The organism is Silanimonas sp., assembly GCF_027531545.1.
Lineage (GTDB): Bacteria > Pseudomonadota > Gammaproteobacteria > Xanthomonadales > Xanthomonadaceae > Silanimonas.
In genome coordinates this window covers 454,390-616,130 of sequence record NZ_JAPZSC010000006.1, presented here as the reverse complement: position 1 = coordinate 616,130, position 161,741 = coordinate 454,390, and the positions used below count along the sequence as shown (strand labels likewise).

The 161,741-nt window shown below is 69.5% G+C and carries 149 protein-coding genes and 2 tRNA genes (1 of these 151 running past the window's edge); 103 read left to right on the top strand and 48 right to left on the bottom strand.

What is annotated here, in order from left to right; all coding sequences use genetic code 11:
- The 3 genes from O9280_RS07120 to msrA all read right to left on the bottom strand — a co-directional run.
- Positions 1 to 1,901: GGDEF domain-containing protein (locus tag O9280_RS07120; protein ID WP_298340596.1), on the bottom strand; the 1,901-nt coding region annotated here is incomplete at its 3' end.
- A 53-nt stretch (positions 1,902 to 1,954) separates the two neighbouring features.
- Positions 1,955 to 3,457, bottom strand: a complete 1,503-nt coding sequence (locus tag O9280_RS07115) for an aminotransferase class III-fold pyridoxal phosphate-dependent enzyme (RefSeq protein WP_298340594.1) — start codon at positions 3,455 to 3,457, stop codon at positions 1,955 to 1,957.
- A gap of 124 nt (positions 3,458 to 3,581) precedes the next feature.
- A complete protein-coding gene (msrA, locus tag O9280_RS07110; protein ID WP_298340592.1) occupies positions 3,582 to 5,033 on the bottom strand; it encodes a peptide-methionine (S)-S-oxide reductase MsrA in 1,452 nt (483 codons plus the stop codon).
- A gap of 152 nt (positions 5,034 to 5,185) precedes the next feature.
- Here msrA and O9280_RS07105 point away from each other — a divergent pair, with 152 nt between their 5' ends.
- Genes O9280_RS07105 through O9280_RS07090 form a run of 4 tightly spaced genes read left to right on the top strand, consistent with a single transcriptional unit; the run spans position 5,186 to position 8,665 of the window.
- Positions 5,186 to 6,115: an ABC transporter ATP-binding protein gene (locus O9280_RS07105; protein ID WP_298340590.1), complete on the top strand. Its 930-nt coding sequence runs from the start codon at positions 5,186 to 5,188 to the stop codon at positions 6,113 to 6,115.
- Positions 6,112 to 6,870 (top strand): ABC transporter permease, encoded by a 759-nt coding sequence (locus O9280_RS07100; protein ID WP_298340588.1) that lies wholly within the window; start codon positions 6,112 to 6,114, stop codon positions 6,868 to 6,870. Before O9280_RS07105 ends, O9280_RS07100 begins: the two co-directional genes overlap by 4 nt.
- Before the next feature lie 10 nt (positions 6,871 to 6,880).
- Entirely contained in the window at positions 6,881 to 8,050 is a 1,170-nt protein-coding gene (locus O9280_RS07095; protein ID WP_298340586.1) for a sensor histidine kinase, read from the top strand.
- A gap of 9 nt (positions 8,051 to 8,059) precedes the next feature.
- Positions 8,060 to 8,665 (top strand): response regulator transcription factor, encoded by a 606-nt coding sequence (locus tag O9280_RS07090; RefSeq protein ID WP_298340584.1) that lies wholly within the window; start codon positions 8,060 to 8,062, stop codon positions 8,663 to 8,665.
- Positions 8,666 to 8,692: 27 nt separating this feature from the next.
- Here the strand turns inward: O9280_RS07090 and O9280_RS07085 are convergent, their stop codons facing one another.
- Together O9280_RS07085 and O9280_RS07080 are read right to left on the bottom strand one after the other, a co-directional pair.
- Entirely contained in the window at positions 8,693 to 9,733 is a 1,041-nt protein-coding gene (locus O9280_RS07085) for an ABC transporter ATP-binding protein (protein ID WP_298340582.1), read from the bottom strand.
- Positions 9,733 to 10,311 (bottom strand): Fe-Mn family superoxide dismutase, encoded by a 579-nt coding sequence (locus O9280_RS07080; protein WP_298340579.1) that lies wholly within the window; start codon positions 10,309 to 10,311, stop codon positions 9,733 to 9,735. The genes O9280_RS07085 and O9280_RS07080 overlap by 1 nt, the downstream gene beginning before the upstream one ends.
- Before the next feature lie 120 nt (positions 10,312 to 10,431).
- Here O9280_RS07080 and grxD point away from each other — a divergent pair, with 120 nt between their 5' ends.
- The 4 genes from grxD (at position 10,432) to O9280_RS07060 (ending at position 15,622) form a co-directional block, all read left to right on the top strand.
- Positions 10,432 to 10,752, top strand: a complete 321-nt coding sequence (grxD, locus tag O9280_RS07075) for a Grx4 family monothiol glutaredoxin (RefSeq protein ID WP_297877579.1) — start codon at positions 10,432 to 10,434, stop codon at positions 10,750 to 10,752.
- Positions 10,749 to 11,516: an SDR family NAD(P)-dependent oxidoreductase gene (locus O9280_RS07070; protein ID WP_298340577.1), complete on the top strand. Its 768-nt coding sequence runs from the start codon at positions 10,749 to 10,751 to the stop codon at positions 11,514 to 11,516. The genes grxD and O9280_RS07070 overlap by 4 nt, the downstream gene beginning before the upstream one ends.
- 7 nt (positions 11,517 to 11,523) lie before the next feature.
- On the top strand, positions 11,524 to 12,123 hold the full coding sequence (locus O9280_RS07065; RefSeq protein ID WP_298340575.1) for a YhgN family NAAT transporter: 600 nt from the start codon (positions 11,524 to 11,526) through the stop codon (positions 12,121 to 12,123).
- Between the two features lie 217 nt (positions 12,124 to 12,340).
- Complete coding sequence (locus O9280_RS07060) at positions 12,341 to 15,622, top strand: carboxypeptidase regulatory-like domain-containing protein (protein WP_298340573.1); 3,282 nt, start codon at positions 12,341 to 12,343, stop codon at positions 15,620 to 15,622.
- A gap of 107 nt (positions 15,623 to 15,729) precedes the next feature.
- Here the strand turns inward: O9280_RS07060 and O9280_RS07055 are convergent, their stop codons facing one another.
- On the bottom strand, positions 15,730 to 16,743 hold the full coding sequence (locus tag O9280_RS07055) for an NAD(P)-dependent alcohol dehydrogenase (RefSeq protein WP_298340571.1): 1,014 nt from the start codon (positions 16,741 to 16,743) through the stop codon (positions 15,730 to 15,732).
- A gap of 120 nt (positions 16,744 to 16,863) precedes the next feature.
- Here O9280_RS07055 and queA point away from each other — a divergent pair, with 120 nt between their 5' ends.
- The 6 genes from queA to O9280_RS07025 all read left to right on the top strand — a co-directional run bounded on the left by queA (position 16,864) and on the right by O9280_RS07025 (position 25,712).
- Positions 16,864 to 17,904 carry a tRNA preQ1(34) S-adenosylmethionine ribosyltransferase-isomerase QueA gene (gene queA, locus O9280_RS07050; protein ID WP_298340569.1) on the top strand — a complete coding sequence of 347 codons (1,041 nt, stop codon included), beginning with the start codon at positions 16,864 to 16,866 and terminating at the stop codon, positions 17,902 to 17,904.
- A complete protein-coding gene (gene tgt, locus O9280_RS07045) occupies positions 17,901 to 19,022 on the top strand; it encodes a tRNA guanosine(34) transglycosylase Tgt (RefSeq protein ID WP_298340567.1) in 1,122 nt (373 codons plus the stop codon). The genes queA and tgt overlap by 4 nt, the downstream gene beginning before the upstream one ends.
- A 53-nt stretch (positions 19,023 to 19,075) precedes the next feature.
- A complete protein-coding gene (yajC, locus tag O9280_RS07040; protein WP_298340565.1) occupies positions 19,076 to 19,420 on the top strand; it encodes a preprotein translocase subunit YajC in 345 nt (114 codons plus the stop codon).
- A 66-nt stretch (positions 19,421 to 19,486) separates the two neighbouring features.
- Positions 19,487 to 21,364 (top strand): protein translocase subunit SecD, encoded by a 1,878-nt coding sequence (gene secD / locus O9280_RS07035; protein ID WP_298340563.1) that lies wholly within the window; start codon positions 19,487 to 19,489, stop codon positions 21,362 to 21,364.
- 13 nt (positions 21,365 to 21,377) lie between these two features.
- On the top strand, positions 21,378 to 22,340 hold the full coding sequence (secF, locus tag O9280_RS07030; RefSeq protein WP_298340561.1) for a protein translocase subunit SecF: 963 nt from the start codon (positions 21,378 to 21,380) through the stop codon (positions 22,338 to 22,340).
- 93 nt (positions 22,341 to 22,433) lie between these two features.
- On the top strand, positions 22,434 to 25,712 hold the full coding sequence (locus O9280_RS07025; protein WP_298340558.1) for a ligand-binding sensor domain-containing diguanylate cyclase: 3,279 nt from the start codon (positions 22,434 to 22,436) through the stop codon (positions 25,710 to 25,712).
- Between the two features lie 10 nt (positions 25,713 to 25,722).
- Here the strand turns inward: O9280_RS07025 and O9280_RS07020 are convergent, their stop codons facing one another.
- A complete protein-coding gene (locus O9280_RS07020) occupies positions 25,723 to 26,556 on the bottom strand; it encodes an inositol monophosphatase family protein (protein WP_297867265.1) in 834 nt (277 codons plus the stop codon).
- A 95-nt stretch (positions 26,557 to 26,651) separates the two neighbouring features.
- On the opposite strand from O9280_RS07020, the gene O9280_RS07015 reads away from it, so the two are divergent.
- The 3 genes from O9280_RS07015 (at position 26,652) to O9280_RS07005 (ending at position 30,494) form a co-directional block, all read left to right on the top strand.
- On the top strand, positions 26,652 to 27,410 hold the full coding sequence (locus tag O9280_RS07015; RefSeq protein ID WP_298340556.1) for an RNA methyltransferase: 759 nt from the start codon (positions 26,652 to 26,654) through the stop codon (positions 27,408 to 27,410).
- A 94-nt stretch (positions 27,411 to 27,504) separates the two neighbouring features.
- Entirely contained in the window at positions 27,505 to 28,371 is an 867-nt protein-coding gene (locus O9280_RS07010) for a phosphate/phosphite/phosphonate ABC transporter substrate-binding protein (RefSeq protein ID WP_298340554.1), read from the top strand.
- Positions 28,368 to 30,494 carry an EAL domain-containing protein gene (locus O9280_RS07005; RefSeq protein ID WP_298340551.1) on the top strand — a complete coding sequence of 709 codons (2,127 nt, stop codon included), beginning with the start codon at positions 28,368 to 28,370 and terminating at the stop codon, positions 30,492 to 30,494. The genes O9280_RS07010 and O9280_RS07005 overlap by 4 nt, the downstream gene beginning before the upstream one ends.
- A 37-nt stretch (positions 30,495 to 30,531) precedes the next feature.
- Here O9280_RS07005 and O9280_RS07000 read toward each other — a convergent pair whose 3' ends face one another.
- From O9280_RS07000 to O9280_RS06990, 3 genes are all read right to left on the bottom strand, one after another.
- On the bottom strand, positions 30,532 to 31,149 hold the full coding sequence (locus tag O9280_RS07000) for an exopolysaccharide biosynthesis protein (protein WP_298340549.1): 618 nt from the start codon (positions 31,147 to 31,149) through the stop codon (positions 30,532 to 30,534).
- A 9-nt stretch (positions 31,150 to 31,158) separates the two neighbouring features.
- A complete protein-coding gene (locus tag O9280_RS06995; RefSeq protein ID WP_298340547.1) occupies positions 31,159 to 32,469 on the bottom strand; it encodes a hemolysin family protein in 1,311 nt (436 codons plus the stop codon).
- A 111-nt stretch (positions 32,470 to 32,580) separates the two neighbouring features.
- The gene (locus O9280_RS06990; RefSeq protein WP_298340545.1) at positions 32,581 to 32,988 is read right to left on the bottom strand and encodes a hypothetical protein; all 408 of its coding nucleotides are present in this window, start codon (positions 32,986 to 32,988) and stop codon (positions 32,581 to 32,583) included.
- Positions 32,989 to 33,021: 33 nt separating this feature from the next.
- Here O9280_RS06990 and O9280_RS06985 point away from each other — a divergent pair, with 33 nt between their 5' ends.
- A complete protein-coding gene (locus tag O9280_RS06985) occupies positions 33,022 to 33,381 on the top strand; it encodes an MGMT family protein (protein ID WP_298340543.1) in 360 nt (119 codons plus the stop codon).
- Positions 33,382 to 33,425: 44 nt separating this feature from the next.
- The gene (locus O9280_RS06980) at positions 33,426 to 34,058 is read left to right on the top strand and encodes a rhomboid family intramembrane serine protease (protein WP_298340541.1); all 633 of its coding nucleotides are present in this window, start codon (positions 33,426 to 33,428) and stop codon (positions 34,056 to 34,058) included.
- A 4-nt stretch (positions 34,059 to 34,062) separates the two neighbouring features.
- On the opposite strand, the gene rapA is transcribed toward O9280_RS06980, so the two are convergent.
- A complete protein-coding gene (gene rapA, locus O9280_RS06975; protein WP_298340539.1) occupies positions 34,063 to 36,900 on the bottom strand; it encodes an RNA polymerase-associated protein RapA in 2,838 nt (945 codons plus the stop codon).
- Positions 36,900 to 38,777 carry a M13-type metalloendopeptidase gene (locus O9280_RS06970; protein WP_298340536.1) on the bottom strand — a complete coding sequence of 626 codons (1,878 nt, stop codon included), beginning with the start codon at positions 38,775 to 38,777 and terminating at the stop codon, positions 36,900 to 36,902. The genes rapA and O9280_RS06970 overlap by 1 nt, the downstream gene beginning before the upstream one ends.
- A 120-nt stretch (positions 38,778 to 38,897) precedes the next feature.
- Between O9280_RS06970 and O9280_RS06965 the strand changes: the two genes are divergently transcribed.
- The 5 genes from O9280_RS06965 to O9280_RS06945 all read left to right on the top strand — a co-directional run bounded on the left by O9280_RS06965 (position 38,898) and on the right by O9280_RS06945 (position 45,898).
- On the top strand, positions 38,898 to 39,449 hold the full coding sequence (locus O9280_RS06965) for a GbsR/MarR family transcriptional regulator (RefSeq protein WP_298340534.1): 552 nt from the start codon (positions 38,898 to 38,900) through the stop codon (positions 39,447 to 39,449).
- Positions 39,442 to 40,830, top strand: a complete 1,389-nt coding sequence (locus O9280_RS06960; RefSeq protein WP_298340532.1) for a cytochrome ubiquinol oxidase subunit I — start codon at positions 39,442 to 39,444, stop codon at positions 40,828 to 40,830. Before O9280_RS06965 ends, O9280_RS06960 begins: the two co-directional genes overlap by 8 nt.
- A gap of 1 nt (position 40,831) precedes the next feature.
- Positions 40,832 to 41,893, top strand: a complete 1,062-nt coding sequence (locus O9280_RS06955) for a cytochrome d ubiquinol oxidase subunit II (protein ID WP_298340530.1) — start codon at positions 40,832 to 40,834, stop codon at positions 41,891 to 41,893.
- 62 nt (positions 41,894 to 41,955) lie between these two features.
- The gene (locus tag O9280_RS06950; protein ID WP_298340527.1) at positions 41,956 to 42,525 is read left to right on the top strand and encodes a copper chaperone PCu(A)C; all 570 of its coding nucleotides are present in this window, start codon (positions 41,956 to 41,958) and stop codon (positions 42,523 to 42,525) included.
- Positions 42,526 to 42,673: 148 nt separating this feature from the next.
- A complete protein-coding gene (locus O9280_RS06945) occupies positions 42,674 to 45,898 on the top strand; it encodes a diguanylate cyclase (protein WP_298340525.1) in 3,225 nt (1,074 codons plus the stop codon).
- 94 nt (positions 45,899 to 45,992) lie between these two features.
- Here O9280_RS06945 and O9280_RS06940 read toward each other — a convergent pair whose 3' ends face one another.
- Complete coding sequence (locus O9280_RS06940; RefSeq protein ID WP_298340523.1) at positions 45,993 to 48,092, bottom strand: M13-type metalloendopeptidase; 2,100 nt, start codon at positions 48,090 to 48,092, stop codon at positions 45,993 to 45,995.
- A gap of 185 nt (positions 48,093 to 48,277) precedes the next feature.
- On the opposite strand from O9280_RS06940, the gene O9280_RS06935 reads away from it, so the two are divergent.
- The gene (locus O9280_RS06935) at positions 48,278 to 51,304 is read left to right on the top strand and encodes a TonB-dependent receptor (RefSeq protein WP_298340521.1); all 3,027 of its coding nucleotides are present in this window, start codon (positions 48,278 to 48,280) and stop codon (positions 51,302 to 51,304) included.
- Here O9280_RS06935 and O9280_RS06930 read toward each other — a convergent pair whose 3' ends face one another.
- Positions 51,305 to 52,042, bottom strand: coding sequence for a DUF481 domain-containing protein (locus O9280_RS06930; RefSeq protein ID WP_298340519.1), 738 nt, complete (start codon positions 52,040 to 52,042; stop codon positions 51,305 to 51,307).
- A 363-nt stretch (positions 52,043 to 52,405) separates the two neighbouring features.
- On the opposite strand from O9280_RS06930, the gene serA reads away from it, so the two are divergent.
- Entirely contained in the window at positions 52,406 to 53,983 is a 1,578-nt protein-coding gene (gene serA, locus O9280_RS06925) for a phosphoglycerate dehydrogenase (protein ID WP_298340517.1), read from the top strand.
- Between the two features lie 3 nt (positions 53,984 to 53,986).
- Positions 53,987 to 54,637: a histidine phosphatase family protein gene (locus tag O9280_RS06920; protein ID WP_298340515.1), complete on the top strand. Its 651-nt coding sequence runs from the start codon at positions 53,987 to 53,989 to the stop codon at positions 54,635 to 54,637.
- Position 54,638: 1 nt separating this feature from the next.
- Here O9280_RS06920 and O9280_RS06915 read toward each other — a convergent pair whose 3' ends face one another.
- Together O9280_RS06915 and O9280_RS06910 are read right to left on the bottom strand one after the other, a co-directional pair.
- Complete coding sequence (locus tag O9280_RS06915) at positions 54,639 to 55,244, bottom strand: AAA family ATPase (protein WP_298340513.1); 606 nt, start codon at positions 55,242 to 55,244, stop codon at positions 54,639 to 54,641.
- A gap of 11 nt (positions 55,245 to 55,255) precedes the next feature.
- A complete protein-coding gene (locus O9280_RS06910; RefSeq protein WP_298340511.1) occupies positions 55,256 to 55,603 on the bottom strand; it encodes a hypothetical protein in 348 nt (115 codons plus the stop codon).
- Positions 55,604 to 55,789: 186 nt separating this feature from the next.
- On the opposite strand from O9280_RS06910, the gene O9280_RS06905 reads away from it, so the two are divergent.
- Both O9280_RS06905 and O9280_RS06900 read left to right on the top strand, forming a co-directional pair.
- On the top strand, positions 55,790 to 58,585 hold the full coding sequence (locus tag O9280_RS06905) for a PHB depolymerase family esterase (RefSeq protein ID WP_298340508.1): 2,796 nt from the start codon (positions 55,790 to 55,792) through the stop codon (positions 58,583 to 58,585).
- 149 nt (positions 58,586 to 58,734) lie between these two features.
- Complete coding sequence (locus tag O9280_RS06900; protein WP_298340505.1) at positions 58,735 to 59,724, top strand: Gfo/Idh/MocA family oxidoreductase; 990 nt, start codon at positions 58,735 to 58,737, stop codon at positions 59,722 to 59,724.
- 26 nt (positions 59,725 to 59,750) lie between these two features.
- Here O9280_RS06900 and O9280_RS06895 read toward each other — a convergent pair whose 3' ends face one another.
- Positions 59,751 to 60,611: an aldo/keto reductase gene (locus tag O9280_RS06895; RefSeq protein WP_298340503.1), complete on the bottom strand. Its 861-nt coding sequence runs from the start codon at positions 60,609 to 60,611 to the stop codon at positions 59,751 to 59,753.
- A gap of 64 nt (positions 60,612 to 60,675) precedes the next feature.
- Here O9280_RS06895 and folC point away from each other — a divergent pair, with 64 nt between their 5' ends.
- The 10 genes from folC (at position 60,676) to O9280_RS06845 (ending at position 70,678) form a co-directional block, all read left to right on the top strand.
- Entirely contained in the window at positions 60,676 to 61,926 is a 1,251-nt protein-coding gene (gene folC / locus O9280_RS06890) for a bifunctional tetrahydrofolate synthase/dihydrofolate synthase (RefSeq protein ID WP_298340501.1), read from the top strand.
- Between the two features lie 77 nt (positions 61,927 to 62,003).
- Positions 62,004 to 63,050 (top strand): SPOR domain-containing protein, encoded by a 1,047-nt coding sequence (locus O9280_RS06885; protein ID WP_298340499.1) that lies wholly within the window; start codon positions 62,004 to 62,006, stop codon positions 63,048 to 63,050.
- Positions 63,047 to 63,838: a CvpA family protein gene (locus tag O9280_RS06880; protein WP_298340497.1), complete on the top strand. Its 792-nt coding sequence runs from the start codon at positions 63,047 to 63,049 to the stop codon at positions 63,836 to 63,838. The genes O9280_RS06885 and O9280_RS06880 overlap by 4 nt, the downstream gene beginning before the upstream one ends.
- Positions 63,839 to 65,302, top strand: a complete 1,464-nt coding sequence (purF, locus tag O9280_RS06875; protein ID WP_298340495.1) for an amidophosphoribosyltransferase — start codon at positions 63,839 to 63,841, stop codon at positions 65,300 to 65,302.
- A gap of 42 nt (positions 65,303 to 65,344) precedes the next feature.
- Positions 65,345 to 66,184 carry a ferritin-like domain-containing protein gene (locus tag O9280_RS06870; protein WP_298340493.1) on the top strand — a complete coding sequence of 280 codons (840 nt, stop codon included), beginning with the start codon at positions 65,345 to 65,347 and terminating at the stop codon, positions 66,182 to 66,184.
- A 180-nt stretch (positions 66,185 to 66,364) separates the two neighbouring features.
- Positions 66,365 to 66,739 carry an XVIPCD domain-containing protein gene (locus O9280_RS06865; protein WP_298340492.1) on the top strand — a complete coding sequence of 125 codons (375 nt, stop codon included), beginning with the start codon at positions 66,365 to 66,367 and terminating at the stop codon, positions 66,737 to 66,739.
- Positions 66,740 to 66,839: 100 nt separating this feature from the next.
- Positions 66,840 to 67,892: a sulfate ABC transporter substrate-binding protein gene (locus tag O9280_RS06860; RefSeq protein ID WP_298340489.1), complete on the top strand. Its 1,053-nt coding sequence runs from the start codon at positions 66,840 to 66,842 to the stop codon at positions 67,890 to 67,892.
- A 98-nt stretch (positions 67,893 to 67,990) separates the two neighbouring features.
- Positions 67,991 to 68,785 carry a sulfate ABC transporter permease subunit CysT gene (cysT, locus tag O9280_RS06855; protein WP_298340487.1) on the top strand — a complete coding sequence of 265 codons (795 nt, stop codon included), beginning with the start codon at positions 67,991 to 67,993 and terminating at the stop codon, positions 68,783 to 68,785.
- Complete coding sequence (cysW, locus tag O9280_RS06850) at positions 68,778 to 69,620, top strand: sulfate ABC transporter permease subunit CysW (RefSeq protein ID WP_298340484.1); 843 nt, start codon at positions 68,778 to 68,780, stop codon at positions 69,618 to 69,620. Before cysT ends, cysW begins: the two co-directional genes overlap by 8 nt.
- 11 nt (positions 69,621 to 69,631) lie before the next feature.
- On the top strand, positions 69,632 to 70,678 hold the full coding sequence (locus O9280_RS06845) for a TOBE-like domain-containing protein (RefSeq protein WP_298340482.1): 1,047 nt from the start codon (positions 69,632 to 69,634) through the stop codon (positions 70,676 to 70,678).
- A 28-nt stretch (positions 70,679 to 70,706) separates the two neighbouring features.
- Here the strand turns inward: O9280_RS06845 and O9280_RS06840 are convergent, their stop codons facing one another.
- Together O9280_RS06840 and O9280_RS06835 are read right to left on the bottom strand one after the other, a co-directional pair.
- Complete coding sequence (locus O9280_RS06840; RefSeq protein ID WP_298340481.1) at positions 70,707 to 71,429, bottom strand: UDP-2,3-diacylglucosamine diphosphatase; 723 nt, start codon at positions 71,427 to 71,429, stop codon at positions 70,707 to 70,709.
- Positions 71,426 to 72,064, bottom strand: coding sequence for a peptidylprolyl isomerase (locus O9280_RS06835; RefSeq protein ID WP_298340479.1), 639 nt, complete (start codon positions 72,062 to 72,064; stop codon positions 71,426 to 71,428). The genes O9280_RS06840 and O9280_RS06835 overlap by 4 nt, the downstream gene beginning before the upstream one ends.
- A 122-nt stretch (positions 72,065 to 72,186) precedes the next feature.
- Here O9280_RS06835 and gltX point away from each other — a divergent pair, with 122 nt between their 5' ends.
- The 3 genes from gltX to O9280_RS06820 are packed head-to-tail and all read left to right on the top strand — an operon-like array spanning position 72,187 to position 75,435.
- Positions 72,187 to 73,596, top strand: coding sequence for a glutamate--tRNA ligase (gltX, locus tag O9280_RS06830; RefSeq protein ID WP_298340476.1), 1,410 nt, complete (start codon positions 72,187 to 72,189; stop codon positions 73,594 to 73,596).
- A 28-nt stretch (positions 73,597 to 73,624) separates the two neighbouring features.
- Positions 73,625 to 74,134, top strand: a complete 510-nt coding sequence (locus O9280_RS06825) for a transcriptional repressor (RefSeq protein ID WP_298340474.1) — start codon at positions 73,625 to 73,627, stop codon at positions 74,132 to 74,134.
- A gap of 5 nt (positions 74,135 to 74,139) precedes the next feature.
- Positions 74,140 to 75,435, top strand: a complete 1,296-nt coding sequence (locus tag O9280_RS06820) for a succinylglutamate desuccinylase/aspartoacylase family protein (RefSeq protein WP_298340472.1) — start codon at positions 74,140 to 74,142, stop codon at positions 75,433 to 75,435.
- Positions 75,436 to 75,516: 81 nt separating this feature from the next.
- On the opposite strand, the gene O9280_RS06815 is transcribed toward O9280_RS06820, so the two are convergent.
- Positions 75,517 to 77,577, bottom strand: a complete 2,061-nt coding sequence (locus tag O9280_RS06815; protein ID WP_298340470.1) for a TonB-dependent receptor — start codon at positions 77,575 to 77,577, stop codon at positions 75,517 to 75,519.
- A 92-nt stretch (positions 77,578 to 77,669) separates the two neighbouring features.
- Here O9280_RS06815 and O9280_RS06810 point away from each other — a divergent pair, with 92 nt between their 5' ends.
- The 3 genes from O9280_RS06810 to O9280_RS06800 all read left to right on the top strand — a co-directional run bounded on the left by O9280_RS06810 (position 77,670) and on the right by O9280_RS06800 (position 79,118).
- Positions 77,670 to 78,188: a MerC domain-containing protein gene (locus O9280_RS06810; RefSeq protein WP_298340468.1), complete on the top strand. Its 519-nt coding sequence runs from the start codon at positions 77,670 to 77,672 to the stop codon at positions 78,186 to 78,188.
- Positions 78,181 to 78,363, top strand: coding sequence for a 30S ribosomal protein THX (locus O9280_RS06805; RefSeq protein ID WP_297866804.1), 183 nt, complete (start codon positions 78,181 to 78,183; stop codon positions 78,361 to 78,363). The genes O9280_RS06810 and O9280_RS06805 overlap by 8 nt, the downstream gene beginning before the upstream one ends.
- Positions 78,364 to 78,509: 146 nt before the next feature.
- Positions 78,510 to 79,118: a hypothetical protein gene (locus O9280_RS06800; protein WP_298340466.1), complete on the top strand. Its 609-nt coding sequence runs from the start codon at positions 78,510 to 78,512 to the stop codon at positions 79,116 to 79,118.
- Positions 79,119 to 79,124: 6 nt separating this feature from the next.
- Here the strand turns inward: O9280_RS06800 and hutI are convergent, their stop codons facing one another.
- Positions 79,125 to 80,330: an imidazolonepropionase gene (hutI, locus tag O9280_RS06795; protein ID WP_298340629.1), complete on the bottom strand. Its 1,206-nt coding sequence runs from the start codon at positions 80,328 to 80,330 to the stop codon at positions 79,125 to 79,127.
- A 99-nt stretch (positions 80,331 to 80,429) separates the two neighbouring features.
- Here hutI and O9280_RS06790 point away from each other — a divergent pair, with 99 nt between their 5' ends.
- A complete protein-coding gene (locus O9280_RS06790; protein WP_298340464.1) occupies positions 80,430 to 81,749 on the top strand; it encodes a formimidoylglutamate deiminase in 1,320 nt (439 codons plus the stop codon).
- On the opposite strand, the gene O9280_RS06785 is transcribed toward O9280_RS06790, so the two are convergent.
- The gene (locus O9280_RS06785; protein ID WP_298340462.1) at positions 81,713 to 82,858 is read right to left on the bottom strand and encodes a hypothetical protein; all 1,146 of its coding nucleotides are present in this window, start codon (positions 82,856 to 82,858) and stop codon (positions 81,713 to 81,715) included. The two genes, O9280_RS06790 and O9280_RS06785, sit on opposite strands and share 37 nt — an antisense overlap.
- A gap of 199 nt (positions 82,859 to 83,057) precedes the next feature.
- Between O9280_RS06785 and O9280_RS06780 the strand changes: the two genes are divergently transcribed.
- The 8 genes from O9280_RS06780 to hutU all read left to right on the top strand — a co-directional run bounded on the left by O9280_RS06780 (position 83,058) and on the right by hutU (position 91,836).
- The gene (locus O9280_RS06780; protein ID WP_298340460.1) at positions 83,058 to 84,269 is read left to right on the top strand and encodes a carboxylate-amine ligase; all 1,212 of its coding nucleotides are present in this window, start codon (positions 83,058 to 83,060) and stop codon (positions 84,267 to 84,269) included.
- A gap of 11 nt (positions 84,270 to 84,280) precedes the next feature.
- A complete protein-coding gene (locus tag O9280_RS06775; protein ID WP_298340458.1) occupies positions 84,281 to 87,082 on the top strand; it encodes a monovalent cation/H+ antiporter subunit A in 2,802 nt (933 codons plus the stop codon).
- On the top strand, positions 87,079 to 87,429 hold the full coding sequence (locus O9280_RS06770) for a Na+/H+ antiporter subunit C (protein ID WP_298340456.1): 351 nt from the start codon (positions 87,079 to 87,081) through the stop codon (positions 87,427 to 87,429). The genes O9280_RS06775 and O9280_RS06770 overlap by 4 nt, the downstream gene beginning before the upstream one ends.
- 5 nt (positions 87,430 to 87,434) lie before the next feature.
- Positions 87,435 to 88,976, top strand: a complete 1,542-nt coding sequence (locus O9280_RS06765; RefSeq protein WP_298340454.1) for a monovalent cation/H+ antiporter subunit D — start codon at positions 87,435 to 87,437, stop codon at positions 88,974 to 88,976.
- Positions 88,976 to 89,458 carry a Na+/H+ antiporter subunit E gene (locus tag O9280_RS06760; protein WP_298340453.1) on the top strand — a complete coding sequence of 161 codons (483 nt, stop codon included), beginning with the start codon at positions 88,976 to 88,978 and terminating at the stop codon, positions 89,456 to 89,458. Before O9280_RS06765 ends, O9280_RS06760 begins: the two co-directional genes overlap by 1 nt.
- Positions 89,455 to 89,727, top strand: coding sequence for a K+/H+ antiporter subunit F (locus O9280_RS06755; RefSeq protein WP_298340451.1), 273 nt, complete (start codon positions 89,455 to 89,457; stop codon positions 89,725 to 89,727). Before O9280_RS06760 ends, O9280_RS06755 begins: the two co-directional genes overlap by 4 nt.
- A 5-nt stretch (positions 89,728 to 89,732) precedes the next feature.
- Positions 89,733 to 90,059, top strand: coding sequence for a Na+/H+ antiporter subunit G (locus O9280_RS06750; protein ID WP_298340449.1), 327 nt, complete (start codon positions 89,733 to 89,735; stop codon positions 90,057 to 90,059).
- A 106-nt stretch (positions 90,060 to 90,165) separates the two neighbouring features.
- Positions 90,166 to 91,836 (top strand): urocanate hydratase, encoded by a 1,671-nt coding sequence (gene hutU, locus O9280_RS06745; protein ID WP_298340448.1) that lies wholly within the window; start codon positions 90,166 to 90,168, stop codon positions 91,834 to 91,836.
- Between the two features lie 40 nt (positions 91,837 to 91,876).
- On the opposite strand, the gene O9280_RS06740 is transcribed toward hutU, so the two are convergent.
- From O9280_RS06740 to O9280_RS06720, 5 genes are all read right to left on the bottom strand, one after another.
- Positions 91,877 to 92,422 (bottom strand): response regulator, encoded by a 546-nt coding sequence (locus tag O9280_RS06740; protein ID WP_298340446.1) that lies wholly within the window; start codon positions 92,420 to 92,422, stop codon positions 91,877 to 91,879.
- Between the two features lie 89 nt (positions 92,423 to 92,511).
- Positions 92,512 to 93,168, bottom strand: a complete 657-nt coding sequence (locus O9280_RS06735) for a peroxiredoxin (protein ID WP_298340444.1) — start codon at positions 93,166 to 93,168, stop codon at positions 92,512 to 92,514.
- 71 nt (positions 93,169 to 93,239) lie between these two features.
- A complete protein-coding gene (locus O9280_RS06730; protein WP_298340441.1) occupies positions 93,240 to 94,154 on the bottom strand; it encodes a peptidylprolyl isomerase in 915 nt (304 codons plus the stop codon).
- Positions 94,155 to 94,206: 52 nt separating this feature from the next.
- Complete coding sequence (locus O9280_RS06725) at positions 94,207 to 95,175, bottom strand: serine/threonine protein kinase (RefSeq protein WP_298340439.1); 969 nt, start codon at positions 95,173 to 95,175, stop codon at positions 94,207 to 94,209.
- On the bottom strand, positions 95,172 to 95,777 hold the full coding sequence (locus O9280_RS06720) for a methyltransferase (protein ID WP_298340436.1): 606 nt from the start codon (positions 95,775 to 95,777) through the stop codon (positions 95,172 to 95,174). The genes O9280_RS06725 and O9280_RS06720 overlap by 4 nt, the downstream gene beginning before the upstream one ends.
- 109 nt (positions 95,778 to 95,886) lie before the next feature.
- Between O9280_RS06720 and O9280_RS06715 the strand changes: the two genes are divergently transcribed.
- The gene (locus O9280_RS06715; RefSeq protein WP_297866787.1) at positions 95,887 to 96,252 is read left to right on the top strand and encodes a PadR family transcriptional regulator; all 366 of its coding nucleotides are present in this window, start codon (positions 95,887 to 95,889) and stop codon (positions 96,250 to 96,252) included.
- Positions 96,249 to 97,148, top strand: a complete 900-nt coding sequence (locus tag O9280_RS06710) for a sensor domain-containing protein (protein WP_298340434.1) — start codon at positions 96,249 to 96,251, stop codon at positions 97,146 to 97,148. Before O9280_RS06715 ends, O9280_RS06710 begins: the two co-directional genes overlap by 4 nt.
- A gap of 24 nt (positions 97,149 to 97,172) precedes the next feature.
- Here the strand turns inward: O9280_RS06710 and O9280_RS06705 are convergent, their stop codons facing one another.
- Positions 97,173 to 97,511: an MAPEG family protein gene (locus O9280_RS06705; protein WP_298340627.1), complete on the bottom strand. Its 339-nt coding sequence runs from the start codon at positions 97,509 to 97,511 to the stop codon at positions 97,173 to 97,175.
- A gap of 6 nt (positions 97,512 to 97,517) precedes the next feature.
- Here O9280_RS06705 and O9280_RS06700 point away from each other — a divergent pair, with 6 nt between their 5' ends.
- Entirely contained in the window at positions 97,518 to 98,849 is a 1,332-nt protein-coding gene (locus O9280_RS06700; protein ID WP_298340433.1) for an MFS transporter, read from the top strand.
- A 90-nt stretch (positions 98,850 to 98,939) separates the two neighbouring features.
- A complete protein-coding gene (locus O9280_RS06695) occupies positions 98,940 to 99,173 on the top strand; it encodes a hypothetical protein (RefSeq protein ID WP_298340431.1) in 234 nt (77 codons plus the stop codon).
- Here the strand turns inward: O9280_RS06695 and O9280_RS06690 are convergent.
- Positions 99,163 to 100,995, bottom strand: a complete 1,833-nt coding sequence (locus O9280_RS06690) for an ABC transporter ATP-binding protein/permease (protein WP_298340429.1) — start codon at positions 100,993 to 100,995, stop codon at positions 99,163 to 99,165. The two genes, O9280_RS06695 and O9280_RS06690, sit on opposite strands and share 11 nt — an antisense overlap.
- Before the next feature lie 58 nt (positions 100,996 to 101,053).
- Between O9280_RS06690 and O9280_RS06685 the strand changes: the two genes are divergently transcribed.
- Positions 101,054 to 102,271, top strand: a complete 1,218-nt coding sequence (locus tag O9280_RS06685; protein ID WP_298340426.1) for a multidrug effflux MFS transporter — start codon at positions 101,054 to 101,056, stop codon at positions 102,269 to 102,271.
- 138 nt (positions 102,272 to 102,409) lie between these two features.
- Complete coding sequence (locus O9280_RS06680; protein ID WP_298340424.1) at positions 102,410 to 102,646, top strand: DUF465 domain-containing protein; 237 nt, start codon at positions 102,410 to 102,412, stop codon at positions 102,644 to 102,646.
- 26 nt (positions 102,647 to 102,672) lie between these two features.
- Here the strand turns inward: O9280_RS06680 and O9280_RS06675 are convergent, their stop codons facing one another.
- From O9280_RS06675 to O9280_RS06640, 8 genes are all read right to left on the bottom strand, one after another.
- Positions 102,673 to 103,599 carry a DMT family transporter gene (locus O9280_RS06675; RefSeq protein ID WP_298340422.1) on the bottom strand — a complete coding sequence of 309 codons (927 nt, stop codon included), beginning with the start codon at positions 103,597 to 103,599 and terminating at the stop codon, positions 102,673 to 102,675.
- Positions 103,600 to 103,675: 76 nt separating this feature from the next.
- Positions 103,676 to 104,299, bottom strand: coding sequence for a DUF3011 domain-containing protein (locus O9280_RS06670; RefSeq protein WP_298340421.1), 624 nt, complete (start codon positions 104,297 to 104,299; stop codon positions 103,676 to 103,678).
- Entirely contained in the window at positions 104,296 to 104,685 is a 390-nt protein-coding gene (locus O9280_RS06665) for a hypothetical protein (RefSeq protein WP_298340419.1), read from the bottom strand. The genes O9280_RS06670 and O9280_RS06665 overlap by 4 nt, the downstream gene beginning before the upstream one ends.
- Positions 104,686 to 104,747: 62 nt before the next feature.
- Positions 104,748 to 105,272 carry a hypothetical protein gene (locus tag O9280_RS06660; protein WP_298340417.1) on the bottom strand — a complete coding sequence of 175 codons (525 nt, stop codon included), beginning with the start codon at positions 105,270 to 105,272 and terminating at the stop codon, positions 104,748 to 104,750.
- A gap of 35 nt (positions 105,273 to 105,307) precedes the next feature.
- On the bottom strand, positions 105,308 to 105,565 hold the full coding sequence (gene minE / locus O9280_RS06655; protein ID WP_298340415.1) for a cell division topological specificity factor MinE: 258 nt from the start codon (positions 105,563 to 105,565) through the stop codon (positions 105,308 to 105,310).
- A gap of 1 nt (position 105,566) precedes the next feature.
- Positions 105,567 to 106,376 carry a septum site-determining protein MinD gene (minD, locus tag O9280_RS06650; RefSeq protein WP_298340413.1) on the bottom strand — a complete coding sequence of 270 codons (810 nt, stop codon included), beginning with the start codon at positions 106,374 to 106,376 and terminating at the stop codon, positions 105,567 to 105,569.
- A 27-nt stretch (positions 106,377 to 106,403) separates the two neighbouring features.
- Positions 106,404 to 107,195: a septum site-determining protein MinC gene (gene minC, locus O9280_RS06645; protein ID WP_298340411.1), complete on the bottom strand. Its 792-nt coding sequence runs from the start codon at positions 107,193 to 107,195 to the stop codon at positions 106,404 to 106,406.
- A gap of 3 nt (positions 107,196 to 107,198) precedes the next feature.
- Positions 107,199 to 107,798 (bottom strand): GNAT family N-acetyltransferase, encoded by a 600-nt coding sequence (locus O9280_RS06640; protein WP_298340409.1) that lies wholly within the window; start codon positions 107,796 to 107,798, stop codon positions 107,199 to 107,201.
- Positions 107,799 to 107,925: 127 nt separating this feature from the next.
- On the opposite strand from O9280_RS06640, the gene O9280_RS06635 reads away from it, so the two are divergent.
- The 8 genes from O9280_RS06635 (at position 107,926) to O9280_RS06600 (ending at position 116,193) form a co-directional block, all read left to right on the top strand.
- Positions 107,926 to 109,089 (top strand): sensor histidine kinase, encoded by a 1,164-nt coding sequence (locus tag O9280_RS06635; RefSeq protein WP_298340407.1) that lies wholly within the window; start codon positions 107,926 to 107,928, stop codon positions 109,087 to 109,089.
- Positions 109,086 to 109,727, top strand: a complete 642-nt coding sequence (locus O9280_RS06630) for a response regulator transcription factor (RefSeq protein ID WP_298340406.1) — start codon at positions 109,086 to 109,088, stop codon at positions 109,725 to 109,727. Before O9280_RS06635 ends, O9280_RS06630 begins: the two co-directional genes overlap by 4 nt.
- A gap of 127 nt (positions 109,728 to 109,854) precedes the next feature.
- Positions 109,855 to 110,970, top strand: a complete 1,116-nt coding sequence (locus O9280_RS06625; protein ID WP_298340404.1) for a hypothetical protein — start codon at positions 109,855 to 109,857, stop codon at positions 110,968 to 110,970.
- A 110-nt stretch (positions 110,971 to 111,080) separates the two neighbouring features.
- Positions 111,081 to 112,013 carry an ABC transporter ATP-binding protein gene (locus O9280_RS06620; RefSeq protein WP_298340402.1) on the top strand — a complete coding sequence of 311 codons (933 nt, stop codon included), beginning with the start codon at positions 111,081 to 111,083 and terminating at the stop codon, positions 112,011 to 112,013.
- Positions 112,010 to 112,744, top strand: a complete 735-nt coding sequence (locus tag O9280_RS06615; RefSeq protein WP_298340400.1) for an ABC transporter permease subunit — start codon at positions 112,010 to 112,012, stop codon at positions 112,742 to 112,744. The genes O9280_RS06620 and O9280_RS06615 overlap by 4 nt, the downstream gene beginning before the upstream one ends.
- A gap of 3 nt (positions 112,745 to 112,747) precedes the next feature.
- Complete coding sequence (locus O9280_RS06610; protein WP_298340398.1) at positions 112,748 to 114,592, top strand: Gldg family protein; 1,845 nt, start codon at positions 112,748 to 112,750, stop codon at positions 114,590 to 114,592.
- Positions 114,592 to 115,512, top strand: coding sequence for a hypothetical protein (locus O9280_RS06605; RefSeq protein ID WP_298340396.1), 921 nt, complete (start codon positions 114,592 to 114,594; stop codon positions 115,510 to 115,512). The genes O9280_RS06610 and O9280_RS06605 overlap by 1 nt, the downstream gene beginning before the upstream one ends.
- A 12-nt stretch (positions 115,513 to 115,524) precedes the next feature.
- Entirely contained in the window at positions 115,525 to 116,193 is a 669-nt protein-coding gene (locus O9280_RS06600; protein ID WP_298340394.1) for a DNA-3-methyladenine glycosylase 2 family protein, read from the top strand.
- Here the strand turns inward: O9280_RS06600 and O9280_RS06595 are convergent.
- From O9280_RS06595 to O9280_RS06575, 5 genes are read right to left on the bottom strand one after another with little or no spacing between them, the layout of a single operon-like run.
- On the bottom strand, positions 116,174 to 116,986 hold the full coding sequence (locus tag O9280_RS06595) for a M15 family metallopeptidase (RefSeq protein WP_298340392.1): 813 nt from the start codon (positions 116,984 to 116,986) through the stop codon (positions 116,174 to 116,176). The genes O9280_RS06600 and O9280_RS06595 overlap by 20 nt on opposite strands.
- A 9-nt stretch (positions 116,987 to 116,995) precedes the next feature.
- On the bottom strand, positions 116,996 to 117,181 hold the full coding sequence (locus O9280_RS06590; RefSeq protein WP_298340390.1) for an Arc family DNA-binding protein: 186 nt from the start codon (positions 117,179 to 117,181) through the stop codon (positions 116,996 to 116,998).
- A complete protein-coding gene (locus O9280_RS06585) occupies positions 117,178 to 117,498 on the bottom strand; it encodes a hypothetical protein (RefSeq protein WP_298340388.1) in 321 nt (106 codons plus the stop codon). The genes O9280_RS06590 and O9280_RS06585 overlap by 4 nt, the downstream gene beginning before the upstream one ends.
- 8 nt (positions 117,499 to 117,506) lie before the next feature.
- Positions 117,507 to 118,388, bottom strand: a complete 882-nt coding sequence (locus O9280_RS06580; protein ID WP_298340386.1) for an SPFH domain-containing protein — start codon at positions 118,386 to 118,388, stop codon at positions 117,507 to 117,509.
- A gap of 51 nt (positions 118,389 to 118,439) precedes the next feature.
- Positions 118,440 to 119,357, bottom strand: coding sequence for a hypothetical protein (locus tag O9280_RS06575; protein WP_298340384.1), 918 nt, complete (start codon positions 119,355 to 119,357; stop codon positions 118,440 to 118,442).
- Positions 119,358 to 119,452: 95 nt separating this feature from the next.
- Between O9280_RS06575 and purT the strand changes: the two genes are divergently transcribed.
- Positions 119,453 to 120,661 carry a formate-dependent phosphoribosylglycinamide formyltransferase gene (purT, locus tag O9280_RS06570; protein WP_298340382.1) on the top strand — a complete coding sequence of 403 codons (1,209 nt, stop codon included), beginning with the start codon at positions 119,453 to 119,455 and terminating at the stop codon, positions 120,659 to 120,661.
- A gap of 1 nt (position 120,662) precedes the next feature.
- Here the strand turns inward: purT and O9280_RS06565 are convergent, their stop codons facing one another.
- Genes O9280_RS06565 through O9280_RS06555 form a run of 3 tightly spaced genes read right to left on the bottom strand, consistent with a single transcriptional unit; the run spans position 120,663 to position 123,318 of the window.
- Positions 120,663 to 121,361, bottom strand: a complete 699-nt coding sequence (locus tag O9280_RS06565; protein ID WP_298340380.1) for a hypothetical protein — start codon at positions 121,359 to 121,361, stop codon at positions 120,663 to 120,665.
- Entirely contained in the window at positions 121,358 to 122,602 is a 1,245-nt protein-coding gene (locus O9280_RS06560) for an endonuclease/exonuclease/phosphatase family protein (protein ID WP_298340377.1), read from the bottom strand. Before O9280_RS06560 ends, O9280_RS06565 begins: the two co-directional genes overlap by 4 nt.
- Positions 122,599 to 123,318 (bottom strand): arginyltransferase, encoded by a 720-nt coding sequence (locus O9280_RS06555; RefSeq protein WP_298340375.1) that lies wholly within the window; start codon positions 123,316 to 123,318, stop codon positions 122,599 to 122,601. Before O9280_RS06555 ends, O9280_RS06560 begins: the two co-directional genes overlap by 4 nt.
- 93 nt (positions 123,319 to 123,411) lie before the next feature.
- On the opposite strand from O9280_RS06555, the gene O9280_RS06550 reads away from it, so the two are divergent.
- Together O9280_RS06550 and O9280_RS06545 are read left to right on the top strand one after the other, a co-directional pair.
- The gene (locus O9280_RS06550; protein ID WP_298340373.1) at positions 123,412 to 124,593 is read left to right on the top strand and encodes an NAD-dependent epimerase/dehydratase family protein; all 1,182 of its coding nucleotides are present in this window, start codon (positions 123,412 to 123,414) and stop codon (positions 124,591 to 124,593) included.
- 8 nt (positions 124,594 to 124,601) lie between these two features.
- Positions 124,602 to 125,939 carry a metallophosphoesterase gene (locus O9280_RS06545; protein WP_298340371.1) on the top strand — a complete coding sequence of 446 codons (1,338 nt, stop codon included), beginning with the start codon at positions 124,602 to 124,604 and terminating at the stop codon, positions 125,937 to 125,939.
- Positions 125,940 to 125,952: 13 nt separating this feature from the next.
- Here the strand turns inward: O9280_RS06545 and asd are convergent, their stop codons facing one another.
- Positions 125,953 to 126,795 (bottom strand): archaetidylserine decarboxylase, encoded by an 843-nt coding sequence (asd, locus tag O9280_RS06540; RefSeq protein WP_298340369.1) that lies wholly within the window; start codon positions 126,793 to 126,795, stop codon positions 125,953 to 125,955.
- Complete coding sequence (locus tag O9280_RS06535) at positions 126,792 to 127,463, bottom strand: SCO family protein (protein WP_298340367.1); 672 nt, start codon at positions 127,461 to 127,463, stop codon at positions 126,792 to 126,794. The genes asd and O9280_RS06535 overlap by 4 nt, the downstream gene beginning before the upstream one ends.
- 102 nt (positions 127,464 to 127,565) lie before the next feature.
- Between O9280_RS06535 and prmB the strand changes: the two genes are divergently transcribed.
- The 11 genes from prmB to O9280_RS06480 all read left to right on the top strand — a co-directional run bounded on the left by prmB (position 127,566) and on the right by O9280_RS06480 (position 140,171).
- Positions 127,566 to 128,483 carry a 50S ribosomal protein L3 N(5)-glutamine methyltransferase gene (gene prmB / locus O9280_RS06530; protein ID WP_298340365.1) on the top strand — a complete coding sequence of 306 codons (918 nt, stop codon included), beginning with the start codon at positions 127,566 to 127,568 and terminating at the stop codon, positions 128,481 to 128,483.
- Positions 128,484 to 128,502: 19 nt separating this feature from the next.
- A complete protein-coding gene (gene aroC, locus O9280_RS06525) occupies positions 128,503 to 129,624 on the top strand; it encodes a chorismate synthase (protein ID WP_298340363.1) in 1,122 nt (373 codons plus the stop codon).
- A 138-nt stretch (positions 129,625 to 129,762) separates the two neighbouring features.
- The gene (locus O9280_RS06520; protein ID WP_298340361.1) at positions 129,763 to 130,782 is read left to right on the top strand and encodes an aspartate-semialdehyde dehydrogenase; all 1,020 of its coding nucleotides are present in this window, start codon (positions 129,763 to 129,765) and stop codon (positions 130,780 to 130,782) included.
- Between the two features lie 103 nt (positions 130,783 to 130,885).
- Positions 130,886 to 133,324, top strand: a complete 2,439-nt coding sequence (locus tag O9280_RS06515; RefSeq protein ID WP_298340359.1) for a FimV/HubP family polar landmark protein — start codon at positions 130,886 to 130,888, stop codon at positions 133,322 to 133,324.
- Positions 133,325 to 133,361: 37 nt separating this feature from the next.
- Positions 133,362 to 134,192: a tRNA pseudouridine(38-40) synthase TruA gene (gene truA / locus O9280_RS06510; RefSeq protein WP_298340357.1), complete on the top strand. Its 831-nt coding sequence runs from the start codon at positions 133,362 to 133,364 to the stop codon at positions 134,190 to 134,192.
- 4 nt (positions 134,193 to 134,196) lie between these two features.
- Positions 134,197 to 134,850: a phosphoribosylanthranilate isomerase gene (locus O9280_RS06505; protein ID WP_298340355.1), complete on the top strand. Its 654-nt coding sequence runs from the start codon at positions 134,197 to 134,199 to the stop codon at positions 134,848 to 134,850.
- Complete coding sequence (gene trpB, locus O9280_RS06500; RefSeq protein ID WP_298340353.1) at positions 134,819 to 136,048, top strand: tryptophan synthase subunit beta; 1,230 nt, start codon at positions 134,819 to 134,821, stop codon at positions 136,046 to 136,048. The genes O9280_RS06505 and trpB overlap by 32 nt, the downstream gene beginning before the upstream one ends.
- 5 nt (positions 136,049 to 136,053) lie before the next feature.
- Entirely contained in the window at positions 136,054 to 136,845 is a 792-nt protein-coding gene (gene trpA, locus O9280_RS06495; protein ID WP_298340624.1) for a tryptophan synthase subunit alpha, read from the top strand.
- Between the two features lie 79 nt (positions 136,846 to 136,924).
- Entirely contained in the window at positions 136,925 to 137,797 is an 873-nt protein-coding gene (gene accD / locus O9280_RS06490; RefSeq protein ID WP_298340351.1) for an acetyl-CoA carboxylase, carboxyltransferase subunit beta, read from the top strand.
- Positions 137,797 to 139,152 (top strand): phosphoglucosamine mutase, encoded by a 1,356-nt coding sequence (gene glmM, locus O9280_RS06485; RefSeq protein WP_298340349.1) that lies wholly within the window; start codon positions 137,797 to 137,799, stop codon positions 139,150 to 139,152. The genes accD and glmM overlap by 1 nt, the downstream gene beginning before the upstream one ends.
- Positions 139,153 to 139,223: 71 nt before the next feature.
- Positions 139,224 to 140,171 carry a 2-oxoglutarate and iron-dependent oxygenase domain-containing protein gene (locus tag O9280_RS06480; RefSeq protein ID WP_298340347.1) on the top strand — a complete coding sequence of 316 codons (948 nt, stop codon included), beginning with the start codon at positions 139,224 to 139,226 and terminating at the stop codon, positions 140,169 to 140,171.
- A gap of 65 nt (positions 140,172 to 140,236) precedes the next feature.
- Here O9280_RS06480 and O9280_RS06475 read toward each other — a convergent pair whose 3' ends face one another.
- A complete protein-coding gene (locus O9280_RS06475) occupies positions 140,237 to 141,046 on the bottom strand; it encodes an SDR family oxidoreductase (RefSeq protein ID WP_298340345.1) in 810 nt (269 codons plus the stop codon).
- 73 nt (positions 141,047 to 141,119) lie between these two features.
- On the opposite strand from O9280_RS06475, the gene tpiA reads away from it, so the two are divergent.
- The 21 genes from tpiA to infB form a co-directional block, all read left to right on the top strand.
- A complete protein-coding gene (gene tpiA / locus O9280_RS06470) occupies positions 141,120 to 141,872 on the top strand; it encodes a triose-phosphate isomerase (protein ID WP_298340343.1) in 753 nt (250 codons plus the stop codon).
- An 11-nt stretch (positions 141,873 to 141,883) separates the two neighbouring features.
- Positions 141,884 to 142,354 carry a preprotein translocase subunit SecG gene (gene secG / locus O9280_RS06465; RefSeq protein WP_298340341.1) on the top strand — a complete coding sequence of 157 codons (471 nt, stop codon included), beginning with the start codon at positions 141,884 to 141,886 and terminating at the stop codon, positions 142,352 to 142,354.
- 52 nt (positions 142,355 to 142,406) lie between these two features.
- Positions 142,407 to 142,491 (top strand) — tRNA-Leu (locus tag O9280_RS06460).
- 78 nt (positions 142,492 to 142,569) lie between these two features.
- A complete protein-coding gene (locus tag O9280_RS06455) occupies positions 142,570 to 142,926 on the top strand; it encodes an NADH-quinone oxidoreductase subunit A (protein WP_297866739.1) in 357 nt (118 codons plus the stop codon).
- Complete coding sequence (locus O9280_RS06450) at positions 142,917 to 143,471, top strand: NADH-quinone oxidoreductase subunit B (RefSeq protein WP_298340339.1); 555 nt, start codon at positions 142,917 to 142,919, stop codon at positions 143,469 to 143,471. The genes O9280_RS06455 and O9280_RS06450 overlap by 10 nt, the downstream gene beginning before the upstream one ends.
- Positions 143,472 to 143,512: 41 nt before the next feature.
- Entirely contained in the window at positions 143,513 to 144,238 is a 726-nt protein-coding gene (locus tag O9280_RS06445) for an NADH-quinone oxidoreductase subunit C (protein WP_298340337.1), read from the top strand.
- 3 nt (positions 144,239 to 144,241) lie between these two features.
- Entirely contained in the window at positions 144,242 to 145,498 is a 1,257-nt protein-coding gene (locus tag O9280_RS06440) for an NADH-quinone oxidoreductase subunit D (RefSeq protein WP_298340335.1), read from the top strand.
- Positions 145,495 to 146,022: an NADH-quinone oxidoreductase subunit NuoE gene (gene nuoE / locus O9280_RS06435; protein WP_297875313.1), complete on the top strand. Its 528-nt coding sequence runs from the start codon at positions 145,495 to 145,497 to the stop codon at positions 146,020 to 146,022. The genes O9280_RS06440 and nuoE overlap by 4 nt, the downstream gene beginning before the upstream one ends.
- An 8-nt stretch (positions 146,023 to 146,030) precedes the next feature.
- On the top strand, positions 146,031 to 147,395 hold the full coding sequence (gene nuoF / locus O9280_RS06430) for an NADH-quinone oxidoreductase subunit NuoF (RefSeq protein ID WP_298340333.1): 1,365 nt from the start codon (positions 146,031 to 146,033) through the stop codon (positions 147,393 to 147,395).
- Positions 147,392 to 149,698, top strand: a complete 2,307-nt coding sequence (nuoG, locus tag O9280_RS06425; protein ID WP_298340331.1) for an NADH-quinone oxidoreductase subunit NuoG — start codon at positions 147,392 to 147,394, stop codon at positions 149,696 to 149,698. Before nuoF ends, nuoG begins: the two co-directional genes overlap by 4 nt.
- On the top strand, positions 149,698 to 150,765 hold the full coding sequence (nuoH, locus tag O9280_RS06420) for an NADH-quinone oxidoreductase subunit NuoH (protein ID WP_298340329.1): 1,068 nt from the start codon (positions 149,698 to 149,700) through the stop codon (positions 150,763 to 150,765). The genes nuoG and nuoH overlap by 1 nt, the downstream gene beginning before the upstream one ends.
- Positions 150,766 to 150,786: 21 nt before the next feature.
- Complete coding sequence (gene nuoI / locus O9280_RS06415; RefSeq protein ID WP_298340327.1) at positions 150,787 to 151,275, top strand: NADH-quinone oxidoreductase subunit NuoI; 489 nt, start codon at positions 150,787 to 150,789, stop codon at positions 151,273 to 151,275.
- 9 nt (positions 151,276 to 151,284) lie between these two features.
- Positions 151,285 to 151,938 carry an NADH-quinone oxidoreductase subunit J gene (locus O9280_RS06410; protein ID WP_298340326.1) on the top strand — a complete coding sequence of 218 codons (654 nt, stop codon included), beginning with the start codon at positions 151,285 to 151,287 and terminating at the stop codon, positions 151,936 to 151,938.
- The gene (gene nuoK, locus O9280_RS06405; protein ID WP_297866729.1) at positions 151,935 to 152,240 is read left to right on the top strand and encodes an NADH-quinone oxidoreductase subunit NuoK; all 306 of its coding nucleotides are present in this window, start codon (positions 151,935 to 151,937) and stop codon (positions 152,238 to 152,240) included. Before O9280_RS06410 ends, nuoK begins: the two co-directional genes overlap by 4 nt.
- Position 152,241: 1 nt before the next feature.
- On the top strand, positions 152,242 to 154,488 hold the full coding sequence (gene nuoL / locus O9280_RS06400) for an NADH-quinone oxidoreductase subunit L (protein WP_298340324.1): 2,247 nt from the start codon (positions 152,242 to 152,244) through the stop codon (positions 154,486 to 154,488).
- A gap of 19 nt (positions 154,489 to 154,507) precedes the next feature.
- Entirely contained in the window at positions 154,508 to 156,052 is a 1,545-nt protein-coding gene (locus O9280_RS06395) for an NADH-quinone oxidoreductase subunit M (protein WP_297875307.1), read from the top strand.
- 19 nt (positions 156,053 to 156,071) lie between these two features.
- Complete coding sequence (nuoN, locus tag O9280_RS06390; RefSeq protein ID WP_298340321.1) at positions 156,072 to 157,511, top strand: NADH-quinone oxidoreductase subunit NuoN; 1,440 nt, start codon at positions 156,072 to 156,074, stop codon at positions 157,509 to 157,511.
- Positions 157,512 to 157,566: 55 nt separating this feature from the next.
- Positions 157,567 to 157,643, top strand: a tRNA-Met gene (locus O9280_RS06385).
- Positions 157,644 to 157,783: 140 nt separating this feature from the next.
- Positions 157,784 to 158,350 carry a ribosome maturation factor RimP gene (gene rimP / locus O9280_RS06380; RefSeq protein ID WP_298340320.1) on the top strand — a complete coding sequence of 189 codons (567 nt, stop codon included), beginning with the start codon at positions 157,784 to 157,786 and terminating at the stop codon, positions 158,348 to 158,350.
- Positions 158,351 to 158,385: 35 nt separating this feature from the next.
- Complete coding sequence (gene nusA / locus O9280_RS06375; RefSeq protein ID WP_298340318.1) at positions 158,386 to 159,873, top strand: transcription termination factor NusA; 1,488 nt, start codon at positions 158,386 to 158,388, stop codon at positions 159,871 to 159,873.
- A gap of 70 nt (positions 159,874 to 159,943) precedes the next feature.
- On the top strand, positions 159,944 to 161,741 hold the 5' portion of the coding sequence (infB, locus tag O9280_RS06370; RefSeq protein ID WP_298340316.1) for a translation initiation factor IF-2. It continues 839 nt past the right edge of the window; the window shows 1,798 of its 2,637 coding nt (coding positions 1–1,798); it begins with the start codon at positions 159,944 to 159,946; its stop codon lies beyond the right edge, outside the window.

Below are 161,741 nucleotides of genomic sequence, written 5' to 3'. Positions count from 1 at the left end.
CGGTCCCGGCCTGATTCCTTCGCCCGGTACAGGGCCTTGTCCGCACGATCGAGCAGGCTGGCGAAGTCGGCGTCCTGGCGGTCGAGCGCGGCCACGCCGAGGCTGATGGTGACGCGCAGCCCGGGCACGAGGTCGTCGAGGTCGAGGGCCGCGACGCCGCCACGGATCCGTTCGGCCACCTGCACCGCCGCCTCCAGCGAGGTCCCCGGGAGCAGGCCGGCGAACTCCTCGCCGCCGATGCGGCCGATCAGGTCGTGCTGCCGAAGCGTGCGTTGGCATTCCTGCGCGATGCGGGCCAGCACCGCGTCGCCGGTCGCGTGCCCGTACGCGTCGTTGACCGCCTTGAAGTGGTCGATGTCGAGAGCCAGCAACGTGAGGGCTTTCATCCGCCTCCGCGAATCGAGGAACGCCTGCTGCCCCTTGTGCAGCAGCGCCCGGCGATTGGGCACGCCCGTGAGCGCATCGGTCTCGGAGAGGGCCTTCAGGTTGCGCGCCCGCCACAGTTGGCGCATGGTGATCCCGAACAAGAGCAGGACCAGAGCCCCACCGAGGGCGATGGCGACGTTTTGCCACTGCCGCAAGCGGTCGAGCGACTCGATCTCCTGCTGACGCAGTCGTTCCTTCGCACGGAGATCGGCGTTCTCGAAATCGCGTCGTCGCACTTCGAAGCGTTCCCGGAGGAACTCGGTGCGTTGCTCCGCGCGCGTGGCATTCTCGCGCTTGAAGATCTCGAGGTACTCGCGGAGGTCGCTCAGCGCATCGTCCGGACGACCCAGGCTCTCCAGCACCGCCGCACGCGGTTGCAGCGCCATGGCGAGGTAGCGTTCGTTGCCTTCGGACCGCCACGTCGTGATCGCCGAATCCAGCATCGCCAAGGCCTCTCGCCGGCGCCCCAGTGCGGCAAGTGCCTGGCCGCGAACCAGCGCCATCATGGCGCTCTCTCCGGAGATGCCCGCTTCAGCGAAATCCGCTTCGACCCGCTCCAGCGTCCTCAGCGCAGCGCCCGGGCGCTTGTCGACGGCATCCACGCCGGCGCGACCCAGTCGCGCATACGCGCAGTCAATCGGACTGTTGTTGACGGTGCAGAGCTCGATGGCGGCGTCGAAGGATCGTCGGGCGTTCGCGTAGCGTTTCGTGTCCTCGTACAGGTAGCCCAGCTGCAGCAGCGCAGAGACGCGATGGACCCATTCCCGTTGGATCACGGGGTTCTGGAGGGACTGAGTGAGCAATTGTTCCGCGAGTTCCAGATCGCCCATCCGCCGGTATGCGATCCCTACGAACTGCATGTTCAGGGCGAGCATCAACGGGTCGCCGTGCTTCTGCAGGGCGTCGTTGGCTTCAAGCGCATCCAGAAGTGCTTTCGCGTACTGGCCGTCCAGCGAGTGCGCGCCGCTGCGCTCGATGAGCATCTGGATGAGCAGCGTCGGATGGTTGGTGCGTCGAGCCGAGTCCACCGCCGCATCGAACCCCGCGATGACCGGCTCCAGCGGACCCGATTCGGGCAGGTGGATGGCGCGGCAAGCGTGCGCGAGCGACAGTGCGATGGCGTCGCCGTTGGGTCCCGATTCGACGGCGATGAGCCGATCGGCACGCGCCAGACCCTCTTTGGCCGTGCCGTCGATGGCATGGCATGCAAGCGCTTCCAGCCGCCGCCGCCGAACGACGTCTCCACCCGGCAGCAAGGGTTCGAGCGCGGCCCTGAGGGGTGCTTCGTCGTTCCGGGTCGGTGTCAGGCCTTCCAGCAAGAGGCGGTCGAAGGCTTCGTCGAAGGCGGTCGGCGAGGGTTGTGCCTCCGCTGCCCCGGCAGCGGCCGAACCGGCAGGCGGGAAGGCGGCGGCGATCAGTACCAGCGCCGCGACGACTGCGCCGGATCCGTAGCGTTTCGACGCCGTTTTTTCCACTACCCCTCCACTGAATCTTGATCGAGCGTCGAAGAGTTGCGCCCGGGATTGCCTCAGGCCGCTTCAGCCTCGGCAATGCGCGGCCCATGCAGGAGCGCCTGACGCACCGAATCCACGATCAGGTCGACCTCGGCACTGCTCACCGCAAAGACCGGTGTGAAGCGCAGAGAGTTGACGCCGCCGTGGATCACGTTTACGCCCTTCTCGCGGATGAACTCTTCCGTGCTGCCGGTGCCGTAGCACTTGAAGGCCGTCGAGATCTCGCAGGAGAAAAGCAGACCCGTACCTTGCACCTTGGTGATATAGCCGTGCGCCAGTTCGGCCTTTAGGGCTTCGAGCTTGGTCAGGAACTCCGAGCCACGTGCGGTGATGTTGGCGCGCAAGGCTGGCGTGAGCTGGCCCAAGGTGGCGGCGGCCACATCCATGGCGCGCGGGTTGGCCGTCATGGTGTTGCCGTAGGTGCCGCGGCGATAGAGACCAGCGGCGCGCTCGGAGACGGCGAGGATTGACATCGGGAACTGCGCGGCGTTGAGCGCCTTCGAATAGGTTTCCATGTCGGGGGCCTCGAGGCCTTCGAAGCCCGGGTAGTCGACGATCGACAGCACGCCGTGGGCGCGCAGGCCGGCTTGGATGCTGTCGACCAGCAGCAGGGTGCCGTGTTCCTTTGTGAGGCGGCGGGCCTCGGCGTAGAACGCCGGGGGCAGCGCGCGGCCCGGGTCGCCTTCGCCCATCACCGGCTCGATGAACATGGCTTCGAAGTACCAGCCATTGGCTTCCGCATCGGCGAAGGCCTGGCGCAGGGCGTCGATCGAGTAGGGCTCGATGGTGATCAGCTGGTCGGCGTGGTGCTTGTGGCTGGCGAGGTGCAGCGCGTAATTCTTGCGGCTCGAATCCGAGTACAGCGCTGGCAGTTCGGTGCGGCCGTGGAAGGCGCCCTTCACCGCGAGGCGCTTCACGCGCTTGCCAGCGTGGCGGCCGCCCGCATCGGTGTGGATCTTCGTATTGACGTCAGCAATCCGGCCGGCGAGCGACACCGACTCCGAACCCGAGTTCAGCGCGAGGAACTTGGTGTACGGGCAGCCGCCGCGGGTGTGCCCGATCTCGGCGCGCAGGGCTCGGTCGAGGCGCAGGTGCGAAAGCGACGGCGTCATGATGTTCGCCATCACCTGCGGCTTGGCCATCGCCGAGAGCACAGCGAAAGGCGTGTGGCCGAAGCCGAGCATGCCGTAGCCGCCGCAGTCGTAGACCACGGCACCCTTCAGCGTGACCACCCACGGGCCGCGCGCCGCGATGGCGATGTACGGGTTCACCGCGTCATCCGGGTAGAAGTTCAGGAAGCCGGCCTGCGCGATGCCCATCTGCTCGGCTTCGTCGAGGTCCAGCAGCTCGGGGAACTCGGCCTTGATGGCCTCGAAGGCTTCGAGCGCCGCGTCGATCGCGGCGCCGAGCTGCGGGTGCGTGGCGCCGAAGCGCTCGATCACGTCGTCGGCAAGGCCGGTGGTGCGGACGTGGCCGGCGTGGGCGCGAAGCGGATGAAGGCGGGCGGCGAGGCTCATGGAAACTCCGGTCGGTGAAAAGAAAACAGCGCCGCGGCGGCGCGAGGCGCTGTTTTTCCCTTTGGGAACAACAACTTGGGCCCGATCCTAGCACCGGGCCCGGATGCCCGTAACCCCCGGTGTTTCAAACGCCTGTCACAGGCCCTGCCGCAGCGGTGGCATCGGTCGCGACCTCCTCGTCGGGCACGAACGTCAGCACGTTGCCGTTGATGCAGTAGCGCTTGCCGGTCGGCGGCGGACCGTCCTCGAACACGTGGCCCAGGTGGATGCCCGAGCTGGCGCTGCGAACCTCGGTACGCACCCCGTAGAGGCTGAGGTCGCCGTGGTAGGTCACCGCGCCGGGCAGCGGTTGGAAGAAGCTCGGCCATCCCGTACCGCTCTCGAACTTGGTGTCGGTGCGGAACAGGGGGGCGCCGGTGATCGGGTCGACGAAGGTGCCGGGGCGCTTTTCGTCGAGGTGCGAACCGGTGAAGGGGCGTTCGGTCCCGTTCTCGAAGGCGATGTCGCGCTGTTCCTCGGTCAGCAGGCGGAAGCCGAGCCATTGCCAGAAGCGCGCCTTGTCGCCGTTGTAGCCGGTGTAGCGCGAGACCTCCTTGCCGTTCTCGAAGAGGACGATGGTGGGCGTGGCGAACAGGGGCTTTTCCAGCGTCCAGCCCTCGGGTTCTCGGGCGTCGAGGGTGTGCGCGATCGGCACCGACGACTGCCAGCCATCGCTCACTTCGGCGCGGAATTTGGCGCAGAAGGCGCAGTCGGTGGCTTCGAACACGACCAGCTGGCGCGTGGCGTCGAGATTGGCGCCGTCGAGGCGGGTGGGGCGCGCCGCCATCGCGTCGGACGGGGCGCTCGCCGCAGCGTTCGCGACCGTCGTGTCGCTCGCCGCTGGCAGCGCGACGCCAAGATCGGCCAGCGCTTCGGCCGGGAACTTCACCCCGGTGCCGCCGAGCCCGCAATACCCGTCCGGATTCTTCACCAGGTAGTCCTGGTGGTAGTCCTCCGCGGCGATGTAGCGCGTGAGCGGCTGGATCTCGGTGGTGATCGCGCCATAGCCCCCGGCCGCCAGCGCGGTCTGGAACGCCGTCTTCGTGGCCTGCGCGATGCGCAGCTGCGCGTCGCCGTGCGTGTAGATCGCGCTGCGGTAGTTGCTGCCGATGTCGTTGCCCTGGCGGTCGCCTTGCGTGGGGTCGTGGTTTTCCCAGAAGCCGGCCAGCACGGCGGCAAGCGTGGTGGCGCGCGTATCGAAGACGACCTTCACCACTTCGGCGTGGTTGCGCGCATCGGACAGGCCGAGCTTGCGGGCGCGCTCGGTGTTCAGCACGTCGCTATAGGTGCCCGGGACTTCGCCGTTCGCGTAGCCGCTCTCGACGTTGATGACTCCGGGGAGGGCGGCCATTCGGCGTTCCGCGCCCCAGAAACAGCCCATGCCCAGCACAACGGCGTCGAGATGCTCGCGGGGGACGTCCGGCTTCGGCGCCACCGCGCTGGCGAGCGCAGGAGTGACCGGGGCCTGGCCGCAGGCGGCGAGTGCGCCGGCGAGCAGGGTGGCGAGGGCGAGGCGGCTGGTGGATGCGGTGTTCATGGTGATCCGGAGCGAGAGGGGCCGAACGTGGATTCGAAACGCAGGGCACCTGCGTTACAGCCCGCGGGATGACAGATGTCAGGGCATTCAGCTGACGCCCGCGACTGCGCGCGCAGCGTGAACGCGGCGACCCTATCGTCACGGAGGACCCCATGAACGCCACCCCATCGCACATCGTCGCGCGCCTCGAAGGCGTCACCCACCGCTACGGGGCGCTCACCGCCCTGGACGGCCTCGACCTCGACATCCACGCGGGTGAAGTGCTCGCGCTGCTGGGCGCGAACGGCGCCGGCAAGACCACCGCGCTCGGCCTGCTCACCGGCCTGCTGCGGCCGCAGGCGGGTCGCGTCGAACTGTGTGGAGGCGACCCCCGATCGGCCGCGTCCCGACGCGGGCTGGGCGTGATGCTTCAAGAAGCCCGCTTGCCGGAAACCCTGCGCGTGGGCGAACTGGTGCGGCAGTTCAGTGCGGCCTACCCGGATCCCCGAGCCGAAGCGGAAACGCTCGCGCTGGCCGGCCTCGAAGGACTGGAGGGGCGGCCTTACGGCGCCCTCTCCGGCGGCCAGCAGCGGCGCGTGCAGTTCGCGCTGGCGATCTGCGGTCGGCCGCGCATCGTGCTGGTCGATGAACCGACCACCGGCCTCGACGTGGAGGCGCGGCGCGCCTTCTGGGCCGTGCTGCGCGGGTTGCGTCTGGAGGGGGCGGCGCTGGTGCTGACCACCCACTATCTGGAAGAGGCCGACGCGCTGGCGGACCGCGTGGTCGTGATGCGGGCTGGTCGCGCGGTCGCCGAAGGCACGCCCATGCAGCTGAAAGCACGCAGCGGCGGCACGCGGGTGCGCTGCCGCAGCGCGCTCGGGCTCGACGAAGTGCGGACGCTGCCCGGCGTGCGCGAGGCGCATCGGGAAGGCGATCGACTCGTCCTCCGCTGCGGCGACGCCGATGCGGTGATCCGCGAGCTGCTGCGGCGCGATCCCGCGCTGTCCGAGCTGCAGGTGGTTCCCGCCAGCCTCGAGGACAGCCTCCTTGAGCTCGCCCAAGACGAACCTCGGGGCGCGATGCCCCATCGGAGTGCCGCATGACCTCGCAAGCCACCTCCCTGCTCCGGTTGCAGGCCATCGAGACCGGCCATTCGCTGCTGCAGGTCTGGCGCTTGCCGGCCTTCAGCGTCCCCACGCTGCTGTTCCCGCTGATGTTCTACGCGCTGTTCGGCCTGCTGCTGCCGTCGAAGACCGGCAATGCCGCGCCCGCGCACTACCTGCTCGCCACCTACGGTGCCTTCGCTGTGATCGGGCCGGCACTGTTCGGGTTTGGCGTCGGCTTGGCCCTCGACGAGGAGATGGGCTGGCTGCGGTTGAAGCGAGTCTCCCCGATGCCGATGGCCGTGCACTTCATCGCCCGGGTGCTCACCAGCATGGTGTTCGCCCTCGCCGTGGTGCTGGCGCTGAGCGCGCTGGCGGCGCTCGCCGGTGGCGTGAGGCTGGAAGCGGGGCGATGGCTGCTGCTGTGGGCCACGCTGACCTTGGGCGCGCTGCCGTTCTGCGCCATGGGCCTGCTGATCGGTTCGCTGGTGCCGGCTCGCGGCGCCGTCGCGGTGGTGAACCTCGTCTACCTGCCGATGTCGGTGCTGTCCGGCCTGTGGTTCCCCATCACGATGTTCCCTGAGGTGATGCAGCGGTTCGCACCGGTGCTGCCGGCGTTCCATCTCGGCGACCTCGCCCTCACCATCGTCGGTTTGCGCCAAGCGAACGTGCCGCTGGCCCTCGCCGTGCTGGTCGGTTCGGGCGTGCTCTTCCTCGTGCTCGCGCTGGCCGTGCAGCGTCGGCGCGCCCGCTAGACTGGCCGCCATGCGCACCTCATCGCCCGAAGCCACCGCTCGCGACCCCAACGCCGCCGCGCCGACGGCCACGCTCCGCGCCGCCATGGCGGCGGAGCCCGGCGATGCGTCGCAGCGCGCGTGGCGGCGCCTCAACCTCGTCTACCTGATCTTCGTTTTCCTGCCCCTCGTCTGGGTGGGCGAGGAACTGCCGCTCGCCGTCGGCCTCACCTTCGCGGCGCTGGCGGTGTTCCTGCCGATCTACTGGAAGAGTTTCCTCTTCGAGGGCCGCATGGGGCTGCTCGCGGCGCTGGCCATGGCGGCCACGGGTTTCGCGCTCACGCCATGGAACTCCGGGGGCAACACGCTGCTCGTCTACGCCTTCGCCTCGCTGGGCTTTTCGCAGCGCTGGCGCATCGCGGCTGGGGTGGCCGTCGCGCTGCTGGCGGCCTACGCCGGCTGGCTATGGGTGCTGTCGATGCCGATGCCCTTCATCGTCGCGCCCGGATTGATCGGCGGCGCCGTGCTGGCCGGCGCCATCCTCGGCAAGCGCGAGATGCAGCGCAACGAGCGCCTGCGGTTGACGCAGGCCGAGGTCGACCGCCTTGCCCGCGTCGCCGAGCGCGAACGCATCGCCCGCGACCTCCACGATCTGCTCGGCCATACGCTGAGCGTCATCGCGTTGAAGAGCGAACTGGCGCGCAAGTTGGCCGAGCGCGACGGTTCCGCCGCCGCGACGCACATCGGCGAAGTCGAGCAGGTGGCCCGCGACGCACTGAAGCAGGTGCGCGAGGCCGTGACCGGCATGCGCTCGGCGGAAATCGCGAACGAACTGGTCAACGCGCGACTGGCCGCGGTGGGCGCGGGCCTCGGTTTCGACGCCCAGGTCGACCCGCTGCCACCCCTCGACGCCGCGCAGGAGAACGCGCTGGCGATGGGGCTTCGCGAGGCGATCACCAACGTCCTGCGCCATGCACGCGCGGGCCAGGTGCAGGTGCGCCTCTTGCGGCAGGGGCGGGCGGTGCAGCTCGACGTCCAGGATGACGGCGCCGGGATCGTGGGGACGCCGGGGAACGGCCTCGCCGGCATGCGCGAGCGCGTCGAGGCCCTGGGCGGGCAGCTCACGCTCGACAGCGCCGCGGGCGCCGGCACCCGGCTCCGCCTGCTGCTGCCGCTGGACGGAGCCGACGCGCGCCGCTAGCGTCGCGGGATGATCCGCATCGTCCTTGCCGAAGACCAGGCCCTGCTGCGCGGCGCCCTGGCCGGCCTGCTCGCCCTCGAATCCGATATCGACATCGTCGCCGAAGCCGGCGACGGTGACAGCGCTTGGAAGGCCGTGCAGCAGCACCAGCCCGACCTGCTGCTCACCGACATCGAGATGCCCGGCCTGACCGGCCTCGACCTCGCCGCCAAGGTGCAGGAAGCGAAGCTCGCCACCCGCGTCGTCATCGTCACCACCTTCGCCCGCGGCGGCTACCTGCGTCGCGCGCTTGATGCCGGCGTGCGCGGCTACCTGCTGAAGGATGCGCCGGTCGAGAAGCTGGCTCAGGCCCTGCGCGACGTGCATCGCGGCGGCCGCGCCATCGCCCCCGAACTCGCCGTCGACGCTTGGCGAGAAGAAGCTGATCCCCTCACCGACCGCGAACGCGCCGTCCTGCGCCTCGCGGGCGAGGGGCTGAGTTCGCAGGACATCGCGGAGCAGCTGCATCTGTCGAATGGCACGGTGCGCAACTACCTGAGCGAGGCGATCGGGAAGCTCGGTGCCGCGAACCGCGTCGAAGCGCATCGCCTCGCGCGGCAGAAAGGCTGGCTCTAGCGCCGACGGCTCGCCGCGCGCCCTGGCTCAGCGCGGAAACACCACCACGTGGGCGAGGTCGGGGCGCACGCGCACGCGCTCGCCGACGGTGAAGCGGCGATGGCTGGGCGCCAGTGCGCTGAGCTCGGTGCCGTCGTCGAGGCGGAGGCGATGCAGCGAATCCGCACCGTGGAAGGTGATGTCGACGACGACGGCGGGCGTCTCGCCTTCGCCGACGAGGACATCGTCCGGGCGCAGCAGCAGCAGGCCCTCGCGGCCGGCTTCCACGGGCCCCGCGTCCTCGGCGCGCGGCACGGCCAGCGGGCCGAACGGGGAATCCACGCGGTCGGCATCGAGCCAGCGCACCGGCAACAGCCGGCCGTCGCCGACGAAGCGCGCCACCTCGGCACTGGCCGGACGGTGGTAGAGCTCGTAGCCCGGCGACCATTGCGCCAGCCGGCCTTCGAGCATCACGCCCACGGTGTCGGCGAAGGCGAAGGCTTCGTCCTGGTCATGCGTGACGAGCAGGGCCGCGGTGCCTTCGGATTTCAGCAGTGCCCGGAGTTCATCGCGCAGCTTCGGCCGCAGGTCGGCATCGAGGCTGGAGAGCGGCTCGTCGAGCAGCAGCAGATCCGGCTTCGGCGCCAGCGAGCGGGCCAATGCCACGCGCTGCTGTTGCCCGCCGGAGAGTTCATGGGGACGACGCGCGCCGAGGCCATCGAGGCCGGTGCGCGCCAGCAGGTCGGCCACGCGGGCGTCCCGCTCGGCCTTGGGCCAGGCCGAGAGGCCGAAGCCGACGTTGCCCGCCACGTCGAGGTGGGGGAACAGCGCGAGGTCCTGGAATACGAAGCCCACGCCGCGCTTCTCCGGCTTGAGGCCCGAGGCGTCGGCGCCGCGCAGGCGCACCATGCCGGCCTCCGGTGCATGCAGGCCGGCGATCACGCGCAGCAGGGTGGTCTTGCCGGTGCCCGAGGGCCCGAGGAGCGCGGCGATGCCGCCGCGCGCCAGGTCGAACGACACGCCCCCGAAAACGCGCCGGCCGCCGTGGGCGGCGGCCAGCGATTCGATCGAGAGCAGCGCCTCCGCCATCAGCGCATCTGGCTGGCGACGAAGTCCCAGTTGACGAGGTTCCAGAAGGCCTCGACGTACTTTGCGCGGGCGTTGCGGTAGTCGACGTAGTAGGCGTGTTCCCACACGTCGCAGGTCAGCAGCGCGGTGTCATTGCCCGTCAGCGGGGTGGCCGCGTTCGAGGTCGAGACCAGGGCCAGCGTGCCGTCCGGACGCTGCACCAGCCAGGCCCAGCCCGAGCCAAAGGTGGTCAGGGCGGTCTGCGTGAACTGCTCCTTGAAGGCCGCGAACGAACCGAAGGCTGCGTTGATCGCCTCGGCCAGCTTGCCCTTGGGCTCGCCGCCGCCGGCCGGCTTCAGGCAGTTCCAGTAGAAGGTGTGGTTCCACACCTGCGCGGCGTTGTTGAACATGCCGCCCTGCGACTTGCGGATGATGGACTCGAGGTCGAGGGCTTCGAACTCCGTGCCCGCGATCTGCTTGTTGAGGTTGTCCACGTAGGTCTGGTGGTGCTTGCCGTAGTGGAAGTCGATCGTCTCGGCCGAGATGTGCGGGGCGAGGGCGTCGCGGGCGTAGGGCAGGGCGGGCAGGGTGATGGCCATGGGGCTCTCCGTGGGGATGGCGAACGGGCAACGCGACGGTAGGACCGCCGCAAGGGCTAGAATTGTAGCCCTGCGGCACCGTCCCACGGTGCCAGCGTCGTGAAACCAGCGAGGAATCCCATGGCGGCGATGGAGCGGATCAAGGCCCAGCTCGAGGCCCATCCGATCGTGCTCTTCATGAAGGGCACGCCCGAGGTGCCGATGTGCGGCTATTCGAAGCGCGCCGTCGATGCGTTGCGCGCGGCGGGCGCCACGCGCCTGCACACCGTCAACGTCATGGCCGATCCCGAGATCCGGGCCAACCTGCCGCGCTATGCCGACTGGCCGACCTTCCCGCAGCTGTTCGTTCAGGGCGAGCTGATCGGTGGCGCCGACATCGTGGCCGAGCTGGCCGAAGCCGGCGAGCTGGCACGCATCGTCGCCGAGGCCGAAGCCGCATGAGCGAGTTCGTCGCCTTTCCGACCGCGGCTCCGCGCCCCCTGAAGGAGCGCGTCGTCCTCGTCACCGGGGCCCACGGCGGCCTCGGCGCGGAGGCCGCAAAGGCCTGTGCACAGGCCGGCGCGACGGTGGTGCTGCTGGGCCGCAAGGTGCCGAAGCTCGGCCGGGTGTACGACGCGATCAAGGCGATCGGCCCCGAGCCCGCGCTGTATCCGATGGACCTCGCCGGCGCCGACCCGGCCGATTTCGAGACCCTCGCCGACACCGTCGCCCGGGAACTCGGGCGGCTCGATGGCGTTCTCCACTGCGCCGCTGATTTCGCCGGCCTTACGCCGCTGGAAAACACGCCGCCGGAGCAGTTCGCCCGCCAGGTGCAGGTCAACCTCAACGCCCGATGGTTCCTCACCCAGGCCTGCCTGCCGCTGTTGCGGAAGTCCCCCGATGCCGCCGTGGTCTTCGCGCTCGACGAACCGGCCCGCGTGCTGCGTCCTTATTGGGGCGCTTACGGCCTCACCCAGCTGGCGGGGGAGGGCCTCGTTCGGATGCTCCACGCTGAGACCGACACCACCAACGTCCGCGTCAGTGGCCTGCGCCCCGGCCCGATGAAGACGCCGCTGCGCAGCCGCGCCTTCGTCGATGAGGCCATGCTCCGTGTCCCCGGGCCCGAGGCCTACGCCGAGGCCTGCGTGATGCTGCTTTCCGCGGAGGGCGCCGCGCATCGCGGCAGCGTCCACGTGCCCACCGCCGCCGAGTCGGCCACCGCCTGAGACCGCCATGCAGGATTCCAGCCTCCTCGCCGCCGCCATCCTGCTGTTCCTGATCCTCGACCCGCTGGGCAACGTCCCGGTCTTCCTGAGCCTGCTGAAGCCGGTGCCCGAGCACCGCCGGCGCCGGGTCCTCGCCCGGGAGCTGGTGATCGCGCTCTGCGTGCTGTTCCTGTTCCTGTTCTGCGGCCGGTACATCCTCGAGTTCATCAGCCTCCGCCAGGAATCGGTGAGCATCGCCGGCGGCATCATCCTGTTCCTGATCGGCCTGAAGATGATCTTCCCGGCCCCGGAGGGCATCTTCGGCGACACCCCGGAAGGCGAGCCCTTCATCGTCCCCATGGCCGTGCCGCTGGTGGCTGGTCCTTCGGGCATGGCGGCCGTCATGCTGATGGGCTCCAAGGAGCCCGACCGCCTGCTCGACTGGAGCCTGGCCCTGCTGATCGCCTGGGCGGCCACCGCGGCCATCCTGTTCTCCGCCACCAAGTTGTACCGCCTGCTGGGCCCCCGCGCCCTGACGGCCCTCGAGCGACTGATGGGCATGGTGCTGGTGGCCATTTCCGTTCAGATGACCCTCGACGGGATCGCCGCCTATCTGGGCCGAGGGTGAGTCTCGGTGTGACATGAGATCACTGTCATCTTCATGTCATCTGGCCTGCCTACGCTGTTAAACTGTCGTTAGGCTGTCATCGCCCATTCGAAGCCCGTCAGCAGCCGACGGCGGCCACAGCGAAGTCCTTCGCCGCCTCGCGGCGGAACTCGTCATCCGGGGCGGCACGTGCCGCCATCGTCTGTCTCCGCAGTAAAAACCAAAAGCAGGTCCACACATGAACTATCGCAGCAAGGTGCGCTACTCGAAGCTCGCGCTCGGCCTGGCCATCGCCCTCGCCTCGGCGCCGGCGCTCGCCCAGCAGACGTCGGCCAATGTCGGCGGACGCATCTCCACCGCCGAGCAGGCTGTCGTCGCCGGCGCACAGGTGACGATCACCCATGTGCCGTCGGGCACGGTCGCGCAGGCCGTCACGGACGCCAATGGGCGCTACGGCGCTCGCGGTCTTCGTGTCGGCGGTCCGTACACGATCACCGTCACCAAGGACGGCAAGACCGAGACGATCGAGAACGTCTTCCTGACGCTCGCCCAGACCACGCAGGTCGACGCGACGATCGGCACCGCTGCTGCCACCCTCGACACCGTTGAAGTGACCGCCGACGCGGTTGGCGGCCCGGCTTCGCCGTTCAGCGCCAACGCCATGGGCGCCGGAACGACCATCGTCCGCGAGCAGGTCGAAGCCCTTCCGACGATCCGCCGCAGCATCGAGGACTTCGTGCGCCTCGATTCGCGCATCGTCCAGGTCGACGAGGACCGCGGCGGCATCGCGGCCGCCGGCCAGAACAACCGCTACAACAACATCCGCATCGACGGCGTCCCGACGAACGACAATTTCGGCCTGAACGACAGCGGCCTGCCCTCGCTGAACCAGCCGATCTCGATCGACTGGATCGAGGAGTTCAACGTCGGCATCTCCGACTACGACGCTACCCAGACCGACTTCGTCGGCGCGAACATCAACGCGGTCTCGAAGTCGGGCGGCAACGAGTTCGCCGGTCGCGTGTACTACGTGTTCCGCAACGACGACATGATCGGTGACGAGGTGAACGGCGTCGAAGTCCGCAAGCCGCTGACCGATGAGTCCACCATGGGCGCCTACTTCGGTGGCCCGCTGATCAAGGATCGCCTGTTCTTCTTCGCGGGTTACGAGAAGTTCGAGCGCGAGATCGCCGGTGTCGACAACGGCATCGCCGGCTCTGGTGCGCTGAACCAGTTCCGCATCACCCAGGCCGAGATCGATCGCCTCCGGGCGGCGTCTACCCGCTATGGCGCTGCTGACGTCGGCTCGTTCGATCCGGTGACCTCGTTCACCAACGAAGACGAGAAGTGGTTCGCCAAGCTCGACTTCAACATCAGCGACAGCCAGCGCGCCACGCTCCGCTACAACAAGACCACGGGCTCCGACCTGCAGGCCATCCCGGGCGCCACGCAGATCCGCGCGAGCTCGAACCACTGGGCCAATGACATCACGTTCGAAAGCTGGGCGGCCCTGCTGTACAGCGACTGGACCGACGTGTTCTCGACGGAAGCCAACATCTCGTACTCCTCGTACGATTCGCTGCCGACCGCCTTCTCGAATTTCCAGCTGGCCACGGTCAATTTCGCGACCGGCTCGCCGACGGGCGGCTTCGCTAGCGTGAACATCGGCAAGGAGTTCTCGCGCCAGGCCAACCAGCTCAACACGGACACGCTGACCGGTTTCTTCGCCGGCAACCTGTACCTTGGCGACCATGAAGTGAAGTTCGGTGCCGACTACGAGCGCGTCGACGTCTTCAACTTGTTCCTGCAGGCTGCGACGGGTGCCTACACCTTCGACAGCCTGGCGGACTACGAGGCCGGCAATTGGTCGCGCTACCAGTACCAGCGCGCCTCCTCGGGCAACCTCAACGATGTCGCTGCGAGCTTCGACGTCGGTTCCGTTGGCCTCTTCGTGCAGGACACGTGGTCGATCAACTACAACCTGACGCTGATGTTCGGCCTGCGCGCTGACCAGTCGCTGGTCGGCGGCAACATCCCGGCCAACGCCCGCTTCACCAGTGATTTCGGCATCGACAACCGTACGACGCCGGACGGCGAGTGGCTGGTTCAGCCGCGCTTCGGCTTCAACTACACCTTCGATGGCGACCTGCAGTCCCAGCTGCGCGGCGGCGTCGGCCTGTTCCGCGGCTCGGCCCCGGGCGTGTGGCTGTCGAACAGCTTCTCGAACCCGGGCGTCGTGGCGCAGTCCTTCGATATCCGCACGACGTCCACGTCCCGTATCCCCGGTGTCTCGCTGAACCCGTCGGCTCCGTTCGTGCCGGCCAACGCCGCCCCCGGCCAGCTGGTCAATGCGGTGTCGAACGACTTCACCCAGCCGTCCGTTTATCGCGCCAACCTCGCCTTCGAGCAGGAACTCCCGTTCCTGGGCCTCATCGCGGGCGTCGAGTACCTGTACACGACGGTCAACGACGCGGTGCATTTCATCAACGTCGGCCTCGGTACCCCGACCGGCACGCTGCCGGATGGCCGCCAGAGTTTCTGGGCGTCCAACGCGCAGGCCGCGTTCGCTGCCAACAACGGTTCGCCGACCGGCACCAACCGCATTCGCGCAAACTGCGTCCTGGTGAACCCGGCTCTGGCCTTCAACGCGTCTTCGAACCCTTGCGCCTACACCAATGCCATTGTCCTGACGAACACCGACCAGGGTCGCTCGGACAACCTCACGTTGTCGCTCGAGAAGCCCTGGGCCGACAACTGGTACGCCAAGCTCGCCTACACCCTCGGCCGCTCGGATGAGGTCAGCCCGGGTACCAGCTCGGTCGCGCTGTCGAACTGGACGAATCGCATCGTCGTCAATCCGAACGAAGACGTCCTGCGCACCTCGAACTACCAGATCAGCGATCGCCTGACGGCTTCCTTCTCGTACCGTTTCGAGTTCTTCGGTGAGTCCGCGCCGACGACGATCACGGGCTTCTACGAAGGCCGCTACGGCCGTCCGTACAGCTTCGTGTATTCGAACGACGCCAATGGCGACGGCCAGGCCGGCAATGACGTGTTCTTCGTCCCGGCGATGGGGCAGGTGGGCTTCACGACCGGCTCGTCGGCGGCCGACCAGCAGGCGTTCTGGAACTTCATCCAGAACACCTCGGGCCTCGGCGGCCGTTCGAACGAGTTCTCGGAGATCAACGGCCAGAAGAGCCCGTGGCGCAACCAGATCGACCTGCGCATTTCGCAGCAGCTGCCGCTGGGCTTCGGCAAGACGAAGGCACAGCTGTTCCTCGACATCGAGAACTTCGGCAACCTGCTCAACAAGGAATGGGGCGGCGTGCAGGAAGCCGGCTTCCCCTACTCGGTCAACGTGGCGCGCTTCCAGGGCGTCAACGCTGCCAACCAGTACGTTCTCGACGTTTCGAACTACGTGAACGAGACGACGGGTGCGGTCAGCGGCCTGCCGGTCCTGCCGTTCCGCAACTTCGAGTCGCGTTGGGCCGCCCAAGTGGGCGTGCGCATCGACTTCTAAGTCGAGCCGCAGTGGATGGACGCAAACGGCCGGGGAAACCCGGCCGTTTGCTTTGGTGCCGCCATCGTTGTCGAAGCCCGAGCGCCGAAGGGCTCCGGGCAGGTAACTCAGGCGAAATCGGCGTCGAGCACGATGCGGTAGCGCGTTTTCCCGCTGTGCAGGCGTTCGAAGGCGTCATTGATCTTCGACATCGGGAAGCGCTCCACCTGCGGCGCGATCTCGTGGCGGGCGCAGAACTCGAGCATCTGCGAGGTCGTGGCGGGACTCCCCAGCGGCGATCCGCTCACCGACTTCTGGCCGCCGATCAGGGCGAAGGCCGGCACCGGCACCGGTTCGAGCACCGCGCCGACGAAGTGCAGGCGGCCGTTCGGGGCGAGCGCGCCGAGATACGCGCCCCAGGGCAGGGTGACGTTGGCGGTGACGAGGATGAAGTCGAACTTGCCGGCTTCCTTCGCGAGCGCTTTGGCATCGGTGCTGACCACCGCGCGATGGGCGCCGAGGCGGATGGCTTCCTCGTGCTTCGATTCGCTGGAGGTGAAGGCCGTGACCTCGCAGCCCCAGGCGTTGAGGAATTGCAGGGCGAGGTGGCCGAGGCCGCCGATGCCGACCACGCCGACGCGATCCGTCGGCTTGATGCCGAAGTGCGCGATCGGGCCGAACACGGTGATGCCGCCGCAGAGCAGGGGGCCGGCGCTGGCGGCGTCGACGCCTTCAGGGATCGGCGTGGCCCAGACCCAGTGCGCGCGCACGCGCTCACCGAAGCCGCCGTAACCGGAGACGATCAGGCCGCTCGATTTCCCGCAGACGTTGTGCTGGCCGGACAGGCACTGTTCGCAGGCCATGCAGCTGCTCTGGTACCAGCCGATGCCCACGCGATCGCCGACCTTGACGCGCTTGGCTTCGGGCCCGACCGCGACGACGCGGCCGATGGCTTCGTGGCCCGGCACCAGCGGGTAGCGCGCGTTACCCCAGTCGTTGTTGACCATGCTGAGGTCGGAGTGGCACAGGCCGCAGTGCTCGACCTGCACCTCGACGAACTCGGGATGGAGCGGGCCGGCGTCGTACTCGAAGGCCTGCAGGGCGCCTTTGGAGGCGGTGGCGGCGTAGGCGCGGATGGGCATGGGGGCTCCTGGGCAGGTTGGGGGTGGCGGGCCGAGTCTGCGTTGCCGTCCCAACGTCATACAATCACGCCCCCGCGCCGCGAGGCGCCCGCTGGAGGGCCGGCCTGTCAAGCCGATCCGATGAAGAAGTCCGATTTCCATTACGACCTGCCGCCGGAACTGATCGCGCAGGCCCCGCTGGCCGAGCGTTCGGCCTCCCGCCTGCTGCACGTGCCCGCGTCGCCGGCCGCACTGGCCGACCTCCACGTGCGCGACCTGCCGTCGCTGCTGCAGCCCGGCGACCTGATGGTCTTCAACGACACGCGCGTCATCCCGGCTCGCCTTTACGGGCAGAAGGCGACCGGTGGGCGTGTCGAGATCCTGCTGGAACGCGTGACCGGTGCGCATGAGGTGCGGGCGCAGGTCGGAGCGAGCAAGTCGCCGAAGCCCGACAGCACGATCACGCTCGACGACGGCACCGTGGTGACGGTGCTCGGCCGCGACGGCGAGTTCTACCGACTTCGTTTCGAGACCACCGAACCGCTGGAGAAGGTGCTGCTGCGCGCCGGCCGCATGCCGCTGCCGCCCTACATCCAGCGCGAGGCGGACATCAGCGACGACGAGCGCTACCAGACGGTGTTCTCGAAGCATGTCGGTGCGGTGGCCGCGCCGACCGCCGGCCTGCACTTCGACGACGCGCTGCTGGCGGCGCTGCAGGCCAAGGGCGTCGCTTTCGGACACATCACCTTGCACGTGGGCGCCGGTACGTTCCAGCCGATGCGCGCCGAGCACGTGAAGGACCACGTGATGCACCGCGAGTGGCTGAATGTCGGCGCCGAGCTGTGCCAGCAGATCCGGCAGACCAAGGCCCGCGGTGGCCGCGTGATCGCCGTGGGCACCACGGTGATCCGCGCGCTGGAGACGGCATTCCGCGACGGTGAGGTGCTGCCCTTCGCCGGCGACACGCAGATCTTCATCACGCCGGGCCATCGCATCCGTTCGGCGGACGCGCTGTTCACCAACTTCCACCTGCCGGAATCGACGCTGATGATGCTGGTGAGCGCCTTCGCCGGCTTCGACCGGATCATGGCGGCCTACCGCCACGCGGTGCAGCAGCGCTACCGTTTCTTCAGCTACGGCGATGCGATGTTGCTGTGGCCTTCGGCGGAGGAGGGTGCATGAGCCGCATGACGTTCCAGAAGCTGGGCTCCGACGGCACGGCACGCCGCGGCCGCATCACCTTCCCGCGCGGGACGATCGAGACGCCGGCCTTCATGCCGGTGGGCACCTACGGCACGGTGAAGGCCATGCGCCCGGCCGAGGTCGAGGCGCTGGGGGCGGAGATCATCCTCGGTAACACCTTCCACCTCTACCTGCGGCCCGGCCTCGAGGTGATGGAGGCCCACGGCGGCCTGCACGGCTTCACCAAGTGGCAGAAGCCGATCCTCACCGACTCCGGTGGCTTCCAAGTCTTCTCGCTGGCGCACAAGCGCAAGATCACCGAGGCCGGCGTGACATTCGCCTCGCCCGTGGATGGTCGCAAGGTCTTCCTCGGCCCCGAGGAGTCGATGCAGATCCAGCGCGTGCTGGGCTCGGACATCGTGATGATCTTCGACGAGTGCACGCCGTACCCGGCCACCGAGAAGGTCGCGCGCGCCTCGATGGAACTCAGCCTGCGCTGGGCCGAGCGTTCAAGGAAGGCCCACGAAGGCAACGACGCCGCGCTGTTCGGCATCGTGCAGGGTGGGGTGTATCCGGAGCTGCGCACGCGCTCGGCGGAAGGGCTCAAGGCCATCGGCTTCGACGGCTACGCCGTGGGTGGTCTGGCCGTGGGCGAGCCCGCGGCCGAGCGCGAGCACACGCTGGAGGCCATCTGCCCGCAGTTGCCCGAGGACAAGCCGCGCTATTTGATGGGCGTGGGCAAGCCGGAGGACATCGTCGAGGCGGTGGCCCGCGGCATCGACATGTTCGACTGCGTGATGCCCACCCGGAACGCCCGCAACGGCCACTACTTCACCGACTTCGGCCAGGTGCGCATCCGCAACCAGAAGTACGAACACGACCTGCGGCCGATCGAGCCCGGCTGCGACTGCGCCACCTGCGTGGGCGGCTTCACCCGCAGCTACCTGCGGCACCTCGACAAGTGCAACGAGATCCTTGGCTCGATGCTCGCCACCACCCACAACCTGCGCTACTACGTGCGGCTGATGGAGCGGATCCGGGCGGCCATCGAGCAGGGGCGCTTCGCCGAATTCCGTGAAGGCTTCTACCGCGCCCGGGAGGCCGGTGAGCCGGCCTGAACGCCCGCCGTGGCATACTCCGCGGCTGTTTGGCCTTCAGGAATCCCAACACCATGTCCCTGCTCGACCTGCTGATCCCCGCCGCCCACGCCCAGGCCGCCGCCGGTGTCCCCGCCCAGCCGAGCCCGTGGCCCAGCGTCATCATGCTCGGCGCGGTGTTCGTGCTGATGTATTTCATGATGATCCGCCCGCAGATGAAGCGGCAGAAGGAACACCGCCAGATGGTCGAGAAGCTGGCGAAGGGCGACGAGGTCGTGACCAGCGGCGGCATCGCCGGCCGCATCGACGAGGTGGGTGAGAGCTTCATCACCGTCGAGATCGCCGAAGGCACCAAGGTGAAGCTGCAGAAGGGCGCCATCAACGCCGTCCTGCCCAAGGGCACCTTGAAGTCCCTCTGATCGCCCCCATCACGCCGGCTTCATGCCGGCTTTTTGGTCGGCGCCCCGCCGGCCTGAAGTGACGCCATGCTCGAATACGCCCGCTGGAAATACGTCGTCGCCCTGATCGTGCTGCTCGCCAGCGCGCTCTACGCACTCCCCAACCTCTATCCGCAGGACGCGGCGGTGCAGATCACCGCGAACCGCGGCTTCGCCGTCGACGACGCGCTCGACGCCCGCGTGGAGGCCCTGCTGAAGGAGGCCGGAGTCGCGACGAAGTCGGTGCAGAAGGAAGGCGACAGCCTGCTCGTTCGCCTCGATGCCGCCGACCAGCTCCGTGCGGCCGAGCTGCTGCGCCCCGCGCTGGAGCAGGGCTACACCGTGGCGCAGAACCTCGTGTCGACCGTGCCCGGTTGGCTGGACGCCTTCGGCGCCAGCCCGATGCGCCTCGGCCTCGACCTGCAGGGCGGCGTGCACTTCCTGCTCCAGGTCGACCAGAAGGCCGCCCTCGAGAAGCGCGAAAACAGCTACGCCGAACAGATCCGCGTGGTGCTGCGCGAGCAGAAGATCCCGTCGCAGGAAGTGACGGTCCGTCCGAACGACATCATCGTGCGCCTGTCCCGCGCCGAGGACCTGTCGAAGGCGCTCAGCGTCGTCGCCGTGGACGCCCCCGAACTGCAGCTGCAGCCGCTCCGTGGCAGCGCCGGCCCGGGCTTCACCGCCAGCATCGCGCCTGCCGCGCTGCAGGCCCTGCTTACCGAGACCATCAACCAGAACGTCTCGATCCTGCGCAACCGCATCAACGCGCTGGGCGTGGCCGAGCCGATCGTCACCCGCCAGGGTGATTCGCGCATCGTCGTGCAGCTCCCGGGCGTGCAGGACACGGCCCTGGCCAAGCGCGTGATCGGTGCGACCGCGACGCTGGAGTACCGCGCCGCCCTGTTGACGGCCACCGACGCGATCGAAGCCGAGCGCAGCGGCCGCGTGCCGCCGGAAGGCCGCATCTACTACATGCGCGAGCGCAATCCGGACGGCAGCCGCATCCCGGTGGTGCTGGCCAAGCGCGTGATCGCCGCCGGCGACCAGCTCGTGGCCGCCACCTCGATCACCGACCCGGAGACGGGCACCCCGGGCGTGTCGGTCACGCTGAACGCCTCGGCCGGCCAGCGCATGTTCGATTTCACCTCGCAGAACGTCGGTAAGCCGATGGCGGTGGTGTACATCGAGCGCGTGCCGGAAGTGCGCATCGTCGACGGCAAGGAAGTGCGCGGCACCAAGGTGACGGAAGAGGTCATCAGCCTCGCCTCGATCCGCGGCGTGTTCAGCCGCAACTTCCAGACCACCGGCCTCGAGAGCCCGCAGGAAGCGCAGCAGCTTGCCCTGCTGCTCCGTTCGGGTGCGCTGGCCGCGCCGATGGAGTTCGCCGAGGAGCGCATCATCGGCCCGTCGCTCGGCGCCGAGAACATCGCCCGTGGCCTCGAGTCGATCGCCGCTTCGTTCGTGCTGGTGCTGGTGTTCTTCGTCATCTACTACCGGATGTTCGGCGTCATCACCAACATCGCCCTGCTGCTCAACCTGCTGATGCTGGTGGCGGTGATGTCGATCATCGGCGCCACGCTCTCGCTGCCCGGCCTCGCCGGCATCGCGCTCACCGTCGGCCTCTCGGTCGACGCCAACGTGCTGATCAACGAACGCATCCGCGAGGAACTGCGCGCCGGAAACACGCCGCTGAACGCCATCGCCACCGGCTACGAGAAGGCCTCGGGCACCATCGCCGACGCCAACGTCACCGCGCTGCTCGCGGGCATCGCGCTGTTCGTTTTCGGCACCGGCCCGGTGAAGGGCTTCGCCCTCTCGCTGATCATCGGCATCCTGACCTCGATGTACACCGCGGTGTCGGTGTCGCGCGGCGTCGCCACCCTCATCTACGGCCGCCGCCGCAAGCTGGCCGGCCTGGCGATCTGACCGGAGTTTCCCCGTGTTCCGACTCATCCCGTTCGATACGAACTACGACATCCTGCGCTGGCGCCTGCCGTCGCTGGCCATCGCCCTCGCGCTGATGGTCGCGGCCCTGGTGCTGATCCCGATGAAGGGCTTCAACTTCGCGCTCGACTTCACCGGCGGCACCGTCGCCGAACTGAAGTTCGAGAAGGAGCCTGACCTGGAGCTCGTCCGCGCTGCTCTTGAAGGCGCCGGCTACAGCAACCCGGTGGTGCAGACCTTCGGTGCGGCCAACGACATCGTCGTGCGCCTGCAGCCGCGCGACGCCGAGGCGGGCGAAGCGGCGCTCCAGGAAAGCGCGGCGGCGACCGGCGGCGCGATCGCCGACCTGCTCGGCGAGCCCGGCAACAGCGTGACGGTCGTGCGCTCGGATTTCGTCGGCCCGCAGGTGGGCAAGGAGCTGGCCGAGAACGGCGTCCTGGCGATGTTCTTCGTGATCGTCGGCTTCCTCCTCTACATCACCTTCCGCTTCGAGTGGAAGTTCGCCGTGGCGGCCATCATCACGACCCTGCACGACGTGGTGCTGGTGGTGGGCTGGTTCGCGCTGACGCAGCACGAGTTCGACCTGATCGTGCTGGCCGGCGTGCTGTCGGTGATGGGTTACTCGATCAACGACACCATCGTGGTGTTCGACCGCGTGCGCGAGAACTTCCGCGGCCTGCACCATGTGAGCGCCAACGAGGTGCTCAACCGCTCGATCAACCAGACCCTTTCGCGCACGATCATCACCTCGGTCGTGGCCTTCCTCACCGTGCTGGCGCTCTACCTGTACGGCGGCGCGAGCCTCGAGGGCATGGCCGAAGCGCAGATGCTCGGCATCATCATCGGCACGCTGTCCTCGATCTTCGTGGCCTGCCCGCTGCTGATCTGGCTGAACGTCACCAAGCAGGACCTGCTGCCGAAGGCGAAGGACGACAGCGAGCTCGATCGCCGTCCCTGATCGGTTGCATGGTTTCGCATTCGAAGGCCGCGGAGTGATCCGCGGCCTTCGTCGTTCCGGGTACAGTGACGCCCTCGGCGCGGAGGGGCGAGGATGGCGGAACGCTCGGCGTGGACAGGTGGTTCGGAGCGATGGGGCGTGGCGCGGCGCTTGCCCGCGTGGCGGCGTGCGCTCCGTGGCCTGGTCCTCGCGTTCGGCCTCATCGGCGCGATGCCCTCGGCCTCGGCGCCCGTGGCCCCGGCGATGCCGCTGATGTTCGAGCGCGTCGGCGACGTCGAGCAGGTGCCGGAAGGGGTCGTGACCGGCCTCGCGCAGGGCGGTGAGGGCCTGCTGTGGATCGCCACCACGGGTGGCCTCGTGCGCTACGACGGCTACCGCTTCCGCCTCTACCAGACGCAACCTGACGACCCTGCCAGCCTTCCCGGCAACGTGGTGCGCGTGGTGCATCGCGCCCGCGATGGGCGCATCTGGGTGGGCACCGAATCCGAGGGCGTGGCGCGCTACGACCCCGTGACCGATCGCTTCGAGCGCTTCGGCGAGGCGGAGGGGGTTCGACTGCTGCCCATCCGTGCGTTGGCCGACGATGCCGAAGGGGGGCTGTGGATCGGTTCGACGGGCGGCGGTCTGACCCGGCTCGATCCAAGCAGGCGCCGCTCCGACGTCTGGCGCCACGACCCGGCATCGCCGACCTCCTTGCCCGATGACCGCATCTCGGCGATGCATGTCGATCGCGACGGCCATCTGTGGGTGGGGACCTGGCGGGGCCTCGTGCGACGCCGGGCGGGGACGGAAGTCTTCGAACGGGTGCTTTCCGACGAGGGCGATCCACTGGGCTTCGCCAATGCGCGCATCCGCGCCATCGCCCAGGTCGCGTCCGGCGACCTCTGGGTAGGGGCGCAGCAGGGCCAGGTCGCGGTGCTGCCCTACGCGGTGGCCACCGCTGCCGGCGTGCCGTCCCCTGGGGCGGTGCGGCGCTGGTTGGGCACCGGCATCAGCACGGTGGCCGAGCCGCTGCCGGGCGAGGTGTGGGTGGGTCACCCCGGCGGCATCGATGTGCATGCGGCCGAGGACGCGCGCCTGCTGCGGCCTATCCGCGCCGTGCCGGGCCAGGCCCTCGGGCTGGATCCGGCCGAGGTGCGCGCGCTGCTGGTCGACGACTCCGGCCTGCTCTGGGTGGGCAGCTTCGGTGGTGGCGTGCAGCGCACCGATCCGCGGCCACGAGGGCTGCTGAGCCGGCGCTACCAGCCCGGCGTCGATCCGGCGATGGCCCAGTTCAACGTGCTGACCATGGGCGAGGACGGCGAGGGCGGTCTGTGGCTGGGTCTGGCCGGTGTGGGCGTGGCGCGCATGGGCCCCGATCTCGCCTTGCGCGAGCTCCTGCGGCCTGGCGGCTCCGAGGCTGTTGCCTTCCAGGGCGACCAACCGTCAGGCGTGGCGGCCGGGGTGGATGGCAGCCTGTGGGTCGGGACCGAACGCGGGCTCTTCCTGCGTCGCAGCGGCCGGGCGGAATTCCAGCGCGTGGCGGGCCCCGAGTTCCTCGAGGGTTCCGCGGTGCGTCGCTTGTGGCCGGCGGCCGACGGCGGCCTTTGGGTGGGCACCGCCGATGGCCTGTTCGCCGTCGATTCCGAGGGCGGCACGCCGCAACGCATCGATGCCCCCGACGGTCGTCGCGTCGAAGGCAGCGTCGAGGCACTGGCCTTCGATGCCGGCGGGGCGTGGGTTGGCGGCAGTTCCGGCCTGTTCTGGCTGGATACGGTGCAGCGGACGCTGCGCCGCGTCGAGACGCGCCTGGACGGCGAGGTGCACGCCTTCGACGTCAATGGCGTGCTCGTCGATCGGCAGGGCCGGCTCTGGGTGGATGCCGACGGACTGCACCGCGCCATCGGCCGGGCGGACGCCGCGGTCGATTTCGAGATCATCAGCGCCCGCCACGGCGAGGGTGGCGTGAGCTTCGGCGCCAACCTGTTCGACGACGCGGACGGCCGGATCTGGAGCCAGCGCGCCCTCTACGATCCGGCCACCGACCGGTTCCGCCACCTGCTGCCGATCGATGGCGCACAGGTGGGGACGGGGTGGTTCCGCTCCTACGCCCGCTTCGGCGACGGCCGCCTGGCGTACGGAGGCCGTGAGGGCGTGCTGGTGGTGACGCCGGAGGCCTTCGTGCCCTGGTCCTTCGCGCCACCGGTGGTGGTGACGGATGTCTACGTGGATGGCCGGCGACAACCGGTCGGTCCGATGGCCCGCGAATTCCTCGTTCCGGCCGGCGGGCGCGGATTCACCATCGAGTTCGCCTCGCTGGACTACAGCGCCGCCACGCGAAACCTGCATCGCTATCGCCTGGAAGGCGTGGACCGGGAGTGGGTGGAGGCGAGCCACGAGAGCCGCGTGGCCGCATACGGCAACCTCTGGCCGGGCCGCTACCAGTTCTATGTTCAGGGCGGCAACCGCAGCGGCGAGTGGAGCGAGGCACGGGAAGCGTTGACGGTCATCGTCGAGCCGCGCTGGTGGCAAACGCCGGCATTCGTGCTGCTCGCCTTCGCCCTCGCGGCCCTCGCCACGACCCTGCTGGTGCGCTGGCGCACGCGGGTCCTCGAGCGGGCGCGGATGACGCTCGAACGCGAAGTGGAACGGCGCACGGCGGAACTCCGCGTGCTTTCCGAAGCACTGCGCGTGCGGACCCGCGAGTTCGAGGAGGCCAGCCTCACCGACCCGCTCACGGGCTTGCGCAACCGCCGCTTCATGTCGCTGCAGATGGCCTCGGAGATGGCGCTCTGGGTCCGGCGCAAGGCGCACCCGCCCGCTGCCGAAGCGGCGAACGACATGGTGGTGTTCCTGATCGACGTCGACCACTTCAAGGAGGTCAACGACCGCCACGGTCACGCGGCCGGCGACGAACTGTTGCGGCAGTTCGCGGAGCGCCTGCGCGCCGTGTTCCGGGCGAGCGACCACCTGGTGCGTTGGGGCGGCGAGGAGTTCCTCGTGGTCGCCCGCGACACGCAGCGCGAACGCGCGGCCGAGTTGGCGGAGCGGGTCCGTGATGCCATCGCCGGGGAGCCCTTCATCCACAACGGCACGCCACTGCCGCTCACGGCGAGCATCGGCTGGGCGCCGCTGCCGTGGGATGCGGCCTCGCCGCAGGCGCTGGGCTGGGAGGCCGTGGTGGCCTTGGCCGACCTCGCGCTCTACACGGTGAAGCAGGGCGGGCGGAACGGCTGGCTGGGCCTGATGCCGAACGTCGCCCTACCGCCGGACGCCGACCTCGCGTGGTTGATGAAGCGCATGCCGAGGATGATCACCTCCGGCGAGCTCCGCCTGGCGAGCAACCTCAACACCGACCGCCTGGCGCACCTGATCGCTTCGAAGGCGCGCTGAGGCGGACCGCTCAGGCCGCGGCGTCGGGGTTCAGCGGCGGCGGAGCGAAGCTGGCGAGCCAGCCGGATTCCTGCACCGCCTTCTGCACGGCGTCGACGACCTTCATCGGGCCGGCGATGCACTGGCCCTCGAACAGGATCTTCTCGTTGCGGCCCTTGAAGTCGCAGGCGCGGCCACCGGCCTCGCGCACCAGCAGGATGCCGGCCGCAATGTCCCAGGCTTTCACGCCGGCTTCGAAATAGCCGTCGGAGCGACCCGCCGCGACCCACGCCAGGTCGAGCGCCGCGGAACCGGTGCGGCGCACGTCCTCGGCGTCCTTCAGGAGCATCTCGATGCACTTGAGCTGCGGGCCGATGCGCTTGCGCTCGCGCGGCGGGAAGCCGCTGATCAGCACGGCACCACCGATTTCGCGCTGCGTGTTGATGCGGATGCGGCGGTCGTTGAGCACCGCACCGGCGCCGCGCGAGGCGCAGAACAGCTCGTTGCGGATCGGGTCGTAGATCACCGCGTCGGTCGGTTCGCCGTTGTCCACGAGGGCGATCGACACGCAGAAGTGCGGGATGCCGCGCAGATAGTTCGAGGTGCCGTCGAGCGGATCGACGATGAAGGTGTAGCGGCCCTTGCCGGTCTGGCCGGTTTCCTCGCCGAGGATGGCGTAGTCGGGGTAGGCGCGCTTCAGCTCGCGTATGATTTCGCGTTCGGCGAGGCCGTCCACTTCGCTGGCGTAATCCTGGCGGGCCTTCTCGACGACGTTGAGACTCTCGAGGCGCGACATGTTGCGCAGCAGGACGTTACCCGCGGCACGCGCGGCCTTGACCATGACATTGACGACAGGGTTCTGCATGCGCTGCCCGCCTCTTTCCGCTGGATTGTGTGAAGAACGATGGACCGGTCGTTGCCGGGCCGGCGCGGAGTTTAACCGATTCCCCGGAGGCAACCTTGCGCGCGCTTGAACGGGTCCGCATGGTGCTGGTGGGCACCCAGCACCCGCGCAACATCGGTTCCTCGGCCCGCGCGCTGAAGACCATGGGGTTCGGCGCCATGCACCTCGTGGCCCCGGAAAGATTCCCGCATCCCGAGGCCTCGGCGCTGGCCGCCGGCGCGGACGACTTGCTCGACGGAGCCCGGATCACCGGCAGCCTGGCCGAGGCCGTGGCCGGCTGCACGCTGGTGCTGGGCAGCACCGCGACGCAGCGCGCCGTGCCGATGCCCGAGCTCACGCCGCGGGAAGCGGCCGCTCGACTGCTGGAGGCCTCCCGTCACGGTGATGTGGCCCTCGTGTTCGGCCCGGAACGCACCGGCCTCGAGAACGCCGAGCTGCAGCTCTGCCATGCCTCCGTGTGCATTCCCACCGATCCAGACTTCAGCTCGCTCAACTTGTCGCAGGCCGTGCAGGTGCTGGCCTACGAGCTACGCCTTGCGGCCATGGCCGAAGCCGGCGTGGAGGCAGCGCGCGATCCGCTTGACGAGCGCCCGCCGGCCACGCACGAGGAGATGGAGCGCTTCTTCGCGCACCTCGACGAGGCCCTCCACGACATCGACTTCCACAAGGGGCGGAGCGGCGTGACGGTGATGCGCCGGCTGCGCCGCCTCTTCCTGCGCGCCGCGCCGGACGAGCGCGAAGTGCGCGTGCTGCACGGCATTCTTGCGGATGCACAGCGCATGGCCCGATTGGCCGGTGCCAGGAAGTCACAATAAACGTCAATCCGTGTCAGACTCGGCGGGTTACACGGTGTCAAGGCTGAGGATGGACGGGCGTAAACGGTTTCGTGCAGTGGCTGCGATGGTGTTGATGGCTTTGGCGCCCCTCGCCGCGGCCGATCCCGGCGTCCTCGTTCTCGGACGCATCAGCGACGATCCCCAGCGTCACTACGACCAGTTGAAGCCGCTGCTCGACTACGTCGTGCCGCGCATGGCCGACGTGGGCATCCGCGAAGGCCGCATCCTGATGGCGCGCGATACGTCGCGGATGACGAGCTACCTGCGCCACGGGCGCGTCGACTGGGTGACCGAGACCGCGGCCACCGGCCTCACCCTGATCAACCGTGCCAGTGCCCCGGTGCTGCTGCTGACCGAACGCAACGGCGTGAGCCATTACCGCTCGGTGATCTTCGTCCGCAACGATTCGCCCATCCGGACGATCAGCGACCTGCGCGGCCATCGCCTGGCCTTGCAGAACCCGGGGTCGACCAGTGCTTACCTGCTGCCGGCGATCACCCTGCTCGATGCCGGGGTGCCGATGGAGATCCTGCCGTCGCCGACCGATCGTCCGCGCAGCGGCGGCGTGGGCTACGTCTTCGGCAACACCGAAGCCAACATCGCCACCTGGGTGATGAAGGGCGTCGTCGATGCGGGCGCCTTCAGCGACGTTGATTTCGCGGAGCTGAAGCATCGCGATCCGCGCGCGGCCTCGCTGCGCATCGTGGGCCGCAGCATGAGCGCACCGAGGGCCATGGAGATCGTGCGCGCCGACCTCGATCCGCGCGTGCGTGACCGCCTGCGCGCCGTCCTTTTGCAGGCTTCGGTCGATCCAGAGGCCGCGCCCGCGCTGCGGCGCTTCTTCGGCACCACCCGTTTCGTCGAACTGACGCCCGAGAATGCCGCGGCGCTGGACGTGCTGTCCGAAGCCGCCCGCCGCACCCGGGAGGCCATCGAGTGACGTTCCGCTGGACCTTGCGCGCCCAGATGCTTGGCTGGGTGATGCTGTGCGTGGGCACGATGGCCCTGATCTTCGCTGGCCTGATCTGGCGCGAGCAGCGCAGCTTCGTGGCGATGCGGGAGGGCGGCGACGCCCTCGTCCTCGACGTGGTGCGCGATGGCCTGCAGCAGCGCGGTTCCGCGCTGGCCAACCAGCTCGCCAACGCGGTGGCCAACCCGCTGTACTTCCTCGATCTCGAGCGGATCGGTGAGTACGCACGCAACACCAACCAGCAGGCCGACGTCGAGTACGTGCTGGTCGCCGACGCGCAAGGCCGGATCGTGCATGACGGCAGCCGCGACATCGCGCGCTTCGGCGAGTCGCTGCCCGAACTCGAGGCCGTCGGGGGCGCGCCCGCGGAGGCCCTGCGCGGCGGCATCGAGGCCCACTGGGCCGATGGCCTGCTGCACCTGAGTGCGCCGGTGCGCCTCGGTGAGCAGCAGGTGGGCTGGGTTCGACTTGGGCTCTCGATGGACGAGGGCGCTCGCGCCGCCCAGGTCTGGAGCCGGACCGTGGAAACCCGGTTGGCGGAAACGCGTGCCGCCCACGTGCGCTGGCTGCTCGGCGGCCTGGCCCTGATCGCTGGCTTCGGCCTGATCGGGGTGTATTCGCTGCGCCGGAACGTGCTGAAGCCGATCCGCGCATTGGCCGAAGCGGCCCTCGCCGTCGAAGGGGGGCGCTACGCCGAGGCGCGGAACCTCGCGGCCCGCGACGACGAGATCGGCGACCTGACCAAGGTCTTCTCGCGCATGGCGGATTCGGTTGCGCGCCACGAGCGCGACATCCGCCGCATCGCCTACACCGACCCGCTCACCGGCCTGGGCAACCGGCTGGCCTTGAGCGAATCGCTGGAATCGCGGCTGCTGACGCTGCAGGCCAGCAGCGGCGAGCTGGCGCTGATGTTCATCGACCTCGACGACATCAAGCGCGTGAACGACACCCTCGGCCACCATGTCGGCGACGAGCTGCTGGTCGACGTCGCTGCGCGCATCCGCAGCGCCTGCGCCGAGGAAGGCATCGACGGCGCGGAACTCGCGCGCTTCGGCGGCGACGAGTTCGTGGTGCTGTTCCCCGAAGCGGACGTCCGGCAGCGAGCTGAATCGCTCGCGGCGCGCATCCTCGCGGCGATCAGCGCGCCGCTCACCGTGCAGGATCGCGACCTCGTCGTCTCCGGCTCGATCGGCATCACGGTGTTCCCCGACGATGCCGCCTCGGCGGCGCAGATGGTGAAGAACGCCGACATGGCCATGTACCAGGCCAAGGCGGCGGGCAAGGGTTGCTTCCGCTTCTACTCGCTCGCGCTCGACGAGGAAGTGGAACGGCGCGTGCGCCTGGAGCACGACCTGCGCGGCGCCTGGGAGCGCGGCGAGATGAGCCTGGCGTTCCAGCCGATCTTCGACCTCACGGACGGGCGCGCGGTCGGCGCCGAGGCCTTGCTGCGCTGGACGCATCCAGAGCTCGGCTTGGTGCCGCCTTCGATCTTCATCGGCATCGCCGAGGACAGCGGGCAGGTGGAAGTGATCGGCCATCGCGTGCTGGAGGAGGCGATGCGCGCGGCCGTGCGTTGGCCGGTGCCGAACGGCACGCGCGCGCCCTTCGTCGCGATCAACGTTTCGCCCCGCCAGCTTTCGCTCGGCAACCTGCCTGAATCCGTGGAAGGTGCGCTGCAGCGCACCGGCCTCGATCCGAATCGCCTGCACCTCGAGCTGACCGAAACCGCCATCCTGCGCGACGAGGCCCAAGCCACCGCGGCGTTCACCCGCCTGCGCGCGCTCGGCGTCGGCGTCTGGCTCGACGACTTCGGCACCGGCTTCTCCGGGCTCTCGCACCTCCGTCGCGTGCCCGTCGACGGAGTGAAGATCGACCGAAGCTTCATCACCGACCTGCTTCGCGACCCGAACGACCTGGCCCTCACCACCGGCGTGATCGCGATGGCGCATTCCCTCGGCGTGACCGTCGTCGCCGAGGGCATCGAGAACGAGGGGCAGCACGATCTGCTGCGTGAGCGTGGTTGCCCGCTGGGGCAGGGCTTCTACCTCGGGCGTCCACTGCCCGCCGAGGACGTGGGCCGGCTGTTCGGCTGAGCGCGGTGGCCGACGTGCCGCCGAGTGGTGCTTCCGCTCAGAACCAGCCGGCGACACGCTCACCGAAGGTGAGCAGCAGCTTGGCGACGTCGTCGACGAACAGCGCGACCACCAGCACCTCAGCCACGCCCAGCGCCCAAGCCAGCGCCATCGTCCGGCCATCGCGTTCGATCAGCGCGACCGCGAACACCAGCAGCACGAGGCCGAACGGGTAGTTGGTGAGCGGGATGGGCAGGGCCAGCAGCCCGCCGAGAACCACCAGCAGCAGCCCACTGATGGCCTTCGCGGCCGGGTGGTCGATCATCGCCGGCCAACGCGGACGGCTCACGCGTTCCAGCCAGGCCAAGGGGCGCGCCAGTCGCGCACGGAACCGGTCCAGCGAGGCCGTGGACACCGGCCGCCGTTGGAGCCAGCGCGGCAGCCACGGGTGCTCGGCCTGGGCCAGAAGTTGCAGCCCGGCCAGCGAGACGAGCGGGCCGCTGATGGCGCCGGCACCGGCGGGCAGTGGGAGGAAGGCGGGCAGGATGGCCAGCAGCAGGAACAGCCCGAAGGCACGTTCGCTGAAGGCGTCGAGCAGATCGGCGAGGGGCAGGGTGCCGGGATGGTCGCGCGCGATGCGCTCGAACAGCCGCTGCGTGGTCAGCCCGTCATCCATGGGCCGCGATCAGGCCTCGGCGCTTTCGTCGCGTTCGAGGCGCTCCACCAGCAGCTTGTCGATGCGGGCACCGTCGCGGTCGATGACTTCGATGCGCCAGCCTTCCCAGGTGAAATGCTCGCCAGCGTCGGGGATGCGGCCGAATTGCGCCATCACCATGCCGGCGATGGTGTGGAAATCGTGGTCTTCCTCGCCGGGGAGTGCGCTGACGCGCAACAGCTCGCGCGTCTCGTCGCTGGGCAGGCGCCCGTCCACCAGCCAGCTGCCGTCGTCGCGCTGCACGAGCATGGGCTCGTCGTCGCTGGCCTCGTGCGGGGCTTGGCCGCGGCCCATCACGGCACCGAGGAGATCGCTGGCGGTGACGGCGCCGATCACTTCGCCGTATTCGTCGACGACGAGGGCCATCGTCTGCTGCTCTTCGCGGAAGATTTCCAGCAGGCGCATCGACTGCGTCGATTCCGAGACGAACAGCGCGGGCTTGAGCGTGGAAAAGAGATCGACGCTGCCGCCTTGGCCAAGCCGCCCGGTGAGGCTTTTCACTTCGAGGATGCCCAGCACCTCGGCATCGTTGCCGCGATAGACCGGATAGCGCGAATACGGCGTCTCGCGCATGGTGGCGAGGTTGTCCTCGAGCGGCAGCTTGGCGTCGAGCCAGGTGATGCGCGTGCGCGGCGTCATCAGGCTGGCCGCGCTGCGGTCGCCGAGGCGAAGCACGCGGTTGACCATCGCCTGCTCGTCGGCATCGATGATGCCCTGCTCGTGGCCTTCGGCGACCAGCAGCCGGATCTCTTCCTCGGTGACGCGATCGCCGTCGCTGCGATCGGCGCGCAGCAGCTTCAGCAGCAGCTTCGTCGACGTCGCCAGGATGAAGACGAACGGCTTCGCGATCATGGCCATCACGCCCATCGGCAGGGCGACGAGGGCGGCGATGCGTTCGGGGTACAGGGTGGCGATGCGCTTCGGCACGAGTTCGCCGAAGACCACCGAGCCGTAGAGGATCATCGAGAAGCTGATGGCGTAGGCGATCCACTCCGCCCACTTCGGGTCGAGGCCGGTGTCGAGCAGCGGCGGGCGCAGGTGCACCGCGAAGGTTTCGGCACCGAAGTAGCCGAGCAACAGGCTGAGCAGGGTGATCCACACCTGGACCGACGACAGGAAGCCCTCCGGGTGTTCCGCCAGCTCCAGCGCCTTGCGCGCGCCGCGGCTTTCCTTCGCCAGCTGCTTGAGCCGCCCCTTGCGCGAGGTCATCACGGCCATTTCGGACATCGCGAAGAAGCCGTTCGCGAGGGTCAGGACGATGATCAGCAGGAACTGGATCACGGGCGCGCCTTCGAGGTCAGCGCCAGGAATCGTCGCAAGTCAGGGTCGTCGGGCATGGTGGGGCGGGAGAAGGGCGGGCGGGGAGTCTAGCAACGGGGCTGGCGCCGGGCGTTACAGCAGGTCGCCGCCGGCCGAGAGCAGGCGCTCCATGCGATCGCCCTGGCCGCCGATTTCGAGGACGAGGCGGTCCAGTTCGGCGCCGTCGAGGCCGGCGTACGGGCGGTTCTCGCAGAGCTGCAGGTAGGGCACGCCGTCGAGCTCGCCGATGGCCAGCCAGCCCACGCGCGAGTGCCAGTTGTAGGCCAGCATGCGGCGCGCGTCGATGCCGGTGATCGGCGCGATGATGGTGCTGGCGCGCAGCAGCCGGCGGCCGTCGTCGTCCTCGAGTTCGGCCAGGAACACGCTCTGGTGCCGCTTGCCGGCGTCCAGCGAGAGTTCGACGCAGAGCACGTACGCGTCGTTGGTGGTGATGCGGAAGTGCGACTGCACGTGGCCGCGGATCTGTTCGAAGTTCTGCATGGCGGGTTCCTTGGGTGCGGGTATCGTACCGCCATGACCATGACGACGAACGCGAAGGCCATCCTCGCGGTGGTCCGCCGCATCCCGGCGGGCGAGGTGCGCGGTTACGGCGAGGTGGCGAGGGAGGCCGGTTTCCCGCGCGGTGCGCGGCTGGTGGCGCGGGTGCTCAGCGAGAACGCCGACCCGGCGCTGCCCTGGCACCGGGTGCTGCGCTCGGATGGGCGCATCGCGATGCCGGCCGACAGCCCCGGCTTCGCCGAACAGTCGGCGCGGCTGCGCGCGGAAGGGGTGGTCGTGGAGAACGGGCGCGTACGACAAGTGCGCCGCACGTCGGCCGAAACGCTCGATGCCCTGCTTTGGGCGCCGCCGGCCGCGACGCGGAAGAAACGCTGACGCCGCTATGATCCGGACTACGTAACCAACGCCCCGAGGGCCCCGTGCCGCGCCTGCCTCCCGTCACGCTGTACCTGTTGTGGATCCTGACCGGCACGTTCGCCCTGCAATGGTTGGTGGGCGAGCCGATGGTGCGGTGGTTCGCCCTGTGGCCGGTCGGCAGCGAAGGCTTCGGCGGTGGCGGTTTCCTGCCTTGGCAGCTGGTCACCTATGCGGCCCTGCATGGGGACTTCATCCACCTCTTCTTCAACGCCTTCATGGTGTGGATGCTGGGCGCGATGCTGGAGTCGCAGTGGGGCACGCGCCGTTACATCCAGTTCGTTCTGGCCTGCGTCCTGACCGCGGGCGCAGTGCACCTGCTGTTCGGACTCGCTGGTGTGTTTCCGCCCGGCCCGGCACTGGGCATCTCGGGCCTCGCCTACGGCCTGCTGCTGGCCTATGGCCTGATGTACCCCAACCAGCAGCTGATGCTGCTGATCCCGCCGGTGCCGATCAAGGCGAAGTACCTGGTGATGATCCTCGCCGGGCTCGCGCTATTCATGGGCCTGACCTCGCCGGGCGGCGTCGCGCACTTCGCCCACCTCGGCGGCATGCTCGGCGCCTGGCTGGTGATGCGCTATTGGCGCGGCGATCCGCCCTTCGGCAAGCGCCGTCCCACATTGCGCTCGGTGCGCTGAGGCACTAGCGCCGCAGCAGCAGGAAATCCGGGCTGGTGATCAGGCGCACCGAGTCGAGGCGCGGGCGCGCGCCGGGCAGGGCGGCCAGCACGGCCTCGCGCTCGTCGCGCAGGCCCTGCACGTCGGCCTCGCTGACTGCCGGGTTCACGCGGGCCAGCGATTCGAGGCGGGCGAGTTCGCCGCCCAAGCGCGTCTCGGCGAGTTCGGCCGCTTCGGCGATCACCGTCGCGGCATCGCGGCGGGCGCTGGTTTCGCAGGCGCCGAGCATTGGCGGCACGAGGCTGTTCATCACCTTGCGCATCGGCGAGAGGTCGAACTGGCGGTCGGCGGCCTTCGCCACCGAGTCGGCATCGGCCGTGAAATCGTCGCGGCGCTGCAGGCGAGTGTCGACGATGGCGCGCAGCGGCGTGGGCGGCAGGAAGCGCGCGATGTTGAGCTTGGCGTCGGTGATGCACTCGAGCACGTAGATCGCTTCCAGCAGCGCGGTGCGCGGCGGCAGCGTTTCGTCGATCAGCAGGCAGGCGTTGCCGAGCTCGGAACTGAGCATCAGGTCCTGCGCGCCGAGGATCAACGGGTGGTCGGCGCGGAGGTAGAGCAGGTCGTCGCGCGACAGCGCCAGGCGACGATCGCAGGTGGCCTCGCGGGCGCCGCCCTTCAGCGCGTCGAAGCCGTCGACGGTGAGGTATTCCGGATCGAGCAGGAAGCGGCCTTCACCCAGTGGCTCGTTCTCGACGCCGAAGGCTTCCAGCAGCTCGAGCATGGCCTCCTGGGAAACGAGGTCGGCGTCGTCCTCGGCGAGGGCGGCGCGCAGTTCATCGGCCTCCGCACGCTGGCTGGCGCGTTCGAGAAGGCGGTCGCGGCCGCGGGCGATCTGTTCCGCGAGCTCGGCATGCGCGCCGCGGGTGTCGGCAATGAGCTGCTCGAGCGCGGGCTCGCGGCCGATGGGATCGGCCTCGGCCAGTGCAACGAGTTCATCGACGCTGCGACGCAGCAGCTCGCGGCCGTCCGGCACCACGCCGCGGAAGGCGTCGAGGCCTTCGTGGTACCAGCGCAGCAGCACCTCTTGCGCGCTGCCGGTGACCGCGGCGGCGTGGATGTGCACGTCGCCGGGCTGGCCGATGCGGTCGAGGCGGCCGATGCGCTGCTCGAGCATGTCGGGGTGCAGCGGCAGGTCCCAGAGCACCAGATGCTGGGCGAACTGGAAGTTGCGGCCTTCGGCGCCGACTTCCGAGGCGATCAGCACGCGCGCGCCCTCCGGATCGGCGAAGAACGCGGCATTGCGGTCGCGCTGCAGCAGGTTCATGTCTTCGTGGAAGCGCGCGACCGGCTGGCCCCAGCGCAGTCGCAGCGCCTCCTCGATGGCCTGCACCTTGGCACGCGATCGGCACAGCACCAGTGCCTTTTCGCCGCCGAGCGCGTTCAACGTCTCCAGCAGCCAGTCGAGGCGCGGTTCCTTGGCGTAGTCGTGCACCGGCTCTTCGTCGAGATCGCCGACTTCGAAGGCGAACTCGGCGCGCAGGCGGCCGAGGAGCTCGGAATCGTCGGTGGCGGGCAACAGATCGACGTGGGCGATGCGTTTCGGGAAGCCGCCGACGGCGGCGCGGCGGTTGCGCACCATCACGCGGCCGGTGCCGTGGCGGTCGACCAGCGCGTCGATCAGCACTTCGCGCGCGGCGAGGTCGCCGGTTTCGATGGCGGCCAGCGTGGCGTCCAGCCATTCACGGTCGTTGGCGAACAGGTCGTTCAAGGCCTCGCCATCGGCGCGGGTGACGTCGCCGGCCTCGATGCGTTCGGCCAGCTGCGACAGCGCGACGAAGCGGTCGGATTCGGCGAGGAAGCTCTTGAGGTCGGTGTAGCGCGCCGGATCGAGCAGGCGCAGGCGCGCGAAGTGCCCGCCGCGGCCGAGCTGCTCGGGCGTGGCGGTGAGCAGCAGCAGACCGGGCACGCGCTTGGCGAGCGCGGCCACCAGCGTGTAGCCGGGGCTCTCGAACTCCGGCGTCCAGATGAGGTGGTGCGCCTCGTCGACGAGCAGCAGGTCCCAGCCGGCCTGCACCAGCTGCTTCATGCGCTTGTCGTGCTCGGTGAGCCAATCCACCGAGGCGAGCACGAACTGCTCGTCCTCGAAGGGGTTGCTCGACGGCTCGTTCATCTCGAGCGCCTCGCAGCGCTCCTCGTCGTAGATGGCGAAGGGCAGGTTGAAGCGCCGCAGCAGTTCGACGAACCACTGGTTGACGAGGCTTTCCGGCGTGAGCACCAGCACGCGCTTCGCGCGGCCGCTGGCGATCTGCTGCGCGGCGATGGCGCAGGCCTCGATGGTCTTGCCCAGGCCGACTTCATCGGCCAGCAGCAGGCGCGGCGTGCGGCGCGCGGCGGCAGTCTCGACCACGCGCAGCTGGTGCGGGATGAGGTCGATGCGGGCGCCCAGCACGCCCCAGCCGGGGTGCCGGCGGGCGCGGGCGCGGAGGTCGAGCGTGCGGACGCGGCGCTCGAACTGGTCGTTGCGGTCGATGCGGCCGCTGATCAGGCGCTGGTCGGCCTTCGACACCGGCTGCTCGGCATCGAGCGCGCCTTCCATGAATTCATCGTTGCCGGCGCGGTACCAGACGAGGCCGGCGCGCTCCTCGACCGCCTCGATGGCGATCTCCTTGCCGTCCATGCGCACGCGATCGCCGGCGCGGAACACGGCGCGGACGAGCGGGGCGGCTTCGAGCGAGTACTGGCGCACGGTGCCGGAGGCGGTGAAGACGAGTTGCACGCTGCGGCCCGCAATGCGGAGCACGGTGCCGAGGCCGAGCTCCGGCTCGGCGGACGAAAACCAGCGTTGACCGGGAACCAGAGCCATCAGCGCCACACCGCGATCGGGTCGGCGGCGCGCATCACGGCGCCCACGCGGCAGCCGTAGGTCTCGCCGAAGGCGGGCAGCTGCGAGAGCGGGCCATTCACGCGGAAGGCGGCCGGCGCGTACGGCGAACCCTGCACCTCGGCGCGCAGCGCCTCGGTGGTCTGGGTCTTCGCCCACAGGTTCGCCCAAGCGGTGAAGAAGGCCTTCTTCGTGTTGGCATCCGCCTGCGGCTGCGCCTTCGTGAAAGCGGCCCAGGCGAATTCGAGGCCGGCGAGGTCGGCCCGGTTCATCGGCAAGGTGCGGGCGCCGTCGACGCGCAGGCCCGGTGCGGCCTGGAACCCGTTGTAGAGCGGACCGAGCGCGGCACCGCGGTTGCCGGGCGTCAGGCGCTTGGCCAGCTCATGGCCGATCAGGGCGCCCAGGGCGCCGTAGTCGGCGGCGTCCGCCGTGGTGCCGGCTTCCCCGAGCAGGGGCGGCGCAAGGGCGGCGGCCGTGATCGCCAGCGTGTCGGTCCCGGTGAGCCATTGCACGGCGGGAACGCGGGCCGGCAGCGGATCGATGGCCAAGGGACGGTCGGCGAGGATTCGGCCCTCCACCCAGCGGCCATAGCGCAGCAGGTTGCCGAGGTGGTCGTCGGCGCGGAACTCGAGGCCAATCGCATCGAAGGTGGTTGTCCCGTTGCCCGCGATGTCGAAGCGCATGGCCTGCAGGCGCTGCGCGTCTTCGGTGGCTCCGGCCTTGCCTGCCATCTCGACGGCGGCGGCGCGCACGCCTTCGGCCAGTGCCAAGGCGCGCTGGCGGCGGGCTTCCGGCGCATGGCGGGCGTTGAAGGCGGCGTCGTTCAGGCCGCCGAGCGTGCGGCGCAGCAGCGTGTCCATGTGCTCCGCGCGCGACGGTACCGCGGGCAGGCCACGCAGGATCTGGGCGAAGAACCCGCCATGGGCGCTGCGGAAGCTGCTGCCGAGTTCCGGCGCGAAGCGGTTGAGCACGCGGAAGCGCAGGTACCACTGCAGGCGCTTGGTATCGCGCTCCGTGCTGGCGACCTGGCCGAGCGTGGCGAAGTAGGCCGGGCTGACGACCACGAGGTCTTCGCTGCGCGCGCCGAGCTGCTTCAACAGGTCGGCGAAGCCGAGGGCGATGAAGCGGCGGTCCTGCGCACGCAGGTTGTCGCTGCTGCGCGCCTCGGGACCTTCGCCGACCAGCGCCTGGGCGAGCTGGGTTTCGATCTGCAGCACGGCCTCCGAGGCCGGGCTGATTTCGGCGTCGGGCAGGCCGCTGGCGCGCAGCACCGACTCGACATACGTGCGGTACTTGCCGAGCAGCGTCCGCACTTCGGCGTCATTCGTCGTGTAGAAGGCCGGGTCGATCAAGCCCAAGGCGGCCGGGACGGCGGCCAGCGGGCGGCGGCCGCCGTCGGTGGCTTCAAGGCGGACGAATTCGGCCATCGGCGCCACGCCGAGGGCGTGGTACGCGGCACCGACCTTGGCGAGGTCGCGGGGACGACGCAGCTGCGCGAGCGGGGCCAGAAGGGTTTGCACGGCGGCAGCGCTCTGGCGGTCGAGACCGGCCTCGTCGGTGCCCGCGGCCCAGAAGGCCCCCAGCGTCTTTTCCTGGTCGTTCTGCGGGCTGGTGGCCGCGGCGGCCAGCAGGGCGGCCTGCTTCTGCGCGGCGCTGGCGCCGAGTTCGGCCAGGCGGCTGCGCTCCGGTTGGGCGGCCGAGGCCGGGTTCGCCAGCCGCCACGCATGATTGGCGTGGCCGTTGAAGTCCGCGCAGGCCAGCGGCGCAGCGGGCGTCCGGGCGCCCCGGTTCTGTGCCGCGGCGGGGGAAAGGGCGAGGACAGCCACCGCGAGGGCGGCGGTCAGGGCGAGCGTGCGCATGGGCGAGCCGGATTCCGTGGGGGCGCAAGTTTACGCCGGTCGAAAGGAGTCTCGGCTCTTCACGCCGCAAGGATCGGGGATGTCTAGAATTTCAGAAATTCCTGAAACTACGTGAACGCCATGCTCAGTCCGCTGGTCCAGCGCTTCGTCCTCCACTTCGGCGAGATGGGCAGCCGCTGGGGCATCAACCGCACGGTCGGGCAGATCTACGCCCTGCTGTTCGTGAGCCCGAGGCCGCTCAACGCCGACGAGATCGCGGAAGGGCTGGCGTTCTCCCGTTCGAACGTCAGCATGGGCCTGAAGGAGCTTCAGAGCTGGCGCCTGGTGAAGCTGCAGCACCTGCCCGGCGACCGCCGCGAGTACTTCTCCGCCCCCGAAGACGTCTGGGCCATCTTCCAGACCCTCGCTGAGGAACGCCGCAAGCGCGAGGTCGACCCGACCCTGTCGATGCTGCGCGACGCACTGCTCGAGGCTCCCAACGACCCCACGGAGCAGCACGCCCAGCAGCGCATGCGCGAGATGCACGACCTGATCGAACTCACCACGGGCTGGTTCGAGGAGGTGCGCGCGATGGACCAGGAGCGCCTCGTCGAGCTGATGAAGCTCGGCAAGAAGGTGGGGAAGCTGCTGGATGCCCGTGACCGCTTCATCGGAGGCAAGAGCCATGCTTGATGCACTCGACCCGCTGCTGCTGGCCCGCATCCAGTTCGCGGCCAATATCAGCTTCCACATCCTGTTCCCGACCATCACCATCGCGCTGGGCTGGGTGTTGCTGTTCTTCAAGTGGCGCTTCGGCAAGACCGGCGACGCCAAGTGGATGGACGCCTATGGCTTCTGGGTGAAGGTGTTCGCGTTGAGCTTTGCGCTCGGCGTGGTGAGCGGCATCACCATGAGCTTCCAGTTCGGCACCAACTGGCCGGGCTTCATGGAGCGTGTCGGGAACATCGCTGGTCCTCTGCTCGCGTACGAAGTGCTGACGGCCTTCTTCCTCGAGGCCACCTTCCTCGGGATCATGCTGTTCGGCTTCAAGCGCGTGGGCAACCGCATCCACACGCTGGCCACCTTCCTCGTCGCCTTCGGCACGACGATGTCGGCCTTCTGGATCCTCGTACTGAACTCGTGGATGCACACGCCGGCCGGCTTCGAGCTGCGCGACGGCGTGGCCCATGCGACGGACTGGATGGCGATCGTCTTCAACCCGTCGATGCCGTGGCGCTTCAGCCACATGCTGGTGGCCTCGTTCCTGACCGTCGCTTTCCTGCTGGCGGGCCTTTCCGCCTATCGCTGGCTGCGCGGCGACCGCGCCCCGGCGGTGCTGGCGGCGATGCGCACCGGCGTGTTCATGGGCGCGCTGCTGATCCCGGTGCAGATCGTGCTCGGCGACTTCCACGGATTGAACACGCTGAAGTACCAGCCGCAGAAGATCGCCGCCATCGAGGCGATCTGGGAGACCGAGCGCGGCGTGCCCCTGGTGCTGTTCGGTTTCCCCGATGAAGAGGCGCGAACGACGCACATGGCGGTGGAAGTGCCGAAGCTCGCCTCGGTCATCCTCACCCACGACCCGGACGGTGAACTGAAGGGGCTCAACGAGTTCGAAGGCAAGCACCCGCCGGTGGCGCCGGTGTTCTGGGCGTTCCGCATCATGGTGGGCATCGGCATGGCGATGCTGGCCGTTGGCTTCTGGGGCGCGTGGGTGCTGAAGCGCAAGCAGCAGCCGACGCCGTGGCTTTCGCGCGTGCTGGTGCTGATGACGTTCTCCGGCTGGGGCGCGGTGATCGCCGGCTGGTACACGACGGAGATCGGCCGCCAGCCTTGGCTGGTGCAGGGCGTACTGACCACCGCCGACGCCGCGAGCGCCGTCCCGGCACCGATGATCGGCCTCACCTTGGTGGGCTACCTCGTCATGTACACCGTGCTGCTCGCCGCCTACATCAGCGTGGTGTTCTACATGGCGCGGAAGGCCGGAACGCGCGCGGAAACGCCGCAGGCCGAAGGGCCAGGCCTTGTGCCGTTCGCCGACGCCTCCCAGGGCCTGACGGCGAAGGAGGCTTGAGATGGGCACGATGACGTCGACGATGGCCTTGGTGACGACGGTGCCCGATCTGTCCACGCCGGCCGGCTGGTTGCCCGTGGCCTTCACCATCGTGATGGGCCTCGCGATGCTGGCCTACGTGGTGCTCGACGGCTACGACCTCGGCGTGGGCGTGCTGATGCGCCGCGCCAGTGACGAGGACAAGGACCGCATGGTCGCGTCGATCGGTCCGTTCTGGGATGCGAACGAGACCTGGCTGGTGCTCGGCGTGGGCATCCTGCTGGTGGCCTTCCCGATGGCGCATGGCGTGATCCTGCAGGCCTTGTACCTGCCGGTGGCGCTGATGCTGTTGGGCCTCACGCTGCGCGGCGTGGCCTTCGATTTCCGGGTGAAGGCCAAGGCCCAGCACAAGGCGGCATGGAACCGCGCCTTCTACGCCGGCTCGGTGATCGCGACGCTGGCGCAGGGCTTCATGCTCGGCCAGCTGGTGATGGGCTTCGAGGGCGGGTGGGGCGCGTTCGCCTTTGGCGTGCTGATCGGTGTCTGCCTCGTCGCCGGCTACGCGCTCCTCGGCGCCGGTTGGTTGATCATCAAGACCGAGGGCGCGCTGCAGCAGCAGGCGGTGCGCTGGGCGCGCGGCAGCCTGTGGCTCACGGCCTTGGGCATCGCCGCGGTTTCGCTGGCGACGCCGATGCTTTCCGAGCGGATCTTCGACAAGTGGTTCGCGCTGCCGTGGATCGTGCTGCTGATGCCGGTGCCGGTGGCCACGGCGGTGCTGTTTTTCGTCGTCGATCGCAGCCTGCGGCGGCTGCCGACGCGCCTCGCGGAAGGCAACGAGTACGGCGTCTGGGTGCCGTTCGGCGGCGCCATCGGCATCTTCATGTTGGCCTTCTACGGCCTCGCCTACAGTCTCTTCCCGTACCTGGTGGTGGACCGACTGACGATCTGGCAGGCGGCGGCCGCACCGGAGTCGCTGATGATCATCTTCATCGGTGCCTGCGTGGTGCTGCCGGTGATCATCGGCTACACGGTGTTCGCCTACCGCGTGTTTGGTGGCAAGGCGCAATCGCTGGACTACACATGACCGGAGCGATGCGGCAGGCTGCCGCTCGTCCACCCTTCCTTCCCAAGACAAGCTCTCACGCCATGCGCCCGACGTCCGCCGCTCTCGCCACCGTCCTCGCCCTCGTTCTCGCCGGCTGCCAGGCCGAAGCGCCCACCGCCGATGCACCTGCCGCGGCGCAGGCTCCCGAAGCGTCCCCGGCGCCGGAAGCCGCTGCTTCGGCCGTGGCGGAGCCCGCCGCCTCGGCCCATGTCGGCCTGATGGCGCATGAGCCGTGGTCGCGGCCCCTCGCGCCCGGCGCCACGGTGGCCGCCGGCTACATGCACCTGATGAACCACACCACGCAGCCGGAGACCCTCATCGGCGCAAGGGCGGAGGGCGTGGGCCGCATCGAACTGCACGACATGGCCGAGGTGGACGGTGTGATGCAGATGCGCCCGATCGAGGGCGGCGTGCCGCTGGTGGTGGACGGCATGGCGGCCTTCCAGCCCGGCGGCAAGCACCTGATGTTCATCGACGTCACCCGCACCTGGAACGAGGGCGACGTGGTCCCGGTGACGCTGGTGTTCGAGAGCGGTACCGAGGCGGTGATCGATGTGGTCGTGACGGCGTCGAAGGGCGAGTCCTCGGACGACGAGCACGCCCACCACTGAGTCCGAGGCGCAACGCGCTCGCGGTTCACGGGAATTCACGGCCGCTGACGGCGGCTGACGCCCGCCGGAAGGCCCGCGCAGGGATACTCGAACGGCTTTGTTCCCATCGCCGCTCCCTTTGCTCCGACCTCCACGCCCATGCCCGACCTTGCAGACGCTGCGCTGCCTCGCGCTGGGCGCTACGTGGGTGTGCTTTGGGCTCGCGCTGGCGGGGCCGGCCGCCGCAATTGCCTCCGAGCCGTCTGCGGAGGCCTGGCAGACGCTCAACGAAGCCCGGTTCGAGGCCGTGCAACCGCCCGGGGCGCCGCTCGAGGGCCCGGTTCGCGGCATCGCCGAGGATGCCGACGGCCTGATCTGGGCGGTGTCCGGTGCGACGTTGTGGCGTTGGGACGGCTACCGGGCGGTGCGGGCACGGCTGCGTGCCGAGACGGCGGGCGGCGTCGAGGAATCCCCGGTCATGCAGACGGTTCGGGCAGACGCCGAAGGCGAGCTCTGGGCCGGCACCGCGCGCGGGGTCTACCGCATCGACCGTCGATGGCCGTCCCGTCCGGCCCTCGAACCCGTGCCGATCGCGGGCGAGCGTCCGTCGGTGCTCTTCATCGATTTCCCGAAGGCCGATGACGACGCGACGAGCGCCTACTTCGGCACTGTGGGGGCCTTGCTGGCCCTGCAACGCGGCGGTGGCGTCCAGTCGACGCCCATCCCCGACGCGGGCCCTAACCGCTTGCACGCCTTGCGCGTGGACGCGGCCGGTCGGGTCTGGGCGGGCACGACCTTCGGCCTGTTCCGCTGGTCGATGGACGCCTCCGGCTCGCCGTGGGTGGCGCAGGCACTACCGGTGCCCGAAGCGCGGATCGCCGCGCTCGAGGCCGATTCCGACGGGCGGCTCTGGATCGGCACGGCGCACGACGGGTTGCACTCCTTGGAACCGGACGGCTCGGTCCGGGCCTGGGTCTGGCCCGAAGGGCTTGAGACCTCGCCACGCATTTTCGCTCTCGCCGTGGTGCGTCCCGGCGAGTTGTGGGTCGGCACCTTCGGCCAAGGCGTGTGGTCGCTCGACACCGCGAACGGGGGATGGACGCGGCTGCAGCACGATCGGTCACGCCGAGGCAGCCTCGACGACGACAACGTCTGGACGCTGTTCGCCGATTCGCGGGGCCTGGGCTGGGTGGGCACCGCCACTGGCCTGCAATGGAGCAACCCCGGCCAACGCCAGTTCCTGAACCTGCCGCTGGCGCCGGAGACGGAGGCCCCGGAATCGCGGATGCGTGCGCATGGCCTGGCTCCGGCGGGCCATGGCGTGTGGCTGGGCACGAACGCGGGCCGTCTGCGGCACGTGGGCGTCGCGCCGCCTCGCGCCACCGAAGCTTCCCTGACGGCGCTTTGGAGCCGCGGGGAGGCCGCCGCCGGGGCCATGGAACTGGTCGCGCCGATGGGCGAAGGGCGCTGGGTGCTGGGCAGTGACGGGCGCACCGTGCTGGCGGAGCCCGGGCGCGACCGCGTGCGCCCCTTGCAGCCCGAGGCCCGCGGGGGCGCCGCGTACACCAGTGCCGTCGCTGCCTGGGATGGGGCCTGGTGGCTGGCCGGACCGGACGGACTCTGGCGGGTGCCGCTCGCGAATGACGGCGAACCCCGGCTCGACGAGGCGCGCAATCTGCTGGCCGATGCCGTGGGTGAGCGGCGCGTCTCCAGTCTGTTGGCCACGCCCGGCACCCTCTGGCTCGGCACGTGGAGCGGGCTCGCCCGCCTCGATCTCGGCGCCGACGCCGTGCGCGCTGTGCCGGTGGCCGACCTCGACGGGCAATTCCTCACCACGATGCTGGCCGATGCGCGGGGCAGGCTCTGGGTCGGCACCTCGGCGGGCGGCGTGTTCCATGCGCCGATGGCCGAGGTGGGCACGGCCCAAGCGTGGGAGCGGATCGACGAAGCGAGCGGCCTGCCGGGCAACAGCGTGGGCGTGCTGCTCGAAGATTTCGGCGGTCGGGTCTGGGCGAGCACTTCGCGAGGCTTGGCGCGCATCGATCCGGCCACCGGGAGCGTGCGCGCCTTCCGTCCCGACCAGGGCGCGGCGGCCGCGCCTTACGTCCGCCGCTCGGGCACCGTCCTGCCCGGTGGCGAACTCGTCTTCGGTGGCACCGAGGCCCTCACCGTCGTCCTGCCCCAGGCGGGTGCGGACCCCAGCCCCCGCGCCTTGCCCGCCCTCGTGCTGACCGACATCGCCGCCAGCGAAGACGAGCCGTCGCCGTTGTTCGACCCGGCGACGCTGGACTCGCGCGCCCGCCTGCGACTTCCGCCGGGCGTGTCGCGCATCGCGCTGGAGTTCGCGGCGCCCGTCTACGTGGGCGCCGACGGCCTTCGCTACCGCTACCGCCTCCAGGGCTGGGACGAGCGCTGGTCGGAGGTGGATGCCGGGCACCGCGTGGCGGCGTTCACCCGCATCGCGCCCGGCCGCTACCGTTTCGACGTCGAAGTCGCCGAACCTGCCGGCCCTTGGCAGGACCGCGGGCTGTCGATCGACGTCGACGTGATCCCGGCCTGGCACCAGCATCGGGCATTCCACGTCGCGCTCGTCCTGGCTTTCCTGACGATCGTCGCTGGCGCGGTGCAATGGCGGGCTCGCCTTCATCGTGAACGCGCCCGCGAGCTGGAACGCATGGTCGAAGCGCGCACCGCGGACCTGGCCGCCGCGAATGCCGAGCTCGAGCAGGCCCATCGCGCGGTGGAAGAGGCCAGCCTCACGGATCCACTGACCGGCCTGCACAACCGCCGCTTCCTCTGGCGCCACATCGATGCCGACGTCGCCCTCGCGCTGCGCAGCCGCTACGGCGGCGACGAGAGCGGGCGCGAGCCCAGCGATTTGCTGTTCTTCCTCGTCGATATCGATCATTTCAAGCGCATCAACGACCAGCACGGCCATGCCGTGGGTGACCTCGTTCTGGTCGAGATGGGACGCCGCCTGCGCAGAGTGTTCCGCGAGTCGGACCACGTCGTGCGCTGGGGGGGCGAGGAGTTCCTTGGTGTCGCGCGTGGTGCGCAGCGCGAGGACGGGCCGCGCGTGGCCGAACGCATCCGCGCGGCGGTGGCCGAAACCCCGTTCGCGTTGCCCGGCGGCGGGCAGCTCACGGTGCGGTGCTCCGTGGGCTTCGCGGCGCTGCCGTTGGTGGCCGCCGACCGCCACGCGTTCGGTTGGGAGGACACGGTCGCCATCGCCGACGAAGCGCTCTACGAAGCCAAGGCCGCCGGGCGCGACGCCTGGGCCGGTTTCGAGGAGTCCGGCGGATCGGTCGATGCGCGCGATCTGGCCGCCCTTCGGCTGCGCAGCATCCGCGCCACCGCGGTGAACGGCCTGGAGCTGCGGCGCTCGCCGCGCTGAGCCCGGCGGAGCCCGGACGAAAAAACGGCCCGGAGAAAGCCGGGCCGTTGGAGTCCGCCGGCACGAGGAGGGCCGGCGGAAATCGGAACTGCGATTACCAGATGGCGATGCGCTGCGGCTCCGGACGCACCATCGGGTCGCCGTCCTTGCAACCGAACGCCGCCGCGAAGGCCGGCATGTTGCTCGGGGCGCCGTTGGCGCGGAAGCGGGCCGGGGCGTGCGCGTCGGTGACGAGTCGGACGTTGAGTTCCTTGTCGGTGTAGTTGCGACGCCACACGGTGGCCCAGTTGCCGAAGAAGCGCTGGTCCTGCGTGAGGCCGTCGACCATCGGGTCGGCGTAGCCCTGGCCCTGCGCGGCGATCATGGCCGCATGCGCCACCGTCAGGCCGCCGAGGTCGGCGATGTTCTCGCCCAGCGTCAGGTTGCCATTGACGTTCTTGCCGGCCAGGGCCTCGTAGGCGTCGAACTGCTCGACGAGCATCGTGGTCTTGCCCTTGAAGCCTTCGGCGTCGGCCGGCTGCCACCAGTTGGCGAAGCTGCCCTTGGCGTCGAAGCGCGAACCCTGGTCGTCGTAGCCGTGGATCATCTCGTGGCCGATCACCGCGCCGATGCCGCCGTAGTTCAGCGCGGGGTCGGCCTTCGGATCGAAGAACGGCGGCTGCAGGATCGCCGCCGGGAACACGATCTCGTTCATCAGCGGGTTGTAGTAGGCGTTCACCGTCTGCGGCGTCATGCCCCACTCGCCGCGGTCCTTCGGCTGGCCGATCTTCGACATCGCATCGGCATGGTTGAACTTCGTCGCGGCGATGATGTTGCCGACGTAGCTGTCACGCGACGTCGCGAGGCCCGCCCAATCGCGCCATTCGTCCGGGTAGCCGATCTTCGGCGTGAAGCTGGCCCACTTCTCGAGCGCCTTGGCCTTGGTCTCCGGCGTCATCCACTCGAGCGTCTCGATGCGCGCCTTCAGCGCGGCCGAGAGGTTGCCGACCAGCGTCTCCATCTGCGCCTTGCTCTCGGCCGGGAAGGCGACGTCGACGTACAGCTCGCCCAGCGCCTCGCCGACCGTGCCGTTGACGGTGTCGAGCACGCGCTTCCAGCGCTCCTTCTGTTCCTGCTGGCCACGCAGCGTCTTGCCGTAGAACGCGAAGTTCTGGTCGGCGAAGGCCTTGGGCAGGAAGGGCGCGAGGCCGTCCAGCGTGTGGAAGCGGAAGTAGGCCTTCCAGTCTTCCATCGGCACTGAGGCGAACATGCCGTCGAGCGTCTTGAAGAAATCGGGATTCGACAGCGAGAACTGCGCAGGGCGGGCCACGCCATTGGCGTCGAACCACGCGCCCCAGTCGAAAGCCGGCGTGATGGCGTTGGCCGCGTCGATGCTCACCGGGTTGTAGTACTTCGAGACGTCGCGCGAGAGCTCCTCGCTCGAGTACGTCACCTTGGCCAGCGCGGTCTCGATGGCCAGCACCTGCGCGGCCTGCGCGGCGGCGGTGGCCTCGTCGGCGCCCGCGAGCTTCAGCATCGCGGCGATGTGCGCCTGGTAGGCCTCGCGCTCGGCCTTGTGCGCGTCGCCTTCGTAATAGCTCTTGTCCGGCAGGCCGAGGCCGCCCGGCACGGCATAGCCGATGACCTTCGAGCTGTCCTGGAAGTCGGATTCGCCGCCGAACCCGACGAGGTTCATGCGGCCCTGGCTGGCGGCATTGCGCAGGTAGGCGGGCAGGTCCGTCGGCGCGGCCAGCGCGTCGATCTCGGCCAGTAGCGGCTGGACGGGCGTGAGGCCCGCGGCCTCGATCGCCGCTTCGTCCATGCCGGTGGCGTACAGGTCGCCGATCAGCTTGTGCGTGCCGGTGGCGGCGGTCATCGCGGCCGCGGCTTCGACGATCTGCTTCTGCGTGTACAGCGAGCGCTCGGCGAGCATCTCGAAGCTGCCCCAGGTGGTGCGATCGCCCGGCACCGGGTTGGCGGCCAGCCAGCGGCCGTTGACGTGCGCGTTGAGGTCGGCGCACGCCGGGGTGGCCGGATCCAGATCGGTCTGCGCGAACGAGGCCATCGGCGGCAGCAGGCTGGCGTCGATGCTCAGGCTGGGCGCGGCGGGTTCGACCGCGGCGGTGGCCGGCGGGGCCTCGGGGGCCTTCGAACAGGCGGCGAGGAGGATCGTGCCGAGGGCGAGCGCCAGGGGCTTCAGGGCGGGCGTTTTCATGGGTGACGGCTCAGGAGCGGGCTCGGGGCCCGGAAGGCCGCCATGCTGCGCCGCCGGGTCCGGAGGCACGTGTGCCGATCGTCATGACGCGCCCTTCACGTCCATGACAGGGTGCGCCGGCTGCCATCCTCCTGTAACGCGAGCGCCACAGACTCCCGCGGATTCCCGCACCCGGACGTCCCGTGATGAAGCGCTCCACCGCCCTTGCCCTGTCCTCGATGGCCCTCGCCATCAAGCTCGCCCTCGTGCCCGTGCACGCCCAGTCGCCGGCCACCGGCGCGGTCGTCCAGACGCAGCCGCGGGGTGCGGCGCAGGTGTGGGTCTACGCCTACCGGGCCGGCCAGCCGGCTTCGGGCGTGGAGGCCAAGCTTGGTGCCCGCGTGCTGGGCGTGACCTCGGCGCAGGGCGTGGTGGGCGGTGCTGTGACCACTGGCCCGCAGACGCTGATGGTCCGTGACGGCCAGCGCGAGGTCGCGATCGACCTCGATCTCGCGGCCGGCGAGCAGGTCCAGATCGCCCTGCAATTCGTGCCGGGCCGCGCTCCGACCTACACCTTGAAGAGCTCGGTGAAGGGCACGACGACGGTCGATCTGGCGGCCCGTGAGGCCGCGGCTGCGGCCGCCGCGCAGGCCGCCCCGGCCACCGCCGGTGCCGATGCCGCTGCTTCGGACGATGCCGCCGGTGCCGCGCCGGGCGGCACCGCCACGCTGGACGCGATCAACGTCGCCGGCGAAGCCGTGCGCGTCGACGACCAGGCCGCCTATGTGGATCTCGAGCGCATGTCGGTGTCGGTCGACGACACCCTGTCGATCGAACAGATCACCCGCGCCGGCGACAGCGATGCCGCCGTCGCCCTGCGTCGCGTCACCGGCCTCACCCTGGTCAACAGCCGCTTCATCTACGTGCGCGGCCTCGGCGAGCGCTACTCCTCGGTGCTGTTGAACGGCGCGTCGATCCCGTCGCCGGACCCGACCCGTCGCGTCATCCCGCTCGACCTGTTCCCGACCGACGTGCTCGAGGGCGTGGTCGTCCAGAAGACCTACACGGCGGACATGCCCGGCGAGTTCGGCGGCGGCACGATCCAGCTCCGCACCAAGGCGATCCCGCTACAGCCCTTCTTCCGCGCCTCGGTGACGGTGGGTGGCGAGCAGGGCACGACCTTCAGCGACGGCCTGCGCTACGAGGGCGGCAACAACGACTGGACCGGCCGCGACCGCAGCGAGCGTAATCCCGATCCGACCCTGGATGCCGTGCGCAATGCTCGTGGCTTCTTCGCCGGCCAGAGCTTCGGCAATCCGAACGGCTTCACGCCGGCCCAGATCGAGGCCGTCGGCGAACGCCTGGCCGGCAACAGCAGCTACGACCCCTACGTGGCCGACATCGGTCCCGACCTCGGTGCTTCGATCGCCGGTGGCCAGCGCTTCGAACTTGCCGACGACGTGCGCTTCGGCATGCTCGGTTCGGTGCGCTATTCGCAGCAGTGGGACACGCAGGAGGAGACGCGCCGCTACCTGCAGGCCAGCAACGCCGGCCTCGTCATCCGCGACGAAACGCAGCTGATGGGCACCACGCGTGAAGTCGACCTGTCGGCGTTCAGCGTGCTCGGCCTCGAGCTCGGCAGCGACCACCGCTTCACGCTGACCTCGATGCTCCTGCGCCAGACCGAGGACGAGGCCCGCGAGGAGACCGGCACCATCGACGCCCAGCAGCTGCAGCGCTATCGCCTCGAGTGGGTCGAGAACTCGCTGCTCAGCCACCAGCTCGCCGGCCAGCACCGCATCCCGTTCTTCGCCGAGATGGCCGACTTCGACTGGCAGTACACCGATGCCGCCGCCCGTCGCTATGCGCCGAACACCCGCCAGTTCCGCTTCAATGTCGACGACAGCGGCCGCCGCACGCTGTCGCAGTTCGGCGAGAGCAATGAACAGACCTGGGCCAACCTCGACGACGACTCGCGTTCGCTCGACCTCGGCTTCAAGGCGCCGTTCGCCTTCAACGAAGGGGCCACCTACGGCACCGTCGACCTCAATGCCGGCCGCACCCTGCGCGACCGCGACAGCTACATCCGCCGCTACGGGTTCGGGTTCCGCTTCAATGACGCCAACCTCGTCAACCAAGTGATCGGGCTGCCGGGTCTCGGCCAGATGCTGGTGCCGCAGTACATCGGCCCCAACGGCTTCGTGCTGCAGGAAGTGACCGCCGCCACCGACAATTACGTGGCCGAGCAGCGCATCGACTACGTCGGCCTCGGCGTCGACGTCAGCTTCAATGACCGCTTCCGCATCAATGCCGGCGCCCGTTACGAGACCAACGAGCAGTCGGTGAGCACCTTCTCGGTGCTGCAGGCCAACCAGCGCATCGACAGCCGCCTCGACGAGAGCGACGTGCTGCCGAGCTTCGGCGCGACCTGGATGATCGACGACGCCCAGCAGCTGCGCTTCGGCTGGAGCCGCACGCTCTCGCGCCCGGATTTCCGCGAGCTGTCGCCGGCGCCGTTCCTCGACCCGATCCTCGACATCCTGACCTTCGGCAACCCGGACCTCGAGACGGCGAAGATCACCAACATCGACCTGCGCTGGGAGTACTACTTCTCGGCCGACGAGTCGCTGTCGGTGGCGCTGTTCCGCAAGGAATTCGACAAGCCGATCGAGAAGCTGCTGCTGCCGGCCACCGGCTCGCTGCTGCAGACGCTGGCCAACGCCGAGTCGGCCACCAACCAGGGCATCGAGATCGACTACTTCCAGCGCATGGGCTGGGCCGATGGCTGGTTCGGCGACGTCGACATGGCCAACTGGTTCATCGCTGCGAACTATTCGTGGATCGACTCCGAGATCGTGCTCGACCGGACGCGCGCGGGCGTCAGCACCAACCTGAACCGTCCATTGGAAGGACAGTCGCCCTACGTCGCCAACCTGCAGCTGGGCTACAGCAGCCCGGAGGGGACGCACGAGACGGCGCTCTCGTTCAACATGGCCGGCGAGCGCATCGTGCAGGTCGGCATCGACACCCAGCCGGACGTCTACGAGCAGCCGGCCGGCCAGCTCGACTTCAATTGGAAGTGGCAGTTCGCCCGCGACTGGTCGAGCCGCGTGCGCCTGCGCAACCTGCTGGACCCGTCGGTCGAGTTCCAGCAGGGCAACATCAACATCCGCGAGTTCAAGCGTGGCCGCGAGATCGCGATCACGCTCGAGTGGTCGCCGAAGAAAGACTGATCAGAAGCCGACGACGAGGTTCGTGGTGAACAGGGTGTCGGTCTTCTCGATGCCCACCGGGACCTCGGTGGTGTGGCGCACCTGGTAGCCCGCCTTCAGGGCGAAGCGCTCGCTCATCTGCACGGCGACCCCGAGGTCGTTCTGCACGAAGGTCGAGCCGCCGCCCGATTCGGCGAGGAGCAGGTTGGTGAGCGCGGTGTTCGCGGTGAGCTGGTGCTTGAAGTCCAGCGAGCCGCGGACGATCGCGTTGGTCTCGGCATCGAACGAGGTGAGCACCGGCGGCGTCCCGACCAGCGCGTCAATCGGCTGGAAGCGGCGTGCACCCGGGCCGATTTCAGCGAGCAGCGAGGTGGCTTCGCGGTCGATGAAGCGGTAGCCGATACCGAGCGACGCGATGCTCTGGTACTCGTACGAGGCGAAGTCGTCGTTCTCGTGGCGCAGCGTGCCGAACAGGTAGGCGCGCGGGGTGAAGTCGTAGCCGAGCTTCAGGCCGGCCTCGTAGCGGTTGGCCGAGAGCTGGTCGTCGGATTCGGCGCGCAGCGCGGCGGCGTTGATGCCGTAGAACCAGCGGTCCTCCTCGCGAAGGAAGGCGAACTTGCCGTTGATCGTTTCGCTGTCGGCGTTGCCGCTGGCGATGGCGAGGCCGAATTCGGCCGTTCCCGACCAGCTGCGCGTGTCCTCGGCGTGGGCGGCGAAGGGGAGGGCGGCAAGCAGGGCGAGGGTGAGTGACAGGCGCATCGGGGGTCTCCGTGTGAAGGCCGGCGCAGGCTAGGGGCGTTGCGCCGAATCGCGGATGAACCCGCGCCGGCCGGCTGAAACCGTATGCAGGCCCGGCGCATCGGTCCCGGGGTTCACAGCCGGCCTTCCGGCAGGTAGTCTGCACGGGCTGCTCAGGACTCCCATGCGTATGACGCCCCGTCTCCTGACCGTGCAACCGATGCTTTACTGGTCCTTGCACCGTCGCCCTGCCACCGCTGTGTTGAGCCTCATGCGCCGTCGCGGTGGCGCGTTTTCCGTGGGTTTCCGTCGATCCCTCCCCGTTCTGGCCGCCTTGGCCGGTTCGCCTGTTCCCGACGTTTCCCTTCACCCACGGAGTGCTCCATGCGCGTTCTTGCTTGCGACGGTATCCACGAAGACGGCCTGACCCTGTTCCGCGACGCCGGCTGGTCGGTCAAGACCGTCGACGCCATCAAAGACCCCGGCACGCTGTCGCGCGCCCTGGCTGACGTCGACGTGCTGATCGTCCGCTCGGCCACCAAGGTGCCGGCCGAGGCCCTCGTCCACGCCACGCACCTGCGCGTGATCGGTCGCGCCGGCGCCGGCGTCGACACCATCGATGTTGAGGCCGCCACCGACCGCGGCGTCGCGGTGATGAACGCGCCCGACGGCAACACCCTGGCCGCCGCCGAGCAGGCGCTGGCCCTGCTGTTCTCGCTGGCCCGCCACGTGCCCGCCGCCGATGCCGGCATGAAGGCCGGCCAGTGGCCGAAGAGCGGCCTCACCGGTTTCGAGCTCGAGGGCAAGCGCCTCGGCGTGATCGGCCTCGGCCGCATCGGCGGCACGGTGGCCCGCAAGGCGCGTGGCATCGGCATGGAAGTGGCTGCGTTCGACCCCTTCCTGCCGCCCAACGCGGCCGCCAAGAGTGCGGTGCCGCTGATGGACCTCGACGCCCTGCTGGCTTGGGCCGACGTCATCACCCTGCACATCCCGCGCACCAAGGAAACCACCAACATCCTCAGCGCCGAGAAGCTGGCGAAGATGAAGAAGGGCGCCTACGTGATCAACGCCGCGCGCGGCGGCCTGATCGACGAGGACGCGCTGCTGAAGCTGGTCAACGAGGGCCACCTCGCCGGCGCCGGCCTCGACACCTTCGCCACCGAGCCGCTGCCGGAGGACTCGCCGCTGCGCGCCTGCAAGAAGATGGTGCTCGCGCCGCATCTCGGCGCCAGCACCTCGGAAGCGCAGCAGGGCGTCAGCACCATCCTCGCCCGCCAGATCATCGACTTCATCAACACCGGCGCGGTCGCGGGCTGCGTCAACCTGCCGCCGCTCACGGCCGAAGCCGCCCGCGAGATCGGGCCGTGGATGCCGCTGATGACGGCGCTGGGCAAGCTCGCCGTGCGCCTGGTGCCGGCGCCGACGCGCCTCGACATCACCTACGCCGGCCGCACCGACAAGCTCGATGCCAAGCCGCTGACGCGCCTGCTCACTGCGGCGGTGCTGGGCACGGCCTCGGGCCGCGTCACGCCGGTGAACGCGCTGGCCGAAGCCGCGGCGCGCGGCCTCACGGTGGCCGAGACCGTGGGCGGCGACGGCGACGGGTTCGACCGCCTGCTGCGCGTGCGCATCACCGGCGTCACCGACGACGGCCAGGAGCGCACGCGTGAGATCGAGGCCACGCTGCACCGCGGCCCGCGCGTGGTGCGCTTCGACGGCGTCGAGATCGAGTTCGATCCGCTCTGCCCGGTGCTGCTGATGCGCAACGAGGACCGCCCCGGCATGATCGGCACCGTTGGCAGCCAGCTCGGTGCGTCGGGCATCAACATCGTGAACTTCGCGCTCGGCGCGGCCGGCGACGGCCAGGCCCGCGCGGCGATCACGCTGGACCGTCCAATGGACGACGCCCACCTCGCCACCCTGCGCGCCATCCCCGGCGTGCTCTCGCTGCAGCAGGTCTGAGCCATGCGCGTCCTGCTTGCACGTCACGGGGAAACCCCGTGGAACGCCGAAGGCCGCTACCAGGGCCAGATCGACATCCCGCTCTCCCCGGTGGGGGAGCGGCAGGCGGCTCTTCTGTCGGAGCGCTTGGCCGATGTCCGCATCACTCGCGCGGTGGCCTCGCCGCTGTCGCGGGCGCGGCGCACGGCGGAAGTCGCGCTGGGTGAGGCGCGCGCCGCGATGCTGGGCCTCGATGCCGAGCTGATGGAAATCGCCCACGGCACCTGGGAAGGCAAGCTCGCCAGCGAGATCCGCGCCGAGGACGGCGAGCGGCTCGCCGCGTGGCGCGAGGCGCCGGAGACGGTGCTGATGCCCGGCCCCGGTGGTGAATCGCTGCCGGTGGTGCTGGAGAGGGCGTGGCGTGGCTTCGCCCGCGCCTGCGAGGGGCTTGGCGACGACGACACCCTGCTGCTGGTCGCGCACGATGCGGTGAACCGCGTGCTGCTGTGCCGCCTGCTGGGCATCCCGCTGTCGAAGGTCTGGGGCTTCCGGCAAGCGCCGACCACGCTGAACCTGCTCGAAGGCCCCAGCGTCGAGCGGCTGGAGGTGGTGCGGCTCAACGATTGCGCCCACCACACCGCGCTGTTCGGCGAGGCGGTGCATCGGGCGTTGTAGTTCAACCCAACCCCGCCTCCACGACCGGCACTGCCCAGCGCGGCACCCGGTCGAGCGCATCGGGCGGCGGCCAGCGCAGCCGCCCGGCCTCGATGACGGCCACGAGGCGGGGCGCGCGCAGCGGCTCGCCTTCGGGCACCGCGGTCGAGTTGTCGAAGACTTGGATGCCGGCCGCGTGCGGCACGAGCCGCACGAGGTTGGCCATCGAGCCGAGCCAGCGCTCGCGGATCTTCGCGGCGGGGATGTCGTGGCCACCGTGTCGCACGCGCAGCGCCACGCGTTCGAGGTGGCGCGCCACGCTGTCGAGGCCGACGTACCAGACCAGCACGTCGTGCGTGCGCGCGGCCTCGACCAGCGTCGCGGTGACGGAGCGCCCGCCCAGCGTGGTCTCGAAGGCGAAAGAGCGGTCGGCGGCGATCGCGGCCTTGAGGCGGCGCTGGCCTTCGGCCCAAGCCTCGGCATCGGCGACCTCGCGCGGCCGGCCGGTGGCCTGCAGCGCGCGCGACCAGTCGTCCGGGTTGAACCAGGCCATGCCGGCCTCGCGCAGCACGGCGCCACCGAGCGAACTCTTGCCCCCGCCATTGACGCCGGCGAGGACGTAGATCACCGGCCTCGGGTTCAGAACGCGTTCCCGGCGCGCGGCGGGGTGTCGATGCGGCCCTCGCGGGCGAAGGCGCCGCGCAGGCGGTCGCCGGCTTCGGGCGTGCCCAGCGCGGCCAAGCGCTCGTCGAAGCGGCGGGTCAGGCCGTCGAGCAGGGCCTGGTCGGCGGCCTCGGCGCGGGCGACGAGGGCCTCGTAGGCGGCGGGGTCGAGCAGCACGGCCTCCACGCGGTCGTGCGTGGTCAGGGCGAGCACGCCCTTGGCGCGCAGCCGGTCCTTCGCGGTGGCCCAGTCGCGGCGCACCGTGGTGGCAGGCAGGGGTTCGAGGGCGTAGGACGCGGCGTGGTCGCGGACCTGGGGCTTCATGGCGGGCACCTCACGCGGCAAGGCATGCCGCAGGGCCAATCTGCGCCTATCGTGCAATTTGTGCAAGAGGTGAAGAACGCGCCATTCACTCGAGAGCACTCGCCGGCGCTTGCCAGACGTGGTGCGCCGGTCAACCACCGAACGGATGATGCGTTGTGTGAGGAAGTCTTCTCTCTCTGGATGCCCATGCGCTTTCTCGACTCCTCCCGGCCGCGGCGGCCGCAGCCCACGCTCGTCGCGAGCGTCGTCCTTGCCCTGTTCCTCGCCCTGCTCGCGATACCCGGCAGCGGGCTTCGGGCGCAGAACCCCTACCCGGCAGGGCTGAGCGACCAGGCGATCACGGTCAACGGCGTGGTGCGCCAGTTCCGGGTGCATGTGCCTGCCGGCCTCACCGCGCCGCGGGCCGTGGTCTTCGTGTTGCACGGCGGCGGCGGTGAGGGCTTGGATGTCGCGCTGACCGGCAACCACCCCCTGTCGGTGTTCCGCACCGTGGCGGACCGCGAGGGCTTCGTCGTCGTCTACCCCGGCGGGCTTCCGGCGGCCGACGCCACCGGGAAGGTGGGCTGGGTCGATTGCCGGGCCGACAACGACGTGGCCAGCAACGCCGATGACGTCGGCTTCCTCAACGCCCTCGTGCAGCGCATCGGCACCGAGTACGGCCTCGACCGCCGCCGGTTGTTCATGACGGGCGGGTCGAACGGCGCGCAGATGACGCATGCCTTCGCGTTCCACCACGCCGACCGCGTTGGCGCCGTCGCCACGGGATCGGGCAGCCTGCCGCTCACGCCCAAGCCCGGCGCCTGCACCAGCGGCCCGAGCCGGGCATTGCCGATCCTGATCCTGCATGGCGATGCCGACCTGCAGATGCCATGGAACGGCGGCTGTGTCGCCAACCTGGGAGGCAACTGCAACCGCGGCCGCGTCATCTCGGCCGAAGCGACGCGCGACCGTTGGCTGCAGATCAATGGCCTGCAGGGCGTGGTGCCGACGCAGGCCACGGTCGAGATCGATGGCAACGACGGCGGCCCCGCGCAGCGCTTTGACTACGCCGGTGCCACGCCCTTGCAGTGGTGGCGCCTCAACGGTGCCGGCCACACCACCCCCAGCCGCACCGTGCTGGTGGCGCCGAACCCGGCGACGGGCATCCAGAGCCGCGATATCGAGTTCGCCGAGGTGGTCTGGGCTTTCTTCGCCAACCAGTTGCCGATCAACCTGACGGTGCCGGCGCAGCGCGGCTTCGTCGACGTAACGCTGTCAGGCCTTCGCGCCTTGCCCGGCGTGCAGTTCGCGGCATCGTCACTGTCGGCGCCGGTGGTGGGTGATCTCTCTTTGGGTGTGGATGCGGTGCCGCAGACGCCGTGGGACAACGGGCGCGTGGGCACGGCGCACGTGGCCGGCACGCTGGCCGGTCGTTCGGGCTCGGCGCTGGCATGGCAGGTGTTCGCCGAGGCCTCGGGTCTGGGTGGGGATGTCGACCTGTACCTTGGCGAAGACCTCAACGGCGATGGTCAGCCGTCGGAGAACGAACTGCGCTGCACTTCGGCGATGAGCGCGTCGGGCGAGCGCTGCGAGCTGCTGATCACCGTTCCTGCCGGTGGCACGGGCCGGTACTGGGCGATGCTGCACAACCGCGGGGCCTCGGCGCAGACGGGTCGTTTGTTCCGTTACGAGGTTCCTTTGCTGCCGAGCGACAGCAGCCTGGTCACCACGGCGCCGGGGATTCTTCCAGCCGGCGCGGCCTTCCCCCTGCGGGTGCAGTGGGACGACCCGACGCTGCTCAACGGCGAATCCCGCGTGGGCTACGTGCAGATGCAGCTGTCGGGCGCCACGCAGGCGGTGTTCCCGGTGAAGCTCACGCGCAATGCGAACGACAGCAGTGCGCTGGCTCTGGTCAGTGGCGAGGACCGCACGCTCCGTCTGGCGGGAAACGGCAGCCATGAGCAGTCGTTCATCGACGTTCCGGCGGGGGCGACGCAACTGGCGGTGACGACCGCGAGCGCATCGAACGTGGACGTGTACCTGGCCCGCGTGCCGGCGCCGGTGGCGGGAAGTGCGGTGCCGGGCGTGGCCTTGGCACCGCCGCGGAACCAGGCGCAGGCGAGCGGGACCACGCCGGGCGGTAACGAGAGCGTGACGGTGGCGAATCCGGCGGCCGGCCGCTGGTACGTGACGCCGGTGAACCTGACGGCGTCGTCGGCGACGGTGGTGATGCGGGCGACGGTGACTGGCACGGCCCCGGTGGTTCGGCCGGGCGGCTACTACAACACCGGCCGGTCCGGGCACGGGCTGTTCCTTTACCCGGCGGGGGGCGAGTGGGCGGGCCTGTGGTACACCTACCTGCAAGACAGCACGCCGACGTGGTACTACCTGCAGGGTCCGGCGCCGGGTGGCAACGGGATCTGGCGGGGTGGGATCTACCGTGGCACCTGGGTGGGTGGCAGCCGCTTCCTGACGGAGGTGGGCGAGGCGACAGCCACGCCGACGGGTGCGGATGCCTTCACCTTCAGCTACACGCTGGACGGGCAAATGGGCAGCGAGGCGTTCAGTGCGTTTGGTCGGGGCTGCCCGAGCATCGCCGGTGCGCCGGCGGACATCAGCCAGCATTACTTCGACCCGGCGCGGAGCGGGACGGGGTACAGCGCGCAGGTGCTGACGAGCCCGGGCCCGTACGAGTTCTATGCGACGTTCGTGTACGACGCGAGGGGTGTGGCGCGGTTCCTGGTGGCGGAAGACGGCCCGAGCACGGCGGGCACGGCGAGTCTGGGGCTGGACCAGCTGACGGGCTTCTGCCCGACCTGCGAGCGGACGGGTTCACCGACGCGGACGCGGGTGGGCAGCTTGCAGCGGACGATCGGCGGTGGCCGTCTGACGGGCATCACGGTGAGTGCGGCGTTCGCGAACGGCGTGCCGGGTACGTGGAATGCCACCGACACGCTGAGCATGCTGGACAGCCAGCAGCGCACGCAGGGCTGCCAGCCCTGACGGCCGCTTGGGGCCGCGCTCGCGCTCGCGCCGGAAGATCCGCTTGGTATCGACCTCGCCCCGGGGGGGGCGGCACGTGCTTGACCGCCCCCTGGCCGACGGCTTCACCATGCAGGCGGTTTGAACGTCCTCCGCGCCATGAGCCCGTCATGAATCCCGTCCTTCGCATCGGCGTCCTGGGCGCTGCACGCATCGCCGCCTCGTTCTGCCAAGGTGTGGCGCCATCGACCGCGTTGCACGTCACCGCGGTGGCCAGCCGCAGCGCCGAACGCGCCGCGGCCTTCGCGCAGGCGAATGGCGTGCCGCGTGTCCGGCCCGATTACGACGCGTTGTTGGGCGATGCCGAGATCGATGCCGTCTACATCGCCCTGAGCAACGACCAGCACGTGCCTTGGGCCCTGCGCGCGCTGGCCGCGGGCAAGCACGTGCTGTGCGAAAAGCCCATGGCGCTCAGCGTGGATGACGTGGATCGCTTGCGGGCGGCTGCCGATGCGGCAGGCCGCGTGGTGATGGAGGCATTTCCTTACCGGTTCCAGCCACAGACCCTTGACCTGCTGACGCGCGTGCGCGGCGGCCAGATCGGGCGCTTGCGGCAGCTCTCGGGGATGTTCGGCTTCACGCTGCGGCGCGACGCCGACATTCGACTGGACCCGGCGCTTGGCGGTGGATCCTTGTGGGATGTAGGCGTCTACCCGCTGAGCCTGATACGGGCTCTAGCCGGTGGTCTTCCTGCCACCGTACAGGCCAGCGCCGCGTGGGGGGGCACGGGGGTCGATCGTGCTTTGGCCGCAGTGCTGGTCTGGGACGACGGCCTGATGGCCACGTTGCAGTGCTGGTTCGATGCGGTGCCGCACCGGCACCTGCGCATCGTCGGCACTGAGAGCACGCTGGCCAGTGGGTTTTTCAACCACGTCGGGCCCGGCCAGGATTGGGTCGAGGTGGCCGAGGGCTACGACAGCCGGCGTGAGCCGGTGCCCCAAGGCAACGGGTTTCTTCTGGAGGCCGAGGCCTTCGCGGCCTTGGCGCGCGGTGAGGAGCCAAGGCCGCACTGGCCTACCTGGGCCGAAACCCGCGACACCACGCGCCTGGCGCAGGCCCTGTTGCGCAGCGCGACCGAAGGGCGGCCCATCGCGCCTTGAATTCGTGGGCTTGCGGCCGCAGCCGATCAAGGCACCGGCTTGCCGCGCGCGGCCTGCCAAACGGCGTACCACGCGTCCGCCGGCAGCGGCCGTTCGACCGCGCCCACGGCGTCGGCGAGTCGTTCGGCTCGCGTCGTGCCGAGCACGACGCGGGTGGCGGGAAGGCTGGCCACCCAGCGCAACAGCAGGCTGGCGCGGTCGAGCCCGAAGTCGCCGGCGATCGCGTCCAGCGCTCGGCCGCGATCGTTGTCGGCCAGCAGGGCGCCGCCGCCGAGGGGCGACCAGGCCTGAACCTCGGCACCGGTGGCGCGGCTGGCGGCGTGGGTGCCGTCGTCGAGCGCCTGCGACGCGGCGGGGCTGAGTTCGATCTGGTGGCTGGACGGCGCGAGCTTCCCGGTGAACAGCGGCAGCGCAGCCGCGGGAAAGTTCGAGACCCCGAAGTCGCGCACGGTGTCGCGTTCGCGGTGCACCGCGAGCCAGCCGGCGACGGCATCGACGTCCAGGCCGGGGTCGAAGCGATGCAGCATCAGGGTGTCGACCCGCCCCACGCCGAGGTCGCGGAGGCTCGCAGCGAGTGCGGCTTCCAGATGCGCGGGCGAGAGGTCGTAGTGCTGCACGCGCCGGCCGTTGCCGGGGCTATCGGGCATCACGATGCCGACCTTCGCCAGCAGATGCAGGCGGGCGCGCAGCGACGGGTCGTGGCGCAGCGCGGCGCCGACCAGCGCGTTCGTCGTGTGGCCACCGTAGATGTCGGCGAGGTCGAGCGTGTCGATGCCGAGGTCGAGGGCGGCGGCCAGCAGGCGCGCCACCTCGGCAGGTGCGAGGCGTGCGCCCCAGTCGCCGAAGCGCATCGAGCCGAGGATCAGGGGCGGAGCGGTCGAAGCCATGCGGTTCCGGCGAACAGGGGAGGGCAGCGGCGATAATGGACGCCCGCTCCGCTCCCGTGAACCCATGCCGCTTCCGCTTTCCGACTGGCTTCTCCGCATCCAGCAGCAGCACCCGCAGGCCATCGCCATGGGCCTCGAACGGGTGCGCGCTGTGGCCGGGGCCATGCGCCTTGCGCCGAAGCCCGCACCGGTCGTGGTCACCGTCGGCGGCACCAATGGCAAGGGCAGCACGGTGGCCTTCCTCGAAGCCATCGCCCGTGCGGCCGGCCTGCGCGTCGGCACCTACACCTCGCCGCACCTTTGGCGCTTCAACGAACGGATCCGCATCGATGGCGTCGACGCGGCCGACGACGCGATCGTCGGGGCCTTCGAGCGTATCGACGCCGCCCGCGGCGACACGCCGATCACCTACTTCGAGTACGCCACGCTGGCTGCCTTCGACCTCTTCGAGCGCGCCGGGCTCGACCTTGCGATTCTCGAAGTGGGACTGGGCGGCCGCCTCGACGCGACGAACCTCGTCGACGCCGACGTGGCGGTGATCACCACCGTCGACCTCGACCACATGGACTACCTCGGCCCCGACCGCGAGAGCATCGGTGCGGAAAAGGCCGGCATCCTGCGCGCCGGTAAGATCGCCGTGTTCGGCGAGAAGGACCCGCCCAGCAGCGTGCTGCGCCGTGCCTACGCGCTGGGCACCATCGCCATCCGCGGCCACAGCGACTACCTCGTCGACCGCTTCGACGACCATTGGGTGTGGCGCGAGCCGGGCTTCCAGCTCGACCTGCCGTACCCGGCGCTGGCGGCGCCCGTGCAGGTCGACAACGCCGCCGCTGCGGTCGCCGCCCTGCGCGCGTCGCCGCTGGCGATACCCGACGAGGCCTTCGCCCATGGCGTGGCGGAGGCGCGTGTGCGGGGTCGCCTGCAAGTGATCGGCGAATCGCCCGAGGTCGTCGCGGACGTCGCCCACAACCCGCAGGGTGCGCGCCAGCTCGCCGCGTGGCTGGCGGCGAACCCGAAGCCGACGATGGCGGTGTTCTCGGCGCTCGGCGACAAGGACATCGAAGGCGTCGTGGCCGCACTGCTGCCGCACATCGCCGCCTGGCACCTTGGCCCGATCACCGACGCCGGCTCGCGGGGCCTGCCGGTCGCGGCGCTCGAAGCTCGTGTCCGTGCGGGCGGAGCGACGACGGTCCACACCCACGGGGCCCTCGATCACGCACTCTCGGCGGCGCGCGACGCGGCAGGTGAGGGCGGGCGGGTCCTCGTCTTCGGCAGTTTCCACACCGTGGCCGCGCTGGCGGGCGCCCTTGCCTGAACCCCGGCCCGCGGTCTAGCTGGGGCGGCAGCGGGGTGACCGCCTATAATTCCGTGTCCCCTCCGTTCGGAACCTCGATGGACGTCAAGGTCAAGCAGCGCCTCATCGGTGCGCTGGTGCTCGGTGCACTGGCGGTGATCTTCATCCCGATGATCGTCATCGGCCCCGAGTCGAAAGGCGCCGCCGATGCGGCCGAAGTGCCGATCACCGTGCCGGACGCGCCGGACGGCGAATTCGTCACCCGCGAAATCCCGCTGGGCCCACCGGTCGCGGCGCCGACCCCGGTGGCCGAAGGCGTGACGGCCGCCGATCCGGCCGACCCGAACGCGCTCGCCACCGTCGATGCGACGGCCAACGTCGCGCCTCGTGTCGATGCCCTCGACGCCGCCACCGCGGTGCCGGTCGACGCCACTACCGCGGTGCCGGTCGACGCCGCCACTGGCTTGCCGACGCCGGCCCCGGCCCCGACGGTCGCAACGCCTGCTGCGGCACCCGTCGCACCGGCGCCGCCCGCCCCGGTCGCCCCGGTCGCCCCGGTCGCCCCGCCCCCTGCGCCCGTGGCGCCGGCCGCCGTGGCCGCGGGCGACTACAGCGTCACGGCCGGCACCTTCGGCAACCGCGCCAATGCGGATGCGCTGGTCGCCCGGCTGAAGTCTTCCAGCCTGCCGGCTTACACCGAAGCCACGCAGGTCAACGGCCAGTCCGCGACCCGCGTGAAGGTGGGCCCGTTCGCCAACCGCGCCGCTGCCGAAGCTGCCCGCGTGCGCACGGCCGCTATTTCCGGTTCCGCTGCCGTCGCCACCGGCGACGCCGCGCCAGCGCCGGCACCGCAGGCAGCTGCCACCGCGCCGCGTCCCGCCGCGGAGGCCCCGCGCGCCACCGTGAGTGCCAGCGGCTTCGCCGTGCAGCTGGGCGCTTTCGCCAGCCAGGGCGATGCGCAGGCGCTCGTGGCCCGCGCCCGTGCGGCCGGATTCGCCGCGTTCGAACAGCGCGTGCCCACCGCCAACGGCGCCCTCTGGCGCGTGCGCCTCGGGCCCGCGGCCGACCGTGCCGAAGCGGAACGCATCAAGTCGGACGCCGCCGGCAAGCTCGGCGTGTCCGGGATCGTCGTTCCGCACCCGTGACCGGCCTCGACACCGCCATCCTCGTCGTCATCGGGCTCTCGGCAGTTCTCGGCGCGATCCGGGGCATGTTGACCGAAGTGCTGTCGCTGCTGGTCTGGGTGGCGGCGCTCTGGCTCACCGTCGCTTTCGGCGATGTCGCCGCGGCTGAATTCACCGGTATCGAAACCCCGTTGCTGCGCGCCCTGGCGGGATACGGCGCGACCTTCGCCCTCGTCGTGGTGGTCGGGAACATCGCCGTGTGGCTGTTGCGCACCCTGCTGCATGGGGCCGGGCTCTCCGGCACCGACCGGATGCTGGGCTTCGCCTTCGGCGCGGCGCGCGGCTACGCCATCGTGCTCGCCGTGGTGCTGCTGGTGTCGTTCACCCCGTGGTCGCGGGCCACGCTCTGGCGCGAGTCCGCGCTGATGCCGGTGTTCACCGTGCCCGCCGGCTGGATCGTCGCGCAGTTGCCCGACGGTTCCGAACTCGTGGCCTTTGCCGCCCCGGCCCTGAATGCGCTGCCGTCGATGGCCAGCGACGGCCATGCCGCCATGTCGGACGCTGCCGACGCGTCGGGCGGCGCTTCCGCCAGCGCGTTGCCGCCGATCGCCGGTCTCGACATCGCCCACGCCGCGCAGTGGCTCGGCGTGATGCCGCAGGAAGGCAATCCCATGCTTCGCCAGTGGGCCTCGCAGGCTGGGTTGGCCGCCCCGGCTGCGACCGACCCCGCGCGCGTGGGCGCTTCGGCGCTCGATGCGCCATCGGGCGACCCCGCCAACACCCAGCATCCGAACCCGGAGTCCAACTGAATGTGCGGAATCATCGGCATCGTCGGCCGTAGCGACGTCGCGGCGCGTTTGTACGACGGCCTGACCGTGCTCCAGCACCGTGGCCAGGACGCCGCCGGCATCGCGACCGTCGACGGTTCGCGTTTCCGCCTGCACAAGGGCACGGGCCTCGTCAGCGATGTGTTCGCGAACGACGGCGTGCGCGAGCTCACCGGGCGCATGGGCATTGGCCATTGCCGTTACCCGACCGCCGGCTCGGCCGGCTCCGACGAGGCGCAGCCGTTCTACACCGGCGCGCCTTGGGGCATCGCGCTGGCCCACAACGGCAACCTCATCAACACCGAGGCCCTGCGCCGCGAGGTGTTCGAGCAGGACCGCCGCCACGTCAACACCGAGTCCGATTCCGAAGTGCTGATGCACGTGCTGGCCCACGAGCTGGCCGAGCGCGGCGCCCTGACGCCGGCTTCGGCGCTCGCGGCCGTTGGGGCCGTGCACCGTCGCTGCAAGGGCGGCTACGCCATCGTCTCGCTGGTGCTGGGCCTTGGCCTCGTCGCCTTCCGCGATCCGAACGGCATCCGCCCGCTGGTGCTCGGCAAGCGCGAGACGCCTGAAGGCGACGAGTACGCCGTTGCCTCCGAGTCGGTCGCGCTCGACCTGCTGGGCTTCAAGCTGGTGCGCGACGTGAAGCCGGGCGAGGCGATCGTGGTCACCGCCGACGGCCAGCTGCACGCCGAGGTCGTCGCCGAACCGGGCCGCTTCGCGCCCTGCATCTTCGAGTTCGTCTACTTCGCGCGGCCGGACTCGATGATCGACAACGTCTCGGTGCACAAGGCGCGCATGCGCATGGGCCAGAAGCTCGGCGAGAAGATCCTGCGCCTGCGCCCGGACCACGACATCGACACCGTCATCCCGATCCCCGATTCCTCGCGCGACGCCGCGCTGGAAATCGCCAACGTCATCGGCGTGAAGTACCGCGAGGGCTTCGTCAAGAACCGCTACGTCGGCCGCACCTTCATCATGCCGGGGCAGGAGCTGCGCACGAAGTCGGTGCGCCGCAAGTTGAACCCGATCCCGCTGGAGTTCCGCAACCGCGTGGTGCTGCTCGTCGACGACTCCATCGTGCGCGGCACCACCAGCCAGCAGATCGTGCAGATGGCGCGCGAGGCCGGGGCCAAGAAGGTCTACCTTGCCTCCGCCGCGCCGCCGGTGCGGCACCCGAACATCTACGGCATCGACATGCCGGCCGCCGAGGAGCTGGTGGCCCATGGCCGCACCGAGGAAGAGATCCAGCGCCACCTCGGCAGCGATTGGCTGATCTACCAGGACCTGCCGGACCTCGAGACGGCCGTCTCCGGCCCGAAGAACCGCATCGCCAGCTTCGACACCTCCTGCTTCTCCGGTGATTACGTCACCGGCGTGGCCGAGGGCTACTTCGACGCGCTGAAGGGTGAGCGCAGCGACGCGGCCAAGGCCGCGCGTGGCTGATCGCGTCGGCGGAGCAGGGATGTGACGCCGGTGCTCGATGCCATGCCGACCGCTTCGGCGTCCGGCCTCTATGCCGCGGCGGCCGCCTGCCTCGCCACCGCCGACCCGCAGGCCAAGTGCGCCAAGACCCGCGCCTACGCGGCGGCCTTCTTCGCCGGCGCGTTGCCGCCCGAAGCCGATGCGCCACCGCCGGAACCGATCCGTTTCCCCGGTCGTCCCGAGCGGCCGCGGCTGGTGCATCCGAAGCACCTGCCGAAGCGCGGGCTCGGCAGCATCGCCGGCCGTGCCGCGTTCCTGCACGCCATCGCGCACATCGAGCTCAACGCCGTCGACCTCGCGTGGGATTCGGTCTACCGGTTCCGGGATTTCCCGGCCGACGTGGCTGCGGAATTCGCCGCCGATTTCGTCCGCACCGCCGACGACGAGGCGCGGCATTTCCAGTTGCTGGCCGCGCGACTCGCCGAACTCAGCCACGCCTACGGTGATTTCGATGCGCACAACGGTCTGTGGGAAATGGCCGAGAAGACCGCCGACAGCGCCCTCGCGCGTATGGCCCTGGTACCGCGCGTGCTGGAGGCGCGCGGCCTGGATGTCACGCCGGGGCTGATCGAGCGCCTGCGCGATGTCGGCGATGCCGAGAGCATCGCCGTGCTGGAGGTGATCCTGCGCGAGGAGGTGGCCCACGTGGCGGCGGGCTCGCGCTGGTTCCGTTGGCTGTGCGAACGCGACGGCCTGAAGCCGTGGCCGACGTTCGCAGGGTTCGTGCGCGCGCATGCCAGCCGCGCGGTGCAGGGCCCCTTCAACTGGGAGGCGCGCCGACGCGCGGGTTTCGACGACGAGGAAATCGCGGCGATCGAACGCGGTGAACTGGCGCCGGGTTGAAGGCCTTGAGGGCGCGACGCCAAACACCCACGTGTGGCGGTCGTCGCCGTCGAACTCGCAGCAATCACAACAAGGTTCAGGAACGCACACAGGAATAGTCAAATCCGGCGCGAGGACGATGGGCGCCGGCGTGCACGCGCGCTAGCCTGCGATCACCCCCCTGCCAGAGCGAGCGTTCCGATGCGCTTCGATGCCGCCGACCTTTTCGCCGCCACGACTCAATCCTCGGGGGGCGGCGATGCCGACACCCTTCGTCGACTCAACGACACGCTGTTCGATGCCGCCGCGGACCGCCTGCGCGGCCTGCCGCCCGAGCGTTTCGAATCCCTGGAGGAACTGCGCGCCACCGCGCAGGCCATCGCCGATGAAGCTCAGGCGCATGGGCTGAAGGGCATCGACCACCTGCTCGGCAACGCCGATCTTTCGGCGTTCCACGCGGTACAGGGCGCGCTCGACGATCCATCCGCGCTGCGCGCCTATGTTGGCCGCGCGCAGTTCCTCGCCCATGCGGCGCGCGCCCGCAGCCTCGATGCCGTGGGCGGCCGCCGTCGCTGACGATTTCGGCGGAAATCGGCCCGACGGTTCGCGCTGTGGCATAAGCACATGCCCCGCCGGCGTTTCCGCGGGTGGAGCGGCGTGGATTGCAATGTCGGGCATGCATGTCCGGACCTTCACCCGATTCCTTCCGTTGGTGGCTCTCGTGGCCGGGCTCTTGCCGGGTTGCCACCGGGAGCCCTCGGCCGACGGCATTCCCGCGGCGACCGGGACCGTCGAGTTGTTGAACGCGAGCTACGACCCGACCCGCGAGTTCTACCAGGACGTCAACGCCGCCTTCGCCGCCCAGTGGAAAGCGACGACCGGGGAAGAGCTTCGCGTCCAGACCTCGCACGGAGGCTCAGCCAAGCAGGCGCGCTCGGTGATCGACGGGCTTCGTGCCGACGTGGTCACGCTGGCGCTCTCGGGCGACATCGACGGCATCGCAACGCATTCAGCGGCATTGCCGGTGGACTGGCAGTCGCGTCTGCCGCACAACAGCTCGCCCTACACCTCGACGATCGTGTTCCTCGTCCGCAAGGGCAATCCGAAGGGCATCCGCGACTGGGGCGATCTCGCCAAGCCCGGCGTGGCGGTGGTGACACCGAACCCGAAGACCTCGGGCGGCGCGCGCTGGAACTACCTCGCCGCCTGGGCGTGGGCCGAGCGCGCCTATGGCAATGACGAGGCGCAAGTGCGGGCCTTCGTCGGTTCGATCTATCGCAACGCGCCCCTGCTCGACACCGGTGCGCGGGGTTCGGCCACGACCTTCGTGCAGCGGCGCATCGGCGACGTGCTGGTGGCTTGGGAGAACGAGGCCCTGCTGGTGCTCGCACAGCCCGGCGGCGACCAGTACGAACTGGTCGTGCCTTCGTTGTCGATCCACGCCGAGCCGCCGGTGGCCTTGGTTGATCGCAACGTCGATGCCCGCGGCACCCGCGCGGTGGCGCAGGCCTACCTCGAATTCCTGTACACGCCGACCGGGCAGGCGCTGGCCGCCAAGCACCATTTCCGCCCGTCGCGCCGCGAGGGGCTCGATGCGGCACTGCTCGCGCCCTTCAAGCCGATCGAACTCGTCGATATCGCCCACTTCGGCGGCTGGGCGCAGGCGCAGCGCACGCACTTCGCCGAGGGCGGCGTGTTCGACCAGATCTTCCAGCCCGGCGCGCGTTGAGTCCGATGAGCGCCGTGATCGAACGAACGCCATTGGAAGCTTTGTCGCCGGCAGCCGCCGGCGGTGGGAAGGCGTCGCGCCCGCGTTGGCGAGATCCGGTGCCGGGATTCGGCCTCACGCTGGGCCTCTCGCTGGCCTGGCTGGGTGCGGTGATCCTGTTGCCGTTGTCGGCGCTGGTGTTGCGCAGCGTCGATCTCGGCGTCGAGGGCTGGTGGCAGCTGTTGCAGAGCGAGCGCGTGCAGCAGGCGCTGTGGTTGAGCTTCTCGACGGCCTTCCTCGCCGCCGGCATCGCGTCCGTCGTCGGCACGCTGATCGCTTGGGTGCTGGTGCGCTATCCCTTTCCGGGCCGAAGGCTGATCGATGCGATGGTCGACCTGCCGTTCGCCCTGCCCACGGCCGTGGCCGGCATCGCGCTGACCGCGCTCTACTCCGGCACGGGTTGGGTCGGGGCTTACCTCGAACCGCAGGGCATCACCATCGCCCAGCGCCCGGCGGGCATCGTGCTGGCCCTGGTGTTCATCGGCCTGCCGTTCGCCGTGCGCACGCTGCAGCCCATCCTCGAAACCGCCACCCGGGAATTCGAGGAAGCCGCGGCCACGCTGGGGGCGTCGCGCTGGACCATCCTGCGGCGGGTGGTGTTCCCGCCACTGCGGCCGGCCATCCTCACCGGCTTCAGCCTCGCTTTCGCGCGCGGATTGGGTGAGTACGGCTCGGTGATCTTCATCGCCGGCAACATTCCCTTCGTCTCCGAGATCGCGCCGCTGCTGATCGTGATCCGCCTCGAGGAGTACGACTACGCCGGCGCTACCGGCATCGCCACGCTGATGCTCGCCATCAGCTTCCTGACCCTGCTGGCCCTGGGCCTGCTGCAGCGGAAGACCCGCCATGGCTGATCGTACCCTCGAAGAACCGCTGTGGCTGCGCGTGCTGCTGATCGTGCTGGCCGTCGGCCTGATGGCGGCCCTGGTGTTGTTGCCACTGGCTGTCGTGATGGTGGAGGCGTTCGCGCAGGGCGTGCAGGCCTGGTGGGCGGCCGTCGATGAACCCGACACCCGCGCCGCCATCGCGCTCACGCTCACCGTCGCCGCCATCGCTGTGCCCTTGAACGCGGTCTTCGGCCTGGCCACTGCCTGGGCGGTGACGAAGTTCGAGTTCCGCGGTAAGCGCCTGCTGCTGGCCCTGATCGACCTGCCGTTCGCGATCTCGCCGGTCGTTTCCGGCCTCGTGCTGGTGTTGCTGTTCGGCGCGCATGGCTGGTTCGGCGCGTGTTTGCAGGCGCACGACATCCCGATCCTGTTCGCGACGCCCGGCATCGTGCTCGCGACGGTGTTCGTCACCTTTCCCTTCGTCGCCCGCGAGTTGATTCCGCTGATGCAGTCGCAGGGCCGAGACGAGGAGGAGGCCGCGGCCTCGCTCGGCGCCGGCGGGTTCCGCCTGTTCTGGCGGGTCACCCTGCCGAACATCAAGTGGGCGCTGCTCTACGGCGTGCTGCTGTGCAACGCCCGCGCGATGGGCGAGTTCGGCGCGGTGTCGGTGGTGTCCGGCCACATCCGCGGCCTTACCAACACGCTGCCGCTGCAGGTCGAGATCCTGCACGGCGAGTTCCAGTTCCAGGCGGCCTTCGCGGTCGCGTCCCTGCTCACCCTGCTGGCCCTCGTCACGCTCGTGGCGAAGGCCTGGCTCGAACACCGCCATGGCGACGCGCTCGCCGCCGGCGCGCGGCACTGAGGAGACATCCCATGCAACTCACGCTCGAAGGCCTGTCGAAGCGCTTCGCCAGCACCGTCGCCCTGGACCACGTCGACCTCGCCGTCAACAGCGGCGAACTGATCGCGCTGCTCGGGCCCTCGGGCTCGGGCAAGACGACCCTGCTGCGGGCCATCGCCGGCCTGTTGCCGGTCGACGCCGGCCGCATCCTGTTCGGCGATCTCGACGCGACCTCGCTCAGCCTGCGCGAGCGCCGCGTCGGCTTTGTGTTCCAGCACTACGCGCTGTTCAAGCACCTCACCGTCGCCGAGAACATCGCCTTCGGGCCGGAAAGCCAGCCGCGCGGCGAGCGGCCGTCGAAGGCCGAGATCGCGCGGCGCGTCGAGGAGCTGCTGGAGCGCATGCAGCTCGGCGGCTATGGCGGCCGTTACCCGGAGCAGCTCAGCGGCGGCCAGCGGCAGCGCGTGGCCCTGGCGCGCGCGCTGGCCATCCAGCCGCGCCTGCTGCTGCTCGACGAGCCCTTCGGCGCGCTCGATGCCAAGGTCCGCGTGGAACTGCGCCGCTGGTTGCGCCAGGTGCACGACGACACCGGTCACACCACGCTGTTCGTCACCCACGACCAGGAAGAAGCGCTGGAGCTGGCGGACCGCGTGGTGGTCTTCAACGCCGGGCGCATCGAACAGGTCGGCACGCCGGACGAGGTGTATCGCCACCCGCGGAGCCGCTTCGTGTTCGACTTCATCGGCCGCGGCGGGCGCATCGACGGCGAGCTGGTGGCCGAGGGTTTCCGCGTTCCCGGCATCGATGCCGTCGTCCCGGTGGCTCGCCGCATCGGCGGTGCGCTCGGGCCCGCCGGCTTGCACCTCCGGCCCTACGAGTTGCGCGTGGTGGGCGAGGGCGACGGCCTCCCCGCCGAAGTGCGTGGCCTGCGCCGCATCGGCGCGCGCAACACCGTGGAGCTCAGCGTCGCCGGGCAGGGTGGCGTGATCGAAGTCGACCTCGACGCGGCGCAGCCGCTGCCCTCGCGTGGGCAACACGTGCGCCTGCAGCCGATCGGCGGCGTCGCCTTCGCGGGCTGAGACCGCGTGCTTTCTGCGGCGGGCCCGATCAGGCCGGCCGGCTCAGCGCGAACCCATCCGCATCGACGCGCAGCACCGAGCCCTGGTCGTACCAGTCGCCCAGCACGATGCGTTGGCCGGTCCGGCCGTCCGGCAGGTTCACCGAATGCATCGCGGGCCGATGCGTGTGGCCGTGGATCAGGCGCCGCACGCCGTAGAAGGCCATGACGCGTTCGACTTCGGCGGGCGTGACATCGCCGATGCTCTCATCGCGACCGGATTGCGCCGCGGCGCTGGCGGCGCGGGCCTGTGCGGCGAAGGCGCGACGTGCGGCCAGAGGTTGGGCGAGGAAGCCCTGCTGCCAGGCCGGATCACGCACTTGCCGGCGGAAGCCCTGGTAGGCCACGTCGTCGAGGCAGAGCAGGTCGCCGTGCATCAGCAGCGTCGGTTCGCCGTCCAGCAGGATGACCGCCGGATCGGGGAGCAGGGTCCAGCCGGCGCGTGCCGCGTAGTCGGAACCGACGAGGAAATCGCGGTTGCCGCGCATGAAGGCCACGGGCACGCCCGCGTCATGCAGGGCGCGCGTCGCCGCCGCCACGCGGTTCGCGATCTCGCCATCGTCGTCGTCGCCGAGGAAGGCTTCGAACAGGTCGCCAAGCAGGTAGACCGCCTCGGCCTCGCGGGCCTCGCCGGCGCAGAACGCCTCGAACTGCGTCGTCGTGTCCGGCCGCGATTCGTCGAGATGCAGGTCGGACAGGAACAGCGTCGTCATTGCGCCGTACCGGGCAGGCGCAAGGCACGCTCGATGACGATGGCCTGGTTCGGTACGCGCGACGGGAAGGGGCCCTGTGCGCCGGTCTCGGCCTTGCGCATCGCGTCCACCACGTCCATGCCCTCGACGACGCGTCCGAAGACGGCGTAGCCCGCCCCGATGTCGTTGGCCGGGTCCACCGGGTCGAACTGGGGGTTGTCGACGACGTTGATGAAGAACTGCGCCGTGGCCGAATCTCGCGTGTCGGGGCGCCGGGCGGCCGCGATGGTGCCGCGCAGGTTGCTGAGGCCGTTGCTGGCTTCCAGCGAGACCGGGGCGCGCTCCGGCTTGGGCTGGAGGTCGGGGGTGTAGGCCCCGCCCTGCACCAGCAGGTTGGGCACCACGCGGTGGAAAATCGTGCCGTTGTAGTGGCCCGATTCCACGTAGGACAGGAAGTTCGCGACCGTCAGCGGGGCCTTGCCCGGGTCGAGTTCGAGCACGATGCGCCCGGCGCTGGTTTCGAGGGCCACCCGCTCCATCGGGACGGTCGGCGCGGTCGGCGCGGTCGGCGCGGGAGGCGTCGGCGCGGCGGCCGGCACGGCCAGGGTGAAGGCGGGCAGGGCGGCCAGCAGCAGGGCGGCAAGCATCAGGCGCATGGATCGGCCTTGGGTGTGAAGACGGGGATGTGGGGATTATGGGGCCCGCCACTCGACGTACACTAGCGCCCCTCGCGCCGGCCCCCCGCCGGCGCGTTCCCGTTTCCGACCCGGCCGCACCCATGACCTGTCGCACCCGTTTCGCGCCCAGCCCCACCGGTTACCTGCACATCGGCGGCGCCCGCACCGCGCTGTACTGCTGGCTGGAGTCGCGCAGCCGCGGCGGCCAGTTCGTGCTGCGCGTCGAGGACACCGACCAGGAGCGCAGCACGCCGGAAGCGGTGCAGGCGATCCTCGACGGCATGGCCTGGCTGGGCCTGAACCCGGACGAGGGCCCGATCTACCAGACCCACCGCCTTGAGCGGTACCGCCAGGTGGCCTCGGAGCTGGTGCAGGCCGGCAAGGCCTATTACGCCTACGAGACGAAGGACGAGATCCAGGCCGCGCGCGACGCCGCCATGGCGGCCGGCATCAAGCCGCGCTATTCGGGCAAGTACCGCACCGAGAACGCGCCCTACCGCGACGACCCGAACCGCGTCATCCGCTTCCGCAACCCGGAAGGCGGCAGCGTGGTCTTCCACGATGCCGTGAAGGGCCGCATCGAGTGGGCCAACACCGAACTCGACGATCTGGTGATCGAGCGTTCGGACGGCTTCCCGACCTACAACTTCGCGGTCGTGGTCGACGATCTCGACATGCAGATCACCGACGTGATCCGCGGCGACGACCACGTCAACAACACCCCGCGCCAGATCAACATCTACGAGGCCCTGGGCGCCAAGCCTCCGCGTTTCGCCCACCTGCCGATGATCCTCGGGCCCGACGGCACCAAGCTCTCGAAGCGCCACGGCGCGGTGAGCGTGATGCAGTGGCGCGACGACGGCTATCTGCCGCACGCGCTGCTCAACTACCTCGTGCGCCTCGGCTGGAGCTACGGCGACCAGGAGATCTTCTCGATCGCCGACATGGTCCGCCTGTTCCGCGTCGAGGACGTGAACCACAGCGCCTCGCGCTTCGACCGCGACAAGCTCGACTGGCTGAACCAGCACTACTTCAAGACCGACGACCCGGCCGCGACCGCCGTGCACCTTGAATGGCACCTGCGCGATCAGGGCATGGACCCGACCCGCGGCCCGAAGACGACCGAGGTCGTCGTCGCGCTGGCCGAGCGCTGCAAGACCCTGAAGGAAATGGCCGAGCGCGCTCGCATCTGGTACGCGCCGCTGGCCGAGTACGACAGCGCCGCCGTCGACAAGCACCTCGTCGAGGGCGCCGCTGCGCCGCTGGCCGACGTCCGCACGCGCATCGCCGCGCAGTCCGAGTGGTCGCCTGCCGCCGTGCAGCAGAGCCTCGCCGACACCGTGGCGGCGCTCGGCATCGGCATGGGCAAGCTGGCCCAGCCCCTGCGCGTGGCCATCACCGGCACCCAGGTGTCGCCGTCGATCGACCACACCGTCTACCTCGCGGGCCGCGACGAGGCGCTGAAGCGCATCGACGCCGCGCTGCAGAAGATCGCCGACCGCGCGCCCTGACCGCGGGCTTCGCGCTAGGCTGTCGCCCATGGCCACGGAACGACCGCACGCCCACGCCGACCACGTTTGCGCCCACCCCGAACTGCACACGCACGGGGCGGGCGAGTTCGTCCGCGCGGTGGAGAAGGCCTGCCGCGAGCGCGGCCTGAACCTCACGCCGATCCGCGCCGAGGCCCTGAAGCAGATCGCCGAGGCCGGCAAGCCGGTGAAGGCCTATGACCTGCTGGAGCGCATGCGCGGTGGCCCGGGCGCCTCGGCGCCGCCGACGGTCTATCGCGCGCTGGATTTCCTGCTCGAGAACGGCTTCATCCATCGGCTCGTCTCGATCAACGCCTTCCTCGCCTGCCACCACCCGCTGGCTGGGCACGTCGTGCCGATCCTCATCTGCAAAGCCTGCGAGAGCGCGCAGGAGCTCGAGGACGAGACGTTGGCCGCGCAGCTCGACGCGCTGGCCCGCGCGCAGCGCTTCGAACCGGCCTCGTCCTACCTCGAAGTGCTCGGCGTGTGCGCACGCTGCGCCGGCGAGGGCGCGGCATGAGGCCCGTGGCCCGCCGCTCGGCCGGCACCGGCTCGCGATCCCGCCTGTGCACGGCCCTCCTGGCTGCTCTGGCTGCCCTCGCGGGCGCGACGCCCTTGGCGGCCACGCCGCAGGATTTCCCCGCCGAAGCGCCGCGCGCCGCCACGCCGGTCGGCCCCGCGCCGCCGCGGCTGATCGCCGCGCCCACCTCGCCGGACGACGAAGCCACCGGCGAGCTGATCACGCCGTTCCAGATGCTCGACCGCTTCGTGCTGCCCGGCACGCGCCAGCGCCTGTCCTGGCGCCCGCCGGACGGCATCGGCCGCGGCGAGCTGCCCAGTCCGATCACGGTCCTGCACGGCGCCAAGCCGGGCCCGGTGCTGTGCCTCATCGCCGGCATCCACGGCGACGAGTTGAACGGCATCGAGGTCGCGCGCCGGATCGGCGATGAGGTGGACGCCACCCGGCTCAACGGCACCCTCGTGGTGGCGCCGATCGTCAACGTCTTCGGCTTCACCCGGAACAACCGCTACCTGCCCGACCGCCGCGACCTCAACCGGCACTTCCCGGGCACGCGCAGCGGCAGCATCGCCTCGCGGCTGGCGCACGGGTTCTTCAACGACATCGTGCGGCGCTGCGACTCGTTGGTCGATTTCCACACCGGCTCGTTCCAACGCAGCAACCTGCCGCAGATCCGCGCCGACCTCACCAACCCCGAGGTGCTGGAGTTCACTCGCGGCTTCGGCAACACCCTCGTGCTGCACAGCCCGGGCACGCGCGGCATGCTGCGCCTCGCGGCCGTCGGCACCGGCATTCCGGCCGTGACCTTCGAGGTCGGCGCGCCGCACTTCCTCGAGGAAGAGCACATCGCGCCCGCGGCCGATGCCATCCGTGCGCTGATGCACCGCATGGACATGCTGGAATCGGAGGCCCACGCCGGCCAGGACGGCGACGCCACGCCGATCTACCAGGATTCGAGCTGGGTCCGCACCAATGCCGGTGGTTTTCTCTTCGGCGAGGTGCAGCTCGGCCAGACGGTGAAGCCGGGCCAGTCGCTGGGCTACGTCGTCGATCCGATCACCAGCCGCCGCAGTGAGATCCTCGCGCCGTTCCCCGGGCGCATCCTTGGCATGTCGCTGAACCAGCAGGTGTTGCCGGGCTATGCCGCCTTCCACATCGGCAAGCTCAGCAGCGAGCAGCAGGCGGTGGTCGATGCTGCCGAGGCGCTCGCGCGCCGGCAGCCCGAAGCCGAGGACATGGACGAGGACCCGTCCGAACGCCCGGACGCCGAGTCCGGCTCCGAGGAAGAGCGCGAGGAGTAGGGCGCTCGCGTGTCCACAGCGGGATGAGCAAAGAAAAACCCCGCCGGAGCGGGGTTTTCCGTTTCACCACCGCGGTTTGGATCAGAAGAACACGCGGAGGCCGGCGCTGAAGTTGCGGCCCATCAGCGGCGCCACGTCCTTCAGGAAGGACGTGTGCAGGCGGGCTTCCTCGTCGGTGAGGTTGCTGCCCTGCAGGTAGGCTTCCCAGCCGAAGGTCTGCGTGTCCCAGTGGTAGGCGACCTGCGCATTGACCAGGGTGAAGCCGTCCGTCGCCGTCTCGCCGTCAGCCACGTCGTCCTGCGAGCGGTAGCGCACGGCACCGAGGCCGGCGCGCCACGCGTCGAGGCTCCAGCCGAGGTCGAGGCCGAAGCGGCCCGGGGCGATGCGCGGCAGGTTGCCGCCGGCATCCAGTTCAGCGCTCACGCCGTCGGCGAAGCCGCGCAGCGTCCAGGTGCCGTTCGCGGCTTCGGCCAGCGTGGCCGTGCCTTCGATCTCCCAGCCGCGGAACTCGGCGTCCGCCTGCGTCCAAACGCGCACGGGCAGGTCATCGATCTCGAGGCCGGTGTCGGCGAGGTAGATGAAGTCGTCGAAGCGCGTCTGGTAGATCGCGGCGCGGCCTTCGAAGCGATCGCCGTGCAGGTGCACGCCGAGCTCGGCGCGGTCGGCCGTCTCGGTGTCGAGGAACGGGTCGCCGATCTCGTAGGTCGAGGTCGCGACGTGCGTGCCTTCGGCGAACAGCTCCTCGGCGCCCGGGGCGCGCTCGGCGCGGTCGAGGTTCAGGGTCAGGTGCCACAGGTCGGCCGGGGCCCAGCGCAGGCCGATCGAGCCGCTGTTGGTGTCGAAATCACGCTCGACGAGCCCGTCGACCATCCCGACGTCGATGCGGTCGTGGCGCGCGCCAAGCTCGAGCTTGAAGGCGCCGAACTCGCGCTCCTGCATCACGAACACGCCGCGGTCGCGGCTGGTGCTGGCCGGCACGAAGGCCTCGTCGCCGATGGCTTCGAAATCGCGGTCCCCGTACTGCAGGCCGACGGCGCCATTCCAGCCCCAGATCTCGTTCTGCACGGCTTCGAGGCGGGCTTCGCTGGCTTCGTTGATGAAGCGCGTGCCGATCTCGGCGCCTTCGAACTCGACGTGCTCGTACTCGTTGAACGTGGCGTGCACGGCGACCTGCTTCAGCGGGCCGAGGTCGTTCACGCCGAAGCGCACGTCCGAACGGTCCTGGTCGAGTTCGATGCGGACGCCGCCTTCTTCCTCGCCGCCGTGGGCGTGGCCGCCCGGGATGCCGTAGTCGGTACCGTAGTTGGACAGCGCGCCGCCGAAGAAGAAGCGGTCACCGAGGTAGGCGAAGCCACCGGCCAGCGAGCGGCTGTTCGTGGCCGAGTTCTCCAGCGTGCCGCGCTCGAAATCGGCCGGGTCCTCACCTTCGGCGATTTCCTCGGCGCGGTAGTCGGCGGAGTAGACGTAGTCCGGCACGTCGATGTCGGCGGTGTCGCGCAGCAGGCCGTCGATGTGCCAGGCCCAGTTGCCGCTGCCGCCATCAAGGCGGACCAGGCCGGCCTTCTCGTCGTTGCCCGTGCCCGTGCGCAGCTCTGCGCGGCCGGAAACGAAGCGCTCGCTGCGCTCGGTCGGTATGCGGTTGTCGACGACGTTGACCGCGCCACCGATGGCGCCGTTGCCGAAGAACAGGTTGGCCGGGCCCTTCAGCACTTCGATGCTGTCGGCGAGGAAGGGCTCGACGGAGACCGCGTGGTCGACGCTGACGGTGGAAACATCCAGCGTGGACAGGCCGTTCGCCAGCACCGAGACGCGCGCACCGTCGAGGCCGCGGATGATCGGGCGGCCGACGCCGGGGCCGAAGTGGCTGCTCTGCACGCCCGGCAGGGAGGCAACCGTTTCGCCCAGCGTGCCGGTGCGCCGGTCGTCGAGGGCGACGCCGGCGAGGACGTCGACCGGACGCGCGAGTTCGTCGAGCGCGGTGTCGAGCGGGCTGGCGGTGACCTTCACCTCGTCGAGCTTGCGGGCTTCCTCGCGTGCGGCCTGCGTGGCATGCGGATGGGACGCGTCGGCGGCGAAAGCCGGTGCGGCAAGCGCGGCAGCGACGGACAGGGCTAGGGCGGAACGCACAAGCGATCGGGTCATGAACGGCATCCGGGTGGAGTGGGGTGGTGAAACGGGGGTTTAACCCCTGATGTTATAGTATTGCGTCTCAAGCTCAACCCGTCCCGGAAGTCATGCCGCGCTCCCTCCCTGCTACGAACCCGTCCGCGGAAGCGCGCGGGCGCTGGTACGACCGGCTCGGCGCGACGGCGGCCACTTTGTGCGCGGTGCACTGCGCCGTCCTGCCGCTGGCCATGGCGTTTCTCCCCGCACTCGGCCTCGAGTTCCTCGCTTCGCACGCGTTCGAGGGCTTCTTCCTGGCCTTCACCACCGTGTTCGCCGTGCTGTCCGTGGGCCACAGTCTTCGCGCGCACGGCCGCTTCTTTGCCTGGCCGCTGCTGCTCACCGGGCTGGCGATCCTGTTCGCGGAGCGCTTCGTCCCGGCCATCCACGACCATGCCCTGCTGCACGCGGTGACGATGACGACGGCGGGGACGCTCGTGGCGGTGGCGCACCTGCTGAACCTGCGTCTCGCGCACGGGCAGGCGGCCGAGGCCTCCTGTGAGACCCATGCGCATGCCCATGACGCTGGTGCTACACTCCCGCCCCTTTCCGATCAACCCCACAAGCATTCAGGAGTGTCCCATGGGTAAGGGTGACCGCAAGACCGCCAAGGGCAAGCGCTACAACGCGTCCTATGGCAACGCCCGTCCGCACCAGTCGGTCGTCAAGGCCGGCACGACGGCCGTGAAGGCGGCCCCGGCCAAGGCGCCGGCCGCGAAGAAGGCTCCGGCCAAGAAGGCCCCGGCCAAGAAGGCTTCGGCCTGATCGCTCCGGGTCGGGCGTCCGCTCCCGACCCAACGCGGCGCCTGCCACTCAGGAGCCGCCACGAACGCCCCGCCTCGCGCGGGGCGTTTGCGTTGAGGGACCCTGGTTTCTACAGTCGCCTGCACCCCCCTGCACGGAGACCGCCGATGACCCGCTGGACGATGCTGTCGATCACCACCCTCGCCGTGTCCGGCCTCGTGGCCTGCGGAGCGCCGGCCTCGGACGAGGCGTCGCCGGCCCCTGAGGCCACTGCCGCCCCCGCAGCGGTGGCGTCCGTCGTCGATCCCGAACTCGAGCAGTTGAAGGCGGTGGTGCCGGTGGATGCTTGCGCTTGGCTGCCGACGGAGAAACTGGCCGCGGTTTACCCCGGACTGGTGTTCGAGCTGGTGCAGAAGGTCGAACCCCGCATCAGCGGCTACGTGTGGGACTCGCGCTGCACCTACAACGCCGGCGTCGGCACCATCGAGTTCGCAATGGACGCGCCCACCCATACCGTGGAAATCTTCGTCGCGACGCCGGTTTCGGAGGCGAAGGCCCTCGCCAACCTGGCCTCGCGAGGCGAGCTCGCCGCCACCACGATGAGTTTCCAGCGGCAGCCTTCGCTGGGTGAGCAGGCTTACAGCACCAGCGAAACCGGCGTGGGCACGATCTACTTCGTGAAGGGCGCAAGCGAAGTGCAGATCAACGTTTCCGAACTCCGCACGCCGAACCCCGAGAAGATCCAGAAAGCGATCACCCTCGCCCAGTCGCTCTGAGGGCGATCAGGCGCCGTTCGCGGGCAGGCGGCGTCCGGCGGACCAGAGGGCCGCCGGCCTCACGGCGCCCAGCCAGTAGCAAAGCTCGGCCGGGTGCCGCACTGGCCATAGTGCGAGATCGGCACGCAGGCCTGTGGCGACGCGTCCGCGGTCGGTCAGCCCCAGCGCGGTGGCGGCGTGGTGGGTCGCGCCCCGCAGCGCCTCCTCGGGCGTGAGCCGGAAATGCGTGCAGGCCAGCGACATCGCCAGCGGCAGCGAGCGCAGGGGCGAGGTGCCCGGGTTCAGGTCGGTGCTCACGGCCATCGGCACCCCGTGGCGGCGGAAGGCCTCGATGGGCGGCTGCTTCGTCTCGCGCAGGCAGTGGTAGCTGCCCGGCAGCAGCACCGCCACGGTGCCGGCCGCGGCCATCGCGGCCACGGCGTCTTCGGAGGTGTATTCGACATGGTCGGCCGAGAGGCCATGGAACTGGGAGACCAGCGCGGCGCCGCCGCCGTCGCTGAGCTGGTCGGCATGCAGCTTCACCGGCAGGCCCAGCGCCCGCGCGGCCTCGAACACCCGGGCGGTCTGCGCGGCGTCGAATCCGATGCGCTCGCAGAAGGCGTCGACGGCATCGACGAGTCCGTCGGCGTGCAACGCGGGCAGCCATTCGATGATGGCGGCCACGTAGTCGTCTGCGCGTCCGGCGTATTCCGGAGGCACGGCGTGTGCGCCGAGGAAGGTCGTGCGGATCGTGATGCCGAGCATCTCGCCGATGCGCCGGGCGACCCGCAGCATTTTCGCTTCGTCGGCCAGCGTCAGGCCGTAGCCGGACTTGATCTCCACCGTGGTGCAGCCGCTCGCCACCAGCGCTTGCGCGCGTGGCAGCGATTCGCGAAGCAGCGCGTCATCGTCGGCGGCGCGCGTGGCGCGCACCGTCGAGAGGATGCCACCGCCGGCCTTCGCGATGGCTTCGTAGCTCACGCCGTTCAAACGCTGCTCGAACTCGCCCGCGCGATCGCCGGCGAACACCAGGTGGGTGTGGCAATCGATGAGGCCGGGCGTGAGCAGGGCCTGTTGGCCATCGACCGGATCGAGGCCGCGATGCTCGTCCGCCATGGCGTCGAGCGGCCCGGCCTGCGCGATCCGGCCTTCCACGACCGCCACGGCGGCGTCCTCGAGGGGTGCGTAGCCTCCCGTGACGTCGAGCGTGACCAAGCGGATGTTGCGCAGCAGGAAGGTCGAAGGCGCCACGAGGGAGTTCGATCGATGGGGAAGTCGCGAGCATACCGGCGCAGGCCTTAGCATGTCGGCTGACCCACGCGAGCCGATCCGATGACCCTGCTGCAGGCCGATGCGCTGTTCGATGGACGCGAGTGGAGCGCGGCGGCTGCGCTGCCGGTCGATGTCGCGACGCGCGCGGCCTGGGTGGTGCCGGGCATCGCCAACCTGCATTCGCACGCCTTCCAGCGCGCGATGGCGGGCCTCACCGAGCGCCAGCAGTCCGACGCCGACAGCTTCTGGACGTGGCGCGAGTGGATGTATCGCTTCGCGGCCACACTGTCGCCGGACGACGTGCATGCCATCGCCCGCCAGCTCTATATCGAAATGCTGGAGGCCGGCTTTACCAGCGTGTGCGAGTTCCATTACCTGCACCACGACGTCGACGGCCGGCCTTATGCGCGGCCGGCGGCGATGGCCGAAGCGATCATCGCCGCCGCGCAGTCCGTCGGCCTCCGCCTCACCCTGTTGCCGGTGCTCTACCAGCGTGGCGGTTTCGACGGCCGCCCGCTCTCCGAACGCCAGCAACGTTTCGGCCATGCCACTGATGCGTTCGTGCGCCTCGTCGACGACTTGCGCAGCGCGTCATCGGCGACTCCGGGCGTGCGCGTGGGCGTGGCGTTCCACAGTCTCCGTGCCGTGACGCTGCCGACGATGCGCGAGGTGCTCGCCGCCGTCGACGAGCCCGGGATGCCGGTGCACCTGCACATCGCCGAGCAGCAGGCGGAAGTGGCCGATGGCCTCGCCACGCACGGCCGGCGCCCGGTGCAACTGCTGCTGGACGAGCTGCCGGTCGATGCGCGCTGGACGCTGGTGCACGCGACGCACCTCGACGAGGCGGAAGTCCGTGGCGTCGCCGCCAGCGGTGCCACGGTGGCGATCTGCCCGACGACGGAGGCGAACCTCGGGGATGGCCTGTTCCCGCTGCGTGCCTTCCTCGCGGCGGGAGGGCGCTATGGCGTCGGTTCGGACAGCCATGTGTCGGTGTCGCCCATCGAGGAACTGCGCTGGCTGGAGTACGGCCAGCGGCTGGTGGAACAGAAGCGCAGCCGCGCCCTGCTGGGGCCGGGGAGCAATGCCGAGGCCATGCTGCGCGCCGTCGCGGTCTCCGCGGCGGCATCGACGGGGCAGGCCATCGGCGTGCTCGACGCGAGTTCGGCCGTGGACGCGCTGGTGCTCGATGCCGAGGCGCCAGCGATGGTGGGGGCCACCCGGGAGGACGTGCTGGATCGCTGGGTGTTCTGCGGCAACCGTCCGCTGGTGCGCGACGTTTTCGTGGCGGGGCGGCGCGTGGTGGCCGAGGGCCGCCATGCGCAGCGTGAATCGGCGGCCGCCGCTTACGCAGCGACGCTGCGCCGCCTGCTGTCGGCCTGAGCGCCGCGCACCAGCGACTGTCCGGCGGCGATGACGTCGCTGAGCACGCCGGCCGCGGTGATGTCGGGCCCGGCGCCCGGGCCGCCCAGCCACAGCGGCCGCTCGTGCTGCAGGTCGGTCTCGATGCGAACGAGGTTTTGCCCCGCGGGCAGGGTAGCGAAGGGCGAGGTCGCATCGAGCTCGCGCAGGGCGATGCGCGCGCCCGTCGCATCGACTTCGGCGAGGATCGTCCAGCGCGTGCCGGATGCTTTGGCGTGGGCGATGCGCGCGGCCCAGCGGGCGTCCTCGGCCTCGAGGTGCGCGGCCCATTGGTCGGGATGGGTGGCGGCGCATTCGGCGAACGGCGTCACCGACACCTCGTGCGGCTCGAGGGCGAAGCCGGCTTCGCGGGCCAACACCAGCAGCTTGCGCACGAGGTCGTCGGCGCGCAGGTCCTCGCCGGCATCGGGCTCCGTGTAGCCGAGCGATTGTGCTTCGGCGAGCGCTGTCGAGAATCGCGCGCCGCCGTGCAGGCGCTCCAGCAGGAAACTCAGCGAACCGGAAAGCACGCCCTGGATGGCGCGCACGCCTTCGCCACGCAGGGCGAGATCGCGCAGCGGGCCGAGGATCGGGATCGCCGCGCCCACCGTCGTTTCGAAGCGATACGGGGCGCCGCTGGCCGCGGCGGCCCGCTGGATCTGACGGTAGAACGCGAGCTCGCGGGCGTTCGCACGCTTGTTGGCCGTGGCGATGCCGAGGCCGCTGGCCAGCCACTCGGGGTAGCGTGCCGCGATGGCGTCGCTGGCCGTGCAGTCCACCACGAGGGCCGGCGCCTGCCGCGGCGAGTGCAGGTGCGCAAACAGGGCTTCGATGGCGTCCTCGCGGCGCGGCTGCAGGGCGGCGTCGAGCTCCGTGGGCGCGAGGCCTTCGAGGTCGTAGGCTAACCCCCGGCGGTCGAACGCGGCGAGCAGTCGAAGGTCGATTCCCGCGCGCCGGGCGATGGCGGCGTGCTGCTCGGCGAGGCGGCAGCGGAACGCGGTGCCGACCTGGCCTCGGGCCCCGACGAGGACGAGGTCGAGGCGGGCGGCCGGGCGGGCTCCGGAGGGCGAGGGAAGGCGGGAGAGCGGCATGGCGGGAGCTCCATATATCGTTCAATCAAGATGAAGCGATATATTTTTCTCGTCCACTGACGATTTGGCATAAGCCAGGTGGGCGCTGTCGTGGGCGGCAGGCCCGGGCGCCACGAGCGGTGAACGGAATGGGCACGCGGGGTTAACCCGCCGGCCGGCCTCGCCCGCTACGGTGCCCCGCCCAGTCCAAGGGCAAGGCATGACGCTCGATTTCCCCTACACGTTCGGCATCGAAGAGGAGTTCTTCCTCGTCAACCCGCGCTCCCGCGGCCTGATGGCACGGGTACCGAAGGCCTATCTGAAGGCGTGCCGCACTCGGCTCGGCAATGTCGTCGCGCCGGAGCTGCTGCAGTCGCAGATCGAAGTCGCGACCCGTGTCCTTTCCGACTTCGACGAAGCCGCCGAGACGCTCGACACCTGCCGGGCCGGGCTGGCCGAGGTGGCCGAGGCGATGCAGTACCGGTTGGTCGCCGCCGGTACCCATCCCAGTTCGCACTGGTCCGGCTTGGAGGCGACCGAGAAGCCGCGCTACGCCCGCCTGATGGCGGATTTCGGCATCGTCGGGCGACGCAACGTGCTGTGCGGCTTGCACGTGCATGTCGCCGTTCCTCCGGGCGTCGACCGCGTGGTGGTGATGAACGGCGTGATGCGATGGCTGCCGCTGTTCCTCGCGCTTTCCACCTCCTCGCCGTTCTGGAACCGCCACGCCACGGGGTTGTTGAGCTACCGCCAGGCCGCCTACGACGAATGGCCGCGCACCGGCATCCCCGAGTTCTTCCGCGACCAGGCCGATTACGACGGCTTCGCCGCCCGACTGGTTGACGCCGGCGCGATGCGCGATGCGAGTTTCCTTTGGTGGGCGATCCGCCCGGCCCTGCGCTACCCGACGCTGGAACTGCGCATCGCCGATGCCTGCACGCGTGCGGAGGACTCGCTGATCATCGCCGCGCTTTACCGCTGCCTCGTCCGCGCGCTGGTGCGCGACCCGTCGCTCGCGGTGCCGTACGACGGGCACACGCGGCGCGTCATCGACGAGAACCGCTGGCGCGCGAAGCGCGACGGGATGGAAGCCCAGTTCGTCGACGAGCGCGATGGCCGCGTGCGTCCGCTGACCGAATGGCTGGAGGCCTTGCTGGCGATGACTGCGCCGGACCGCGCTGCGCTGGAGGCCGATCGCGTGCTGCATCGGCTGCCGACCCTGCTGGCGCGCGGCAGCAGTGCGCATGCGCAGTTGCAGGCCTACCAGCAGGCCCGCGATGGCGGTGCGGGGCATGACGACGCCCTCCGCGCGGTTGTCGACTGGCTGGTCTCGCGTACCACCCAGAAGATCGGCAGCGACGAGCGCCTCGACACCCGTTGCGATCCCCGGTTCACGGACACTCGACCCGATCGCTCCGTGGCCGAGGCATAATTTTCACTTTGTTGAACGGACGGCTCGCCGTGCTACTGCCCTTCCTACTCGCTTCACCCTTCGTCGCCGCCCTGCTGCTCGCGCTGATGCCGCGGGCCGGCCGTGCGATGTCGGCGGCGTTGGCTGGCGGTGGCGCGGTCCTGGGCCTCGCGGCGCTGTTCGCGCTGGCCCCGGCGGTGTTCGGTGGCGACGTACCGCGCTTCTCGGCCCCCTGGCTGCCGGAGATCGGCCTCGCGTTCTCGCTGCGGCTTGACGGCTTCGCGTGGATGTTCGCCTTGCTCGTGCTGGGCATCGGCGCGCTGATCGTCCTCTACGCCTATTGGTACCTGGCCGACGACGATCCGCCGCAGCGCTTCTTCGCCAGCCTCGCCCTCTTCATGGGCGCGATGCTGGGCGTGGTGGTTGCCGGCAACCTGCTGCTGCTGGTCGTGTTCTGGGAGCTCACGTCCATCGCCTCGTTCCTGTTGATCGGGTTCTGGAACGGCGAACGCGAGGCTCGCCGCGGCGCGCGGATGGCCCTGGCGATCACCGGTGCGGGCGGGTTGGCACTGCTGGCCGGCGTGCTGATGATCGGTCGGATCGTCGGCAGTTTCGAACTCGACGTGGTGTTGGCCTCGGCCGCCCAGATCCAGGCCCATCCGCTCTACGTGCCGGCGCTGCTCTGCGTGCTGCTGGGCGCGTTCACGAAGTCGGCGCAGTTCCCGTTCCACTTCTGGCTGCCGCACGCCATGGCGGCACCGACCCCGGTGTCGGCCTACCTGCACTCCGCCACGATGGTGAAGTGCGGCGTGTTCCTGCTGGCGCGCTTGCACCCGGCCTTGGCGGGCAGCGAAGAATGGTTCCTGATCGTCAGCAGCGTCGGCCTGCTCACCCTGCTGGTCGGCGCCTTCATTGCCATCTTCCAGCAGGACCTCAAGGGGCTGCTGGCCTATTCGACCATCAGCCACCTCGGCCTGATCACCCTGCTGTTCGGCATGGGCACCGAGATGGCGCTGGTGGCCGGCGTGTTCCATATCCTCAACCACGCCACCTTCAAGGCCAGCCTGTTCATGGCGGCCGGCATCATCGACCACGAGACCGGCACCCGCGACTTCCGCCGATTGAATGGCTTGGCGAAGTACATGCCGATCACGGCGGCGCTCGCGATCGCGGCCTCGCTGGCCATGGCCGGCGTGCCGCTGTTCAACGGCTTCCTGTCGAAGGAGATGTTCCTGACGGAAACGCTGAACGTGCCGACGGTGGCGGGGTTGCATCTGCTCATCCCCGGGCTCGCGGTGCTGGCGGCGGCGTTCTCCGTGGCCTATTCGATCCGCTTCATCCATGACGTGTTCTTCGGCGGCGAACCGAAGTGCGTCAACGGCACGCCGCACGAACCACCGCGCTTCATGCGCGTACCAGTCGAGGTGCTGGTGCTGATCGTGCTGGCCGTGGGCCTGCTGCCGAACCTCACCATCGGCGAGCTGCTGGCCGTGGGAGCGCAGGGCGCGCTCAACGCGCCATTGCCGGAATACAAGCTTGCGATCTGGCACGGATTCAACGTTCCGTTGCTGATGAGCGTGGTCGGCCTCGTCGGTGGCGTGGCGCTGTGGGCCTTCCTGCACCGCCTTGGCGCGTTGCGCGCCGATCCGCGCGCCTCGTTCGGCAAGCGCGCGTTCGAGGCCGGCCTCGCGCTTCTCGTCGCCATCGCCGGGTTGAACACTCGCTGGCTTGAGAGCGGCCGCCTGCCGGCATACCTCGCCTGGACCGTGGCCGCGACCATCGCCGCGGGCGCGGTTGCTTTCTGGGCCGACGGCGCCTTCGGTGCGCGCGAAACGCTGCCCGCCGGACCGGGCGCGTGGGCGCTGTGGGCGGTGGTCGTCGTCGCGACGCTTGCCGTGGCGCTCGGCTTCCGCCAGCGCCTGCTCGCGGTGCTGGTCGTCGGCGCCATCGGCCTCGCGGTCTCGCTGGCCTTTGTGTTCCTGTCGGCGCCGGACCTGGCGTTGACCCAGTTGATGGTGGAAACGCTGTCGATCCTGCTGATCCTGCTGGCCTTGCGCTACCTGCCGCAGGCCTCGCCGCGGGAACGCGCGCCGCTGCGAACCGGCCTCCACGCCACGCTGGCCGTCGCCGGCGGCGGCATCGTCGGCGCGTTGGCCTACGCGATGATGACCCAGCCGGTGGCGTCGATCTCGGAGTACTTCCTGCGCACCAGCCAGAGCGAAGGCGGCGGGCTCAACGTCGTCAACGTCATCATCGTCGACTACCGCGCCCTCGATACCCTCGGTGAGATCGCGGTCGTGGGCATCGCGGCGCTGATCATCGCCGCCCTGCTGCAGAATGCGCGCCCGCAGCCCGAGGTCGCTGTCCCGGCATCGCCCGGCGCGCCTTCGCTGATGCTGCAGTTGGTTTCGCAGTGGCTGTTGCCGTTGGGCCTTGCGGTCTCGCTCTACTTCTTCCTGCGCGGCCACAATGCGCCGGGCGGCGGCTTCGTCGCCGCGCTGGTGTTCGTCGGCGCGGTGTTCCTGCAGGCCATGGGCGGCGGCCGGGCGCTGGCGGAGCGGCAGTTCCGCAACGACTGGACGGCGTGGATCGGCGTCGGGCTGCTGTTCGCGGCCGTCACCGGCCTCGGCGCGTTCGCGTTCGGCCATCCCTTCCTCACGAGCAGCACGCCCTACGTCGAACTGCCCATCCCGGTGGTCGGCGAATGGTTGGGCAAGGTGCCGTTCGCCAGCGCCATGGGCTTCGACACCGGCGTCTACGTCACGGTGGCGGGTGCGTTGCTGCTGGTGCTCTTCCTGCTGACCCGCCTGCATCGCCCGGAGGGCAAGCGATGAGCCTCGAATTCCTGTTCGCCTCGGGCATCGGCGTGCTGGCCGCCGGCGGCTTCTGGCTTCTTCTGCGCGCCCGGACCTTCGACGTGATCCTCGGGCTCACCCTGCTGTCCTACGCCGTCAACCTGTTCCTGTTCGCGGCGGGGCGATTGGCGCCCGGCCGTACGCCGCTGCTGAAGGACGGCGTGGCGCCGCTGCTGGCGAACCACGCGGACCCGCTGCCGCAGGCGCTGGTGCTGACGGCCATCGTCATCAGCATGGCGATGACGGCCGTCATGCTGGTGATGGCGGTGCAGGCCCGCCTCGCCAACGCCACCGACCATATCGACGGCCGGGAGCCGCGCGCATGAGCGGCATGGCTCCCCATATCGCCGTGCTGCCGGTGGTCGTGCCGCTGCTCACCGGCGCCACGCTCGTGGTACTGCATCGCTCGTCGCTGGCTTTCCGTCGGGCGCTGTCGCTGATGGCGACACTGGTGCTGGGCCTCGTGGTGCTCGGGCTCGGTCTCGCCGTCGAGCACCAGGGGCTCGTGGTCTACCAGTTGGGCAATTGGCCGTCGTTCGCCGGCATCGTGCTGCTCGCCGATCGGCTCGCGGTGCTGATGCTCGGCTTGCTGGTGCTGCTTGCCCTCGCGAGCCACCTTTTTGCCAGCAGCGGCGACGACGCGCGTGGCCCGCACTTCCATGCACTGTTCCAGTTCCAGTTGATGGGCCTTTGCGGCGCTTTCCTGACGCACGACCTCTTCAACCTGTTCGTGTTCTTCGAGGTGCTGCTCGCGGCCAGCTACGGCCTGTTGCTCCACGGGCAGGGCGGCGAGCGCCTGCGGCAGGGACTCCACTACGTGGTGTTGAACCTGGTCGCCTCGGCCCTGTTCCTGCTCGCCGTGGGCGTGCTTTACAGCGTGCTTGGCACGCTGAACATGGCAGACCTCTCCGCACGGATCGCCACGCTGCCGGAGGCGCAGCGTCCACTGGTAGAGGCCGGTGGCTGGCTGCTGCTGATCGTCTTCGCTTTGAAGGCCGCGCTGCTGCCCCTGTACTTCTGGCTCCCACGTACCTACGCCTCGGCCTCTGCGCCAGCCGCGATCCTGTTCGCGATCATGACCAAGCTCGGCATCTACGCCGTCATTCGTGTGTACGGCCTGCTGTTCGGTGCCGACGCGGGAGCGCTGGCCGGCTTCGTCCAGCCGCTGCTGTTCTGGGCGGGTGCCGGCACGGCCACGCTCGCTGCGCTCGGCGCGCTGGCCTCGCCTACGCTGCGCGGCCTGCTCGGGTACCTCGTCGTCGGATCGGCCGGCGTGCTGTTCATGGCGATTGGCCTCGGCACCGACGTGGCGCTGGCCGCGGGCCTCTACTACCTCGTGCATTCCACGCTCGTGGCAGCCGCGTTCTTCCTGCTGGGCGACTGGGTGCGGCGCCATCGTGACGGTGGCGATGCGGTCGGCCGCGTGGCGGCCATGGCGCGGCCGGCGTGGCTGGGCGGCTTCTTCCTGGTGCTGGCGATGGCCGCGGCGGGCCTGCCGCCCTTCGGTGGGTTCCTCGGCAAGAGCCTGCTGCTCGCGTACGCCGTGCCGGAGGGCGTGGTCATCGTGCTGTGGAGCGTGGTCCTCGGCACCAGCCTGCTGAACCTCCTTGCGCTTGCGCGCGCCGGTAGCCGGCTGTTCTGGCAGACGCCGACGGTGGCGACCGCCCGCAATGCCGCGCCGCAGCCGCCGTCGCCCGCCCTCGGCGAACGCGTCGCGATGCTGATGCTGGTGTTCGGCCTGATCGTCACGACGGTGATGGCGTCCGACCTCACGCGCTACGTGGCCGGCAGTGCGGCCCAGCTCTCCGAACCCGCCACCTATCGCGAGGCCGTGCTCGGCCGCGACCCGCTGCCCACGACGGTGCCCCGCTGATGCGCGCCTTGATTCCCCATCCCGTCAGCAGCCTCGCCGTCGCCGTCCTTTGGCTGCTGCTCAATGGTCTGTCGAACGGCCAACTCGTGCTCGCCGTGCTGTTCGCGCTGGCGCTGCCTCGCCTGTTGCCCGCGCCGGCGATTCCTTCGCCGCGCCTCGCATCGCCGATCGTCGCCGCCAAGCTGGTGCTGGTCGTGCTCTACGACATCGTCAAGGCCAACCTCGAGATCGCGCTGCGAATCCTCGGGCCGGAGTCGCGCATCCATCCGCTTTACGTGTGGGTGCCGCTGGACATCGCCTCGCCGCAGGGCATCGCGGTGTTCGCTTCCATCATCACGATGACCCCGGGCACGCTGAGTTGCGAAGTGAGCGAGGACCGGCGTTGGCTGCTGGTGCATGCCTTCCACGCCGATGACGCTGCGGCCGTCGCCGCCGAAGTGAAGTCGCGCTACGAGGCGCCGCTGAGGGAGATCTTCCGATGATCACCGCCGCCGTGTTGCCCTGGGTGGGCGGCGCCTTCGCTGTGGCCTTGCTGCTGGCGTTCTTCCGCCTGTTGCGCGGGTCGTCCCTCGTGGATCGCGTGCTCGCGCTGGACACGCTGTACGTCAACGCGCTGGCCCTGCTCATCGTGCTCGGCATCGCGCTGGGCGACCCGGTGTACTTCGAGGCGGCGCTACTGATCGCCGTGTTCGGCTTCGTCGGCACCGTGGCGGCGTCGCGCTACTTGCTGCGGGGGAGTGTCGTCGAATGAACGCCATGCCGTTCTGGTTGGACGCGGTGGTCGCCGCACTGCTCGTGGCCGGCGCGGTTTTCGCGCTGGTCGGCGCCTGGGGCCTGGCCAAGCTCCGCGACTTCATGAAGCGCCTGCACGGGCCGACGAAGGCCAGCACGCTCGGCATCGGCCTTTCGCTGATCGCCTCGATGGCGTGGTTCGCGTGGCATGGTGGCTTCACCGGCCGCGAGTTCCTGGTGACGCTGTTCGTGTTCCTGACGGCCCCGGTCTCGGCGCACCTGCTGGTCAAGGCGGCGATGCGCAGCGAGCCGTCGGCGGTGCCGCCGCGGCGTCCCGACACCCGCGACTGAGCCCAGCCCGCCGGGCCTTGCCCGGGCCACGCGGTGGCCGGGCCGGTCGAGGTGCTGCGCACGCTCGCCTACAATCGGCGCTTCGATTCCGTCCCGGACGCCTGCCATGGCCTCGCCCCGCCAAGACCCCTCCCGCGTCATCCGCGCCCCGCGCGGCACGCAGATGCGCTGCAAGAGCTGGCTCACCGAAGCCGCGCTGCGGATGTTGATGAACAACCTCGACCCGGACGTTGCCGAGGACCCGACCTCGCTGGTGGTCTACGGCGGCATCGGCCGTGCGGCCCGCGACTGGGCCAGCTTCGACAAGATCGTCGAGGTGCTCGAGCGCCTCGGCGACGACCAGACCCTGCTGGTGCAGAGCGGCAAGCCCGTGGGCGTGTTTCCCACGCACCCCGATGCGCCGCGCGTGCTGATCGCCAATTCCAACCTGGTGCCGCATTGGGCCACCTGGCAGCACTTCAACGAGCTCGACGCCAAGGGCCTCGCGATGTACGGCCAGATGACGGCCGGCTCGTGGATCTACATCGGCTCGCAGGGCATCGTGCAGGGCACGTACGAGACCTTCGCCGAAATGGGGCGCCAGCACTTCGGCGGCGACCTCACCGGCAAGTGGGTGCTTACCGCGGGCCTCGGCGGCATGGGCGGCGCGCAGCCGCTGGCCGCGACCATGGCCGGCGCGAGCATGCTCGCGATCGAGTGCCGCCAGAGCAGCATCGACATGCGCCTGCGCACCCGCTACGTCGATGAGCAAGCCACCGATCTAGACGACGCGCTGGCGCGCATCGAGCGTTACTGCGCGGAAGGCAAGGCGCGATCCATCGCGCTGCTCGGGAATGCGGCGGAAATCCTTCCGGAACTCGTGCGTCGCGGCGTGCGTCCGGATGCCGTGACCGACCAGACCTCGGCCCACGACCCGCTTCACGGCTACCTGCCCGCCGGCTGGACGGTGGAGCGCTGGCTCGACGAGCAGAAGCACGCGCCCGAGCGCGTCGTCGAAGCGGCCAAGCATTCGATGCGGATGCACGTCGAGGCGATGCTGCACTTCGAGGACCAGGGCATCCCGGTCTTCGACTACGGCAACAACATCCGCCAGATGGCCAAGGAAGCCGGCTGCGTCGACGCCTTCGACTTCCCGGGCTTCGTGCCGGCCTACATCCGCCCGCTGTTCTGCCGCGGCGTCGGCCCCTTCCGCTGGGTGGCGCTCTCCGGTGATCCGGAAGACATCGCCAAGACCGACGCGAAGGTGAAGGAACTGATCCCGAACGACCCGCACCTGCACCGTTGGTTGGACATGGCGAAGGAACGCATCGCGTTCCAAGGCCTGCCGGCACGCATCTGCTGGGTCGGCTTGGGCGATCGCCACCGCTTGGCGCTCGCGTTCAACGAGATGGTCCGCAACGGCGAGTTGAAGGCACCGATCGTGATCGGCCGCGACCACCTCGATTCCGGCAGCGTGGCCAGCCCGAATCGCGAAACCGAGGCCATGCAGGACGGATCGGATGCGGTGTCCGACTGGCCGCTGCTCAACGCCATGCTCAACGTGGCGGGCGGCGCGACCTGGGTGTCGCTGCACCACGGCGGTGGCGTAGGTATGGGCTTCTCGCAGCACAGCGGCGTGGTCATCGTCTGCGATGGCAGCGAAGCGGCGGACCAGCGCCTCGGCCGCGTGCTCTGGAACGACCCGGGCACCGGCGTCATGCGCCATGCCGACGCCGGCTACGACATCGCCAAGGCTTGCGCGAAGGAAAAGGGCCTCGACTTGCCGATGCTGGGTTGAGGGCCCAGGCCCGCCGCGTTCGCGGCGGGCGGCGCGGGGCTCAGGCGCCGCGCTTGGGCGCGGCTTCGCCGTCGAGCAGTTTTTCGACGCGGGCGAACACCTCGAAGCGCGAGAACGGCTTCTTCATGAAGTCGTCGGCGCCGATGCGTTGGGCATAGAACTGCTCGGTCGCCTGCTCGTTGCCGGACATCATGATCACCGGGATGTCCTTGCTGACCGGATCGCGGCGGATGCGGCGCAGGGCCTCGAAGCCGTTGATGCCCGGGAGAACGATGTCGAGGAAGATGATCTCGGGCGGGTTCGCCGCGATCTTGGCGAGGCCGCTCTCGGCATCGCCCGCCGTCTCGAGCTGGTAGCGGTTCTGCAGCAGCATGCGCGCAAGCGCAGCGGTGACGGTCGCGGAATCGTCGATGATCAGGGCGCGGGTGCCTTCGCGCGCGTTGCGGCGGTCGAGCAGCCGGCGCTCGATCCCGTTGGGGGCGTTGCGCGTTTCGTTCTCGAGCTCGGAGCGATTGACGGCGTCTTCCGGGTTGCCGGTCGGCGTGGACTGGGCGAGGAAGCGCTTGAGGCGGTCGATCAGGCTCACTGGAGGCTCCGCAAGATGACGACAGCAGGCTCGCACATGCCGTCGTGGGGGTGAAGCGGTCCGGGGTAGGAAAACGCCCCGGCGGAGCGTCAGCGCTTGGCCTTCTTCGCGGCCTTCTTGGCCGGAGCCGCCTTCTTGGCCGGAGCCGCCTTCTTGGCGGGAGCCGCCTTCTTGGCCGGGGCCGCCTTCTTGGCCGGGGCCGCCTTCTTGGCCGGAGCCGCCTTCTTGGCGGGAGCCGCCTTCTTGGCAGGAGCCGCCTTCTTGGCAGGAGCCGCCTTCTTCGCGGCCGGAGCCCCGAGATACGCGAGCACCTCGTCGGAATGGCCGTCCGGGCTCACCTTCGGCCACACCTTTTCGATGCGGCCTGCAGCGTCGACGACGACGGTGGCGCGCGCCACGCCCATGTAGGTCTTGCCGTACATGCTCTTCTGCACCCACACGCCGATCGCCTTGAGCAGCGTCAGCTCGGGATCGGCGAGCAGCGGGAAGTTCAGCTGGTACTTGGCGGCGAACTTCTGGTGCGAAGCATCGTTGTCGGCGGACACGCCGAACACCGGCACCTTGATGCCGGTGAAGCGGGGGAGGTTGTCGCGGAAACCGCAGGCTTCCGTGGTGCAGCCCGGGGTGTCGTCCTTCGGATAGAAGAAGAGCACGAAGCGCTGGCCGCGCAGGCTTTCGGCGCTGACCAGTCGGCCGTCACTGGCCTTGAGCGAGAAATCCGGGATCGAAGCACCAACGTCCAGCATGGTCACACCCTCGGGAGCGGAAACGACTCCCGATTATGCCTTGTCACCCGCCGTTCAGGCACCCGTCCGGGTCAGCGATCCGGGGCCGGGCGCACCGGGATCGGCACGTTGCACAGGTCGATGTGGCCGGCCTTGCGCAGGTACCAGGCGTCGGCCCGGTTCCGGCGCGCTTCCACGAGGGCGTCGAAGCTCGCGCTGCCGGTGTCCATCACCTGCAGGCGTGGGCGCTCCGCTTCATTCAGGGCCGAGGCGAGGGCGATGCGGAGGATCGGGGTGCGAAGCGCGGGTTGGGTGTAGAACCCACCCGGCGCGAGGCTGCGCGGCATGGCGGACAGCCGATGCATGCCGTCGAGCACGCGGCCCACACTGGTGATGTTGAGGTCGAGTTGGCGCGGTGCCTGCCCGGTGACCACGTAGAGCTCGGTGCCGTTGCTCGAATCCGGCGCGTTGCCGCGGCCGGCGCCGACGGTGGCATAGCAGTGCGCCAGCCACTGCGTGCCCGCCTGCGGATCGCGTCCCACCGGGAAGCCAGCGCTGAAGCCCACCTGGGGTGCCCAGCCATCCACGTCGGGCAGGCGAGTGAAGGCGAGACCGTCGCGGATGCGGGTGCTGAACTCGGCGGGCAGCGCGGCCTTCGCCGCGCCGAGCGGCTTCGCCTTGGCCGGGTCCTCGCCGTTGGCATCGCCCCACTGCACCACGAAATTGTCCTGCGAGCGGTTGATCGTCAGGCCGTCGAAGTAGCCCTCGCGCGCCAGCGTGCGCAGGTTCGCGACGTGCTCGGGCGCGTGCTCGGGCGAGAGCTCGATGACGACCGGTCCGGTCTCGAGCGTCATCACCAGCAGGTTGTCGGGATCGGGCGTGCGCCAGTGTTCTGCCGGGGCCGCGGCGAGGATCTCGTCCATGGTGCGCGGCGGTGCCGCGGGCGTAGCGGCCGGCACCGCGGTGGCGATGGCGAGCAGGGCGAGGGCAGCGGTCGGATGGCGCATGGTGGGCTCGTCGACGGGGACGCACCGATTGGGCCGCACTCCGTCGCCGGGTTCAAGCCTCGCGCAAGACCGACAGCTGTTCGCGCCACTCGGCGAGCACGCGTTCCCAATGCGTGCGGTCGGCGAACTGCGGGAACGCGATCGGGAAGGCCGGGTCCTCCCAACGCCGGGCGATCCAGGCGTGGAAGTGCACGATGCGCAGCGCGCGGAGGGCTTCGACCAAGGCCAGTTCTCCGCGGTCGAATTCGCAGAAGCGCTCGTAGCCGGCCATCAGGTCGGTGAGCTGGGTTTCGCGTCGGCGCGGCTCGGCATCGAGCAGCATCCACAGGTCCTGCACCGCTGGGCCGGTGCGCGCGTCGTCGAAGTCGACGAGGTGCGGGCGGTCGTCGCGCCAGAGCACGTTGCCCGGGTGCAGGTCGCCGTGCAGGCGCCGTTGGATGGCGCCCTCGGATTCGGCGAAGCGCTCCTCCACCGCTTCGAGCAGGGCGCTGCCCACGTCCTCGAAGCTGTCGTGCAGCGCCGGTTCGATCCACGGGCCCTCAAGCAGGGTGTCCAGCGAGGCCCAGCCGAGGATGTCGATCTCGAGCGATTCGCGGTGGCGGAACGGCATGCGCGCCCCGACGGCATGCAGGCGGCCCAGCGTTTCGCCCAAGGCCAGACGCACGTCCGCGCGGTCCATCTCCGGGGCGTGGCCGCCCTGCAGCGGGAACAGGGCGAAGCGCAGGGTTCCGTGCGCATGCAGCGTTTCGCCGGCGAAGGCCAGCGGTGGCACCACGGACAGGCCTTCGTCGTGCAGTTCGCGCACGAACGCATGCTCCTCGCGGATCTGCGCGTCGCTCCAGCGCGCCGGGCGGTAGAACTTCGCGACCACCGGCGCCGAATCCTCGAGGCCGACGCGCAGCACGCGGTTCTCGTAGCTGTTCAGCGCGAGCACGCGCCCATCGGCGCGCAGGCCCAGCGATTCCACGGCGTCGATCACCGCTTCCGGCGTCAGCGTCCGGAAGTCGGCCTCGCCGGTCACGCGCGCTCCAGCGCCGTGGCTTGCCCGGCCAGGGTCGGCGACATCCAGCAGTGCTGGCCGAGGAAGGTGAATCCCGCGCGTTCCAGCAGGCGTCGGTACGTCTTTGCCGGTCGGGCGACGAAGGCATCGAAGTCACCCTGCACATCGTCGCCGGCGATGTCGTCGGTGGTGTAGGTCTCGATGAAGGCGACGCCTCCGCAGAGCTCGGCGAGGCCGGGCAGGCCGGCCTTCAGCTCGCCGTCGGGCACGTAGTGCAGCACGTCGGCGCAGACCAGCAAATCGACGGGCGGGCAGGGACGCAGCGCGGCGAGGTCACCGAAGCGCGCCCAGTGCAGGTTGCGCGTGCGACCGAAGCGCCGCACCGCGTATTCGCTGCCGTCGAGGCCGAGGTACTGCAGCCCCGGGCGCATCGCCAGCAGGGGCGCACGCCAATGGCCTTCGCCGCAGCCCACGTCGAGCACCGTGCGCACGCGCCGTCCGAGGAAAACCTCCGCCGAGGCCACGGCCAGCGCGACGGTGCGCTCGAGCTGCGAGCGCGAGGCCTTGCTGCCATCGGCCTGGCGATACCAGCGGTCGAAATAGGCGCGGTCGTAGGTCTTCAAGGGGCGCTCCGTGCGCGGCGGGCCGGCAGTGTAGGGCAGGGTGACTACCGGCACATCCACTAGAGCGGAGTTGGCACTAGTATGGCCTCAACAGTACTGAGGAGGGGCCATGACCGACCTCGACGCCCAACGCCGCAAGTTCGACAAGGAGCTCGCCACCGGCACGGTGGCCCTCGTGCTGCTGGCCATCCTCGGTCGCGACGGCGAGCCGATGTACGGCTACCAGATCGCCAAGCGCTTCGAGCAGGCCGACGAGGCCGCCTTGGCGGGCAAGCAGAGCACGCTGTACCCGGTGCTTCGCAACCTCGCCGCCGCCGGCCTGCTGGACAGCTGGATCGAGCCGTCCGACGCCGGCCCGCCGCGCCGCTACTACCGCATCACCGCCAACGGCCGCCTGGTGCTCGACCAGTGGGTGGCCAGCTGGCGCAGCACCCGCCAGATGGTGGACCGCGTTCTTGAAGGGGAAGAGCAATGAGCCTGCCAACCACGATCAACCAGTACCTCGACCAGTTGCGTAGCGAACTGTCCGCCGCCGACCCGGCGCTGCTGCAGGACGCGCTCTACGACGCCGAGGAATACCTCCGTTCCGAACTCGCGGCGCACCCGCGCGAAGGGGAGGAGGCGCTCATCGCGCGCATCGCCTCCAGCTACGGCCGCCCATCGGAAGTGGCGGACATTTACCGCGATACCGAAGTGACGGTGAGCCGCGCGCTACGTCCGCCGCCGCCCAAGCCGCGCGACTCCTCGCTGGGCCGCTTCTTCGGCGTGGTCTCTGACCCGCGCGCCTACGCGGCCCTGCTGTACATGCTGCTGTCGGTGCTCACCGGCGTCTTCTACTTCACGTGGGCGGTCACCGGCCTTTCGCTGTCGCTGGGCCTTTCGCTGACCATCATCGGCGTGGCCTTCTTCATCCTGTTCATGGCGACGGTGCGCGTGCTCTCCCTCGTGGAAGGCCGCATCGTCGAGGTGATGTTGGGTGAACGCATGCCGCGTCGCCCCGCCTACCCGGCGCCGTCGAACGGCATCCTCGAGCGCATCGGCCAGCTGTTCACCGACCCGCGCACCTGGGGCACGCTGATCTACCAGGTGCTGATGCTGCCGCTCGGCATCGTGTACTTCACCGTCGCGGCCACTCTGCTCGCGATCGGCATCACGCTCGCCGGCACGCCGGTGCTGGCGCTGCTGAGCGCCGGAACGATCATGATCGGCCCCCTTACGGGCGACGAGATCGGTGTGTTGTCCATCCCGCTGTTCGCGGCGCTGTCGGCCCTCGGCATCCTGCTGTTGTTCGCGACCCTGCACATCGCCCGCGGCGTGGCCCACGTGCACGGCGCCATCGCCAAGCACCTGCTGGTGAAGTGGGGCGAGTGAACCCCGCCCCGCGACACCGGGGGCTCAAGCCGCCAGCAGGGCCTTCGCGATGCCCCAGCCGCCCTGCACCAGCAGGGCGCTGAGGGCGAGCAGGGTGATCACGAAGCCCTCGCCCCGCCGCTGCGCATCGCGGGCGTGCATCACGGCGTACAGCACGCGACCCACCAGCCAGAACGCGCCGAAGCCGGCCGCCCAGGCCGGGTCGCCGTAGGCGCCGGCCAGCCAAAGCGCCGGCAGGAACATCACGCTGGCTTCCAGCGTGTTCATCTGCACGCGGAACACACGTTCGAAATCGGGATGGCCGGCTCCGGTGGGGACGCCACCGCCTACGCGGGCTAGAGTGTCGCGCCTCCTGCGAGTGATGCCCCGATGGCCGCCCTGCGCCCGCTCCGACGTCCGTACGCCGATCCCGGCATCGCGCCCGTGCAGCGCCGCGAACTGTGGGCGTGGGCGGGATTCGACTTCGCCAATTCCGGCTACACCACGGTCGTCATCACGGCCATTTTCAGTGCCTACTTCGTCGGCATGGTGGCGGGCGACGCCGGCTGGGCGACCTTCGCGTGGACGGCCGCGCTCTCCGTGTCGTACGTGCTGGTGATGGCGATGGCACCGCTGCTGGGGCTGTATGCCGATGCGCACGCCTGCAAGAAAAAGCTGCTGCTGGCCACGACCGCGGTGTGCAGCCTGGGGACGGCGGCGCTGTGGCTCTGCGGGCCGGGGGATGTCGCGCTCGCCCTGTTGCTCATCGTCATCACCAATACGGCATTCGGCACCGGCGAGAACCTGATCGCGGCCTTCCTGCCCGAACTGGCCGACGACGAGGGGATGGGCCGCCTCTCGGGCTACGGCTGGGCCTTCGGTTACTTCGGCGCGGTGCTGCTGCTGGCGGCCTGCCTGTGGTGGGTGCAGGGCGCCGAAGGGCGGGGCAGCGACACCGGCTCGGCCGTGCGCGACACGATGCTGCTCACTGGGGCCACGGTATTCCTCGCGGCGCTGCCGACCTTCCTGTTGTTGCGTGAGCGCATCACGGCGGCACCGCGGGCCTTCGCCACGCTGTGGCGCGAATCGCTGCAGCGCTGGCGCGGCATCCTCGGTGGCGCGAGCGACCTGCCGCAGCTGGGCCGCTTCCTCGCCTGCATCGTCGCCTACCAGGCCGGCGTGGGCACGGTGATCGCCGTCGCCGCCATCTACGCCCAGCAGGCCCTCGGTTTCAGCACCGCGGAAAGCATCACGCTGATCCTCGCGGTGAACATCACTGCCGCCTTGGGGGCGATGGCGTTCGGCCAACTGCAGGACCGCATCGGGCAACGCAACGCCCTGGCGCTGTCATTGGTCGGCTGGCTGGTGGCCATCGGCCTCCTCGCGCTTTCGGAAGCCCGCCCGGTGGTCTGGGTGGCGGCGAACCTCGCCGGCATCTGCATGGGCGCCAGCCAATCGGCGGGCCGCGCCCTCGTGGGCTACCTGTGCCCGCCGCGACGCGAAGCCGAGGTGTTCGGCCTCTGGGGCCTCGCTGTGAAGGCCTCGATGGTGCTCGGCCCGCTGGCCTACGGCGCCATCAGCTGGGCGGCGGGCGGGCGTCACGCCCTGGCCATGCTGGCCACCTCCGGCTTCTTCCTCGTCGGGCTGGTCTTGCTGTATCGGGTCGACGTGGCCCAGGGGCGGCGCGAAGCCCTCGGGACCGGGCCGGCTGCCCCCCGGTGAAGGCTGGGTGACATCGATTGCCTCCGGGGCTGTCAATTCCCGTCAAACGCGCTACATTCGATTCCGTCCATTCGCGAAAGAGGGTAGGCCATGCAGATCACGCTCCGTGGTAGCGCGCTTTCCCTCACATCGACCGCCATGGACGACCGCGAAAACGTCCGCCTGCCCGCGCTGCCCAGCGCACGCAAACTGCGTCGGGCGCGCCTGATCCGCTACCTCTCGCGCCGTCAGCTCGGATTCCTCGCGCTGCACGTGGCGCTGGGCGTGCTGGGCTGGTCGGCCTTGGCCTTGGCGGGTTGGGGCGCCTACGCACTCATTCGCTGAGCGCGCTTGCCTCGCCCTGCTGCTGCAGGGCCCACATCGCCGCGTAGCGGCCTTTCGACGCCAGCAGTTCGGCATGCGTGCCGCGTTCGATGATCCTTCCGCCATCCATCACCAGGATCTGGTCGGCGTCCATGATCGTCGACAGCCGATGCGCGATCACCAGCGTGGTGCGCCCGACGGCGATGCGGTCGAGCTCCGACTGGATCGCCCGCTCCGAGCGTGAATCGAGCGCCGACGTCGCCTCGTCGAAGATCAGGATGGCGGGGTTCTTCAAGAGGGCGCGTGCGATGGCGACGCGCTGCTTCTCGCCGCCGCTGAGCTTGAGCCCGCGCTCGCCGACCTCGCTGTCGTAGCCGTCCGGCAGGGACTTGATGAAGGCATCGATGTGCGCGGCCTGCGCGGCCGCCTCGACCTCGGCGTCGCTCGCTTCCGGGCGCCCGTAGCGGATGTTGTAGCGGATGGTGTCGTTGAACAGCACGGTGTCCTGCGGAACGATGCCGATCGCGCCACGGACCGAACCCTGCGTGAGTTCGCGGAGGTCGTTGCCGTCGATCTCGATGCGGCCTTCCTGCACGTCGTAGAAGCGGTACAGCAGGCGCGCCAGCGTTGATTTGCCGCTGCCCGAATGGCCGACCACGGCGACGGTCTGGCCCGGGGCGATCTCGAAATCCACGCCATCGAGGATGGTCCGCCGCGGGTCGTAGCCGAAGCGCACGTCGCGGAAGCGCACGCGGGGCTGCGTGGTCACCAGCGGCTTCGCCTCCGGGCGGTCCTGCACGTCAAGGTTCTCGTCGAGCAGGCCGAAGAGTTTCTCGATGTTCGTCAGTGCCTGCTTGACCTCGCGGTACATCATCCCGAGGTAGTTCAACGGCGCCGAAAGCTGCAGCAGGTAGGCATTCACCAGCACGAGATCGCCGATGGTCAGCTCGCCGGCCACTACGCCCGAGGCTGCGCGCCACATCAGCGCGGTGACGCCGATCGAGACGATCGCCGCCTGGCCGAGGTTCAGTACGCCGAGCGTCTTCAGGCTCTGGACGGTGGCTTCCTCGACGCGCTGCAGGCTGCCGTCGTAGCGACGGGCTTCGTGCTCCTCGTTGTTGAAGTACTTGACCGTCTCGTAGTTGATCAGCGCGTCCACTGCGCGCGTGCTGCTCGCCGATTCGGCATCGATCGCCGCACGGTAGTAGCGCGTGCGCCACTCGGTGACACGGAACGTCCAGGCGGAATAGACGACCAGCGTCGCCAAGGTGATGACGGCGAAACCCCAGTCGTACAGGTAGACGAGCACGGCCGTGACCAGCACGACTTCGATGATCGTCGGCAGGATGGTGTAGAGCGTCCAGTCGAGCAGGTCCGAGATCGCCGTGCCGCCGCGCTCCACGTCGCGGGCGATGCCGCCGGTCTTGCGTTCGAGGTGGAAGCGGAGGCTCAGCGCATGCAAGTGGCGGAACACCTTCAACTGCACGGTGCGCGCACTGCGCGCCATCACCCGGGCGAAGACGATCTGCCGGAGTTCGGTGAACATCGTCGAAGCGAGGCGGGCGCCACCGTAGGCCAGCAGCAGGCCGACGGGCAGGGCGAGAAGCGTCGCCGGGACATCGAGGCCGTCGACGATGCGCTTCATCAGCATCGGGATGCCGAGCAGCGCGAACTTCGCGGCGATCAGGCAAAGCAGGGCCGCTGCGATCCGGCGCCAGTAGGGCTTCAGGAAGGGCAGCAGGTCGGCCAGCACCTGCCGCACGGTGCCGTCGCCGCGTCGGGGGGCATCGACCGGCGCGTGGCCTTCGATCGACGGGGCGTTGTCGGGGGTGGGTGCGCTCATGGCGGCATTGTCGCGTGGGCCGGGCCGTCGTGGTGACGAAGCGCCGTAGAATCGGCCGATGACTTCGACCGCCACCGCGTCCCGCGCACGCCTCGCCTTCGTGCTCGGGGCCCTGGCCATGTTCGGCCCGTTCTCGATCGACACGGTGTTCCCGGCCTTCGGGGCGATGGCGGACGACCTCGGCAGCACGCCGGTGGCCGTGCAGCAGACCATCAGCAGCTACCTGCTGGGCTACGGCCTGATGTCGCTGTTCCATGGCGCCATTTCGGATGCCGTGGGGCGGCGTCCGGTGATCCTCTGGGGCACCGCGCTGTTCGGCCTGGCGTCGGTGGGCTGCGCGCTGAGCACCGACCTCACGACCCTTCTGGTCTTCCGCTTCATCCAGGGCCTCTGTGCGGGCGTCGGGATGATCGTCGGCCGCGCCGTGATCCGCGACGTTTTCGACGGCGAGGAGGCGCAGCGGCTGATGAGCCAGGTGTCGATGATCTTCAGCATCGCGCCGGCCATCGCACCGATCGTCGGCGGCTGGATCCTCGGTTTCGGCGACTGGCACGCGATCTTCTGGTTCCTCGCGGTCCTCAGCCTGGTGCTCGGGGCGCTGGTGTGGCGCGTTCTGCCGGAAACGCATCCGCCCGAGCGTCGCCTGCCGCTGCACGCAGGCCTGTTGATGGGCAATTACGTCGCCATGATCCAGCACCGCCGCTTCGTCTGGTTGGTGGCGGTGACGACGATGAACTTCGCGGCGCTGTTCCTGTACATCGCTTCGGCGCCGGTGGTGGTGATGACCCACCTCGGCATGGGTGAATCGGACTTCGGCTGGTTCTTCGTGCCGGTGATCAGCGGCATGCTCGCGGGCGCGTGGGCCACGGGGCGCGCCGCGGGCCGGTTCGCGGCCCGGACGATGGTGATGGCGGGTTTCGCCTGCTGTCTTGTCGCGGCACTGGCGAACCTCGCCTATGCCGCCATGGCGCCCGGTTACGCCTATCCGTGGGCGATCCTGCCCCTGATCCTGCTCAGCTTCGGCGTCGCGCTGGTGTTCCCGCAGCTGATGCTGCAACTGCTCGACCTCTACCCGACGCAGCGCGGCAGTGCCTCCTCGATGCAGGCCTTCCTTTCGCTGATGTTCCAGGCCGGCGTGGCGGGCCTGCTCTCGCCGATGCTCTCGGTCAGCCCGCTGTTCCTCGCGATTGCGGCGGCGGCGCTCTCCGTCTCGGCCTTCGGGCTGTGGCGTTGGGGCGACGCGCACCTGATGCGGCGCGCCGTCGCCCCGGCCTGATCAGCCCTGCGGCCAGCCGCCGGCCAGCGCCCGGAACTCCAAGAGCCCCGAAGCTTTCGACGCCGGATTGACGTCCGTCAATCGTCGCGAGAAGCCATGGGAGGAACATCACTCCGAACCCCAATGCAGGAGCCACCGATGTCCCACACCCCGCACGAGCTCGCCGTCGAATTCCCCGGCCACGTCGCCCGCATGCACGCCCTCAAGGGTGCGAACGCCCATTTCGCCCGCCTCTGCGACGAGTACCACGAGGTGAACCGCGCGATCCATCGTGCCGAGACTCGGGCGGAGGTCGTCACCGAGGAGCACGAGTCGACGCTGCGTCGGCAGCGACTCGCGCTGAAGGATCAGATCGCGACGATGCTCGAAGCCTGATCCCGGCAGGCCGGCGCGCGCCGGCCTCAGCTCGCCGACTTGCGTGCCGCGAGGAGGCTCGCGGCCGCCGAACCGGCCAGCACCAGCAGGGCGCCGGTCCAACCCAACATGCCGAGCTGTTCGGCTTCGATGAGTGCCGGCCAGACGGCGTGCACGCCCGCCACGGCGCCGACGCAGAGGATCGGTGTCGTGGCGAGGATCGCCGACACCCGCGATGCCTCCCAGTGCGCCAGCGCTTCGGCGAAAGCGCCGTACGCGACCAGTGTGTTGAGCGCGCAGTACCCGAGCAGCAGGGCGTGCAAGGCGTCGAGCTCCAGCAGCACCGAAGGCGCGGCGAATGGCCACAGCAGCAGCGCGGCGAGCGCGTAGATGGCACCGAGGATGGCCGGCGAGGAGAGCTGGACCAGCAGCTGCTTCTGCAGCAGGGCGTAGACCGCCCACACCACCGCCGCGAGCACGACGAGGCTGGCGCCCAAGGCGTAGTCGCCGCCATGGCTGGCGCTCTGCTCGCCGAAGAACAGGCCGAGTCCCGCCACGATCACCGCGAGCCCGAGCCATTGCGCGGCGGCGAACCGTTCCTTGAACACGACGATGCCGCCGAGCGCCATCAGCAGGGGTGCCAACTGGATGATCAGCTGCGCGTTTGCTGGCGTCGTGTACTGCACGCCCAGCAGGTAGAAGACGTAGTTGCCGAGCAGCATCAGCCCGGCGAGCAGCAGCATCGCCCAGTGCTTGCCCGAGAGCGTGCGGAACGCCGGGAATCCCCGGCGCGCCGCCAGCCATGCGCCCATGACGCCCGCCGCCACGAGGAAGCGGAACCATGTCAGGGTGATCGCATCGACCTGTTCCAGCGTGAGCTTGAGGGCGACGGGCAGCGTTGCCCAGCAGCCGGCGGTGACGAGGGCCAGCAGCAGTCCGAGGCGCCAGCGTCCCGAGGATTCATGAAGGGCCATGGTGGCGTCCGCATCGAGGACCCCGATGATGGCCTGCCGGAGCGGCGCGCGACCAGCGTTGCGCGCCGCTTTCCGATCAGTAGATGACGAACTCGGCCCGGCAGCCCTTGTCCACCCAGACTTCGCTGCGGTCGACACCCCAGGTGCGCCCGTACTGGCAGTCGCCGCGGCTGAGCTGGCGCGTCAGCTCGACGTGCTCGCGGCGGCCGACCGTCTGGCGGCACCAGGTCATCCGCCCGCCCTGCGACTCGCAGGTGAAGTGGCGCTCTGACCCGCCGCTCCAGCCGCCGCCCCCCCAACCGTCACCGCAGCCGCGTGGGCCGCAATCCGGACGGCGGTCGTCGTCGTGGTCGTTGTGGTTCGCGATGACGGCACCGGCGATGGCGCCGAGGATCAGGGCACCGGCCACGGCCCCGTTGTTGTTGTTGGACGAGGACGGACGGTTGCCGCCCACGCGGAACTCCGCCCGGCAGCCGTTCGTCACCCAGATGCGGTTGCGGTCGTAGCCCCAGGTGTCGCCCTGCCAGCAGCCGGCGCGGCTCAGCTGGCGGGCCAGCGTGACACCGCCGTAGGTGTCCACGTTGCAGGCCTTCCAGCGCCCGTCGGTGGATTCGCAGCGCATCGTCGTGCTGGCCTCGGCCGGCGTTGATCCGAACAGCGCCGCAGCAGCGAGAACGAGGATGGGGAAGAAGCGGTTCATCGGGCACCTCCCGTAGCGGCGGCCGCTCGGCCTTGGGTGATTTCCTCGGCGCTGAGGCAGCTGCTGCCGTCCGCGTCGAAACCGTTGAAGCGCGCCGTGTACGCGTCCTGCCACGCCTCGATACCGATCGGGCGGGCGGCGCTGGGTTCGCCGGGCAGCGGCGGGGCTTCCGCGGCATCGAGGACGTTGTCCCCGTTCGCATCGAGCGCGTGGAAACGGCGGCTGGTGTAGTTGCGGCCTTCCTCGAGGTCGAGGCAACCGTTGGCGTTGCGGTCGAGCTGTTGCACGAGGGCGGCGGGTTCGATGCTGCCGATCGCGGGCGGCGCATCGGCCGCGATGACGCCATGGGCCAGCGCGATGGCGGCCCCTCCGATCCAGAGTTTCATTGGACACTCCACGGACGCCGCCCCGTCGGGGGGACGAGGTCCCTCGGCGTCCGACGCCGACCCTACGCCGCTCTCGTGTCCGCCGCCATCACGGCGGGCAGCAGGCCGTGCAGGTGCGCGAGCGAGGCCAGGTGCGCGGCGGCGTCCTCGGCATCCCCCTCGAACCAGGCCTTCGCCGAGCCCAGTCGGAACGTGTAGCCCCAGGCGTCCATGTCGGCGAAGCCGCGTTCGCGGCCGAAGCCGGGCAGGGCGTTGGCCAGCAGCAACTGCAGGTAGCACACGGCGTCCTCGTCGCGCTGGGTGTCACCGGCATCGGTGTGCACCGCGGCGCGGCGCTCCGGCGGCATCACCATCAGGTGCCCGGCCTCATGCAGCAGGGAATGCACTGGGGTGTCGGCGCGCGCATACACGCGGGAACCGATGATCCCGGCTTCGGCGTCGCCCCAGTAACTGCCGGGGATGGCTTCGCCCGGCTCGACTTCGACCAGCTCGAGGCCGAAGCGGGCGAGCAGGGCGACGGGGGCCGCCCAGCCGATATCGGCAAGGGTGAGCACGATCGTCGCCTGTCGCATCGTCGCTTCCGCCATCGCGCCATCCTGCGGCCGGAGCCGCAGGCGGGGGATCAGCCGTTCTTGTCCGGCAGCGAGACGGAAATATCGAGCACGTCGTGCTCGCCGTCCTTCACCAGGTCGACCTTCACCGCATCGACGTCGACATTGACGTACTTACGGATCACTTCGAGCAGCTCGCGCTGCAGCAGGGGCAGGTAGTCGGGGCCGCCGCGGGTGCTGCGCTCCTGCGCGACGATGATGCGCAGGCGCTCCTTCGCGAGGTTGGCGGTGGGCGGCTTCTTGCCCGTCAGGAAATCGAACAGGCCCATGTCAGCCCCCGAAGATCTTGGCGAAGAAGCCTTTCTTCTCGGCCGTGGTGAAGCGCATCGGGCGGTCCTCGCCCAGCAGGCGGGCGATGGCGTCGCCATAGGCGATGCCCGCGTTGCTCTGCTCGTCGAGGATGACCGGGTTGCCGGAGTTCGAGGCCTGCAGCACGTCCGGCGATTCCGGGATGACGCCGATCACCTTCAGGCCGAGGATCTCCTCGACGTCGCCGATCGAGAGCATCTCGCCTTTCTCGACGCGTTCCGGGTTGTAGCGGGTCAGCAGCAAGTGCTCCTGGATGCGCTCGCCGCCCTCGGCCTTCTTCGTCTTGCTCTGCAGCAGGCCGAGGATGCGGTCGGAGTCGCGCACCGAGGACACTTCCGGGTTCACCACGACGAGCGCGCGGTCGGCGAAGTACATCGCGAGGAAGGCGCCCTTTTCGATGCCGGCCGGGCTGTCGCAGACGATGAAATCGAAGCCGTCGTCGGCGAGGTCCTTCAGCACCTTCTCGACGCCTTCCTTCGTCAGTGCGTCCTTGTCGCGGGTCTGCGACGCAGCGAGAACGAACAGGTTGTCGAAGCGCTTGTCCTTGATCAGCGCCTGCTTCAGCGAGGCCTCGCCGTGCACGACGTTGACGAAGTCGTACACCACGCGGCGCTCGCAGCCCATGATCAGGTCGAGGTTGCGCAGGCCGACGTCGAAGTCGATGACCGCGGTCTTCTTGCCGGCGCGGGCGAGGCCCATCGCGATGCTGGCCGAGGTGGTCGTCTTGCCGACGCCGCCCTTGCCCGAGGTGACTACGAGGATTTCCGCCAAGGTCGTTTCTCCGTCTTTGTGTGGCCGTCAGGCCAGCGGCTGGATTTGCAGGATGTCGTTGTTGTCGAGCCAGATCTGCACGGCCTTGCCGTGCAGGGCCTTGGGCACGTCGTCGAGCACTTTGTACTGCCCGGCGATGGCCACGAGCTCGGCGTGGAATTCGCGGCAGAAGATGCGGGCGCCGGTGAAGCCGGAGGCGCCGGCGAGGGCGCGTCCGCGCAGCGCGCCGTAGACATGGATGGAGCCGTCCGCCACCACCTCGGCGCCTGCGCCGATCGGGGCCAGCACGGTCAGGTCGCGGTTCGCGGCGAACACCTGCTGGCCGGAGCGTACGGGCATGGCGTGGACCAGGCCGGGCTCGGCCTCCGGCACCGGGGCGGCCGGCGTGGGCGTCGGTTCGCGGGCGGGCGGCGCGGCGGCGCGTTCGGCAGCGCGGGGTTCCGCGGCGGGCGATTCACCGGCGCGCTCGTATTGGGAGCGGAACTTGGCCAGCACCGGCAGGCCGAGGCGCTCGGCCAGCGCATCGTTCTCGGGCGTGCCGTAGGCCAGCGCGACCGGATGCACGCCGGCGCCTTCGAGCGCCGCGACCAGCGCCTTGGCGGTGGCGTCGTCGGGCAGCTGCATCAGGCCGCCGAAATCGAGGATGAGCGCGGCACGGGCGAAGAGCTTGGGCGCGCGCTCCACCCGCTCGCGCATTTCCGCGGCGAGCTGGGCGACATCGAGGGTGCGGATGCGCAGGTTGGCGATGCCGACCTGGCCGAACTTCAGTTCGCCAGCCTGCTCGTAGTTGGGGAGGTCGGCGGGGTGCGGTGTCGCCATGCGTCAGGTTCCGGTGTTGCGGGCGATGGCGGGGCGCGCCGGGCCGCGGCGTGGGGCCAGCCAGGGTTCGTCGGGCAGCGCGCCGCCGTAAGTCGTGGCGATCCAGTCGTGGCTGCCGAGGTCCTTCATCAGCATGCAGGCACGGAGGCCCGTGCCTTCCATGGTCTGCTGGCCGACCTCGCGGAAGCCGAAAGCGCCGTGGAAGAGCAGGGCCGGGTCGTAGCCCACGCCCAGGAACACCTCGCAGCAGAGGTGGGCCCAGCGGGGCTCGGCGAAGCTCATGGCGTCGGCGTAGAAGGCCCGGCCGCGGCCACCACCGCGGCGGGCGGCGGCGATGACGATGCGGTCGATGTAGAGGAAATTGCGGTGCCGTTCCCGGAACCAGCGGAAGTTCGGGCTGTCGTGCGGGGCCAGGTCGCTGAACCCGACGAGGAAGCCGGTGATGGCGTCGTCCTGCTCGATCACGCGGAAGTAGTCGGCGTGTTCCCAGAAGAAGCGGGCCTTTTCCGCGTCCATCGGCAGGATCGAAGGTCCCGCCGAGTTGTTGAGCGCCACCACGAGGTCCAGCTCGTATTCGCGCACATCGCGGATCTGGAACGGCATTCCTTTCCTCCGGGGCAGGCCGGGTCTCGGTCAAGCCGCCAGTATCGCATGCCCCCCGGCCGCCTTCGCCCCGCGGGGTGACTTTCGGGGGTGCGGAAGCGGGGGGCTGGGCGTTTAGGATGCCTCGATGCTTCCGCGCCTGACCCACGCCACGCTCCTGCGCTATGCCGGCCTGTTCACTTGGGCGATGGTGGGCAGTGGCCTGGTCATGAACGCCTTGTTCGTGATGGACGCCAGCTCCAGCCCCCTGCCAGCCATGGCCTTCGTCGGGCCGGTCGGCGCCTACGTGGCCTTCGGCGTGGCGTTCTGGCTCTCCACCCAGTCGCTGGGCCACCAGCGCGGGCGCGTCTGGCCCATCGTGCTGATGCTCGCCATGGCGGCTTCGGCCATCGCGGTGAGTGCGCTTACGAACAGCGCCTTGGGCGCCATCCTGATGATGGTGATGGCCGCCGTGGTGCCCTGGTTGTTGCCGGGCTGGCCGGGGGTGCTCTGGCTGGTGGTGCAGCACCTGCCGCTGACGGCGGTGTTCGTCCGCACCTTCGAGTTCACCCCGCTCGAGGCCGTCCTGCAGTCCATGCTCTACATGGGCATGTCGGGCTTCGTCTACGTGGCCGGCCTGATCGCCAAGCAGCAGGCGGAGGCACGCGAGGAGCAGCGACGGCTCAACGCCGAACTGCGGGCCACCCGTTCGCTACTGGCCGACAGCGCGCGTGTCGGCGAGCGCCTGCGCATTTCCCGCGAGCTGCACGACCTGCTCGGGCACCACCTCACGGCCCTCAGCCTCAATCTCGAGGTCGCCGGCCACCTGACCGACGGAAAGGCCCAGGAGCACGTCCGCCAGGCCCATACCTTGGCGCGTCTGCTGCTCACCGACGTGCGCGAGGCCGTCAGCGCCATGCGCGGCGAGGAGCGCATCGACCTCGAGGCCGCATTGCGCACCTTGGTGGAAGGCGTGCCGGCCCTCGAAGTCACTCTGGACATCGAATCCCCGCTGCCGGTCGACGACGCCGAGTGCGCGCAGGTCGTCGTGCGCTGCGCGCAGGAAATCATCACCAACGCCATCCGGCACGCCCAGGCCCAGCGCCTTTGGCTCAAGCTGGCGAGGCAAGGGCGCGAACTGCACCTCGCCGCCCGCGACGACGGCGTCGGCAGCGACGTCTTCACCCCCGGCAACGGGCTTTCGGGCATGCGCGAGCGCCTGAAGACCGTCGGCGGCCGCGTCGAGGTCTCGACCGCGCCGGGCCAGGGCTTCAGCATCGACATCCACCTTCCCCTCGAGGCTTCCGCATGATCCGAGTGATGCTCGTCGACGACCAGACCCTGGTGCGCCAGGGCGTCCGTTCCCTGCTGGAATTGGCCGACACCATCGACGTGGTCGCGGAGGCGGCCGATGGCAAGCAGGCCGTCGAGCAGGTCCCCGTCGTGAAGCCTGACGTCGTGCTGATGGACATGCGCATGCCGGTGATGTCCGGCCTCGAAGCGCTGCGCGCGCTGGCGGCGCAGAACGCCCTGCCGCCCACCATCATCCTGACCACGTTCGACGACGACCAGCTGGTGCTGGCGGGCATCAAGGCCGGGGCCAAGGGCTACCTCCTGAAGGATGTGTCCCTCGACCAGCTGGTGTCGGCCATCCAGACGGTGGCCGATGGGGGGTCGTTGGTGCAGCCGGCCGTGACGGCCCGGCTGCTCTCGGGCCTCGAGGGGCTGCAGAACGACTTCCACAGCCTCGAGCAGCCCGACCCGCTTACCGAGCGCGAGACCGAGATCCTCCGGCTCATGGCGGGCGGCTTCTCCAACAAGGAGATCGCCAACTCGCTCGGCGTGGCCGAAGGCACGATCAAGAACCATGTCTCCAACATCCTCTCGAAGCTCGGCGTGCGCGACCGGACCCGCGCGGTGCTCAAGGCCTTCGAGTTGAAGCTGGTGTGACAGGCGGCCCCGCGGCCTTGTCCGCGGGGGCGTCCCACGCTTACCACGGCCCCGACGGTGCTGCTATCCTCTGGCGCTCCCCGGGGCGGCGGTGTGCCGACCGGGGCCGATCCCGGAGATTTGATGCATGGCTCGATTCCTTGAATTCGTCGTCGCGTTCGTTCTGGTGGCCATCCTCGGCGTCGCCGTGGGCTTGGTCCTGCCGAAGGCGCGCAGCGTGTCGCACTCGGTGGAAACCAACCGCCCCGTCAATGTCGCCTTCGACATGCTGAACGGCTTCCAGCGCTTCAACGACTGGAACACGCTACATCTGCGCGACCCGAACGTGAAGTTCACCCTGAGCGGCCCCGCTTCGGGCGTCGGCGCCAAGCTCGAATACACCTCGAACGACCGGACGGTCGGTTCGGGCAGCTGGGAAATCACCGAGAGCGTGCCGGGCGAGAAGATCGTCTTCAAGGTGACCGACAACGCCATGGGCGAGAACAAGACCATGCGCTTCACGTTCGAGCGCTCGGGCCGCAGCCAGCGCAACGTGAAGATCACCCAGCGCTACCGCGTCGAGTACGGCTTCAACCTGGTCGGCCGCTACGCCGGCATGTACATGTCGAGCAGCGCCGGCAAGCGCGTGCAGAACGGCTTGAAGGTCCTCTCGAATGCCTTGGCCAGCGTGCCGCGCGTCGACTACACCATCTACGAGCACCCGCTGCAGCTCGTCGACGTTCCGGCCATGAACGCGCTGCGCGTCGACGTCGAAGCCCCGCTCCGCGACGACGGCGTCGCCGTTTCCATGACGAACCAGCTCGCGTGGATGGACCGCGTCATCGAAGCCAGCGGCTTCGCCAAGGACGGTCCGCTGCGCATCGTCACGGTCGACCGCACGTCGGAGGCCTACTCCTTCATCATGCTGCTGCCGGTCCGTGCGAAGGACGCTCCGGAAGGCTCGTCGCGCGCCGCCACGGTCGCCGAGCTGCCGGTCCTCGAAGCCACGATCGCCGGCGACGGCAACAAGGTCGTGCTGTCGCAGGAAGCTCCGCTGAAGGCGGCGAACACCAAGTGGGTGGGTCCGGCGCCGGGCCTGCAGCGCGTCCGTGACACGCTGCGCGCCTGGGCCATCGTCCGCGGCTACCCGCTGGACAACGCCAGCCAGGGCTTCGACGACTACACCGTCGATATCCCGGAGATCCTCAGCCCGGAAGCCGAGTTCCAGGCCTTCCTGCCATTGAAGGCCCCCGAGGCCCAGTAAGCACAGCGAGGCGGGCCGAGGCCCGCCTCGTCGTTTGCGGGGGCGTGGAACTTGTCGTCGCCCCCGCGCTCCAAGGCGCGCCGACCTGCGGTGCCGAGCCGGAACCCGACATGATCGAAGTGGAAGGACTGACCAAGCGCTTCGCGGCGCTGACGGCCGTCGAGGACCTGCGGTTCTCGGTGCAGCCGGGTGAGGTCGTGGCCCTGCTGGGGCCGAATGGCGCCGGCAAGTCGACGACGATGAAGATGATCGCTGGCTTCCTCGCGCCCGACGCGGGCCGCGTGCGCGTGGCCGGCCATGACGTCGTGGCCGACGGCCTGGCCGCTCGTCGCGCCCTGGGCTACCTGCCGGAAGGCGCGCCGGGCTACGGCGAGATGGAAGTGGCCGATTTCCTCGGCTTCATCGCCGACGTGCGCGGCCTGTCGGGCGCACACCGTCAGCAGCGCCTCGCCTTCGCCTCCGATCGCTTGCAGCTGGGCCCCGTGCGCCGGCAGCCGCTGGACACGCTGTCGAAGGGCTTCCGTCGCCGCGTGGGCTTCGCCGCGGCCATCCTGCACGACCCGCCGGTGCTGTTGCTCGACGAGCCCACCGATGGCCTCGATCCGAACCAGAAGCACGAGGTCCGCGGCCTCATCAACGAACTGGCGCGCGAGCGCACGATCATGCTTTCCACGCACCTGCTCGAAGAGGTGGACGCCATCGCCACCCGAGCCGTGGTGATCGCTGCCGGCCGACTGCGTGCGGACCACACGCCCGCGGAACTGCTGGCGCTCTCGCGCTGGCATGGCGCGCTGTCCTTCGCCGCGCCGGACAGCGTGGCTGCGGTGGCCGCGCTCGACGGCCTCGTGCCGGCCGCGGCGACGACCGTGGACGCCCGCGAGGGGCGGGTGGTGCTGTTCGTCCGTGGCGGCGGCGTGTCTTCCGATGTCGTGACGCGGCGACTCGACGAACGTCGCGTGGCCTGGTCCGACCTCCGCGTTGAACGGGGCCGCCTCGACGAAGTGTTCCGCAGCCTGACGTCCGATGCCGGAGCCGCCGCATGAACGGCACGCTCGTCATCGCGCGGCGCGAGTTCGCCGCCTATTTCGCCTCGCCGCTCGCGGCGGTGTTCATCGTGCTGTTCCTGGCCCTGTCGTCGGCGCTGGCCTTCTACCTCGGCGGCTTCTTCGAGCGCGGGCAGGCCGACCTGCAGCCGTTCTTCGCCTTCCACCCTTGGCTGTACCTGTTCCTCGTGCCCGCGGTGGGCATGCGGCTTTGGGCCGAGGAGCGCAAGAGCGGCACGCTGGAACTGCTGCTGACCCTGCCGGTCACGCCATGGCAGGCGGTACTGGGCAAGTTCCTCGCCGGCTGGGCCCTGCTGGGCATCGCGCTCGTCCTCACCGTCCCGATGTGGTGGACGGTCAGCTGGCTGGGCGACCCCGACCACGGCGTCATCGTGGCGAGCTACCTCGGCAGCTGGCTGCTTTCCGGCGCGATGCTCGCCGTCGGTAGCGCCCTCTCGGCACTGACGCGCAACCAGGTCGTGGCCTTCGTCGTCACGGTGGTGGTGTGCTTCGCGCTGATGCTCGCTGGGCATCCGCTGGTGCAGGACGCGGTGCAGGGCTGGGCGCCGCGCGACGTGATCGACGCGGTGGCCGCGCTGAGCTTCCTCACCCACGTGCAGTCCATCCAGCGCGGCGTGCTCGACTTGCGCGACGTTCTGTTCTTCCTGCTGTCGATCGCGGCCTGGCTGTGCGCGACGGTGCTGATCCTCGACGCCAAGAAGGCGGGCTGACGCATGGCCATCGCATCCCTCCGCCGCTCCGCCTGGGCGCTTCCGCTGCTGGCCTTGGCCTTCCTCGCCCTCGTCGGACTGTCGTCCGTGCTGCTGCGCGGCGCGCGGATCGACCTCACGGCGAACCAGGAGCACACGCTCTCGCCGGCCACGATCGCCCTGATCGAGGGCATCGAGGAGCCGGTGACGCTTCGTCTCTACTTCTCGGAGCGTTCCGCCGGCGACTTCCCGCAGGTGCGCGCCTATGCGCAGCGCGTGCGCGAATTGTTGCAGGAGATGGCTGCGCGCTCGAAGGGTCGCCTCGTCGTCGAGGTCATCGACCCGGAGCCGTACTCCGAACAGGAAGACCTCGCCGTCGCGCAGGGGCTCACCGCGGTACCGCTGCCGACCGGGGGCAACTTCTTCTTCGGCATCGTCGGCAGCAATAGCACCGATGGCGAATTGCCGATCCCGTTCCTGCAGGCCGAGCGCGAGGCCTTCCTCGAGTACAACCTCGCGAAGCTGGTGTCGGCGCTGACGGTCGAAGAGCGCCCCGTGGTCGCGCTGTTCAGTGGCCTGCCGATGGCCCCCGAGTTCGATCCGGCCACGGGCTCGCCGTCGCCGGGTTGGGTGGTCGATCAGCAGCTGCGCGAACTCTTCGAACTGCGCCGGCTCGAGCCGGATTTCACCGCGATCGATGCGGACGTCGACCTGTTGATGCTGGTGCATCCGGCCGGCTTGTCCGATGACAGCCTCTACGCCATCGACCAGTTCGCCCTGCGCGGCGGCCGTGTGTTGGCGTTCGTCGATCCGGACGCGGAGAACGCCGCCCCGGACGATCCGCTCGGTGGCAATGTCGGTGGCGCGCGTGCCTCCGACCTAGGGCCGCTGCTCGCCGCCTGGGGCGTGGATTTCGATCCGACGCAGGTGGTGGCCGACCCCGGCTCCGCGCTGTCGGTGCAGACCAGCGAAGGCGGTGCCAACGAGCCGCTGATCACGCTGCTCGGCCTGGACGCCGAGGCGCTGTCGAGCACCGACATCGTCACCGCGCAGATGGAGCTGATCAATCTCTCCACCGCGGGCGTGCTGCGGCCGCGCGAGGCGGCGACGACCCGCTTCGAGCCGCTGCTCTCGAGTTCCGACCAGAGCGGTGAACTGCCGACCTCGATGCTCGGCACGGTGAGCGCGACGCCGTCGAACCTGCTGCGCGAGTTCCGCGCCAACGGCGGGGCCCGCACGATTGCCGCGCGCGTCAGCGGCCCGGCCGCGACGGCCTTCCCGCAGCGCGGCGGCGAGGGGCACCTCGCGGCCAGCGCCAGCGACCTGCAGCTCATCCTCGTCGCCGACACCGACCTGTTGGCCGACCCGTTCTGGGTGAACGTGGCGCCGGGCCCCGGCGGTTTCAGCGAGCCCTTCGCCAACAACGGGGATCTCGTCTACAACGCGGTCGAGAACTTGAGCGGGCAGGCGGGCCTGATCGGCTTGCGCACGCGCGCCGTCGCCAGCCGTCCCTTCCATCGCGTGCAGGCCCTGCGCCGCAGCGCCGAGCAGCAGTTCCTGCAGACCGAGCGGGCGCTGCAGCAGCGGCTCTCGGAGCTCGAACAGCAGCTCGGCGAACTGCAACGCGGCGAGGACGGCGCACCGGCCCTGGGTGCCGAACAGCAGGCCGAGCTTGAGCGCTTCCAGCAGGAGAAGATCGACGTCCGCCTGCAGCTCCGCGAAGTGCAGCGCCAGCTCAATGCCGACATCGACGCGCTGTCGATGACCCTGCGCGTGGTGAACATCGTGCTGGTGCCGGCCTTCGTGGCCTTCCTGTTCCTGATCGGCGGCCTGTGGCGATTGCAGCGCCGGCGCCGCCCCGCCGCGTGATGCGCGGCCCGGCGCTGTCCGCGCTGGCGCTGCTGGTGCTGTCGGCGTGTTCGCGCGAAGCGCCTCCTCCGGCGCCTCTCGTGCCCGGATTGGCGGAGGCGCTGCCGGCCCTCGCCGAAGTGCGGCTGCAGCAGGGCGACGCCTCGCTGGTGTTCGAACGCGAAGGTGAGGAATGGCGCATCCGCGACGCCGCATGGCGTGCCGATCGCCGCTGGCTTCAACCGCTGCTGCTGGGGCTGGCGAATGCGCGCTGCGACGAGGCGCGGACGGCTGATGCAGCGCGCTTCGAGCGCATCGGCGTGGCTTGGCCGTCGGCGTCGGAGGCCTCGCCCGATGGTGCCTTCGCGCGGCCGACCGGCCGATTGAGCTTCATCGTCGAGGGCCGCGAGATGGCGGTCGTCATCGGCTACCCGCAGGCCCGCGGTGGCACCTACGTGCGCGTCGAAGGCGCACCCCACAGTTGCCTGAGTGCGGCCACGCTGCGCCTGCCCGCGCGCGTCTCGGAATGGTTCGACCCGCAGCTCTGGCGGATTCCGATCGAACGCGTGACCGCGGTGGTCGTGGAGGATCCGGGCGCAGACGCGCTGCGGCTCGTGCCGGGCGAGGGCGGCTTCCGGCCTGAAGGCGCGATCATCGCCCTGACCCCCGACGCGGATGCGCTGGCCTCGGCGCTTGCTAACCCGCGGCAGCTCGATCTGCGCGCGGCAGGCAGCGCCGAGCCAACGCGCGTGCTGCGCCTTGAAGGCGAGGGCAGCCTGACTTACGCCTTGGCCGTCTGGCGCGAAGGCGAGGCGACTTGGGCGCGTGTGATCGCGGCGCCGGACGACGCGTCCGCGTGGTACCAGGGCCGCGAGTTCCGCCTGCCGGAGGACGTTGCCGCCCCGCTCTGGGCGGACCGTGGCACGCTCGGCGCTCCCTGACGGAGGCGCGCCATGGCCCGTGGTTTCGATCTCGAAGAGGCAACCGCCCATCTCGCCGAGCGCGATCGCGCGCTGGGGAAGTGGATGAAGCGCATCGGCCCGCTCGAGATGGACGGCTGGCGCAAGCCGTTCGACACCGTCGATGCTCTGTCGCGTTCGATCCTCTACCAGCAGCTTTCCGGCAAGGCCGCGGCGACGATCGTCTCGCGCGTGGAGGCGGCCGCGGGCTCGCGCAAACTGGTGCCGGAGGCCTTCGCGCGGCTGGACGATACGGCGCTGCGCGCCTGCGGGGTGTCCGGAAACAAGGTGCTGGCCCTGCGCGACCTGTGCCGTCGCGCGGAGGCCGGCGAGGTGCCCGCCGCGCGCGCCCTGCCGAAGGTGGACGACGCGACGCTGATCGAGCAGCTCACCGCCGTGCGAGGCATCGGCCGCTGGACCGTCGAGATGCTGCTGATCTTCCGCCTTGGGCGGCCCGACGTGCTGCCGGTCGACGACCTTGGCGTGCGCAAGGGCGCCCAGGTGCTCGATGGCCTCGAGATCGCGCCGACGCCGAAGGCCTTGCTGGCGCGTGGCGCGGACTGGGGGCCTTACCGGACTTTGGCCAGCCTGTACCTGTGGCGCATCGCCGACGGCGAAGGCGTGGTCGAGCCGGCGAAGAAGGTCAAGCGCTCGCAGGGCTGAGCCAGCACCAGTGCCAGGGCTCGTAAGTGATGCCGTGCGGGTTGCCGCGCGGGTAGCTCAGGCCGAAACCGAAGCGCCCGGCATGCTGCTGCAGCCAGGCGAAGGCGGGGGTGTGTTCGAAGCTCTCCTCGGCCGGCGGTTCGCCGGGCGTGCCGATGTCGAGCGCGCGGCCGCTGTGGTGCTCGGAATGCCCGGGCGCCGCGTTGACCCGCAGCACCTCGTCGAGCGTCAGCCCGCGTGCGAACTTCCGTTCGAAGATGCCGCGCTGGTAGGCGTGGCTGCGGAAGCCTGAAGTCGCCTCGAGCAAGACGCCCTCGCGCTGCGCCTCGCCGCGCATCGCGATCCACGCACGCGAAGCGGGAGGGAGCAGCCACAGGGCGCGCTGCCAGCGGTCGCGTCCGGCGAAGGCGAGCAGCCGCGGTTCCTCGTTGAAAGGCAGGCCGCTGGTCTCGGCGTAGTCCGCTGCAAGCCCCATCGCCGCGTTGTCCTCGTGCACCGCATCGCCAGGGAGCGTGCCCCGCGCGCCGATCGACGCCGCGGGATCGCGCGCTTCGAGCACGGCCGTTGCGGCGATGGCGGCTTCGAGGCCCGGTTCGCGCCACAGGGCAGGCACCAGCGGGACGAGTCCCTCCGGACCGAGCACCGCGAGGAGACGACCGTCGCGCTTGCGCCGCAGCACGATGCCGGAGGCGGCGAGGCAGCGCGCGGCCGCGTTCGCCTTGGCCCGGCAGAGCGAGGCCGGCCAGAGCTCGATATCGGGAGAATTGACGAGGAAGCGGGGCAGGGCGCGCATGGGCGCAGTCTATTCGGCGTCGGCGGTGCCGTCGTCCATCGGGGGCTTCGGCAGCCGTCCTGATTTCCTCAGGGCCTCGCGCAGCACGTACTCGATCTGGGCGTTCACCGAGCGCAGTTCATCGTCGGCCCAGCGCTGGACGGCGTCCAGCACCGGGGCGGAGATGCGCAGCGGGTAGGCCTTCTTCTCGCTCACTTCGAAACGAACCGCGACAGTCCGAACACCAGCCGGACGACCACGAGGCCGACGAGGACGACCAGCCCCAGCGTCGCGAGCAGGATTTGCTCCTCGGGCAGGAAAGCGACCGCCGCGGCGAAGGGCAGGTGCAGCAGGCCCAGCAGGAGCAGCGACTGGCCGACGAATCGGCCGAGGCCGGCCGGGTCGCGGACCTTTTTCGGGTCGACGCCGGCCAGCAGGTGCAGGGCGCGGCCGCTGCGGAAGTAGAGGCCGATCGCGACCAGTGGCGCGGCGGCGACGAGCACGACCAGGGCGGCAAGCATCTGTTCGTTCATGGCCGGCCTCAGTGGTGCAGGGTGCCGGTGTTCACGACGGGCTGCGTGCCGCGCTCGCCGCACAGCACCACCAGCAGGTTCGAGACCATGGCCGCCTTGCGCTCCTCGTCGAGCTGGATCTTGCCGGCGTGGTCGAGCTGTTCCAGCGCCATGTGCACCATGCTGACGGCGCCTTCGACGATGCGGCTGCGCGCGGCGATGATCGCCGCCGCCTGCTGGCGCTGAAGCATGGCCTGGGCGATTTCCGGGGCGTAGGCGAGGTGGCTGATGCGGGCTTCCAGCACGGTGACACCGGCGGCGCCGAGGCGCTCCTGGATCTCTTCCTTGAGGTGCTGGTTGATCTCGTTGGCGTGGCTGCGCAGGGCGATCTGGTCGTTGGCCCCTGCGCCGTCATGGCCGTCGTATGGATAGCTGGTGGCCATCTGGCGCAGCGCGGCTTCCGACTGCACGTGCACGAAGTTCTCGTAGTCGTCGACCTGGAACACGGCCTCGGCGGTGTCGTGCACCTGCCAGACCACCACGGCGGCGATCTCGATCGGCGGGCCCTCCAGATCGTTGACCTTGAGCTTGCTGGATTCGAAGTTGCGCACGCGCAGCGAGATGGGTTTCTTCGAGTAGAACGGGTTGGCCCACTTCAGGCCGGAATCGCGCGCGGTGCCGACGTAGCGACCGAAGAGCTGCAGCACGACGCCGTTGTTCGGCTGGACCACGAAGAAGCCGCACCACAGCAGGATCAGGACCAGCGTGCCGAGCCCGTTGAGGGCGATCAGTCCGCCCGGCGCGTCCATGCCGTCCAGAGTCGGGAAGCCGGCGAAGTTGGCCAGGCTCAGGACCAGCAGGGTCAGAAGCATCGGGACGCCGGGAAGGGGGGAATGGACGCGCTCGTTCATGGTCGTGCTCCGGAAAGGGCGCGACCATCTGATATCAAAGTGATATCGAAGTCAAGGAGGGGCGAGCGGGAAGTGGATCAAGGGGCTTGGGCGTTGTTCGCCGGCCACCCACAGCTGCCGCCCGTCCAGCGAATACCCCATCGCCTCGGCCTGGGGCATCCACGCGAAGTCGAGCCGTCGCGGATTCGACAGGACGCCCGACCAGCCGTCCCCCGACCCGCGCCGGTACAGGTAGACCGCCTGGTAGTTGAGGACAGCCAGCGTGCGTCCATCGGGGCTGAGGTCGGCGGCGGTGACCTGCGATCGGTAGCGCCCATACACGGGGTTCTGCGTGAGTTCCGCGGCGCTGGGTTGGGCGATGCCCCTCAGGCGCCCAACGCGTCGGGCGGTCTGAACGCCGGCCCGCGCGGGACGGAGCGCGAGCCGGAACAGCTCCGGCGGCACGCGCTTCTTCGAGACCAGCAGCACCTCGCCAGCGGCGGCATCGACCGCCACCGCTTCGCAATCGCGGGCGCCGTCGGGCCAGCGGAAACGCAGCGTCCATGCCGGGGTGACGCGCATGCCCTCCGTCACCACGGCCGGCTCCTCGACGACCACCAGCTCAAGGCTGCGGCGCAGACCACCGTTGTCGCCGGTGTCGGCCACCAGGAGGTAGCGCTTGCCATCGAGGTCGAACGCGGCGAGGTCTTCCCAATCGACGTTGCGCACGCCGTCGATGGTGAGGCTGGCCAACCGTGTGCCGGCGGCCGACATCAGGTGCAGCTCGGGCGCATGGCCGCTGTCGTTGTGCACCCAGAAGCTTCCCGGCTGTGCGCGCGAGGCGGCAAGCCCACTGGTCTCGGACAGGCGTGCATCCGCCATGACGCCGCTGATCACCGGGGCGGGCTGGGTCGGTGCCGCGGTCGCGGCCCACAGTGGAGCGACGCTGCCGAGGAGCGGCAGCAGCAGGGTCAGGATTCGTCGGGACATCAGGTGGTTTTCCAATCCCAGCCAGCATGCCCAGTGGTGCCCGGGGCGACAAGCCGTGCCGGTAGACTTCGCGCCTCGCCTCACAGGAATCCACGATGTCCCGCGCTCCCTCCCTGCCTGCGTCCGTCACCCTCGGCACGCCGCTGTCGCCTACCGCCACCCGCGTGCTGTTCCTCGGCAGCGGCGAGCTCGGCAAGGAAGTGGCCATCGAGCTGCAGCGCCTGGGCGTCGAAGTGATCGCCGCCGACCGCTACGCCGACGCGCCGGCGATGCAGGTCGCGCACCGCTCGCACGTGTTGAACATGCTCGACCCGGCCGCGCTGAAGGCGCTGATCGAGGCCGAGACGCCGCACCTCGTGGTGCCGGAAATCGAGGCCATCCACACGCCCACGCTGCTCGAGCTGGAAACCGCGGGGCAGCGCGTCATTCCCACCGCCCGCGCCGCGCGCCTGACGATGGACCGCGAGGGGATTCGTCGTCTGGCCGCGGAGACGCTCGGCCTGCCCACCTCGCCGTACCGCTTCGTCGACACGGAAGCCGAGTACCGCGACGCCGTCGCCGCGCTGGGCATGCCCTGCGTGGTGAAGCCGCTGATGTCGAGCTCGGGCAAGGGCCAGAGCGTCGTGCGCACCGAAGCGGACATCGCCAAGGCCTGGGCCTACGCCCAGACCGGTGGCCGAGCGGGGCAGGGGCGCTGCATCGTCGAAGGCTTCATCGACTTCGATTACGAGATCACCCTGCTCACCGTGCGCCATCGCGACGGCACCACGTTCTGCCCGCCCGTGGGCCACCTGCAGGTCGACGGCGACTACCGCGAGAGCTGGATGCCGCAGCCCATGAGCGCGGCCGCGCTGGCGGAATCCGAACGCATCGCCAAGGCCGTCACCGACGACCTCGGCGGCTGGGGCCTGTTCGGCGTCGAGCTCTTCGTGAAGGGCGACGCCGTGTGGTTCTCGGAAGTGAGCCCGCGTCCGCACGACACTGGCCTGGTGACCTTGATGGGGCAGGAGCTCTCCGAGTTCGCCCTGCATGCCCGCACCATCCTCGGGCTGCCGATCCCGGACCTGCGCACGCTCGGCCCGGCCGCGTCCTGCGCGATCGTCGCGGAGGGCCATGGCGTGCCGGTGTTCGATCACGTCGAAGCCGCGCTGGCCGAACCCGAGACCGGCCTTCGCCTGTTCGGCAAGCCGCGCGTCGAGGGCAGCCGCCGCGTGGCGGTGACGCTGGCGCGAGATGTCGATGTCGATTCGGCCCGCGCCAAGGCGCGTCGCGCCGCGGCGGCAATGACGGTGCGCCTCGTCTGACTCAGCGCGCCGCCGGCAGGGCGGTGCGCGGGAAGCCCAGGGCGAAGGTCGGCGGGTCGCCTGCGGGGAAGCGCAGGCTGAGCTCCACGTCCAGCGCCTTGCCGCAGCCGATCACGTTCCACATCTCCACGCGGTCGGCGATGGCGGCGGCTGAACTGGCATCACCGCGCAGCACGGCGGGCGGTGCGGCACGCACGTCGATGCGCTCGGGCATCTCGCAGGCCATCAGCTTCGTGGCCACCGGCAGCAGTTCGTCGATCACCTCGCGGCGGGTGTCCTCATCGAGCGCGGCACCGCGCACCGGAAGCACGGGTTCGCCGCGCAGGGTGAAGCGAAGCTTGCTGCAGGTGTAGGCCAGCGTGTCCGCATCGGCACTGTCGTGCTGGCGCTCGGCCTGCTCGCGGATCGCGGCATCGATGGCCTCGCGGGGCTGCGATTGCGCAGCGGCGAGGCGTTCCACGAGCGAAGCGGCCTCGGCGAGCGTCTCGGCGCGCCGCTGTCGCCACTGCGCCAGCTCGGCCTCGAAGGGCGCGTCGCGGAACGCGGGCAGGCGACGGCAGCGGTCCGCCAGTGCGGGGAAGGTGAGCGTCTCCGCATGGCGCTCGACCAGGCGCTGCTGGGCGCGCTCGCCGGCCTCGACCATCGTGGGCAGGGCAAGCAGGGCGGCCGCGATGCCCGCGGCTACGAGGCAAGCCCTCATCGGGCGGGCTCCGCGTTCGCCGCCGTCGCGGTGTCGGCCAGTTCGAGGTCCAGCCACACCATCCGATGGTCGCTGGCACCGACCCAGTCAGCACCGGGCTGTCCCTTCAGCGGCCAGAACACGCCGCTGCCGGTGATCTGCAAGCCCACCGAGGGCAGCACGAAGTCGAGGTGCAGGTTGCCGCTGGCACCGCCGAACTGGCTGGTGTCCTGCGCCGGGTTGCCGCGATGGCGCAGGTTCGCGCCGCCGCGCTCGCGGGCGCTCTGCACGCCGCCTTCGCTGGTCGGGAACGCGTGCCGCAGCACGCGCGGGTGCTCGATCAGTTCGACGATGGCCTCGTGGTGGCCGTCGCCGTCGGTGGGGTCGTTGTTGAGATCGCCCGCGATGACGAAACGCGCTTCGGCCGGCAGCCCGCCGCAGCGGCCCTGGTCGTCGCACAGCCAGTCGGCGTCGCGGTCGTCGAGGTAGTGCCGCCACAGCGTCAGCTCGTCGGCGTTGCGCAGGCCGTTGCGGTCTTCGGGGCCGTCGAACACCGGCGGCGTCGGATGCGAGACGAGGAAATGCACCACGCCACCCGGCGTCCGCACGGGCACGTCCCAATGCGATTTCGACGAGAGCCGGAGCTTCGGCCACACCGCATCGTCGTACCACCAGCGGCCGGTCGCCGGGTTTTTCGGGCGGCGCGCGTTCGGCAGTGTCGACCACGGCAGCGTCTGGAAGGTGCGCACGGCCTCGGTGTCGATCGGATGGCGTGACAGCACGAGCATGCCGTACTGCCCCGGGTGCAGGCCGTAGCCGAAGGCATCTTCGCCGTGCAGGCGCCCCGGGCCGCCGATGCGCCCGTCGCCGTTGAGGTCCATGCCACTGGGCTCGCCGGTGTTCACCGGCGCGAAGTAGCGGTACGGGTAGTGGATCGGCGCCTCGCCATGCTGGCCGACCTCGAGGTACTCGCGCTGGAACACGTCGGCCAGCGCGCCCTTCGCGTCGTAGTCGAACTCGTTGAGCAGCAGCAGGTCGGGGCGTTGGCGCTGGATCACCGCCGCGATGTGCCGCGCCTTGGCATCGTGGCCTCCGGCCAAGCGCGCGCGAACCCCGTCCGCCACTTCGGCGTAGAGCGAAACGTTGTAGGTGGCCACGCGCAGCGGGGCCGGTTGATCAACCATGGCAGGGGTCGTCGTGCAACCGGCGAACAGTGTCGCCAAACCCAGCGCCGCCAACGCGGCGCGGAAGAAAACCCTCATTCACGATCCTCATCGAAAGCAATCCAGTGGCTATTCCACAGCCGCTCGAGCGGCTGGAAGCGGCGCTTGTAGTCCATCTTCGGGTGGCCCTTCAGCCAGAACCCGAGATACAGGTGCGGGCGCGCCGTCGCCGCGGCCCACGCGATCTGCCCGAGGATCGCCTGCGTGCCGAGGCTGCGGTGCTCGTGGGCGGGATCGAAGAAGGTGTACACCGCCGACAGCGCATTCGCCGTGACATCGGTGACCGCGACCGCGACGAGGCGGCCGTCCAGCCGCCATTCGAAGAAGCGCGTCGGGCTCCAGTCGCCGATCAGGAACTGGTCGAACTCCTCGGGCGTCGGCTCCGCCATCGGGCTGTCGGGGTGGCGGGCGCCGAGGTAGCGCGCGTAAAGGTCGAACAGCTCGTCACTGCGCCGGGCCGGGCCGACGGTCATCACGAGGTCGGCGTTGCGCTTCGCGATGCGACGCTGCGTGCGGTCGGGCCGGAAGCGCGCCACTGGCAGCCGGATCGGCAGGCAGGCGCTGCAGCTGCCGCAGTGGGGGCGGTAGACGTGGCGACCGGAGCGACGGAAGCCGAGCGCCAGCGCGGGCTCGTAGACCGCGGCGAGGGCGGGTTCCTGCGGGTCGAGCACGAGGTCGCGGGCCTGCCGGTCGGCCCAATAGCCGCAGGCGTGGGCCTGTGTCAGGTACACCCGGATGTCGGTCAGCGCGCCCATGGCCCGAGTGTAACTTCCGGCACGGGCTCGCCGGCGGCCGAGGGCGGAGGATCGCGGGGTCCCCAGCCTGACGATCCCACCGCGGAGTGAACTATGTCGATCGAACGTCGTGACGTCCTGAAACTCGGTGCCCTTGCCGCCGCGGTGACGCTGGCCGGCGCAGGCCGTGCCCAAACGCCGGGCGCCGCCCCGGGCGAGACCCGCAACGCCACGCGCAAGCTCTCGATCCTGATCCTCGGCGGCACCGGGCTCACCGGCCCGCACCAGGTGGCCTACGCGCTGTCGCGCGGCCACGAGGTGACGATCTTCAACCGCGGCCGGAAGCAGCGCGAATGGCCGGGAGCGGTCGAGCAGCTGCTCGGCGACCGCGACCTCAACGACTACAAGAGCCTCGCCGCCGAAGTGGCGAAAGGCCGGCGCTGGGATATCTGCATCGACAACCCGAGCAGCGTGCCGCACTGGATCCGCGACGCCGCCGCGGTGCTCAAGGGCCACGTGGGCGGTTACGTCATGGTGTCGAGCCTCTCGGCCTACGCCGAAAGCGCGACGCCGGGTGACGACGAGACCGCGGCGCTGGCGCCCTTCGACGGCGACCCGTTGAAGGAAACGATGGCCAGTCTGCGCGCCGACATGGCCAAGTTTGCTGGGCTGAAGGCCGCCACGGAAGCGGAGACGCTGAAGCACTTCGGCGACGCCGCCACGATCGTCCGCCCGGGCCTGATCGTCGGCCCCGGCGACGAGACCGACCGCTTCACCTATTGGCCGATGCGCCTCGCCAAGGGCGGCGACGTGCTCTGCCCCGGCGACGGACGCGATCCGGTCCGTTACATCGACTCGCGCGACCTTGGCGAGTGGATGGTTAGGCTCGCCGAAGCCGGAACGACGGGTGCGTTCAACGCCTTCGGTCCGGACGAGGCCCTCGACATGGCCGGCTTGCTCTACGGCATCCGCGCCAGCACGACGGCCGGTGCGCGGCTCCATTGGGTGCCGACGGAATTCCTGATGGCCCAGGAGGTTAGCCCCTGGGGCGACATGCCGGTCTGGGTGCCGGGGCAGGGCGAGACCGCCGGTTTCCACAGGCGCAGCAATGCGAAGGCGGTCGCCGCGCAGCTCACCTTCCGCAGCCTGGCCGATACCGTCGCGGCGACACGGGCGTGGTTCGCGGCCCAGCCCGAGGAGCGCCGCAATGCGCCGCTGCGCGCTGGCATCACGCCCGAGCGCGAGGCGGCTGTGCTGGCGGCGTGGACACAGGCACGCCCCACCGAAGAGCACTGAGGATGACGATGGATAAGGACGTTCGAAAGCGCCGACGCCGGCGCTGGGTCTGGGCACTGGCCGCGGGAGTGGGGCTTCCGACCGGCCTGCTGGCATGGGCGCTGGCGAATCTCGGCGTCGAGATCACCGACGGCGGCGCGCATTCGCGCCTCCACGTGCCGCTGCCGCTGGCGCAGGGCCGAGGGATCGCCATCCCTGCCTATGGCGGCACGGCTGAAGCGGATGCGCGTTTCGCAGGCTGGCTGGATGGCCCCATCGTGCAGCGGGCGATCGACGGCCGCTGGCGGGCACGGTGGTTCTGCGAGGGGCGGGTGGCGGAGGCCGAGGGCACCGGTGATGCCCTGGACATCGCCTGCGCCGGCGCGTCACGGCGATTCGCGCTGACGCCGCCGCCGCCGATCGCGGATCAACTGCCCATGCCGGACCACGTGGTGGTGCTGAGTGACCTAGAAGGCCATGCGCCGTTCCTCGAGGCCGCCCTGCCGCGGCTGGGCATCGTGGATGCCTCGGGCCGGTGGGCCTTCGGCGATGGGCATCTGGTCGTGCTCGGCGATGTCGTGGATCGCGGACGCGACGTCCACGCCGTGCTGTGGACCCTCTACCGCCTGGCGGGCGAGGCGGCCAAGGCCGGCGGTGCCGTCCATCTGGTGCTGGGCAACCACGAGCAGTACGTGCTGGCGGCGAACATCTCCCGGGCCCACCCGGACCATCGTCATGCCCTGCAGGCGATGGGTGGCTATGCCGCGCCGCTCGCGCCCGGGACGGTGCTGGGCGAGTGGCTGCGTTCCCGTCCGGTCGCGCTGCAGCTGGGCGAGGTGCTGTTCGTCCATGGCGGCATCAGCCCGGCCGTGGTGGATCGCCGGATGGGCGTCGAGGCGCTCAACGCCGCCAGCCGGGCCTACTGGCAGGGCACGGCCGGTGCCGGGCGCCCGAGCGCCGCCCTGGACAGCGTGTTCCTGCCGGATGGCGTGACCCAGTACCGCGGTCTCGTGCAGGGCGTGGAGGGGCTCTACGCCCCGGCCGATACCGCCCACGTGCAGCGGATGCTCGGGCATTTCGGCGTGCGGCAGGTGGTCATTGCCCACACGGCCGTGTCGACCGTGACCTCGCGCTTCGACGGGGCGGTCATGGCCGTCAACGTGAACGACAACGCGTCGGCGCCGACGGTGCTCCAGTACGTCCGCGGGGAGGCGAAGGTCGTGGACATCGGGGTGCCGCGACAGCTGGTGGAGAGCCCGTCGGCGCGTGCCCGCCACCTCGACCTCACCCGCGCCGAAGACCGGGCCGTGGTGATGCGCACGGTCGCAGCGATGCAGGCGCTGGCTGACCTGCCGAAACCCTACTGAACCGCGAACGCCCTCAGGCCAGCGTGCCGATGCGCTGGCCGAGCACCACCGGCGCTTCCGCCGGGATCGCCTCCATCGAGGCCAGCATGGCCTTCGGGAACAGCAGCACCACGGTACTGCCGTAGTTGAAGCGCGCCATCTCGGCGAAGCGCTCGAGCGTGATCCCCTTGCCGCGCCAGTCCTTGCGGATCACGCGATCGGCGTAGGCGGGGATCTCCTCGCCGCTCCAGACCGTCTCCACGCCGGAGACGAGGATGGCGCCGACCATCACCGCCACGAAGGGGCCGTGCTCGCCTTCGAAATGGCAGACGAGTCGCTCGTTGCGGGCGAACAGGCGCGGGATGGCGCGCGCCGCCCACGGCGCCACGCTGAACAGCCTTCCGGGCACGTGCGCGGTTTCGACCAGCGTGCCCTTCAGGCTCATGTGCACGCGGTGGTAGTCGCGCGGGCTCAAGTACACGTTGGCGAACCAGCCGTCGCGGTAGGCCTCGGCCTTCGCCTCGTCGGCGAGGAACTCGGCAGCGGTGAAGTGCTGGCCCTTGGCCTGGAAGATGCGGCCTTCCTCGATGCGTCCCATCTGCGCGATCTTGCCGTCGGCGGGGCAGAGCACGGCCTTGGGATCGGCGTCGGCGACGCGCGCCCCGGGCTTCAGCGGCCGGGTGAAGAAGGCATTGAAGCTGGGGTAACTCTCCGGGTCCGGGTTCGCGGCCTCGTCGAGGTTCACGTTGAACTTCCGCACCACGGTGGCGATGAGCCAGCGCTTCAGCGGCACCCACTCCGAGCGTGCGAGCCGGTAGGCAAGGCTCGACAGAAATCGGTGCGGCAGGACGTACTGGAGGACGACTGCGGGGCTCACGGCGCGGCTCCGGAAAGACGCGCGAGATCGCGGGCCACGGCTTGCGGATCGATGGTGGCGATGGCGCCGCCACCGACCGTCGCACCGGCCGGCATCTGCGGGCGGATCACGCCGGCCACACGGGCCTCGGGGTCGAGCAGCACCATCGAGCCGCTGTGGTCCATGGTGTAGCTGGCGCCGAGCGGCACCTTGCGGAATACGAGGCTCAGGCTGCTGGTGAAGGCCTCCAGCGTGGCGAGGTTGGGCTGCGTGGCCGCCAGCGTCGCCGGGTGGAAGTGGCGCGCGTAGCCGGCGAGCAGTTCCGGGGTGTCGCGCTCCGGGTCGATCGATACGAACAGCAGGCGCGGACGTTGCGCTTCGGGCAGGGCCTCCCAGGCCTTCTGCGCCTTGGCCATGTCGGTCAGCGTGGTCGGGCAGACGTCCGGGCAGGAGACGAAACCGATGAACACCACGGTCCAGCGGCCGCGGAGGGTTTCGGCGGTGACGGGGCCATCCGCTGACAGCAACTCGAACGGCGGGATGGCGCGCGGCGTGGGGTAGGGGGTGATCGCCTCGAAGGCAGGCAGGGCAGAGCCGCCATCGCGCGACAGCCAGCGCTCGCCGGCCAGCAGGCCGAGGCCGGCGAAGACAGCTGCGACGATCACCAGGAGAAAGGTCCGATTGAACATGGAAATGCCGCCAAAACATCAGGATCAAGGCCGCAAAGTATAGGGGCGCTGGCTATACTCGGGCGCTTGTCCCGTGAAGCCCGCTTTGGGCCGTTGAACCGCATGCCTGCCGAACTCCAGACGATTATTGACCTGATCCGGTATGGGGCGAGCCGCTTCGGGGAGGCCAGCCTGACTTTCGGCCACAGCTACGACAACGCCATGGACGAGAGCACCCAGCTGGTGCTCCATGCCCTGCACCTACCGCACGACCTCAACCCGATCTACGGCCAGTCGCGGGTGACCGCCGACGAGAAAGCCAAGGTGCTGGGCCTGTTCCAGCGCCGCATCGATGTGCGCGTGCCGGCCTGCTACCTCACCGGCGAGGCCTGGTTCGCCGGCCTGTCGTTCAAGAGTGATTCGCGCGCCCTGGTGCCGCGCAGCCCCATCGCCGAACTGATCCTCAACGGCTTCCAGCCGTGGATCGGCGACGTCGAAGTGCGCGATGCGCTCGACATCTGCACCGGCGGCGGCTGCATCGCCATCGCCATGGGCCACTACAACCCGGACTGGAAGGTCGATGCGGTCGATCTCAGCCCCGAGGCCCTGTCGCTGGCCCGCGAGAACGTCGAGCGCCTCGACGCCCGCAACGTCAGCCTGCACCACGGCGACCTCTACGGCCCGCTGACCGGCCGTCACTACGACCTGATCGTCACCAACCCGCCCTACGTCACCAACGCCGAGACCGACGCGCTGCCCGCCGAGTACGCGCACGAGCCCGAGATGGCGCTCCGCGCCGGCGACGACGGCCTCGACCTGGTGCTGAAGATCCTCCGCGACGCCCCGCTGCACCTGCGCAAGCACGGTGTGCTGATCTGCGAAGTTGGCGAGAGCCAGCAGCACCTCGAGCGCCTGCTGCCCGACGTGCCCTTCGCGTGGATTGAATTCAAGGTGGGGCAGATGGGCATCTTCGCCCTGCACCACGACGACCTCGTGGCCCACCACGCCGACATCGCCCGCTTGGCGAGCCAACGCCCCTGAGCACGGACGCCTGACGCGCATGGCCAGCAACACCTTCGGGCAACTTTTCGCGGTCACCACGTTCGGCGAGAGCCACGGCCCGGCCATCGGTTGCGTCATCGACGGCTGCCCGCCCGGCCTCAGCCTAGCGCCGGAGGAATTCCGCGCCGACCTCGAGCGCCGTGCCACTGGCCGCTCGCGCCACACCTCGCAGCGCCACGAGGCCGACGAGGTCGAGATCCTCTCCGGCGTGTTCGAGGGCAAGACCACTGGCACGCCGATCGCCCTGTTGATCCGCAACGTCGATGCCAAGTCGAAGGACTACGCGAAGATCAGCGAGCAGTTCCGCCCCGGCCACGCCGACTATGCCTACTGGCAGAAGTACGGCATCCGCGACCCGCGCGGCGGTGGTCGCAGCTCGGCGCGCGAGACGACGATGCGGGTGGCCGCCGGCGTCATCGCCAAGAAGTGGCTGCGCGAGCGCTTCGGCGTCACCGTGCGTGCCTGCGTCAGCCAGCTGCATACGATCACCCCGCGTGCGTGGGATTGGTCGTCCGTCGAGGACAGCCCGTTCTTCTGGCCGGACGCCGCCCAGGTGCCCGAGCTCGAGGCCTTCATGGACGCCCTGCGCAAGTCCGGCGATTCGGTTGGCGCCCGCGTCCGCGTAGAAGCTCTGGGCGTGCCGCCGGGTTGGGGCGAGCCGATCTACGGCAAGCTCGACGGCGAACTCGCGGCCGCGATGATGTCGATCAACGCGGTGAAGGGCGTCGAGATCGGCGCCGGCTTCGCCAGCGTCGGCCAGCTCGGCACCGAGCACCGCGACCTGATGCATCCGGACGGCTTCGCCAGCAACCACGCCGGCGGCGTGCTGGGCGGCATCAGCACGGGGCAGGCCGTCACCTGCGAGGTCGCCTTCAAGCCCACCTCCAGCCTGCGCCTGCCGGGCCCCACGGTGGACGTGCACGGCAACGCTGTCGAAGTGATCACCACCGGGCGCCACGACCCCTGCGTGGGCCTGCGCGCGCCGCCGATCTGCGAGGCCATGATGGCCCTCGTGCTCATGGACCAGGCCCTGCGCCATCGCGCCCAGTGCGGCGACGTCGGCGAGATCACGCCGCGCGTGGCGGGCGAGGGTGGCGGCAAACCTGAGCGAAAACCCTAGCCTCGGGCGTCACGCTTCCGAGGCCCGGGGCCGCTGAATCCGCGTCGCGGGCGTCGTGCCCGCGCGCCCTGCGCAGGCGCACCGCGCCGCGCCGCGCACCCGCATCGCTCAACGACACTCATTCGAAAAGGAAAATCCATGTCGAACCGCTTCAAGGTCGCTGTCGTCGGCGCCACCGGCGCCGTCGGTGAAACCATGCTCTCCATCCTCGCCGAGCGGAAGTTCCCCGCCAGCGAGGTCATCGCCCTCGCCAGCGAGCGTTCCGCCGGCAACAAGGTCGATTTCGGCAACCACAAGCTGACCATCCAGGACCTCGCCACCTTCGATCCGACCGGCGTCGACTTCGCGCTGTTCTCGGCCGGCGGCGACATCTCGCGCGAGTACGCGCCGAAGTTCGCCGCCGCGGGCGCCATCGTCATCGACAACAGCTCGGCCTTCCGCATGGACGCCGACGTGCCGCTGGTCGTCAGCGAGGTTAACCCGGAAGCCTTGGATTCGATCCCGCGCGGCATCGTCGCCAATCCGAACTGCTCGACGATGCAGATGGTCGTCGCGCTGAAGCCGATCCATGACGCCGTCGGCATCACCCGCATCAACGTCGCCACCTACCAGTCGACGTCGGGCGCTGGCCGCTCGGGCCCGGAGGAGCTCGGCCGGCAGACCGCCGCGCTGCTGCGCTTCGAGGACCCGAACCCGACGCGCTTCCCGGTGCAGATCGCCTACAACCTGATCCCGCAGATCGATTCGTTCACCGACAACGGCTATACCAAGGAAGAGATGAAGCTGGTCCACGAGACCCGCAAGATCCTCGGCGACGCCAGCATCCAGGTGAACCCGACGGCGGTGCGCGTGCCGGTTTTCTTCGGCCATTCCGAGGCCGTGCACCTCGAGACCCGCGACAAGCTCACCGCCGCCGAGGCACGCGCCCTGCTCGAGAAGGCGCCCGGCATCGAGGTGGTCGACAACCCCGCCAACGGCGAGTGGCCGACGCCGGTGACGCATGCCTCGGGCAGCGATCCGGTCTATGTGGGCCGCATCCGCGAGGACATCTCCCACCCGCGCGGCCTCTCGCTGTGGATCGTTGCGGACAACATCCGCAAGGGCGCCGCGCTGAACGCGGTGCAGGTCGCCGAGCTGCTGGCAGCGAAGCGCGGTTGACCGAAATCCTTGGCGGATCAGGGGCATTCGGCTTACTGTTGCGGCGGTTTTCAAGTGTTGACGTTCGGCCGGGACCCCGTCGGCCGCGTCTTGGGAGAAAGGCATGAAACACCCGGTGAAGGTCCTTCCCCTGGCCATGGCGCTCGCGTTCATCGCGAGCGACGCCCATGCGCTGGGCCTTGGCACGCTCGAAGTGAAGTCGCAGCTCAACCAGCCGCTGGTCGCGGAGATCCCGCTGATCGGCGTCGGCCCGGGCGAGCTGGACGCCCTGAGCGTGCGCCTCGCGCCGCCGGAGGCTTTCGATCGCGTCGGCCTGCCTCGACCCGCCGGCGTCACCGCCAACCTGCAGTTCAGCGTGGGCCGCAATGCCCGCGGTGAGCCGGTGGTGCGTGTCACCACCTCGAACCGCGTCGACGACCCGTTCGTCGCCTTCCTGCTCGAAGCCGATTGGGGCCGGGGCAGCGTGGTGCGCGAATTCACCGCGCTGGTCGATCCGCCGCACATCGCCGCGGCGGTCGTCACGCCGATGGCCGCGCCGACCGTAGCCGCTGTGCCGGCCCCGGCGCCCGTGCCCACGCCGGAGCCCGCCGCCGAGATGCCGCCGCTGTCGGTGCCCTCGCCGCCGGTGGCCGAGACCGAGCCCGCACCGGTCGCCGAACCGCTGCCGCCGGAGCCCGTCGCGCCGCTGCCCGAGCCGACGCCGGCCCCGGTCGCCGCCACGCCGCCTCCGGCCGAGCCGGCGCCACAGCCCGAAGCGGCGCCGCAACCGCCGCCGCCGCCCGAGCCCGCACCGCAGCCGGTGGTTGCCGAAGCACCGCCGCCGCCGCAACCCCGGCCGACGCCGGTCCCGGCCGCCATCCCCGCGGCCACGCCCGGCAGCCATGAAGTGGCCGAGGGCGAAACCCTGTGGCGGATCGCTTCGTCCAATCAGCAGGGCACCTCCGTCGCCCAGATGATGCTGGCCATCCAGCGCGCCAATCCGGACGCCTTCCTGCGCGACAACATCAACCTGCTCCGCAAGGGCGCCGTCCTGCGTATTCCGACGCCCGACGAGGCCCGTGGTCTGGCCAACGCCGAAGCCGAAGACCGTGTGCGTGAGCAGATGGCCGCATGGCGCGCGCTGTCGCCGACCCCGGCGCCGATGCCAAGCCCGGGCGAAGCACCGACGGCCGCGCTGCCGCCGGCCGCCACCGCGCAGGCCCCGGCTCGCCCGTCGGCCACGCCGTCGACGCCGGCCAGCGGTCGGCTCGAGATCGCACCGCCAGCCGGTGCCGGTGCGGCGGGGGCGCAGTCGGGCGCGTCGTCGGGTGGTTCGGGCAGCGAGCTGCGGGCGCAGCTGGATCAGGCCCGCGAGGACCTGTCGGTGCGCGAGGCCGAGCTGCGTGAGCTCCAGTCGCGTCTCACGGAACAGGAGTCGCTCGCCAACGAGCAGAAGCGGCTGATCGAGCTCAAGGACAGACAACTCAGTGCGATGGAGCAGGCCCTGCGCGAGCAGCGCACGGGTGAGGCTGCGGCGTCGTCGGACGGGACACAGCCGGCTGCATCCGGCGCTGTCGAGCCCGCCGCTGCCGGCGCGATCGCATCGGACCCAACGGACGCCCCTGTGGTCGTTACGCCAGACGCGGCCCCCGCTGCCGAAGCCGCCGATCCGGCCAGCCCGGCGCCGGCCTCGCCGACGGCCGCCGCCCCGGCGGATGCGCCGGCCGACGCGGCGGCGCCGTGGTACAGCAACCCGATGGTCCTGGGTGCCGGTGGCTTGGTGCTCGTTGGTGGCCTCGTGGGCCTGTTGCTGCGCCGCCGACGCAGCCCCGACGCGAAGCGCCCCCTTCCGAACGTGCCACCCGCCGCGGGCTCGCGCTCGCGCCTCTCGGACGACGAGGATTTCCTGTCGAACCTCCCGGCTTCCAGCAGCGAGGAGTCGAACGCCGCTGCCGTCGAGGCCGAGGCCGATGCCGTGCCTGTGGCCGCACCGGCGCCGGAGGCACCGACGGTCGACAACGTCGCGGCGCCCGCGACGAATCCGGTGCTGCGCGAGCTCGAGCGCAACATCGACGGGGCGCCCGAGGATCTCGATGCGCATGTCGCCCTGCTGCGGCAGCTGTACAACACCGGCGACACCGAGGCCTTCCTCATTGCGGCCGAGCGCATGCGCGCACAAGTCGAGAAGCCCGGTGACTCGCGCTGGCGCGAGGTCGTGGTGATGGGCATGGGCCTGGTCCCGGGCCACGCGCTGTTTCGCGAGCTGCAGTGGAATCCGATCAGCGGCATCGATGTGCGCACGCGTCCTGCCGCCGTCGAGCCCGAGCCGCCCGCGCCGCCGGTGGTCGAAGCCTTCGACGAGCGCGAGACGGCCGAGCGCCCGATCGTCGAGCTGCCCACCACGGACGAGGCCGGCCTCGACGACACCCGCCTCGAGTTGGCCAAGGCCTACATCGAGATCGGTGACGTCGATGGCGCTCGCGGCATGCTCGAGGAAGTGCTGGCCGAGGGCAGCGCGGCCGCGCGTGCGGAAGCCGAGCGCCTGCTGAAGTCGATCGGTTGAGGTTGCGGCCGCAGGCTTCGACCTGCGGCCTTCCGCCATGCGCTACGCACTCGGCATCGAATACGACGGCAGCGGCTTCCTCGGTTGGCAGCGGCTTTCGCATGGTGATTCGGTGCAGGGTGCGGTCGAGGCCGCGCTGGCGTCGATCCTCCAGCACGAGGTCGATGCCGTGTGCGCGGGGCGCACCGACGCCGGCGTGCACGCCACGCAGCAGGTCGTCCATCTGGAAACCACGGTCGAAAGGCCGCTGCGCGCCTTCGTCGAGGGGACCAATACGCGCTTGCCGCCATCGGTGCGCGTGCTCTGGGCCCAGCCGGTGGCCGACGCCTTCCATGCCCGCCACTCGGCGCGAGCGCGCCGCTATCGCTATCGACTGTTGAACCGGCGCGTTCGCCCGGCGCTGCTTCGCGAGCACTTGAGCTGGGAGCCGCGGCCGCTCGACGCCGAGGCCATGCATTGCGCCGCGCAGGCGCTGCTGGGCGAGAACGACTTCAGCGCTTTCCGCACCGCGCAGTGCCAAGCCCGCCACCCGATGCGCGACCTGCACGCGATCACCGTGCGTCGCGAGGACGAACAGGTCATCGTCGAGGTGCAGGCCAACGCGTTCCTGCACCACATGGTCCGCAACATCGTCGGCAGCCTGATGGTAGTCGGGCGCGGCGAGCGTCCGGAATCCTGGGTCGCCGAGCTGCTGGCCGGCCGTGATCGCACCGTCGCCGGCCCGACGGCGCCTGCGGCCGGATTGACCTTCCTCGGGCCGCGCTACCCGCACGCCTGGGCCTTGCCGGAGGCTGTCAGTCTGCCGGCCGACTGGATCGACCGGCCGCGTCCGCTCGCCGTCCTGCCTTACGCCGACCTCGATGCCTGACGCCATGGCCCATCGCACCCGCATCAAGTTCTGTGGCCTGACCCGACCGGGCGATATGCGCTTCGCCGGCGAGCTCGGCGTCGACGCGCTGGGCTTCATCTTTGTGCCCGGAAGCCGCCGCGCACTCGATCCCGCCCAAGCGGAATCGCTGCGCGCCGCCGTGCCGCCGTTCGCGCAAGTCGTTGCGCTCTTCATGGACCCGGAGGAGGCGCTCGTGCGGGCCACGATCCGTGCGCTGCGCCCGACGCTGCTGCAGTTCCATGGCCGTGAAGAGGCCGCGTTCTGTGAGCGGTTCGGCCTGCCGTATGTGAAGACTTTGGCGATGGGCGAGGGCGCGGCCGCTGCGGAATCGCTCGGCAAACGCTACCCTTCGACGGACGCCTTTCTGCTCGATGGCCACAAGGCCGGCGAGCAGGGCGGGCAGGGTGCCCGGTTCGACTGGTCCGACCTGCCCGCGCTGCCGAAGCCTTGGCTTCTGGCCGGCGGGCTCACTCCCGACAACGTCTTCGAGGCGGTCCGCCAGTCGCGGCCGTTCGGCGTCGACGTGTCCAGTGGCATCGAGAGCGCTCCCGGCCTGAAGGACGGTGAGCGCATGGTTCGTTTCGTCGAAGAGGTTCGCCGCGCCGATGGCTTCATCGCAGATCCCCCCGTCCGTTGACGATTTCCACCAGTACCCGGACGCCCGCGGGCATTTCGGCCCTTACGGTGGCAGCTTCGTCGCTGAAACGCTGATGCAGCCCTTGGCCGAACTGGCCGAGGCCTATCGCGTCGCGCAGTCCGATCCCGCGTTCCAGGCGGAACTGGCGGACGACTACAAGCACTACGTCGGCCGCCCGAGCCCGATCTACCACGCGGCCCGCCTGTCGGCGAAGGTCGGCGGCGCGCAGATCCTCCTCAAGCGCGAAGACCTGAACCACACCGGCGCGCACAAGATCAACAACACCATCGGCCAGGCGATGCTCGCCAAGCGCATGGGCAAGACCCGCATCATCGCGGAGACGGGCGCCGGCCAGCACGGCGTGGCCTCGGCCACCGTCGCCGCGCGCCTCGGCCTCGAGTGCGTCGTCTACATGGGTGCCACCGACGTCGAGCGCCAGGCGCCGAACGTGTTCCGCATGAAGCTGCTCGGCGCCACCGTGGTGCCCGTGGAGAGCGGCAGCAAGACGCTCAAGGACGCGCTGAACGAAGCCTTGCGCGATTGGGTCACCAACGTGCACGACACCTTCTACATCATCGGCACCGTCGCCGGTCCGCACCCTTACCCGACGCTCGTGCGCGACTTCAACGCCGTGGTCGGCAAGGAATCGCGCGCGCAGATGCTGGCCGAGTACGGCGCACTGCCCGACGCCGTCGTCGCCTGCGTCGGCGGCGGCAGCAATGCGATCGGCATGTTCCACGCCTTCCTCAACGACCGCGATGTCGCGCTGATCGGCGCCGAAGCCGCGGGCGACGGTGTCGCCACCGGCCGCCACGCCGCCTCGCTGGTGGCCGGCCGCCCGGGCGTGCTGCACGGCAACCGCACCTACCTGATCTGCGACGACGACGGCCAGATCACGGAGACGCACTCGATCTCGGCCGGTCTCGACTACCCCGGCGTCGGCCCCGAGCACGCCTTCTTGAAGGACACCGGCCGTGCGCAGTACGTCGGCATCACTGACGACGAGTGCATGGAGGCCTTCCACCTGCTGGCCCGCACCGAAGGCATCCTCGCCGCGCTGGAAAGCAGCCACGCCATCGCGCAGGCGATGAAGCTCGCGCGCACGATGCGCAAGGACCAGCGCGTGCTGGTGAACCTGTCGGGCCGCGGCGACAAGGACATCTTCACCATCGCCCGCCGAGAGGGGATCTCGCTGTGAGCGCCGTGAACCGCATCGACGCGCGACTCGCCGCGCTCAAGGCCGCCGGCCGCAAGGCCCTCGTGCCCTTCGTCACCGCCGGCGATCCGTCGCGCGAGTCCACCGTGCCGGTCATGCACGCCCTCGTCGAAGGCGGCGCCGACCTCATCGAGCTCGGCGTGCCGTTCTCCGACCCGATGGCCGATGGCCCCGTCATCCAGAAGAGTTCCGAGCGCGCCATCGAGCGCAAGGTCGGCCTCACCTTCGTGTTGGAGGCTGTGCGCGCCTTCCGCGCCTCGGACGCGACCACGCCGGTCGTGCTGATGGGGTACCTCAATCCGATCGAGATGCGCGGTGTCGAGCGCTTCGCCGATGAAGCCGCCGCGGCGGGCGTCGACGGCGTGCTGCTGGTCGACCTGCCGCCCGAGGAGGCCGACCCGGTGCGCGAGGTGTTCACCGCCCGTGGCCTGCACCTGATCGCCCTCGTCGCACCGACCACCACCGAAGCGCGCCTGGGGCCGCTGCGCACGCACGCGCAGGGTTACCTGTACTACGTCAGCTTCGCGGGCGTCACGGGCGCCAGCAAACTCGACGCCGGCGACGTGGCCGCCAAGGCCGCGGTGGTGCGTGCCCACAGCCCGGTGCCGGTGCTGATCGGTTTCGGCATCAAGGATGCGGCCTCCGCCAAGGCGCTTGCGGCGCATGGCGATGGCGTCATCGTCGGCAGCGCGCTGGTGCAGGCGCTGGCGGAGGCGGCGGACCCCGTCGCCACCGCGCGCGCCTTCCTGCAGCCGATCCGGGCCGGCCTCGACGGCTGATCCGGCGCCGGCGGGGGCTTTCCGGCCCCCTGCCGGCCTTCCGCTACACTTTGCGGCCCTGACCACACCCGGGCCCTCCATGAGCTGGTTGAACAAGCTGAAACTCGGCGGCATCCGTACGCAAGGCGGCAACAAGCGCGGCGTGCCGGAAGGCCTGTGGGAGAAGTGCGACAACTGCGGCGCCGCCCTCTACGCGCCGGAAGTCGACCAGCACCTCCACGTCTGCCCGAAGTGCGACCACCACATGCCGATCGGTGCGCGCGAGCGCATCGCCGCCTTCCTCGACGCCGACAGCTTCGTGGAGATCGGCGCCCACCTCGAGCCGGTCGACGCGCTGAAGTTCCGCGACCAGAAGAAGTACGCCGACCGCATCAAGGCCACCCAGAAGGCCACCGGCGAGAAAGATGCGCTGATTGCCGGCGCGGGGCGCCTGATGGGCATGCCGGTGTGCGTGGCGGCCTTTGAATTCCGCTTCATGGGCGGCTCGATGGGCTCCGTGGTCGGCGAGCGTTTCGCGCTGGCCGCCGAGCGTGCCCTCGCCGATCGCAGTGCGCTGGTGTGCTTCTCCGCCACCGGCGGCGCGCGCATGCAGGAAGGCCTGTTTTCGCTGATGCAGATGGCCAAGACCTCCGCGGCCATCGCCCGGATGCGCAAGGCTGGCGTGCCCTACATCTCGGTGTTGACGCACCCGACCACCGGCGGCGTCTCGGCCTCGCTCGGCATGCTCGGCGACATCAACGTCGCCGAACCGAAGGCGCTGATCGGCTTCGCCGGCCCGCGCGTGATCGAGCAGACGGTCCGCGAGCGCTTGCCGGAAGGCTTCCAGCGCAGCGAGTTCCTCGTCGAACACGGTGCCGTGGACCTGATCGTCGACCGACGCGAAATGCGCCAGCGCCTCGCCTCGCTGATCGCCCTGCTGGGCCGTCGCCCGGCGCCGGTCGAGGCGGCCTGATGGGCGCGCGCAAGTACTTCGGCACCGACGGCATCCGCGGCCGGGTGGGCGAGGGCGCCATCTCGGCGGATTTCGTCCTGCGCCTCGGCAACGCCTACGGCCACGCGCTGCGCGCGGCGCGCGGCGAGGGCGACTGGCGCAAGCCGCTGGTCGTCATCGGCAAGGACACCCGCATCTCGAACTACATGTTCGAAGCGGCGCTGGAGGCCGGCCTCGTGGCCGCCGGCGTCGACGTCCAGCTGATGGGCCCGATGCCCACGCCGGCCGTCTCGCATCTGACGCGTTCGCTCGGTGCCGACGGCGGCATCGTCATCAGCGCCTCGCACAACCCGCACTACGACAACGGCATCAAGTTCTTCTCGGCGGAAGGCGAGAAGCTCGACGACGCCACCGAGCTCGCCATCGAGGCCGCGCTCGAACACCCTTTCAGCACCGTGCCCTCGGAAAAGCTCGGTAAGGCCGTGCGCACCCGCGACGCCGTCGCGCGCTACGTCGAGGCCTGCAAGGGCTCGGTGCCGCGCCGCTTCAACCTCGGCGGCATGCGGATCGTGGTGGATTGTGCCCATGGTGCGACGTACCAGCTCGGCCCGCTGGTGTTCCGCGAACTCGGCGCCCGGGTGGACGCCATCGGCGTCGATCCGAACGGCTTGAACATCAATGACGGTGTCGGTTCGACCCATCCGGAATTCCTCGCCGCCCGCGTGCGCGAGACCGGCGCCGAACTCGGCATCGCCTTCGACGGCGACGGCGATCGCGTGCTGTTCGTCGACAGCGATGGCGTCGTGCGCGATGGCGACGACCTGCTGTGGATCCTCGCGGACGACTGGCAACAGAGCGGCCGCCTCCGTGGCCCGGTGGTCGGCACGCTCATGACCAATTACGGCCTCGAGCGCGCGTTCGCCGAGCGCAACATCGGCTTCCTGCGCACCAAGGTGGGCGATCGCTACGTGCACCAGGCCCTGATGGAGAACGACGCCGTCCTCGGCGGCGAAACCTCCGGCCACCTGCTGTGCCTCGACCGCGTGAGTTCCGGCGACGGCATCGTCAGCGCGCTGCAGGTCCTCGAGGTGCTGCGCCGTCGCGGCCTGACCTTGAAGCAGGCCCTGTCGGGCATGGCGAAGGTCCCGCAGAAGACGGTCAACGTGAAGGTCGCGCCGGGCGTGAAGCCGGCCGAGGCCGAGAGCGTAAAGGCGGCCTTGGCCGATGCCCAGGCAGCCGTGCAGGGCAGGGGCCGTGCGTTCCTGCGCCCCTCCGGCACCGAGCCGGTGGTGCGTGTCACCGTCGAGGCCGACGATGCGGGCCTGATGCAGCGCGTGCTCGACGCTCTCTCCGCCGCGGTGAAAGCCGCGGCTTGATCCGCGTCATGCCGGCCCGCGAAGGCCGGGCTGACGATTCACCCCCCGAATCCCCGAGACGATCCACGACGATGGCCATCCCCACCCTCGATATCCGCCGTTTCACCGAGCCGTCCAGCGCCGGCGACCGCGAGGCCTTCGTGGCCGAGCTCGGCGCCGCCTACCGCGAGTGGGGCTTCTGCGGCATCCGTGGACACGGCATCCCGCAGGCGCAGATCGACCGCGCCTACGACGTCTTCCAGCGCTTCTTCGCGCTTCCCGAAGCCGCCAAGAAGGCGTACCACGTGCCGGGCAGCGGCGGTGCGCGCGGCTACACGCCGTTCGGCATCGAAACGGCGAAGGGCGCGAAGCACTTCGACCTCAAGGAGTTCTGGCACGTCGGCCGCGAGATCCCGCGCGATTCGAAGCACGCCGAGGTGATGCCGGCGAATCTGTGGCCGAGCGAGATCCCGGAGTTCAAGGAAGTGGCCTACGGCCTGTTCACCACGCTCGACCAGCTCGGTTCGCGCGTGCTGTCGGCCCTTGCATTGCACATCGGCCTGCCGGAGCAGTTCTTCGCCGACAAGACCAACTTCGGCAACAGCATCCTTCGCCCGATCCACTACCCGCCGATCACCGCGGACGACATCCCGAATGTCCGCGCCGGGGCGCACGAGGACATCAACCTCATCACCTTGCTGGTCGGCGCCAGCGCCGCGGGCCTTGAAGTGCTCTCCCAGAAGGGCGAGTGGGTGCCCTTCACCTCGGAAGCCGACACCATCGTCGTGAACATCGGCGACATGCTGCAGCGCCTGACCAACCACGTGTATCCGTCGACGACGCACCGCGTGGTCAACCCGCCGGGCGATGCCGCCCGCCAGCCGCGCTATTCGACGCCGTTCTTCCTGCATCCGAATCCGGATTTCCTGATCGAGACGCTGCCGGGCTGCATCACGCCGGAGAATCCCAACCGCTACCCCGAGCCGATCACGGCGCACGGCTACCTGATGGAGCGCCTGCGCGAGATCAAGCTGGCCTGATCCATTCGCTCTCGCCAGTGGCCACGAAGCCCCGCAATGCGGGGCTTCGTCGTTTCCGGGCCGGCTCAGCCTTCGTCGCGGAAGTCCTTGGCTTTCGCCGCGATCAACGCCCCGGCAAGGCGGTCGGGCAGGTACTTCGAGAGCGCGGCGATCAGGCGGTTGGCGCGGCCGGTCACGAGGCGCGTCCGTCCCGACTCGACGGCGTCCACGCCGAGCTTCGCCACGGTCGCGGCGTCGAGCCAGATGCCCTTAGGCAGTTTGGCCACCGTGGCGCGCATCCCGTTCACGTCGTGGAACTCGGTGTAGGTCATGCCGGGGCAGAGCGCGGTCACGTGCACGCCTTTCGGCCCGACTTCCTTGGCCAACGTTTCGCTGAAGCGGATCACGAAAGCTTTGGTCGGGCCGTACAGCGTGTGCCCGGCCGTCGGCGGCACGAGGCCGGCCAGCGAGGCGACATTGAGGATGCGCCCGTGCCCCTCGGCCTCCATCGCCGGCAGGAAGCGGTGGGAGAGCTCGCAGACCGCCACCAGCAGAACCTGCAGCGAGGCCTGGTGGGTGGCCCAGTCCTTGGCCAGGTAGCGGCCCGGTACGCCGAAGCCGGCGTTGTTCACCAGCGTGTCGACGCGCAGTCCGCGCGCCTCGCAGTCCGCCACCAGCCGGGCCGGCGCGGCTGGATCGGCGAGGTCGGCGGCGATCACCTCCACCTGCACCTGCGGCCGCAGTTCGGCGGCGAGGGCCTCGAGCCGGTCCGCCCGGCGCGCCACCAGCACCAGGGGTTTGCCGCGCCGCGCGTACTCGCGGGCGATCTCCGCACCGATGCCGCTTGAGGCGCCGGTGACGAGGGCGAAACGGTCGGTGCGGAGCAGGGCGGGCATGTCAGGAATCCATCGAGGCCCGGGTGGGCGGCCTGCTATCCTTCCGCGCCTCGAAACCTTGGAGCAAGCCCGCATGCGTCCCCGCATCGTCGCCGGCAACTGGAAGCTCAACGGCACGCGCGCCTCGGCAAAGGCGCTGCTGCAGGCCATCGTCGACGCGCCGCGCCCGGAAGGCGTGCAATGCCTCGTGATGCCGCCGATCGCCTATCTCGCCGAGTCCGTGGCGGGCTTCGCGGGCCAGGGGGTCGGTTTCGGCGCACAGGACCTCGATGCCCACGAAGCGGGCGCGTTCACCGGAGAGACCTCGGGCGCCATGCTGAAGGACGTCGGCGCCACCCACGTGCTGGTCGGCCATTCCGAGCGCCGCCAGTTCCACGAGGAATCAAGCGACCTCGTTGCCGAAAAAATGCTCGCTGCGCGCCGGGCGGGCCTTGTGCCCGTGCTATGCGTGGGCGAGAGCCTGCACCAGCGCGAGGCCGGCCAGACCGAGTGGGCGCTGTCGGGGCAGGTGGCTGCCGTGCTGAAGCGGGGTGGCATCGAGGCCTTCCGCGGCGCCGTGCTGGCGTACGAGCCGGTCTGGGCGATCGGCACGGGCCGCACCGCCACGCCGGAGCAGGCGCAGGAGGCGCATGCGTTCCTGCGTAGCGAACTTCGAGCGCACGATGCTACAATCGCCGACTCGCTGCCGATCCTTTACGGTGGCAGCGTGAAGGCCGCCAACGCCGCCGAGCTGTTCTCGCAGCCCGACGTCGATGGGGGACTGATCGGCGGAGCATCGCTGGTCGCCAACGACTTCCTCGCCATCGTCGCAGCCGCGGCGCGGTGAACTGAAAAGACATGAACCTGATCGTCCTCGCCACCGTCATCTACGTCCTCGTCGCCGTCGCGATGGTCGTGCTGATCCTCATGCAGCGCGGTGCCGGCGCCCAAGCGGGCAGCGGCTTCGGTGCCGGTGCCTCGGCGACCGTGTTCGGCGCCTCGGGCTCGGCCAACTTCCTGTCGAGCACGACGAAGTGGCTGGCCGTGGTGTTCTTCGCGATGAGCCTCGGCATGGCGTGGTACGCCAGCAAGCATGGCGGTCGCCTGATGCCGTCGGATACCGATGACGTCGGCCTGATGTCGGAAGCGGCTCCGGCCGCCGACGCGGCGGCCCCGGCCCCGGTCTCGACGGATGCCCCGGCGGCCGAGGCTCCGGCTGCTCCGGCTCCGGAGGCAGTTGTGCCCGCCGCGGCTGACGTGGCGGAACCGGCCGCGGAAACCGCGACGCCGGCGGCAGAAAATCCGCCGGAAGGCGAGTCAGGCGGCTGATGGCCTGATATAATCTCGTTGCTCCGCGAGCCTTACGGAGCATGCATTACAAGCCCAGATGGCGGAATTGGTAGACGCACTACCTTGAGGTGGTAGCGACTTAGGTCGTGGGGGTTCGAGTCCCCCTTTGGGCACCAAACAATCGAAGTCTTGTATCGCGCCCCAGCCCGGGGCGCGATCGCAATGCGCCCCCGGGGCGCTAGCCGAGGGCCTGCATGCTGGGCGAGTACCTGCCGATCCTGCTGTTCCTGATCGTCTCCACCGGCCTCGGCTTGGTGCTTCTCGTCGCCGGCTGGCTGCTCGGCCCCAAGCGTCCCGACGCAGAAAAACTTTCGCCCTACGAGTGCGGCTTCGAGGCCTTCGAGGACGCGCGCATGCCCTTCGACGTGCGCTATTACCTCGTCGCGATCCTGTTCATCGTCTTCGATCTCGAAATCGCCTTCGTGTTTCCGTGGGCGCTCGTGTACCGCGACATCGGTGAGCCCGCGCTGTGGGCCATGGCCGGCTTCCTCGGCATCCTGGTGTTCGCTTTCATCTACGAATGGAAGAAGGGGGCGCTCGAATGGGAGTGATCCAGACCGTTTCGCGCGTGATGCACAACCCGGAGCCCTTGAGCCGGGTCGATGACCTGCTGCGTCCCGAGTCCGACAATCCGCTGTTCGAGCGTGGCTTCGTCACCACCTCGGTCGACTCGCTCGTCAACTGGGCGCGCACCGGCTCGCTGTGGCCGATGACCTTCGGTCTCGCCTGCTGCGCCGTCGAGATGATGCACGCGGGTGCCTCGCGACTCGACCTCGACCGCTACGGCGTGGTGTTCCGCCCGTCGCCGCGCCAGTCGGACGTGATGATCGTGGCCGGCACGCTGGTCAACAAGATGGCCCCGGCGCTGCGCAAGGTTTACGACCAGATGCCAGAGCCGAAGTGGGTCATCTCGATGGGCAGCTGCGCCAACGGCGGCGGCTACTACCACTACAGCTATTCCGTGGTGCGCGGCTGCGACCGCGTGGTGCCGGTCGACGTCTACGTGCCGGGCTGCCCGCCGACGGCCGAGGCGCTGGTGTACGGCATCCTGCAGTTGATGAAGAAGATCCGCCGCACCAACACGATCGCGCGCTGACGCGCGCGCCGCTGCAGAACGCAACGCACGCAGAATCGACCATGGCCGAAGCCAAGCCGCGTCTCGCCGAACGTCTCCGCGCCCGCTTCGGTGAGCGCGCCCTCGCCATTGTCGAAGCGCATGGCGAAACCACGCTCGAAGTCGCTCCCTCCTGCTTCGTCGACGTCGCCCGCGCGCTGCGCGACGAGCCGGAATTCCACTTCGAGCAGGCCGTCGACGTCTCGGGCCTCGACTTCCTCGGTTACGGCGAAGGCGAGTGGGAAACCACCGACGTCAGCAGCGAGGGTTTCTCGCGCGGCGTCGAGGGCGATGGCCCGGGACGCTTCCGTTGGGAGAACCGTCCGCAGGGCGTCGGCCCCGCGAAGCGCTTCGCCTCGGTCGTGCACCTGCTGTCCATCCGCAACAACGAGCGCCTGCGCTTGCGCACCTTCGCCACCGACAACGCGCTGCCGGTCGTCCCGTCGCTGGTCGATGTCTGGCCGGGCCTGGACTGGTTCGAGCGCGAGGCCTTCGACCTCTACGGCATCGTTTACGAAGGCCATCCGGACCTCCGCCGCATCCTCACCGACTACGGTTTCGTCGGCCATCCGTTCCGCAAGGACTTCCCGCTGATCGGCAACGTCGAGGTCCGCTACGACGCCGAGAAGCAGCGCGTGGTGTACGAGCCGGTGACTTCGGTCGAGCCGCGCGTCGGCGTGCCGAAGGTCGTCCGCGAGGACTCGCGTTGGCACCAGGCGGCGTCGGAAGCCGCGGCGAAGAAGGCCTGAGCCATGACCCCGGAAATCCGCAACTACACGATGAACTTCGGGCCGCAGCATCCGGCGGCCCACGGCGTGCTCCGCCTCGTGCTCGAGATGGACGGCGAGACCGTCCGTCGCGCTGATCCGCACATCGGCCTCCTGCACCGCGGCACCGAGAAGCTCGCCGAGTCGAAGCCGTACAACCAGTCGATCGGCTACATGGATCGGCTCGACTACGTCTCGATGATGTGCAACGAGCACGCGTACGTCATGGCCATCGAGCGCCTCGCCGGCATCGAGCCGACGCGGCGCGCCAAGATGATCCGCACGTTGTTCGACGAGATCACCCGCATCCTGAACCACTTGATGTGGGTGGGCACCAACGGCCTCGACCTCGGCGCGATGGCGATGTTCCTCTACGCCTTCCGAGAGCGCGAGGAGCTGATGGATTGCTACGAGGCGGTATCCGGCGCGCGCATGCACGCGGCCTACTACCGTCCGGGCGGCGTCTACCGCGACCTGCCGGACACGATGCCGAAGTACGCCGAGTCGCCGTGGCGCAAGGGCAAGGAGCTCAAGCGCATCAACGAGTGGCGCGAAGGCTCGATGCTCGACTTCCTCGACGCCTTCGCCGATGACTTCCCTAAGCGCGTCGACGAGTACGAGACCCTCCTCACCGACAACCGCATCTGGAAGCAGCGTACGGTCAACATCGGCATCGTCACGCCGGAGCAGGCCCTGGCCTGGGGCATGACTGGCCCGATGCTGCGCGGCTCGGGCATTGCCTGGGACCTGCGCAAGAAGCAGCCCTACGCCTGCTATGCCGATGTCGATTTCGACATCCCGGTGGGCGTCAACGGCGACTGCTACGACCGCTACCTCGTGCGCGTCGAGGAAATGCGCCAGTCGGCCCGCATCATCAAGCAGGCCGTCGCCTGGCTGCGCGCCAACCCCGGCCCGGTGATGGTCGACAACTACAAGGTCGCGCCGCCGAAGCGCGAGCTGATGAAGGGCGATATGGAAGCCCTCATCCACCACTTCAAGCTGTTCACCGAGGGCTATTCGCTACCCGCGGGCGAGGTGTATGCCGCCGTCGAAGCGCCGAAGGGCGAGTTCGGCGCCTACCTCGTCTCGGACGGCGCGAACAAGCCGTTCCGCCTGAAATTGCGCGCCCCGGGCTTCGCCCACCTGAGCTCGATGGACGCCATCGTCAAGGGCCACATGCTGTCGGACGTCGTCGCCATGATCGGCACCTACGACGTCGTGTTCGGAGAAATCGACCGATGAAAGCCACGGGCAATTTCGAGGCCTGCCAGCACGTCGACCCGATGGTCGCTCTGTCGGACGCCACCCGCGCCCGCATCGAGGAGTGGTTGGCGCGCTTCCCGGCCGACCGCCGCCGCAGCGCCGTCATCCAGGCGCTGATCGCCGCACAGGAACAGAACCAGGGCTTCCTGACCGACGAACTCATCGCCGCCGTCGCCAAGTACATCGGCATCCCGCCGGTCTGGGCCTACGAGGTCGCGAGCTTCTACTCGATGTTCGCGCTCGAGCCGGTGGGCCGGAACGTCGTCGCCGTTTGCACCAACATCAGCTGCTGGCTCAACGGGGGCGAGGACATCGTCCGCCATTGCGAGAAGAAGCTCGGCATCAAGAACGGCGAGTCGACCGCCGACGGCCGCGTCTGGCTGAAGGTGGAAGAGGAATGCCTCGCCGCCTGCGCCGGTGCCCCGATGATGGTCGTCAACGGCCATTACCACGAGAAGCTGACGCCGGCCTCGGTCGACGCCATCCTCGACGAGTTGAAGTGAGGCCACGCATGGCACACCACGGTTCGCACGCTTCGCACGCCACCGGCCCCGTCGGCCCCGCGCCGCAGGAGCACCAGGTCGTCTACACCACGCTGCACTTCGACAAGCCGTGGTCGTACGAGAGCTACCTCAAGGTCGGCGGCTACGCCGCGTGGCGCAAGATCCTCGCCGAGAAGATCCCGCCCGAGCAGATCATCGACCAGGTGAAGCAGAGCTCGCTGCGCGGTCGCGGCGGCGCCGGCTTCCCGACGGGCCTGAAGTGGAGCTTCATGCCGCGCAATGCGCCGGGGCAGAAGTACATCCTCTGCAACTCGGATGAATCCGAGCCGGGCACCTGCAAGGATCGCGACATCCTTCGCTACAACCCGCACGCGGTGATCGAGGGCATGGCCATCGCCTGCTACGCCACCGGTTCGACGGCCGCCTACAACTACATGCGCGGCGAGTTCCACCACGAGCCCTTCGAGCATTTCGAGGAGGCGCTCAAGGAGGCCTACGCGAACGGCTGGCTGGGCAAGAACATCCAGGGCAGCGGCATCGACGTCGACATGTACTCGGCGCTGGGCGCCGGTGCCTACATCTGCGGCGAAGAAACCGCGCTGATGGAGTCGCTGGAAGGCAAGAAGGGCCAGCCGCGCTACAAGCCGCCGTTCCCGGCCAACTTCGGCCTCTACGGCCGTCCGACCACGATCAACAACACCGAGACCTACGCCTCGGTGCCGGCCATCATCCGCAACGGCGCGGAGTGGTTCCTGGGCCTCGGCAAGCCGAACAACGGCGGCCCGAAGATCTTCTCGGTCTCCGGCCACGTGGCCAAGCCGGGCAACTTCGAGATCCGCCTCGGCACGCCCTTCAAGGACCTGCTCGAGATGGCCGGCGGCGTTCGCGGCGGTCGCAAGCTCAAGGCCGTGATCCCCGGCGGCTCGTCGATGCCGGTGCTGCCGGGCGACGTGATGCTCGGGCTGACCATGGACTACGACAGCATCCAGAAGGCCGGTTCCGGCCTCGGTTCGGGCGCCGTCGTGGTGATGGACGAGACCACCTGCATGGTCCGCGCCTGCCATCGCATCGCGCGCTTCTACTTCAAGGAAAGCTGTGGCCAGTGCACGCCCTGCCGCGAGGGCACGGGCTGGATGTACCGCATGCTGACCCGCATCGTCGAACACAAGGCGACGCTCGACGACCTGCAGATGCTGAAGGCCGCCGCCGGCCAGATCGAAGGCCACACCATCTGTGCCTTCGGTGAAGCCGCCGCGTGGCCGGTGCAGGGTTTCCTGCGCCAGTTCTGGAGCGAATTCGAGTACGCCATCGTCAACAAGCGCTTCCTGGTCGACGACCAGGCCGCTGGCGTCGTCACGGAGAAGGCCGCATGAGCGCCGCCACGCCCACCGCCCCCGCCACCGACGTGGTGAACATCGAGATCGATGGCGTGCCGATGCAGGCGCCGAAGGGCTCGATGATCATCCAGGCCGCCGACACTGCCGGCATCGCGATCCCGCGCTTCTGCTACCACAAGAAGCTGCCGATCGCGGCGAACTGCCGCATGTGCCTGGTCGACGTCGAGAAGATGCCGAAGCCGGCACCAGCCTGCGCCACGCCGGTGATGGAAGGCATGAAGGTCACCACCCAGACGAAGCGCGCCCTCGATGCGCAGCGCAACGTCATGGAGTTCCTGCTGGTGAACCATCCGCTGGACTGCCCGATCTGCGACCAGGGCGGCGAGTGCGAACTGCAGGACGTCTCGATGGGCTATGGCCGCTCGGTCAGCCGCTATGTCGAGCGCAAGCGCGTCGTAGCCGACGAGGACCTGGGCCCGCTGGTCGCGACCGAGATGACGCGCTGCATCCACTGCACGCGCTGCGTCCGCTTCACCGCCGATGTCGCCGGCACGTACGAGCTCGGCGGCATGTACCGCGGCGAGAACCTGCAGATCGGCACCTACGACGGCAAGCCGCTGATGAGCGAGCTCTCCGGCAACGTCATCGACGTCTGCCCGGTCGGCGCGCTCACCAACAAGGTCTACCGCTTCAAGGCCCGCCCGTGGGAACTGGTCGCGCGCGAGTCGATCGGCCTGCACGACGCGCTCGGTTCGAACCTGTTCCTGCACGTGCGTCGCAACGAGGTGCTGCGCATCGTCCCGCGCGAGAACGAAGCGGTGAACGAGTGCTGGCTGTCGGATCGCGACCGCTATTCGCATGAGGGCCTGTACAGCGACGACCGCGCCACGTCGCCGCTCGCCAAGCAGGCCGACGGCAGCTGGAAGGCCATCGGCTGGGACGAGGCGCTCGGCCTCGCCGCATCGCTGCTCAAGACCAGCGGCGCCGACACCGGCGTGCTGGTGCATGCCTCCGCCTCGAACGAGGAAGGCGCGTCGCTGGCGCGCCTCGCGAAGGGCCTCGGCACGCCGCACCTCGACCATCGCCTGACCCAGATCGACTTCGCCGATGCCCCGGTGGCGGAAGCCTTCGGTCGCAGTGCCGCCGACCTTGAGAAGGCCGACGTGGTGCTGCTGGTCGGCACCAACCTCCGCCACGAAGTCCCGCTCCTGCACCAGCGCCTCCTGAAGGCGACCAAAAAGGGCGCCAAGGTCTTCGCCATCAACCCGGTGGATTTCCCGGTCGCGCACGCGCTCGCCGGCAAGGCCATCGTGGCGCCGTCGAAGCTGCCGGGCTTGCTCGCGGCCCTCGCTGCGAAGGTCGGCGCGTCGCTGCCGGCCGGCATGGCCGTCGCCATCGATGACGCCGCACTCGCCGGTATCGCCGAAGCGCTGAAGAGCGCCAAGGCCGGTGCCATCGTGCTCGGCGAGATCGCCGAGACCCACGCCAATGCCTCGCACCTGCGTGCGGCGGCGCGTGCCATCGCCCAGGCGACGGGTGTGACGGTGGACCGCGTCCCGCAGGGCGCCAACGCACTCGGTCTCGCCCAGCACGGCGTGCTGCCGGTGGCGGGCCACGATGCGGGCACGCAGCTTGCCAAGGCCAAGGCTGGCTACGTCCTCTATGGCGTCGAACCGGCCTACGATTTCGCCGATGCGACGGCTGCGCTGAAGGCCCTGTCGGCCGCCAAGGTCGTCGCGTTCTCGGCCTATGCCAGCGATTCGCTGAAGCAGATCGCCGACCTCATCCTGCCGATTGCGGCGGGTGCGGAGACGGAAGGCAGCTACACCAACCTCGATGGTCGCGTGCAGTTCACCAGCGCCGGTGGCAAGCCGCGTGGCGAGGCCCGTCCGGGCTGGCGCGTGTTGCGCGCCCTTGGTGAGGCGATGGGCCTTGCGGGCTTCGGCCACATGGACCTCGGCGCGCTGCGCGAGTCGATGGCGCCGAACGCGGTCGCTTCGGGCTCGGGACTGTCGGCGCTCGCCGCCGTCACCGGAATCGAGCGTCTGGCCACGTCGCCGGTCTACCGCATCGATGCCCAGCTCCGTCGTTCGACGTCCCTCAACGATCATCCGCTCACGAAGGGGCAGGGCGTCGAGCTGCATCCCGAGGACGCGGCCGCGCTTGGCCTCGCCGAAGGCGCCATCGCCAAGGTCGCCGATGCCAACGGCCATGCGGCCCTGCCGGTCCGACTGAACGCCCGCATCGCCAAGGGCACGGCGTGGGTCGAGTCGGGCTATCCGGCCACCGCACCGCTGGCGGCGCATGGTGCGCTGACGATCACCAAGGCGGGTGCCTGATGGAACTCTTCGCTCCGCTTCGCGACTTCCTGCTCGAGTTCGGTGCCGCCGGTTCGGTGGCCTGGATGCTCGTCAAGATCGTCCCGCTGATGATCTCGTTGACCATCGCGGTGGCGTTCTACACGTTGCTCGAGCGCAAGGTCATCGGCTGGATGCACGTGCGCCACGGGCCGGTGTTCATCGGCCAGCTGGTGCCGGGCCTGGGCGTCATCCAGGCTTTCGCCGACGTGTTCAAGATGCTGTTCAAGGAAAGCATCGTGCCCTCGAGCGCGAACGCCTTCCTGCATCGCCTCGCCCCGCTGATCGCGCTGGCGCCGTCCTTCGCGGCCTGGGCGGTGATGCCCTTCGGCGACGGCCTGGTCATCGCCGATGTCGACGCCGGCTTGCTCGTGCTGCTCGCGCTTACGTCGATGGGCGTTTATGGCGTGATCATCGGCGGCTGGGCCTCGAACTCGAAGTACGCCTTCCTCGGCGCGCTGCGCTCGGCGGCCCAGGTGGTGAGCTACGAGATCGCGATGGGCTTTGCGCTCGTCGGCGTGCTGGTCGCCGCCGGCACCATGAACCTGACGGAGATCGTGCACGCCCAGAAGGGCGACGCCGGCCTGTTCGAGTGGTTCTGGCTGCCGCTGCTGCCGCTATTCGTCATCTACTTCATCTCGGGCGTGGCCGAAACCAACCGCGCGCCCTTCGACGTCGCCGAAGGCGAGTCGGAGATCGTGGCCGGTTTCCACGTCGAGTATTCAGGCTCCGCGTTCGCGATCTTCTTCCTCGCCGAATACGCGAACATGATCCTGATCAGCTTCCTCGCCGCGCTGTTCTTCCTCGGCGGCTGGCTGTCGCCGTTCCCGGAATCGGTGCCTGTCCTCGGCGTCGCTGGTCCGTGGTGGCTGTTCATCAAGGCCTTCCTGTTCGCCTTCAGCTTCGTGTGGTTCCGCGCGACGTTCCCGCGCTACCGCTACGACCAGATCATGCGTCTGGGCTGGAAGGTCTTCATTCCCATCACCATCGTCTGGACCTTCGTCGTGGCCGCCATGGCCTACGCCGGCTGGTTCGAGATCGGCCAGTAAGGGCAGGGCAGAGGCCACTCCATGAATCGCGCGATCGCCTACCTGAAGAGCCTGCTGCTCCTGGAACTCCTCCAGGGCCTATGGCTGACCCTCGTGTACATGTTCAAGCCGAAGTACACGATCAACTACCCCTACGAGAAGTTCCCGCAGTCGCCGCGCTTCCGCGGCCTGCACGCGCTTCGCCGCTACCCGAACGGCGAGGAACGCTGCATCGCCTGCAAACTCTGCGAGGCGGTCTGCCCGGCGCTCGCCATCACCATCGACTCCGACGTCCGCGCCGACGGCACCCGCCGCACCACGCGCTACGACATCGACCTCTTCAAGTGCATCTTCTGCGGCTTCTGCGAGGAAAGCTGCCCGGTCGATTCGATCGTCGAGACGCATATCCACGAATACCACTTCGAGAAGCGCGGCGAGAACATCGTCACCAAGCCGCAGCTCCTCGCCATCGGCGACCGGTTCGAGGCGGAAATCGCCGAGCGCCGTGCCGCCGATTCGGCCTTCCGCTGAGGACAGACGATGGAACTGATCGCGTTCTACCTCTTCGCGGCGATGGCGGTGGCTTCGGCCCTCGGCGTCATCCTGTTCAAGAACCCCGTGCACGCGGTGCTCTGCCTCGTGCTGACCTTCTTCTCGACCGCCTGCCTGTTCCTGCTGCTGCAGGCCGAGTTCCTCGGCGTTGCCCTCGTGCTCGTTTACGTGGGCGCCGTCATGGTGCTGTTCCTGTTCGTGGTGATGATGCTCGACATCAACACGGCGCCGCTCCGCGAGGGCTTCGCGCGCTACCTGCCGGTGGCGGCGACCGTCGCCGGCTTGATGTTCATCCAGATGCTGGTGCTCCTGGGTGTCACGACCGGCAAGCGGAATGTCGCGTTCCCCTCCGCTGATCCCGCGGCCGCCGTCAACTGCGCGTCGGCGGGCGCCGCCGCGTTCGAGCCCTGCTCCAACCTCGAGTGGATCGGACGGGCTTTGTTCTCGGGTTACCTCTTCCCGTTCGAAGTCGCCGCCGTCCTGCTCACCGTGGCCATCCTGGCCGCCGTGATGCTGACATTGCGTCGTCGTGCGGGCGCCCGCCACCAGGACCCGGCCAAGCAGTCGGCGGTCCGAAAGGAGGATCGCGTGCGCGTGATCAAGATGGCGGCGGAAGTCCGCCGCGAGGAGGGCGAAGCATGATCACCCTCGGCCATTTCCTGACCCTGGGCGCGATCCTGTTCGCGCTGTCGGTCGCCGGCATCATCATCAATCGCAAGAACGTCATCGTCCTGCTGATGTGCATCGAGTTGATGCTGCTGGCGGTGAACATCAACTTCGTCGCGTTCTCCCGCTTCCTCGGCGACGTGCACGGTCAGGTGTTCGTGTTCTTCATCCTGACGGTCGCCGCGGCCGAAGCCGCCATCGGTCTCGCCATCCTCGTCACGCTGTTCCGCAACACGCGGACAATCAACGTGGCCGAACTCGACGCGATGAAGGGCTGACATGGAACACACCCTTTCCACGAACGTCCTGCTGCTCATCGCATTGGCGCCACTGTTCGGCTCGATCGTGGCCGGCCTGTTCGGCCGCCAGGTCGGCCGCGCCGGTGCGCACACCGTCACCATTGCCGGCGTCGCGCTGAGCTGCGCGCTCTCCATCCAGGTGCTGTGGCAGCTCTGGTTCGGCGGCGCCGACCCGTATAACCAGAACCTCTACACCTTCTTCGACATCGGCGGCTATTCGGCGCATATCGGCTTCATGGTCGACCGCCTGACGGCCATGATGATGGTGGTGGTCACCTTCGTGTCGCTGCTGGTGCACATCTACACCATCGGCTACATGGCCGAGGATGAGGGCTACCAGCGCTTCTTCAGCTACATCTCGCTGTTCACCTTCTCGATGTTGATGCTCGTGATGAGCAACAACTTCCTGCAGCTGTTCTTCGGTTGGGAAGCGGTGGGCCTCGTGTCCTACCTGCTGATCGGCTTCTGGTACAAGCGACCGACCGCCGTCTTCGCCAACATGAAGGCGTTCATCGTCAACCGCGTGGGTGACTTCGGCTTCCTGCTCGGCATCGCGGCGGTGCTGTACTACTACGGCTCGCTCGACTACGCGACGGTGTTCGCGCAAGTCACCAGCGGCCCGGGCCAGGTGCTGTCCTTCTGGAACGAGTTCAGCCTGCTCGGCCTGCAGGTCCCGGCGTGGAACATCGACGCGATGACCTTCATCGGCATCTGCCTGTTCATCGGCGCGATGGGCAAGTCGGCGCAGGTCCCGCTGCACGTGTGGCTGCCGGACTCGATGGAAGGCCCGACCCCGATCTCGGCCCTGATCCATGCCGCGACGATGGTGACCGCGGGCATCTTCATGGTCAGCCGTATGTCACCGGTGTTCGAGCTGTCGCCTTCGGCGCTCCAGTTCATCCTGTTCATCGGTGCGACGACGGCGCTGTTCACCGGCCTGATCGGCATGGTGCAGAACGATATCAAGCGCGTGGTCGCTTACTCGACGCTGTCGCAGCTCGGCTACATGACGGTGGCGCTCGGTGTGTCGGCTTACGGCGCCGCTGTGTTCCACCTGATGACGCATGCGTTCTTCAAGGCCCTGCTGTTCCTTGCGGCCGGCAGCGTGATCATCGGCATGCACCACGAGCAGGACATGCGGAAGATGGGCGGCCTGCGCAAGTACATGCCGATCACCTACTGGACGTCGTTGATCGGAACGCTGGCCCTGGTCGGCTTCCCGTTCTTCTCCGGCTTCTACTCGAAGGACAGCATCATCGAGGCGGTCCGTGCGGCGGGCGAGGGCGGCAGCTGGGTCAACCAGTACGCAATCTTCGCGGTGCTGGCCGGCGTCTTCGTCACCAGCTTCTACAGCTTCCGCCTGTTCTACCTGACCTTCCACGGCGAGGAGCGCTTCCGCCACGCGCATGCCGATGGTGGCCACGATGATCACAGCGACCACCACGACGCGCATGACGACCATGGCCACCACGGGCCGGTCGAACCGCACGAGTCGCCGTGGGTCGTCACCGTGCCGCTGGTGCTGCTGGCGATTCCGTCGGTGCTGGTGGGCTTCTTCACCGTAGGGCCGATGCTGTTCGGCAAGGACCTCTCCGGCCAGAGGGACGTCACCCCGTTCTTCGAAGGGGCGATCTACCAGTACGTCGAACGTTCGCCTGACGCCATCGCCACGCTGCCGTCGCGCGTGACCTTCGAACCGGCGGTCGCGGCTCCGGCCGATTGCGACGCCATCGAGGCTGCGGATAAGGCCGACCACGGTTCGGGCGTCGCGCTCACGCCGGACGTGCTCGGTTACATCGGCTGCAAGTATTTCGGCCACGGTGCCGTCGGCTTCGGCTCGCACGGCTTCGTCGCCTTGCCGTTCTGGCTGATGCTTGGCGGCTTCGCGCTCGCCACCTTCCTTTACCTGCTGCGTCCGGGGCTCAGCGGCAAGGTCCGCCACGCCCTGTCGCCGCTGGTGAAGGTGCTGGAAGCGAAGTACTGGATGGACCATCTGTGGATCAACGGCTTCGCCGATGGCGGCATCAAGCTCGGCCAGTTCGCCTGGAAGCGCGGTGACCGCGGCCTGATCGATGGTGCGCTGGTTAACGGCTCGGCGTGGATCGTCGATCGCGTCGCCGCCGTCAGCCGCCACGTGCAGTCGGGTTACCTCTACCACTATGCCTTCGCGATGATCGTCGGCCTGATCGCCCTGATGTGGCTGGTCGGTCGGTGGACCGCCGCCTGAACCGACCAAGGACGCCCTGATGGATGGTTTTCCCCTGCTGAGCGCCCTGATCTGGCTGCCCCTCCTGGGCGGTCTGGCCACGCTCTATTTCGGTGAGTCGCGCGGCACGCAGGCGAAGTGGTTCGCGCTGCTGGTCGCGCTGGCGACGCTCGCGCTGAGCATCCCGCTCTACACCGGCTTCGACGCGTCGTCGGCCTCGATGCAGTTCGTCGAGAAGCGCGAGTGGATCCCGGCCTTCGACATCTTCTACCACCTCGGCGTCGACGGCATCGCGGTGGCGCTGATCCTGCTCACCACGATAACCAGCGTGCTGGTGCTGATGGGGGCCTGGGGTTCGGTCGAGCGCCGCGTGCACCAGTACTACGCGGCGTTCCTGGTGCTCGAAAGCCTGATGATCGGCGTGTTCGCCGCGCAGGACGCCATCCTGTTCTACGTGTTCTTCGAGGCGATGCTGATCCCGATGTTCATCGTGATCGGCGTCTGGGGCGGTGCGAACCGCGTCTACGCCAGCCTCAAGTTCTTCCTGTACACCTTCCTCGGCTCGGTGTTCATGCTGGTGGGGTTGGTGTACCTGTACATCGTGAGCGGCGAGCGCTTGGATGGCGGCGCCAGTTTCCAGCTGGCGGACCTCTACACGCTGCAGCTCACTGCCACTGAGCAGACCTGGTTGTTCTTCGCCTTCTTCGCCGCCTTCGCGGTGAAGATCCCGATGTTCCCGGTGCACACCTGGCTGCCGGATGCCCACGTCGAAGCGCCGACCGCCGGCTCGGTGGTGCTGGCCGCGATCATGCTGAAGATCGGCGGCTACGGCTTCATCCGCTTCACGCTGCCGATCGTCCCCGACGCGGGCGCCGAGTGGGCGTGGCTCGTCATCGCCTTCTCGCTGGTCGCCGTGGCCTACATCGGCCTCGTGGCGCTGGTGCAGGAGGACATGAAGAAGCTGATCGCGTATTCGTCGATCGCCCACATGGGTTTCGTGACGCTCGGCATCTTCATCGCCTTTGGCCTGATGCGCGGTGGTGACGTCCGCCAGGACGCCGCGGAGCTCGGACTGCAGGGCGCGATGGTGCAGATGATTTCGCACGGCTTCGTGTCCGGCGCGATGTTCAGCTGCGTCGGCGTGCTCTACGACCGCATGCATACCCGCATGATCAAGGACTACGGCGGCGTGATGAACGTGATGCCGTGGTTCGGTGGCTTCTTCGTGCTGTTCGCGATGGCCAACGCCGGCCTGCCGGGCACCTCGGGCTTCGTCGGCGAGTTCATGGTCATCCTGGCCGCCTTCCAGGCCAAGCCTTGGATCGGCTTCATTGCCGCCACCACCTTGATCCTCGGTGCCGCCTACACGCTGTGGATGGTGAAGCGCATCCTGTTCGGTGACGTCGCCAACAGCCATGTCGCCGAACTCACCGAGATCAATGCCCGGGAAGCCTGGGTGCTGGGCCTGTTCGCCGTCGGCGTGCTGCTGCTTGGCGTCTATCCGAAGCCCTTGACCGACCTGATGGATGCGTCCGTGGTTCAGCTGGTTTCGCAGCTGTCGGCCACCAAACTCGTGACGCCGTGACGGAGACCTGATCGCGATGATGCCCCTGCCCACCGCCGCGGACCTGGTCCCCGTCCTTCCCGAGATCGTGCTCTGCGGTGCCGCATTCGGCCTGCTGCTTGCCGACCTCTTCGTCGATGCCAAGCGCCGCGGACTGATCCACTTCCTCGCGCTGCTGTCGCTTCTCGTGACGGCCCTGCTGGTGGGCCGCGGCCTCACGGGCGACCCGATCTCCGCCTTCGGCGGCATGTTCGTCCGCGACACGCTGGCCGACGTGCTGAAGATCGCGATGTGCATCACCACCGGCCTCGCGCTGGCCTACGCCCGTCCGTACCTGACCGAGCGCGGCCTGATGGCCGGCGAGTTCTACGCGATCGTGCTGTTCGCGCTGCTCGGCATGATGGTCATGGTGTCGGCCGGCAACATGGTCACGCTGTACCTCGGGCTCGAGATGCTGGCCCTCAGCTCCTACGGCCTTGTCGCCATGGATCGGGACAGCAAGGTCTCGTCCGAAGCCGCGATGAAGTACTTCGTGCTCGGTGCGCTGGCATCCGGCCTGCTCCTGTACGGCATGTCCATGATCTACGGCGCCACCGGAAGCCTCGATCTCGAAACCGTGCACCAGGCGGCCGCCAGCCTCGGCGACCGCAGCCTGCTGCTGTTCGGCGTGGTCTTCGTGCTGGTTGGTGTGTCGTTCAAGTTCGGCGCCGCGCCGTTCCACATGTGGGTTCCGGACGTCTACCAGGGCGCCCCGACGGCCATCACGCTGTTCATCGGCTCGGTGCCGAAGATCGCGGCCTTTGGCTTCGCCTACCGCTTGCTGGAGTCGGGCCTTGGCGCCACTTCGGCGGAATGGTCCCAGATGGTGGCGTGGCTGGCCCTGCTGTCGCTGGTGATCGGCAACCTGCTGGCGCTGGCGCAGACGAACCTCAAGCGCATGCTCGCGTACTCGACGATTTCGCACGTCGGCTTCCTGTTCATGGCCTTGGCCAACGCGGGCCCGACCGGCTACTCGGCCGCGATGTTCTACGCCATCAGCTACGCGATCTCGGCAGCTGCAGCGTTCGGCGCGATCATCCTGATGTCGCGACAGGGCTTTGAGGCCGAGTCGATCGCGGACTACAAGGGCTTGTGGCAGAAGAGCCCGTTCCACGCCACGCTGATCCTGATCGTCATGGCGTCTCTGGCCGGCCTGCCGCCGCTGCTCGGTTTCTGGGCCAAGCTCGAAGCCATCCGCGCCGCCGTCCAGGCCGACCTGCTGTGGCTCGCCATCGCCGGCGTCGTGATGGCCGTGATCGGTGCGTTCTACTATCTGCGCGTCATCAAGGTCATGTTCTTCGACGAACCGGAGCGTGACCTTGCGGTCGTCCACGGCGACGCGACGCTGCGCTTCGTGTTCGCCACGAACGCGATCGCACTGCTGGTGTTCGGTGTGTTCGCCAACCTGATCATGGCTTGGACGCGCGCCGCATTCGCTTGATCGAACGGGGTGCTTGCGTAGGGCGCAGGTAACCCCGTATACTCGCGGTCTCTGCTGCGGGGTGGAGCAGTCTGGCAGCTCGTCGGGCTCATAACCCGAAGGTCGCAGGTTCAAATCCTGCCCCCGCTACCAGTTTCGCGTCGTATCCTCTGCTCCGGATCGACGTCAGGCTGGGTCGGAAGTCCCTCTCGAGGGGTTCCGGCCCCCGGAAATTGGATGTACCGGAAAGGGCCTCTCGGCCCTTTTTTGTTTCCGTTTTTTCGCGCAGGCCCATGAGCACCAAGACCGAAGAACTCACCGCCATGCTCGCCCCCGTCGTCGAAGGCCTTGGCCTCGGCCTCGAGCTGCAGGGCATCGAGTTCGCGCCCTCGCGCAGCCACGGCCTGCTGCGCCTGTATATCGACGTCGCCTCGGGAGAGCGCCACGTCACCGTCGAAGATTGCGAAGCGGTCAGCCGCGAAGTGTCGGCGGTGATGGACGTGAACGATCCGATCGCCAGCGCCTACACGCTCGAAGTCTCGTCGCCGGGCCTCGACCGCCTGATCTTCAACGCCGCGCAGGCGACCCGCTTCGCTGGCCAGCAGGTCAAGGTGGCGCTGGCGCTGCCGCAGGACGGTCGTCGCCGGGTGCAGGGTGCGATCCTGCGCGCCGAAGGGGACCTCCTGGTCATCGGCCTCGAGAACGGCGGCGAATTCGCCGTCTCCTTCGACAACATCGACAAGGCGAGGCTGGTGCCGGATTACGCGGCGCTGGGCCTCGAGACGGCGGCGCCGAAAGCACCCCGTCCGCGCCGCAAGCGCGCCGAAACCCCGAATTCGAAATCACCCGGAACCCACTGAAGCCGGCCCCAGGTCGCGCTGTCGCGGAGTCAAGCATGAGCAAGGAACTGTTGCTGGTCATCGAAGCGGTCGCCAATGAAAAGGGCGTGCCGCGCCAGGTCATCCTCGAGGCGATGGAGGCCGCGTTGGCGTCCGCCGCCAAGAAGCGTTACCCGGAGCAGGACGTCGCCTGCCGTGTCGCGATCAACCCGAAGGACGGCAACTACGAGACGTTCCGTCGCTGGGAAGTCGTGGCCGACGACGTGGTGATGGAATCGCCGGACCGGATGATCCGCTTGATGGATGCGGTCGACGAGCGCGAAGGCGCCGAGGTCGGCGAGTTCATCGAAGAGCAGATCGAGAACCCGGAGTTCGGCCGCATCAGCGCGCAGGCGGCCAAGCAAGTCATCGTGCAGCGCGTCCGCGAGGCCGAGCGCCAGCAGGTGGTCGATGCGTGGAGCGACCGCGTGGGCGAGCTCGTCACCGGCGTCGTCAAGCGCGCCGAGCGCGGCAACATCTACGTTGACCTCGGCGGCAACGCCGAAGCCTTCATCCCGAAGGACAAGTCGATCCCGCGCGACGCCCTGCGTCCGGGTGATCGCGTCCGCGGCTTCCTCTACGAGGTGCGCTCGGAGTCGCGCGGCCCGCAGCTCTTCATCAGCCGCACGGCGCCGGAATTCATGATCGAGCTGTTCAAGCTCGAAGTGCCGGAAGTCGGTCAGGGCCTTGTCGAAATCAAGGCCGCCGCCCGCGACGCTGGTGACCGCGCCAAGATCGCCGTGCTCGCCCACGACCACCGCACCGATCCGATCGGCGCCTGCATCGGCATGCGCGGTTCGCGCGTGCAGGCCGTCAGCAACGAGTTGAACGGCGAGCGCATCGACATCGTGCTGTGGTCGGACAACTCCGCGCAGTTCGTCATCAACGCGATGGCGCCGGCGGAAGTGCAGTCGATCATCGTCGACGAAGAGCGCCACGCGATGGACCTCGCTGTCGCCGAAGAAAAGCTCGCGCAGGCGATCGGCAAGGGTGGCCAGAACGTCCGCCTCGCCAGCCGCCTCACGGGTTGGCAGCTCAACGTGATGACGCAGGACCAGATCTCGGCGAAGTCGGAGGCCGAGCAGGCCAATTCGCGCAAGCTGTTCATGGACAAGCTGGAGGTCGACGAGGAAATCGCCGGCATCCTGGTGGGCGAGGGTTTCAACACCGTCGAGGAAATCGCCTACGTGCCGGTCGCCGAGCTGCTGGCCGTCGAAGGTTTCGACGAGGACATCGTCGAGGAACTGCGCGCCCGCGCCCGCGACGCGCTGCTCACCGAAGCGCTGGCCGTCGAGGAGAACCTCGAAGAGCACAAGCCGGCGGAAGACCTGCTGTCGCTCGAAGGCATGGACGAAGCCACCGCCTACGCGCTGTCCTCGCGCGGCATCGTCACGCGCGACGACCTCGCCGAGATGGCCGTCGACGAGATCGCCGACATCGAAGGCATGGATGACACCCGCGCCGCCGCCCTCATCATGGAAGCGCGCAAGCACTGGTTCGCCTGAGCCCGTCCTGCACGCACCCCAAGTTTAATCCAGCGCCCCACGCGCAACGCATCCAAGGAAGCCCTTCCGAATGTCCGAGGTCACCGTCCGCTCCCTGGCCAAGGTGCTGAACCTGCCCGTCGAGAAGCTGCTTGAGCAGCTCTCCGGCGCAGGCATGCAGTTCACCGGGCCGGACCAGGTGGTCAGCAGCACCGAGAAGATGAAGCTGCTCGGCTTCCTGCGCCGCACCCATGGCAAGGATGAAAAACCCGCCGAGGAGGCCGGCCCCAGCCGCATCACGCTCCAGCGCCGCAAGGTCGAGGAGCTGACGGTCGGTGGCGGCAAGACCAAGGCCACCGTGGCCGTCGAAGTCCGCCAGAAGCGCACCTACGTGAAGCGCGCCGATGTCGCCCCGAGCGGCCCGGACGCCGAGCGCGAGGAAGCCGCCCGCAAGCTGGCCGAGTCGCAGGCCCGCTCCGACGCCGAGCGCAAGGCGCTGGACGAGTCGGACCGTCGCCGCCGCGACCAGGAAGCCGCCGACAAGGCCGCCCGTGCGACCTCGGCAACGCCAGCCCCCGCGGCCGACCCCGTCGCCGACGAGCGTCCGGTCGAGCGAGCGGCGGAGCCGGCAGCGGTCCCAGCCGCCGACACTCCGGCCGATTCGCGTCCGACGACGCGTCCCGTCATCCAGATGCCGAGCCGCGCCGATGCCGAACTGGCGGCGCGTGCCCGCGAGGCCGCCAACCGTCGTGGCAAGCCCGGCGGCAAGGTAGAGGGTGCTCCGGAAGACGATCGCAGTGGGCGTTTCGTCGGTGGCCAGCTGCACCTGAGCGAAGGCGCGCACGCGCGTCGCAACACGGGCAACAACAAGCGCAAGCCGGGTGGCCGCGGCCGCCAGGAGCCTTCGCGCCACAGCCACGGCAACAACAACAACGCCGGTCCGCACGCGTTCTCGCGCCCGACCGCGCCGGTGATGCGTGAAGTCGCCGTCGGTGAAGCCATCAGCGTCGGCGATCTCGCCAACAAGCTGGCGATGAAGGGCGGCGAGGTGGTGAAGGCCCTCTTCAAGATGGGCGTCATGGCCACCTTGAACCAGACCATCGACCACGACACCGCGGTGCTCGTCGTCGAGGAACTGGGCCACAAGGCCGTCCGCGCCACCGAGGACGACGCCGAGCTGGCGCTGGCCGCGCACATCGAAGCCGACCAGGGCGAGCGCAGCACGCGTCCGCCGGTCGTCACGATCATGGGCCACGTCGACCACGGCAAGACCTCGCTGCTCGACTACATCCGCCGCACCAAGGTGGCCTCCGGCGAAGCCGGCGGCATCACCCAGCACATCGGCGCCTACCACGTCGAAACTGGCAAGGGCGTCGTCACCTTCCTCGACACCCCGGGCCACTCGGCGTTCACCGCCATGCGTGCGCGCGGCGCCAAGCTCACCGATCTGGTGGTGCTGGTGGTCGCGGCGGACGACGGCGTCATGCCGCAGACCATCGAAGCGATCAAGCACGCGCGCGCCGCCAAGGTGCCGCTGGTGGTCGCGATGAACAAGATGGACAAGCCGAACATCAACATCGACAACCTGCGCAACGGCCTCGCCCAGCACGAAGTGACGCCGGAAGAGTGGGGTGGCGACACGCCGTTCATCGGCGTCTCGGCGAAGACCGGCATGGGCATCGACGCGCTGCTGGATGCGATCCTCGTCCAGGCCGAGGTCATGGAACTCTCCGCGCCGGTCGACGGCAAGGCGGCGGGTACCGTCATCGAGTCCTCGCTGGACAAGGGCCGCGGCCCGGTCGCCACGGTGCTGGTGCAGCAGGGCACGTTGTCGAAGGGCGACTACCTGGTCTGCGGTACGCAGTACGGCCGCGTGCGCGCGCTGTTCG

What these genes read in the sequence shown, in the direction of transcription:
- O9280_RS07115 (WP_298340594.1), bottom strand. Translation starts at nt 3,457, where the DNA reads ATGAGCCTCGCCGCCCGCCTTCATCCGCTTCGCGCCCACGCCGGCCAC.
- msrA (WP_298340592.1), bottom strand. Translation starts at nt 5,033, where the DNA reads ATGAACACCGCATCCACCAGCCGCCTCGCCCTCGCCACCCTGCTCGCC.
- O9280_RS07105 (WP_298340590.1), top strand. Translation starts at nt 5,186, where the DNA reads ATGAACGCCACCCCATCGCACATCGTCGCGCGCCTCGAAGGCGTCACC.
- O9280_RS07100 (WP_298340588.1), top strand. Translation starts at nt 6,112, where the DNA reads ATGACCTCGCAAGCCACCTCCCTGCTCCGGTTGCAGGCCATCGAGACC.
- O9280_RS07095 (WP_298340586.1), top strand. Translation starts at nt 6,881, where the DNA reads ATGCGCACCTCATCGCCCGAAGCCACCGCTCGCGACCCCAACGCCGCC.
- O9280_RS07090 (WP_298340584.1), top strand. Translation starts at nt 8,060, where the DNA reads ATGATCCGCATCGTCCTTGCCGAAGACCAGGCCCTGCTGCGCGGCGCC.
- O9280_RS07085 (WP_298340582.1), bottom strand. Translation starts at nt 9,733, where the DNA reads ATGGCGGAGGCGCTGCTCTCGATCGAATCGCTGGCCGCCGCCCACGGC.
- O9280_RS07080 (WP_298340579.1), bottom strand. Translation starts at nt 10,311, where the DNA reads ATGGCCATCACCCTGCCCGCCCTGCCCTACGCCCGCGACGCCCTCGCC.
- grxD (WP_297877579.1), top strand. Translation starts at nt 10,432, where the DNA reads ATGGCGGCGATGGAGCGGATCAAGGCCCAGCTCGAGGCCCATCCGATC.
- O9280_RS07070 (WP_298340577.1), top strand. Translation starts at nt 10,749, where the DNA reads ATGAGCGAGTTCGTCGCCTTTCCGACCGCGGCTCCGCGCCCCCTGAAG.
- O9280_RS07065 (WP_298340575.1), top strand. Translation starts at nt 11,524, where the DNA reads ATGCAGGATTCCAGCCTCCTCGCCGCCGCCATCCTGCTGTTCCTGATC.
- O9280_RS07060 (WP_298340573.1), top strand. Translation starts at nt 12,341, where the DNA reads ATGAACTATCGCAGCAAGGTGCGCTACTCGAAGCTCGCGCTCGGCCTG.
- O9280_RS07055 (WP_298340571.1), bottom strand. Translation starts at nt 16,743, where the DNA reads ATGCCCATCCGCGCCTACGCCGCCACCGCCTCCAAAGGCGCCCTGCAG.
- queA (WP_298340569.1), top strand. Translation starts at nt 16,864, where the DNA reads ATGAAGAAGTCCGATTTCCATTACGACCTGCCGCCGGAACTGATCGCG.
- tgt (WP_298340567.1), top strand. Translation starts at nt 17,901, where the DNA reads ATGAGCCGCATGACGTTCCAGAAGCTGGGCTCCGACGGCACGGCACGC.
- yajC (WP_298340565.1), top strand. Translation starts at nt 19,076, where the DNA reads ATGTCCCTGCTCGACCTGCTGATCCCCGCCGCCCACGCCCAGGCCGCC.
- secD (WP_298340563.1), top strand. Translation starts at nt 19,487, where the DNA reads ATGCTCGAATACGCCCGCTGGAAATACGTCGTCGCCCTGATCGTGCTG.
- O9280_RS07025 (WP_298340558.1), top strand. Translation starts at nt 22,434, where the DNA reads ATGGCGGAACGCTCGGCGTGGACAGGTGGTTCGGAGCGATGGGGCGTG.
- O9280_RS07020 (WP_297867265.1), bottom strand. Translation starts at nt 26,556, where the DNA reads ATGCAGAACCCTGTCGTCAATGTCATGGTCAAGGCCGCGCGTGCCGCG.
- O9280_RS07010 (WP_298340554.1), top strand. Translation starts at nt 27,505, where the DNA reads ATGGCTTTGGCGCCCCTCGCCGCGGCCGATCCCGGCGTCCTCGTTCTC.
- O9280_RS07000 (WP_298340549.1), bottom strand. Translation starts at nt 31,149, where the DNA reads ATGGATGACGGGCTGACCACGCAGCGGCTGTTCGAGCGCATCGCGCGC.
- O9280_RS06990 (WP_298340545.1), bottom strand. Translation starts at nt 32,988, where the DNA reads ATGCAGAACTTCGAACAGATCCGCGGCCACGTGCAGTCGCACTTCCGC.
- O9280_RS06985 (WP_298340543.1), top strand. Translation starts at nt 33,022, where the DNA reads ATGACCATGACGACGAACGCGAAGGCCATCCTCGCGGTGGTCCGCCGC.
- rapA (WP_298340539.1), bottom strand. Translation starts at nt 36,900, where the DNA reads ATGGCTCTGGTTCCCGGTCAACGCTGGTTTTCGTCCGCCGAGCCGGAG.
- O9280_RS06970 (WP_298340536.1), bottom strand. Translation starts at nt 38,777, where the DNA reads ATGCGCACGCTCGCCCTGACCGCCGCCCTCGCGGTGGCTGTCCTCGCC.
- O9280_RS06965 (WP_298340534.1), top strand. Translation starts at nt 38,898, where the DNA reads ATGCTCAGTCCGCTGGTCCAGCGCTTCGTCCTCCACTTCGGCGAGATG.
- O9280_RS06960 (WP_298340532.1), top strand. Translation starts at nt 39,442, where the DNA reads ATGCTTGATGCACTCGACCCGCTGCTGCTGGCCCGCATCCAGTTCGCG.
- O9280_RS06955 (WP_298340530.1), top strand. Translation starts at nt 40,832, where the DNA reads ATGGGCACGATGACGTCGACGATGGCCTTGGTGACGACGGTGCCCGAT.
- O9280_RS06950 (WP_298340527.1), top strand. Translation starts at nt 41,956, where the DNA reads ATGCGCCCGACGTCCGCCGCTCTCGCCACCGTCCTCGCCCTCGTTCTC.
- O9280_RS06940 (WP_298340523.1), bottom strand. Translation starts at nt 48,092, where the DNA reads ATGAAAACGCCCGCCCTGAAGCCCCTGGCGCTCGCCCTCGGCACGATC.
- O9280_RS06935 (WP_298340521.1), top strand. Translation starts at nt 48,278, where the DNA reads ATGAAGCGCTCCACCGCCCTTGCCCTGTCCTCGATGGCCCTCGCCATC.
- O9280_RS06930 (WP_298340519.1), bottom strand. Translation starts at nt 52,042, where the DNA reads ATGCGCCTGTCACTCACCCTCGCCCTGCTTGCCGCCCTCCCCTTCGCC.
- serA (WP_298340517.1), top strand. Translation starts at nt 52,406, where the DNA reads ATGCGCGTTCTTGCTTGCGACGGTATCCACGAAGACGGCCTGACCCTG.
- O9280_RS06920 (WP_298340515.1), top strand. Translation starts at nt 53,987, where the DNA reads ATGCGCGTCCTGCTTGCACGTCACGGGGAAACCCCGTGGAACGCCGAA.
- O9280_RS06910 (WP_298340511.1), bottom strand. Translation starts at nt 55,603, where the DNA reads ATGAAGCCCCAGGTCCGCGACCACGCCGCGTCCTACGCCCTCGAACCC.
- O9280_RS06905 (WP_298340508.1), top strand. Translation starts at nt 55,790, where the DNA reads ATGCGCTTTCTCGACTCCTCCCGGCCGCGGCGGCCGCAGCCCACGCTC.
- O9280_RS06900 (WP_298340505.1), top strand. Translation starts at nt 58,735, where the DNA reads ATGAATCCCGTCCTTCGCATCGGCGTCCTGGGCGCTGCACGCATCGCC.
- O9280_RS06895 (WP_298340503.1), bottom strand. Translation starts at nt 60,611, where the DNA reads ATGGCTTCGACCGCTCCGCCCCTGATCCTCGGCTCGATGCGCTTCGGC.
- folC (WP_298340501.1), top strand. Translation starts at nt 60,676, where the DNA reads ATGCCGCTTCCGCTTTCCGACTGGCTTCTCCGCATCCAGCAGCAGCAC.
- O9280_RS06885 (WP_298340499.1), top strand. Translation starts at nt 62,004, where the DNA reads ATGGACGTCAAGGTCAAGCAGCGCCTCATCGGTGCGCTGGTGCTCGGT.
- purF (WP_298340495.1), top strand. Translation starts at nt 63,839, where the DNA reads ATGTGCGGAATCATCGGCATCGTCGGCCGTAGCGACGTCGCGGCGCGT.
- O9280_RS06870 (WP_298340493.1), top strand. Translation starts at nt 65,345, where the DNA reads ATGCCGACCGCTTCGGCGTCCGGCCTCTATGCCGCGGCGGCCGCCTGC.
- O9280_RS06865 (WP_298340492.1), top strand. Translation starts at nt 66,365, where the DNA reads ATGCGCTTCGATGCCGCCGACCTTTTCGCCGCCACGACTCAATCCTCG.
- O9280_RS06860 (WP_298340489.1), top strand. Translation starts at nt 66,840, where the DNA reads ATGCATGTCCGGACCTTCACCCGATTCCTTCCGTTGGTGGCTCTCGTG.
- cysW (WP_298340484.1), top strand. Translation starts at nt 68,778, where the DNA reads ATGGCTGATCGTACCCTCGAAGAACCGCTGTGGCTGCGCGTGCTGCTG.
- O9280_RS06845 (WP_298340482.1), top strand. Translation starts at nt 69,632, where the DNA reads ATGCAACTCACGCTCGAAGGCCTGTCGAAGCGCTTCGCCAGCACCGTC.
- O9280_RS06840 (WP_298340481.1), bottom strand. Translation starts at nt 71,429, where the DNA reads ATGACGACGCTGTTCCTGTCCGACCTGCATCTCGACGAATCGCGGCCG.
- O9280_RS06835 (WP_298340479.1), bottom strand. Translation starts at nt 72,064, where the DNA reads ATGCGCCTGATGCTTGCCGCCCTGCTGCTGGCCGCCCTGCCCGCCTTC.
- gltX (WP_298340476.1), top strand. Translation starts at nt 72,187, where the DNA reads ATGACCTGTCGCACCCGTTTCGCGCCCAGCCCCACCGGTTACCTGCAC.
- O9280_RS06825 (WP_298340474.1), top strand. Translation starts at nt 73,625, where the DNA reads ATGGCCACGGAACGACCGCACGCCCACGCCGACCACGTTTGCGCCCAC.
- O9280_RS06815 (WP_298340470.1), bottom strand. Translation starts at nt 77,577, where the DNA reads ATGACCCGATCGCTTGTGCGTTCCGCCCTAGCCCTGTCCGTCGCTGCC.
- O9280_RS06810 (WP_298340468.1), top strand. Translation starts at nt 77,670, where the DNA reads ATGCCGCGCTCCCTCCCTGCTACGAACCCGTCCGCGGAAGCGCGCGGG.
- O9280_RS06805 (WP_297866804.1), top strand. Translation starts at nt 78,181, where the DNA reads ATGGGTAAGGGTGACCGCAAGACCGCCAAGGGCAAGCGCTACAACGCG.
- O9280_RS06800 (WP_298340466.1), top strand. Translation starts at nt 78,510, where the DNA reads ATGACCCGCTGGACGATGCTGTCGATCACCACCCTCGCCGTGTCCGGC.
- O9280_RS06790 (WP_298340464.1), top strand. Translation starts at nt 80,430, where the DNA reads ATGACCCTGCTGCAGGCCGATGCGCTGTTCGATGGACGCGAGTGGAGC.
- O9280_RS06785 (WP_298340462.1), bottom strand. Translation starts at nt 82,858, where the DNA reads ATGCCGCTCTCCCGCCTTCCCTCGCCCTCCGGAGCCCGCCCGGCCGCC.
- O9280_RS06780 (WP_298340460.1), top strand. Translation starts at nt 83,058, where the DNA reads ATGACGCTCGATTTCCCCTACACGTTCGGCATCGAAGAGGAGTTCTTC.
- O9280_RS06770 (WP_298340456.1), top strand. Translation starts at nt 87,079, where the DNA reads ATGAGCCTCGAATTCCTGTTCGCCTCGGGCATCGGCGTGCTGGCCGCC.
- O9280_RS06765 (WP_298340454.1), top strand. Translation starts at nt 87,435, where the DNA reads ATGGCTCCCCATATCGCCGTGCTGCCGGTGGTCGTGCCGCTGCTCACC.
- O9280_RS06760 (WP_298340453.1), top strand. Translation starts at nt 88,976, where the DNA reads ATGCGCGCCTTGATTCCCCATCCCGTCAGCAGCCTCGCCGTCGCCGTC.
- O9280_RS06755 (WP_298340451.1), top strand. Translation starts at nt 89,455, where the DNA reads ATGATCACCGCCGCCGTGTTGCCCTGGGTGGGCGGCGCCTTCGCTGTG.
- O9280_RS06750 (WP_298340449.1), top strand. Translation starts at nt 89,733, where the DNA reads ATGCCGTTCTGGTTGGACGCGGTGGTCGCCGCACTGCTCGTGGCCGGC.
- hutU (WP_298340448.1), top strand. Translation starts at nt 90,166, where the DNA reads ATGGCCTCGCCCCGCCAAGACCCCTCCCGCGTCATCCGCGCCCCGCGC.
- O9280_RS06735 (WP_298340444.1), bottom strand. Translation starts at nt 93,168, where the DNA reads ATGCTGGACGTTGGTGCTTCGATCCCGGATTTCTCGCTCAAGGCCAGT.
- O9280_RS06730 (WP_298340441.1), bottom strand. Translation starts at nt 94,154, where the DNA reads ATGCGCCATCCGACCGCTGCCCTCGCCCTGCTCGCCATCGCCACCGCG.
- O9280_RS06715 (WP_297866787.1), top strand. Translation starts at nt 95,887, where the DNA reads ATGACCGACCTCGACGCCCAACGCCGCAAGTTCGACAAGGAGCTCGCC.
- O9280_RS06710 (WP_298340434.1), top strand. Translation starts at nt 96,249, where the DNA reads ATGAGCCTGCCAACCACGATCAACCAGTACCTCGACCAGTTGCGTAGC.
- O9280_RS06700 (WP_298340433.1), top strand. Translation starts at nt 97,518, where the DNA reads ATGGCCGCCCTGCGCCCGCTCCGACGTCCGTACGCCGATCCCGGCATC.
- O9280_RS06695 (WP_298340431.1), top strand. Translation starts at nt 98,940, where the DNA reads ATGCAGATCACGCTCCGTGGTAGCGCGCTTTCCCTCACATCGACCGCC.
- O9280_RS06690 (WP_298340429.1), bottom strand. Translation starts at nt 100,995, where the DNA reads ATGAGCGCACCCACCCCCGACAACGCCCCGTCGATCGAAGGCCACGCG.
- O9280_RS06685 (WP_298340426.1), top strand. Translation starts at nt 101,054, where the DNA reads ATGACTTCGACCGCCACCGCGTCCCGCGCACGCCTCGCCTTCGTGCTC.
- O9280_RS06680 (WP_298340424.1), top strand. Translation starts at nt 102,410, where the DNA reads ATGTCCCACACCCCGCACGAGCTCGCCGTCGAATTCCCCGGCCACGTC.
- O9280_RS06675 (WP_298340422.1), bottom strand. Translation starts at nt 103,599, where the DNA reads ATGGCCCTTCATGAATCCTCGGGACGCTGGCGCCTCGGACTGCTGCTG.
- O9280_RS06670 (WP_298340421.1), bottom strand. Translation starts at nt 104,299, where the DNA reads ATGAACCGCTTCTTCCCCATCCTCGTTCTCGCTGCTGCGGCGCTGTTC.
- O9280_RS06665 (WP_298340419.1), bottom strand. Translation starts at nt 104,685, where the DNA reads ATGAAACTCTGGATCGGAGGGGCCGCCATCGCGCTGGCCCATGGCGTC.
- O9280_RS06660 (WP_298340417.1), bottom strand. Translation starts at nt 105,272, where the DNA reads ATGGCGGAAGCGACGATGCGACAGGCGACGATCGTGCTCACCCTTGCC.
- minE (WP_298340415.1), bottom strand. Translation starts at nt 105,565, where the DNA reads ATGGGCCTGTTCGATTTCCTGACGGGCAAGAAGCCGCCCACCGCCAAC.
- minC (WP_298340411.1), bottom strand. Translation starts at nt 107,195, where the DNA reads ATGGCGACACCGCACCCCGCCGACCTCCCCAACTACGAGCAGGCTGGC.
- O9280_RS06640 (WP_298340409.1), bottom strand. Translation starts at nt 107,798, where the DNA reads ATGCCGTTCCAGATCCGCGATGTGCGCGAATACGAGCTGGACCTCGTG.
- O9280_RS06635 (WP_298340407.1), top strand. Translation starts at nt 107,926, where the DNA reads ATGCTTCCGCGCCTGACCCACGCCACGCTCCTGCGCTATGCCGGCCTG.
- O9280_RS06630 (WP_298340406.1), top strand. Translation starts at nt 109,086, where the DNA reads ATGATCCGAGTGATGCTCGTCGACGACCAGACCCTGGTGCGCCAGGGC.
- O9280_RS06625 (WP_298340404.1), top strand. Translation starts at nt 109,855, where the DNA reads ATGGCTCGATTCCTTGAATTCGTCGTCGCGTTCGTTCTGGTGGCCATC.
- O9280_RS06620 (WP_298340402.1), top strand. Translation starts at nt 111,081, where the DNA reads ATGATCGAAGTGGAAGGACTGACCAAGCGCTTCGCGGCGCTGACGGCC.
- O9280_RS06615 (WP_298340400.1), top strand. Translation starts at nt 112,010, where the DNA reads ATGAACGGCACGCTCGTCATCGCGCGGCGCGAGTTCGCCGCCTATTTC.
- O9280_RS06610 (WP_298340398.1), top strand. Translation starts at nt 112,748, where the DNA reads ATGGCCATCGCATCCCTCCGCCGCTCCGCCTGGGCGCTTCCGCTGCTG.
- O9280_RS06605 (WP_298340396.1), top strand. Translation starts at nt 114,592, where the DNA reads ATGCGCGGCCCGGCGCTGTCCGCGCTGGCGCTGCTGGTGCTGTCGGCG.
- O9280_RS06600 (WP_298340394.1), top strand. Translation starts at nt 115,525, where the DNA reads ATGGCCCGTGGTTTCGATCTCGAAGAGGCAACCGCCCATCTCGCCGAG.
- O9280_RS06595 (WP_298340392.1), bottom strand. Translation starts at nt 116,986, where the DNA reads ATGCGCGCCCTGCCCCGCTTCCTCGTCAATTCTCCCGATATCGAGCTC.
- O9280_RS06585 (WP_298340388.1), bottom strand. Translation starts at nt 117,498, where the DNA reads ATGAACGAACAGATGCTTGCCGCCCTGGTCGTGCTCGTCGCCGCCGCG.
- O9280_RS06580 (WP_298340386.1), bottom strand. Translation starts at nt 118,388, where the DNA reads ATGAACGAGCGCGTCCATTCCCCCCTTCCCGGCGTCCCGATGCTTCTG.
- O9280_RS06575 (WP_298340384.1), bottom strand. Translation starts at nt 119,357, where the DNA reads ATGTCCCGACGAATCCTGACCCTGCTGCTGCCGCTCCTCGGCAGCGTC.
- purT (WP_298340382.1), top strand. Translation starts at nt 119,453, where the DNA reads ATGTCCCGCGCTCCCTCCCTGCCTGCGTCCGTCACCCTCGGCACGCCG.
- O9280_RS06565 (WP_298340380.1), bottom strand. Translation starts at nt 121,361, where the DNA reads ATGAGGGCTTGCCTCGTAGCCGCGGGCATCGCGGCCGCCCTGCTTGCC.
- O9280_RS06560 (WP_298340377.1), bottom strand. Translation starts at nt 122,602, where the DNA reads ATGAGGGTTTTCTTCCGCGCCGCGTTGGCGGCGCTGGGTTTGGCGACA.
- O9280_RS06555 (WP_298340375.1), bottom strand. Translation starts at nt 123,318, where the DNA reads ATGGGCGCGCTGACCGACATCCGGGTGTACCTGACACAGGCCCACGCC.
- O9280_RS06550 (WP_298340373.1), top strand. Translation starts at nt 123,412, where the DNA reads ATGTCGATCGAACGTCGTGACGTCCTGAAACTCGGTGCCCTTGCCGCC.
- O9280_RS06545 (WP_298340371.1), top strand. Translation starts at nt 124,602, where the DNA reads ATGGATAAGGACGTTCGAAAGCGCCGACGCCGGCGCTGGGTCTGGGCA.
- O9280_RS06535 (WP_298340367.1), bottom strand. Translation starts at nt 127,463, where the DNA reads ATGTTCAATCGGACCTTTCTCCTGGTGATCGTCGCAGCTGTCTTCGCC.
- prmB (WP_298340365.1), top strand. Translation starts at nt 127,566, where the DNA reads ATGCCTGCCGAACTCCAGACGATTATTGACCTGATCCGGTATGGGGCG.
- aroC (WP_298340363.1), top strand. Translation starts at nt 128,503, where the DNA reads ATGGCCAGCAACACCTTCGGGCAACTTTTCGCGGTCACCACGTTCGGC.
- O9280_RS06520 (WP_298340361.1), top strand. Translation starts at nt 129,763, where the DNA reads ATGTCGAACCGCTTCAAGGTCGCTGTCGTCGGCGCCACCGGCGCCGTC.
- O9280_RS06515 (WP_298340359.1), top strand. Translation starts at nt 130,886, where the DNA reads ATGAAACACCCGGTGAAGGTCCTTCCCCTGGCCATGGCGCTCGCGTTC.
- truA (WP_298340357.1), top strand. Translation starts at nt 133,362, where the DNA reads ATGCGCTACGCACTCGGCATCGAATACGACGGCAGCGGCTTCCTCGGT.
- O9280_RS06505 (WP_298340355.1), top strand. Translation starts at nt 134,197, where the DNA reads ATGGCCCATCGCACCCGCATCAAGTTCTGTGGCCTGACCCGACCGGGC.
- trpB (WP_298340353.1), top strand. Translation starts at nt 134,819, where the DNA reads ATGGCTTCATCGCAGATCCCCCCGTCCGTTGACGATTTCCACCAGTAC.
- accD (WP_298340351.1), top strand. Translation starts at nt 136,925, where the DNA reads ATGAGCTGGTTGAACAAGCTGAAACTCGGCGGCATCCGTACGCAAGGC.
- glmM (WP_298340349.1), top strand. Translation starts at nt 137,797, where the DNA reads ATGGGCGCGCGCAAGTACTTCGGCACCGACGGCATCCGCGGCCGGGTG.
- O9280_RS06480 (WP_298340347.1), top strand. Translation starts at nt 139,224, where the DNA reads ATGGCCATCCCCACCCTCGATATCCGCCGTTTCACCGAGCCGTCCAGC.
- O9280_RS06475 (WP_298340345.1), bottom strand. Translation starts at nt 141,046, where the DNA reads ATGCCCGCCCTGCTCCGCACCGACCGTTTCGCCCTCGTCACCGGCGCC.
- tpiA (WP_298340343.1), top strand. Translation starts at nt 141,120, where the DNA reads ATGCGTCCCCGCATCGTCGCCGGCAACTGGAAGCTCAACGGCACGCGC.
- secG (WP_298340341.1), top strand. Translation starts at nt 141,884, where the DNA reads ATGAACCTGATCGTCCTCGCCACCGTCATCTACGTCCTCGTCGCCGTC.
- O9280_RS06455 (WP_297866739.1), top strand. Translation starts at nt 142,570, where the DNA reads ATGCTGGGCGAGTACCTGCCGATCCTGCTGTTCCTGATCGTCTCCACC.
- O9280_RS06450 (WP_298340339.1), top strand. Translation starts at nt 142,917, where the DNA reads ATGGGAGTGATCCAGACCGTTTCGCGCGTGATGCACAACCCGGAGCCC.
- O9280_RS06445 (WP_298340337.1), top strand. Translation starts at nt 143,513, where the DNA reads ATGGCCGAAGCCAAGCCGCGTCTCGCCGAACGTCTCCGCGCCCGCTTC.
- O9280_RS06440 (WP_298340335.1), top strand. Translation starts at nt 144,242, where the DNA reads ATGACCCCGGAAATCCGCAACTACACGATGAACTTCGGGCCGCAGCAT.
- nuoE (WP_297875313.1), top strand. Translation starts at nt 145,495, where the DNA reads ATGAAAGCCACGGGCAATTTCGAGGCCTGCCAGCACGTCGACCCGATG.
- nuoF (WP_298340333.1), top strand. Translation starts at nt 146,031, where the DNA reads ATGGCACACCACGGTTCGCACGCTTCGCACGCCACCGGCCCCGTCGGC.
- nuoG (WP_298340331.1), top strand. Translation starts at nt 147,392, where the DNA reads ATGAGCGCCGCCACGCCCACCGCCCCCGCCACCGACGTGGTGAACATC.
- nuoH (WP_298340329.1), top strand. Translation starts at nt 149,698, where the DNA reads ATGGAACTCTTCGCTCCGCTTCGCGACTTCCTGCTCGAGTTCGGTGCC.
- nuoI (WP_298340327.1), top strand. Translation starts at nt 150,787, where the DNA reads ATGAATCGCGCGATCGCCTACCTGAAGAGCCTGCTGCTCCTGGAACTC.
- O9280_RS06410 (WP_298340326.1), top strand. Translation starts at nt 151,285, where the DNA reads ATGGAACTGATCGCGTTCTACCTCTTCGCGGCGATGGCGGTGGCTTCG.
- nuoK (WP_297866729.1), top strand. Translation starts at nt 151,935, where the DNA reads ATGATCACCCTCGGCCATTTCCTGACCCTGGGCGCGATCCTGTTCGCG.
- nuoL (WP_298340324.1), top strand. Translation starts at nt 152,242, where the DNA reads ATGGAACACACCCTTTCCACGAACGTCCTGCTGCTCATCGCATTGGCG.
- O9280_RS06395 (WP_297875307.1), top strand. Translation starts at nt 154,508, where the DNA reads ATGGATGGTTTTCCCCTGCTGAGCGCCCTGATCTGGCTGCCCCTCCTG.
- nuoN (WP_298340321.1), top strand. Translation starts at nt 156,072, where the DNA reads ATGCCCCTGCCCACCGCCGCGGACCTGGTCCCCGTCCTTCCCGAGATC.
- rimP (WP_298340320.1), top strand. Translation starts at nt 157,784, where the DNA reads ATGAGCACCAAGACCGAAGAACTCACCGCCATGCTCGCCCCCGTCGTC.
- nusA (WP_298340318.1), top strand. Translation starts at nt 158,386, where the DNA reads ATGAGCAAGGAACTGTTGCTGGTCATCGAAGCGGTCGCCAATGAAAAG.